This is a genomic window from Spirosoma endbachense (assembly GCF_010233585.1).
In the GTDB taxonomy this organism is placed as follows: Bacteria; Bacteroidota; Bacteroidia; order Cytophagales; family Spirosomataceae; genus Spirosoma; species Spirosoma endbachense.
Genome location: NZ_CP045997.1, coordinates 8887158 through 9117843, shown reverse-complemented (window position 1 = coordinate 9117843; position 230686 = coordinate 8887158). Strand labels below are relative to the sequence as shown.

164 protein-coding genes (2 of these 164 only partly in view) are annotated in these 230686 nt (G+C 48.3%); 53 read left to right on the top strand and 111 right to left on the bottom strand.

Annotated elements, in window-relative coordinates; all coding sequences use genetic code 11:
• On the top strand, window positions 1–654 hold the 3' portion of the coding sequence (locus GJR95_RS36650; RefSeq protein ID WP_162390580.1) for a Ca2+-dependent phosphoinositide-specific phospholipase C. Its footprint begins 264 nt before the window's first position; 654 of the gene's 918 nt are visible here — the last part of the coding sequence; the start codon falls outside the window, past its left edge; the stop codon is at window positions 652–654.
• A gap of 124 nt (window positions 655–778) precedes the next feature.
• Here the strand turns inward: GJR95_RS36650 and GJR95_RS36645 are convergent, their stop codons facing one another.
• On the bottom strand, window positions 779–1414 hold the full coding sequence (locus tag GJR95_RS36645) for a deoxynucleoside kinase (protein WP_162390579.1): 636 nt from the start codon (window positions 1412–1414) through the stop codon (window positions 779–781).
• Between the two features lie 259 nt (window positions 1415–1673).
• Between GJR95_RS36645 and trhO the strand changes: the two genes are divergently transcribed.
• Entirely contained in the window at window positions 1674–2654 is a 981-nt protein-coding gene (gene trhO, locus GJR95_RS36640; RefSeq protein WP_162390578.1) for an oxygen-dependent tRNA uridine(34) hydroxylase TrhO, read from the top strand.
• 243 nt (window positions 2655–2897) lie between these two features.
• On the opposite strand, the gene GJR95_RS36635 is transcribed toward trhO, so the two are convergent.
• Window positions 2898–3854, bottom strand: a complete 957-nt coding sequence (locus tag GJR95_RS36635; RefSeq protein WP_317167026.1) for a glycosyltransferase family 2 protein — start codon at window positions 3852–3854, stop codon at window positions 2898–2900.
• The gene (locus tag GJR95_RS36630; RefSeq protein WP_162390577.1) at window positions 3844–4395 is read right to left on the bottom strand and encodes a GNAT family N-acetyltransferase; all 552 of its coding nucleotides are present in this window, start codon (window positions 4393–4395) and stop codon (window positions 3844–3846) included. Before GJR95_RS36630 ends, GJR95_RS36635 begins: the two co-directional genes overlap by 11 nt.
• Window positions 4396–4522: 127 nt before the next feature.
• Between GJR95_RS36630 and surE the strand changes: the two genes are divergently transcribed.
• Entirely contained in the window at window positions 4523–5299 is a 777-nt protein-coding gene (gene surE, locus GJR95_RS36625) for a 5'/3'-nucleotidase SurE (protein WP_162390576.1), read from the top strand.
• Window positions 5300–5404: 105 nt separating this feature from the next.
• Window positions 5405–6949 (top strand): GH3 family domain-containing protein, encoded by a 1545-nt coding sequence (locus tag GJR95_RS36620; protein WP_162390575.1) that lies wholly within the window; start codon window positions 5405–5407, stop codon window positions 6947–6949.
• A 54-nt stretch (window positions 6950–7003) separates the two neighbouring features.
• Here GJR95_RS36620 and GJR95_RS36615 read toward each other — a convergent pair whose 3' ends face one another.
• Both GJR95_RS36615 and GJR95_RS36610 read right to left on the bottom strand, forming a co-directional pair.
• Window positions 7004–7642: a LysE family translocator gene (locus GJR95_RS36615; protein ID WP_162390574.1), complete on the bottom strand. Its 639-nt coding sequence runs from the start codon at window positions 7640–7642 to the stop codon at window positions 7004–7006.
• A 108-nt stretch (window positions 7643–7750) separates the two neighbouring features.
• Window positions 7751–8299: an NUDIX domain-containing protein gene (locus GJR95_RS36610; RefSeq protein ID WP_162390573.1), complete on the bottom strand. Its 549-nt coding sequence runs from the start codon at window positions 8297–8299 to the stop codon at window positions 7751–7753.
• 72 nt (window positions 8300–8371) lie between these two features.
• Between GJR95_RS36610 and GJR95_RS36605 the strand changes: the two genes are divergently transcribed.
• From GJR95_RS36605 to GJR95_RS36580, 6 genes are all read left to right on the top strand, one after another.
• Window positions 8372–9379, top strand: a complete 1008-nt coding sequence (locus GJR95_RS36605; RefSeq protein WP_162390572.1) for a cation diffusion facilitator family transporter — start codon at window positions 8372–8374, stop codon at window positions 9377–9379.
• Window positions 9380–9416: 37 nt separating this feature from the next.
• On the top strand, window positions 9417–10163 hold the full coding sequence (locus GJR95_RS36600; protein ID WP_162390571.1) for an SIMPL domain-containing protein: 747 nt from the start codon (window positions 9417–9419) through the stop codon (window positions 10161–10163).
• Between the two features lie 1119 nt (window positions 10164–11282).
• A complete protein-coding gene (locus GJR95_RS36595; RefSeq protein ID WP_162390570.1) occupies window positions 11283–12683 on the top strand; it encodes an apiosidase-like domain-containing protein in 1401 nt (466 codons plus the stop codon).
• Window positions 12684–13266: 583 nt separating this feature from the next.
• Window positions 13267–16311: a SusC/RagA family TonB-linked outer membrane protein gene (locus tag GJR95_RS36590; protein ID WP_162390569.1), complete on the top strand. Its 3045-nt coding sequence runs from the start codon at window positions 13267–13269 to the stop codon at window positions 16309–16311.
• An 11-nt stretch (window positions 16312–16322) separates the two neighbouring features.
• Complete coding sequence (locus tag GJR95_RS36585) at window positions 16323–17672, top strand: RagB/SusD family nutrient uptake outer membrane protein (protein ID WP_162390568.1); 1350 nt, start codon at window positions 16323–16325, stop codon at window positions 17670–17672.
• 77 nt (window positions 17673–17749) lie between these two features.
• A complete protein-coding gene (locus tag GJR95_RS36580; protein ID WP_162390567.1) occupies window positions 17750–20047 on the top strand; it encodes a sensor histidine kinase in 2298 nt (765 codons plus the stop codon).
• A gap of 223 nt (window positions 20048–20270) precedes the next feature.
• Here GJR95_RS36580 and GJR95_RS36575 read toward each other — a convergent pair whose 3' ends face one another.
• From GJR95_RS36575 to GJR95_RS36470, 22 genes are all read right to left on the bottom strand, one after another.
• On the bottom strand, window positions 20271–20714 hold the full coding sequence (locus GJR95_RS36575) for a DMT family transporter (protein WP_162390566.1): 444 nt from the start codon (window positions 20712–20714) through the stop codon (window positions 20271–20273).
• Window positions 20714–21556, bottom strand: coding sequence for an SDR family oxidoreductase (locus GJR95_RS36570; protein ID WP_162390565.1), 843 nt, complete (start codon window positions 21554–21556; stop codon window positions 20714–20716). Before GJR95_RS36570 ends, GJR95_RS36575 begins: the two co-directional genes overlap by 1 nt.
• Window positions 21557–21679: 123 nt before the next feature.
• The gene (locus tag GJR95_RS36565) at window positions 21680–22696 is read right to left on the bottom strand and encodes a hypothetical protein (protein WP_162390564.1); all 1017 of its coding nucleotides are present in this window, start codon (window positions 22694–22696) and stop codon (window positions 21680–21682) included.
• 58 nt (window positions 22697–22754) lie between these two features.
• Window positions 22755–22967, bottom strand: a complete 213-nt coding sequence (locus tag GJR95_RS36560) for a hypothetical protein (protein ID WP_162390563.1) — start codon at window positions 22965–22967, stop codon at window positions 22755–22757.
• A 15-nt stretch (window positions 22968–22982) separates the two neighbouring features.
• Complete coding sequence (locus tag GJR95_RS36555) at window positions 22983–23441, bottom strand: Crp/Fnr family transcriptional regulator (RefSeq protein ID WP_162390562.1); 459 nt, start codon at window positions 23439–23441, stop codon at window positions 22983–22985.
• Between the two features lie 144 nt (window positions 23442–23585).
• A complete protein-coding gene (locus GJR95_RS36550; RefSeq protein WP_162390561.1) occupies window positions 23586–24113 on the bottom strand; it encodes a hypothetical protein in 528 nt (175 codons plus the stop codon).
• A gap of 30 nt (window positions 24114–24143) precedes the next feature.
• On the bottom strand, window positions 24144–25001 hold the full coding sequence (locus GJR95_RS36545) for an enoyl-CoA hydratase/isomerase family protein (protein ID WP_162390560.1): 858 nt from the start codon (window positions 24999–25001) through the stop codon (window positions 24144–24146).
• On the bottom strand, window positions 24998–25669 hold the full coding sequence (locus GJR95_RS36540; protein ID WP_162390559.1) for an isochorismatase family cysteine hydrolase: 672 nt from the start codon (window positions 25667–25669) through the stop codon (window positions 24998–25000). The genes GJR95_RS36545 and GJR95_RS36540 overlap by 4 nt, the downstream gene beginning before the upstream one ends.
• A 180-nt stretch (window positions 25670–25849) precedes the next feature.
• On the bottom strand, window positions 25850–27175 hold the full coding sequence (locus tag GJR95_RS36535) for an epoxide hydrolase family protein (RefSeq protein WP_162390558.1): 1326 nt from the start codon (window positions 27173–27175) through the stop codon (window positions 25850–25852).
• Window positions 27176–27312: 137 nt separating this feature from the next.
• Window positions 27313–28056 carry a hypothetical protein gene (locus GJR95_RS36530; protein WP_162390557.1) on the bottom strand — a complete coding sequence of 248 codons (744 nt, stop codon included), beginning with the start codon at window positions 28054–28056 and terminating at the stop codon, window positions 27313–27315.
• 118 nt (window positions 28057–28174) lie between these two features.
• On the bottom strand, window positions 28175–28696 hold the full coding sequence (locus GJR95_RS36525; RefSeq protein WP_162390556.1) for a DsbA family protein: 522 nt from the start codon (window positions 28694–28696) through the stop codon (window positions 28175–28177).
• A gap of 56 nt (window positions 28697–28752) precedes the next feature.
• Window positions 28753–29226 carry a nuclear transport factor 2 family protein gene (locus tag GJR95_RS36520; protein ID WP_162390555.1) on the bottom strand — a complete coding sequence of 158 codons (474 nt, stop codon included), beginning with the start codon at window positions 29224–29226 and terminating at the stop codon, window positions 28753–28755.
• Between the two features lie 30 nt (window positions 29227–29256).
• Window positions 29257–30249, bottom strand: coding sequence for an adenylate/guanylate cyclase domain-containing protein (locus GJR95_RS36515; RefSeq protein ID WP_162390554.1), 993 nt, complete (start codon window positions 30247–30249; stop codon window positions 29257–29259).
• Between the two features lie 128 nt (window positions 30250–30377).
• On the bottom strand, window positions 30378–31526 hold the full coding sequence (locus tag GJR95_RS36510) for a hypothetical protein (RefSeq protein WP_162390553.1): 1149 nt from the start codon (window positions 31524–31526) through the stop codon (window positions 30378–30380).
• A gap of 227 nt (window positions 31527–31753) precedes the next feature.
• Complete coding sequence (locus tag GJR95_RS36505; protein ID WP_162390552.1) at window positions 31754–32134, bottom strand: nuclear transport factor 2 family protein; 381 nt, start codon at window positions 32132–32134, stop codon at window positions 31754–31756.
• Between the two features lie 71 nt (window positions 32135–32205).
• Complete coding sequence (locus tag GJR95_RS36500) at window positions 32206–32940, bottom strand: SDR family NAD(P)-dependent oxidoreductase (protein ID WP_162390551.1); 735 nt, start codon at window positions 32938–32940, stop codon at window positions 32206–32208.
• A 12-nt stretch (window positions 32941–32952) separates the two neighbouring features.
• The gene (locus GJR95_RS36495; protein WP_162390550.1) at window positions 32953–33171 is read right to left on the bottom strand and encodes a tautomerase family protein; all 219 of its coding nucleotides are present in this window, start codon (window positions 33169–33171) and stop codon (window positions 32953–32955) included.
• Window positions 33172–33182: 11 nt separating this feature from the next.
• Complete coding sequence (locus GJR95_RS36490; protein ID WP_162390549.1) at window positions 33183–33734, bottom strand: YceI family protein; 552 nt, start codon at window positions 33732–33734, stop codon at window positions 33183–33185.
• Between the two features lie 264 nt (window positions 33735–33998).
• On the bottom strand, window positions 33999–34235 hold the full coding sequence (locus tag GJR95_RS36485) for a DUF2798 domain-containing protein (protein ID WP_162390548.1): 237 nt from the start codon (window positions 34233–34235) through the stop codon (window positions 33999–34001).
• A gap of 236 nt (window positions 34236–34471) precedes the next feature.
• Window positions 34472–35563 carry a redoxin domain-containing protein gene (locus GJR95_RS36480; RefSeq protein ID WP_162390547.1) on the bottom strand — a complete coding sequence of 364 codons (1092 nt, stop codon included), beginning with the start codon at window positions 35561–35563 and terminating at the stop codon, window positions 34472–34474.
• 70 nt (window positions 35564–35633) lie between these two features.
• Window positions 35634–36386, bottom strand: a complete 753-nt coding sequence (locus GJR95_RS36475; protein ID WP_162390546.1) for an alpha/beta hydrolase — start codon at window positions 36384–36386, stop codon at window positions 35634–35636.
• Between the two features lie 66 nt (window positions 36387–36452).
• Entirely contained in the window at window positions 36453–37745 is a 1293-nt protein-coding gene (locus tag GJR95_RS36470; RefSeq protein ID WP_162390545.1) for an epoxide hydrolase family protein, read from the bottom strand.
• 631 nt (window positions 37746–38376) lie between these two features.
• On the opposite strand from GJR95_RS36470, the gene GJR95_RS36465 reads away from it, so the two are divergent.
• The 3 genes from GJR95_RS36465 to GJR95_RS36455 all read left to right on the top strand — a co-directional run bounded on the left by GJR95_RS36465 (window position 38377) and on the right by GJR95_RS36455 (window position 42837).
• Window positions 38377–38952, top strand: coding sequence for an RNA polymerase sigma factor (locus tag GJR95_RS36465; protein ID WP_162390544.1), 576 nt, complete (start codon window positions 38377–38379; stop codon window positions 38950–38952).
• Window positions 38953–39069: 117 nt separating this feature from the next.
• Window positions 39070–40659 carry a Na+/H+ antiporter gene (locus tag GJR95_RS36460; protein WP_162390543.1) on the top strand — a complete coding sequence of 530 codons (1590 nt, stop codon included), beginning with the start codon at window positions 39070–39072 and terminating at the stop codon, window positions 40657–40659.
• A 192-nt stretch (window positions 40660–40851) separates the two neighbouring features.
• Entirely contained in the window at window positions 40852–42837 is a 1986-nt protein-coding gene (locus tag GJR95_RS36455) for a sigma 54-interacting transcriptional regulator (RefSeq protein WP_162390542.1), read from the top strand.
• A 313-nt stretch (window positions 42838–43150) separates the two neighbouring features.
• Here GJR95_RS36455 and GJR95_RS36450 read toward each other — a convergent pair whose 3' ends face one another.
• The 4 genes from GJR95_RS36450 to GJR95_RS36435 all read right to left on the bottom strand — a co-directional run bounded on the left by GJR95_RS36450 (window position 43151) and on the right by GJR95_RS36435 (window position 48719).
• Window positions 43151–43753 (bottom strand): DUF4136 domain-containing protein, encoded by a 603-nt coding sequence (locus GJR95_RS36450; RefSeq protein ID WP_162390541.1) that lies wholly within the window; start codon window positions 43751–43753, stop codon window positions 43151–43153.
• A gap of 247 nt (window positions 43754–44000) precedes the next feature.
• The gene (locus tag GJR95_RS36445; protein WP_232540976.1) at window positions 44001–44510 is read right to left on the bottom strand and encodes an RNA polymerase sigma factor; all 510 of its coding nucleotides are present in this window, start codon (window positions 44508–44510) and stop codon (window positions 44001–44003) included.
• A 139-nt stretch (window positions 44511–44649) separates the two neighbouring features.
• The gene (locus tag GJR95_RS36440; RefSeq protein ID WP_162390540.1) at window positions 44650–45258 is read right to left on the bottom strand and encodes a porin family protein; all 609 of its coding nucleotides are present in this window, start codon (window positions 45256–45258) and stop codon (window positions 44650–44652) included.
• Between the two features lie 899 nt (window positions 45259–46157).
• Complete coding sequence (locus GJR95_RS36435) at window positions 46158–48719, bottom strand: tetratricopeptide repeat-containing sensor histidine kinase (RefSeq protein ID WP_162390539.1); 2562 nt, start codon at window positions 48717–48719, stop codon at window positions 46158–46160.
• Window positions 48720–49660: 941 nt separating this feature from the next.
• On the opposite strand from GJR95_RS36435, the gene GJR95_RS36430 reads away from it, so the two are divergent.
• From GJR95_RS36430 to GJR95_RS36400, 7 genes are all read left to right on the top strand, one after another.
• A complete protein-coding gene (locus GJR95_RS36430) occupies window positions 49661–50731 on the top strand; it encodes an alpha/beta fold hydrolase (RefSeq protein ID WP_232540975.1) in 1071 nt (356 codons plus the stop codon).
• Window positions 50732–50908: 177 nt separating this feature from the next.
• Window positions 50909–51376, top strand: a complete 468-nt coding sequence (locus GJR95_RS36425) for a YybH family protein (protein ID WP_162390538.1) — start codon at window positions 50909–50911, stop codon at window positions 51374–51376.
• 1026 nt (window positions 51377–52402) lie between these two features.
• A complete protein-coding gene (locus GJR95_RS36420) occupies window positions 52403–56590 on the top strand; it encodes a hybrid sensor histidine kinase/response regulator transcription factor (protein WP_162390537.1) in 4188 nt (1395 codons plus the stop codon).
• 255 nt (window positions 56591–56845) lie between these two features.
• On the top strand, window positions 56846–57133 hold the full coding sequence (locus GJR95_RS36415; protein WP_162390536.1) for a hypothetical protein: 288 nt from the start codon (window positions 56846–56848) through the stop codon (window positions 57131–57133).
• 52 nt (window positions 57134–57185) lie between these two features.
• Window positions 57186–58235 carry a hypothetical protein gene (locus tag GJR95_RS36410; RefSeq protein ID WP_162390535.1) on the top strand — a complete coding sequence of 350 codons (1050 nt, stop codon included), beginning with the start codon at window positions 57186–57188 and terminating at the stop codon, window positions 58233–58235.
• Between the two features lie 109 nt (window positions 58236–58344).
• Window positions 58345–59019 (top strand): hypothetical protein, encoded by a 675-nt coding sequence (locus GJR95_RS36405; RefSeq protein WP_162390534.1) that lies wholly within the window; start codon window positions 58345–58347, stop codon window positions 59017–59019.
• 68 nt (window positions 59020–59087) lie between these two features.
• The gene (locus GJR95_RS36400; RefSeq protein ID WP_162390533.1) at window positions 59088–59498 is read left to right on the top strand and encodes a RidA family protein; all 411 of its coding nucleotides are present in this window, start codon (window positions 59088–59090) and stop codon (window positions 59496–59498) included.
• Between the two features lie 182 nt (window positions 59499–59680).
• On the opposite strand, the gene GJR95_RS36395 is transcribed toward GJR95_RS36400, so the two are convergent.
• From GJR95_RS36395 to GJR95_RS36370, 6 genes are all read right to left on the bottom strand, one after another.
• Window positions 59681–61921 carry a sensor histidine kinase gene (locus tag GJR95_RS36395; protein WP_162390532.1) on the bottom strand — a complete coding sequence of 747 codons (2241 nt, stop codon included), beginning with the start codon at window positions 61919–61921 and terminating at the stop codon, window positions 59681–59683.
• Between the two features lie 774 nt (window positions 61922–62695).
• Window positions 62696–65149 (bottom strand): glycoside hydrolase family 2 TIM barrel-domain containing protein, encoded by a 2454-nt coding sequence (locus GJR95_RS36390; RefSeq protein ID WP_162390531.1) that lies wholly within the window; start codon window positions 65147–65149, stop codon window positions 62696–62698.
• A 6-nt stretch (window positions 65150–65155) separates the two neighbouring features.
• The gene (locus tag GJR95_RS36385; protein ID WP_162390530.1) at window positions 65156–67354 is read right to left on the bottom strand and encodes an alpha-amylase family protein; all 2199 of its coding nucleotides are present in this window, start codon (window positions 67352–67354) and stop codon (window positions 65156–65158) included.
• 41 nt (window positions 67355–67395) lie between these two features.
• The gene (locus GJR95_RS36380) at window positions 67396–68223 is read right to left on the bottom strand and encodes a sugar phosphate isomerase/epimerase family protein (protein WP_162390529.1); all 828 of its coding nucleotides are present in this window, start codon (window positions 68221–68223) and stop codon (window positions 67396–67398) included.
• 92 nt (window positions 68224–68315) lie between these two features.
• Entirely contained in the window at window positions 68316–69692 is a 1377-nt protein-coding gene (locus tag GJR95_RS36375; RefSeq protein ID WP_162390528.1) for a sugar porter family MFS transporter, read from the bottom strand.
• A 69-nt stretch (window positions 69693–69761) separates the two neighbouring features.
• Window positions 69762–70589 (bottom strand): phytanoyl-CoA dioxygenase family protein, encoded by an 828-nt coding sequence (locus GJR95_RS36370; protein ID WP_162390527.1) that lies wholly within the window; start codon window positions 70587–70589, stop codon window positions 69762–69764.
• 124 nt (window positions 70590–70713) lie between these two features.
• Between GJR95_RS36370 and GJR95_RS36365 the strand changes: the two genes are divergently transcribed.
• Window positions 70714–71592 (top strand): AraC family transcriptional regulator, encoded by an 879-nt coding sequence (locus GJR95_RS36365; RefSeq protein ID WP_162390526.1) that lies wholly within the window; start codon window positions 70714–70716, stop codon window positions 71590–71592.
• A 47-nt stretch (window positions 71593–71639) separates the two neighbouring features.
• Here the strand turns inward: GJR95_RS36365 and GJR95_RS36360 are convergent, their stop codons facing one another.
• Both GJR95_RS36360 and GJR95_RS36355 read right to left on the bottom strand, forming a co-directional pair.
• Window positions 71640–73382, bottom strand: coding sequence for a RagB/SusD family nutrient uptake outer membrane protein (locus GJR95_RS36360; protein ID WP_162390525.1), 1743 nt, complete (start codon window positions 73380–73382; stop codon window positions 71640–71642).
• A 12-nt stretch (window positions 73383–73394) separates the two neighbouring features.
• Complete coding sequence (locus GJR95_RS36355; RefSeq protein WP_162390524.1) at window positions 73395–76724, bottom strand: SusC/RagA family TonB-linked outer membrane protein; 3330 nt, start codon at window positions 76722–76724, stop codon at window positions 73395–73397.
• A gap of 557 nt (window positions 76725–77281) precedes the next feature.
• On the opposite strand from GJR95_RS36355, the gene GJR95_RS36350 reads away from it, so the two are divergent.
• Window positions 77282–77917 (top strand): response regulator, encoded by a 636-nt coding sequence (locus tag GJR95_RS36350; RefSeq protein WP_162390523.1) that lies wholly within the window; start codon window positions 77282–77284, stop codon window positions 77915–77917.
• A 1-nt stretch (window position 77918) separates the two neighbouring features.
• Here the strand turns inward: GJR95_RS36350 and GJR95_RS36345 are convergent, their stop codons facing one another.
• Window positions 77919–79994, bottom strand: a complete 2076-nt coding sequence (locus GJR95_RS36345; protein ID WP_162390522.1) for a tetratricopeptide repeat-containing sensor histidine kinase — start codon at window positions 79992–79994, stop codon at window positions 77919–77921.
• Between the two features lie 468 nt (window positions 79995–80462).
• On the opposite strand from GJR95_RS36345, the gene GJR95_RS36340 reads away from it, so the two are divergent.
• From GJR95_RS36340 to GJR95_RS36325, 4 genes are all read left to right on the top strand, one after another.
• Complete coding sequence (locus GJR95_RS36340; RefSeq protein ID WP_162390521.1) at window positions 80463–80939, top strand: energy transducer TonB; 477 nt, start codon at window positions 80463–80465, stop codon at window positions 80937–80939.
• Between the two features lie 263 nt (window positions 80940–81202).
• A complete protein-coding gene (locus tag GJR95_RS36335; RefSeq protein ID WP_232540974.1) occupies window positions 81203–82351 on the top strand; it encodes a vanadium-dependent haloperoxidase in 1149 nt (382 codons plus the stop codon).
• Between the two features lie 90 nt (window positions 82352–82441).
• Window positions 82442–83254 (top strand): class I SAM-dependent methyltransferase, encoded by an 813-nt coding sequence (locus tag GJR95_RS36330; protein ID WP_162390520.1) that lies wholly within the window; start codon window positions 82442–82444, stop codon window positions 83252–83254.
• Window positions 83255–83418: 164 nt separating this feature from the next.
• On the top strand, window positions 83419–84030 hold the full coding sequence (locus tag GJR95_RS36325) for a DUF3455 domain-containing protein (RefSeq protein WP_162390519.1): 612 nt from the start codon (window positions 83419–83421) through the stop codon (window positions 84028–84030).
• Between the two features lie 260 nt (window positions 84031–84290).
• Here GJR95_RS36325 and GJR95_RS36320 read toward each other — a convergent pair whose 3' ends face one another.
• The 18 genes from GJR95_RS36320 to GJR95_RS36235 form a co-directional block, all read right to left on the bottom strand.
• Window positions 84291–86474 (bottom strand): prolyl oligopeptidase family serine peptidase, encoded by a 2184-nt coding sequence (locus tag GJR95_RS36320; protein ID WP_162390518.1) that lies wholly within the window; start codon window positions 86472–86474, stop codon window positions 84291–84293.
• A 782-nt stretch (window positions 86475–87256) separates the two neighbouring features.
• Window positions 87257–89140: an aldolase/citrate lyase/malate synthase family protein gene (locus GJR95_RS36315; protein ID WP_162390517.1), complete on the bottom strand. Its 1884-nt coding sequence runs from the start codon at window positions 89138–89140 to the stop codon at window positions 87257–87259.
• Window positions 89141–89319: 179 nt separating this feature from the next.
• Window positions 89320–90597, bottom strand: a complete 1278-nt coding sequence (locus GJR95_RS36310; protein WP_162390516.1) for an MFS transporter — start codon at window positions 90595–90597, stop codon at window positions 89320–89322.
• Between the two features lie 268 nt (window positions 90598–90865).
• Complete coding sequence (locus tag GJR95_RS36305; protein WP_232540973.1) at window positions 90866–91495, bottom strand: YhcH/YjgK/YiaL family protein; 630 nt, start codon at window positions 91493–91495, stop codon at window positions 90866–90868.
• A gap of 87 nt (window positions 91496–91582) precedes the next feature.
• Window positions 91583–92875: a 2-oxo acid dehydrogenase subunit E2 gene (locus tag GJR95_RS36300; protein WP_162390515.1), complete on the bottom strand. Its 1293-nt coding sequence runs from the start codon at window positions 92873–92875 to the stop codon at window positions 91583–91585.
• Between the two features lie 3 nt (window positions 92876–92878).
• Window positions 92879–95593 (bottom strand): pyruvate dehydrogenase (acetyl-transferring), homodimeric type, encoded by a 2715-nt coding sequence (aceE, locus tag GJR95_RS36295; protein WP_162390514.1) that lies wholly within the window; start codon window positions 95591–95593, stop codon window positions 92879–92881.
• Between the two features lie 120 nt (window positions 95594–95713).
• Window positions 95714–96115 (bottom strand): Dabb family protein, encoded by a 402-nt coding sequence (locus GJR95_RS36290; RefSeq protein ID WP_162390513.1) that lies wholly within the window; start codon window positions 96113–96115, stop codon window positions 95714–95716.
• Window positions 96116–96183: 68 nt separating this feature from the next.
• Entirely contained in the window at window positions 96184–97635 is a 1452-nt protein-coding gene (locus GJR95_RS36285; protein ID WP_162390512.1) for a bifunctional 2-methylcitrate dehydratase/aconitate hydratase, read from the bottom strand.
• 37 nt (window positions 97636–97672) lie between these two features.
• Window positions 97673–98827: a bifunctional 2-methylcitrate synthase/citrate synthase gene (gene prpC / locus GJR95_RS36280; RefSeq protein ID WP_162390511.1), complete on the bottom strand. Its 1155-nt coding sequence runs from the start codon at window positions 98825–98827 to the stop codon at window positions 97673–97675.
• Complete coding sequence (gene prpB, locus GJR95_RS36275; RefSeq protein ID WP_198424774.1) at window positions 98814–99731, bottom strand: methylisocitrate lyase; 918 nt, start codon at window positions 99729–99731, stop codon at window positions 98814–98816. The genes prpC and prpB overlap by 14 nt, the downstream gene beginning before the upstream one ends.
• Window positions 99732–99876: 145 nt before the next feature.
• The gene (locus GJR95_RS36270) at window positions 99877–101196 is read right to left on the bottom strand and encodes a mandelate racemase/muconate lactonizing enzyme family protein (RefSeq protein WP_162390510.1); all 1320 of its coding nucleotides are present in this window, start codon (window positions 101194–101196) and stop codon (window positions 99877–99879) included.
• A 17-nt stretch (window positions 101197–101213) separates the two neighbouring features.
• On the bottom strand, window positions 101214–102515 hold the full coding sequence (locus GJR95_RS36265; RefSeq protein WP_162390509.1) for a mandelate racemase/muconate lactonizing enzyme family protein: 1302 nt from the start codon (window positions 102513–102515) through the stop codon (window positions 101214–101216).
• Window positions 102516–102677: 162 nt separating this feature from the next.
• Window positions 102678–104120 carry a RagB/SusD family nutrient uptake outer membrane protein gene (locus GJR95_RS36260; protein WP_162390508.1) on the bottom strand — a complete coding sequence of 481 codons (1443 nt, stop codon included), beginning with the start codon at window positions 104118–104120 and terminating at the stop codon, window positions 102678–102680.
• A 26-nt stretch (window positions 104121–104146) separates the two neighbouring features.
• Window positions 104147–107653, bottom strand: a complete 3507-nt coding sequence (locus GJR95_RS36255) for a SusC/RagA family TonB-linked outer membrane protein (protein WP_232540972.1) — start codon at window positions 107651–107653, stop codon at window positions 104147–104149.
• A gap of 42 nt (window positions 107654–107695) precedes the next feature.
• Window positions 107696–108664, bottom strand: coding sequence for a FecR family protein (locus GJR95_RS36250; protein WP_162390507.1), 969 nt, complete (start codon window positions 108662–108664; stop codon window positions 107696–107698).
• A gap of 124 nt (window positions 108665–108788) precedes the next feature.
• On the bottom strand, window positions 108789–109463 hold the full coding sequence (locus tag GJR95_RS36245; RefSeq protein ID WP_162390506.1) for an RNA polymerase sigma-70 factor: 675 nt from the start codon (window positions 109461–109463) through the stop codon (window positions 108789–108791).
• A gap of 692 nt (window positions 109464–110155) precedes the next feature.
• The gene (locus GJR95_RS36240; RefSeq protein WP_162390505.1) at window positions 110156–111313 is read right to left on the bottom strand and encodes an iron-containing alcohol dehydrogenase; all 1158 of its coding nucleotides are present in this window, start codon (window positions 111311–111313) and stop codon (window positions 110156–110158) included.
• A 232-nt stretch (window positions 111314–111545) separates the two neighbouring features.
• On the bottom strand, window positions 111546–112373 hold the full coding sequence (locus GJR95_RS36235; RefSeq protein ID WP_162390504.1) for a sialate O-acetylesterase: 828 nt from the start codon (window positions 112371–112373) through the stop codon (window positions 111546–111548).
• A 690-nt stretch (window positions 112374–113063) separates the two neighbouring features.
• On the opposite strand from GJR95_RS36235, the gene GJR95_RS36230 reads away from it, so the two are divergent.
• Window positions 113064–114368, top strand: a complete 1305-nt coding sequence (locus GJR95_RS36230) for an SGNH/GDSL hydrolase family protein (protein ID WP_162390503.1) — start codon at window positions 113064–113066, stop codon at window positions 114366–114368.
• Window positions 114369–114578: 210 nt separating this feature from the next.
• Complete coding sequence (locus tag GJR95_RS36225) at window positions 114579–114788, top strand: sensor histidine kinase (RefSeq protein ID WP_162390502.1); 210 nt, start codon at window positions 114579–114581, stop codon at window positions 114786–114788.
• A 176-nt stretch (window positions 114789–114964) separates the two neighbouring features.
• Here GJR95_RS36225 and GJR95_RS36220 read toward each other — a convergent pair whose 3' ends face one another.
• Window positions 114965–115822: a hypothetical protein gene (locus tag GJR95_RS36220; protein WP_162390501.1), complete on the bottom strand. Its 858-nt coding sequence runs from the start codon at window positions 115820–115822 to the stop codon at window positions 114965–114967.
• Between the two features lie 466 nt (window positions 115823–116288).
• Here GJR95_RS36220 and GJR95_RS36215 point away from each other — a divergent pair, with 466 nt between their 5' ends.
• Both GJR95_RS36215 and GJR95_RS36210 read left to right on the top strand, forming a co-directional pair.
• Window positions 116289–118340, top strand: a complete 2052-nt coding sequence (locus tag GJR95_RS36215) for a sensor histidine kinase (protein WP_162390500.1) — start codon at window positions 116289–116291, stop codon at window positions 118338–118340.
• Window positions 118341–118427: 87 nt separating this feature from the next.
• Window positions 118428–119204: a LytR/AlgR family response regulator transcription factor gene (locus GJR95_RS36210; protein WP_162390499.1), complete on the top strand. Its 777-nt coding sequence runs from the start codon at window positions 118428–118430 to the stop codon at window positions 119202–119204.
• Between the two features lie 90 nt (window positions 119205–119294).
• On the opposite strand, the gene GJR95_RS36205 is transcribed toward GJR95_RS36210, so the two are convergent.
• Window positions 119295–120245, bottom strand: a complete 951-nt coding sequence (locus tag GJR95_RS36205) for an SMP-30/gluconolactonase/LRE family protein (RefSeq protein ID WP_162390498.1) — start codon at window positions 120243–120245, stop codon at window positions 119295–119297.
• A gap of 454 nt (window positions 120246–120699) precedes the next feature.
• Here GJR95_RS36205 and GJR95_RS36200 point away from each other — a divergent pair, with 454 nt between their 5' ends.
• Window positions 120700–123126: an ABC transporter permease gene (locus tag GJR95_RS36200; protein WP_162390497.1), complete on the top strand. Its 2427-nt coding sequence runs from the start codon at window positions 120700–120702 to the stop codon at window positions 123124–123126.
• Window positions 123127–123298: 172 nt separating this feature from the next.
• Here GJR95_RS36200 and GJR95_RS36195 read toward each other — a convergent pair whose 3' ends face one another.
• The gene (locus GJR95_RS36195) at window positions 123299–127321 is read right to left on the bottom strand and encodes a hybrid sensor histidine kinase/response regulator transcription factor (protein ID WP_162390496.1); all 4023 of its coding nucleotides are present in this window, start codon (window positions 127319–127321) and stop codon (window positions 123299–123301) included.
• Window positions 127322–127569: 248 nt separating this feature from the next.
• On the opposite strand from GJR95_RS36195, the gene GJR95_RS36190 reads away from it, so the two are divergent.
• The 10 genes from GJR95_RS36190 to GJR95_RS36145 all read left to right on the top strand — a co-directional run bounded on the left by GJR95_RS36190 (window position 127570) and on the right by GJR95_RS36145 (window position 144467).
• Window positions 127570–130719 carry a SusC/RagA family TonB-linked outer membrane protein gene (locus GJR95_RS36190; protein ID WP_162390495.1) on the top strand — a complete coding sequence of 1050 codons (3150 nt, stop codon included), beginning with the start codon at window positions 127570–127572 and terminating at the stop codon, window positions 130717–130719.
• 12 nt (window positions 130720–130731) lie between these two features.
• Complete coding sequence (locus GJR95_RS36185; protein WP_162390494.1) at window positions 130732–132627, top strand: RagB/SusD family nutrient uptake outer membrane protein; 1896 nt, start codon at window positions 130732–130734, stop codon at window positions 132625–132627.
• Between the two features lie 104 nt (window positions 132628–132731).
• Complete coding sequence (locus GJR95_RS36180) at window positions 132732–133460, top strand: DUF3823 domain-containing protein (protein WP_162390493.1); 729 nt, start codon at window positions 132732–132734, stop codon at window positions 133458–133460.
• Between the two features lie 138 nt (window positions 133461–133598).
• Window positions 133599–135713: a CehA/McbA family metallohydrolase domain-containing protein gene (locus GJR95_RS36175; protein WP_162390492.1), complete on the top strand. Its 2115-nt coding sequence runs from the start codon at window positions 133599–133601 to the stop codon at window positions 135711–135713.
• Between the two features lie 18 nt (window positions 135714–135731).
• Window positions 135732–139316 (top strand): PVC-type heme-binding CxxCH protein, encoded by a 3585-nt coding sequence (locus GJR95_RS36170; RefSeq protein WP_162390491.1) that lies wholly within the window; start codon window positions 135732–135734, stop codon window positions 139314–139316.
• A 12-nt stretch (window positions 139317–139328) separates the two neighbouring features.
• On the top strand, window positions 139329–140063 hold the full coding sequence (locus GJR95_RS36165) for a ThuA domain-containing protein (RefSeq protein WP_162390490.1): 735 nt from the start codon (window positions 139329–139331) through the stop codon (window positions 140061–140063).
• A 131-nt stretch (window positions 140064–140194) separates the two neighbouring features.
• The gene (locus tag GJR95_RS36160) at window positions 140195–141307 is read left to right on the top strand and encodes a Gfo/Idh/MocA family protein (RefSeq protein WP_162390489.1); all 1113 of its coding nucleotides are present in this window, start codon (window positions 140195–140197) and stop codon (window positions 141305–141307) included.
• A gap of 211 nt (window positions 141308–141518) precedes the next feature.
• Window positions 141519–142370, top strand: a complete 852-nt coding sequence (locus GJR95_RS36155) for a sugar phosphate isomerase/epimerase family protein (protein WP_232540971.1) — start codon at window positions 141519–141521, stop codon at window positions 142368–142370.
• Window positions 142371–142373: 3 nt separating this feature from the next.
• The gene (locus GJR95_RS36150) at window positions 142374–143591 is read left to right on the top strand and encodes a Tm-1-like ATP-binding domain-containing protein (protein WP_162390488.1); all 1218 of its coding nucleotides are present in this window, start codon (window positions 142374–142376) and stop codon (window positions 143589–143591) included.
• A 15-nt stretch (window positions 143592–143606) separates the two neighbouring features.
• Window positions 143607–144467 carry a phosphoenolpyruvate hydrolase family protein gene (locus GJR95_RS36145; protein WP_162390487.1) on the top strand — a complete coding sequence of 287 codons (861 nt, stop codon included), beginning with the start codon at window positions 143607–143609 and terminating at the stop codon, window positions 144465–144467.
• An 89-nt stretch (window positions 144468–144556) separates the two neighbouring features.
• Here the strand turns inward: GJR95_RS36145 and GJR95_RS36140 are convergent, their stop codons facing one another.
• The 3 genes from GJR95_RS36140 to GJR95_RS36130 form a co-directional block, all read right to left on the bottom strand.
• A complete protein-coding gene (locus GJR95_RS36140) occupies window positions 144557–146662 on the bottom strand; it encodes an outer membrane protein assembly factor BamB family protein (protein ID WP_162390486.1) in 2106 nt (701 codons plus the stop codon).
• Between the two features lie 204 nt (window positions 146663–146866).
• On the bottom strand, window positions 146867–149536 hold the full coding sequence (locus GJR95_RS36135; RefSeq protein ID WP_232540970.1) for an ABC transporter permease: 2670 nt from the start codon (window positions 149534–149536) through the stop codon (window positions 146867–146869).
• The gene (locus GJR95_RS36130) at window positions 149524–149862 is read right to left on the bottom strand and encodes a PadR family transcriptional regulator (RefSeq protein ID WP_162390485.1); all 339 of its coding nucleotides are present in this window, start codon (window positions 149860–149862) and stop codon (window positions 149524–149526) included. The genes GJR95_RS36135 and GJR95_RS36130 overlap by 13 nt, the downstream gene beginning before the upstream one ends.
• A 592-nt stretch (window positions 149863–150454) precedes the next feature.
• Between GJR95_RS36130 and GJR95_RS36125 the strand changes: the two genes are divergently transcribed.
• Entirely contained in the window at window positions 150455–151021 is a 567-nt protein-coding gene (locus GJR95_RS36125) for a DedA family protein (protein ID WP_162390484.1), read from the top strand.
• Window positions 151022–151150: 129 nt separating this feature from the next.
• Here the strand turns inward: GJR95_RS36125 and GJR95_RS36120 are convergent, their stop codons facing one another.
• Window positions 151151–152350: an FG-GAP repeat domain-containing protein gene (locus GJR95_RS36120; protein ID WP_162390483.1), complete on the bottom strand. Its 1200-nt coding sequence runs from the start codon at window positions 152348–152350 to the stop codon at window positions 151151–151153.
• Window positions 152351–152465: 115 nt separating this feature from the next.
• Entirely contained in the window at window positions 152466–152834 is a 369-nt protein-coding gene (locus GJR95_RS36115) for a winged helix-turn-helix transcriptional regulator (RefSeq protein ID WP_162390482.1), read from the bottom strand.
• A gap of 90 nt (window positions 152835–152924) precedes the next feature.
• Here GJR95_RS36115 and GJR95_RS36110 point away from each other — a divergent pair, with 90 nt between their 5' ends.
• The 3 genes from GJR95_RS36110 (at window position 152925) to GJR95_RS36100 (ending at window position 155915) form a co-directional block, all read left to right on the top strand.
• Entirely contained in the window at window positions 152925–153893 is a 969-nt protein-coding gene (locus GJR95_RS36110) for an aldo/keto reductase (protein ID WP_162390481.1), read from the top strand.
• A gap of 195 nt (window positions 153894–154088) precedes the next feature.
• Window positions 154089–155060 carry an aldo/keto reductase gene (locus tag GJR95_RS36105; protein ID WP_162390480.1) on the top strand — a complete coding sequence of 324 codons (972 nt, stop codon included), beginning with the start codon at window positions 154089–154091 and terminating at the stop codon, window positions 155058–155060.
• A 99-nt stretch (window positions 155061–155159) separates the two neighbouring features.
• Entirely contained in the window at window positions 155160–155915 is a 756-nt protein-coding gene (locus GJR95_RS36100) for a helix-turn-helix domain-containing protein (protein WP_232540969.1), read from the top strand.
• Window positions 155916–156133: 218 nt separating this feature from the next.
• Here the strand turns inward: GJR95_RS36100 and GJR95_RS36095 are convergent, their stop codons facing one another.
• The 4 genes from GJR95_RS36095 to GJR95_RS36080 all read right to left on the bottom strand — a co-directional run bounded on the left by GJR95_RS36095 (window position 156134) and on the right by GJR95_RS36080 (window position 159612).
• On the bottom strand, window positions 156134–156526 hold the full coding sequence (locus GJR95_RS36095) for a hypothetical protein (RefSeq protein WP_162390478.1): 393 nt from the start codon (window positions 156524–156526) through the stop codon (window positions 156134–156136).
• A gap of 218 nt (window positions 156527–156744) precedes the next feature.
• Window positions 156745–158106, bottom strand: coding sequence for a sensor histidine kinase (locus GJR95_RS36090; protein ID WP_162390477.1), 1362 nt, complete (start codon window positions 158104–158106; stop codon window positions 156745–156747).
• Window positions 158103–158798 (bottom strand): response regulator transcription factor, encoded by a 696-nt coding sequence (locus GJR95_RS36085; protein ID WP_162390476.1) that lies wholly within the window; start codon window positions 158796–158798, stop codon window positions 158103–158105. The genes GJR95_RS36090 and GJR95_RS36085 overlap by 4 nt, the downstream gene beginning before the upstream one ends.
• Before the next feature lie 103 nt (window positions 158799–158901).
• Entirely contained in the window at window positions 158902–159612 is a 711-nt protein-coding gene (locus tag GJR95_RS36080; protein WP_162390475.1) for a TerC family protein, read from the bottom strand.
• A 299-nt stretch (window positions 159613–159911) separates the two neighbouring features.
• On the opposite strand from GJR95_RS36080, the gene GJR95_RS36075 reads away from it, so the two are divergent.
• On the top strand, window positions 159912–160427 hold the full coding sequence (locus GJR95_RS36075; protein WP_162390474.1) for an SgcJ/EcaC family oxidoreductase: 516 nt from the start codon (window positions 159912–159914) through the stop codon (window positions 160425–160427).
• Between the two features lie 128 nt (window positions 160428–160555).
• On the opposite strand, the gene GJR95_RS36070 is transcribed toward GJR95_RS36075, so the two are convergent.
• The 7 genes from GJR95_RS36070 to GJR95_RS36040 form a co-directional block, all read right to left on the bottom strand.
• On the bottom strand, window positions 160556–160840 hold the full coding sequence (locus GJR95_RS36070) for a hypothetical protein (RefSeq protein ID WP_162390473.1): 285 nt from the start codon (window positions 160838–160840) through the stop codon (window positions 160556–160558).
• 120 nt (window positions 160841–160960) lie between these two features.
• Entirely contained in the window at window positions 160961–161236 is a 276-nt protein-coding gene (locus tag GJR95_RS36065) for a VOC family protein (RefSeq protein WP_162390472.1), read from the bottom strand.
• A 217-nt stretch (window positions 161237–161453) separates the two neighbouring features.
• On the bottom strand, window positions 161454–162251 hold the full coding sequence (locus GJR95_RS36060; protein WP_232540968.1) for a helix-turn-helix domain-containing protein: 798 nt from the start codon (window positions 162249–162251) through the stop codon (window positions 161454–161456).
• Window positions 162236–163273: an SDR family oxidoreductase gene (locus GJR95_RS36055; RefSeq protein ID WP_162390471.1), complete on the bottom strand. Its 1038-nt coding sequence runs from the start codon at window positions 163271–163273 to the stop codon at window positions 162236–162238. The genes GJR95_RS36060 and GJR95_RS36055 overlap by 16 nt, the downstream gene beginning before the upstream one ends.
• A 194-nt stretch (window positions 163274–163467) precedes the next feature.
• Window positions 163468–164487, bottom strand: coding sequence for a hypothetical protein (locus tag GJR95_RS36050; RefSeq protein ID WP_162390470.1), 1020 nt, complete (start codon window positions 164485–164487; stop codon window positions 163468–163470).
• 231 nt (window positions 164488–164718) lie between these two features.
• Window positions 164719–167151 (bottom strand): outer membrane beta-barrel family protein, encoded by a 2433-nt coding sequence (locus GJR95_RS36045; protein WP_162390469.1) that lies wholly within the window; start codon window positions 167149–167151, stop codon window positions 164719–164721.
• Between the two features lie 176 nt (window positions 167152–167327).
• Window positions 167328–167672: a DUF6249 domain-containing protein gene (locus GJR95_RS36040; RefSeq protein WP_162390468.1), complete on the bottom strand. Its 345-nt coding sequence runs from the start codon at window positions 167670–167672 to the stop codon at window positions 167328–167330.
• 193 nt (window positions 167673–167865) lie between these two features.
• Here GJR95_RS36040 and GJR95_RS36035 point away from each other — a divergent pair, with 193 nt between their 5' ends.
• From GJR95_RS36035 to GJR95_RS36025, 3 genes are all read left to right on the top strand, one after another.
• A complete protein-coding gene (locus tag GJR95_RS36035; protein ID WP_162390467.1) occupies window positions 167866–168417 on the top strand; it encodes an RNA polymerase sigma factor in 552 nt (183 codons plus the stop codon).
• A gap of 36 nt (window positions 168418–168453) precedes the next feature.
• Entirely contained in the window at window positions 168454–168942 is a 489-nt protein-coding gene (locus GJR95_RS36030) for a hypothetical protein (protein ID WP_162390466.1), read from the top strand.
• Window positions 168943–169460: 518 nt separating this feature from the next.
• Window positions 169461–170486, top strand: a complete 1026-nt coding sequence (locus GJR95_RS36025; protein ID WP_162390465.1) for a LacI family DNA-binding transcriptional regulator — start codon at window positions 169461–169463, stop codon at window positions 170484–170486.
• Between the two features lie 76 nt (window positions 170487–170562).
• On the opposite strand, the gene GJR95_RS36020 is transcribed toward GJR95_RS36025, so the two are convergent.
• The 29 genes from GJR95_RS36020 to GJR95_RS35880 form a co-directional block, all read right to left on the bottom strand.
• Complete coding sequence (locus GJR95_RS36020) at window positions 170563–171156, bottom strand: RNA polymerase sigma factor (RefSeq protein ID WP_162390464.1); 594 nt, start codon at window positions 171154–171156, stop codon at window positions 170563–170565.
• 343 nt (window positions 171157–171499) lie between these two features.
• Window positions 171500–172618, bottom strand: a complete 1119-nt coding sequence (locus GJR95_RS36015) for a Gfo/Idh/MocA family protein (protein WP_162390463.1) — start codon at window positions 172616–172618, stop codon at window positions 171500–171502.
• Window positions 172619–172818: 200 nt separating this feature from the next.
• On the bottom strand, window positions 172819–173727 hold the full coding sequence (locus GJR95_RS36010) for a DUF6807 family protein (RefSeq protein WP_162390462.1): 909 nt from the start codon (window positions 173725–173727) through the stop codon (window positions 172819–172821).
• The gene (locus GJR95_RS36005) at window positions 173727–175028 is read right to left on the bottom strand and encodes a 3-keto-disaccharide hydrolase (protein ID WP_162390461.1); all 1302 of its coding nucleotides are present in this window, start codon (window positions 175026–175028) and stop codon (window positions 173727–173729) included. The genes GJR95_RS36010 and GJR95_RS36005 overlap by 1 nt, the downstream gene beginning before the upstream one ends.
• 27 nt (window positions 175029–175055) lie before the next feature.
• A complete protein-coding gene (locus GJR95_RS36000) occupies window positions 175056–177362 on the bottom strand; it encodes an outer membrane protein assembly factor BamB family protein (RefSeq protein WP_162390460.1) in 2307 nt (768 codons plus the stop codon).
• 75 nt (window positions 177363–177437) lie between these two features.
• Window positions 177438–179129 (bottom strand): RagB/SusD family nutrient uptake outer membrane protein, encoded by a 1692-nt coding sequence (locus GJR95_RS35995; RefSeq protein ID WP_162390459.1) that lies wholly within the window; start codon window positions 179127–179129, stop codon window positions 177438–177440.
• Window positions 179130–179148: 19 nt separating this feature from the next.
• Window positions 179149–182709 (bottom strand): SusC/RagA family TonB-linked outer membrane protein, encoded by a 3561-nt coding sequence (locus GJR95_RS35990; protein WP_162390458.1) that lies wholly within the window; start codon window positions 182707–182709, stop codon window positions 179149–179151.
• A gap of 193 nt (window positions 182710–182902) precedes the next feature.
• Window positions 182903–184015, bottom strand: coding sequence for a FecR family protein (locus GJR95_RS35985; RefSeq protein ID WP_162390457.1), 1113 nt, complete (start codon window positions 184013–184015; stop codon window positions 182903–182905).
• Between the two features lie 375 nt (window positions 184016–184390).
• Complete coding sequence (locus GJR95_RS35980; protein WP_162390456.1) at window positions 184391–185710, bottom strand: FG-GAP repeat domain-containing protein; 1320 nt, start codon at window positions 185708–185710, stop codon at window positions 184391–184393.
• Window positions 185711–186306: 596 nt separating this feature from the next.
• Window positions 186307–187047 carry a LytR/AlgR family response regulator transcription factor gene (locus GJR95_RS35975; protein WP_162390455.1) on the bottom strand — a complete coding sequence of 247 codons (741 nt, stop codon included), beginning with the start codon at window positions 187045–187047 and terminating at the stop codon, window positions 186307–186309.
• On the bottom strand, window positions 187040–189070 hold the full coding sequence (locus GJR95_RS35970) for a tetratricopeptide repeat-containing sensor histidine kinase (protein ID WP_162390454.1): 2031 nt from the start codon (window positions 189068–189070) through the stop codon (window positions 187040–187042). Before GJR95_RS35970 ends, GJR95_RS35975 begins: the two co-directional genes overlap by 8 nt.
• Before the next feature lie 248 nt (window positions 189071–189318).
• A complete protein-coding gene (locus GJR95_RS35965; RefSeq protein WP_162390453.1) occupies window positions 189319–191775 on the bottom strand; it encodes an outer membrane beta-barrel family protein in 2457 nt (818 codons plus the stop codon).
• A gap of 391 nt (window positions 191776–192166) precedes the next feature.
• Window positions 192167–194368, bottom strand: a complete 2202-nt coding sequence (locus GJR95_RS35960; RefSeq protein ID WP_162390452.1) for a TonB-dependent receptor — start codon at window positions 194366–194368, stop codon at window positions 192167–192169.
• Window positions 194369–194403: 35 nt separating this feature from the next.
• Window positions 194404–195696 carry a sensor histidine kinase gene (locus GJR95_RS35955; protein ID WP_162390451.1) on the bottom strand — a complete coding sequence of 431 codons (1293 nt, stop codon included), beginning with the start codon at window positions 195694–195696 and terminating at the stop codon, window positions 194404–194406.
• Window positions 195693–196376: a response regulator transcription factor gene (locus GJR95_RS35950; protein WP_162390450.1), complete on the bottom strand. Its 684-nt coding sequence runs from the start codon at window positions 196374–196376 to the stop codon at window positions 195693–195695. The genes GJR95_RS35955 and GJR95_RS35950 overlap by 4 nt, the downstream gene beginning before the upstream one ends.
• A 219-nt stretch (window positions 196377–196595) precedes the next feature.
• Window positions 196596–197900, bottom strand: coding sequence for an MFS transporter (locus GJR95_RS35945; RefSeq protein ID WP_162390449.1), 1305 nt, complete (start codon window positions 197898–197900; stop codon window positions 196596–196598).
• A gap of 99 nt (window positions 197901–197999) precedes the next feature.
• Window positions 198000–199007, bottom strand: coding sequence for an AraD1 family protein (gene araD1, locus GJR95_RS35940; RefSeq protein ID WP_162390448.1), 1008 nt, complete (start codon window positions 199005–199007; stop codon window positions 198000–198002).
• A 42-nt stretch (window positions 199008–199049) separates the two neighbouring features.
• Entirely contained in the window at window positions 199050–199841 is a 792-nt protein-coding gene (locus tag GJR95_RS35935; protein WP_162390447.1) for an SDR family NAD(P)-dependent oxidoreductase, read from the bottom strand.
• A gap of 20 nt (window positions 199842–199861) precedes the next feature.
• A complete protein-coding gene (locus GJR95_RS35930; protein WP_162390446.1) occupies window positions 199862–201031 on the bottom strand; it encodes an enolase C-terminal domain-like protein in 1170 nt (389 codons plus the stop codon).
• A 12-nt stretch (window positions 201032–201043) separates the two neighbouring features.
• Entirely contained in the window at window positions 201044–201604 is a 561-nt protein-coding gene (locus GJR95_RS35925; RefSeq protein WP_162390445.1) for a helix-turn-helix domain-containing protein, read from the bottom strand.
• Window positions 201605–201707: 103 nt separating this feature from the next.
• Window positions 201708–203429: a GH39 family glycosyl hydrolase gene (locus GJR95_RS35920; RefSeq protein ID WP_162390444.1), complete on the bottom strand. Its 1722-nt coding sequence runs from the start codon at window positions 203427–203429 to the stop codon at window positions 201708–201710.
• A 97-nt stretch (window positions 203430–203526) separates the two neighbouring features.
• Window positions 203527–205077: a RagB/SusD family nutrient uptake outer membrane protein gene (locus GJR95_RS35915; RefSeq protein ID WP_162390443.1), complete on the bottom strand. Its 1551-nt coding sequence runs from the start codon at window positions 205075–205077 to the stop codon at window positions 203527–203529.
• Between the two features lie 19 nt (window positions 205078–205096).
• Window positions 205097–208177, bottom strand: a complete 3081-nt coding sequence (locus tag GJR95_RS35910) for a SusC/RagA family TonB-linked outer membrane protein (RefSeq protein ID WP_198424773.1) — start codon at window positions 208175–208177, stop codon at window positions 205097–205099.
• A 1019-nt stretch (window positions 208178–209196) separates the two neighbouring features.
• On the bottom strand, window positions 209197–210510 hold the full coding sequence (locus GJR95_RS35905) for a Gfo/Idh/MocA family protein (RefSeq protein WP_162390441.1): 1314 nt from the start codon (window positions 210508–210510) through the stop codon (window positions 209197–209199).
• A gap of 445 nt (window positions 210511–210955) precedes the next feature.
• Window positions 210956–211789: an SPFH domain-containing protein gene (locus GJR95_RS35900; protein WP_162390440.1), complete on the bottom strand. Its 834-nt coding sequence runs from the start codon at window positions 211787–211789 to the stop codon at window positions 210956–210958.
• Complete coding sequence (locus GJR95_RS35895) at window positions 211789–211977, bottom strand: hypothetical protein (protein WP_162390439.1); 189 nt, start codon at window positions 211975–211977, stop codon at window positions 211789–211791. The genes GJR95_RS35900 and GJR95_RS35895 overlap by 1 nt, the downstream gene beginning before the upstream one ends.
• Before the next feature lie 311 nt (window positions 211978–212288).
• Entirely contained in the window at window positions 212289–213044 is a 756-nt protein-coding gene (locus GJR95_RS35890; RefSeq protein WP_162390438.1) for a class I SAM-dependent methyltransferase, read from the bottom strand.
• Window positions 213045–213377: 333 nt separating this feature from the next.
• Entirely contained in the window at window positions 213378–214124 is a 747-nt protein-coding gene (locus tag GJR95_RS35885) for a PAS domain-containing protein (protein ID WP_162390437.1), read from the bottom strand.
• A gap of 422 nt (window positions 214125–214546) precedes the next feature.
• Complete coding sequence (locus tag GJR95_RS35880; protein ID WP_162390436.1) at window positions 214547–217564, bottom strand: two-component regulator propeller domain-containing protein; 3018 nt, start codon at window positions 217562–217564, stop codon at window positions 214547–214549.
• Between the two features lie 212 nt (window positions 217565–217776).
• Here GJR95_RS35880 and GJR95_RS35875 point away from each other — a divergent pair, with 212 nt between their 5' ends.
• The gene (locus tag GJR95_RS35875; RefSeq protein ID WP_162390435.1) at window positions 217777–218178 is read left to right on the top strand and encodes a response regulator; all 402 of its coding nucleotides are present in this window, start codon (window positions 217777–217779) and stop codon (window positions 218176–218178) included.
• A 72-nt stretch (window positions 218179–218250) separates the two neighbouring features.
• Here the strand turns inward: GJR95_RS35875 and GJR95_RS35870 are convergent, their stop codons facing one another.
• Both GJR95_RS35870 and GJR95_RS35865 read right to left on the bottom strand, forming a co-directional pair.
• Window positions 218251–218946, bottom strand: a complete 696-nt coding sequence (locus tag GJR95_RS35870) for a Crp/Fnr family transcriptional regulator (protein WP_162390434.1) — start codon at window positions 218944–218946, stop codon at window positions 218251–218253.
• A complete protein-coding gene (locus GJR95_RS35865) occupies window positions 218943–219590 on the bottom strand; it encodes an HPP family protein (RefSeq protein WP_162390433.1) in 648 nt (215 codons plus the stop codon). The genes GJR95_RS35870 and GJR95_RS35865 overlap by 4 nt, the downstream gene beginning before the upstream one ends.
• A 776-nt stretch (window positions 219591–220366) precedes the next feature.
• On the opposite strand from GJR95_RS35865, the gene GJR95_RS35860 reads away from it, so the two are divergent.
• The 3 genes from GJR95_RS35860 to GJR95_RS35850 all read left to right on the top strand — a co-directional run bounded on the left by GJR95_RS35860 (window position 220367) and on the right by GJR95_RS35850 (window position 226053).
• The gene (locus GJR95_RS35860) at window positions 220367–223498 is read left to right on the top strand and encodes a SusC/RagA family TonB-linked outer membrane protein (RefSeq protein ID WP_162390432.1); all 3132 of its coding nucleotides are present in this window, start codon (window positions 220367–220369) and stop codon (window positions 223496–223498) included.
• A gap of 35 nt (window positions 223499–223533) precedes the next feature.
• Window positions 223534–225075, top strand: a complete 1542-nt coding sequence (locus tag GJR95_RS35855; protein ID WP_162390431.1) for a RagB/SusD family nutrient uptake outer membrane protein — start codon at window positions 223534–223536, stop codon at window positions 225073–225075.
• A gap of 180 nt (window positions 225076–225255) precedes the next feature.
• Window positions 225256–226053: a polysaccharide deacetylase family protein gene (locus GJR95_RS35850; RefSeq protein ID WP_162390430.1), complete on the top strand. Its 798-nt coding sequence runs from the start codon at window positions 225256–225258 to the stop codon at window positions 226051–226053.
• Between the two features lie 68 nt (window positions 226054–226121).
• On the opposite strand, the gene GJR95_RS35845 is transcribed toward GJR95_RS35850, so the two are convergent.
• The 3 genes from GJR95_RS35845 to GJR95_RS35835 form a co-directional block, all read right to left on the bottom strand.
• On the bottom strand, window positions 226122–227180 hold the full coding sequence (locus GJR95_RS35845) for a glycoside hydrolase family 43 protein (RefSeq protein WP_162391998.1): 1059 nt from the start codon (window positions 227178–227180) through the stop codon (window positions 226122–226124).
• Between the two features lie 555 nt (window positions 227181–227735).
• Window positions 227736–229415, bottom strand: a complete 1680-nt coding sequence (locus GJR95_RS35840) for a RagB/SusD family nutrient uptake outer membrane protein (RefSeq protein WP_162390429.1) — start codon at window positions 229413–229415, stop codon at window positions 227736–227738.
• Window positions 229416–229468: 53 nt separating this feature from the next.
• Window positions 229469–230686 carry the end of a TonB-dependent receptor gene (locus tag GJR95_RS35835; protein ID WP_162390428.1) on the bottom strand. Its footprint extends 2031 nt past the window's final position, so only the last 1218 of its 3249 coding nucleotides appear in the window; its start codon lies beyond the right edge, outside the window; it ends in the stop codon at window positions 229469–229471.

Sequence of the window (230686 nt, the reverse complement as noted above, 5' to 3'; positions counted from 1 at the left end):
CCGGACCACGATCCGGTTTGGGTAACACTCGACATTAAAAGCTCCAACGGCGACAAAACCACATTTCCCGGTCAGATTGATGGATACCTGACCAGCTATTTCCGGACAAGTTTGATTTTTAACCCCATTTTACTCTATACCAGTAAATCCAGATCGCTTTGCGAAAATGTTGAATTGACGGGCTGGCCCACCCTGGGCGATATGCGGAACCGGTTTATTTTCTGCCTGAGCGGAAATGAAGACTGGAAATCATATTACGCCAATACAAACCAGCAGGGATGTCTGTGCTTTGCCGATATGGATCGCCCCGACGATGAATCCAATCCTGATGTACCAACAACCGGCTCGCGGGTTGTCATCAACATGCACATTTACTCGGACGATCACGATAAATGGGCCCAAAGCATTCCGGCCTATGCAGCCAAAAACCTGCTGGTTCGGGTCTATATCGCCAATGGTGAGGACCTCTGGAACAATGCTCAGGCAGCTGGTGCTTCGCTGATTGCCACCGATAAGGTGAGTAATTACAGTTGGGCCGAAGTCAGTAACGATGCTCCTTTCGCCCAGCGAAACAGCTACCAGGTGGTCAGCCAGCGCCAGGTCACTGAAGCATCCCAGCAACTGATCCGGCTCTTGTCTAAAGACACCGAATAACGAGAAGCGGTTTCACACCTGATTGTCTAACAAAAACGGGGGCACCTGGTTCATCTGGGTGCCCCTCTTTTTGTTGGTATATATCGGAGTCGTTTGGAATAGTCCGTGGATTTAATTCAAAGAATCACGGACGGACTGTCGTGCGCAGTAACCAATGATCAATTCGATGGACGATTTCGGCAAAATCGGCTGGTTCCTCCATATAATCCAGCTGGTTAACATCAACGATCAATAAATCTCCAATTTGATACGATGCTACAAACTCCTCATAGAGCTGATTCAGACTTGCCAGATAGTCATCACTGATAGCCTTTTCGAAAGCCCGGCCTCGTTTCTGTATCTGTTTGCGGAGTTTAGGTAAATCGGCCCGTAGGTAAATCATCAGATCGGGTGGACGAACCATACTCATCATGTTTTCAAACAGGTTCCGATACGTCTGGTAGTCGCGCTCGCTCATGGTGCCCAGCTTGTATAAATTACGAGCGAAGATGGCAGCATCCTCGTAAATAGTTCGGTCCTGAATAATTGACGTATGACCCTGTTCGGCAACCGTTAGCACCCGTCGCATCTGCGCAAAGCGGCTATTGAGAAAATAGATCTGAAGGTTAAAAGCCCAGCGCGGCATATCTTCGTAAAAATCGGCCAGATACGGATTGCCCTCGACTGCTTCGTATAGAACCTCCCAGCCGTAATGACTGGCCAATAGCCCGGCGAGGGTTGTTTTGCCAGCTCCGATATTTCCGGTTATCGCAATGTGCATAAAAGGCTGATAGTTTAGAGCACGAATGGCATTTCTGAAATGAGAAATCAAGAACAATAGCGCAGGTACAGGCAGGCCCGATTTTATTGGTTTCTTTCCCTGTTCATCCTGACTCTCCTCCTCTTACGCCTTCTAATGGAACGAACTTAACCAAAATGGGTTTATTTTTGCAGAAAATTTCTGAGTCAGCGAACAGGGCCGAATCGTTGTAAATTCATTGATTCGCTCCGCTTCGGCAGTCCGATTTCTCTTATTGATCATGAAACCATATCGCGTTCTTTTATACTATATCTATTCACCCATCCAAAATCCGGTACAATATCGCGAGGAGCATCATTTGCTGTGCCTTCAGTTGAACCTGCTTGGGCGTGTGATTGTGGCTCCGGAAGGGCTGAATGGTACAGTATCGGGATTAGCCGCTGATTGCGAGGCCTATATGGCCGCTCTGCACGCCGATCCGCGCTTTTCGGGTATTGAGTTTAAGATCGATGAAGCCGATGGGCATACCTTTCAGAAACTGCACGTTCGGGTCAAGAATGAGATCGTTCATTCCGAACTCCCCGTCGATCCGATTCGGCAGACCGGTATTCACCTGGAGCCGGATGAATTTAAAAAGTTAAAAAATGACCCCGATGTCGTGCTGATCGATATGCGCTCCAATTACGAACATGCGGTCGGCAAGTTCAAGGGGGCTGTTACGTTCGACATGGAAAATCTGCGCGAATTGCCGGATCATATTCAGGAAATTGAACACCTGAAAGGCTCGAACAAGAAAATCATTACCTATTGCACGGGTGGCATCAAGTGCGAAAAAGCGTCGGCCTATCTTCTGTCACAAGGTTTTGACAATGTTTACCAGCTTCATGGCGGCATTATCAAATACGGTATGGAAGCGGGGGGCGAGGATTTCGATGGTCAGTGTTATGTTTTCGACAACCGCGTCACGGTGCCCGTAAACCAGGTCAACCCGGCCATCGTATCGACCTGTTTCCGGTGCGGCACCGCAACAAGCCGGATGATTAACTGCGCCAGTCCATCCTGCAACAACCACATTACCCTCTGCGAAAACTGCGGAGACGAACACGGTGGCACCTGTACTGACGACTGCAAAAAAGATCCTAATTTACGGGCATACGACGGTACTGGCTATTACGGGAAGCAAACCCAAAGCTATTCGCCGATGCAGGGCTACGTAAGTCGGCGGGGGCAACGGGTTGAGGTGTCTATTCAGGCTGACTAACTACGGAGCCGCTTTTATTTAGATCAATGATCCTGTTAAGACTGGATACGACGAACCATTGGTAGCCAGAAAGATCCAACCGTCAAGATTTAACCTAGACTCTTACCCGACCACAACGACTGGTTCTGTGTCAGGATCGTATTGTCAGCGTCGTCTGTTGTCATAAACGAGTGGTTATCTAACTTCCCTGAGCAGCACGAAATTTTATAACGCCTTCAAGAAAGGACTGGGAAACCGCAACGCTTATTCGGCACAGATCTTCCCCTGAATCACTTCCCGAATTCGATACGTCGGTTTATGGCCAGCCTCAAAGTAGGTCCGCATCTGCGTCTCGGCAATAAAGCCAAAGGCCAGTAAATTGAGTCCACCCAGCAGCAGTACGGCAATCAGTATGAGCCACCCGGCCAGATTGCTTATCTCACCAATCAGTTTCTGCACCAGCAAAAACAGGCTTACTCCTACCCCTAATAGAAGAGAAAGGGCAGCTACTGGCCCAAACAGACGCATCGGCCGACGGAAATAACGCTGTAAAAACAGCACAACCAGTAAGTCATTCAACACGGGCCCGATTCGACCCAATCCGTATTTAGAAACGCCATGAATCCGTGGATGATGCCGTACATCTATTTGTGTCATTCGGCTTCCCTGCATTGCCGCCAGTACGGGTATGAAGCGGTGCAGTTCGCCATAAAGACCTAATTTCTGCGCTACTTCGCGCCGGAAAATTTTGAGCGTACAGCCATAATCCTGCAGGTAAACGCCCGTCATCCGGCGAATCAACGCATTGGCAATGCGGCTGGGTATTTTACGAAGCAGGAATCCATCCTGGCGATTGGCCCGATTACCGGCTACTACATCCCAATTTTCTGTCTGCGCCAGTTTAAGCATACCCGGAATATCGGCCGGATCATTTTGCAGATCACCGTCCAGCGTCACGACATATTCGCCCGTTGCGGCTTCGATACCAGCGGCCAGGGCGGTGGTTTGTCCATAATTCCGGGCCAGTACGATCAATTTCGTTCGATTATCAGCAAACTGCCGAACAATCGTTACGGTAGCATCTCTGGAGCCATCATCGACCAGAATCAATTCGTAGCGTAGTGTCGAGAGTGCTTCACGGATGCGTTCCAGCAACGGTCGAACATTATCGGCTTCGTTGTAAAGCGGCACAACAACCGAAACCAGTGTATCAGACATCATTTGAAACGAGGTTACTGGCCGACTGTATGCCCAAAGGTTTGCTCATTACATAATCATTCATCCAATAGGGCCCAATAGCAATATCCTCCTCATACAATACCCGAAATCCCTGTTTTTCGTAGAACGTTCGGGCCTTGTTATACCGATTTACGTTCAGCAGAAGCTCTTCTCCGCCTAACGACTGGCATCGGGTTTCAACCTCCGTCATCAGCGTTTTTCCAAAACCACTCCCCTGCTGAGCGGGTAAAACATAAATTTTATGCAGTTTGAATATCTTATTATCTGGTCCATAAGGCGCAAAAGCGGCAAATCCTTTCAATTCTGTCGGTTGCTGATCGCTCTCGGTTTCGAGCAACACAAACGTATGACCAAGCGTAGTCATCTGTTCCAGAAGCGCTTCAGGTGCATATATTGTCATAAACATATACTCGATTTGCTCCGATGATAAAATAGGTCGGTAGGTCGGTTCCCAGATTTGCTCTTGCAGCCGGATAATAGCCGGAATGTCGGCGGAAGTAGCAGTACGAAGTTTAAACGGCACGTTCAGTCGTATTTACGTAGTTTTGCAACAAATATAGTAAGTCAGCCAATAGGCATCCGTTGCAGGCAACGAGTATCCTGCTTCAACAATCATTTATTGACTGACGACTGATGACTATTGACTTTTTATGGCCGAGCAAAAGCCCCTGATTTTAATAACGAACGACGATGGCATCACATCCCATGGCATTCGGACACTCGTTGAATTGATGAAACAAGTAGGTTCGGTGGTCGTGGTTGCCCCGAACAGCCCTCAGTCGGGGATGGGGCATGCCATCACGATTTCTAATCCGATTCGGCTTTACCCTTCCGATATCTTTGGCGATGTTCCGGCCTATGAATGTTCGGGCACTCCGGCCGACTGCGTTAAGCTGGCCAAACATCATGTTCTGAAAGACCGCTCGCCCGATCTGGTTGTCAGTGGTATCAATCATGGCAGTAATTCATCGATCAGTATTCTGTATTCAGGCACGATGTCGGCGGCCATTGAAGCGGCTATCGAAGGGATACCGGCCATTGGCTTCTCGCTGGGCGACTTTACGAGCAAGGCTGATTTTTCGCATGCACATGAGCATATCCTGAGCATTGTCCGTATGGTGCTGGAACGTGGCCTTCAGCGCGGAACAGCACTGAATGTCAATTTCCCGGCCAAAGCCGCTGAACCCTTGAAAGGCATTCGGATCTGTCGCCAGGCCAATGCGAAATGGCAGGAAGTGTTCGATGAACGGCGCGACCCACACGGTCGACGGTATTTCTGGCTGGCGGGGGATTTCGTTAATTTCGACGCTCATGCCGAAGATACTGACGAATATGCTCTTTCTCAGAACTATACGTCTGTTGTACCCTGTCATTATGACCTGACATCATATGGCATGTTGGATGAACTAAAAAACTGGAACCTTTAATTGCTTTCAGTTTTCGTTTATAGTTGGCTGAACAAGGGTATGACATCAACAGCCTTTGCGTTTGCCACTGAACTTTAAACGGAAAACGGAAAACGGACAATCATTATGGCTCTACTAGGCAGTATGCTCAAAAACGGTATTCGGTTAACGAATGCCGTCAGGCTGCGAAAAATGACCGCGTTTAAGCAGCAACGCAAAGCCTTTCGCAAACTCATCAGCAAAGCACGGTTTACGGAGTTTGGCACAACCTACCACTTCGAAGAGCTGCTCAGTTCGACTGAGTTTGGAACACCACGGGAGTTTTACGAAAAATTCAAACAGACCGTTCCCATTCATGATTACAACTCCATGTTCGACGGCTGGTGGAAACGTTCACTGGCGGGCGAAAAAGACATAGCCTGGCCAGGGCGCGTCAAATATTTTGCGCTCAGTTCCGGCACATCAGAAGCAGCATCGAAATACATTCCTGTGACCAAATCGATGTCTAAAGCCATTCAGCGTTCCAGTATCCGCCAGATTCTGACGCTTGGCCGCTATCAGAACCTTCCCTCAACGCTTTACGAAAAAGGTTATCTGATGCTGGGCGGCAGTACAAATCTGAACGCACGCGAAGGGCACTTCGAAGGCGATTTGAGCGGTATTACAGCCAGCCAGATCCCGTTCTGGTTTCAACGGTTCTACAAACCCGGCCGGGAGATTGCGCAGGAACGGGATTGGGCGCTTAAACTGGATGAAATAACTGAGCAGGCAGGTAGTTGGGATATCGGCTATATCGTTGGTGTTCCGGCCTGGATTCAGTTGCTGATGGAGAAGATCATCGCCCGCTATAATGCCAAAACCATTCATGATGTCTGGCCGAATCTAATGGTTTTCTGCCACGGCGGGGTTTCGTTCGAACCGTATCGGAAAGGCTTTGAGAAACTGCTGGCCCACCCGATCACCTACATAGAAACCTATCTGGCCTCTGAAGGATTCATCGCCTATCAAACTCATCCCAATGCCGAAGGCATGCAGTTAGTGCTCAACAATGGGTTGTTTTTTGAATTCATTCCGTTCAATGAGCAGAACTTCACGTCCGACGGCGAACTGGTTGCGAATCCCCAAACGCTGATGATCGATGAAGTGGACGAAGGCAAAGAATACGCTTTGTTGATTTCTACCTGTTCGGGAGCCTGGCGTTATTTAATTGGTGATACAATCCGGTTTGTCAGTAAAAAGCGGTCAGAAATTGTCATTACGGGCCGTACAAAGCACTTCCTGAGTTTGTGTGGCGAACATTTATCTGTCGACAATATGAATAAAGCCATTGAGCTGGTTTCGCAGGAAATGGGCATTTCCATTCGGGAATTTACCGTTGCGGGCGTCTCTCACGACACTTTGTTTGCTCATCACTGGTACGTGGGTACTGATGATAGCGTAGATGCCAGCGACCTCCGCGACCGAATCGACGCGAAGCTAAAGGAACTTAACGATGATTACGCCGTTGAGCGTCGGCACGCCCTAAAAGAAATAACCGTTACGGTATTACCCGCTAAAACCTTTTATAGCTGGATGGCATCAAGAGGAAAAATGGGCGGTCAGAACAAGTTTCCGCGCGTTCTGAAAAAGAACCTGATTGGTGAGTGGGAAAGTTTTCTGAAGAACGTCTAACATAGGCCAGGAACTGTTATTTCGTGACAGTGCCTTTCTCAATCATCCCGTTTCCTACCAGTTCATCGCTTTCGATAACGGCTCAAGCAGCCGATTATAGGCAATATTTGCAGCTCCAATGAGAAAGACTACACCCGTAGTACGGTTGAAAATCAATACGACTCGAGGGGTAAAAAGCCGCTTAAGTCGGTTAGCATAATAGGCCAGTGCTGATTCGGTCACAAAAACGCCCACTAGAGCGGCAATCATGAATCCATATTGCTGAGCCATGGTGTAATGCAGGTGTGAACGAATGTAGGCCACAATGGCTACCCACGATACAAAGTTGACCGGATTGAGCGCATTCAGGAAAAAACCCGTAGTAAAATAGTAAACAAAATTGCCAAAGCGGGTTTTTGGATACGCCAGCCGGGGTGTTCCTTTAAAAATATTGACCAGACCCATGGCTGTTAGGAATAAAACCCCGACAATGGCCATCAGATTTTCAAAGCCCTGAACTTTGGGGATAAATGCCGTACCAAGTAGTGCAGCCAGTACGAAGAGTGTATCGCCCGTGATAACCCCGAAAACTATTTTTAGCCCCGACCGAAATCCATTGTCAACACTATTTTGAATCAGGGCAAAAAACACTGTTCCAAAGGTCAAACAAAGCGCAACGCCGACTAAAAAACCAAAAAGAATAGGTAAAAACACAAGCAAGGTCTGGTTTATGGTGTATTATTTATGGTTTATGGATTTTCGGCTAAAGGTGCTGATTTCACCACAAACTATAAACCGTAAACTATAAACCATAACTGGTGTTTAGATTCCTCTCAATCGGGCTACAATTAACAGGCCACTGACACTGAGCGAATCGGTAATTCGACTCGTCACTGCCATATCTACAGCCTCGGCCAAAGGCAGTTTCCAGACACGCAGTTCTTCGGTCTCTTCAGGCTCATGATTGCCCTGAACCAGATCTTCTGCTATATAGAGAAAACCCTCTTCATCGGTCGCCGAATTAGACGTATGGATTCGGGCAATTTTGGTCCACTGACGGGCTTCGAGCCCCGTTTCTTCGCGAAGCTCCCGCTTGGCCGATTCGAGTGGATCGGTACCCAATGGTGATCCACCTTCCGGAATCTCCCATGAGTACTCGTTTAGTGGATACCGATACTGGCCAACCAGATATGTATTTCCATCGGCATCGATTGGAATAACGCCTACTGCTTTATTTTTAAAACTAACTACCCCATAAATACCAGGTGTGCCAGCGGGGGTTATGACGTCTTCGTGTCTGATCGACAGCCATGGATTTTCGTATTTAACCGACGATTCCAGCGTCTGCCAGGGGTTTTCTGTCTCGTTCATGCACACGAAAGTACGAACAATACAGCTACGAATATTACCTTTGTGGTTTCTAACAACATTCCGTAACACTTGATGAGCGCCACTCAACGTACTAAATACCGCTGGATGAGCGTCTCACTGGGACTAAGCATTGTCCTGCTGATTCTTAAATTCACGGCTTATTTTTTGACCTATTCGACTGCTATTCTCAGCGATGCGGTCGAATCAATCGTCAATGTTTTAGCCAGCGGGTTCGCTTTTTATAGCATTTATCTGGCGGGACAACCCCGCGATCAGAACCACCCGTATGGTCATGGGAAAATAGAATTTTTGTCTTCGGGCTTCGAGGGCGCAATGATTCTGTCGGCTGGTCTGGTCATAATCTGGCAGTCAATTCTTAGTTTTTACGAGCCTAAAGTCCTCACAAATCTCGATCTGGGCTTCGCTCTAATCGGCTTAACGGCCATTGCCAATGCATTTGTGGGCTGGATGCTTATTCGGTCGGGGAAACAAACCGACTCACTAGCTCTAACCGCCGATGGTCGCCATTTACTGACGGATACATTCAGTAGTATTGCCGTTATGGTCGGTGTAGCACTGGTTGTTCTGACGGGTAAACACTGGATCGACAGCGCCCTTTCGCTGCTCCTGTCGTTCGTTATTATTTACAACGGTTTTCAGCTTATCCGTTTGTCGGTGGCTCGTCTGATGGATGAAACCGACGCGCCTACACTCGACCGCGTCGTGACCCTATTAAACGACAATAAAGACTCGAACTGGATTGATGTCCATAACCTGAGGGTGCAGAAATACGGAGCCGATCTGCATATTGACTGCCACCTCACATTACCCTATTATTGGGAATTGAATCAGGTACACGATGAAGTACATCATTTCGAAAATACGCTTAAGGATGGCTTCCTGGGCGAGGTCGAAATTTTTGTGCATACAGACCCCTGTGTTAATGAATGCTGCCATTATTGCCGGGTTGCCAATTGTCCTGTTCGGGCATTCGCCTTTGTTAACGACGTTGAATGGACTGCCGATAACCTACCACTCAATCAGAAGCACTTTGTGTCAATAGAAGTCCCCAATAGTTAACTTGTAACCGATAAATTAAGCTAAATACCCACCGACCATGTCCAGTAACTTTACTCATTGCAGGCTGACGTCAGTCCTGCTGTTTCTTGTTTTTGGCTTCTGCTCTATTTATAATTCCGGGGCACAGTCGACAGATAATCATTTAATTGTACTTGGAGAGGCCGTAGAAGAAGTGCCTGCCGATCAGGCCACTCTCACTGTCAATTTATCCTATACGGATGAAAAAGACATAACCCTGGTCTACGAACAACATAAAGGAGCCCGCGAGCGACTCGTGGCCATGTTGACTGAATTAAAAGTGCCGACCAAAGACCTGCATATTCTTCAGCTATTGGTGCGAAAGGAGCGTGACTATTCAATGGGCGGGGGTGGAATGGGGCAACCAACCGAAAAATTCAAAGGATATCAGCGAGTTTCGGTCAAATTCGATGATCTGAAGCGCTATGCCGATGTGCAACAACACCTGGCATCCAATGGATTTACAGATTTATCGACCGTTTTTTCAGTCAGTAAACAACGGGAGATTGAACTAAGGCTGTTTGATCAGGCGGTGGCCAATGCAAAAGAAAAAGCCGATCGACTGGCCAAAGCCATATCGCGTTCAATAAAGCGTATTGTCAGGATCGGTGAGGCCGAAGAAAATGAATCTGTTGGCAATATTCGCACAACAGCATTAAACCCCTACATGACTAATTATTTGGCTGACCCCATGCGACCAGTGGCAACGATACAACAAACGTTTCGCTCCGCTGCCATTGTAAAAGTTGTGTATGAACTGAATTGATCCCGTTTACATTCCAAGCTATTCTGTTGCTGCCATTCTATTTCAGGCCGGTCTACGAACTCTTTTCCTGAGTATCAGGCACTTTATGGCTATTTATTCTGAGCCTGTTTTGCGTCAGTTGGCTCTGCTTTGGGCTAAAAATTATTATTTACCCAAAAAGTTGTATTAATTCTTTTTATTTACCAATTTTGACGCACTAGCTAATTCGACAGAATAGCGCAGATATTGCTTTTTTCAATTCAGGTTGTATTCAAATACCGGTAAAAGACGCCTTCTTCTAGCGAATTGAGGGCGTTTTTTCTTTTTGGGTAAAACACCCCACACTAACCAATCTGTTTTGAATTTACTGAATGGTGCTCATCGGGGTCTAAATTGACCTATCCGACTGGTAAATTGGGCTAAAACGGTGATAAGAATTACTACATTTTTCAAAAATTTACAACAAACACTATTATTCATCATAGTTAGATAAATAGAAGAATCGCTACATTTTTATAACCTCGAAGAACATTTAAAAAAGTTTTTCCAAGTTAAAATGAACGTTTATAGTCAGTCTATTTTCACTTACCCTTCGGTAGTCTTACGCCGTGCTGATAAAGAAACTGGTTGCTCAACTATCACCTCACCGGAACAATAAGAAGTAGTCACTTCTCACACTATTGCCGACTTGACCAAATATTGTACGTATGCCAACACTTGTATATGTATTCCCCTACGTGCTGATACGAAATCGATTCGCCCACTTTCCAAAAAGGCGAATCAAGCACAGGCGATCCCTCATTAATGTGCTAGCCCTCCTACATGGTGAAAGTGTCGATTCCGCATTCCCAATGCGTAGCAGAAGCCTAAACACTTCCGCTACAATTATTTTCCGCTTAGAGTGGAAAGTTTGTCTTGAGCCGTCCTTCTCATTTTTACCACTTTTGCGACCGCCCACTTTGTCCATTTTTACTTGATGATATACAGTTGATGAACCAGTCGTTTTCTTGCCTCTGACGAATCGTCTTTTGGCTCGGGCGTTTACTTCTCTGTTGATTGAGTACTGACGGCGAAGTAGATAACGGACTGGCTATTCATTGTTGATAATTAGTAATCTAAGTCTTCTTGAAATCACTGAAAATGACACTCACGAAAACAACGATCCTCCTTCTCCTCATTCTATTTTACAAAAGCTATGCTTTGGCGCAAACCACAGCGTCATTTCCGTTACGGCTGAGCGATAACAACCGATACCTGGTGGACAGTAAGAACAAACCGTTTCTGGTCAAAGAATTCTCCGCCTGGGGATTAATCCAGGCGCTCTCGGAAAAGGATGAAGCCGCCTTCCTCGATAGCCTTAAACTGAAAGGATTTAATACCGTAATGACCTCGGTCCTTAGCAACGCCCCAACGCAAATGGGCGGCAATCCACCCTACTGGCAGGGCATCTCACCGCTGACTGTTAAATGGGACTTTTCTACTCCTGATGAACTCTACTTTGAGCATGTAGACCGTTTTTTTAAACTGGCCGAGCAAAAAGGGTTTTTCGTTATGGCCTTACCCGTTTATCTCGGCTATCGAACCGATCCTTCACAGGGTTGGTGGGATGAAATAAAAAGCAAAACCAACGATACGCTGAAGATGCATCAATACGGAAAGTTCGTCGGCAAGCGCTACAAGCGTACTAAAAATATCATGTGGGTCGCAGGAGGAGACAACAATGCCGACGGTGAATTATTCGCTTACGAAAATAACCTGATACGTGGTGTAAAATCAGAAGACCCTGAACACTTATGGTCGGGGCATTTTGATATGAACCTGGGCGTTATCTGGTCAACTGACCACCCTGTTTTGGGAACGATGATGGACATTGATGGGGAGTACGTATGGACGGAATCCATCCTGATGGAAAAAGGCCCGCAGTATAAAGCAGAACTTGCCCAATACAACAAAGGTAAGATGATCATGCAATTGGATCTAAGTTATGAACATGATAATCCCCATTATGCCGACAATGAAAATCCGCAGTGGATCAGACGAAAAATGTATGAGGGATTTTTGACCGGTTGTAAAGGTACTTCCTTCAGTTCGGGTGAAATTGGCAACTACAGTCTCTCATTCAAGAACTGGAAACCACTCATGAGCACTCAGGGTATGAAGCAAGTGGCTTCTTGTTTTAAACTCTATGAATCCAGAGCATGGGAAAAGCTCGTACCAGATCAAACGCATGATGTGATCTTATCAGGACGCGGCACCTTTGGCGAACTGGATTATATCTGCGCGGCCAAAGCATCCGACAACAGCAGCTACATTATGTACATTCCAAAGGGTAATCGGACAATTTATTTGAATATAAAGAAGATGTCGGGGAAGCCGATGAATATGCACTGGTTCAATCCCCGCACTGGCGAAGCGTTAAGAATTGGCGTAGCCGAAACCAGGGATAAGTTTGGCATTACACCCCCATCCGAAGAAGACTGGGTAATCGTATTTGATGATAATGACCTTAAGTTGCCTACACCCGGTTCGGTTATGAACTAATTGGTCTGTCCTGAAAATCCAGTCAGAATCCAGTATGAATACGAGGCCACCGTGGCACGGGCCTATTTCGCTGATATTCATATCACCCCAGCCCAATCTCGGAACTATATGACCGGCCAAGAGCCTATGAAGGATTAAAATTACCTAATTTGATAAGATCATATGTCAAGTTAAGCTCTCAAAATGAATAGCTTACGATTTGGTCATCTCAAAAATATGCCTTACTTTTCTAACTCTATACTAATGCAATTTATACAGCCGGATGGATTTGAAGTGGGTTTATCAGTTCGATTTATAAGTAAAAATACCTAATTCACTAAGGATTTTTTTAAGCTTTACTCGCAAAGGAAAGACATCTTACTTTTTCTAAAAGGCGTCTTCACCCGGCAGGTAAATAACTACCCGCTTTAAGAGTTATTGGTCATCATACTGACAGCATTTTCATCGTCGCTGATACCCTATATTGCCCCCTACAGTCCAAGCCTAAACGATTCAAAAGTACCTTTTACGGGGTTCTCTAAGTTGTTTCTGACGTAACAACTTAGGGAGCTACTTAACTCAGTCGTATTAACCCGGTCGTACCATGAGGCTTACGTTTACCATCATCATACTTATCTGTCTGTTGTCCGTCAAACTCGTTGCTCAAGGGCAGCTAATCAAAGGGAATGTAATGACTCAGGAAGACAACCAGCCCCTGGCCGGTGTCAACGTTGTCCTGAAGGGTTCAGGCAAAGGTGCCCTAACCGATGCTAATGGGCATTTTTCGCTAACTGCAAGCCCAGGCTATGATACGTTATTGGTAACCATGGTCGGTAGACGACCTAGTGCAGTTGCCATCGGAAATCGTACTACGATGACCATATACCTGGTCTTAGCTACCACGTTTCTGGACGAAGCTATTGTCATCGGCTATGGCAGTCAGGCCAGGCGTGAACTTACCGGGTCAGTATCCTCTATAACGGCCCAACAATTCAGTGACGTTCCCCTGCTTAGCCCCGACCAGGCACTGCAGGGTAGAGCAGCCGGGGTCCTGGTCACTCAGAGTTCGGGAACACCCGCCACCAGCCTCAAAGTGCGAATTCGGGGCACTAATTCACTCAACGCCACTGCGGAGCCACTCTACGTAGTGGATGGTATGCCCATTAATACGGGTGACTTTTCGGGTTTTTATCTGGGCGGGCAGTCGCTGAACGCCCTGAGTGACTTGAACCCTCAGGACATTGCCTCCATTCAAATCCTGAAAGACGCTGCGGCAGCAGCTATCTATGGTTCCCGCGCATCCAATGGCGTGGTGCTGATTACCACCAAACGAGGCAAAAGTGGGCCTACGGCTTTGGACATAAAGGCTTATGAAGGAGTTCAGAGCGTGCCTAAGCTATTGGCTATGCTCTCAGGACCAGAGCAGGAAGTTTTGTTGAACGAACAACGTACCGCCGTGGGTCTCTCGCCCCAATATCCTGATCCGGCCAATGCTACCACGACCAACTGGCAACGGGAGGTGTTCCGCACAGCCCCGATCCGGGAGTATTCCTTATCGGCCTCGGGAGGGAATCAGCAGACCCGCTTTTATCTGTCAGGTACATACTTTCGCCAGCAGGGCATTGTCCTGGGCTCCGACTTCCGGCGGGGGAGCGTACGGCTGAACCTGGATCACTGGTTCAGCCCTAAGCTACAGTTCGGCACCAGTCTGACGTTGAGCCGGGCGCTGAATAACCGCATCAACGGTGATAATTTTATCAATGGGGTTCTCGGCTCAGCTCTGTTCCTGGGTAGCCACATTCCGGTCCGCAATCCGAATGGTTCTTATGCCCTGGACCCATTGGGGTCGGCGAGTAATCCGGTTGCCGAGGGAACCGAAACCCAATTCGATTCCCGCACGAATCGGGTAGTAGGAACGGCATTTGCGGAGTATCGTTTCAGCCCGGCTCTCCAGTGGCGGACGAATATTGGGGTTGACAACCTGGTGCTAAAAGAAGATGTATTCTACCCCACCACTACCCTGAATGGCTCACGGGCTAACGGGTCAGGACGGTCAGATTACCGGCAGAATTTCAACTGGTTGCTGGAAAGCACATTGACCTATTCAACCGTCCTGCGCCAGCGCCATAGCTTTACAGCCCTGGCTGGAGCGGGTTGGCAGACTTCTGCTTTTGAAACACTAACGGCGTCGGCGACAAACTTTCCGGGCAATTCGATCTCCCGCCTGACGGCCGGTTCGGTGAAAACGGGAGCTTCCTCAGATGGTGCTACCTGGGCACTCACTTCTTTTTTCTCCCGGCTGCAATACGCCTTTCGGGAGAAGCTGCTGATCTCGGCCACTTTGCGGGCAGATGGCTCTTCGCGCTTTAATCAAGACCGGCGATACGGTGTTTTCCCGGTCGGTTCAATTGGCTGGGTTCTCTATGACGGAAAAGGGCAACCGAACGCCCTGCTTAGCTTTTTGAAAGTAAGAGCCAGTTATGGCCTGACGGGTAATGCCAACATGGGGACACTTACGAATCAAACGCCTGCGTTGGGACTATTTGGCGTTGGCAGAAGTTACCTGCAACAAACCAGCCTGGTGCCACTACAACTGGCTAATCCTGCCCTGAGCTGGGAGAAGACTCGTGAACTGAATCTGGGGGTAGATGTAGCTCTGATTGCCAATCGACTGAGCCTGTCGGCCAATTACTTTATCCGTCGAACCAACGATCTGTTACAAGCTCGGCAGCTGCCCTTAACATCCGGCTTTTCTCAAATCAACGAAAACATTGGGTCCTTACAAAATCGGGGCGTGGAGCTGGAGGTCAGCTTCGTCAATCGGCCACAAAGCCAGTGGCAGTGGCAGACCAGTTTCAATCTCTCCTTTATTCGCAATACCGTTACGAAGCTCTATGGGGGAACACCTTTCTCGGTGGGCTACGCCAACTGGGTGCAGGAGGGGCAACCCGTCGGGGCTTTTTATGGCTCTCAGGTAGCCCGTATCTTTCAGACGCAGGCAGAAATTGATGCGTTGAATCAGGCCAGCCAGGCCCTATACGGATCTACTTCCTTCTACCAGTCAGCGAATACCCGGCCGGGTGATATTCAATTTAAAGACCTCAACGGAGACGGCCGCATTACTTCGGCGGATCAAACCGTCATTGGGTCCGCTCAACCGTCTTTTTTTGGTGGGCTGGCCAACAAACTAACCTTTCGGGGACTTGACGTTTCGCTGTTTCTCCAGTTTACCTACGGAAATGACATCTACAACTACACTCGTTCAATTGGTGAAAGTATGAGCAGTCAGTATGGGCAATGGACCAGTGTCCGCAACCGCTGGACTCCCGAGCGACCCAGCACCAGCATGCCCCGAGCCGCTCAGGGCAATCCCAACAATAACACCCGCATTTCGGATCGATTCATTGAGGACGGTTCGTTTTTGCGGCTCAAGAATCTCGCTGTTGGTTACACCTTACGCATTAGTCAGCTCAGGAAAGCCAGGCTTCGCTTTTATGCCACCGCGCAGAATTTACTCACCTTTACTCACTACACCGGCTACGATCCCGAGGTAAACACCCTGACCGACCAAAGTCTGGTAGCAGGCAGCGACTTTTTTGTCATACCGCAAGCCCGTACGTTTCTGGTAGGCATTCAACTGGGCTTTTAATCAAAAAACGCATGAAAACTCATCTGATAATTCGATATATAGCACTGCTGAGCGTCTGGGTTGCTTTGGGAGCTTGTAAAACATTCCTGGATCAGCCACCGCAGTCGGCCGTATCAACTGAGGAGGCCATCGCTGATCCGGCTGGAGCCCGGGCGGCCATCATGGGCTTATACGCCAGTCTGGCCTCGGGTTACGGCCAAACCTACACGGTTTATCCCGACTTGCTGGCCGACAATCTGGCCCACAACGGCAGTTTAACTGACCTGAATGAATTCAAAAACCACGCCATCTTAGCGGCTAACGGTTCAGTTAGTGGCTTATGGCAGACTATGTATCAGGGCATTAACCAGGCCAATAACCTCCTGGATCAAGTACCCTTAATCGCAGATCCTGCTTTCGCGGACCAGAAACAGCTAATCGCCGAGGCTAAGTTTGCCCGAGCGCTCCTATACTTTCAACTGGTTCGCTACTGGGGTGACGTTCCACTAATTACCTCTCCTACCCGAACAGCCGATAATCTGCTGGTTAGCCGTGCGCCCGCAGATCAAGTGTACGCCCGCATCCAGACTGACCTGGGCGAGGCCACGCCTGACCTGCCCCAGGTGGCAGTAGGTCGGGCGACTCAGGCAGCCGCTCAGACGCTGAGCGCACGCGTAGCGTTACAACGGCAGGATTACGCTACCGCTGCCGCCTTGAGTGGAGCCATCATCCAGCGAAAACTGTTCTCACTGGTGACAGACTACCGGTTGTTGTTTGCGACCAGGAACACGGGAGAATCTATTTTGGAGCTCCAGTACAATTCGACCAGCACGAACGGATTAGCCTTTTGGTTTTTTTCGACGGCCCTGGGTGGCCGCAATGAAGTAGGGCCTCGGGGGATTGGCTCTACACTGGAAGCGGCTTACGAACCGGGTGACCGACGAAAAGACGCGTCCATTTCGCCGGGTGGTATTTTGCTGGATGGCAAGGTCATACCAGCCGGTATTGGCATCAAGTACTTCCGCATCAGTACCCAGGACGATGATGTGCCGGTGATGCGCTTCGCCGAGGTGCTATTGATCCGGGCCGAAGCCTTGGCACAACTGGGCGAATTGGCGGAAAGCTTAGCCCTGGTTAACCAAATTCGGCAACGAGCCGGACTTGGGACATTAACCATTCAGAATCAAAATGAATTACTCCGCGCTATCGAGCAGGAACGGCGGGTGGAATTAGCCATGGAGGGCCACCGCTGGTTTGACCTGATTCGAACCGGCCGTGCTCAGCAGATACTAGGCATAGTAGACCCCAACAAATTGCGGCTACCTATTCCACAGCAGGACCTGCGTTTGAACCCGAACTTAACGCAGAATGAAAGTTATTAATCAGGCGAATTCACGACTGTAAATCAGCAATTTGCCTATAACTTCAAGTTGACTACTCCGAAACAAGCTGATGTGCCATGAGCCTTTACCGTGTCGTTTTTATCGCCGTGATTGTAGTCACTGCTTTAAAACCTAACAGAGCCTGGTCTCAGGCCAAGGATCAAATTGATAGCCTGAAAGGGCGGCTGGTGCATGCGCCAGCAGACACGAACCGAACACGATTACTGCTGCAAATCGGTCAACAATACTACGATCACTATAAGGAAGGCCGAAGAAGTAGAAGTCATTCTACGTTACGTGAAATCCATTTTCTGTTGGATAGTGCCATTGGCTATGCCCAGCAGGTAGTGAGGTTGAGTATAGGAGTACATCGACTTCGTTGGAAAGCGGATGGACTCTATCTGCAAGCAAAGTGTTTTAGTTTCGGTGAACGCTATGATTCCACCAGGACTTTCGATTACTACCAGCAGACGCTGAAGGCTTATAAGCAGGTAGGCGATAAACCGAGGACAGCCAAAGTACTGCAAGATCTGGCCGACATAGTTCGAGTACACGTTGGGGTGAAAATGGCACTCCCATTCGTTATGGAGGCCTTAGCCATTCAGCAATCCTACGGTGATACTACCATTTATTACACCCTGGAGCAAATTGGGTTTCTTCATCATAAGATGGGTAACTTCCAACTAGCCCTACAAGCCTATCTACAAAGCTTACGACTGGCTGAACATAGCAAAAACCTATTATACCAATTAGATATTAATGGCAATTTGGCTGAAATGTATGAGCGATTAGGTGACGATGCTAGAGCCATTAACTATGTACATAGACTACTTCGCTTATTCGGTTTCCATGAGGATAATGAGTCTATCAACCGAATAGCAGGGTATCGCAGCAAACTGATGATTCTATACCAGGAAAACCAGCAGCTCTCTCAAGCCCGCCAACAGGCGTTAACCATTATTGAGCTGGCCCGTCACGATCCCGACCATCAAAGTGTTCCTTTAACTTACTTCCTGGCCCAAAGCTACGTTGTTTTAGGCCAGTATGAACTGGCAGAACGATTGTATAAACACTTATTGCCATTTTTCGAAAAAAGCACAAACATTGGAGGTGTGACCGATTTCAACAAGAAGCTTGGCGAGGTTTACTGGCTCACCAAACGCTATGAACTGGCCCGACATTTCTTCCAAAAAGCCCTGACGGCAAGCCAGCATGGCCGATTCCCTGATGAAGCAGTCAGCATTCATCGGGCACTCTATCAGATTGACTCCGCCCAGGGAAACCTCCGCTCCGCCCTCCAACACTTCCAACTGGCGACCGCCATCAACGACTCCCTCTTCAACCAGACCAAAAACCGTCAGTTCGAAGAACTCAGAACCCAGTACGAGACCGAACAGAAAGACAAAGACCTCCGCCTGCAAAACCAACGCATTCAGGTCCTCTCCCAGCAACAGCAACTCCAAAATCAGCAACTCCAGCAAGACCGGCTAGTGCGCAACTCGATTGGCCTGGGAGCCTTCCTACTCCTGTTGCTGCTGGGGCTAACCTACAACCGATTCCGCCTGAAAAAGCGCAGCAACCAGCAGTTGCAGCAACAACATGAACTACTTCAGGCTCAACAACACCAGCTACAGGCCCAACACCAGGAACTGCAGGCCCACCAGCAGGTGCTGCATACCCAGCAAAACCAGATCCACCACAAGAACCAGGACTTGCAGCGGCTGTTGGCCGAGAAAGAACGGCTGATGAAGGAGATCCACCACCGGGTCAAAAACAACCTCCAGGTGGTGATGAGCCTGTTGAACTCCCAGGCTAGCTATCTCTCCGATAATGCGGCCCTGTCGGCCATCCAGCAGAGCCAGCATCGGGTGCAGGCCATGGCCCTGATCCACCAGAAGCTCTACCAGGCCCAGGGCATCGCCCGTATCCCCATCGCCGAGTATATCCAGGAGGTGGTAGCTTACCTGCAGGAGTCGTATGAACTGCCCCAACCGATTGGGTTTGCGGTCCAGGTGGAGCCAATCGAGCTGGATGTCATCCAGGCGGTGCCTTTGGGGTTGATCATCAATGAGGCTATCACCAACTCCCTCAAGTATGCCTTTCCGGGTGGACGCACAGGGCGGGTTAGTTTAGGGTTTCTGCGGATAGGCGAGCACAGGTATGAGCTAACCATTCAGGATGATGGAGTGGGCTTACCCCCTGACTTTGACCCCAGCCGGAGTCAGTCGTTGGGCATGACTTTGATCCAGGGCTTCAGTGACCAATTGGGCGGGCAGTTATCGATCATCAGCCAGGGCGGTCTAACCATCCAGTTAACCTTTTCGGAGCATCAGCTTACTTCGTTCGGTTCGCATACGGATTATAGCTATCAATAATTCGCTTCAGGATGATGATTCCCAATGGTCAAAGCGGATTAAAGCTGTCTTTGTCATGGTTTTTTGACTTGTTATTGACAGAAATCAATTTGAATGGAATCCATTTCTGTCGAATTTATACCAATCAATTTAGGCCTTTCACTGAGAAGCGTGCCACGGTTCTTAGTGATCATTAGTAACCGTAATACGCTTCTCACAGTGAAAGGCTTAAACATAAGGCGACTTATTTCTTTAACAACCAAACACCAATTGCAATAAGAAGAAGGCCACCAGCCCGAGGCCAATTGAGCGGGAATGTATCGTTGCCAAACAGACCAACGTGATCAATCAATACAGCCATGAGTAATTGACCAAAAACAATTAAGCTGATGGTTAACCCAACCCCTAAACGAGGCAATAACAACGGAGTCAATAGCAAGTAGATAGCTAAAATTGCACCACCCATAAACGAATACCAGGGCGCCTTGACAACTTGCACAGGCCAGATAACCTCCCTGGTTAAAAGCACTTTTAGCCCGATCGTCAGGACTAACCCAATGCCAAAAATGATGGGAGCCGAGTTATACAAGCCACCGGTGAAACGATTCAATACGGCAGTATAAACAGGTATAAGCGGAATCAGCATACCCACGGCAATACCCGAGATGATAAAAACCAGTAAATTCATCAGGATTGGAAATCGACAGCAAATGATAGGTCTTTCCATACGGTTAGCTCAGCAGATAAGTCGCTAATTTTTTCGCTGGCTCGATTAAATGCATCGACACCCATAAACAGGTGTAGGGGAGGCTCCGGATGCTCAGCGAGTTCGATAAATAGCGCAGCGGCTTTTTCGGGATCTCCGGCTTGTTGACCATTCATGGCCAGGTAACGATCCTGCGTGTTTTTAATAGCTTTGTAGTCGTCTAACGAACTTTCGGCAAGCACGAGTGACTCTTTGGTCAGAAAGCCCGTGCGAAAGCCAGAGGGTTCGGCAACAGTCACATTAATTCCAAATTCCCTCACATCAGCGGCCAGTACTTCTGAAAAAGCGATTACTGCTGCTTTAGTAGCGGAATAGATCGACCAGCCAGGAGCGCCTGCAAAACCGGCGACGGAAGCGATATTGATGACATAGCCGGATCGCTGATGGCGCATCAGCGGCAACACGGCTTTCGTCACCTGAATCGTTGCCAGTACATTGATGGAAAAGATAGTACGAACATCCTGGTCGCTAATATCCTCAACGGATCCACTCATGCCGTACCCTGCATTATTGACAACTACATCGATCCGGCCAAAAATAGCTGTGGTTTGCTGAATCGACTGCCGGATCGAGTCTGCATTCGTCAGATCAACGGCCAATGGCAGGAAATAAGCTTCGTCCTGTATGCCAACGGCTTGTAGCAGGACATTAAGGGTGCGAGAGGTTGCGGCTACTTTGTAGCCGCTTGTCAGTAATTTTTTCACCAGACTCAATCCTAATCCCTGAGACGCTCCGGTTACGTACCAAACTTTTGTCGTGTTCATATTCGTTGCGGTTTTCGCGATGGGTTCTTTGTGCGATTGGGTAATTTTACTTAATCGCCTTTTATGCCAAGGCGCTATTATCAATCGAATAGAAAGCGTTTGACAAGGCAGGATGCAGATTGATTACTGGTAATGGGGCATCGTTTCCGATTGCTGGAGATCGTCAATCCACCGGTTTATATAGGCTATAAGGTCTTTTCGATCGGGGCTGGTTCTTCGTTCACCATAACTGCCAAAAACGATAAGCCCAAGTGCCAGACAGCGCGGCATGTCCAGTTGGTGAATTAGGCCAATGCTGAATCCTTTAATGAAATGAAGCCGGGCATCGGTTGCCATTTCTATTGTGGATGTAACCCGTTCATGGGCAAGGACAAATTGCTCTAGTTTGGTAAATAGAATCGCGTTGTTGGCCGAATAGATCAGTAACCGGGCGATGTTCATTGTCTGAAAAATGGAAACATATTTTCGTTTCAAGTCGCTATAACCCTGAACCGTAACCGGGGTATTCAAGTGAACGCCGTTGAGTACTCTCCAGAGGTTAATCGCTTCGCCTTCATTCAAAGCAAAAGTGACCTGGCCGTAATAAGAAAAATCACTGATGATATCCAGGACCTCATCGACCTGAAACGAGAGCTTTTTCTGAGGATCACCCAGATAAAAAATAAACTCCAAATCCTTCTTTTCAATTGGCTTAATGACATCAGTCAGCAGACCTGTCCAGAGATCAGATGCAGCGGCCAGTTTCGACCAATCATTAAACGCAATTATCCGGCAATTTTGAAATAGCGACTGTAGTTCCTGAATCAAACCCCTGCTTCTTATGTATTGCCACTGGTATTGTTTACTTGCTGATTGGGGGATGTCAACGCTAAAATTTGCCAGTGGATCAAGGTCATGCCGGGAATTTAAGGTCATGCTGCGTATTCCCAGCAATTGTAAGATCTTCGGTAAAACATCCTCATGGATTCCCTGTGGCTTCTCATTCTGATTCGCAATCGACGGTTCTGGTTGGTTGTTCTGACTATTCGTTTGAGAACGACTTAAAAAGACACTGGGCGAAATAGCAAAGGTTTGTAATTGTGCCCGTAAGCTCGTTAGAATAGGCACTGCATTAATAATTTCTGAATCGAGTGCTTCCATGATGCAATTAGTTTGGGGTTTGACTGAGCAACAGACGCGCAGACTTCAGAAAGAATCGTTATTGATTGATGTCATGTTGAGGATGCAGTTCAGCGGCTGGTTCATCTTCCCCAGACATTTGCGTGAGTTCAATTTCAACCTGCTGACAAATTTGCAAAATGGGTTCAAGGTTGGCGATTTCTTCAAAAGGATTCTCGGTATTTTCTCCGGCCAGTTCCAGGCAAATATTCATCCATGGAATAAGCCTGCTGAAGGAAACAACCAGCCACACGCTTGTTTTGGGCGACTATCCATTTCCGATCAACTTTATTATCGAAAGCAATTGTTTTTGGGCTGTCACATACCCCATATTGGTACGCCATCGGAAGAAATGTTCAATCGCGTGTATCTCCTGGCAAAGTTTCTCCCGATCTTCTGCTTTCAGACAAAGTACCTCCGAATCCGTGATACAATCCAGACTGACTGTTGCTTTGACACCGGTGTACAGAGCGCTGTAATCAGAAGCCCACCAGGTAGGCATGGCGATTTGAAGAGTAAACATCTTCAAGTCATCATTGATGTAAAAGGTTTTTAAACAACCCCGAACTACGAAAAACTCACAGTCTATAGTGTCACCTGCCGCAAAAATGGTTTGCCCTTTTTTGAATACTTGTGGCTTGAAATGCGAAAAGATGAAATCGAACTGCTCGTCTGAAATGGAAGTGGTTTTAGCGATGTGCTGCTTAAGCGTTTCTTTTGGGTCCATGGCAGCGCGAGCTTAAGAAAAAACAAGTTTTACACTTTCTCAGGAAGCGCAGGTATTCATTGAGGGTAATTTTAAAGGATATAAGGGCACCTTCAGCAACCCTATTTGGCGTTTTTCGCTGCCTTTAATAGCCTAAAGATTACATTATGCGCTTAATGCAGCTCGTTCGATGCTCGCAGCAAATAATGGGGTTTCCTTACGGTTATGGTAGGTGGAAGCAGGTTGCCGTTGAGCTTTAAACACGTCAAAAGGTATACCCTGGCGTTCCAGGCTCCATAGCATGTCATCCGTTGCAAAGGAAACCACTCGATTCGTAAACTCACATTGGGTATCGCTGATCGCTTTGACACTGAGTTCCCAGCGAACGTAGATAATTATACGTCCCGTCGGCGCAAAAACATCGGAGAACGATGCCAGCACAAGATGATGGGGTTCTGACACTTCTTCCTGGTAATGCTGCACCATAGGACTTCCACCGATCACCTCCACATTGATCGTCATTCGTCGTCCGTCAGGCCCGGTCGTTTTACCTACAGAAACATGCGCAGGTGAACAGTCCTGGTATTCTTTCTCGGATAAGTTGAAGGCCCATTCAGGTATATTGACTTTCTCAATCGGGGCATTGATGATAGCACTAAAGCTAGAATCAACCAGTTGTTCGGCGATTTTCATTTGATGTTTTTTTTATGGTTTATGAGTAATTCAATTAGGGCTGTCCTCCTCGCTAATGTGGTTTAAACAGGGACCCAGATTACGTTCAAAATCGCTGTCCTGTTGAATGCCCCATCCCTGCAGTTTCTGAGAAATCTTCTTTCGTTCCGGCCGAAGATTTGCCTCAATGAATGCAGTTCGTGAAGCGTTCATGTGCTCCATAGATACCCTTGGCGCACGCTGATTGATCATCGTTTTCGCCATGCCCGTTATCACCGGGTCAAAATGACTGATGCGAAGGGCTAATTGGTGGACAAAACGATCGAGTTGATCATCCGGAATCAGACGGTTGATCAGTCCGTAGCGTTCAGCCGTAGCTGCTTCCAGGTCTTCCGCGCCAATGATGATCTCCAGCGCCCTTGCCCTGCCAGTCAGCAAGGGGAGAAACTCCATACTGCCACCGCCAGGAATGGTACTGACGCCCACTTCAAATTGGCCGAAAACAGCCTTTTCACTGGCAAAACGCATGTCGCAGGCAGCGGCAAATTCGATGCCCACGCCACGAGCGCGACCCCGGATTGAAGCAATACTAATGACGGGCGACTCATAGAGCGCCAACGCTACATCGAACCAGGGCAATAAGCCTGAGGGTGTTTTACGTGTCAGTATCTCCCCTCCTTTCATGATATCGAAGTGAGCGATAAAATAATCCGGAACGGCACTGTCGAATACAAGTACGCGCAGTTCCTGAGCTATTTTCATCCGGCGTACAACCTCCTCCAGGCCAGTCAGCAGCTCCGGCCCGAACAGGTTGAGTGGCGGGGCATCGATGGTCACCTGCCAGTAGCCGGAATTATGCTGGGTAAGTCGGAGTGGTGTTCCTGCCAGCTGTTCTGATGAGACATTCATTGGCTAACGGGTAAGGATTTGTTGTGAAGTATGTCCAGGAGTTCATCCGTGGTCAGTAGGGCGTGTGCAAACGTGGGCCCATTTATCTCATGAGCTGCCTGCATGTTCTGCCAGGTATTGGCGGCTGTAGCGTCTTTTACTAACGTAACGTGGTAGCCCAATTCCATTCCGAAGCGACCAGTCGACTCAACGCAGGTGTTGGCAATCATCCCAATCAGGATGATACGGTCGATGGAATGCTGTTTCAACTGCTGGTCAAGATCAGTATTGGCAAACCCACTTTGTGCCCAGTGCTCCTTGATGATGATATCGCCCGATTGCGGCTGAAAGTCGGCATGAAACAGGCCACCCCAGCTCCCCCTGGCAAAAACCTGTTGTTCTCCTGTTCTAAGCTGCTGGGCAGTGGGGTATTTCCAGTTCATATAATCGCCTGGCTCAGCGCGATGATGGGGAACAAAGAACAGCTGAATTTGCAGTTGGCGGCCTGTATTGATCACTCTGGCCAGATTATCCAACAAGTGGACTTCTTCGATGACTTCTTTCGATCGGGCATACGCTTTGCCTTCCGGATGTAAGAAATCATTATACGGATCAATCAACAGGATTCCAGTCCGGGAAGGCTCATAAGTGCCATATCGATCAAAACCCCGTTCGGTTTGTTTATCCATTTTGTTGTATTTTTACTAATTGATAATCAGCAAATAAAAGAACTTTTCCGGGTGAGTTGCCATGATCCTCCTCTACTCGTCAATGGCATTAATCACACAGCATGCCGGACACTATCATCGCCTTGAAAAGTCCCTGAGCAACGTAGTCAGGCGCTTTTGAAATGCTGGCCAGAAAAGGAATTAGCGGTCGGTCTGAGCCTTAGCCGTACCATTACTGGCCGATTGGCGCAGGGACTGAAACGCAGCCCGCAATTCAGTCGAGAAGAACTCCGGTTGCTCCCAGGCCGCAAAATGACCGCCTTTGGGGAGCCGATTGTAATGAATCAATTTAGGAAATGCTTTTTCGGCCCAACTCCGCGGGGCGGCATAGATCTCATCTGGAAAGACGCTGACAGCAACGGGTATAGTAACTTTTTTGGGAGCGAAAAAAGGAAGCTTACTTTCCCAATACAGGCGAGCCGATGAAACTGCTGTGTTTGTCAACCAGTATAGGGTAATGTTGTCGAGAACGTCTTCCCGCGTGAGTCCCTCCGTTTTACCATCAAAGACACGGGCGATGAGCGCGTGACTGCTGGCATCATGATCGAGCATCCAGGCTGCGAGGCCAACTGGTGAGTCCTCGATCCCGTACAGTGTCTGTGGGCGGTTTCCCATCTCCTGAGCGTAGGCCACTCCGTGCTTGTAGAAAAAATCGAGTTGATCGTAAGCATGTTTCTCGTCGGCAGAGAGGCCCGATGGGGGCGGAGTGCCGAATTGGAGTGATGTTGCAACGTCGTCTGGTACGGTTGCGGGCATGTTGGTGTGGATGCCGATCAATTCAGGTGCTCCCAGCAGAGCCATTTGTTCGGTGACGGCATCCCCCCAATCACCCCCCTGCGCCACAAATCGCGTATAGCCCAGACGCTTCATGAGGACAATCCAGGCGCGTGCTATTCGGATAGGGTCCCAGCCAGTGGCGGTGGGTTTCTCTGAAAACCCATGGCCCGGCAGCGACGGAATCACGACGTCAAACGCGTCTTCGGCCTTTCCGCCATATGCCGTTGGATTGGTCAGCGGCTCAATGACCTTCATTTGTTCGATGATCGAGCCGGGCCAACCGTGCGTGATGATCACGGGCAGGGCATTGGGATGCTTCGAACGAACATGAATGAAATGAATATCCAGTTCGTCGATGTTGGTGATGAATTGTGGCAGGGCGTTCAATCTGGCTTCGACCTTGCGCCAATCGTAATCCGTTGCCCAATAGTGCGCAAGCTTTTGAACGGTCGATAGTTGCACACCCTGCGATTGATCGGAAACGGTTTCTTTTCCGGGCCATTTTGTGGCTAAAATCCGGCGTTTAAGATTAGCGAGTTCTTTTGCTGGAACATGAATCCGGAACGGACGTATTGACTCATTGGATCCGGATTGAGTAGTACCGCCCGTTTGTGCTGTACTCGTTGTTCCTTGCAGGGCTATGGCTCCAGCCATTAAGGTGCTTGCGATAATTCGTTCGGTCTTTTTCATTTTCAAGGTAATTAATTTCGGCCCTTGAGATGCAAAGTTCTGTCTGTGGTCACCAGGCCATTAGAAATAATTTTCACTAGTTAGACATAGCTATTAATGCCTTTTCCAAACAAGAATGGGGGGCAATTATTAGGTAATCATTGAGAAATTAATGGTCTCAAACTAACCAGGATGCGGCTGTAGTATATATCGGTTCTCCCCTCATAGCCCGAATCGGTGCCAACGACCAACCACAATGCTCCGTTTTTATCCGTTTGAGCCATCAGATTCTTTCCTTGGCTAAACCGACGGACCAACCGATATCGGTCGTCAGCACTGTCATTGCTGGCATCCCCGATCAGGATGACATCTTTCCCACCAGTTGCCTGGTCGCCTTTGTCCAGATTTAGATAATAGCCCTGATTCTTTGCTACTTTAACTGGTTCTACCGCCGATGCGCCTACTTTAAGATGCAAAGCCAATCCAGGGGAGCCACCAATACCAACCGATTGGGCGGGATACTTTGAGGCCAACTCCAACTCGTACGCTATCTGGTAATTGGTAGTCGGACGCAGACCACTAAGCTTTCGCTTCAAGAACATGAAGAGATCGTCACTGGCATTCGTGCTACCCACCAAAAATGCTTTTCGGGTTGTATCCAGCGGCATTGGTAACGAACGTATTCCCGATACAAAGTGTAAACTATCCGCTTCGTTAAGCTGATAGTCAGAATAATCAGCTTTCCAGTTATCCGCCCCTTTGGCAAAATCCGTTACGACCAGGAACGTACTGTCAGAAATGTCAGCATTTTGATCCCTACAACCGCCGAGCCCTAATAAGGTGGTTAGTGTAACCAGATGAGCCGCTTTCCAGACCCATCGAATCCTTATTTTAGTTGTCATAAGTAGAATTGGTTGGTGAGTATGCCTTTCGCATGAACTCGGTGACACGGTTTAATCCAAATTATATTGAAGCCCACGATTTTTTGAAGCCCAAACCTACAGGCCGGTTATAGATAAATTAGCAGATTAAACGATGGCCCTTTCGGCTGAGCTGCATCCGGATGAAGGGGACCAACCGGGCGAGGGTTACCTTCCCGTGAAACCGTTGACCGCCTATAACCAGGGTCGGTGCCGCAACAACGCCCAGTTCGTAACCGGCGTGCCAGTCGGTTAGAACAGTCCGCCGGGTTTGCTCACTCAGCAGTTCCTGAAGAAACTGCGATTCAAGTAGATCCAACTGCCGGGCTTGCCGGGCAAGGGTGGCCAGGTTAATGCTCATCGAACGGCCCAGTGCATAGTACATTGGCCAGAACTGGTGCTGGCTGGCGGCTGCTTCAAGCGCGCAGGCAGCCAGTACAGACTGGGCGCTTTCCAGGTTGGGGAAGTGGCGGTAGCGAAGGCATACATCTCCGTTCACTTCGTCAGCGACTGCGTCTAGTACCTGGCGGGCTAGCCTACTATGGGGATGAGTTGGGTCGCCATACTCAATCAGATCCAACGGTCGTGGAGCAGAGTCTGCTCGGGTTAAAGCGATTTTCATAGCAACTAGCGACTGAAAAGACGAATCAACAGGAAAGGCAATCGGTTAAGTGGAGGTTAGTTAGCCGAGAGAAAATACTGAATGGAGGCTATCTCAATAAGTTGATTGCCAGCATCCAGATGACTTGAAATGGCACCCATGTACATGCGAACCGATGTAATCTGCTCATTCTCTATCCGATAAAAATGGGTAAATGGAGCTGTTTGCCAGAGACCGTCGATTTCTTTTTGGAACTGGTATTCCCCGACAATAATGCCGCCTATCTCTGAGCTAATCACACTCTCGATGGCTTCCGTCCAGGTCGCATACCTGGCATCTAACTGCTGCGTGTACCATTGGTAGAAATCATTGCCTTTGTAAGCTCCTTGAAGGATGTGCCCCTCACCTAGTTGCCAGGTGCATTGGGGATGCAGGTATTCGATCGATTGATGGAGAACCCAGGCATTCAGCAGGCGGGCATTGAGGTCTGTCACGCAGGGGCGAACCGGCGATCCCGCCAGCAGGTGGAAAATAGTGTCCAATAGTTTCATGATTGTTTACGTTTAAAAACTCAGGAATAATCAAGGGATATTGTCTTGACTGACATAGGTGGGGGCCAACGGAACTTTTGAAGATGGGTACGGTTTCCCTAGTAAATAGACGGGTATGGGTTCTGAAATACCTCGTACCTGAATGGTAATGGGTTCAACGGCCGTTGTTGACTGGGGGGGTAATAAATCCATGACATCAGCAGAGACGATATAGTCGTTGTTTACCTCTTTAGTTGCGTTTTGCAACCGAGAGGCTACGTTGACAGCATGCCCCATGACAACCAGGTGCTTTTGCTCACCCAGGTATATGGTTCCGCTTATGACCGTGCCCTGATGAATGCCAATACCAATGGAGATGCTTAGATCAAAATACGTTTGAAAATACTGATCGTTAAGTCGGTTAAGTTCAGACTGAATGGCGTAGCCCGCCTGAACGGCTGCTGAAGCACTGGCAATCAGGGTCTGCTCCAGGCCAAAGACGATGTATAAACTATCGCCAGCGCTTTCAATGATCTTGCCCCCGAAGCCCTGCAAAATGAACTGAAAAGCAGTGAATAGCTTGCGAACAAGGTGAATCACATCGAAAGCCAGATGTGTCTCGACCAAGCGGGTGAAATTACGGATGTCCAGGAAAAGCAACACCAATTCTTTTTCCATGCCCATATCCTGGCTTTTATCCACTGCCAACGGGCTCAGGTACAAGTCTATATCAGTTTGATCGCGCAAAATTGGTGTGACTTTAGCCCCTTCGCCAATTGGGCGGGTCTGGCAGGCCAGTCGGATGGCTGGGGATAAATGCATTTGACCAGCTAATTGTCGCTCCGCTGCCGTTGGCGTGCTGAGTACATCGGCACCCGCATGAACCAGTAGCCTACAGGTAGAACATCGCGCATTTCCCTGACACAGGTGTAACATCGGGATACCAGTCGTTAAAGCAGCCTCCAGCAGTGTTTGATTTGCCCGGACCAATACGCTTTTCTGTTGGGCGAATTCAACCCGGTAACTCTCTGGTGTGGTCGACATGATGAAAACGAGTTGGATAGTGAACAGAGCGTCAACAACTGATGTCGAATAGGTACGTTGGGACTGCACCCAAATGCACTTGAGTTATCAGGCTACCAATACTTTTGTCGCTCACTATTGAGTTTACCTTATTTGCGTACATCTTCATCATAGCGTGTGAATCCTACGGCAATACCCAATCGGACAAAAGCGTAGCGGTTATTGAAATAAATGTTATACGGATCTTCGCCGTAGTAACCAACGGTAGCAAACAGGCCCGTTTCCCGACCAAATGGCGGAATATAATACACACTGAGTTCGGTGTTCAGTCGTTTGCGGACACTGGCAAGACCAAAGTTGTCTAACCGATTAACTGCATAAGACGCCTTCAAACTAATCCGAATCCATTCCGCCGTGAGCGATGATTTATGAAGGGCTGTCACGACTGATGAACTTCGCCGGAACCGCCGGTAAAGGGCATGGCCTTGCAGCCGCGTAAACCCGTAATGACCGGCTAAGCCTTCCGAATGATTAAAAATGGGCGCATGCCAGCGGACGCCCAGTCCATAGTAGGTTCCGAAGTGGTTGCGGTGATAAGTACCCCAATGATAGTCCCCCTGTATGTAGTTGGTGGCAAAATCGCCGGTTTCCGTATTGTAGCTTCCATCCGAGTTGAACACATCGCCACTTTGCCCATTGGAGTGGTGGTAGAATTGTCCTTCCAGGTACTTAAAGTGCACCGTGCTTGATGTCATCCGATAAAAAGCTCTCGCTCCGATCCGGTAACTGGGCGTACCCACCGGCGATGAAGCGCCATCCCGAATCCGAACCGTAAATCGGGGCGTAATAGCAACCGCCAATCGGGAATTACGGCTGGCAAGCAGAAAAAAATTAGCGACCAACTCGCTGTTAAGCATGTACTTAACCGGCGCGCCCAGTTCCCCTTTGGGCGATAGGTAAGACATATCGGTGTGGTTGCGATAGAGTTCAATGTATCGGTGATTCTGCACCTGAACTGAATCGGGTCGGCCACTTCGTATCGGCTGCGCCAGATCAGGCAGCCGTAAACCACGTAGGTATATGTTGTCCCCCAAAAAGTTAGCAATGCCTTCTCTACCTGCCTGCTTAAGCTGGAGATGCAGTCCACTTAATACACGGTCACCTCCCTTTTCGCCCGCGTCGCCAATGAGAACGACCGAGCGTTTTTGTCCGAATCGATGTATGCCAGAAAGACTATCTAACTGACCAACGACCAGTTGTGCCTCCAGTAAGAAGAAAAGGAAAAGCCAGTTTCTCATAGCGAACGGACAATACTATACGTTACAAACCGATGCTGTTATATTTCGTAACTGTTGGGCAACATGCAGAGCTATGCCTATGCCTCGCACTGTGGTCATTCGTCTGACCGACGATACACTCCCACCTTATGGCTCCTGCAAAATCGGATGCGGTTTACCACTCAGTTTAGTTGCTTTGGTCTGTTACCAGATGACTTTAGAAGGTTGATGATCAGCAATCATCAACGTTACCGTTCGACGTGGGTAAGCAGTTTATTGACAATCACCCATTGCCCATCTAGCTGATGAAAAGCCAGAAAGTCATAATAATTGAACTCATACATTGTCACCCGCACTTTGGCCACGGCGATTGAATTAATGACATCAATCTCGATAATCTCCGTTTCATAGGGCTGCCCTGAATCTTTGGGGCTGGTTCGGTGGGCTACTCCATCAAGGTACTCAGCCAGGGTTTTGGCGTAAGGCTTCCCTTTTACATCGCCAAAGACAAATGCACCTGGAAAAAATACTTTATTCAGTAAGTCAACATTGCCCTCGTAAATCCCCTGGAAATAATACCTTTTCAGCGCTTGTTCGATTGCCCCCCTTTCATTCTCATTCGTTTTCATCGGTATATCTATTTATACTTTAGCACCCGGAGAAGTTCCGGGCGCTAAAGCGGATACAAACTAGTTTTCAATCAGTTTAGATGATGGCCAGCGGCCATACCACCGTCCACATTGATGATGGCACCTGTGACGAACTTATTTTTGGCAATCGCGTACACCATATGCGCTACTTCTTCTGCTTCACCAATCCGGTTCAGCAGATGCAGGCCAGCTCCATTATCCGCGTCTTCACCATGCATAGGCGTACGAATCTGACCGGGGGCAATGGTATTGATGCGAATATTATCTCTGCCAAATTCAGCGGCCAACTGTACCGTCAGCGCATGGATAGCGCCCTTGCTTGAAATAGGCGCCGTGGATGGAGCACCGTCTAAAGCATGCTCGACCAGCGGTGTACCAATGTTAATCACAACCCCGTCATGCTGTTTCAACATTTGCGGAATCACTGCCTGCGTCGTGAAAAACGTACCTTTAAAGTTGGTGCTCAAAAAACGATCTAGATAGGGCTCGTCTACTTCCAGAAATGGCTTGGTTTCGTAGATGCCGGCATTGTTGATCAGAATATCAGCAGAGCCGAATCGCTCAACAGCCGTTTTAACCAGAAGCTCTCCCGTTGCTTTATCGCTAACATTTCCAACTACCCAGGCAAGATTAGGTCCTCCACCAAGCTCGCGAAACGTCTCTTCCAATTTTGACGCCGTTGCCGAGTTGATCACTACATTGTCGCCTTTTTCGAGAAAGTAGCGGGCAACTTCTTTGCCGATACCGGATGATGCACCGGTAACGATTACAGTTTGCGTTCTCATGTCCGAACCCGGTTAATGCCTGTCGGCAGTAATTCCCTGCTCTCTCAAAACCGATGTTTGTTCACCAGCATACCCCCAATCGTCCAGATCAACTTCCTGGATAACCACGTGCGTCAGCTGGGGATCTTTATTGAGCACAGTAGTAATCAGATCTGTTACCCCTTTGATCAGTTCCTGTTTCTGTTGGCGGGTAACACCTTCGCGAGTCACTTCAATTTTTACGTATGGCATGGCCGGACTAATTAGGCGTGAGCTAGCTGGGTTATCGCTTCGGCAGTCAATCTGATATTCAGATCAAAATTGTTATAGATCAGGTTATCGCCCAGGTTTTGGAAGAATCTGGAGGAGCGGAACTTTATGCCGTACTTCGTCCGGTCTATGGTGATTTTACCTGTAGCAGTAGCCGAATTACCCGACCGATTCACTAGTGCATCAAAATTGGAGGGATGCGTAATTCCTTTAATTGTCAGTTTGCCCTCAACGTGATAGGAACCGTTTTCGCGGGGTTCAACCTGGCTGATTTCAAAGGTGGCTTCTGGGTACTGCTCTGAACTAAAAAAGTCATCGGAAGCCAGGTGGCCGGCAAACTGTGCATTCGTGGCCGGATCGGTAACGTCGAGGATTTTGATAGACCGGGTGTCAATGACAAATCTCCCGCCGGTAAGCTCGTCATCACGAAAAAGTAATGCTCCTTCCTTGATCGCAATTGTGCCATTATGCGCACCGGTTACTTTACGGCCGACCCAGTCAATCGTGCTTTGGGCGCCATTGATATTGAACTGTTGAATATCCATTTTTTTTATAGTTTAAAAGAACAATGCAAAGTTGTTTCGCGCAATCGGGTGGATTACGTGATCTACATCACTTTCAGAAGAAAGCTGATTAATTGTGACTTACATCACATTTCAGGCGTGATAAAGGCGACTCAGCGTTTCGTGATATACGCCTACATGAGCCGCTATTAAATTTGGGGAACAAGATTATACCCTTGTGGACATTGTTTCACTAATGCTTCGTATCCATGTTCATTAAGGCAAGCAATCTCTTTTGGGAGGCACTTAATCCTCACGGGGAACCAATGGTTTTTCTTTAAATAAATAAGCGATTAGTGCCTGTACCCAGGAGCCAAACAGCACTATAACCGGAACGACGACTACGTAGGCAATCAGCCAGGACCGAAACCAGTTTCCCAGAAATGCTTTAGTAAATCCAATATTCAGGCTAACCAGCGTAAACGAGATGGAGCCTGTAGTAATGAATCCCATGATAAGAGCGAAAGCAATTTTTTGTTTCATGACTCGGTTTAGTTGTACTCGTTTAGATAATTGACCTACCCATCACCTAACGAGTACGCAGGTTATTGACTGAAACCATCGGGATTGATTACGGCTTATACAAGGTCTTCAGGACCTTCCCTGGGTAGGTTGTGGCCAGCACTTTTTATAATCCGGGGCATACGTTTACCCAAAAACGCTGAGCATACGATGTGTCGTCGGCCGCCTAAGTTTCCATTCACTGTGAGTCGATCGAATCAGCCGAATGTGAATGCAAAAGCGTCCACACCTGAGTCTAAAAATTCAATCTCGAATTGCCGGTCAGCGATGGGTTTTGGCTGCCGGATCAATTGATACAGCCGCTGTTCAGTGACCATGCCATACCCTTGATTATCAACGTCAACACCGTGCGCAGCAACGGGTGGCAGTCCATCAATGAGTACACGAAATCGCACCGGCTTATCTGATGCAGAAGGCCCTATGACGAGATGAAGATCGCGGGCGTGAAAACGATTCGCGATTCGCCCCTGTGCCTTGTTGAGCGTAATCGCCTGTTTTTCTACCGTCCAATCACCCGAAAGTGCCCACTGATTAAGCTTCAGCTTTTTGGGCAATTCATAAACGTGTCGCTTATCCAAAACGGCGCCACCGGGAGACGCAAAGTTCTCCGTACGGTCATAACCAAGGTAGTTTTCCGGCGACTTTAAGCTACCCCAATCGGCAGCCACTTCTGCCCCGCTTGCTTCGATGGCAGTCAACTCCTGTTGAGTACCGCCTGTTCCAGCTTCCTTTAGCAACTGCTGAATGATGCGTTCTGCCCGTTCATAGTCCCCCTCTCCGAATTGATGATCCCGGATTTGCCCTTGCCCATCAATGAAGTAAAGAGCTGGCCAATACCGGTTCTCGAACGCATTCCAGATCATATAGCCATTGTCTACCGCAATCGGATAATCAACCCGCATGTCTTTGGCAGCTCTTCTCACATTCTCAACGTTTTTCTCAAAAGCGAACTCTGGTGTGTGTACCCCGATCACCACCAACCCCTGATCTTTGTATTTATTAGCCCATGCTCTAACATAGGGAAGGGTACGTAACCAATTGATGCAGGTGTAGGTCCAGAAGTCAATCAGGACAACTTTCCCTCGTATGTCGGCAGCCGTCAGCGGTGTTGAATTAAGCCAGGTGGTTGCGTTCCGAATAGATACTAATGCTCGTTCGGTGGGTAACTGAACCGCTTTGGGTGTCAGCTCTTGCCCACCGACATTCGTCATACCAAACTGGGTGGCTGCCAGGGTCATGGCCGCCGTGCCTAAAAAACGACGGCGATCATAGTTGAGATTGTCAAACATAACCTGTTTCTCTGTTTGAAATCTAGTCTGTCCAATGGGTAAGGGCAGGTTAGATTCTGTGTTCTATGATTTATTTCAGCAAGGAATGCTTAGCCGCCGTTTCTATGATTGCAGCAACCGCTTTTGGTTGTGAAATAAAGATTACGTGGTTTCCTTTGATCTCCGAAACGGTACCACCTGTTCGTTTGCCCATGAACCGCTCTAGATCTGGTGGTATAGAATGATCTTCTGTGGCAACAATGTGCCAGGTTGGCTTCGTTTTCCAGGCGACATTCTTGAATACATGCGTAAAGGCAGATACGGCCACTGGAACCTGAGAAGCATACATGTATTCAGCTACTTCATTTGGCAGATCAGCGCAAAAACCAGCATGGAATTTCGCCTGATCATACCAGACAAACCCATCTACCGGAGGAAGTATTCCGGACTTAGGATCAGCTGGATAAGTACTTAGTAATTGTCCGAGCGATTCTCCTTCATCAGGGGAAAATGCGGCTATGTAGACTAGACCGACAACATTTGGCGAATTCCCGGCCAGCGTAATGATCGCTCCACCATACGAATGCCCAACCAGAATGACAGGCCCTTCCTGTCGATCCAATATCCTTTTGGTGGCGGCCAGATCATCTTCCACCCCCGTATTCGGATTACCAACGATACTGACCTTATAGCCATGACCGTTTAAAATAGTATACAACTTTTGATAGCCGGATCCGTCGGCAAAGGCCCCGTGAACCAGTACAATGTTTTTCACCTGTGCCTGCGTCCTAGTGCTCAGAATGAATGTGACCGACAAGTAAAGCCCAAGTAATAGCCTGTTCATGATTTTTGCGTTTTATAATTCGTTTTTGCTGCCGACATCAGGTAGCGTAAGCGGCTGCTTCATGTACTAATTCGTTACGCCACGCAATGATTTAAACGCAGCCCGGAGTTCGGCCGAAAAGAGCTCCGGTTGTTCCCAGGCAGCAAAGTGACCACCTTTATCGACCTCATTGAAATAGATGAGTTTGTGATAACTACGCTCGGCCCAGCTTCGTGGCGCCTGGTAGATTTCTCCGGGAAAGACTGTTATAGCAGCAGGAATCGAAATATCCACGGCGTTGAAGTTGTTGGCGTTATTTTCCCAGTAAAGCTGGGCGGAAGAGACAGCCGTATTGGTCAGCCAGTAGAGTGTAATATCATCGAGCATCTCATCTTTTGTAAATGCTTTATCAGCATCTCCACCGCTATACGTCCACTCATTGAACTTATCATAGAAAAAAGCTGCGAGACCTGCCGGTGAATCCGTTAGTCCATAGCCCAGAGTTTGCGGTCGGGTCACCATCATGGCAGCGTACCCACTGCCTTTTGTGTATAAATAATTGAGAGACTTGAATGCGGCTTTCTCTTTATCAGACAATCCGGCAGGAGCCGGATCGCCATCGTTGAGGGCTTTTGCTACGTCTGCTGGCACGGTGGCTGGCATATTGACGTGGATACCCAGCAATCCGGCTGGCTTCTGATGCGCCATCTTATCGGCAACCACCGAACCCCAATCACCACCCTGAGACACATAGTGCTTATAGCCCAATCGTTTCATCAGTACAGCCCAGGCTTTTGCAATGCGATCTGCATCCCAGCCAGTACCCTTCGGTTTTTCCGAAAATCCATAACCCGGCATGGAGGGCAGAACCAAATCAAATGCGTCCTCTGCACGGCCACCGTATGCGGTGGGGTCGGTGAGCGGACCAATTACTTTGATAAGCTCGAATATGGAACCTGGCCAGCCATGAGTCATAATGAGGGGTAGTGCGTTGGGATGTTTAGAGCGGACATGCACAAACTGAATGTCGAGTCCGTCAATCGTTGTAACGAATTGAGGCAGCGCATTTAATTTCTTTTCTGCCTTACGCCAGTTATAGCCGGTTCCCCAGTAATGAACAAGTGCCTGAATCTTATCCAGTTTTACACCCTGAGATTGATCCGTAACTGTTTCCCGCTCGGGCCATCGAGTGGCCAACACGCGTCGGCGGAGTTCACCCAGTTCAACTTCGGGAACGTTGATGTGAAAAGGTCGGACCGCATCGGAGACCACCGGGTCTTTGACCGACTGTCTGATCTGGGCATTGCCTGGGGTATCCTGAACCGCAAGGCCAAAGCCACCCGCTGCGGCTAAAAGAGGAGCAAACAATACTTTTATCATGTTGAGAGATTTTAAACTGGTTTGATGCCCCTATAGATGCAGGCTCATTGCCTTGGTCACACGGTAGTCGTTAAAAAATAATTGGCCCACAAGGGCACAGTAAGCGCCCCCATTGAAGCTTTTGTCGACTGGCCAGACTAAAGCAAATTGACCGATTAACCGCCAAAATCTGGCTTCGCTGTGAACTACCAGCCACCATCTCCAATCACATGGAGTCATCGTAGCCTATAAACTCCATGTGATTGGAGTTTATAGACTCTTGCTTCGCTAAGCGATAAGTCGAAGCTTTCAGGAAAGCCGTTTCTGAGCGAATAAAGAGGGTTTTCACACCAAATTGGTAGCGAATTCGGGATCTGGCACACTTTTCGACTACCCCCAACTGAACCATGAACAGGAGTTAGAAAAGCGTGAATCGAAGAAAAACGATTCAGGAAAAAGTGTCAGAATCAGATACCTGTTCGGACCACTTCAAGCGTCTGGCGAACAGGGTGGACTTTTAAGAATACGCACTAAACAAATAAAGCGGCAACTGACTGCAAGCCCTATTTCAGGGTAGCGGTATCATTTTGGCCAGTCTGAAGCCTTTGCCACCTGGATTGACAGTTCCTTATCAATTAAACCAATTACTACCATGAAAATTGACCAGCTTACTTTAACTACGGGTGATGATTACTGGGTTCAGCAACATCGTATGGGTAACCAATTGGGGATGAGCGTACTATACCAACGATACTACCCAAAAGTATACAATAAATGTCTTTCCCTTTGCCAGGATTCGGACCTCGCGTTTGATCTCGCACAGGATATCTTATTAAAAGCATTTGACCACCTGCATTCCTTCAGGGAGCTATCATCCTTTTCTACCTGGCTATACACGATTACTTACAATCACTATCGGGAGTTTTTCCGGAATTCAAAGCGTCTGCCAACCTCCCAACTCAATGAAAATCATGAGGGGAGTGCAGGTGATTTCGCAATAACATTTGAGGAAAGTACAAGCCTGCAGGACCCGGCAGAAAGCAGGATGCTGGCGCTGATTAGTAGTATTCCAGAAACGGATAGAATCATGTTATATCTCAAATATCGCGATGGTCAATCCATTGAACACATCCAGGCTCGGTTTATGCTTTCGGCCAGTGCCGTAAAAATGCGGCTTAAAAGGGCCAGAACAAAGCTTAATAAACTGTATGCGAAGCAGGCAGATTGAGCCGGGCAGATTTGCTGATTCAGCAACTATGTCCTGTTTTTTAATTAAAAGAGTAGTCATATTTTAGTACAGAATCCAGCCTAACCTTTTAATTACCAACATGTTGATGTTTGCACCATGCTAGAAAACCATTTGCTCCTTGTGCTGACAATGTTATTCGCTGTTTCCATGTTGGCGCTTTTAAGTGAAAAACTTAAAGTCCCCTACCCGATCGTATTGGTCCTTGCGGGGCTTATTATCAGTTTCATTCCAGGGGTTCCCCTGGTGAGAATGAGGCCCGATATTATATTTCTCATCTTTTTGCCTCCATTACTTTACTCAGCTGCCTGGAATACTGCCTGGAGCGAGTTTTGGCATTTACGTCAATCCATATGCACTTTAGCAGTTGGCCTGGTCATTTTTACCGCTACTGGTATTGCCTTTGTTTCTTATTGGTTGATTCCCAATTTTTCATTGGCTGCCGGGTTTTTATTAGGGAGTATTATTTCACCACCTGATGCTATTGCTGCTACGTCCGTTCTACAGAAACTGAAGATTCCCCGGCGGGTGACCACCATTTTGGATGGGGAAAGTTTACTAAATGATGCCACCAGTTTAATCGTCTTCCGGTTTGCACTGATTAGTATCCTCACAGGCCAGTTTATTTTTTGGGATGCGGCAGTAGGATTTTTCTCTGTAGTCATCATGGGTGTCGTTATTGGCCTCGCCATTGGCCATTTGGTTTATTTAATCCATAAAAACTTACCGACAACGGCCAGCACAGACACAGCACTCACGTTGATTACACCCTATTTAATGTATTTGACGGCCGAGCACTTTCATTTTTCCGGTGTATTAGCAGTGGTTAGCGGTGGACTGTTAATATCCTATCGATCTGCCGATATTTTCGCCTATAACTCCCGTTTGCAGTCGTTAACGGTTTGGTCTGTTCTCGTCTTTCTCCTGAACGGAATTGTCTTCATTTTAATCGGATTACAGTTACCGCAAATAATCAAAGGGATAGAGAGTTATTCCTTCCCGCTCATTATTTTTTATGCGATCATTATCAGTTTCGTAACTATTATCATTCGGTTGTTCTGGGTGTTCACAGTGAACTATTTAACCCGCTTACTTAAACCCAGGCGAGCACCTGATGAAGACAGGTTTGAGTGGAAAGCGGTCTTCATTGTCGGGTGGAGTGGCATGCGTGGTGTCGTATCACTGGCCTCTGCTTTAGCGATCCCATTAACCCTCTCAACGGGTATGGAATTTCCGTACAGGAGCTTAATATTGTTTATTACCTTCACGGTTATACTAGCCACGTTGATTCTACAAGGGCTTAGCCTGCCGTTTTTATTACGCTGGCTAAAATTGGAAACCCACGAGAATGACGTTCAGCAGGAAAATACGATTCGCTACAAATTAGCGATTGCTGTAATTGAATATTTAGACAGAAACTGCCCAACCGAGATTGCTGAAATTCCTGTTTTTGCCCGCGTAAAAAGCAGGTATGAGCGGATGGCTGAGCTAGCGAATAAAAGCCTGCTTGCCGATGATGACTTATCACCATCTTTTATGAAAACCTACCGGGATATGTTGCTCGAAATTATTCGGGTCAGGCGTGATGCCTTAAAGAAAATGCACCGGGATAATATATTTGCTGATCATTTAATCCGGGCGAAAGAACGCGAATTGGATCTGGAAGAGGCAAGAACCCGAAAAACGTAGAACGAGTTGAGGAGTAGTGAAAATGACCCCTCAAAAGGATGACCAACCAGTGGTTTGTGTGCCACGATATGCCTGGCTGCCATGAATAGCTATGTGGTCATTTAAGCCTGAGTAGCTGCCTGGGATTAAGTTTCCAGTTAGTGTTTAGCGAAGAACAACCAAGTCCTGCCCATAACCGTTTCTGTGTCAACTATGCCACTTAATGCCATAAACGTCAACCAAGAATCTCCACAAACTATTCTGCTCGTAGAAGATGAATTCGCGGTAGCCAATGATTTGCAGATTATCCTGAAAAAAGCGGGCTACCGGGTCAGTGGCATTGCTTTTACAGTGGAAAAAGCCCTGGAGCTCATTCACCAGCAACGACCCGATCTGGTTTTGCTGGACATCCACCTCAAGGGGGCGCAAACGGGTATTGATCTGGCCTGGCAGCTTAGTAAAGAAGCTATCCCATTCGTGTATTTGTCGGCCAATACCAATACCAGCATTCTCGAGCAAGCCAAAATGACCAAACCTTATGGTTTTTTGGTGAAGCCTTTCCGTGAAAAAGATGTGCTGGTAGCGCTGGAAATTGCCCATTATCGTCACGCTCATAGCATCGAACTACAGGTACGACAGGAGCAGGCACTACAAATTAAATTAACAGATGCGCTTTCGGAAAGGAGTAACTGGGAACAACGGTTACTAACCGTTGCCCGGCTTTTCCAGCCCTACATTCCATTCGATTATATGGTTATTGGGCCGGAACGAGAACCGACCCAGAATGCATTCCGCTCCTATAGTTTCTTCAGGATTGGTCTGGATGATTATCAAACCATTGGGACGGATACATTTCTGCAAATGACCAGCCTGTCAATGGAAAAGTATCAACAGATTCTCGCCCAGGTTCCTTACGATGGAGAGGCTCTTTATAACGGAGCTGATTTTGTCGCGATATGTCGGCAAAATCCATTAAAAGCACTCATTGCCAAAACGTTCCGACTAGAGTCAAATTTGACGATTCCATTAAAAACGGCGCAAAATGGCACCTTCTTTGTTTCCTTTTTTAGCCGGCAGCCAGACACCTATCAGCCCTATCACCTGGCTTTACTTCAACGAATGCAGCCGTCGCTCACCCTGACTGTTGATCGATTACTGGCTTTTGATAAGATCGAGCAGCTCAGTGAACAACTGCGCCAGGAAAATACCTATCTGCAGGAAGAAGTAAAAACTGGGGCTAATTTTGAGGAAATCATTGGGACTAGCCCCTCTTTGCTGGCTGTGTTCAACAGCATTGAGCAAGTGGCTCCAACCGATTACACCGTTCTGATTCAGGGTGAGACCGGTACGGGTAAAGAACTGATCGCACGCGCTGTCCACAATCGCTCAACCCGTAAGACCAAAGCCTTAATCAAGCTCAACTGCGCGGCCCTGCCCACTAATCTCATCGAGTCGGAGTTATTCGGCCATGAAAAAGGAGCATTTACAGGCGCTGTCGATAAGCGGGTTGGCAAGTTTGAACTGGCCCATGGCGGCACTATTTTCCTTGATGAGATTGGCGAGTTACCCCTGGAGTTGCAACCGAAATTACTGCGTGTGTTGCAGGAAAAGGAGATTGAACGTGTTGGGGGTAAAGGGTCTATTTATTGCGATGTACGGGTGATTGCTGCTACCAATCGTGATTTGCATCAAGAGGTAATTGCTGGTCGGTTCCGTCAGGATCTGTATTACCGGCTGAATGTATTTCCCATTAATCTGCCTCCACTACGGGATCGGAAAGAAGACCTGATTCCTCTTGCTAATTTCTTTTTGGCGAAGATCGCCAAGAAACTGGGCAAAAGGCTGACGGGCCTTTCGAAAACGTCGTTAGAACAACTCCAGAATTACCACTGGCCGGGCAACATCCGGGAGCTGGAGCATCTGCTGGAACGGGCTGCTATTATGAGCACTACGCCCGAGATCTCGTTACGTGAATCCTTGACAACTCACTCCACAATAACTCCTATTGCCAGTCAGTCAACTACCTTTGTCAAACCATTTGATCAGGCCGAACGGGACAATATTCTGGCCGCGTTGAAACAAGCGAATTATCGGATTCGAGGAAATGGCGGAGCCGCTGAACTGCTGAACATTAAACCAACAACGCTCGAAGCCAAGATGATACGAATGGACATTAAGCGGAATAAGTCGGCCGATTAACTGTCAGAAACTCAACACTATTTTTTCGATTAATGGCCTTATGTCAAATCGGTCAGACACATAGAGCGAATAAGCTTACAGGTTTATGATCAACATTCCGGAATAAGGAAATGTCTTAATCACAACCAGTGGCATGAATACGGTCAGTATCAACTGGTACTCTTCCCATTTCTATTTTATCTGTACCAGTCATGATGACAAAACCTATAAGCCGGCCGCCGGTGCGGTGTCAAAAACCTTATAGGTTTAAATTGACCCAGCACTAACCTGTTTGCTGTTATCATTGAGCGTTACGATTCCCTGACTTCAGACGCTATTTGCTTTGAGATAGCTGGCTTTTCCGTTGCGGGAATTGTTCGATAATACGTTGTACATCCCGTTGTAACTGATCGCTGATGCGCGCAGGGTCTATTATGGCACTTTGTACAGAGCCCCGCCAGATCAACTGTTTGGTTTTAGCATCAACCATGTCGATTACCACAGTACCGGCTTCGTATTTTTCCTGGGAGTACATCGGCCCCCAGGTGTTCCAACTCCACCAGGATGGGCGCCAGTTCCGATATCCCCAGCGGCCCCAGCCATAGTAAGGCCCATATACGGGAGTCGGTGCCGGATTGTTGGTGACTAAACGCGTCTTATCTTCAACAAAGAAGTGATAACCGACCAGCAGATCGGGCATGTTTTTCGTTGAATCCAGTCCCCGCTGGCTTAACACCATAGTAACGGTTTGCTCTACACGTTGCGTGGCGATTTGGTTGTAATACAGCGGATTTTGTCCCGCGTTTACATCCGAATCCATCCAGCCGTATGTTTTATAGTGATTAAAATCAATCGTTTGGGTTTTATCCACAGTAACGCGCGGGCTACAGCCAATCAGCGCGACGACTAAACCGATAGAGATATAAAGATTTTTCATGACAATTAATGGTTTTGGTTGAGAAAGCCATGACAGCCCTGATCCGCTTCCGGTCAGGATGTCATTCGCTCAGCTAAGGCTTAAACGGGAAGAAAGAAAGCATATAAGTAGGCCAACCGTTGTCGTTGATAGTTCCCATTCATACGATTAGCCAGTTAATCAATCCAGGCTGACAATGCCAATCCGGCTCAATTTTCAAATCAGCAGAATGTATACTGTCTACATTCACTCGACGACATTAAGCGTATTACCGGATTATTCGACGCTGCAATTCCTTCCGAGCAATGAAGATTCGGCTTTTCACCGTTCCTATCGGAATCGCTAACTTACGAGCTATTTCAAAATACTTATAACCAGCTAAATGCAGGAGAAAAGCCTCCTGATGCATCGCCATCAATTGGGTAACAGCTGTCCAGATGTCCTCCTGTAAGTCCTCGCTAATTGCCCCGTTTGCTATAGAATTGAGGGGTGAATTAGCCAAATCAGCGGAATGCGCCGATACAATTACCCGTCGTTCGCGCTTTTTCTGCTGACAACACGTTATAAACGTGTTGCGCATGATTGTAAATAACCAGGCTTTCAGATTAGAATCGGGCCTGAATTTGTGCCAATACCTGTACGCTCTCAGCAGCGTGTCCTGCACCAGATCATTGGCATCCTCCTGGTCTTTTGTAAACTGAAGGGCAAGTTGACGTAATGGACTCATGAACTGGGTAATCTGCCGGGTAAATTCGGTGTGTTGATCGGTAGCATTCATGTCATTTTTATTAAGTCATATAAAATTCAGTCAGGAAGCAAGGCGAATAGAATCGCGGAAATCGAAGCCAATTACAGGTTTATGTCTTTCCACAGACAGTGGCTTACGAGGATGTCGTTTACATCCATACGTTGAATGATCAGCGACTACGTATTGGGATGGCGTAGCCTGCCGTAAATGAAATGACCCGGTTATGCGACTCTGCCGAACTAATGTTGGAAAGGCCCAAACCATACCGGCCTTCGATTTGTAGCGCACCGATACCCAGCCGCTGGCTAAGCCCCAAACCGAATTGCAAGCCCCAGTCCGATCGGTTCGTTTCACCGGGTCCATCGCCAAATTCAACTTTGACGTCTTTTCCATCGGTTCCCCGATTCTTCCCTCCAATGGCGAAACCGTAGGAAGGGCCAATACCTAAATAACCACGGGTCTGATTACTGCCTAAGCTCAATCGACCCATTACGGGAATCTCGATGTAATTCACCGTGAATCGATCGTTTTTGGCACGCTGATATCCCTTCTGAGAAAACAGTACTTCGGGTTGAAGGGAAAAGACGGTAAACGGCGAGCCAATCAACACGCCAATTCCCCCCACAAATACTCCGCGTGTGCGGGTATCGTTGTTGTTAGCCTGGTCGAATGCAATACGGGCCAGGTTGAGTCCCGCTTTGGGAACCAGTGCTACCTGTGCCGATGTGGTACTCACCAATCCAATGAGTACCAATGCTGTGCATACAAATTTGTTCATCGTTATTTGTTGTTTATTGTTGAAACAAGGATGGCATGGACGAACGAGCACCGTTCGCAAGCACCACCGTCTGGGAAAGAATTGATTTACTATACTAGTCAGCCACTCTGCTCTTGAATCGATGAAGCGTTGGTTAGTAGAGTTTTGTAGTAATGCTGCGATAGTACAAGCAGGCACCTTTATGACCTTGCCGATCAGAATGGCGAAGCATACATACGATAAATACGGGAACGTTCGAGACTGACTAGTCGGCTTGTCTGATGAAACTCTGCCGAAATATGAATTAACAGTACCTCTTTATCCATTAGCCAGAGTTACATGATCTGGTTGGAATCTTTGTCCGGACTAATTCCTTCCAGGCCTTGACTACCTGAACTACACGCGCATAAGTATGGAAGTAGCAATCACTAATCAGGCGTTCGTAGTAGAGCCTGAAGGGATGCTTATGGTCTGATTTAAGTACGTTTCCGTAGCTGTACTTTCTGTCGAAAGCATGCTCTAAAGGACTGGTTAAACGTAAAGTCGATTCCATAAAATTGGTAGCGTTGGTATGAACGAGTCCTTACAACAGCAAGGCATGAATCATATACCAATTGGCATACCATAAATAAAAAGCCAACTACAATTTATTAAACGTATTGAAAATCAACTTTTTACATAAAGTTAATAGTTTACAAATAGTTGTTCATCCTCCAAAATCTCCAAAATCAGTGAAGAATTTGGGTAAAATTTTTTCACTGATTTTGGAGATTTATAGTCTGAGTCAAGTTGTCAAGGCATAACGCCGACACAGGTGTACAGGTTGTTGCTCACCGCTTAGCCGAACGGGAAGGATCGTTAATTGAAGCAACAATCCAAGTAAGACAATCGATGGAATTCCTGGTTATAGGCAACTATCGTCAGTAAACCATCGTCGAAGTAGTGCCTACACTGGAAGCAGTACTGGTCAGTTGCTCATCCTGAAACAGTAAGCTGATCGATAAGCCAGCGTTATTACGAATCGTTAACTCCCCGCCCAGTTGCTGACTAAAGCCTTCAATCAGGGTCATACCCAAAGAGTGACTACGAGCAGGATCATAATCGGCCGGTAAACCGACCCCATCATCCGTAATCCTTAGCTCAAACGTAGTGGGCTTTAGCCGATGAAAGGCCAGACTGATCGTTCCGGAACGATCATGGGGAAAGGCATACTTGAGGGCATTGGTGATGGCTTCGTTGATGATCAAGCCTAAGGGAACCGCCTGGGTGACGTCCAGTTCAATGGGCTCCACCTGCAACTCAAAGCCAATCGGTTGGGGCAGTTCATAGGACTCCCGCAGGTAAGCCACTACCTCCTGAATGTAATCATCCATCGGAATACAGGCCACGCCCTGAGCCTGATAAAGCTTCTGGTGGATCAGGGCCATGGACTGCAAGCGGTGCTGACTCTGCTGGATGGCCGACAGGGCGGCATTATCCGACAGATAACTGGCCTGGGAGTTGAGTAAACTCATCACCACCTGGAGGTTGTTTTTGACCCGGTGATGAATCTCCTTGAGCAGCCGCTCCTTATCCATCAGGAGTTGCTGCAACTCCTGATTCTTGTGGTTGATCTGCTCTTGTTTAACCTCCAGGAGTTGGGTACTGCGTTGTTTGAGCCGGTAACGGTTGACACTCAGGCCCAACAGGCCCATCAGCAGGGCCGTCCCTGCCAGTAGGCCATTGCGCTGGGTTTGCTGGGTCTGGCCCTGCTGAGTCAACAAAGCGATGTTTTTTGCCTTCAACTGCAAGTCCTGTTCTTTCTTTTGGGTTTCGTAGCGGATACCCAACTCGGCAAGCTGCTGGCTCTTGGTCTGGTTAAAGACAGAGTCATTGATGGCCTTGTAACGCTGGTAGTGCCGCAGCGCCGATGCGGTGTGGCCAAACGCGGAGTCAACCTTAAAGCGCAACCAAACAATTTCCTGCCTGTTGGGCAAGGGGTATTTATAATCAGGAACATTGGCCACCTTTTTCAGGTAAAGACTGGCTTTGGCAAACTGGCCAGTGGTCACATAAAACTGACTCAGTTGTAAACGAGCCAGATTTTGGCTCACCCCTTCCGGCCCATTCTCCGACCACTGAAGAGCCTGCAAATAGTAAGTTTCGGCAAGCCGGTATTGCTTCAGTGCACTGTAACAATCACCAAAGCTGCGTAATAGAATTTGTTTTGCCAGAAAGGCGGGATAGACAGGTGGGTCTTGTGAAACAATGTCTTTGAGCAGGGTTAAAGCCTGCTGCGTTTTACCTTGCTTGAGCAAGCAGGCAACCAGTCGTCTAACCATCCCTCCGTAGATAACAACCTCTCCTTTCTGCTGGCTAACAGCTAGTGACTGCTGGTAGTAGTCGATGCTCTTGTCAAACTGATTCCAGTCGTAATATACATTGCCGATCATAAAATAGAGATAATCCAGATCATTGGGTAGCTTATGGGCTTCAGCTTCTTCAATGATTTTCAGGTAGTACCGTAAGGCCTGGTCCAGATTATTCTTTTGTAAATGGATATCGGTTAGTAGAAAGTAAGGGCTTGAGAAATCGATCAGATAAGTGCGATGGATGAAGTCGCTTTCAGTCATCAGTCTTGTATAGATCTGATAGATTGCCCTGGGTCCAATCGCCTTATAGATGGCTAGTGCCTGATCGGCCTCCTTCTGGGCTTGTTTCAGATTTACCAATAATTGGTAATTATAGCCAAGTACCAGTAACAGGGCGGCCTGTTTGGGCTTATCCCCCAGTTGTCGGGCCAGCGTCAAAGCCCGATTGGCAAACCCTATCCGCTCTTCCTTATGGCCTCTTTGCGAAGCGGTGACCCATTTTAACAGGGCCCACAATTCGCCCGCCTTGTCACCGGAGGCCCGACGAGCCTGAATTACTGGCAGGAAGTAGGTCATGCCGGTGGGCCAGTCACCATTCAGTAAGTAGCTTAATCCCATCAACAACTGACTTTCTTGCTGCCAATGCTGGCTATGGATGAGCCGACTCAGGGAATCGGCCCGCCCAAAGTAGCTACGGGCCCTGCTCCAGTCAACGTCCCTGGTCATGGTGGCACGAAGCCAGCTTTTACCCAATTCCAGCAGCAGCCGGATCTGGTTGGTTTCATTCACGCTCTTGAGCATCTGCTCGACCAGTTCAGGCCTTCGCTGCCGGATATAGACACTGCCCTGTAGAAAAACCGCATCTTCAGTTCCTCTGGCGTAGCCCAATCGGCGGGAAAGCGTCAGGGCTTGCTGGGCCATGGTCAGTGCCGAGTCGAGGCTGGGTTTAACATGTAGGGTCTTATGCAGGTAAAAATCACCCAATCGCAGCCGGGCTTGAACCTGTTGGGTGTCCGCTTGGCCCTCATTCAGCGTCGATCGTAAGCGGTTGGCCTCGGCGATGGTCATGGGTTGTGCCATGACTCGGAGAGCCAGGATTAGCAGCAGGCAAAGTAAGGAGAGGTACCGCATGGCATGAAGAGGAAGGTAATCAGTTGAGTAATCACAAGGGCGAGCAGGCGCTGGCTGTCCCCTACTGAAGGGACATTAACAAGCTGACGTAAAGTTAAGTAATTCTTAACCACAACATTACGACGTTGGCATCAAAAAACAGTCCTGCCAGTTATCTCATATACCCCGAATTGAACCGATACCGATATTCAGTAACTGGCTGTTTACGCTTCCTTGCGGGTTAACAATTGGTCAACGAAGAATAAATTTTCGGTTAAGAACGAGGGCTTTTATGTAGTCTCTTACTCTCAGTAGTTAAGTGTATTTCAAAACCAGTGCAGTATCAAGATGGCTTATTCATCCTGCTAACGTATGTGTATGTACGTTAGCAATTTTTTACTGTTCATAAGGTCCTTCAAGCGTTAGGTTAAGCTACGGTTGTAATCGTTGCAGGAGTGAACGATAGCTCGTTGAAAAGTATCCTGCTGATGACAATTAAAGGCCAGATAAAACTTACTATACTGAGTCGTTCGGATGGGAATAATCAGCTTACTCTGCAGGTGCTTGGCATTAACTCCTCTTATCGGGGTTTGACGACAAACTACGGCAAAGTTATCCGCTAATCGTTCGTTCTGACTCTATAAACTTTGGAAAGACAATTGTGGTCAGTCTTAGAAATTTATTTTTTACAATTCAGTGACCAATTCCAGACTGTTGCATCACAAGGGCCCAAAAAAGTTGGCAACAATAAACTAGCGGGAAAGTGTTCTAGCCAGTTTTTAAAGGAGTAGATTATTCTGGAATGGAATGGATTGGAGCGGTCAACCACACGTGTTGCAACTGTTTGTACATTTTGTTGCCAAATTCCATGACCTAATCAGATTAGTGGACTACATGTTGATCGGGTTAGGCCTGGTGGGAAACGTTATTGGCCAACAGCAAATCATTTAAAAAATATAATCATGGAAAACGATATGACAGAAGCACTCAACTATGATCGCCGTCGCTTTTTGGGCGCTGCGGCAATAAGTCTAGCATCAGCCCAGTTCGGCCTTGTTGGTACTGCAGAGGCACAAGCCAACGGCCTAAATCCTGCCCCTAGTACTCCTGTAAAAATTCAGTCTAACTCATCATTTAGCACATTGAAGCAGATTAATGCCGGCGTACTGAATATAGGTTACGCGGAAACTGGCCCTGCCGATGGGCCCGTTGTAATGCTCCTGCACGGCTGGCCCTACGACATTCACAGCTTTGCCGATGTTGCTCCTTTGCTGGCCAAAGCGGGTTACAGGGTGATTATGCCACATCTACGAGGCCATGGTACTACGCGTTTTCTTTCAACAAATACGTTTCGGAATGGGCAGCAGTCGGTGATTGCTCTCGACATTATTGCTTTCCTGGATGCGCTTAAGATCCAGCAGGCCATCTTCGCTGGTTTCGATTGGGGAGCCAGGACAGCCAACATCATCGCGGCACTCTGGCCTGAGCGTTGCAAGGCCATGGTGTCCGTAAGCGGTTATTTGATCGGTAGCCCGCAAGCGAACAAAGCACCACTGCCCCCCAAAGCGGAGTTCTCCTGGTGGTACCAATTCTACTTTGCCACCGAGCGCGGCCGGATGGGCTACGAGGCCAATCGGCGTGATTTTGCCAGGCTTATCTGGCAATTAGCCTCCCCTCAGTGGCACTTTACCGATGCCGTTTTTGAGCAGTCAGCCGCTGCATTTGACAATCCGGACCATGTGGCCATCGTGATCCATAATTACCGGTGGCGATTGGGTGTGGCTGAAGGCGAGGCCCAGTATGATGACTTCGAAAAACGACTGGCTACGGCCCCTATCATTACGGTACCTACCGTCACCCTCGAAGGCGACGCCAATGGAGCACCGCATCCGGACCCATCCGTCTACGCGCCTAAATTCAATGGCAGATACGTACACCATACCATTACCGGAGGCATTGGTCACAATCTGCCCCAGGAAGCACCAAGGGCCTTTGCCGATGCTGTCGTTGAAGTCGACAGTTACGTTAATTGACGCCTGTCTTCGTTGGCAGATGCATTGCCTGAGCGAATTATGTTAATTAAAAGAAGCATCAGAATGGTTACCTATTTTAGCTTATAAAACGAGAATTAGCATCGACTTGATCATACGTTTCAGCGTAGATCTAAAAGAAGGGGCGTGTATAAGCGAGAATCGAAACCCAACATCAAAATGAAGACGGAGCAAACACCAATTACAGGTAAAGAGAAAAAAGGAAGCTTATCGCCTGACTTGCAGGCACTGTCGGATTTTTACGCGGCTTTTAATGAGCGTGATATTATGAAGATGGAGCAAAACTGGGAACAATCAGACGAAGCAGTCATGGACAATCCAGTAGGCGGCATTATGCGCGGTTGGGCGAACATTAAAGCGGTCTATGAAAGGATTTTTGGTGGTATGTCACGAGTCGAAGTCGAATTTTACGATTATACAGCGTTCAGAACGAGCGAGATATTCTTTGTCGTCGGCAGGGAGCGCGGAACGTTGAAAAAAGAGGATTTGACGCTCGAATTACAAATTCGTACAACACGGGTTTTTCATTTCATTAAAAACAACTGGAAGCAGATTCATCATCATGGCTCAATGGATGATACGGAGTTACTGGAAAAATACCAGCAAGTGCTGAAAGGCGGTCGTTAAATTCTATGCGCCGGATTATGGATATCAGTAATTACAATCGTAATGCAGTGATTTTCGGAGGACAGTATTGGTCAGCGTCTGGTAAATAGGCATTGCTCGACATTCCTTTGTTTTAGTTATGATGGATTTCATGCAGCTTTTTCCTGAAATGGCATTTAGGTTAATTACTGTGCCTCTCCTTTATAATTTACTCGGCGTTAGCGTCCAATAAAAGGGTTGTCTAGTGAAAATTAATAGCATCCATGAAACCCTACGATAACAATCTGGTCTTTTAGCATGTAGATACAATTAGTGAGGAAACACGAATGGTTATTGTTTCACTTAGCCGATTCAACTAAAACCACAATCGGGGAAAATCACACGACGACGCAATCATCACAGCCACGTTTAATCAGGGCGAGATTCCCTTTCTGCCACCACTTGTGGAGAATTAACCCACCTAAGGCTACTAACATACTCTTTCAAGCCCATAGCCCTCAGAATAAAGTATTTGAAAAATTAAAGTACCTATAAACGAGTGACGGGTAAATCTGAAAATGGGACCAAATTTGTCACTTGCCCTTTTTGGATTTATAAATCGTTTCCCGAAAAGGGGGTTTTATTAGCCAATCATTCAACGCCTGTCCAATGTCGTTAGTCGTATAAGCTTCCTAATTGGTATTCTATTTTTTCCCCAATGTCAATCGTGCTCGTTGTCAATCAGTTGGCTGAAATAGGCTCTAAATAGCCCATGAATTGACCGTTTACTCAAAGCAAGTAAAATTCATTTGATATCCGGTTAATGTACCCTTTCTTGAGATAAATAGTTGAATTTGCCCTTCGATGACGCAGAAAAAGCCTGCCAGTCAGTTGCATTCAAAAACCCGCCCTTTCGGAAAGGCAAACGTTCGTATCATGTTGCAATGAGCCAAAATCGGCATTAATCGGATGCTGATAAGAATCTAAAACGACCTCGGTTCGAGTGGTTGGTACCTGGTCAATCTTCACAACGCTCTATCCAGTTGGCCTTTTTTATCCTCCGATGTAATGACCGCCCCCTTTTACCGACTGATTCTGGCACTGGCCTTCTTGCTGACCACTGGGCTGTCGCTTCTGGCCCAGTCCGTAACGGTTGAAACCGTTAGCATGCCCCCCGGTTTTGATCCGCACGAAATCGCCGATATCCGGCAGGATCGGCAAGGATACCTATGGCTGGCCACCGGATCGGGCCTGCTCCGGTTTGATGGATATGACTGGCGTACATACCAGCATGATCCCAAAAAGGTTAACTCGCTCTCTGGCGATTATATCCGAACCGTTTGCCCCACCCGCGATGGACGAGTCTGGGTGGGCGGCTGGGGGACGGGGCTGGATTGCCTGGATCCGGAAACGGGCTTCAGTACGCACTACCCGCTGACGAATCGAAAAGACTATAGTTTTGAGGAGAACGCCATCGCCAGCCTGCATGAGGATCGGCAGGGAAACCTTTGGATTGGCTCAGGAAGCGGGCTCTATCGTTGGGAGGCCCGAACCGGCCACTTCATCCATTATGCGGCCAATCCCAGGGATTCCACCAGCCTGAGTCACCCGCAGATACAGGTCATTTATGAAGATCGTCAGGGTACTCTCTGGATTGGAACCGGCGATCCAGAGAGTAAGACAAATCGGGGCGGGGGATTGAATAAACTGGACCCGAAAACAGGCCACTTTACGCGCTATCTCCACCACCCCACCGACACGCACAGTCTGGTCGACAACCGGGTATTGGCGCTTTTTGAAGACAGTAGAGGTACCTTTTGGGTAGGAACGGGTGGAGACGGATTGCATACGATGAACCGCCAAACCGGCCAGTTTACCCGCTATCCCTACCAGGAAGGCAAACCCCTAAAATTAAGCCGCCCGTACCCAAAGTCGAAAAACATGTGGGAAATGGGTTCCAACGGCATACGCTTTATTACAGAAGATCCGATGGGCGCCATCTGGGTCGGCACACTCGATGGGGGTGCCAACCGTTACGAACCCGCATCGGGCCGGGTTACTCATATTGAAACTCCCGCGGATGGCTTACCCGATTTCAACCTCCTTTCAGCCTGTCGCACCAGGGAGGGTGTGCTCTGGATGGGAACCATACCAGGGCATTTGGTCAAGGTGACAGCCCGAACCAACCCCATTACGAAGGTAGAGAACCGGTCAGGTGTTCATATCTTTCGGGAGGATACTGCGGGAACACTCTGGCTGGGGACCATCAGCGGGTTGATTGCCCAGCACCCCCTCGCTCCGGCGAGTCGGACCTGGCTCGGGCAGATGGCCCGACAGACCCGTTTACTAACTGATCACATTACCCGATTAGACCGGGATCGGCAAGGAAATTGGTGGGTCAGTACCTGGACAAACGGCCTGTACCGTTACCAACCCGCCACCCAACGATTCACTCACTACCAACACGATTCTCTGCGGGCCGCCAGTCTCAGCCCGAGCGAAGTGATCGGCGTTTATCAAGACCGAAGTGGAAGGCGCTGGGTGCCAACCGCGGGTGGGCTGGATCGGATGGATGACCTGTCGGGGCGTTTTATCCACTATCGCCATGATCCCCATGACACGACCTCCATTAGCAGCAGTTCCTGCCTATCGGTCCTGGAAGATCGGACGGGCTGCTTTTGGGTCGGTACCCAGGCTGGCCTTAATTTACTGGATCGAGTGAGCGGAACATTTACACATTTCCTCCCCTGGAATGTCATTACCCAACTACTGGAGGATTCATCCGGCACACTTTGGGTGGCAGCCTATAGCGGGCTATACCGGTACGATCGAGTGGGTAAGCGGTTTTTACCCTTCCTGGATACCCGCTCAGGCAGAGCTCTGCCTTTCGTCAGGGCGCTGCTGGAAGACGATGCCGGTAATCTGTGGGCTACTACCCCAGCCGGAATCGTATCCATCAATGCCCGGCGCAATTCGGTCCGTTGGTTTGGGGCTAATTATGGCATCTCGCCTGGAGAGGATTTTTTCTTTGGTTCGAGTTACAAGAGTCGCGACGGCAGCCTGTTTTTCGGCAGTATGGGTAAGTATTTTCGCTTTCGGCCCAGAGACCTCTTACAAAGCCAGCCGATCCCTCCCTTGCTGAATATCGCTGCTCTGCGTGTACGTAACCAACCCGTCTACCCTGATCCACACGGGCCCCTGCGGGAAGGGTTGGCGCAGGCCAAGACCATCTACCTGTCGCACAACCAATCTGTTTTTTCCCTTGACTTTGCCGCCATCGACTTTCGGTATCCTCAACTTCACCAGTATAGCTACAAACTGGACAATTATGATCTCGACTGGCGGCCGGTGGGTAGTGAGCGCACGGCCAATTATTACAATGTGCCGCCGGGAACCTATACCTTTCGGGTAAAGGCCGCCAATAGCGATGGCGTCTGGGTCGAAAAAGCCATTACCCTGCTGATTGCCCCTCCCTGGTGGCGCACCGCCTGGGCCTACGCCCTCTATGTGTTCACGGTAGTGGGGCTGTTCTATGGGGGATGGAAAACCCTATTACGACGCGAACGACTGAAAACGGCACGGAATCTTCGGGAGCTTAAAGCCGAGCAGGTCCTGGAAATGGATCGATTGAAATCAACGTTCTTTGCCAACATTTCCCACGAATTCCGTACCCCGCTGACGCTGATTTTGAGTCCGCTGGAAACCTGGCTGGGGGGTGAGTTGGAGCACTCGCCTTACCGGGCCCAGTTCCAGACCATGCACCGGAACGCTAGCCGACTGCTCCAACTGGTCAATCAATTGCTGGACCTCTCTAAAGTAGAGGCCGGCAAAATGAGCCTGGACACCCAGCCGGTGGACCTGATCCACTTTCTTCACCGAATCACCGCTTCCTTTGCTTCGCTGGCCGTCAGTCGGCACATAAAATTCCAGGTTTCGGCTCCTGATGGAAGCCTATGGGTAAAGGCCGATACCGACAAGCTGGAAAAGATTGTAACCAACCTGCTGTCCAACGCCTTCAAGTTTACGCCCGACCCAGGTGTCATTGTCCTTTTGATGCGGGTATCGGCCCTTCCGGCGCACCACCGCCATACAGCCCATAAAGCCTTCCTATTGGCAGAGTTCACCGTTCAGGACAGTGGCATTGGGATTGCAGATGAGCAGCGTGAACGGATTTTTGACCGATTCTACCAGGTTGATAGCTCCCTGGCCCGGGAGCATGAGGGCTCGGGCATTGGGCTTTCCCTGACTCGTGACTTGGTTGAACTGCATGGGGGAACCATTACCCTCACCAGTGAACCAGGCCAGGGCAGTCAATTCACGGTTTCTCTACCCCTGGAATTACTACACCCAGCCCAGGTGAGCCAGCCACCATTTCATCCAGAGCCGACGCACTCCGGTAGTCCGGTAACGGTCCACGAGCCGGTTAAGATCCTGGAATCCGGCCCGGTTTTAAGCGAGGACGTTGATGAAGCATCCCCTAACGCTCCACTAGTGCTGATCGTGGAGGACAATGCTGACCTGCGCCAGTTTATTCGCCAATCGCTAAAAGAAAATTTGGTTTGCCGGGTACTGGAAGCAGTCAACGGACGGGATGGCTACCGGCTGGCTCAGAAATACCTACCTGATCTGATCCTTTCCGATATCATGATGCCCCACATGAATGGAATCGACCTGTGTCGGCGGCTGAAAGCCGATGAGAAAACCAGTCACATTCCGGTTATCCTGCTGACGGCCAAAGCATCCGGAGAAAGCAAAGTGGCAGGTCTGGAAACCGGTGCCGACGATTACCTGACCAAACCCTTCGGGGTGCGTGAACTGGTGGCCCGCATCGATAACCTCATTGAAGGACGTCGCCGGTTGAAAGCGCGTTATCGTCGCCAGGTAGTGCTTCAACCCAAAGATGTCGCGATTACCTCAACCGATGAGCAGTTTTTGAATCGGATGATGACGATCATCGAGCACCATTTAGGGGATATGGCGTTCAGTGTTGACGTGTTGGGCCATGAGATCGGCATGAGCCGGATGCAGCTATACCGCAAACTACAGGCGTTGACGGGGCAGTCGCCCAGCGACTTTATCCGGACAACACGCCTGCAACGGGCCGCCCAATTACTGGCCAGAAATAGTGGCTCGATTGCCCAAATCGCCGACCAGGTCGGGTTTAGTTCTCATTCCTATTTCTCCAAATGCTTCCTGGAGCAATATGGCAAAAGCCCTTCGGAGTACATGGTGGCCGAAGGGGGCTCTACTCCCTAGGCCCACTATTGGTTCCCGTTACACCCTTACTTCGAGAGGTCAGCCAAGGTTGGCCTTTTTCGTATCGTGTCAATCTCGTTACCAGATTTACAGCATTTGTTACCCCGTTGATAGCGCGAGAGCGTGCCGGGTAGCCCTTGTTCTTTTGGGTTACCAGATTGATAGCATGAGGGCTTATCCTGCTAACGACAGCTACTCTTGGCTCCTTACTTTTGGTTACCATTTTTTAGTTAGCCAAGCCTCACCGCTTACCCTATGAAAGTCTCTCGTTTCTTATTTCCCGCTATTAAAGTGGCTTCGGCAACTGTTCCTGACTTGGTTTCAGCTCCGGACCTTTTTACTCGTTTCCGTGCCGTTTCCCGCTCTCCAATGGTTGAGCATCGGATTCGCTATCGACTGGACTATGGGGTATTGTTATCTCTGTTTTGTCTCTATCTGATTCTGGCATCGGTGGCTTGTTGGTTCCTGGTTGAAGGAATCCAACAGTATCTGATTGATTCCTTCGATCAAACCGACAATTTCTCCTTTCACAGTCCACGATAAGTGGGGTGAAACCCGCTACACCCTTAAACTTAAACGAACACATTCTGCCCTGATGAATAAATTTTCTACACCTGCCGGTACGGCTCAACCCGCGAGTACCATGGATCAGAACCCGGCCATACAATCCACCCGCCGGGATCGCTATTTCTTTGTCGTCATGGCCGTTCTGTTTCCGATCCTGGTTCTGCTTGGGTTTGTTCCCGACTACCAGGTCATCTTGAGTGGAGAGGTAAAGGTCCATTGGTTTACCCATGTGCATGGGGCCATCATGACGGCCTGGTTAGGCGTATTCCTGATGCAAAGCGTTCTGGCGGTCAGGGGGAAGTTAGCCCTCCATCGGAAACTGGGCCTGCTTTCGGTTGGCCTTGGCGTATTGGTTTGGCTCACGATGGGTATTGTTACGTTTCGCGCCCTGATCGGCAATAATCCGCCGATGGCCGATGGCCAATTTGACATTCTGTTCATTCAACTCTACGGCATGCTGCTGTTTGGGGTGTTCTTTACCTGGGGTATTCTGGTCCGAAAAAATGGGGCCTCCCACAAACGCCTGCTTCTGCTGGCCACGCTGGTTATCATGCAGGCGGCCATCGACCGAATCCGCTTCCTGCCGGGCATACAGGCTGGCGTGTTTCCCCGGTTTCTTTACCTGGACGCGCTGCTGATTCCGCTGTTCATCTATGACTGGCTGATGTTCAGGCGCATTCATACCATAACGGGGCTTGGCCTGCTGCTGATTGGCAGCCTACAGGTAGGTATTATTCTTGGCTGGGAGTCGCCGGTCTGGCACCAATTCTGGTTTAACCGGATTTCTCCTTTTGTTGAACAGGTGGTGGAAGTCAAGCTCAGTAACGCCCAAACAGCCCCACTTCTTGGCGATTATGGGGACAAGACCTGGCATATGACTGTCAGCCATGTGGACAGCCTGCTTTATCTCCAACTACCCGGCCAGCCCAGGTTAGAACTAGGGGCTATTTCGGACACCAGGTTGTTCGTGCGGACGATCAACTGGAAGCTACTGTTTGTCAAAGGGCCGGATGGCCGGGTAACCAAGGTCATCAACGATCAAATCAGCATTGTGTGGGAAGCCAGGCGGCTTAAGTAAGCCCCTTTTATCTGTATTGACCAGGACATTCGGAAACATAACTGACTCCTGAAGATAGATAAGAATGTTTCTGTAGTGATGAATCGGTAACGCATTTCAAAGTCGATCGATGAGCATACAAAATTCGGCATTGCGACACATCTCCTATCGCACGGTAAGCTGGATAGCAATCGCCAGTGGCGCCATTGGCGTGGTGGCCACTGGGTTTTTGATTGCGTATTTAGTCCTGCGATCGACCAACCCCGATCAGGGAGTGTTAATGGGCAGGCTTCATGATGTAGGCGTTAGTATTCAGACTCTCCTGATGATTCCCGTTGTGATTGCACTCCACAAAAGATCGAACCAATTGGATCTGGTGATGAGTAAAACCAGGCTGATCATTGGGATTGGATCACTTACCTGTTCTGCTTTCTTCCTTTTGCTTGGACTAACACAAGTAATCGCAGATGTGCTGTACATGTTCCCACAGGGCATTTTCGGGGCCTGGCTAGTGGTTTTCTGCTTACGCAACAAAGGTGTGCTTTCAGTTGGCCTTAGCTGGTTTGGCATACTGGTCGGATTTGGCCTGGCGTTCGTTGGCCTCTTCCCGCTAGAATATGCATTATTTGTTGATCCAATTATTCTTAAAATCCCAGCTGCAGACCCGGAGACGATTGAAAAAATTCCCATAGACGCCACAAATAGGATTGTGCATCAAGTCCTTTTTATCGGCTCACCAATGGGCGTTCTCACGTTGCCCTTCTGGACGCTGCTGCTTGGACGATGGCTGCATCGGACGATTTGATTTATCTTTCGCAAATCATGCGATTTGACTGGTTGACTTACTTAACTGATTATACACTAAAACGGCCCATGGAGAAGCACTTTATGAACCCACAAGGGCTCCCGAAATGGGAGCACGCTTTTTCGCAGATAGTTACGGTTAGTAGTGGCTCAACACAGACAATCTATCTTTCTGGTCAAGTGGCCATGGATCAGCATAACACACTTATTGGTGAGCATGACCTCAAACAGCAGGCGAGACAGGCCTTTGAGAATCTGCAACTAGCCCTTTCTTCGGTAGGTGCTACGACACAGGATGTCGTTAAAATCAATATTTACGTCAAGGATTACAAGCCAGCCGATGCCAGTATCATCAGCGAAGCGTTCAGAATCGCTTTCCCTCATGAAAACCTTCCCGTCAGTACCTGGCTGGGTGTACAAGCTTTAGCACTAGAAGGCTTATTAATTGAGATTGACGCCATAGCAGTAGTGGCAGTATAGCTGAAAACTACTACCGTTCAATATGGTATATTTTTGCAACTCGATATGAATTCGAAATCATTGTAGCGGACTTACTACCTTTTACTGGAAAACGTAAGTTTTTAACTTTTCCTTACTGGTATTCTACTTCTTTCCAGGTTGTTTAGTGCCCAGGCATAGAGAACCAATGGCGACCGGTTTGACTAGGAGGTTGTCAGAACTAGCTTAAGCGGCAAGAGGATCGTCACCTGGGTATATTCCTCTTCCTCCGAATCGATTCGCATCTGACCCTGAAGATTCACTTCCACCACTTCTTTACTTAAATATAAGCTCAAGCCTGTACCTTTGGCCGTAGCCTTGGTGGTAAAAAAGGGACTAAACAGTTGCTTTTGTTCGTGTGCACTTATCCCTCGCCCGTTATCCCGTACCTGAATCTGTACCTGATCCTCGACCACTTGTGTGCTCACCTCCAGATGAGGGTCAAAACCCGTTATGTGACGGCATTTTTCCAACAGGGTATAACACGAATTATCAATCAGCCTATCCAGTACATCACCAAACTCAACGGGCAATAAGTTTACAGGCAGCGGTTGAGGTGCCAGGTTTACCTCCAGCTTGATCGGTACGGTGTGCGTATAGGTATCCAGGGCCTTTTGGAAGGAAATCTCTATCTGCTGGGAAAGGTAGGTATTTATGTCCGTAAGGACGTAGCTTGTCGAACGCTCCTTGAGCAACTTCTGCATATCCTGTAAGATGCGGGCGGTGCTGTTACCATGTTCATGAATCTTGGTCAAATTCTGCTCTAACATACTTGCAGCATCGTCTAGCTCATGCTGCCCATCAAGGGAAAGCGTAGTGTGTTGTTTCTGGATCACCGCTTGTATTTCCTCAAGCAGTTCCTTGCCCATCAGCGAAAAGTTATTAATGTAGTTGAGGGGATTGAGAATCCGGTCAACAATGCCTTTGGTGAGCTTGCCCATGGTAGCCATTTTTTCGGCTTGCAGGAGTTGCGTCTGGGTACTTTTCAAGTCAGCCAACGATTGATTCAGCTGGGCTGTGCGGAGGGTCACTTGTTGTTCAAGGGTTTCATTCTGGCTGGCTAGAAGCTGCTGCTTTTCCCGCTCCTGAACCCGCGCCAGGGCCGAAAGTTGCTCCACCTGCTTCAACTTTTTAGCCAGTGAGCGATTGGTTTTGGCAAACTCGCTGGCCAGAAATAAGGTCATACTCAGGGGTAAACTGAGCGTACCCAGATTGAAGAATACTTGAGCTAATATGAATTGTATATGGACACTAACCGACAACATCGGAAGGATCAGTGCAGCCGTGACCAACAGCACAAAACCACTGGCTCCAATCGTTAAAATCCAATATTCTTTTCCTCGATTCCGAGCGGCCAGTAACAGCCGCCGGGTTGATGTGATATCGGTTAGGATCAGCGCTAAAAAAGTAGCCAGGTCGGTAGGCATAGCCACTTGCAGGATGAACAGGACAAGATAAACACTAAATCCAAAAAGGGCCGTATAAAAGACTATTCCGATTCGTTTATTAAACAGGGTATAGACAGCTCCTAAAAAGAAAAGGTGCGCCCCAAAGATAAAGACCCACTGGGCGATAGCACTGGCCATCCGGTAGGGTACACTATGGAGGTATTGATAGTGTATGGGTTGATTCAAATAAATCGCAGCAACACAAAAACAGAACAAGCCAAACCAAAAATTCGCTTTGTGGGGCGGATACAAGCCGTAAAATAGCAAATGCAGTAGCGCAAGAATCAAAAATAGCCCCACTTTGAAATAGTCTAAGAACATTAGATCAAAGTTGCCGATACTGTCCATTCGGTTTTGGTTCCGTTGGTCCGCCTGGTAAAGCCGAATCAGTAGGAATGGATTGGGCCGGTCGAAGAATTTCAGATAATGGATACCTGGCTGGAGGGCAAAGCGTACGGCCAGCACCTGTTGGGCTTGTGGCCCCAGGAGAAAATGAATCGTTTGTCCTAACGTCTGGTTAGCCCCCGACGGATTATAGGCTTTCACCTGAGTCGGATCTGTGCTGACCTGACCAAATTCGCCAATAAGTTGTCCATTTAAGTATAACTGGGAGGCTACCTGCTGTTCAATCAGCATACTGATTACTTTACCAAGTAACGCCGAATCCAGCTGCATATGAAGTCGTAGCCAGCCCATCTGTATTGGCTGCGTTTTGAGTAACTCCGTGATGTCCTGACTAGGGTCAATTGCTCGCCAGTGCCGATCATCAACATCAGGATTCGCCCACTTCGAGTTGTCTCCTTCGTGCCATCGCCAGCCCTGGTTGAGCGTGATGCCCTGCACGGGTAGAGTGTCCACGTTAAAAATAGGCCTGGTTCGGGCAGGGAGCTTATCTTGGGCAAAGGCTGGGCCAGCGATCAGGCGGAAAATTAGGCAAAGCCAGAAAAGTCGAATCATGAGTAGGCAACGGGCGGAAAGTTAAAGCCAATCTAGCGAAATGAATGATAACCGGCTACCTTTAAAGTCGACCTGCTTCTAAAATTGACCTGTTTCGCCAAAAAACTGGCTGATCGGGTATCTTTTTTGGACTGGCCACCGATCCAATCCGAAGAATACCCATAGCAGAAAACAAGTACAACGTTGAGAAATGCTCCTGCTCCTGTCATCCCATAACCGGTCCCACTGCCCTGTTGGGAAGCGTTCATACCCAGACTCGTACGCATTGATAAGTATCTACGTAATATTGGTTATAGGTTCACTAAAAATCATTCAGGGCATCATTGGTGAAGCGTCATTGGCTAATTAATCAAAAGTAGGTTAGAGCTGGCTGATTGACTAGTAGAAACTGCTGATGGGTTCTTTTTTTACGATAGTAGGTAGGATTGAGTTAGTAACTGCCAGCAGTCGGGTTGTGAATACTCAATTAAAAGGAGCCAGAAAACCATGTCTCCCTCACCATGGAGCTTTTTCTTCGCTGAACGAGTAAAGTGAACGAATTAATTAGGTGCTAAAAGCCTGTTTTCGGCAACTTCCCTCCTACCTAACACTGTTCAATTAAACGTCCAGTTTGGATCATAATCGAGATCTCTACTTTCAACTTAATCGATTGCACATGAACAGTCATATTCCATATAGCTATGTCTCAAATTAGTAGCCATGGGTATAAAAGCGGTTCGATCAGGAATGTTCTGGAGCAGAATCCGTAAGCCGAATTTGAGTTTTATGGTTGAGTTAACGTACCGTAATCATCAATTCACCTGGCTGTACATTGGGAGAACTGGCTTTTAGCGAAATGCTACCTGTCGTTCCTGTCGGGCGAACGATGGCTAAACACCGACCCCGAAACGTTGTTTTTCGAGCCTGTTGAAAGCTGCTCAGATCCGTAGGATTCGCAGTACCTACACCCGCCAATTCGCCCACCCCCGACAGTTGAAATGTAACCGGAAAGTCGGCCGACGGAATTACAATACCCTGCTCATCGACGACCTCAACTGCTACGTAGGACAAATCATTACGGTTTGCACGTATGGTCGACCGATCGGCGGTTAAACGAAGATGGTGCGGCTTTCCGGCAGTACACAGTTCGACAGTGCCCGTTGGTTTGCCGTTTTCAAAACTTGTTGCTTTTAGAATACCCGGCTGATACGGAACTGTAAATATCGCGGTGATGGTGCTATCGGAAATGCGCTGCTCGCCAATCAGTTTGCCATTCAATTCCAGGCGGACCAACGGACTACGCGAGAAAACACGCACCTGAAGTGGTTCTCCTTCGGCTCCCGGCCCATCCAGGCCGGACCAGGACCAGCTTTGGCGTTCGTCTGGCCAACCCCAGTTGGTAACGGTTTCTTTCATACCGTCGGGAATAGGACTATGAACCGCCAGTGAAATGGGGCTATTTCGCCAGACAACATCGCGGTAATAGGATTGCGGTTTTTTAAACCCAATCAGGTCCAGGTCACCGCACCAGGCATTGAACCAGGGCCACGGCAACACTGCCTTTGTGCTGTCTTTATCGGATTTCGGCTGAACAATCGTGTGACCAATGGCTGTTTCGCCCATGTAATCCATGGCGGTCCAGACAAAATCACCGATGACATAGGGGTGTTTTTCGACTTGCTGCCAGTTTTCAAACGCTTCTTTGGCGAACGTTTCCGTACCCACAATAATCCGTTCGGGATGACGCTGATGATCCGATTCATTGTGCTTCCACTCATAATTATAGCCGCCCACATCCAGCAGTGCAAAAGCCTTGTCCGAATCTTCCCAGACGTTGCCGGGATGCTCCCAAAACACGCAAAGTGCTTCGGTAACCGGGCGAGTTGGGTCTAACCTGTGCGCTTCATCAGCCAGTTTTTTAGTGATCTCCAGACCTGATGGGTCGGCCCGCTCGTTGATTTCATTACCGATGCTCCACAGAATGACCGACGGATGATTCCGGTCGCGCTGAATCATTGCGGTCAAATCGCGTTGCCACCACGTATCGAAAAAGCGGTGATAATCCTGTGGCTTTTTGGGTCGCTGCCACATATCGAACGCTTCGTCGATGACCAGCATACCCAGCCGGTCGCAGGCATCCAGTATAGCGGTGGAAGGCGGGTTATGGCTGGTACGAATGGCGTTAAACCCATTGGCTTTTAACAGCTCTACTTTTCGCTCTTCGGCCCGGTCGATGGCTGCAGCACCTAAGGGTCCGTTGTCGTGATGAATGCAGCCGCCTTTCAGTAGAACTCGTTTTCCATTCAGTACAAAACCCCGACTAGCACTGAACTCAATCGACCGGATACCAAACGTAGTGACCAGGCTATCCAGCCGTTTTCGGCCCGCTATGATCACAACGGTCGCCTTATACAAGTGGGGTGTTTCGGGTGCCCAGACCTGCGGGTTCGTTACCGTTAGCACCTGTTTGCTCTCGACTTTACCGTTGGCAGATAGGGGTATGGTTTGCCGGGATGTAGCACTTACCGATTTACCGTTCGGTGCTATCAATGTAGTCTGTACTAAAATCGGCATTGGCTTCCCACTTGTGTTTTCAATCGTCGCAGTAAGCTGCACTTGTGTCGATTTTCCGGTAATCTGTGACGTAGTGATTGATACGCCTACTGGAGCAATATGCACGGGTTCGGCGACGGTTAACCAGACATGCCGATAGATCCCCGATCCGGTATACCAACGACTGTTCTGGCCCAGATTTTTTACGCGTACGGCCAGTACGTTCTTCTGTCCCGACGCTAATAAATAGGGCGATAACTCATAACTGAACGGCGTATACCCATATGGATGATAGCCCAGATGATGGCCATTCAACCACACATCGGTTTCTGTGTACACACCATCGAAATGAATCAGAACCGTCTTTCCTTTTTCCGATGAGCTAAGCGTAAAGGATTTTCGATACCAGCCCGTTCCGCCAACGGTAAAACCCGTAGACGTACTGCCAACACTGGCTCGTGAAAACGGTCCAGCTACCTGATCCTGGGCCTGATTGGGTAAATCCTCAATGCTCCAGTCGTGGGGCAGATCCAGCTTTCGCCAGTTGGCATCGTTGTAGGCAGGCTGCTCAGCCTGAACTGTACTATCTTTCAAAAATCGCCAATCCGAATCGAAAAGCCGGGTTCGGGTTGGTTTCGGCTGAGCAAGTGTATACGTAGTAACAAGTACACAGCATGCTAAAAATAATCCTTTCATAGTCGCTTATTGATACACCAGAAACCCGTTCACGAATGGATTCTCCTGTAAACTCCCGGCATTGATTGTCAATGTACCGTTTTTCCATTCCCATGCGCTAAACGGCTTTTCTGCTTTATTCATAACGGCAACAACTTTGGCTGGCTTCTTTGCGAGTGGAAATTCCACAAAACCGCCATCAAACGGAATCATCGCTAGTTTCTTTGTCTCAAAAATACTCTGCTCATCCTGCGAAATCAGAGCCCAGCGCCCCTGCCACTTCATATGCCGGATAGCCGATTTGTCAAACGGAATCGGGCTCTCCCGCAACGCCAACGCCGTCAGTCGGTTGCTTTCCAGACGTCCCCAGCAATTGGGCACAGGCTCCTGCGATAAGCTGCCTTTTTGGCTATTCAGCCACAACGGGGTCCAGCCTACATTCGTCCGGTGCCACAGCGCCAGTGCCATTCGTCTGCTGATTTTCTGAAGCGGCACCGGCGATCCGTCCTCCAGCTTACGAGGCAGCACTGCGCTCTGCCCACCAATAATGGCGGTATTGAGCAAAACCTCATCATCGGCATTCCAATCATATCCGCTCGACGCCGTAATGGCCATACTCTGCTGTCCTGCCAGCGAACCCCAGATGCTCCATTGGCCGTGACCTTCAACCTCGTGTCCACCCGCGTCGCCCATGTCATCCAGTGCCAGTAGATTCTGAATTGGTCGAAACAAAGGATGAATCGAATAGTATTGAATCGTGATCGTCGGATTGATTTCACGGGCTGCATCTGACACCAGCCTAAGTAGTGTATAGGCAAGATTCTCACCCCGTAGAGCCGGATTTCGGGAGGTAGCGACATCAGGACTGGGAATGCCATAGCCGAAATCCAGTTTTAAAAAATCGGGTTTCAGGTCACGGACAATGGTTTGCGTCCGATTCCGAATCAACGCCACCGCTTTGGCCGAACTGGGGTCCAGACAGTAAAATCCTTTCCCATGCGGATTCATATTCCAGGCGGTTTTTACAGGTTTACCATCGGCTCCACAGAGTAAATCCTCGGTCGTCAGACCAAACTTTTCCGGTTCGCCCAACCAGATGATATTTTGCCAGTACCCGGTTTTCAACCCTTTGGACCGAATATAAGCCAGATCTTCTTTGTATGTCGGAAAACGCTGCTCATTCCAGATACCGCTTCCCTGCGAACTTTCCCATGAATCATCAATCGCCAGTATGTCGGCTTTAAAATCCAGCGCTTTGTCAGTGATCGCTTTCAGATTGAAGTCTCCATTTTTGAAATCGCCCCACGTATTCCAGACATTTAGCTGATGAGTACCGGGTGCTGATTTAAACGATCCAAACGAATCAAAGTAGGCTTTGTAGGCATCATAAGCCGTTGATGCCCAGGCGATACGTAGTGGTTCGTTCCAACTACGCTGGCTGGACGTCGACTTACTCCATAAATCTTCCCGGTACAGATACTGCAAACAACCGTTTGACGATTGAATTTTATAGACCATAGCCGCATCGGGTATGCTACCGGCACCCAGCACAATCCAGCCCGACTGGTTACCCATGGCGCAACTGTAGAAAGGACGCGGAAAAGCTGCTGCATAAGGAGTTCCTAAACTCGGTCCGAAACTGCCCAGTGGTAACGTAGCGTGGCCCAAATCCCACATCCGAAAAAAGCTCTGTGTTGGATTTCCCTTGGCGCTGGGAATGCAAATCCCGGCGGCCTCCCAGTCCGGCCAGAACGGATATTCCTGCGTAGGAGCCCAGACTTTCTCCTCATCGTTCAGTACCGACGTACCAAAATACATCGAAATCAATTTAGGTGGAGTGCCGTTCCAGTTAACCATTAGCTTCGTAATACGGACGACGCCCTGCGTATAGTTCAGTTCCAGGCTCCCACTTCCCAACGTTCCCAAAGCCAGCTTAACCATTCCCCCATTTTCCCGCAGACCGCTGGCGTCAGCAAGTGTTGCTTTAACATAGTATCGCCCACCCGATTCAGTCTGGAGCCAGAATGCAGGCAAAAGGCTCCCTTTCCAGAGCGTTCGACGTGGTTCCTCTTTCCGGAGTAAGGCCGAATCGTTCGCAATATTCCAGTAAAATTCGTAGCCATCGGATTTCACAGAAAAGATGGTTCCGGCCAATACGTTGCCGGATAAGCTGAGAAATAGGCAAACGTATAAACAGCTTTTAAAAAAGCGGAAGGAAGGCTTCATTCGGTGAGGCTAATGTTTAACCCTATTAGGTCTTAGAGATCTTATAGGTTTGTGAAATTTTCATACCGCTTGCGAAGAAACTCCATCATATACTGGTTCACCTCCCATTGATTGACCACCGGCTGGCGCGTGTAGGGTTGCAGAAACATATAGGGTGGTGCTCCAAATTCAGGGGTGAATGTACAAATCGACCGGTCGTTCTGCCGATGCAAGGCGACCACTCGATCCCAAATGTCCAGATGCTGCTGCACCGCTTCCTGCCATTCCGGAGCACGCGGGTCAGAAATCTGCGGACCTTCGGTATGCCCAACCCGACAGTGAATATGATCCGTTCGGGAAATGGCAAGTGCCACCGCTTCCGGCTGATCATGGAGGAACGTTTCGGCGGTATTGAACCAATGCGAAATGTCGAGCGTAATCCGCAGATTCGGCAACCGGTCGAGATACATACGAGTTATATGGGCAGCAAAACTGAACTTGCCCCGGTGCGTCTCATGAATGATCGGCACATTGGTCTGGGCGGCTATCGAATCGGCCAGCGCGATCAATTTTTCATTTTGAGAAACGCTATAATAATCCTTCCCGGTCTGAGTATTGATAAACAGCGGTCGGGCCGCAGCCAGTGCCAGAAGTCTCTTCTCAAATTCTGAATAATACTGGTCAAAATCAGAACACACAGTCTCCCAGTGCTGACCAATAAACTGAAGTCCCAGTTTAGCAAGTTCGTTTAACAGGATGTCTCGTTCACTGTTTTCTACTGGCAAACCAGCCTCTACACCCTGATAGCCAGCTGCCTTTACAAGTCGTAGAAACTCTTTCCAGGGCATTTGTTCCTGGCCCCAGCGTGGGCAAAAAAAATGAAAGTTCATGGGTGTTCGTTAGCTGGGCTTTAGTCAAAAACCCGTGCGATGGTTAATCTTCGCGCCATCAGAAACCATGGCATGGCTTTTTGACTAATGTCTTATTTGGTCAACAGTTGTTCAATTTCTTCCAATGACTTTCCTTTGGTTTCCGGTACGTTTGCTTTCACAAAAACAAAGTAGATCAGGCAAATCCCGGCATGAATGCAGAATGTAGCCGGAAGGCCCAGGTAAGTTTTCATCACCGGAAACGAAGCCGTGGTGAAGAAGTTGGCAATCCATAAAGCCAGCGTTGATAGCGCCATGGCATTGCCCCGAATTCTGTTTGGGAAAATTTCGGAGAGAGCAACCCAGGTAACGGGGCCTAACGTAGCGGCATAGATGGCAATGAAACCCAGAACGAACGTCAGAATCCAGTAACCGGGCCACTGAAAATAAAAGGCTGCAGCTAACGCCAGTGCATCGGCACAAAGCAGTGCCGAACCGTATAGCAGCAAATACCGACGACCAATTTTATCGATAGCCCCGATAGCAAAAAAAGTGAATACGAAGTTGATTAACCCCAGAATAACGGATTGCAGAAAAGCCGAGTCTTCAGCCATACCGGCCTGCTGGAAAATGGCAGGTGCATAGGAAAATAACGAATTCTGCCCGTCTGCCTGCGAAAAAACGGCGATTCCGATTCCCACCAATACAATCCCAAACAGGTCTTTGTTGAACAGGTCGCGGATATTTTCTTTGATTTCCTGCGAGAAACTTTGCCGAATAGCTTCGCTTTCCTGTTTGGCGTAACTAACGCCCCCAATCCGGGTCAGCACTTGATTGGCGAATTCGTTGCGTTGTTTTCGAATCAGCCAGCGGGGGCTTTCGGCGACCAGAAACAGGCTAAAAAAGAAGAAAATAGCGGGTAATGACTGCGATGAAAACATCCAGCGCCAGTTGTTTATGCCTGTATTCAGGAGCAGGTAATTGGCGAGATACGCCAGCAAAATTCCCGTTGTGATGGCCAGTTGATACATGGCAACCAGCCGTCCGCGCAAGGGAGCGGGTGCAGTTTCGGCAATGTACATTGGGCAAACCAGCGCTGCCGCCCCGACCGCTACACCACTCAATAAACGGAAGAAAACAAACGTAGTGAAACCCGTTGCCCAGCCCGTACCTACGCCCGATATGGCAAACAAAAGTGCGCAGAGAATCAGTGTTTTTTTACGCCCCAACGTATCACTTAGTTTCCCGGCTGCCAGGGCCCCAACCGCAGAGCCGAGGTTAATACAACCGACAGCCCATCCGGTTTCGATGTTATCCAGCCGGAAATAATCGCTGAAAAAGCGCACAGTTCCCGAAATAATGGCCATATCAAAGCCGAACAATAGTCCGCCAAGAGCCGCTACGATACTAATCAAATAGATGTAATTGAGGTTGTAGACGTGCGTACCACGGCCTGCTGTGTCGAGTTGAGAAGGAATTGCGATTGCCATACAATGGGGGTCTTGGAAAACCTATAAGGTCTCAAAGACCTTATAGGTTTAAGGGAATCAATTACTTAACTACGTCAAGGATAAATCATTTTCCTTGTTTAGAAAATCCGTTTGGTCAGTAATTCCAGAAACTTGCCAGGTTAGGAGAGCGTCGTCCGGTACGGTTTCTAAAGGTGTAATACAAGATGTAGACGGCTCATTGTAAGGAACATTACCCTGACGGTTGTAACACGAAATGAGCGACCATCGGGCATGTTCAGACAAGTTTGCTTCGGACCGATGAAGTAGGTTACTGTGAAAAAACAAGGTATCCCCCGGCTTTAACTCCACGTAAATAAGCTCCATCGTTTTCAGAGCGAGATCAACGTACCGTTGGGAAGCACCAACCTGTTCGCCAGCAAAGCCATGCTCAACCCGACCCATTTTATGAGAGCCTTTAATGACCTGCAGACACCCATTTTCTTTCGTTGCTTCCGTGATCGCCACCATGACCGAAAACATTTGGTCGGGCAGTAGAAATTCGTTTTTGTACCAATAGCCATAGTCCTGATGCCACTCCCAGGCACCACCCACGCGAGGTTCTTTCTGCATCAGTTTCGAGTGAAAATGACATACCGGCGATGAACTATCCAGCAATTTGTCCACCGATTGCACGATACGTTCGCTGCGGGTCAGCAAGCTATACATGTCGTTTCCGGGCGTGAACCACAGCGCGAGTTTGGTTTTTTTTCCTGACTGATCATTCAGATCGTATGAGTGCCGGGAAATGGCCGTGTCATCGATGGCCACTTGATAAAGCCTATTCATTTCCTCAGCCGAAAACAACTTTGTGACAATCAGATAGCCATCCTGGTGGTATTGCGCTATCTGCTCGTCAGACAACTGATATACTGGCATAAAGATGAGATGTTAAATTTCTTTACGTATTGATAAAATAGTATTTTAATAGTGCAAATTGAAGGCAATAAAAGGCATGATTCCACTAGTTTTGTGTCAGAAGGCAATACGATTTTAACAGGTTATGAAAGCGCTATTAGAGAAACTTCCAGCCACTGAGCGATCCTCCTTTAAGCTTTACAATTTCAACTTTCCGTATTTCCCGACACCCTGGCATTTCCATCCGGAATATGAATTAGTGCTGGTCGTAAAGAGTCATGGCCAGCGAATTATTGGCAACGGCATCGGCGATTTCACCGATGGTGATCTGGTATTCATCGGTGCCAACGTACCGCATATCTACCGAAACGATTCCGTTTTTTATCAGCAGTCGGCCGACCACCGGGCCGAATCGGTTATTGTCCATTTCCTGGAAGACTTTCTTGGCGAGCCCTTTATGGAACTTCAGGAAATGATACCCATCCGACAGTTGTTTCAGCGGGCCGCTTTAGGTCTCGAAATTCTCGGCCCTACCAAAGACTATGTCATTGCCCGTATGATGGAGATGTCGCAGCAGGAAGGCATGCGTCGGCTTCTCCTTTTGCTGGACATTTTAACAACCCTGGCAGAATCTTCTCATCTACGTGCCCTGTCTACTCAAATTATTGAAGGCAGCAATCCGGTTGAAAGCGAGAAGGTAAGCCTGGTTTTTGACTACATTTCTCAACATTATCAACGCCGGATTGCCCTTCGTGAAATCGCCGATCTGATGAATATGTCCGTTCCGTCGGTCTGTCGGTTTATTAAACGACGAACGCACAAAACGCTTATCAATCTGATCAATGAACTACGTATCAGTCATGCCTGTAAACTTCTGACAGATACCAATCTATCGATCATTGAAATCTGCTACGATTGTGGTTTCCAGAACCTCTCCAATTTCAACCGACAGTTTCGTTTACTGAAAAACAGCAATCCTCAGACATTCCGCAAGCAACTCTGGAACAGTAACCCGCAGGAATAGACGATTCAAAAAATATACGCACTAAGAATGTTTAACCGGCATCCTGATCAATACCCGGTATTCTGTTTCAGTACGTTGTTGCTCAAGTCGATCTGGCGCTGCGGGATGGGAAAATATTCGTTCTTTCCAGCAGTGAATTTTACACCAACGAGGTAGGTACGTAACGTGCTTTCATATTGTAGATATTTCGTCAGTGTAGATTCGGCCTCACCCCAACGTACCAGATCGAAAAAGCGATGTCCTTCCATACCCAGCTCAAGTTTTCGTTCAAAATGAACCGCTTTTCGTGCTGTAGCCTGATCAGGCCAGGCTTGTTCGTATAAACCAACTTTATAATTGGCCGCGGGCGAATTGGTGCCGTCTTTCATGACCCAACTGCTTGACTTGGCAGCTCGGGCCCGTACTTCATTGACATAGGCGCGGGCTTTGGTTAAATCGCCCCCTTCTGCTTCACATTCGGCCAACCATAGTATGACATCGGCAAAACGGATCAGGTTGGTATTAATAGCCGTAACGGTACTCGCCCAGAACGAACCATCTGTCAGTGTTCCTTTTTGGGATTTGTAATAAACATTCTTTTTCGTGTTATAAGGCCCACCATATGCCTGGTCGCGCTGCCAGCTAATGCCTTGATGCGGGCCGTAATCCAGAAAAGGAATGCCTCGCCGACCGACGGTCCAGTCTAACCGTGAGTCCACAGTACCCGAATAGGGTGTAAACGGATCGGTGATCGCAATTCCTTCATCGCTGGTGACCGGATTGGTATTATACGTATCGAAATCGGGCAACCCGGTCGCACTGACTTTATACGAATTAACCAGATCCTGTGAAGGTTGAAAGAAGCCACAGCAATCGAATGGGCCACCGTAGGGCGCATTCAATACATCTCCATAGTTGGCATTAGCCGCCGAGGCTCCATCGTTGACCGAACTCTGAGACGCAAATATGGACTCCCTGGAATTTTTTGTCGCTGCGTTAAAATTATCCTGATACTTATCAAGCAGGCCGTATTTAACCCCAGACGGATTTACGCCCCGTTGGTAAACCTGCTCCAGCACAACTTTGGCTTCAGCATATTTTTTCTGAAATAGCAGGCACTTGCCCAGCATGGCCCCTGCCGACCACTTGTTTGCCCGACCGATAGCACCCTGTAATTCAGGCAAATTGTCGTAAGCGAATTGTAGATCAGCCTGTATTCTAGGCCAGATATTCTGGTCATTTGCTACGTTTACCTTGACGTTAGGGACTTGAAAATCGGTCATTGTTTCATCGATAAACGGGACTAAATTCCACATTTTTTTCGCTTCAAAATGATAATGGGCGCGTAAAAACCGGGCTTCTCCTTCGATTCGCTTGCGGTCTGCTGCCGATATATCCGTTGCACCGGGCATTGTTTTCAACACAATATTGGCTCTCGTGACGCCTTCGTAAACGACCTTCCATTTATCACTAAAAAACCCGTTTGTCGGAATCGGTATATAGGCTTCTATTGCATTGATTTCTGGCTGATCGGTGCCAGTGCTGCCTTTATGAGCATCTCCGCCTGCTATACTGCCATAAACCCAGTTGGAGGCCGCACTTGACCAGGAACCAAGCGTTGTAGTACCGACACTGTAGCCATCCAGCATGGAATAAGACCCAATGAGCAGCGATTCAAGTCCGTTCTTATTCGCCAGCGATGCGGCATCGAGCGTACCATATGTACTTTTATCCAAATAGGATTTGTCACAGCTAATTAATCCACCGACTCCCAGACAGCTAATGATAAAGGGGTATAGTAACTTGCGCATATGAGTAAGTAATTAAAAGTTGATACTAGCCCCAACGAGGTATTGCTTGACGGCTGGATAGGCGCCTGCGTCGATGCCCGCAGCCCGATCGTCGGTGCTGATAATTTCCGGATCCAGGCCAGTGTAGCGCGTAATGGTGAATAGGTTTGTGGCTTGTATATAAACTCGTAGCCGGTCAATCCCAATCTGATTTAATAAATGCGTCGGGAGCGTATAGCCGAGGCTTACATTTTTCAGCCGTAGATAGGATGCGTCTTCTTTGTAGTAGGAATTTGGAATCGCGTTTGTACTGAAATTCCCTACCGTTTCCTGGATTGGCACTTTTGCGCCCACATTGTCGGGCCGCCAGGAATTGTACAGTGCATCTTTGCTTTTATTGGTGATCCCCTGCGAATAAAAATCCGTTGTGAATCGGGCATAGTTAATAGCATCGCGGCCCTGAACGCCATAGAAGAAACCAGCCAGATCAAATCCTTTGTAGGCCAGGTTTAGGTTTAAGCCATATGTGAACTTAGGGTTCGGATTACCGAAGAAGACCCGATCATCAGTGTCGATTTTCCCATCGCCATTGGCGTCCCGATATTTAAACCGGCCAGGGGCTGCACTCTGTTGAGTAGGCGATTTGGCTACGTCATCCGCGCTTTGAAACAACCCAATTACGTCGTAGCCAAAGTATGCGTTGATCGGGTGGCCGACCGCATTTCTCGTAAAGACACCACCAATCCGGTTCTGTTCATTCAGCGGACTGTTGTAATCAAAATACGAAATGCCATCGGCAATTTTCGTGATTTCATTTTTATACGTAGTGAGCGTCAACGTAGCGTCGAGCTTTACTTTCCGGAGGTTTGCCCGTTGCGAAATGGCCAGATCAATACCTGTATTTTTCATGCTGCCTACGTTGAAAAAAGGCGGATTTTGGGAGGCAATACCACCCGCTGTGGCCAACTGCTCAACGGTGTATAAGAGGTTATTGGTTTTCTTCTGGTACCAGTCAAACGAGATGTCTGTTTTACCACCGAAAAGCGTAGCGTCGAAGCCCACATTGGTCGAAACGTTGGTTTCCCATTTACCCGCGCTGTTGCCAATAAAGGATAAGTAATAACCCGATTGAGGAGTCGTACTCGTTCCGCCAATGTCGTAGGAAGCAGCCCCTTTGCTCGTAGAAAACTGTGTGTATTGATTAGCCGGATCGATCCGTTGGTTACCCATCAGACCATAACTCCCGCGCAGTTTCAAATCAGTTAGCCAGGTTACGTTTTTCAGAAACGCTTCCTCAGAAATACGCCAGCCTAACGAACCCGCCGGAAAAACAGCGTACCGATTATCAACCCCAAAGCGGGAAGAGCCGTCTCGCCGGACAATGACACTGGCGAGGTATTTGCTTTTGAACTCGTAATCGACCTTGCCGAATAAGGAGAATAATGACGCTGGCGTATTGGGGAAGCCGCTCACCAACTGGTTAGATGTGCCCGAACTGAGCGTAATGGCATTCATGTTGGTATACAGGAAATAATTACTTCGCGACCCTTCAATGCGATTGCCCGCATCGTCTACCGCTTCGGTACCTGCCAATACCTGCAGGCTGTGATCACCAAATGTGTTTTTATAGGTTAGCTGGTTTGTCCAGGTCCACGACCGATTTTTGAAAAAGCCAACGGCAAGTGTCGGGTTCCGGTTGTTTTCGGCTCCCTCGTATTCAATCGTTGGGTAGTTGGTGTAATCATTCGTGCCGTAATTGCCGCCAAAGCTGGTGCGTGCCGTAAAGTGCTTCAGGAAGTCAACTTCCAGGTACATGTTCCCAAAAATGCCGAACGTATTGGCTCGATTATTTTTGGTACGTTCCCGAACGGCTACCGGGTTATCGGCCGTTCCCAATCCGTTTCCTTTTGTTCCAGCGAAATCCCCTTCCCGAATCGTGTAGAGCGGCACAATGGGCAAAATATAGCGTGCCAGCGCCAATTCACTGGCTTCGGTATTATTAGCTGCCGTATTGGCCTGTGACGTATAAACCTGTAGATTTTGGCCGATTCGGATGTTCTTTTTTAGTGTAAACTCCGTATTGATACGGGCCGAATAACGCTTGTAAAAATTCTCGATGACAATACCATCCTGGTTGAAATAATTGAGGCTGAACAAGTACCGGCTCTTGTCGGGTGCACCACCCGAAACGGTGAGATTGTGATTGGTAATTGGCGCATTACGCGTTATTTCTTTCCACCAGTTCGTCCCCTGCTTATTGGCTTTGACAATTAAATAAGGCGCATAATTCGCATCGGCTAAATTGGCGTAGCTTAAATTATATAAGGCTGGATTTGTTGCCGGATCGCCTTCTTTTAGCCCGGATGCCGTACCCGCAAGCAGATAATCGGGCAATACGGGCGTTGCGCCTTTGCCATACTGAACACTTTGCTGAGGCTGTCCGGAGTTCTTCAGCGCCAACCATGTCAGGTCAGCATACTCCTGTGGATTCAGCATGTTGGTCCACCCTTTGCCGGGGTCCTGAATGCCATACGATACGTCGTAAGCCACTTTTGCATTGCCTGTTTTTCCTTTTTTCGTTGTGACAACAATGACGCCATTCGAAGCACGAGCGCCATAAATAGAGGCCGAAGCTGCGTCTTTCAACACCTGCATCGACTCAACATCACTGGGGTTAATACCTAGCAACGAACCTGTCGGAACGCCATCTACAATGTATAAAGGATCGTTACCGGTAAATGAAGCAAAGCCCCGAATCCTGACGGTCGATACACTTCCCGGCTGATTGTTACTAATTACGGTTACCCCGGCGGCTCGTCCCTGTAGCTGATTTTCAGCCGTCGACGCGGGCAACGACTGGAGATCGCTTACTTTAACAATGGCAACTGAACCTGTAATATCTTTCTTCCGCTGCGACGAATAGCCCGTTACGACGACCTCCTCCAACGCCTTGGCATCATCGGACAGTACTACGTTTAAAATCGACTGGTTATTGACTGGAATTTCCCGCGCGGTGAAGCCAATAAAGGAGAAGACCAGCGTTACGTTCCCGTCTGGTACACTGATCGCATAATTGCCACTTGCATCCGTAATCGTACCGATAGTTGATCCTTTTATGACGACACTAACACCCGTCAGCGGATCTCCTTTGGCATCCGAAACTTTCCCTTTAACGCCAATATCCTGATTATGAGCACCACTAGAAATATTTATTTTCACAACTTCACTGGCTAGGGTGTTTGGTTCTGAAGGGAGGGAACGGGCAGTTACTACATTCGTATGCAGAAAGACAATGAGCAATAGGTACGTGCTTCGGTCAATAAGTCGAAACAGGAACCTTGCTAGGTAGAGGTTACTATTCATAGTAAAATTGATTTAGGAGAAAACACGTACTGCATTTTGAGGGATACGCATATCGCACTCAGCTTTGGAACTGGTTTGTTTTTGAAAATTCGCAAAGAAGAGATGTTAATTTTACCCCATATGGCAAAACTATTATTTCAATAATGCAAATAGACAGCGATATAAGCCAAGATGCCACTAGTTTCGGATCAGAAGGCGATACGATTTTAACATGCCTTTAATTTGTGTATTGATAATTTATAAAGTATGGATAAACCAGAAGATCTGGATGGGTTTATCCTGATGTGCAGGGACATGAAGCAGTCTATAAAAATAAATCTATCCTCATAAAATGCCTTTCAAGCTCAAAAATCGTTCAGTTAAACGTCCGACTCCCACCTGATAATTTGCTGTCTATCAAATTCAGTTTTTAACATACGGGTGCATTAGCGCTGCAAAAAGGGAGGTAGTTGTAGGACCAGGCCGCATAATGTAACCGTTCACTCAAAAAGTAGACGAATGTTTAACTAAATAACCGACTCTTGCGTAAAAATTTGCACTAATCAGGCTCTGTCTTCATGTACAATATCGTCCTCGTTGATGATCATCAGGTCGTGCTGGAAAGCTTTGCGAACCTGCTGGCTACATCCGACCGTTTTCGGGTTGTCGGTACGGCCCAGTATGAATCGGATCTATTTCATATTTTGGAGCAAAACCACCTAAACGGCCAGGTTGTCAATGTGCTTGTAACGGACATGCTCATGCCCAACCTGAACATACTTAAACTGGTCTCCTCAGTGAAAGCTAAGTATCGGAATGTAGCGATTCTGGTATTGTCTGGCTCCGATGATGTAGGGATGATTCGTCAGGTGAAGCAGGCCGGAGCCAGTGGGTATGTGACAAAGACCGCCGATAAAGCCGAACTCTTCGATGCGATTCTGGCCGTAGCGGCCGGTCGTCAGTATATGGACAGTCGCGTTTTCGCCATGCAGGAAATGCCATCGGCTTCGTCGATGGACGATTTGCTTACGGACCGGGAAACGCAAATTGTCAGTCTGATTTTAGATGAGTTATCCAGCAATCAGATTGCCGAGCGACTCTTTATTTCGTTTAATACCGTGGAGACGCACCGAAAACGGATATATCAGAAATTAGGGGTGACAACCTCGCTGGGCCTGATGAAACGGTCGCTTAGCCGGGCATTTTCCAGGTAGTTTACGGCAGCAGAATACTGGCCTTCGTCCCACCCCTCTGGTCTGATTCCATCCGGAATTGGGCACCAATCGTTTCAGCCCGCTCCCGAATATTGGCCAATCCGAAGCCATCCTGAAGCGTATCGTTCAGTCCAACGCCGTCGTCCGACACGTGTATCACTACACTTGTGTCCTGCCAAACCAACTCAATATGAGCCATTTGCGCATTTGCATGACGAAGAATGTTCGTACAAAGCTCCAGGCAGATCACGTACAGATTAAACTTTACTTCCTGCGTAAGCGGCCGTTTGTCGAAGGATTCACCGTTCAGCATAAACTCGGTTTTCCCCACCTGATTCAGTTTTTTAACTAACCCCATGAGCGACACGGACAAATCCTGCTGGAGTAACTGGTCGGGAATAAGATTGTGCGACAACTCTCGCACCTGTGTGGCGGCATCGGTAAGCAGGTCTAAACTGTTTTCGTAGAGCTTCTTGTCGCGGGGGGGCAGTACAGCTGAATCGATCGTCTGGAAGGTCATTTTGGTGGCTCCAAGCAAACTACTCACCCGGTCGTGAAGCTCGGTAGCCACACGTTTGCGCTCCAGCGTCTGACCTTTAATCAGGGCCAGTTGAATCTCGCTGTTTTTGGCGCGCAGGGCAACGTTCGTCCGGCGGAGTTTAAAGCTATAATACAATAGCAGCAGTCCCACAACGCTACTAAGCACTATTCCAACCAGTAACAGGATACGTTCGGTGGCCTGTTGATCAATTTTTAGCTGCTTGATGGTCGCTTGCTGAAGCGCCTGTTTCTGGGCCGCTCCAGCCGTCAATTGCTGTCGCTCGAGCTGGTTTTTCAACGCGTTTGTCTGCGCCAGCCGTCGTAATTCGTTTGTTTTGAATGAGCTGCTGAGCCGGTCGATTTCGGCCTGTTTTGCCAGGTTCTGGTAGCGTTGTTGCTGCAACAGCCGTTCCTGCCTGTAAGCCGTTTCGAGCCGATCTCGGTCGAACTTAGCCTTGGTGCGCAGACTTTCGGTCTGGTTGATCGCCTGTTGCGCTTCGGACTTTGTAGCCTCGTAAAGCCGCTGGTACATAAATGCGCTCTTCCAGTCCTGTTGCTGCTCATAAGCGCTTACGAGCACTGAATAGGCTGTCAACCTGGGAGCGTAAACTTTCTGGTTTTTCACTAAGGCGTCCTGAGCAGCCGCAATTGCTTCGGAATATCGGCATAAGCCGAGGTAGGCAAGAGACAAATCGGCCAATGCATCGGCCTGGGGTAGCGGAGCATTGAGTTGGCCCCAATATGCAACAGATTGGGTCAGGTACTGAATCGCCTGCGTAAATTTCTGCTGGCTGTTGTATACCTGTCCAATGGCATTTGTCAGAAACGCTTTATTGGAGACCGGCACGCTGGGTTGCTGGTTCAGCAGGTTCCATGCCAGTAAGAAATGGGCTTCGGCCTTATTTATCTGCTGCTGGCCCTTGTAGGCACTGGCTAACGACCGGTGGAGGTCCGACAAGTGGATCGGATCAATTTTTTTGTCACGGCCAAACCAGGCAATACTTTTCTGTAGATACGTCACGGCCTCACCGTACTCACCGATCATGTTGCTGATGTGGCCAAGGTTGCGGTAAATCCGCCAGAAATAGAGGTCGAATTTATCAGGGCCCGTTTCAACGAGCGACAATAGGTCGTAATTGACCTGAATCGCCTGGGGATAATTGCTTGCCACCTCTCGGTAGTATCGTTCAATCTGCAACAATGCCTTGATCTGGAATTTGACATTCTTTTTCCGCACGGCGAGCCGAAGCAGGTGATTGGCGACGACGAGGACGCTGTCGCGATTGGCCCTGCCGCTATAATGGACATACCCTAAGAAATGCAGGTATTCCATACGGGCGGTGTCGACGGTGGGTGTTGGACGCAGCCGGTCGAGGCCCGCCAGCCGAACACGGGTAGCATGCAGGAGGCTGTCCACATAGACTCCGTCTGTGCTACGGTCGAAATTAAACGGGGGCGTGTCATAGCTCTGCGCCTGTAGCGAACCGCTAATGGCCAGCCAACCCATCAGCAGCATCAGGGTAAGGAAAGGTTTCATAGTGGACACTAAGTGAGTCAGGTCTAGGCGCGACCAGGCATGAACGATCATTTATACTAACAAGCCCCTAAACCAGTGATTATAAAAGGCATCGTAACAAGTACGATTCACCTATAACCAGTTGATTTACAGATCAAAAATAGCCTTCTTTTTTTATTAAAATACAGGTATCGATTATGGCTTACTCAACGGTCATGCATAAATGTGTGTAGATCCTCAAGCCTGTCAAAAAGGAAGCATAACGACACTAATGATAGGAACCGCGTAGCGGCTACCGACGAACAATACTGCTACGCATTTCTGGTTTTGCCCCGCGATTTTGGTAAGCAGGCGGGCCGTTTATCCCGAAAATCACCGAAATCAGTGACAAAAAACCACGGATTTCGGTGATTTTTTCGACGCGACGAGTGCGGAATTTTGCAGCGACAAATAACTAATGGTCAACTTAAAACAATTTCCTCTTTTACCATGAAACGAATCACATGGACGTTCGCTTACTTTTCGGCAATCGGTTTACTGACTGTAGCGCCGTTTCTGCCCACTTTGGGTTCTACTTCTCCTAATGGCCCGGAGATGGTTTCGGATACTACTCCTACGCTCCGACCAGTGCAACTCGCCGACGAGTTGGTTCTGCTGACTAATGACCCCTCCTTTCCGGGTGGATCGAAGGCGTTAGGAGCCTATTTTGATAACGCCGATCTGTATCCGGAAGCAGCGCGACAAATTGGCCTGCAAGGCACAGTACAGGTTCGATTCAAAGTGCAGCCAACCGGAAAACTCACCAACATTAAGGTGGTGCAGTCGAAGGGAGCCATCCTGGACAAAGCTGTCTACGACTTGATTTCGAACATGCCCGCCTGGTTTCCGGCACACCGCGCCGGGATGGCTGTTCCGGCATACACCCAGTTGCTGGTCACCTTTCGGCTGAACAAGATCGGTTTCTAATGCTCATCCCGCTGCCGTATGCCGGTCGTGCCGGGTTTAGTTCAGCTTTCCCGGCACGACCGTATTTATCCGATGCGGCTGCCTTTTTTTAACCAAAAACAACAGGTTCGATGAACTCATCCCTCTTTATCAGGCACATAATCCTGCCTTCCGTCCTTTTAATGGTTTGCGCCCTGCTTATCACTTCATGCCAGGATCATCAAACGCCAACAACGCCCAGTACGCCCACATATTCCGCCGACGTAGTTACCTCTTGGCTAACCATGCAGCTTAACATCAGCCTGACTATGCCTGCTTCGCCACCTGTGGTAGCCCGGCGGTTTACTTATGCAGGTATTGCACTCTATGAATCCATCGTACCGGGCATGGTGGGTTACCAGAGCCTTGCTCCCCAACTCAACGGTCTGCCGCCCTTACCCGCTGTTACCCCCAAGGTGAACTATTACTGGCCCGCCTGTGCCAACGCGGCCTTAGCCACTATGAATCGTAATCTGTACCCCACAGCAACTGCTACCAGCAAAGCCTCGATTGACTCCTTAGAAGCGGCTAATACGGTGCTCTACCTAAAAGAGTCAACCGCCGAGGAGTTGAATCGGTCGGCCGAGTTTGGTAGACAAATCGCTACGGTCATTTTCGAGTGGTCGAAGAGTGATGGCAATGATAATACAACCCCCTACACACCGCCCGTAGGTCTGGGTTTATGGGTGCCGACCCCACCGGCCTTTGCCCCGGCGGTTTTAACCAACTGGGGTAAAAATCGGCTCTTTGTCAAGGGTAGTGATATAGGGGCCGAGCAAGGTCCACCAACACCCTATTCGGAAGATCCCGCTTCGGCCTACTATGCCCAGGCAAAGGAACTCTATGACATATCGCATAGCCTGACCGCGGAGCAAAAAACGATTGCCCTGTTTTGGGCCGATAACTCCTGGTTTGATATTCTGAATCAGGTACTGGCCATTGAAAAGCCAGGCATGGGGGTTGCTGCCGTTGCCTTTGCCCAGGTAGGCATTGCTATGTCAGATGCTGCCATCAGTCTCTTAAAAGAGAAGTATCGCTATAACGCCATTCGGCCAATCACTTACATCCGCACGGTGATGAATCAGCCCACCTGGAATACGGTGATTCCGACACCCGCCCACCCCGAATATCCATCGGGCCACAGCGTCATGTCAGCGGCAGCAGCTCAAACGCTGACCCTACTGTTTGGCACAAATTACAAATACCTTGATACACCGTATCACTTAGTAAACGTCAAACCGCGCTCTTACAACTCTTTTGAAGAAGCAGCTATTGAGGCTGGCGACTCGCGGGTGTATGCAGGTATCCATTACCGCAAAACCTGTGATGTGAGCCAGCCGTATGGTAAGAAAATCGCGCACAACATTGCTAATATACTGAAATTCAAGAAGTAATCCAATTACCCCGCGCAAGCAGACCCCTTATTTTATTCAGAAAAATCAGAAGCAAAAATTTTAACCATCCATTTTCAAAACAACAAAAAGATGAATCCAAATCAGGAATTATGGGAAAAAGGCGACTTCACGCGCCTGGCCGAAACAATGCGCGAAAGCGGTGCCGCTTTAATCGCCAAACTTGACATCACGAAAGGGCTGAATGTCCTTGACCTGGGCTGTGGCGATGGCACCACCGCCATACCGGCCGCCAAATCAGGAGCCAATGTGACAGGCGTTGATATCGCCAGGAATCTGGTGGAAGCCGGTAACAAACGGGCCCAAAGTGAAGGTCTTCTCAATTGTACGTTCCAGCACGGGGACGCTACCAATCTGAGCCAGTTGAACGACCAAACGTTCGACCTGGTGATCAGCATCTTTGGGGCTATGTTTGCGCCCAAACCTGAGGAGGTAGCTAAGGAAATGGTGCGGGTAACCCGTCCGGGCGGTCGCATTGTGATGGGTAACTGGATTCCGGGCGACCCCACACTGGTTGCCCAGATATTGCGTATCAGTTCAGCCTACACGCCTGCCCCGCCAGAGGGTTTCATCAGTCCTATGTTGTGGGGTGTGGAGAGCCAGGTGATCGAACGGTTCGGCCAAGCTGGTGTGCCTAAAGAGAATATCTCCTTTGAACGGGCTACGTATACCTTCCAGGCACCAATTGCCACTTCTGAATTCTTAGCGCGTTTCAAGAACTACTATGGCCCCACTATGAACGCGTTTGCAGCTGCCGAAAGGAATGGAAAAGCACAGGAACTGCAACGGGAACTGGAGGACTTGTTTGCCAGCCAGAATCAAAGTGCTTCTGAAAATACGACCTCTATTCCGGCTACCTACTTACAGGTGACCGTAAAGCGTTGATTTAATAGCTAAGCAATGGTGCAAGCACCATTGCTTAGCTATTACCTCCTCCTAATTGTGCCAACCGAGCGACCGTTGCTGTTATCCGGTAAACGGCCAACCACCGACATCCGCACTTAGCACTACACAGCTACCTCTTTAGTTTAACACAACACATTAAGAAAATGATTAATACCAAGCTCCTTTGGCGCTTTTTCGGTATAGGTATTTTTCTGGCAATCACGATGCTCTCCTGCACAGACCATCTAGATCCCAGCAGCCCTACACCAGCTCAACACATCGCAGCCAGCGAACAAGCCATCATTCCGCCCGAAATAGAATTGCCGACGAATAACCCTCACGGAAATGGCCGGGTTGCCACGTATTTTGCGCAGGGTGTACAAAAATATAAGGCTCGTGAAAAGGCGGGCAGTAATCCCATAACCTATGAATGGGTCTTTGTTGCTCCAGAAGCCGAGTTATATGATGCCACCAACACGAAGGCAGGAACCCACTTCGTCGGTCCTTCCTGGCAATTAACGGGTGTAAACGCCCTGATTGTAGGGCAGGCGTATGACCCTCCTAAATCGGCCAGCAAAGATCCGAACACTATTGACTGGTTGCTATTGAAGCCCAAATCGGGTATCGCTCCTACCGGTATTTTTCAGGGGGTGGATTATATTCAACGAATAGCCACTACCGGCGGCAAAGCACCCACCAATCCACCAACTACTGCCACGGAGACCGTTGATGTACCCTACACGGCAGTTTACCGGTTTTCCAGAATAAACCCTTAAGCCGATGTCAATTACTTCATGTAGTTTCGATACATGTTGCTTCTGTTAACATTCCCGTTTGGATCAGGCACTCATGCACACAGTCAAAAGTTACTAATGATAACCAGTCGCATATAGACACGGGAGCCAGCACGTTTGCCTTTCACCGATTCGGGCGGATCCTCACCAAGTGGTGGTCCCAGGCAGATGCAGGGACGAATAGGAACCAAAAATTACGTATCAATTCTAAGCGCAGCGCTGCCTCATCAACATGACATTGCTCATTTCCTTACAACCTCCTTAATGGGTTGGAAATCAGGATGCCCGGCCTGCCAAAGCCCGAAGGCAAACATATTGGCGAAGTTACGGAAGGACACTGTTTTATCCTCGGTGAAGTGGCCATTGTCGTAGTTCACCTGCATCAGGACGGGCTTACCCGACGTGCTGGCGTTTTGAAGCGCAGCGGCTAGTTTACCTGGCTGCCATGCAATCACGCGTGGATCGTTCCAGCCGCCCACGCAGATCACCGCCGGGTAGCTGGTGCCTTCCTTTACATGGTTGAACGCATCCATCTCATAAAGCGCCATGCACTCGGTGGAATCGTTGACGGTGCCGAACTCGGCCGCGTTGATGGGGCCATTGGGCGAGTTTTCCATCCGTAGCGCGTTAGAGCAGCTTACGTTACTGATAGCCGCGGCAAACAGATCAGGTCGCTCCGTAATGGCCCGGCCAATCAGAATGCCGCCCGCCGACGTACCCATGCCAACGAGCTTGCCCGCGCTGGTGTAACCGTTCTTGACGAGGTATTCGCCACTGGCGATAAAATCTTTCCAGGTGTTGGGCTTGGTGGTTTTGTAACCCGCCTTGTACCAGGCCTGCCCTTTCTCGGAGCCACCCCGCGGGTGGGTTTCCGCCAGCACTACGCCCCGGTTCAGCAGGGCTAAATTACGGCGACTGAAGTAAGGCGTTCCCGACATGCCGTAGGCTCCATACCCATTCATCAGACAGGCCGCGCTACCATCGCGCTTCAGGCCTTTCTTATAAATAATAGAGAGCGGTACCATCGTTCCGTCGTGGCTGGGTATCTCGACTTCCTCCACCACCAGATCAGCCACGCCCGGATAATTCATGGGTACATGGAACGTACTGGTGACCAGTTTGCGCGTCTCAGGGTTGTAGTCATAGATGGTGCCGGGATCGTTCCACGAGGTTGAATACACTATCGCATCATTAGACCGTGGGGCATCATAGAATTCGATACCCATCGTACCGGTCCCCGGAACGGGCACGTCGGTCCACTGCCTGGTGTGCGGGTCATACTGTCGTATTTTTTCGTTGATGCCGTCGCTCAGGATAACAAACAGAAAATCTTTCGAGGAGGCCATGCGGGTAATGTTCTGCTTGCTTTCTGGTAACAGCACAGTGGCCGTTGCCGGGTTGGGGTTAGTGGCGTCGGTTACCAGAATTCGCCCATTCGGTGCACCTTTTACACTTTGCAGAAACAGTTGGTCGCCCAGTTTAATGAAGCTGGTCACGCTATCGGTTACAGTACAGAGCCGCTTCCAGCCAATGGTCGACTTGCCCACTTCTGAAGCCGGGGCGACCCACGCTGTAGTGCGACGATCAACTGTACCCAGATAGCCATACACCTGGGTTTGATCGTCGGAGTAAAACATGATCGGGTACTGGTCGGGCTTAATGCCGAAGTCGGGGTTTTTCTCAATTGAAAATAAGTCTGGATTATTGGTCGGATCGGTACCTAATTTGTGCAGTCGTCCCTTTGTATTGAGGTTACCCTGGGGATCTTTGGTATCCATCGAGTTGTTAGGCGTGTAGAGAAAGCCGTTGTTGTCGGGCAGCCAGCTTACTTCACCGCCAAACACAGCTGTGATGCTCTCCGGCCCGAAGGTCTTCGTGACCACGTCCATGGTTCGGACGGTTGACAGTTCGGCTCCGCCTTCCTGAAGGCCGATCACCAGTTTTTTGCCGTCGGAATCGGGTGTGAAGGCCGTCATTAGGTACGTCTTGCCTTTTCCGTATGCCAGTGGGTCGAAGAGCAGCGTTTCTTTACCCGTTTTTCCTTCCCGAACATAGAGCTTCCCTGCTTTCTCGCTCGGTAGGGTCTTGCGGTAGAAGTAACGATTGCCTCTTTTTTTGATCTCCCCATAGCGCACAGTCAGCAGCTTATCATAGTCGACGAACTGCTGGATCAACTTATCGCGACCCGGAATTTGGTTCAACACGGCGTTGGTATAGTCGCCCTGACTTTTAAACCAATCTTTCGTTTCCTGACTGTTCATATCTTCAAGCCAGCGGTAGTTATCGACTACCGTCTTACCAAAGTAAGTGTCGGTGACTGGACGTTTGGCTGTTACTGGTAACCGGGCAACCGATGTTACTGGCTGGGCTACTGAGGGCGATAGAAAAACAAAACAGCTGAATAGGGTAAAGCAGATAATTTTCATAAGTACCCGGATTTGAGATCAAGAACAAAGAAGAATGATAGTGAAAAGGTAAGTTGGGTGGGTGTGTAACTGGGAGCCAATCACGCTTCATACCTACGATCTGATTTTATTAACTAGTCAATAGTCGTCACGGACTTATCACCGGGAAACAGCCTGGGATTAAAAAAAACGCCATTACCTGCCATTCCTTAAAGCAAAGAGACTATGAGGTAAATTTCCTTCCGGCTGCGGGTACACTACGAGAACCTGTAATTTTATTGGCTGCCAGGGTGAGCGGTAAGATAACAGTTAGAAAAAGTTAGTTTAGCCTCCTAACTTATCAAAAGCCTAAGGGCTTGCTTTGCCAAATTATGGATAAGCACCTGTTTATCAAAACGTTTTTAGGAAACGGTACCGCCGTTGGCATACCGGTAAAGGTATAGCTAGTTTTTAGGTAGCTCAACGTGTATACTAGATCATGATGGACTGAACTGGTAGTTGTCCAGTTACTACCCCGTTTGAGTGAAGGTCTCTTTCGGCGGCTGGTCAGGCCGTAACGAAAGCACCTATCGGCATCGACTACTCTCCCATTGCCAATGGCATGAGCCCGCAACCAAAACCCATGGCTTTTTCTTCCAACAGCTTTCGGGAGCGGTTGCTGTTTTATAGGCAAAAAAAATCCACTCAAATAGTGGATTTTTTTTCAAACTACCAACCTAATAATGAATCCGTTACGAACATTTATTTTTTAGAAGTCCAGATGGTTAATAGGTCAGGTCTATTCCCTTCAGAAAGACAACCCATTAAATTAGTGAAGGTGAAAAGTCCACGTTTTCAGTAATTCGTCTACCATTTCTGATCAAGCTGTACATAAAGAACTGAATACGATCTTTAGCTTCCGCCAAATCCATATTGTTCAGATTGATATTCAACAAGTCGATAAACCAGGGGGCTTTTTCCTGACTCAATACATAGTCACTCGCTATCTCTCTGGCGATTGGAAGAGTAGTAGTCTTTGAGGTTTCGAAAACATCTTTATTAGTAGCTTTCAGTAGTTTATCATACTCCTGTTCTAGTAAGGCTTTGTATAGTGACTCCGAAAAAACAGATCCTGCCTCGATGTTCATTTCCTCATCAGCTTCTGTCAAAACCGCTTGCTTATGAAGCCATTCCCATAAAATGCTCAACCGAATCTCACCCGTCGCCATATCTTCCATCAGGTACAGGATATCATCATTCCCAAAGAAATCGGCTGGTTTGAGCGCAGCGGCCTGCATTCCCTGACCAAACGCATTACCGTACTGGAGAGCCACACTCAGCAGATTCCGGGCTCCCCGAATGTCCCTGGGTGCCGGTTCCAGCAGGATTAATGCATCTGCATCCTGTTGCGTATAACTCAGGCGAGGAAATGTGCGGCCCAATTGATTCGCTTCGCCTACCTTTTCCCAAACCGGACGGACGATGTGAACCATCTTCCAGTGAGCCACCCACTTACCACTGGCCCCTTCCCGTTGCTCTCGCTCCGCTCCTGCCACTGCCTTAGCCATGCTGGCCGATACACCTGCTTCCGAACCTACTGGTATATTAGGTTCCATTCCCCCCTGCCATAACGCAAAATTTCCATTAATGTCCGGCGTATTGACTGCCCGACGAACCCGATCCTCGTAATTGCGCATGTAGCCATAGGTCATGGTAATGGACTCGATATTGGGATTGACGAAGTCTTTATCCCAGGCCATTGCATCCGATACACTGTTGATGTAATCCCAGCGCCCCGTGTTGTAACCCACAAAATGTTTACCCAGCACTGCCCGTATCTCCATTAACTGGTGAGTGGCCTCTAACTGTTCGACTAACACATACACCTTGATGGTGCCCACCATTAAGTTCAGATGCGATTCAAGAGCGCTCAGCAATTCGTTCCAAACCCCAGCCTCCTCCGCAGTCTGGATTTTGGGCAAATAGAGTACAATCGATGAGCCCGCCTGTTGCAGTGCCTGATAATTATTGACCACATAAAGCGTAGTATCAACAATGGACGCAGCCATGGCTACTCCATCGGCATCGCGGATATGACGATCATCCAGGTGCAGTCCTCTTGCCCGGAAAATTTTGGTAGTAAATGTTAGTTGTTCCTGCCAATTGGTAATGGTTTGGTGGCCCAGAAAGGATTCGGCCCAGCGGTTCATTTCGTTGGCCACCTGCTCGGCCACTTTCAGGAAAATGGGGTCTTTATGAATAGCCAGTTTGAGGTTACGCTGATTATCGAGCGACATGCTCGTAACCTGCCCCAATGCATCTTCACCATCGAACATCCAGCCATCTGCACCTGATAGCAGGGCATAGGCTACATTCCGAATACTGTTTTCGATGGAAGCATTAGGTTTGGCAGCCGGTCCGGTGCCCTGAATCCACTGACGTTGAAGATCAGGAGGAATGACCGCTCCTTCGAACTTTCCATCGCGGGCATCCTGGACATTGATGGAAGTACCTGGGATGGTGGTTGACGGATCGAGAAAATTGATTTGGGTTTGAGTTTGATACCGGGTGCTTCGTCTTTTCATCCGGGCATCCATCACCTCTTTGATGCGTTTGTTGAAAGGAGCCAACGCGGTAAGGGCCGCAAGGACTTCGGGCGTATATACGTCAGGGTATTGATCTTGCAGATGAGGACGGATTTTAAACATACTATGTAAGGAGATTAATGACGGGCCGGTTTAGACGGCTGAAAAGGTGCTTGTCGGTTTAACTGCAAGACAGTTAGAGTAATTAATACCAAGATTGGCAGGACCAGATTATGTAACGGGTTGATTTTCTGTACCCAGGTCATGGCAGTTGATCCGGATTAGGGCTGGAGCTTTCACGTTTATTTCTCCAGAAAATTCAGGTCTTTTCCAAACGTTTCTTCCATCTTCCAGAGACCAAGGAAAGCTACAGCAAGGGTGAGTGCCCCCAATAAAGCGGCCCCGTTAACGATCCCGATTTGATCCTTAAACAGCAGAAATAAGGGAGTCATCAGGTTAATACTGCCGCGCACAAAGTTGGGAACCGTCGTAGCCACCGTTGCCCTGAGATTGGTACCAAACTGCTCTGCAGCAATGGTGACAAACAAAGCCCAGTAGCCGACGCCAAAACCTAATCCCATGCATATGGTATAAAAACCAGCAGCCGACTGGAAGGGTACGTACAAATACACAACCACCAGAATTGTGGTTAGCAGCAAAAATAATCCGAGTACGCGTTTCCGGCTGCTCAAATACTGACTGAAAATCCCACTCGACAAATCACCGATGGAAAGGCCAATGTACTCCCACATGACGGCTTTACCGGCCACAATCGGCTCGCTCAGCCCCAGGGCTTTCCCAAATTCAGGAGAGAACGTCATCAGGATACCAATCACAAACCAGACGGGAAGTCCGATCAAAATGCAACGGAGGTATTTTAAGAACTGGCTTCGGCTGGCAAATAATTGCAAAAAATTACCTCTGGATACCGTTTCGCTATCTTTAGCGTTGGTAAAAATGCCTGACTCAAACACACTCACACGCATTAGTAAGAGGAGCAATCCCAGCCCTCCACCAATAAAGTAGGCAATCCGCCAGGCAAACAGATCGGCAATAAAATAAGCAAGTACCGCCCCCAACAACCCAACCGATGCCACCAACGACGTCCCATAGCCTCGAATTTCTTTCGGAAGAATTTCAGCCACCAGCGTAATACCTGCCCCCAGCTCCCCGGCCAGCCCAACACCCGCGATAAAGCGAAGCAACGCATACTGATCGACCGAGGTGACAAATCCGTTCGCAATATTGGCCAGGGAATAAATTAGAATAGAGCCAAACAATACCGATAACCGGCCTCGTTTGTCACCCAGAATACCCCAGATAATTCCACCCACTAACAGGCCCGCCATCTGTATATTGATGAGATAAATTCCCTTGGGTAACATATCAGCATCGCTAACGCCAACATCCTTCAGGCTTTGCACCCGAACAATGCTGAATAATAATAAATCATAGATATCCACAAAGTAACCCAAAGCCGCTACGATGACTGGGATCTGAACTAATTGGCGAAAAAGCCCAGGTGACCCATCCGATGACGGCTTCTTTTGATAGTTCTGTTCAACCACGTTCTTATCCATTACTTGATATCTACCCCATTAAAGCCCGTAGATTTAACCACAGGTCATCCACATTTTTTAGAAATTTCTAAAATTAGCTTCTCATAAAAGTTCTCCCTCCCAAAGGAAGGGAGAAGCCTGGTGATCTAAACCTATCTTTACCACTTGAAAAAACATGCCAAGCTACTAGCCCACCTACTGCCAGTTTTAGCCTTTGTGTTAACTTAGGGTCAATAGGCTGATGCTCAAAACCCTGAGGGCAGCACTACCCATCGGCCCAAATATCCTTTTAAGGCGTTATTCTGACTTTAACAACCACTTTCTTGACCCCATCATACCCGTCAACCTTGTTACTCGGATTATGCGCTTCCGTCGGGGTAACGATGTAAAAAACGCCAGGCTCGGCGACGTAGAATTTACCTTCCTCGGTGGTATAGAAAGCGATGTCCCTCGCCGAATTGTATTCCTGGGCCACATTCAACTTTATTTTCTGCACTGGGATAATCCCGATTTTTTCTTTGCCCTTCACCACGAAATGAATGTCGCTGAAGGTTTGGTGTGCTTCCCACTTCGAATTAGATAACTCTCTGGGTGGTCCTTCCGAAATTGTGGCAAACACATTCTCGTCGTCGATCGGATATTTCCCTGGTCTCAAACGGGTAAAATCGGTGTTCTTCAAAAAGGCGAAGGCCTTTTCCCACCCTGCCTGATTAGCATGATATCGTTTAGCAAATTCTTCCGGATTGATTCCGTCGCCAGGTTTGGCAGCAAGCCCGTTCAGCCACTCCATTTTGGTATACCATTGGATAGCCTGATTGCCCGTCCAGGTTTCATTCGACTGAGCATTTGTCTGATAGCTTAGTGAGCAAACAACTATCAGGAGGTGAGCCAACATTCGGACATTTATCAATTTTCTCATAGCATAGTTGCCAGGCGGTCGTTAAGATGTACGAGCATTGTAGATTCAATTTTCTATTCTGGTGAAAAACAACCGACACGTTTCTACTTAGAGGAGTAACAGAAAGGAGTCCTCTAACACTTTTTTCAGGTATACCAGAAACCGGGCAGCATCGGCTCCATTGACCACTCGATGATCAAAACCCAAAGTCATGGGCATGCGTAGCCTGGGTTTGAACTGGTTGTCTAGCCAAACCGGCTCCAGTTCGCTGGCTGAAATACCCAGAATAGCTACCTGAGGCCAGTTAACGAGCGGGTGTATACCCGTCGTACCAATGCCACCCAGATTGGAAATCGTAAAGGTTGCCCCTTCCAGATCTTCCAGCCTGGTTCGCCGTTCTCTGGCTGCCCGGGAAAGCCGCGATAATTCAATGGCAATATCCGTGACTGTTTGTTTATCCGAGTCCCGAATGATGGGGACTAAAAGGCCACGATCGGTATCAACGGCCACACCGATATGAATGTAGTCTTTGAGAATCAGTTCATTCTTTTGACTATCTACCGACGCATTGATGAGCGGAAAGGCTTTTAACGCCTGGGTAACGGCCCTCACTATCAGCGCCGTAAGTGTAAGATTACCACCCGCCTGTTCCACCTGGAGTTTATGTTTCTTACGGCTGGCCTCAAGGTCCGTGATGTCCACTTTTTCCGAAACCCATGCGTGGGGTATGGTACTGGCCGATACCACCATGTTGCGACTCGTCGCCACGGCAATACCCGCCATTTCCTGCCGACGGATAGCGCCATATTTTTCGAAATCCGGAAGCGGTGGCGTAGCGACATAAGCGGTAGCAGGGCTAGTAGTACGGTTCTGTAGTTTCGAACGGGCAAACGTTTTGACGTCGTTGAATGAGACTCGTTTGTTTATTTTATTTCCGATTTCGGCAATCTCAAGGTCCAGTTCGCGGGCCAGCTTTCGAGCAAGGGGTGTGGCAATGATTCGTACCGCTTCCAGCTTTTTGTGAGCTCCATTTGTTGTTCCGGTATGGTTGGCCTCCAATTGGCTATCCTCGTCAAAAATCGGCTTTAGTTCAGGCACAGCAGGCTTGGAATCAGGCACCTCTTCTATAGCTAATGGTGCACCGACAACCGGTTCCGCAGCAACCGGTTCTGATGCTACCGTTACAACCCGATCACCAGGACGCACTTTCGCACCTTTCTGAACCAGTACCTCGCCAATGACACCTGCTACTTCGGCCGGTACGTCAAAGTTTACCTTATCGGTTTCAACTTCCAGCAGACTATCTCCCTGTTGGATAGTATCGCCTGACTTTACCAATATAGCAACTACCGTACCTTCGGTTACATTCTCGCCCAATGAGGGCATCCGTACATCAGTCATGGCTTAGGCAGTTGCAGGGTTAATTTTATCAGGATCGATACCAGCTTGCCGGATGTATTCCGTTACCTTCTGTAGCGAAACGGCTCCTGTTTGCTGTAATTGATACAGAGCGGTCATGACAATAAACTGGGGAGAAATCTCAAAGTAATCGCGGAGTTCAGGGCGGGCTTCACTCAGACCATAGCCGTCGGTTCCCAGCACCGTGTAGGTTTTCGGCATCCAGGAGCTGATGCTGGCCCCCAGACTTTTCTGGTAATCGGAAACGGAAAGGAACACACCCTGTTGATCTTTGGTAACCGCCTGGATGTAGGGAATCCGGGCGGGTTCATTGGGGTGCAGCCGGTTCCAGCGTTCGGCCTCAAAGCCATCGCGAGCCAGTTCCGTATAGCTGGTGACGCTCCAGATGTCGGTGGAAATCTGCATCGCTTCCAGAAGCTGTTGCGCTTCCAGAACCTGCGTCATCACAGACCCACTACCCAGCAAATGCACCCGTTTTGCTCCACTGTCAGCCGGATCGTTCACGGCTTGGGAAGGTGTTTCAGTAAGGGTCGAGGATGCCAGTTTGTAGATTCCTTTTATGATTCCTTCCTCTACATTTTGGGGGATTCGGGGCTGCGGGTAGTTTTCGTTATAGACCGTTATGTAATAGAAAATCTTTTCCTGCTTACTGAACATCCGGTCGATACCATCCTGAATGATAACGGCCAGCTCATAGGCAAAGGCCGGGTCATAGGATTTCAGATTCGGGACCGTACTGGCATATACGTGCGAGTGTCCATCCTGGTGCTGAACACCTTCGCCGTTCAGGGTGGTCCGACCCGCAGTGCCGCCAAACAAAAATCCTTTACACATCATGTCCCCACAGGCCCAGATCATATCCGCAACCCGCTGAAATCCAAACATGGAATAGAAAATGTAAAACGGAATCATGGGTAACCCATGCTGGGCGTAAGCAGAACCAGCTGCCATAAAACTGGCCAGCGCTCCCGCTTCACAAATACCCTCCTGCAATATTTGACCATCCTTCGCTTCCCGGTAATAAGAAAGGCTGTCGGCATCGACCGAAACGTACAACTGGCCTTCGGGATGATAAATACCCGCATGGCGAAAGAGTGCATCCATACCAAACGTGCGGGCTTCGTCGGGAATGATGGGAACAATGTATTTGCCGATCTGAGGCTCTTTCAACAGTTTGGTGATGATTTTCACCAAAACCATGGTGGTCGAAACCGATCTGCCATCGGTTCCTTCGTTGAACTCCTCAAAAAACTGATTAGTGGGCGCCTGTATGACCGGGCAATGTTCTTCCCGGGCGGGCAGGCTACCACCTAATTGGTTCCGGCGGGCTTTCAAGTACTGAATCTCAGGGCTATCTTCGTTAGGACGGTAGAAATCAGCCGTTTCAATTGCTTCTTTGGTCAGCGGAATCCCAAAGCGGAGCGCGGCTTCCCGACGCTCATCCGCCGACATGCTCTTTTTCTGATGGGTGGTATTACGTCCCTCGCCAGCGCTGCCCATGCCATATCCTTTGATGGTCTTCACCAGCAGCACTGTCGGTTTTCCGTTTGACTGATTGGCTGCTTTATGAAAGGCTGTATAAACTTTTTTGTGGTCATGCCCACCCCGACGGATAGATCGGATTTCTTCATCCGTTAATGAGCGCATCAGGTCCGCTAATTCAGGATTGTTGCCAATCCAGTGTTGGCGAACTTTATCCCCTTCTAACACCGAATAGCGCTGGTAATCACCGTCTAATACTTCTCCCATGCGTTTGACTAACACGCCATCGTCATCGCGGGCCAGCAGTGCATCCCATTCGCTACCCCAGATCACTTTGATCACATTCCAGCCCGCGCCTAAAAACAGTCGTTCAAGCTCCTGAATAATTTTCCCATTTCCTCGTACGGGCCCGTCGAGTCGCTGGAGATTGCAGTTGACCGTGAAAATGAGATTGTCCAGTTTTTCACGGGTAGCCATATTCAGGGTTCCCACAATTTCGGGTTCATCCATTTCGCCGTCGCCAATAAAGGCCCAGATCTTACCGCCATTATCGGCTTTTAATCCGCGATTGATCAGGTACTTGCTAAAGCGGGCCTGGTAGATGGCACTAACCGGCATTAGTCCCATCGATGCGCAGGGAATCTCCCAGAACCAGGGCATTCGACGGGGGTGTGGGTACGATGGTAACCCACCTCCCGGCTGTAGCTCACGCCGGAAATTCGTCAGATTTTGCTCCGAAAGCCGCCCTTCCAAAAATGCACGGGCATAGACACCAGGCGAAGCATGGGGCTGAATAGCCACCAGATCTCCCCCATACGTTGCGCTACGCTGGCGGAAAAAATGGTTAAAGCCAACTTCGTACATGGTAGCTGCCGAAGCATAGGTTGCGATGTGACCGCCTACTCCTGAACCATTATCGTAGCCTTTCAATACCATACACATGGCATTCCAGCGGTTGATATTTTCGATTTTATGTTCGAGGACAATATCGCCGGGATAGGCAGGCTGCTTCCCAACAGGAATAGTATTGATATACGGTGTATTGATGTTTTCACCCTGAAACATCACCCCTTTACGAATCACAAAATGGGTAATGGTCTTAAGCAGTTCTTTTGCTTTTTCTTCGCCATACGCTTCGAGAATGGCCTCCATCGACTCAATCCATTCCTGCTTTTCAAGCTGCCAGTCCTCAATCGCTACAGTCATTTCACTGATCATGGTTCCCACGTTTTTGGTTGTATTGAGACAAAAAAAGATCTATCTGATATACGGTCATATACCATTGCGGCTGGTACGTAACGCTACATCACGACACCAAAGAAGCACTAACGATCTATACTATACGTCTACAGAATCATAGACGAGAATCTTCTCCCATAGGGGCGAGCAGTCGGCCACAAATTTTTTGTGAATCGGATGATCCTGATAGGTTTTCTGTCCCGCTAAATCATCTAAAAACAGCACTTCAGAAACGCTATAGGAGCTATCGACCACAGGACGTGGTTCGGTCTTGGCTGGTATGCCAATGTGGATAGCCCGAATCGTTTCAATTTTTTTCAGGGTCTGTAATCCCGCTATCAGCTTGGCCAGATCGTCTTTGGAAGAGGGATTTTTCAGCCAGAAAAAGACGTGGTGAATCAGCGGTTTAGTGGGTGGAGTACCAGCGAGTGTAGCGGTTGGCAAACTGGTTGCCATCAAGGCGGTAGAACTGAGAAACTTCCGTCGGGTTTGATTTTTCATAAGACTTGTTTGATTAATCAGCCTGAAGCTGAGTGATTAAGTATAACCTGTTCGATGACCTATGCACCTTAGATGACCATCACGTCTACAAATTCATGAACGGAAATTTGCATAAATGACTCGAAATCAAGGGCCAGATTCAAAATCGTTTGCTGCTGTTTGGCCGGAAAGCGCCGGGCCAGATTGATTTTAAATTTGTCGATCAACTTCGGAATCCCTTCCTGCCGTCGGTTCTTATGCCCAATAGGATATTCGACCACGACTTCTTCCAGCTTCGTTCCGTCGGTGAGTTCAATCGTCAGTGCATTGGCGATGGACCGTTTTTCCGGGTCCAGGTAATCGAGGGTAAACTGGGGATTTTCGGCAATGCTCATTTTAGTCCGTAACTCATCGACACGCGGGTCCTGAGCCACATCGTCTTCGTAGTCGGCCGCGGTCAGTCGTCCAAAGAGCAATGGAACGGCAATCATATACTGGATGCAGTGATCCCGGTCGGCCGGATTGTGTAGTGGGCCTTTTTTATCAATGATTCGAATGGCGGCTTCGTGTGTGCGAATGCGCAGGCTGGCTATGTCCTGACTGGTTTTGCCAAGTGCTCGCAAACTGTCGTGCAGGATCATAGCCGCTTCGACTGCCGTTTGCGCATGAAACTCCGCCGGAAAGGAAATTTTAAACAATACATTTTCCATCACATACGAACCGTAGGTATAGGAAAAACTAAATGGTCGACCGTTAAACAGTACATCGTAAAATCCCCAGGTTTTAGCTGTAAGTACGGATGGATACCCCATCTCCCCGGTTTTAGCGATCAGCGCCAGCCGTACTCCGCGAGAAGTAGCATCACCTGCAGCCCAGGATTTCCGGCTTCCTGTATTTGGCGAATGACGATAAGTACGTAACGAATGTCCATCGACAAAGGCGAGCGAAACCGCATTGGCCAATTCCTCGCGCGATAGGCCAATCAGTTTACCAACTACTGCCGTTGTTGCTAATTTGACCAGCAAAACATGATCCAGACCAACGCGGTTGAATGCGTTTTCTAGGGCGATCACTCCCTGAATTTCGTGAGCCCGAATCATGGCATCAACTACATCCTTCATGGCGAGTGGCGGTTTTCCATTGGCAATTGCCATTCGGGAAAGCCAGTCAGCAACGGCCAGGATTCCGCCCAGATTATCGGATGGATGCCCCCATTCAGCGGCCAGCCAGGTATCATTAAAGTCAAGCCACCGAATGAGGGTGCCAATATTGAAGGCAGCCTGAACGGGGTCTAGTTGAAAGGAGGTGCCTGGCACTTTCGCACCCTGGGGAACAATAGTTCCCGGTACAATCGGGCCGAGCAGTTTCGTACAGGCCGGATAGCTGAGTGCTTCAAAGCCGCAACCCAGCGTATCGAGTAAACAATAGTGAGCGGTTGTCCAGGCCAGCTCGTTTTTTATCTGATAGTCGAAAACATAATCGACAATATCAGTTAAAACTTTGTCCGTTCGAGGACGCTCGTTGGCGATATAGGAAGACATTCGTGTGTTGAGAAATTGAGACTGATTGATGGCTGACTTATCGGTTAAACAAAGGCACCATTTTCCGATTTTCAGGACCTTTATAGTTTGCCGTTGGCCGAATGATTTTACCATCTTCACGCTGTTCAATCACGTGGGCGCTCCAGCCAGTAACCCGGGCGATGGCAAATAAAGGCGTAAAAAGTACGGTAGGAATGCCCAGGAGATGAAACGATACGGCCGAGAACCAGTCGAGATTGGGGAACATCTTTTTCTCCGTCCACATCAGCGCTTCCAGCTGTTCGGCAATGTTGAACAGCAGCATACTGTTTGCTTCTTCGGATAGGGTTCGGGCCACTTTTTTAATGACCTGATTGCGCGGATCGGAGGTGGTATAAACCGGATGGCCGAATCCAATAATGATCTCGCTGTTTTGTAACCGTTTTCGAATATCGGCTTCAGCTTCTTCAACCGAAGCATAGCGGCTCTGGATGTCATAAGCAACTTCATTGGCACCCCCATGTTTTGGGCCGCGCAGGGCACCAATGCCCCCCGAAATAGCTGAATAAATATCAGACCCAGTTCCAGCAATAACCCGGCAGGTAAAGGTTGAGGCATTAAATTCGTGCTCGGCGTACAGATTCAGCGAAATATGCATGGCTCTGATGGCCGAAGCAGACGGTTTTTCTCCATGTAATAAATGAAGAAAGTGGCCTCCAGTGCTTTGATCATCTGTCTGTACAGTAATGCGGTTCCCATTTTGCGAAAAATGATACCAATACAGCAACGCTGAGCCGAACGAAGCGAGTAATTTATCGGCAATTTCGCGGGCACCGGCAGCATTGTGGTCGTGTTTTTCGGGAAACAGGATGCCCAGTACGGATGCATAGGTGCGCAACACATCCATCGGATTCGCTGACGCCGGGATTTGTTCCAGCACATTCCTGGCAGAGGGAGACAAACCCCGTAAGGCTTTCAGCTTAGCCTGATAGGCAGCTAACTGGGCGCTGTTGGGCAACGAACCGTGAATCAACAGGTAAGCCACCTCCTCAAACGTTGCTCCGTCGGCCAGTTCAAGAATATCGTAGCCCCGATAGTGTAGATCATTACCGGTTCTGCCGACAGTACAGAGGGCAGTATTACCCGCTGGGACGCCTGAGAGGGCAACGGATTTTTTCGGTTTCGGGAGTGGCTGCTGGTCAATGATTTCCATAACTGTTGGTTGCCTGGGAGAAAAGCGTATCTAACTTTTGTTCGAATGCGTAATAGCTGATGCTTTCGTAAAGCTCCTGACGGGTTTGCATGCTGTCGAGTACGTGTTGCTGAGTACCATCGGTTCGGATGGTGTGATAGACGGTCTGGGCCGCTTTGTTGGCGGCTCGAAAGGCCGAAAGCGGGTACAAAACCAACCCGACACCAGCCTCTCGTAACTCATCGATCGTAAACAGTGGAGACATGCCAAACTCGGTGATGTTCGCTAAAATCGGCAGCCCGGTAGCATTAACAAACTGCTCATAGAGAGGCAGTTCCGTAACAGCTTCGGCAAAAATGAAATCGGCACCAGCCTCCTTATACGCCACGCATCGTTCCAGTGTTTTAACTACTCCTTCCCCCGCCAGCGCATCCGTGCGGGCTCCAATTACGAACTGCTGGTCTGTACGAGCATCGACTGCCGCTTTGATCCGGTCTACCATTTCGCCCTGACTCACCACTTCTTTGCCGGGGCGATGGCCGCAGCGTTTGGCTCCTACCTGATCCTCGATGTGTAAGGCTGCGGCCCCGGCTTTAATGAGCGACTTAACGGTGCGTCCGATATTGAAGGCTGACGGGCCAAAACCGGTATCCACATCCACCAGTAAAGGCGTATCGGTTACGTTGGTGATTCGGTAGATGTCGGTTAGCACATCGTCCAGGGTAGTGATTCCTAAATCGGGGATTCCGAGCGAGCCTGCGGCAACTCCACCACCCGAGAGGTATATGGCTTTAAAACCGGCCTGTTCGGCTAGCAGCGCATGATTAGCATTGATAGCTCCTACGATCTGTAAGGGTTTTTCAAGGAGTAATGCTTTCCGAAAACGGTAACCCGGAGAATAGTTCATGCTTGAATTTTCAATCATTTCAGGTTGTGATAAGGCGCTAAAACCAGTGGAAGGTTCACGCTGGCCAACAACAACTATATTACTAGTTTTACATCACTGACCAGCGTGAACAGATAATCGATTCATGTTCCCTGCCGTCTATCAAATCGGGCAATTCAGTCCACTACCAATCCTTGACTACCGTATGCGTTTTGATATAATCCGGATCAATGGTGATGCCCATACCCGACCCCGTAGGCACCTTCAGCACGCCATCGTAACTGGTGATGGGATCGCCGGATTTGTAGACGATCGGGATTTTATTGCCGTTTGCATCACGGGTGTTGAACGTATCAAATTCCTGGTATTTCCCGGCATTGGGGCAGGCTGAAATAAAATGCAGCATGTAGAGGTAGCCCAGCCCATATTGGGTGATGTGCGGCACCAGCGTTTTACCAAATACTTCAGCCATCCGGGCCACTTTCATGGAACGGATCAGGCCCCCGAAATAGAGCTGATCGGGTTGGACAACGTCGCAGGCATCGTTGGCAATCAGCCATCGGAATGTACTGATAAAGGCCTCTGATTCGCCGGTAAAAATGGGAATTTTCAGCCCGTCTTTCACCATTTTGAGCTCATCGTACCAACCATAGGGTACCATTTCTTCCCACCATTGATAATTGTATTCTTCGAGGATCTTGCCCATTCGGATGCCTCCCTCTACCGTAAATTTGTTGTTGCCGTCGCAGCCCAGCACGATCTTATCCCCGAAGGTTTCCCGGGCCATCTTGATCAGTTTTAAATTACCGGCTTTACTGTCCTGATCCAACTGCCCTGGCCCACCCACGCGCATTTTGATGGCCTTTGCCTTTGTCTCTTCCAAGTCTTTTTTGACAATTTCCAGCGATTGTTCCGGCGGTAACGATAGCAATTCAGTGATCCGGCTTCCCTGATAGACATTAACCATAGGATTGACGATGTTTCCAATCAACGCACCAATCGGTTTTTTAATCGTGTTGCCCATCATATCCAGGATGGCCAGCTCCACCGTGGCCAGAACAACGTTCGTAGGAACCCCACCCGATTTACCATGTTCATCTGGAATCAGGTCCTCCAAATCGCGGGCATCTTTACCCTCAAAACGAGTAAAATAGAAATGGGTAAGAGGCCAATTTCGGACGCTTTGCCCCCCTCCCCCTTTGGGATTTAGCCCCGTATGCCCAACGGCAATCCCTTCGGCTCCATCTTTAGAGCGTACCCGGACTATAAAATTCTCCCGATCCCGCAGCAACTCCATAGTCTCAATCATGACAGGAGAAGGGAATAATTCCTTTTTTAAAACGGGTCGTTTCAGTGCTTCATCCAGTTTCGCATAGCGTGCTTTCAGGTCAAGCGGTTTCGGGGCATCCGAATGCCCATCCCCGCCCAGAGCAGCTACTGAGCCGGCCATCCCAAGGCCACCTGCCATGGCAGAACTAAGAAAATGTCGTCTATTTGTTTTCATGAAATCGTTTTATTGAATTACCAATCCTTTACTACTTTGTGTTTTTTGACATAATCGGGGTCAATCACAATACCAAGCCCCGACCCCGTTGGCACCTTCAGCACGCCATCATGACTGACAATTGGATCACCGGATTTGTAGACAATCGGAATCTGATTCCCATTGGCATCGCGAGTCGAAAACAGATCGAACTCCTGGTATTTCCCGGCATTGGGGCAGGCTGAAATAAAATGCAGCATGTAGAGATAGCCTAGCCCGTATTGGGTGATGTGCGGTACAATCGTTTTGCCAAACGCTTCAGCCATCCGGGCCACTTTCATGGATCGGATCATACCCCCGAAATAGAGCTGATCGGGTTGGACTATATCACAGGCATCGTTGGCAATCAGCCATCGGAATGTGCTGATATAACTTTCTGATTCACCGGTTGAAATCGGGATTTTTAGCCCGTCTTTTACGTGTTTCAGGTCGTCATACTGGCCAAACGGAACCATTTCCTCCCACCACTGGTAATTGTATTCTTCCAATACTTTGCCGATACGGAGTCCACCTTTACGGGTATAGTTTCCATTACCATCACAGCCCAGAACAATCTGATCGCCAAACGTTTCCCGAGCCATTTTGATCAACTTTTCCGTCCTTCCCGGCGCATTGTCACCATCAAGCACTCCGCCACCGCCCGCTCTCAGCTTGATTGCTTTGGCCTTGCTTTCCAATAAATCCTTCTTGACAATTTCGAGTGACTGTTCTGGTGGTAGCTGACGTAGTTCCACAACCCGCGAACCCTGATAAATGGGTATCATAGGATGGATGATTTTCCCGATCAGTTCGCCTGCCGGTTTTTTTGCCAGATTTCCCATCATGTCCAGAATGGCAAATTCCAGAACGGCCACCTGAGAATTGAAGGGAATACCACCACTTTTACCACTGTCACCGGGGACCAGGGTGTCCAGCTCACGGGCATCTTTCCCGAGAAACCGGTTCATAAGACCTTTAAAGGCAGGCCAGCTTTTGCTATTCTGACTTCCGTGACCAGCCGCAATGCCTTCGGCGCCGTCTTTGGAGCGTACCCGCACCAAAAAATTATCCCGGTCGCGCAGCAATTCAATAGTCTCCAGAATAACTGGAGAGGAAAACAATTCTTTTCGGAAGATCGGTCGTTTCACGACCTCATCCAGCTTATCGTATCGGGCCTGAAGGTCGTTGGGCATTGCGCTATGGGATCGGATGTCTCCTCCATAGGAAGATAGGGGCAAAGATGCCACGCCAAGACCACCTGCCACGGCGGAACTAATAAATCCCCGTCGATTTGTATTCATAATATCGGTTTGATTCGTCTGATCGTCAACCAACTGACCGATCAGTTTATGGTGGATTTCAAGGCAATAGGAATGAAGGACATCACAGTATGGAAAGTCTGCGTGTCAGGGAGCAGGGACAAACCACCGGGTTTGCCCCTGCTTGGGCTGGAACATACCCCGTTAATCGTAGCCTGGATTCTGGGGGAAAATAGTGGGATTGTTAATAACCTGTATCTGCGCGAGCGGAACCGGGAATATGGTCATGAACGGCTTTATTCCCTGTTTTTGCAGCACAGTAAGTGCCTGTCCCGTTCGCACTAAATCAAACCATCGCTGGCCTTCCAGATAGAATTCCAGTCGACGTTCCAGGTAAATTTTGTCCCGCAAATCGCCCTGAACCAGATTACTGTATTTGCTGGCTCCTGCCCGAGTACGTACCTGATTCAGCACCGTGAGGGCCTCGCTGGTCTTCCCGTTCTCGCTCATCGCTTCGGCATACATAAGCAGTACATCCGCATACCGAATGACTTTCCAGTTGGCCCGGCTATCGTTCGCATTGGGTTCCGACGTCATGTACTTTTTACTGTAGGTCGTAACGTCAATGGGAGTCATGGGGATCTTGTTGCCATTCTTGTCGATCAATCCATCGGCTACTTTAGCAACGGAAACGGCTTTTCGCTGGTCCGTGGACTCGTAGAGAGCAAAGATGCCTTCCGTAGGTGCTCCATTTTGGCCGCCCGAGCCTTTGATGCCGTAAAAATTCAGAACCGGCGATAGATTGGGGGTAAAGATATTGGTGAACGTACTACCCAATCCCAGCCCACCATCCTGGTATTCAATATCGAATATATATTCGCTATGGTGTTCGTCTTTCGTGTAATCGAACAAGTCAGTATAGTTGGGCAACAGTGAATAGCCCATCGTTGTCAGTTCCTGCAATTTGGCTTCTGCCTTGGCAAACTCCTTATGCGTCAGATAGGCTTTGCCCAATAGCGCTTTAGCAGCTCCTTTCGTGGCACGACCCACGTCCGCACCAGTATATTTTGCCGGCAGTTTACTCTCCGCATCCATCAGATCTTTTATGATCAGATCGCTATAAATGACATCGACTTTATCACGACCTTTTGTTGACGCTTCAGCCGCCGATATGGGCGCAGAAATAAGCGGGATATCCCCAAATATTCTGACCAGGTCAAAATAGGCCAGCGCCCGCAGAAATTTGGCCTCACCGATGTGCCGATCTTTATTCGTAATCAGTTTCGGGTCGGCAGCTTCTATTTTAGACAATACCGTATTCGCCCGAAAAATAATCTGATAATACGCTAACCAACTGGTATTGAGGATAGGGGTGTTGCTGTTAACAATAAAATTATTGATGTTAACCAGATCGATCGAAGCCGAATGCTGTTGCTCCATATCGTCGCCCGGCAAATCACCATATTGCCAAAAGCTTAGATACTGTGCCATAAATGGCTGGTAGATACCAATTACAGCATCCTGAAAATCTTTATCATTTTTGTATAACGCATCGGTACTGACGGTCGAGATAGGACTTAATTCAATAATCTCCTTCCGGCACGAAAAAAAGCACATCAGGGTGAGTAAACAGAAAATCTTTTTCATGGCTCTCGTAGGGTATAGGAATGATCTTAAAATCCGACACTTAAACCCAGAATCAGGCTCTTGGGCAGCGGGTAATCGTTATTATCAATGCCTGGCGTCAATGCATTATCGCTGGTACTGACGTCGGGGTTGAAATTGACGTTCCTGGTAAATAAGAATGGGTTGGTAGCATTCAGGTAAACTCGTAACGAACTCAACTTGAGCGTTTCAATAACTTTCGTGGGGAACACATAACTCAGCGTGACGTTATTGATACGCATATAGCTCCCATAGTCAAGTTGCCGTGTACTGTAATTACCCCGTGCATTACCTGTCGGCTGATCGTTTGGCCTTGGCGTTTGGCCATCCCCAATATCTGATTCGGATTTCCAGTAATTATTTAAATAAGCAAAGGAAGGAATTCGACCTCGTAAAGACGCTGCACCACCTGCTTTCGCCTTACTTAGTACCTGATTACCTTGTGAACCCTGTAAGCTAATGCTCAAACTCAGGTTCTTATAAGCAAACCGGTTAGTCATCCCGTAAAAGAAATTAGGATAGGGCGACCCCATTATGGTCTTGTCGTAATTGTCAATAACCCCATCCTTTTTGCCCGAAGGACCACTCAGATCCACAAACCGAACATCGCCCGGACGTGATTTCGTGACGGCTCCAGGAGCAAAAATGGGTCCTTTATCGACTTCCTGCTGATTTAGAAAAATTCCGTCGGTTAACCAGCCAAAAAACATACCGATGGGCTGGCCAATCATGGTCACGTTTCCATCCACATAGATCGGATCGCCGTTTGGCCCCAGTTTGACAACGCGATTCTGATAGGTCGATAAATTAAAATCCGTTGACCAATGAAATTTTTTGTCGACGTTGATCGTGCTTGCGACAAACTCCCAGCCCGTATTTTTGACCTCCCCAATATTTTGTAAGGAGTTACTGAAACCCGTAATGCCTGCAACGTTTACATTCAGTAATAAATCTGTATTCCGGGACAGGAAATGATCAATATTCAACGTGAGCCGGTTGTTGAAAAAGGCAGCATCAAGCCCAATATTAAATGAGCCTTGTTTTTCCCAGGTCAAATCCGGATTGGCCAGTTTAGCCGGTCCAAATCCCGAAATAGCAGCCCCGCCCAAATCATACTTTAAGTAATTGATGGTGGCAAAATGCTCGTAATTCCCAATATTATTATTCCCAGTTTTTCCGTAGCTCGTTCTTAATTTCAGTTCACTGACATGGCGTAGATTCTTGATAAAAGGCTCGTCGGAAATACGCCATGCCAGCGCTGCCGACGGAAACACACCATACTTATGGTTGCTCCCAAACCGGGACGACCCATCGGTACGGATCGAAGCCGTGACGTAATACTTACTGTTGTAATTGTAATTCAATCGGGCCAGATAGGATATCAGTGACCATTCATAAATAGTGGAGGTTCCATTCGTGATAATTCCACTGGTGGCACTCAGCGTTGGTACCAGATTATTCGGGTAATTATTACTGGTTAAGCTATTGGCTTCGGTATGTTCTTTTTGAACGGTATACCCCGCCAGGGCCGTAAACTGGTGCTTATTGATACTCTTTGTGTAGTTTAAGGTATATTCGGTCAGCCAGTTATAACTCATCGCGGTGCTATCTCGACCAACGGCCGGGTTGCTCAGGAAAACCGGCAGGTTTGGAAAGAATTTCATCGCTCTGAAACTCTGCAATGAGGTCCCTACCATCACATTAAATTTCAGGTTATTCAGAATGGTATATTCGGCACTGACATTACCCAGTAACCCCATTCGCTTCTGTTTATTCAGAACTTCACGGGCCAGGGCAACGGGGTTATAGGCCGTAGGTCCAGCGCTCATCCCCGGACTAAAAATGAAGTACGATCCGTCGGGATTGAACATAGGATAGTAGGGTTGCACATTCGTTGCCTGGGCAATGACGCCTTCATTCGCTCCGCCCGAAGCGCCTGTCGATGTAACGACATTAGCATCCGAAAACGAAGGATTTAAATTTACTTTTACGGCTAATCTGCGGGAAACCTGCGCATCGATATTGGCGCGAAAAGAGTAGCGTTTAAAATTCGTATTGATGACGATCCCATCCTGGTTGAGGTATTCAGCACTAACCGCGTATTTTACATTCTCACTCCCTCCCGTAGCTCCTAACTGATATTTCTGCTGGGGTGCTGTACGCAGCACAGCGTCCAGCGGAACGTAGTTGGTGGTGTTTTTTCCGGAGAGCACATCGATAATATCCGTAGGAACGGGAATTTTCCAGGTAGCCGGATCACCTGTCATACTGTTCCCGGCATCTATATTTCGGTTCACAATCCCATCGTAGTAATACTGAGCCTGTTGCGGGGCATTCATATACTTAGGTGTTTTTAGGGATTGCTGAAATCCATAAAACGTATCGAACGTTAGCGTTCCCCGACCCACTTTACCTCGTTTGGTATTGATGATGATCACGCCATTCGCCCCGCGTGATCCATAGATAGCTGTTGCCGATGCATCTTTCAAAATATCCATGCTGGCAATATCGTTGGGGTTTAATGACTGTATGTTGTCGGTCGGAAAGCCATCGACAACATACAAAGGCCCGGCCCCTGCCGAGATGCTACCAATGCCCCTTACCCGAATTTGAGGGGCGGCACCCGGCTCTCCAGAAACCGCTTTCACCTGTACGCCCGCTACACGACCCGCCAAAGCCTGATCGAGCCGGGTCACGCCCAGGTCTTTAATTTCCTTATTATCAATCGATCCGACGGAGCCTGTCAAATCTTTTTTCTTGACCGACCCATACCCGACCACTACGATTTCGTCGAGTGTCTTATCGTCAGCTTTTAGAGTAATGTTGAGTGCCGTACGATTACCAACAGCTACTTCCTGTGGCTGATAACCGACATAACTAAATATAAGGATGGCGGAAGGGTTCTCAACCTCCAGTCGAAAATGGCCATCGGCATCTGTAGTAGTCCCTTTTTGCGAGCCCTTGATAATGATACTAACGCCCGGTAAGTTTTCGCCTTTTTCGTCAACTACCGTGCCCTGAATGACCTGTTCTGTACTACTTTCGACTACTTGTTTGGATGAAAGTGGTACTGAAAACTGAATGTCCTGTGCTTCAGCATGAGCGATGGTCAAGGCGAATGGCGTTTGGATACTACTAGTTCCTTCACTCCCAACGTGTTCTTTAGCCATGATCACGTACCCGCCATTTTTTGCCTTTTTGTAGCGTAGCCGGGAGATCTGTAAAAGCCGGTCCAGATTATGCTCCAGATTGTCGTTGTAGTCAATCACATTGGCCGGGACGGTAATACGATCGACTAAGCCACCTTCAAATAAAATGTCAACCTGATAGCGTTTTTTCAGTTCCTGGAGAACACTGCGCAAGGGTCGCATTTCGGGGCCAGCCTGGCCAGAACTTCTGGCTGTTCGCACGGTTTGGCGAGCTGATGCCAGGGTAGGTACTCCGCTGGATTGGCCTAAAACGGATAGGGAAAGCAAAAACATCCCTACCCTCAGTATGCCTAAGGGGTAGCTCATGGTGAACTAAAAGTTAAAAGGTTAGAAAAAGGTGATTAGGAATTAGTTGACGTTATTCAAAAGAATCACGTGATTCTTTTGTCGTTCAATTTTGAGGTTGAATATGTCGGCTATCGTTTTGAGAAGTTCGTCCGCATCATCAGCCTGAAACGATCCTACCAGTGTCCGTTGGGCCAATTTATCACTAGGAATATCTACCTGGAGACCATATGTTTCATTCAGCATATCACCAAACTGGCGAAGAGTCATGTCGTCAAACACAAAGCGATGTTCCTTCCAGGCAGAATATTTCTGGGCATCAACCTGCCTTTTAAGCTTCGGCTGATTATGGCGATCCAGAATAACCAGGTCACCCGGCTTGAGGGTCACTTCTTTGGTGACACTGCCTACTGTGTAATTAATAGCGACTTTACCCTTCTCTAGGGCTACTTTAGCCCCCTGGGACCGGGTGTATACTGTAAATTCGGTCCCATGTACAGTTACGTTAAAGCCTTTCTCCGTTTTTACTAAAAACTTCTGATTATCTGTCGTATGCTTAATCGCAAAAAAAGCCTCCCCTTGTAATAAAACTTCTCGTGTTCGCGTGCCAAACCCAAAACGAGGTATCTGTAAGGACGAATTGGCATTCAAAACAACATGACTGCCATCATCCAGTTTCAGCGTACGTGTTTCCCCAAAAGCCGTCCTGTAGGTTCTGAATAAAATAGACTCACGGCCAATCCAGGCAGAAAATAGCAGCAAAAGCGCCAGGCTTGCGGCTACAAGCCAGCGATGCAAGGTTGGCAATTGAAACGTATGCCTTCCGGGAACTGAGGTCTCAACCGGCCCCTGATCCTCTATTGAAGGATGCGAACTAGTCTCCATGTGCTGGACATAGCGTTGCAAAGGCAGTTCAATTTCAGGCTGATACAACGCCGACTGCATTTCCCATTCCACTAACCATTGATAGAACTGCTCCTGGTTTTTTTCTTTTTGTAACCATTCCTCGATTAACCTTTTTTGCAAAGGCATCGTCTTATTCTCGAAATGGTCAAAAAGTAATTGTTTATTAACCATTGTTTTCATCTCATTGTGGAATCTGTTATAACAGACAAATTTTAGCGAAAAGATACGTAGCCGAATGAGTAGATTTTTTTTATGAACCTATCAACATCACCAGTAAAAGCATCCATTGGTCTTTTAAACCCGTACGAAGGGTTCCTAACGCTTTGGCTATGTGAACTTCAACGGTGCGGACCGATAGTTTGAGCGATTCGGCAATAGCTTTGGGTTTTATGCCTTCAAACCGATTCATTATGAATATTTTCTGGCACTGAGGAGGTAAAGACGCTACGAGTTCATCAACTTGAGCGTACAGTTCGTTAACCCGCATCATTAATTCAGGAACATCCGCAGCAGAAGATTCAAGATGAAGAATGGCTTCCAGAGAATCTGTCTTGGTTAACTCATTGGCTAAATAATTATAAGCTCGATTGCGGACCGAACGAAAAAGATAAGAGCGATAGGATTGAGTAATGCCCTGAAAGGCTTTCGTATTCCAAAATGAAAAAAAAACATCAGCCACAAGGTCTTCGGCTATTTCTTTAGAGTAAACAAAGCGTACAGCATGTGTACACATTGCCGAATAGTAGAGTCGAAAGAGCAGCTCACATCCTTTTTGAGGGTTAGTCTCAAAGGTTTTTCGAATAAATAATTCTGAATCTATTGGCGTTCCATGAGACATTTGACTGTCTTGCTCATCTGAGTGTCGGGGGTGTAGCGTTCCCTTCTTCGTGGAAAGCTCTGTATTCAAAGAGAAGACAACGGACATAAGCTTAAAATCTAACAATATTTTCTTTGAAAATTTCACCTTATACCAACACAGACAAAAAAAGACCTTGTTGTACGTAGTCAGAATTCTTTTTTTAATATCTTTTTTTATTGGTTCAAAATAGCGGTGCCATTCATCTCCATTTTATAGTTCCTAGATGTGAGTCTTAGTGTATTAATTTGACAATTCGATAAGCTGTTTCTTTCACCAGCTCCAGATATATCCGGCCAAACCGGTCAGTGTACATGAAGTAGATGAAGGCCTATATTAGATTTAGGACTTTCGCTGCCAAGCGTGCCACGGTTACTGATGCCGCTCTTGATAACCGTGGCACGCTTGGCAGCGAAAGTCCTACGATTGTAAGCGACAACTGCACTGAGCGTTGGTGCTGCTATTTTTGAAACTTATAGGGGTAAAGGTTATCTAGGCAATACCAGTAAGCTGATAAATCAGTAAACCACCCAAATGTAGAGCCAGGTTGGGCAGCTAAAGCGTTTTCTTTTTGCGCGAAACTGTTTAACCTGCCTTAGAAAGCTAACTGCCTGGCAGGATCGGTGCGGTCTTTGCCTTTATTTTTGACAGGCTAGCCAGGGCACCAGTTTCTATCCAACCAATATATGATCTGTTGGTAATTGACCATCCAATGTTTTACATTCTGGTCTGGTGTTAACTAGCAATATAAACCGCTTTACTTACCAGACTTGTTGATAGAGAGCAATAATTTCATTTGGGGTGGGTACGATTGGGTTGTTCTGGGGACTACCGGAGGCAAGCGCGTCAGTAGCCATTTTTTCCAGTAAATGCTCAAAAACTAGTTGGTCTATACCCTTACAATCCCGTAATCGTGGTATTTTTAACAATTGATTCTGCTGGTCCAAATAAGCTAATAAAGCGTTGCAGGCAGCCTCATCAGACTCGTTGACCACCTGACCCATTGTCCGGGCTATTGTTGCGTATCGTTCAATAGCACCAGGCACCGAGAATCGTGTCACAACAGGCAATAGAATGGCGTTACTCAACCCGTGTGCCAGATGAAACTGCGCACCAAGGGGTCGACTCATACCGTGTACTAAACATACGCTGCTATTGGTAAAGGCCATACCACCCAGGCAGGCTGCCATTGCCATTCCTTCACGGGCTTTCCGGTTCATAGGCTCTTGCCAGGCAGTCTGCAAATGCATGGAAACTAAGTTAATACATGATAAAGCAAGCGGATCGCTCAGCAGATTTGCCTTCTGCGATACATACGCTTCTATACCATGTGTGAGCGTATCGACCCCAACATGGGCGGTTAAGGTCTGGGGCATTGAAAGCGTGAGTTCGTAATCAACAAGCGCTATAGTAGGCATGAGATGGGCGTCAAGAATCATCATCTTTACGTTCCTCTCTGTATCGGTAATGACGGTTACCTTAGTGGCTTCACTACCGGTTCCGGCAGTGGTCGGGATAGCAATTAATGGTAATCCCTCATTCGGAATTTTATGATAACCTATGTACTGGTGCAAAGGCGCTTCATTCGTTTGCATCACAGCTATCGCTTTGGCGGCATCAATTGAACTCCCTCCTCCTACAGCCACGACTACATCGGCTTCGTATTTATTCAATTCTGCCAGACCGTCCAAAACATTTTGAACCGTCGGATCGGGCTGCACAGCGCTGAATACAGCTACAGCAAGACCCGCCTGACGGAGCGGTTCCGCCAATGTCTGCACTAAACCCGTACCATTGATAAACGGATCGGTAACGAAAAACACCCGCCGGGCGCCGATGCGGGCAAGTTGGGAAAGCAATTCATGTCTGGCGCCAGCACCATGAATAATGGTTTGGGGAGCATTAAAAAGGTAACTCATCGTTTCGAATTAACTGCCTGGGTTTGGAAGTTATTAACTAAGAGTATGCCTTATGCTACTCCTACCTCCATCAGACCTTTTTAATTCAAAAAAAGGCTGGGTCAACTTAGCAATTGACCCAGCAAACTACTATCAGTCAGTATCTTGCACCAAGATTAATCATCGTAGAAATCGTTCAGTTAAACCGCTGATTAGACCTAAAATAGTTTTTATTTTTAGGCCCCACAAATCGCTATTTTTTCTGGCTAGTAATCTGATTTGCGACGGCTTCGCCAACTTTATTTAAGCCAGCCTGACTGTAATGAATCTCATCCGTCATCCAGTCTTTGTCGGGAAACTGTCCCGGATCAACAGAGATCAACTGAACACCGGGTACCTGCCTGGCAACCTTACGCTGAATTCGACGAACTTCATCGTAGCCTTCGCGGGGGTGATTAGCATAGTAGCCAGTCAATACGATGAAAAACGGGAGATTAGCCCCTAACTCCGTTCGAAAACGAGCAATTAAGGTAGTGAGCGCCGTTTCGTATTCATCAGCCGTCATTAGTTTGTCATTGATGGTATTGGCATCCCGTTCTCCCTGCATCCAGATGATACCATCGACCCGGTGTTTTACCCTTCGTTCAGCCTTTTTAATTTTTTCAATTGTTGGTGCAAACAGAAGTAAACGACCCGTTTCGGCCCAACTACCATAGGCCTTTAATTCAGCTTTTTGATGACATGAACTGCCCCCACGCGCTGCTGAAACGATCACGATTGAATCGCCGGTAAGTTTGTGTAATGTTGTGGCCAGCGCTGGAGCAATACTGCCCGTATTGGCTTTATTAAAATACTGATCGTCCTGCCCGACGGGGTCTTTCAAGACCGACAGAGAATCTTTTTTTGCGTTATAATCGAAGCAAGTGGGACACTGGTATTTCGCTGACGTCCGACTATCGCCCTGCCCAACGGCGTTGCTTTGTCCGGCCAACAGGAATAGTCGTTGTTGTGCCCGAACAATTTTACCAGCCAGCATCAGGCTACCAAACACGAAGAACGATTTATAAAGAAATGATTTCATCAGGCTAGCTATCGTTTCTCTGCTTTCAACTGGATTTCGACGACATTCATTCCTCAGGCTTCCAATATCCGTATTCTTTTTTCCCTCAAACCGACACATAATGAATACCTTCTGACTTTAAGGAAGTACCGAGCGGATAACTTGCTCGATCTTCAGGTAGAGTTCGTTGAATTGTAATTCCTGATGTACTGGGCGTTACCTCCAAAATCTGGCAAGAAAAATCGTCGGTAGGCTTCTCTCGGCCAAATTCTTTCCTCAAGCTCGCGAAGGCAGCATGCCGTACGGTTGTAAACAAATAAGCGCGGTAGAATGTCGTAACGGAACGGTGTAATTGCTTTTGCCAGAACTAACTGAACACATCAATCACCAAATCTTCGGCTGCCTCTTTATTGTACACAAACCGAACGGCATGATTGCAGAGCGGCATGTAGTGCCTTCTTTACGAAATATGCCTCGATCCCGAATACGGTAGACGTACGTAATAAAGGACTTTTCGTTAAAAGTGGTGGGTCAGTTGTTCAGGTGCAACCATTCCAGATGCTGTTCCCCATTCCGTTAGCCAAGATTCAGATATAATCCTATACTTATACAGAATCCGGGCTACTGATTCTTCTCACCCGGCCCTTCTCCTGTTTAAGCAGAGGGGCAGGGAGAGGAGCAATTCATTATACCAAAGTATCCTTATCAGAAATGAACCGAACTGCCCTGATTTTACCCGTATTCGTTCTCACGTTAGTGCTTGGCTGGAGCTGTCAGAAACCATTGTCAACAGGTGCTACCTCTTCTAAAAAGACAGCTTCGAGGGGGATACAGGAATTCCACCAACGGAATGGCCTGCCGAATTTCTTTCAGAAAATAAAGGAAGGGCGTGAAATTAACGTGGCGTATATCGGTGGTAGTATTACCGAAGCGGGCGACGGCTGGCGTAGTCTGACCTTTAACTGGCTCCGAATCAATTACCCTCATAATTCATTTAACGAAATCAACGCAACTATCGGCGGAACAGGATCAAATCTGGGCGTTTTTCGGATTGATCGTGACGTGCTTGTCCATAAGCCCGATCTGGTCTTTGTAGAATTTGCGGTCAATGATTCAGGGCGTTCTCCCCACCAGATCGAGCAGTCGATGGAAGGTATTGTTCGAAAAATCTGGGAAGCCAATCCAGCTACCGATATCTGTTTTGTATACACGCTGTCTGCAAACCAGTTAAAGGATTTACAGGAAGGACGTTATCAGGTGACGGCACAAACCATGGAAGAAATCGCCGATCGGTATCAGATTCCGTCCATTAATATGGGGGTAGAAGTGGCCCGACTGGCTACAGAGGGCAAATTAATTTTCACTGGTAAACCCGAAGAAAATCCCGGCAAGATTGTCTTTACGACCGACCGAACGCACCCTTTATCGAAATCTGGCCATCCGATTTATGCCAGTGTTGTACGGAAATATCTTGAAGAAATGGAACGCCTGAGTGGCGCAAAACCACATGTTCTGTCTACCCCATTAGCCGCTGACAATTGGGAAACAGCCCAGCTAATCACACTTTCTGAATTGCCTCCATCGGTTCACTGGCAAAAGTTACCGGCCGATCACGAACTCGTTAAGTCGTTCTCCAAATTCATGCCAGCTATTTATAAAGCAACTTCACCGGATGCCTTACTACGTGTCAGATTTAAGGGAACTACGCTTGGCTTTTATGATATAGTTGGGCCGGGATCGGGGATTCTGGAAGTGACGCTCGATGGCGAGAAGCGAGAAGTCCAACGATTCGATCAGTACTGTCACTATTACCGAAAGTTTAGTTTTTATCTGGATGGTTTAAGCGATACGGATCATGAAGTAACTGTACGCGTAACCGGAAGGGCATTCGACAAGGCAGCTATCCTACAGAAACGGAACATCAAAATAGACGACCCCAGTCGCTACGCCGAAAATGGCTGGTATCTCAGCAATCTACTTCTGGTTGGCAAATTAGAATCCCTTCACTGGGACTGATTGGCCTTTAACTACGTAGTTCTATGATTTTTTTGCCGTACATCCTGCGTTAAACTACTTTTTCTGCTTCTCAGTCCGGTTTGGATGCTGGCTCAAACTGCTCCGACTGCCTTAGTCGTACCTGTGAACTGGCAACAGCAAGGTATTCTGATTCAGCTACAGGATGAGTTAAAAACCCTAAAATGAACTGGCCGCTTAACTGGCTTCGGTATGCTCGTGAGGAGCTTAGGGTTCGAGTATAAGCAGGAGCAGCTCAGAGTTCTGATTGGCGACAACGGAAAAGGGTTTGATCAAACCCTGTTAAGTCTGCGAACTGGTCAGACTAGCATGCAGCAACGGGCTGATGCCATAGTGGCCCAACTTCGGGTACGGTCGGAGCCTTGCCAGGGGGCTCCTCTCCAACTGGTTGTTAATACGTAACGAAGGTTTATCATCTACTTTCACGGGCGAAAATTCGCTTAAAAGCAAACTTTTCGTGAACGCATTAAGTAGTCATTGGCAATGATAGCCGTTCAATTATCGAAGGAATTTTGTGGACAAAGCGTATTTATATGGTATTTATAATTAAACAATAAATTGTTCTGTATTGTGATTTTTCAGGCTGTAATATCTCGTTTCTTGAGCTTTGTCAATAGCGCAATCCCTAACCAATATAATAGAAAAAACGGAATTCCCGGAATAAAGAATAGGAATAAAAATTCAAATCCCTTCGGAAGGTTCATTTCAGTAATGAAGATTAGTGTTGCTGAGACAATTCCCACTAAACTGAACATTGTATTTATGATTGGACTCCAGATTTTGATTTGTTGCAACTTGTACAAATGTAATGAAAGCCATATTACTAATATGAATTGAACATACCGCCCAATCACGCCAATTGTAATCATATTGAAATTATCATAATTTTTGCCAAATTCTTCAGGATTTTTACCCTGACTTACCCATTCCTTCAACCCTTCCGGATATAAGTAGTGATGAGTGAATTCCCATGTATATTCTGCGATGGCGATGATAAAAATCACGGTCATTATCCATCTGGTCGTTTTTTTTATTTTCAATGAATTACTACTAAACAGGAACAAGGCAAAACATCCAAAGAGTATTAATGCTAAAAAAAGTAAACTATACCTTAAATGTTCCCGTTCGGGGTGTTCAAGCATTTTAACGCTGAGGTCAGGTGCGGAAGCTAAACCATATATACCAATAATTGGCCATACTAACAAAAAAAGCAACATTCCGCCAACTGGTATTTTTTCGAATGATTGATGAAAATAGTTAAATAGTAGTAATGCAATCGAAACAATTCCAATTGAAATAACTATCCAAATTAGTATATAATTCTGAAAACTATTCCCATCAACATAGGGCGAATAGTTGCCCAGCACAGCCGACACCAAAAATGGAAGTATAACTAAAAGTAAAGCCGTGAAAGTTATTAATAGTTTCGTTTTCATTAGTTAGTCAATTTAAACGTTTTGATGGAAAACTTTCCCGCCACTTGGGAGCGGATCGGCTGGTTTAAGGGGGCAGGCTTTTCATGTTGTCATCCATCATTTTTTTCATGTTGCCATACCATGCGCTACAATCTCAGCCATTGACAAACACAGGGCAGGAAGAAGATTGATCTTCACTGGTTTATGAGATTAGGGTTGGGGGATTATTGATGCCAGACGTGAACGCTATCCGTTTAGGTTCGGCATCAAACATAGGCCGACGCGCAAGGCATAGCAAAGGCTATTGAGGGAAGGACGCAGATTTTGAGTGAGTAACCAGAATGGTGAGCTAACGAGGAAACGGTATATACCCAAGGCTCCCTCAATAAGAAAGTCGCTTACACAAGAAAAGTGAGCATTGGCTAACTTGAACTAGCAAGTGTGATCTGAAAATCAGTAGCTTGCTTTACAGAAAACCTCATTATCCATGAACTACTGGCTGTTGCTTTTATTGGGGTTGCCGCTACTGGTAGAAGCACAACACGTTGGGCCAGCCAGGGCTGTCACTACGAATCAGGCTGTCTCCGTGGGTATGCTCCCGCCATTCCAGCTGAATGGTACACCCAACTGGACGAAGTCGCAGGATATGGCCAGCCATACCTTGTTTTATGATGACCTATCAGGTTTGCCTGAGCCGTTCCCCGTCATTCATCGGCAGAGGTTCCTTCCCTTTGCCCAAAAGCAGCAGACATTCCGAAATCCTCCACAATCAAAGGTGTCGACCATTGTTACCTGGCTGGCATTCCGGGTTCAAAACACTAGCCCAACCCAATCGGCCGAAACCCTGCTGGATATAGGCGGGCATGGGCAGATTGACTTATACACGGATCGGGGCGTGCATGTGGAGCAAACGGGTATCTATTTTTTACCCTATAATATCGGGCAATGGGAGCCTATTCACTTGCAGGTTGGCCCGTTGCAGACCACCACGTTTTTTGTGAAGATCACGGATTTAGTACGTGTTGTATCGCCCATACTGCCCATGCTGCATACCCCCTTAAGCCTGAAATTGATAATTGCCGACCGTTCATACCTGATGAGATGGTTGTTTTTGTCTATGGCAATGATAGCTGCTGGTTTGTTTATTATGAGTCTGTTTGCGGTCACGCAGTATTATTTCAATCGGGATCTGGTCTTTCTATACTATACAATCTTCTGTTTTGCCGCTTCCTTCTCCGTGGTGTGGAATATGAATTTTGCGTTAGGGTTAGGCCTGCCGTTACAGATGCGATCAACAAATCAACCTTTTTCCTTTATCATCTCGTTCTTTTATATCTTGTTTATTGCCCGCTTTATTGATTTACCGATCCATTCCTCTAAAACCTGGGCGTTTCTACGTGCTTTGCTGGTTGTGTTTGCCATTCAGGAAGCCCAGGCTATCTACGAATATGGTAATGGGTTGATTTTTAGAGCTAATTGGTACTATCTCGGGCAGGAGTTACCATTTTTAGTGGCCGGTATCGTGGTCTTTATTGCCTTATTGCGCAGTAAGAGCCCATTTCGAGGCTATCTGCTCGTTGGAATTATCTGCCTATGGCTGATCTCTTATTTCGTTTTATTTTTAGATGTTCGAATTATGACGGGCAACTCTTTTATTCAGGTGTTTGCCAGGTTCCTTCCGTTTTTCTTCAGCCTGGGCATATTGTTTGAGAGTTTCTTCTTTTTGCTGGCCCTGGCTTATCGAAATCGGTTAGTTGAAGTCGAGAAAAACCAGATGCAAGGACGGTACACCCAGCAACTCGAAGAGCAGCTCACCATACGAACGCAGGAAATCGAGTCCAAGAATCAACTGCTGGAAGACCGACGCATTCAGCAACTTCAAACTGAGTTTGAGCATAAACTGGCCGATACTGAAATGACGGCCCTGCGCGCCCAAATGAATCCTCATTTTATCTTCAACTGTCTCAATTCCATCAAGTTATACACGCTTCAAAACGATACCGATAAAGCCTCCGATTACCTGACCAAGTTCTCCCGGCTTATCCGGCTCGTCCTCGAAAACTCCCGCGCTGACCGCATTCCGCTGCAAAACGAACTGGAAGCTCTCCAACTCTACAGCGATTTGGAAGCCATGCGCTTTAAACATAAAGTACGGGTGGACATTCGGGTTGACCCCGACATCGACCAGCAGGAGGCTACCATTCCGCCCTTGTTACTCCAGCCCTACGTCGAGAATGCCATCTGGCATGGGCTGATGCATAAGATGGAAGGGGGAACCGTAACGGTTGAGGTCACCCAACCTAACGATACCTATTTGCACGTTGAAGTTACGGATGATGGCGTTGGTCGGGCGCGGGCGGGAGAACTCAAAAGCAAGTCGGCTGGCAACCATAAATCCTTTGGCATGCAAGTAACGGCCGACCGTATACGGATGATTAATGAACTCTACAACACCCAAACACAGACCCAGATTTTTGATTTGGTCGCCCCCGACGACGAACCCCTCGGCACGAAAGTCGTGCTGGATATACCGATTTAATTTTGAATGAGTGAGTGTTTAATTGATTGATTAGCTAATGCGTCAGCTATTCAATCAATTAAACACTCACTCATTCACTCATTAATTATGAAGGCTCTCATCATTGACGACGAACCCGATAATGTGCAGTTGCTGGTGCTTCAACTGGCTCGGCACTGTCCACAGGTGGAGATTATTGGGCAATTTACCGATAGTCCATCGGCCTTGATTGCCCTGCGAACGTTGCGCCCTTCGCTGGTTTTTCTGGATATTGAGATGCCCATGTTGAACGGATTTCAATTGCTCGAACAACTCGGTGAGGTGTCGTTTCAGGTTGTTTTCGTGACAGCCTACAATCAATATGCGGTGCGGGCATTCCGGTTTTCGGCCCTCGATTATTTGCTCAAGCCTGTCGATACGATTGATCTGGTGAACACGGTTCGCCGGGCTGAACAGGCCAGTCTCACGGCTTCGGGTGTAGTGGGAGCGGCTCAGTTAGACTTGTTGCGATCGTGGTATCCAACAACTCAATCGGTGAGTACATCCCCGGCAACGCTGCCAACAAAAATAGCACTGCCCCATGCCAATGGACTGACGTTTGTAGAAACAAGCCAGATCCTCTACGCCGAATCCGACAGTAATTACACCAATTTCGTGCTGGAAACGGGCGAAAAATACCTCATTTCCAAAACCCTCGGCGATGTTCAGGAGATGCTGGAAACACGGAATTTCCTGCGCGTTCATCGGCAGTACATAGTGAATCTGGATCACATTAAACGTCTGGTCAAAGGCGAAGGTACTTATCTGGTGCTGACTACGGGGGCCAACATTCCTGTATCCAGGCAGCACAAAGATCGCTTATTGGAGCGGTTTGGCTGGGTGTAATCTAGAGTGCCATCTAGCTGAAATGGGCAGTTGATGGTGCTATGGCATTTACAAGAATCCGTCAGCTTGCCCGGCTCTTAACCCACTTGCCTAGCGGAACCGCTGAATGCTGAAGTCCCGCGCATCACCAACTTCTCCAATACGGGCATTGAGTGTATAAAGCTGACCATTAACGGCTACGCTTGTTGTTGCACCCGTGTACCCACTGGCGTCGTATTTTAGAATTGTGGCCGATTGCCAATTATCCGTACTACGCAGCTGGGCCACCCGATTGCCACCGGTCACAACATATAAGTCGTTATTGAGAAAGGTCAGTCCATCACCGGGCAACGATCCTGTTCCACTCACTTCAGTGATCGCATTGCCGTTTTGTAAATCCACTTTAAACAGTTTCCCCTGTCCCGTATTAGCGACAATGAGGAAGCCATTCGGATGGTAAGCAATCCCATTTAAGCCGAAGGTCAGGCTGGCGAATCGAACATCATCTCTTACCAGAATACTGGCTGCTCCAGCTCCGGTAACTTTGTAAATTACAGGGGAAAACGAATCCGTCACATAGGCTGTCCCATCGGGAGCAATTGTTACGTCATTGGCAAAGTTTGGGTCGGCAGCGGGTAGCAATGCATCAAGATCCGTCCGACGCTCAAGCTGCCGGGTAGCTAGGTTGAAGACCAGTAGTTCAGCCGTTTGGCGGGTGGTTGAGGGAGTACTTCTAACTGACCGACCCTGATCACTATTGCAGACAAACACGCGGCCATCGGCTACTTTCATCCCAATAGCAGCAATAAATCCAGGATCTGTCAGCAAATCCTCATAACGACCATCGGTATCGACTGTACCTACCTTACCAAGCGGTATGGATGTGACCAGAAATTTAGCCAATTGCGAAGAGTAAGCAATACCTTCTGGATATTGGCGGTCAGCCACAAAATTAATACGTTCCGGAAATGGTGCATTCGGACTCTGACTGTGATCTTCACAGGCGGTCAGCCAGGTAGCAGACAGGACAAAAAGAAAACGAAGAGTAGATGATTTATTCATAACGAGTAGGAAATTTGGAAAGTGATCAGATTAACAGTCAATTCACTCTTTCAGTATCACTGTAAAAAGCGTTGTTTATGAAATTTGTTTAGCTGATTAGCCTTATTTTATCTAACCATTGGGCGACCGTTTTCTGGCCTGTATGGTAGGGATTGTATATATTATCTGTTTAAAACAGTTGGCTGGCTACTTACGGATGCTCGTAATTAAACCATTTAGGACTGAAATGACTCGACCTCTCCCCACGCCGTCACCGTTCAAAAAAACGTCAGGCTGACCCCGCTTGATTCGACTCAGCCCATGAACAATTTCCCCTGTTCATTCCTGGACAAAAGCTGTCCATAAACGGACAACCCGTTTCACAAAATCACCGTATCCCAGCTCTAAACCAAACTTTTAGTAACTGGTACAGTAATTGACACATCAATTATTTGCTCCTTAGGCACTGACTGCTATGCTCCTAAACTATTTAAAAATCGCCCAACGTATTTTCAGAAAAGATAGCACGTTTACCCTCATTAATGTCGTGGGGCTGGCTGCGGGTTTGGCTGTGGCATTACTTATTATTCAGTACGTACGTTTTGAGTTAAGTTACGAAAACACAAACCCGTTGGCCAATCGGATTGTGCGACTCACCATGGACTATATGAATGGGGGCGCAGTGGACGCTCAGGATGCCGAGACGTATCCTCAGATTGGCCCTAGAGCCAATCAGGAAATGGCTCAAGTCGTTAACTACACCCGCGTCTATTCCATCATCAAACCGAGTATGACGGTTCAGATTGGCAAGGAGTATCAGGCCGTGGAGAAAGTACTGGCGGTCGATTCCTCCTTTTTTTCCCTGTTCAACTACCCACTCCTGCGAGGAAGCCGCAAAGACCTCTTTACCAAACCCCGACAGGCTGTTCTGACAAAATCGATGGCATTAACGTACTTCAATACCCTAGATGTGCTGGGTAAAACGATGAAAGTACCAAAACCGGAAGGTAACATGCTGTTAGAAATCGTTGGCGTGGTGGCGGACAGCCCGGCCAATACACACCTGAAATTTGACATGCTCTTCTCCTACCCGACGCTGCGCTCCGACTTTGGCCAACAAGAAGATGACTGGAGCAGCAATAATGTATTCACCTATCTGCAACTTGCCGAAAACACCAGCTACGACCGGTTTACCAAATCGCTGGCTGCTTTTAGCGACCGATTGCTCACCGAAAAGAAGATAACCAGCGAGCGGGTGATCGGTCAGAAAATCAGCGAAATCCATCTGTATTCCCATAAAACCTACGAAAACGAACCAAACGGTGAAGCACGGTCTGTATATGTTCTGCTAGGCGTAGCTTTTCTAGTACTGCTAAGCGCCTTAGTCAACTATGTGAATTTGACCACCGCCAAAGCCCTCGACCGGGCGCGGGAAATGGGACTAAGAAAGGTCGTTGGTTCCACGCAGAGCCAGATAAGAATGCAGATCTTTATCGAAACGATCCTGATCAACATCATTGCCTCAGGTCTGGCCGTGGGGTTAGTGGCGGGCTTTCAGTCGGTGTTTGTTCAGGTGGCGGGGCTACCCGAAGGCTTTAGCGTTATGGGCGATGTGTTTTTCTGGGAAAGTGCCGGTGCGTTTCTGCTACTGAGTGTTATCCTGTCGGGATTTTATCCAGCCTTCGTCTTGTCTTCATACGATCCGGTCAAGGTACTCAAGGGTAATTTCTCGCGCTCAACCAAAGGCACCTTGCTTCGGAAGTCGTTAGTCGTTTTTCAATTTACAATTACCCTTATCTTGTTGGTGCAGACGTTTGCCGTTTACCAACAGGTGTCTTTTCTGCGCGAACAGAACTTAGGCCTAACCATCGATCATACGCTGGTTGTGAAAGCGCCAGCAAGCAATAACGCCCGCCAGGAGTACGGTGCGTTTCGACAAATGCTATTGGCTCAATCGCAGGTAAAATCGGTGTCCGTTTCGGGAGCCGTACCGGGCCTGGAGTCTTCCTTGATGAATACAACGACGGGCATCAATTTGTCGGATGCCGTCAAGAAAACGAATTACAATTATTACATGGCAAAGATCGATACATCGTTCTTCGAGCTGATGGGTATCCGGCTGCTGGCGGGCAAAAACTTCGATGCCACGACCCGGCCGGGTTTTTCAGATACGACGAATCGACAGCTCATTGTCAACGAAGAAACCATCCGGCTCTGGGGAATTCCTACGCCCGAGCAGGCTATTGGTAAACGGGTAGACCTCTGGGGTCATCAGGCAACGATTCGAGGTGTTGTCAGAAATTACCATTACGAATCACCAAAGGCTGCCCACATACCTATTATTCACATGTACTCCCCTTCGTTCGATTCGTTCGCCAGTGTGAAGTTTGCCGGGGGTAATGCTAAGGAGCAACTCGCTACGTTGAAACAGGTTTACGAGGCTAATTTCCCCCATACACCATTTAGCTATTTCTTCATGGATAGTGAGTATGACAAACAGTACAAAGCCGACGATCGCTTTCAGCAAGTATTCGGGGCCTTAACTGGCCTGGCCATTCTGATCTCCTGCCTGGGCCTGTTCGGTCTGGCCACGTTTACGGTTTCCAAACGAACGAAGGAAATCGGGATTCGTAAAGTGATTGGGGCCAGCACAATGAACCTGATGCTTTTACTTTCGACCGATTTTATCCGAACCGTTCTGCTTTCGATCCTGATTGGCCTTCCCATCACCTATTTATTAGTCAAAAACTGGCTGGCCAACTACGCGGCCCGTATTGAATTAAGCGGGTGGCTTTTTGCCTGGCCAGCTTTGTTGGTACTGTTACTGGTTTTGGTATCGATCGGTAGTCGAACCGTGGCTACAGCGCTGATGAACCCAGTCAAATCACTTCGGTCTGAATGAAGATGGCGGTATGATTACTGCAAAAGAGATTAGGGATAGCATACAAGTTTTAAAATGAACTTTTGTAAGCTATCTGCTTATGTTGATTACTCTGGTTCATTTAAACGTCCCGATAGAGTTAAGGACAAGATGTTGCTCCTTAGCCTGATATAGGTTGTCAAATTCCCTGAACTTAGTAAATTTTACTTGGCGTAATTCCGAACTTATTTTTGAAGGCCCGACCAAAATAATTTGGATCACTGAAACCCACTTCAAAAGCCGCTTCGGTCACGCTTGTGCCACTTTCGAGCAACTCACGAGCTAACATCAGGCGATAATCGTTCAGGTATTCCTTCGTACTCAGACCCGTTAGTGTTTTCAGTTTCATATGCAGTTGCGACCGGCTGCATTTCATCTGCTGGGCCAGTACGTCGGCCGTTACATCTTTATTTTTATACTGCTGATTAATCAGTGAAGCGAACCGCAGCACAAACTCCTGATCTTTATTGTGTCGAGGCAGGGAGCTTAATAGAGAACCCGCCAGACTGCCTGTTAGCTTAGTTTTTAATAAGGATACCGTTTTCAGTTGATTGGTAATCATCAAATCCATCTCTTTCAGGCTGAAAGGTTTGCTTATGTATCCTTCGGCACCACTATTTAGGCCTTCAATAATCGTTTTATCTTCCTCGTTTTCCAGTAGTAGAATAATCGGTATATGTTGCGTTTGTGGATTGCTCTTTAGAACCAGGCAGATGCTTTTAAACTCTTTATCGAGCATATTGCTGTCACAGAGAATAATTTCAGGCAGCCTGCTTTCGGCCTTCTTGAGCGCTTCGTTAAACGTAGTCGCCACGCTAATGCGGTACGTTTCTCCGTAATGGCGTTTCAGAAACTGAGCCAGTTCTTTAGAGCGTTCAATAATTAGCAGATTGGGTTTATCATTCAGTAACGAATCCTCAACCGGGAAACTAAATAAGTCCCCATCCCGCCCCAGATTTACTTCCGGCGAATCGACAATATGCCTACTTATCGAGTGTTCAATTTTGGAGTTCGCAGTTGCCTTGCTGACAGGCGTTTTTCGGATGGGGATTTGGAGCGAAATTCGCCCCCAGTCATCCATATCGGAAAAAATTACGCGCCCCGAAAGCATTTTCAACAGACTGAATGTTAACAATATACCGATGCTGAGTGAATTATTCTGCGCAAAAATCTCTTCTGAATTTCCAGCATACTGATAACTGGTTTCAAGACTTTTCAACAGCCCTGGCTGGCCATTGAATGTGAAGGTGAGTTGCAATTCCGCCGTTGCCTGATCCGAAGTCTTAACAATCTCAACATCAAAATTCAGCTCATCTCCTTCGGCCAGTTGGTCAATCAGGTAAAAATATACATTACCAATAATCATTTCCAGCTTTCCGGCATCAAACGACGCCATCAGATACGGGGGAGAAAAGGTAAGTCGCTTGTAAATTTGCCTGGCCCGGAGCAGGGGGTCGAATCCCTTCAACGTTTCTTTGATGAAGGCAATGATATCGGCATCAACAAGGTGGATTTTTTGAATTTCGTGGCCTGTTTTACGAAGTTCGGTAATCTGATCAATCAGTGCCTGCAACCGCCGGGCGTTGTTCTTGATGATACTATAATTCGTTGCAGAATCGGCGCGCCAGGCCTGGTTGTTTTGAATCAATTCGTCAATCTCCGCGATAATCAGGGTAATCGGTGTTTTGAATTCATTGGAGAGGAATGTAAAGAAATTCAGTTTCTGCTGGTTCAGCTCTCTGCTTTTTTCGCGCTCTACCCGTTCCATCTGCACGGCCATTTTCTGGCGGTTCAGATACGTAATGACCCGCCGATAGAGAACCAGCAAACCAATGCCGAGCAATCCATAAAAGAGATAGGCGAAGGTCGTTCGCCAGAAAGGTGGTTTCACAACTAGCTGAAGCGTACGCTCCGTTGGTGACAAATCGCCATTTGATTGATACGACCGAACGTGAAACGTGTAAGTTCCGGGTGATAGATTCGTGTATGTTTGCGAGTTAACGGTGGTTTTCGGACCCCAGGTTTCTTCGAATCCTTCGAGGTAATACGTATAATAATTGGTCTGCTTCGAAAAATAATTGATGGCTACAAAATCGAACGTAATGACATTCTGCTCGTAATTAAAAACCAGTTCCTTTGTTTCATCAAGACGCTTTGTTAGCATCAATTCGCCGTCGGCCCTGACTTCCTTATTAAAGAGCTTGAGGTCGGTAAAATAAACGGGCGGATCAAAAACCCGTTTCGCAATGCTGTCTGGATTGAAATAGCAAAGTCCGTCTACGCTCCCAAAATACAGATTGCCCTGACGGTCTTTCAGGGCCGATTTAAAATTGAACTGGGTAGCCTCAAGCCCATTACTCCCGTCGAATACCCGATGTGTGTTCTTTTTTGGATTAAATGAAAGCAACCCGCTATTGGTCGAAAACCAGTACGTGCCATTGTTATCTTCCAGTGTTTCATACACCGTCTGAGTAGACAGGTAAGCTTGTACTGGATGGTTGATAAATTTTTTTTGCCTATAACTCCACTGACACGCCCCCCCATTCAGGCTGCCGAACCAGATATTATGGTCTGAATCTTGATAAACACTCATAATTTGATTGCTCTGCAAAACAGGCGTGTTACTGACGTCATAATGAGTTAATTGATCGAGTTTAGGGTCGTACTGGTACACACCTGAGAACGATGTAGCAATCCAAATTCGTCCCGATGTATCGCCTAGCAAATCAACAACAAAGCGGGTTCCCAACTCCTGAGGTTTGAAGAGTCGAAAGGTGCCCGTTTTCTCATCCAGAATATTCAGGCCCCGAGTGGTACCCACCCAAAGTTGACCGGTTCGGTCGCGATGAAGTGCATTAACGTAATTGCTTGCCAGCGAGGTCGGGTCATCCGGATTATGTAGAAATACTTTCTTTTTCCCCGTTACAGGATCGATACGGTTTAGCCCACCCAGAAACGTACCAACCCAGGCCACTCCCGACTTATCGATCAAAATAGCGTGTATGTTATTATCACTCAGACCATTCGCCCGGTTATGATACGTATATCGACCAGTAACCCGGTCTTGAATACTAATGCCTCCATCTTCAGTGCCAACCCAAAGACGATCCTGCCCATCAATGGCAAGCTGGCTAATGGCCTTTCCCGCAATGGTTTGCCCGTCGGTGGCTGGAAAAAGATGCTCGAATGAAATGCCGATGGGTTTCGTGTAGTTGACCCCACCAAAATACGTTCCCAGCCAAACGATTCCATCCCGACTCACGAAGCTTGAATAAACTGCCCGGTCAGTCAGGCCATAGGGAGAGGCCGTAAACGATTTATCGTAGCTACGTGCCGTTTGGCGTTGGCTGTCAACCATAATTATCCCCGCTTCACTGCCAATCCAGACGTTTCCGGCCAAATCTTCGACAACGGTACGAATTATCCGTACTCGCCCACGTACAAGCCGCGAAAACCACTCTAACGACCTGAAGATCATGGCATTTTCATCTAATTGCAGCAGATCGTTTTCCGTACTCAGCCAGATAGCTCCCCGGCGATCTTTGAAAAGCTTATGGTTGCGCAGCGTATGTGATTTTCGATGATTATCCCCATCAATGGGAAGTGTAATTATGGTTTCGCCGGTTGAATTGATGATGCATGGCGTATTGTTATGCAAAATCAGAAAAGAACCTTTTCGAAACTCACAAATATCGTGAACGAGCTGCCCTGGCAGAATTTGACGTACTAATCCACGCTCGGATAAAATATAGATCCCATCCTGACTGCCAATCCATAAGTCGCCTGTCGATACCCGTTGGATACCCAATACGTTGACTGATTTTTTCCCCAGCGATACCGGAACAAATTCATCCTTATCGAAAAGGTACCGAAACAGGCCAGTAGCAGTTCCTACCCAGAGTTCGTGCCCAACGGTATAAAGGCAGTTGACTCTGGCCCCTTCAGCACTGGGGTCAGTATCATTTAGCGGGTAATTTTTAAGACGCTGGCTATCGTATCGACTAATTCCTGCCCGCGTTCCGAACCAGATGAAGCCCTTGTGGTCCTGCTTGATGCTAAAAACACTATTGTGCGACAAACCATGTTCAGATGTGAGCGCATTAAAATAAAAGTTTTGAGCCTCACTTGTGCTGACGATTGAGAGTAACAAACTAACAATCAACAAAATAAGAGTCAAAAAATGTAACCGAAAGTAGATTTTTTGTTGCATTACCATAATACCAGCTATATGTATTTGTATCCGCACAATCATTCAAAACTGGATATAAGGAGGTAAAAATTGCACAATTGTCCTGGTTATTTGATCAAAAGTCAAGATTGAGGTAAACTCTACTTCTTAAAATTGCAAAATCATTCCTTTGAATTATGCCAGGCTGCCTGGAGCTTGGCAAATTCCACCTTAATCCTATAACCAAAAATCATTCTATGAAGAACAACTACAGGTTGAGGCCAATCAAGCTGATTGGATTTCTGCTATTTCTTCTGATTGGGAGGCATACCCAAGCCCAGCAACGCACGCTCTCAGGGAAAATATTCGCAGAGAACGGAGGGCCACTGCCAGGAGCTACTGTTCTGCTGAAAGGCACGTCGACGGGTACGTCAGCCAACGCCGATGGGATGTATTCTCTCCCGATTCCGACCGATCTGACGAGCGGTACGCTGGTTGTCTCGTTCATCGGTTACCTATCAAAAGAAGTGACGGTTGGTAATCAAACTACCATCGACGTAACGATCGTCCCGGATTCCAAAGGCTTGCAGGAGGTTATTGTTGTCGGTTACGGTACGCAGAAAAAAGAATCGATAACCGGGGCCATCTCTGCTGTTACGTCCCGCGACGTGGGCCGGGTTCATGCGTCTACCGTAACGGGAACGTTGGCCGGTAAAATTCCAGGTGTCCAGTTCCGGCAACCCGACGGCCGACCCGGTGCTGCGGCTACCATTCAAATCCGGAATATGGGTGGCAACCCGCTGTTTATCATCGACGGTGTGCCGAAAGACAAAACGCAGTTCGATAACCTCTCACCCAATGATGTCGAAACGATCACGGTACTGAAAGATGCCTCCGCTTCTATCTATGGTTCGCGGGCAGCTAACGGCGTTATCATCGTAACGACCAAACGCGGAACAGTTGGCCAGAAAAGTACGATCAATCTGGATGCGTACTACGGTTTTCAGAACTGGACGCGCTTCCCGACGGTCGTGAACGCTTACGACTGGAATCTGGGAAAAGCGGAAGCTGAGGTGAATCGCAATGGGACGACGGCCATCACCCAGGCTGAATTAGATAAGTATAAAGCAGGGACGGAATACGGTTACCAAAGTTTCGACTGGTATAATTTTATTATTCAACCTAACTCGCCCCAGTCGAACATAAACCTGAGTGCCAGCGGTGGCTCAGAACGTATTAACTACTACATCTCCGCTACGCGACTGGATCAGAATTCGGTGATGGGCCGCGAGTTTTTCTTTAACCGCACCAATATTCAGTCGAACATTGACGCCCGAATTTCAGACCGAATCAAAGTGGGACTAACCATTGCCGGGCGACAGGAAACGCGCGAAAATCCGGGTGTGCCGGGTGGTGACGACTACGTAGCGCCCAAGTTGGCCATCCTGCGCAATCGCCCGACCGAACGTCCCTACGCCAATGATAATCCTGATTATATCAACACCATCAGCAACCCGGCTTCGAACTGGGGCTATCTGAACTACACACGGTCAGGCTTTCTCAAAGAAGTGTATAGCTCCATTACCCCCCAAGCCACGGCCGAATACCAAACTCCCATCAAAGGTCTAAGCATCAAGGGCTTGTATTCATACATGTTCCGCGATGCCCAGCGCGAAGTATTCGAGTACACCTATGATACGTATACCTACAATCCAACGACTCAGCAATACAATCGGACGGGTGGTAGTCAGAATCCCTATCGGCAACGGGTGGTGAACAAAATTGACGAAAACGTTGGGCAGTTCCAGTTACTCTACACCAATACGTTCGGGAAGCACTCCATTAACGCCATCGCCCTAACCGAGCGGCTGAAGAAGCGTATCCGAAACGTAGAGGCCCGCACCGTGCCCAAAACCAATTCGCTGCCCGTCATGCAATTCGCTGATATTGTGGCGTATAACGATGTCGACTCTACGCAGGCAAGGGTAGGCTACATTGGTCGGATAAACTATGGCTATGCCGATAAATATTTCCTGGAAATAGCCGCCCGGCGTGATGCCTCCTGGAAATTCTCCCCCTCGAAACGCTGGGGTACATTCCCGTCGGTCTCACTGGCCTGGCGCATTACCGAAGAACCTTTCTTCAAAGCCTGGACCAATAACGGCGCTATCCTGAGCGAGCTTAAACTAAGAGCCTCCTACGGGCAGCTTGGTGACGATAACATTCGGCCCAACAACGTCGAACTCGATCCGTTTGCCTATAATCCTGGCTACAACTACAATACGGGTATAGGCATTATGTCGGGCACGACAACCGTAGCCGCTCGCGACCGGGGGATTGCCTTTGATCGGCTTTCGTGGCTAACGGCCAAAGTGACCGACATCGGACTGGATTTCTCGCTGCTGAATAATAAGATCACGGGTACGCTCGATTATTTCCGGCGAGTTCGCGATGGATTGCCCGCCGTGAAAAGCGACGTGTTTGTGCCCAGCGAATTAGGATACGCGTTGCCACAGGAAAACTTGGAGAGCGATGCAGTGACTGGTGGCGAAGGTTCGTTGACGTATAACGGTAACGTGCGGGGCATTCGGTTCACTATTGGCGCCAACCTGTCGTTTGCACGCAATCGGTTCCTGAGGCCTTACAATCCACTGTTCGGTAATTCATTGCTTGAGTACCGCGATTCGCGAACGGATCGGTGGAGTAACATTTTCTGGGGATACGAAGTCGTTGGGCAGTTTCAGTCGCAGGATGAAATCAACGACTACGCGGTCAATATTGACGGGCAAGGGAACCGGACCATGATTCCGGGCGATTTGATCTACCGCGACCAGAACAATGACGGGGTCATCAATACCCGCGATGAACGACCCATTGGCTACGGCATTAACAACACACCGATTTTATCGGGTGGTCTGAACTTCACACTGCAATACAAAGGCTTTGATTTTGCTATGGATTTTTCCGGGGGCAGGATGATGGCGATTAACCGTATCAATGAACAGCGAAACGCTTACCAGACTACGGGCAACGTACCGCATTTGCTCTTTGATGACCGCTGGCGTCGGGCTGACCCGCTCAATCCGGACAGTCCGTGGATTGCCGGTAGCCAAATTCCGCTTCGCTATAACGATACCGGACATAGCAACATCAATAAGAATTCGACCTGGTGGCTGCTCAACATCACCTATCTCCGCAACCGGACAATGGAACTCGGCTATACGCTCCCAGTCCTGCTGACCCAAAAAGTGAAGATACAGAAGGCGCGCGTGTTTGTGAACACCTACAACCTGTTCTCCATCGACAACACCCGGCCTTATGGTATCGACCCCGAAGTACAGGATGAAAACGGGCTGCAATACCCGCAGACCAAGCTGCTCAATTTTGGCCTGAACCTGAGCTTCTAAACCGACACAACCATGAAAAAATACATTCTATCGTTCGCCATCCTGTTTTCATTAACGACCGGCTGTAAGGACGACTCTGAATTTCTGAATATTAAGTCTACCAGTATTCTGCTGGTCGATGAGGTCTATAGTGACCCCCGGCTCGTGTTATCGGCCGTAACGGACCTGTACAACCGTATTCCTGATTTTCAGGAGCCCGGCACTGGTACAATTAGCATTTATGCGGTCCTTGATGAAGCCTTCTCGTCTGGCGACTACCCGCGGCATCAGACCCGGGAATACGATTATGTCTTTCCGGGCATAAATAATCCTGAAGTAACGTATTGGGATTATAGCTACATCCGGGAGATTAACCTGTTCATCGAGCGGGTCAATGCCGCAACCAAACTAAGCGCGGCCGATAAAGCCCGGTTTGTGGCCGAAGGTCGGTTCCTGCGGGCCAATGTCTATTTTGAGTTGGTCAGGCGCCTGGGCGGTGTGCCGCTCATTACCGAATCGCTCACCTACGATTACAGTGGCAATGCGGCTTACCTCCGTAAACCCCGCGCCAAAGAGTCGGAGATTTATGACTACGTTATCAGCGAACTTGAAGCGATCAAGTCTATTCTGCCCAAAACGCCCAACGAGAAATCGCGTGCTACGTACGGACTGGCCTTGGCCGCTAAATCACGGGCAGCTCTTTATGCAGGTTCCATTGCCAAATACGGTGTCAATACGCCGACGGTTACGTTACCTGGTGGCGAAGTGGGCATCCCGGTAGCTAAAGCAACTGGGTATTACCAGACAGCACTGGATGCCGCTCAGGAATTGATTACCTCCGGGCAGTATTCGCTTTATCAGAAAGCGCCAGACCTTTCCACCAATTTCGCCAATATTTTCCTGGACAAGGCGAACAACCCTGAGGTGATTTTTGTGGAGGATTACAAACTGCAAAGTGGTAAGGTTCACTCGTTTGCATTAGATAATCAGCCACGCGCTGTTACGGAAGAAGGCGAACGTGGGGGGCGGTTGAATCCTTCGCTTAACCTTGTGCAGTCGTTCGAGAAGTTAGATAATACGTTCGCGCCATTGCCGATAAACAAAGGCGCGGCTACTGACTATATCTACTACGATAAACCCGAAGATCTCTTCGCCGGACGCGATGCGCGGCTTCGGGGAACGGTGCTGGTACCGGGAGACCTTTTCAAAAACCGCTCCATCGACATCTTTGCCGGACTGATTTTAGGTAACGGCAGCACCTTGTCGGGCGATCAACTGGGCCAACTCAAAATGGTTAACGGTGCGTCGGTGCAGGTAGTAGGTTTATCAGGACCGATTGAAGGATACGATGGCTCAGCGCAGAGTGGATTTTATATGCGCAAATACAACGACCCCGTTACTGGTTCAGGGCAGATTGGTACGATGAGTGAGGTCTGGAATGTACGTTATCGCTACGCTGAAGTGCTGCTCAATGCCGCCGAAGCAGCCTTTGAACTAGGTCAGACTGCGATAGCTGCCGGGTATATGAAACAGGTGCGCGATCGGGCAGGACTCACGAAAGCGTTAACTCCCTCAGAAATCACGTTCGATCGGATTGTTCACGAGCGCAAAGTGGAGCTATCTTTTGAAAATCACATTTTATGGGATATGAAGCGGTGGCGGCTTGCCCACGTCGTATGGGATGGCAGCAACTCCGACCTGACTACGTTACCGGGTAAAGCCACCGAGCCGAGCACACGGGTATATAGTTTGTGGCCGTACAAAATCTACGATCCAGGCGGACCCAACCATAATAAATGGGTGTACCGCAAAGTTCTGTCGGGTCGGGTAACGCAAAGCCATATTTTCCGGCTGGGCAACTATTACGCGCGCATCAACGATGGAATCATCAACAACAATCCGTTGATTCTCAGAAACCCTAACCAATAAGCAAATTAAAGAGCGAAAGATTGAATGAGCGATAGTGCTGCGTCAGTCTTTCACTCTTTACTCATTCGCTCTTTCACTCATTAGCTCATTCACTCTTTAAAAAGATGAAGACATACTTATTATTAATCGGAACCCTCCTCAGCCTGACCGGGTGTGAACTGGATAATTTCGAACCACCCAAATCTACCTTCGAGGGGCGGCTTGTTTATAAAGGTGAACCCCTGCTCATGCAAAGCTCGAACGTAGCGTTCACGAACAACTCCGATTTCCCGGTTTTCCTGGAACTCTGGCAGAAAGCCTACAACAACCGTAGTTCCATCCGGATACCCATCAAGCAGGATGGTACGTTTTCGTCGCTACTTTTCGATGGAGAATACAAACTGATCGTCCCCAATGGACAAGGCCCTTTTCTTTGGAAAAAAACGGCAGCCAACACGCCTGATAGCCTGAATGTTACCGTTCAGGGAAGCCAGAAGTTAGACATCGAAGTGATGCCGTATTACATGCTTCGAAACCCAAAAATTGCGATCAGTGGCCGGAAGATATCGGGTAGTGTTTCGCTGGAAAAAGTAATTACGGATGCCACGAACGGTAAGGCGGTCGAACGTGTCTCTTTATACGTCAACAAAACCCAGTTCGTCGATGCAGGTAATAGTCTGAACAAGGCAGATTTAGCTGGCACGGACATAAAGGACATGGCCAATGTAAGCCTGATTACGGGTGACATGCCCGCACTGGTTCCTGCACAGGCTTACGTATACGCCCGTATTGGACTGAAAATTTTAGGCGTAGAAGACATGATTTATACGCCCGTGCAGAAAATCAATTTATAGGTTGGTGGTTGTTTACTAAGCCGCAGAGGTTCGCATGACGAACGTATCGTCAGCAAGTATAAGTGGCGAACCTTTGTGCTTAGTCTTCCAAACCTGATCAATAACCAACTAACACAACCTGCAAACCTTTCTTACTCAATGCGAAAACTCCTTTTCCTGCTCACTCTTCTGGGATCGGTCGCCACTCAGGCTCAAGTGGCTGTTGATTTGTCGAAATACACTAAAAGTCCCACCACCGTATCGCAGCAGGGTAGCGACGTAGTACTGACCTGGCCGGCTTCGGGCCGGGAGATGGGTCGGCTAATCGTTAGTCTGGCTTCGGATAAACCGTTGTTTAGTCACATTCAGTTGTCAAAAAGTGGGAAGTTCAGCGAAATTGCCACGGACATGAACCCGGCCTTTGTTCTGACCATCGGTAAACGGGATCTAGTGTCGCAAAACGGCTGGAACATCTTTTTTGATAAAACCAACCGGCTGCCCAGTAAATCCTACGCTGTTCAACTGACCAAACGATCGGCGAGTGTCAGCACCGTTGGCACACGAACCGTGTTGCGAGTTGGTGATACTGAAGCCGATCGTTTCCGGGGAGCCATCGAAATTACGGTGTATCAGGGAAGCCCGTTATTCAACGTAGCAGCTGTCATGTCGACGCAGGTTGACTCAACGGCTATTCTCTACGACGCGGGTCTGGTGAGCAAAAACGGCAACGGTCCCGGCGGGGAACCGCGACCGTCCAACTGGACCACACTCGCCTGGTCGGATACTGACAACCGGATGCAGGAGTCTCCACTTAATCCGACGGCTCCCAACAAGGCACAGTCGGTAAAATACCGGACTATCATGGGCAGTGGTCCCAATGGAACGCTGGCTGTTTTCCCGGCTCCGCACCAGTATTTTTATCCGTTAGACGAAGCCTACAATCTTGATTTTACGTGGTATGGGACAGGCTATCGAAGCCTAGTTCCAGAGTTTGGCATCGGCATCCGGCAGGATTTAATGGGCGACAAGCGCTGGGTTCCGTGGGTCAATGCGCCCCCAGGCACACAGCAACGGCTCAACTTTTTCTGTCTACTCAGCACCGACAAACCCGCCGAAACGCTGGCCGAGGTGAAGCGATTCACGCACAACGACAAGTATCCTGCGCTGCCCGGCTACAAAACGATGTCGAGTCACTTTCACAACGAGTTCACCATGAAAGTGGTGCTGGCAGGTAAGCCCATACCGGAGATACCCAACTTTGTAAAGGTATTTAAAGACCACGGCGTGAACATTGTCCATCTGGCCGAGTTTCACGGTCCTGGCCATCCGAAAGGCCCTGACAGTTTGCGACTACGGGAGCTAAAAGCCCTTCATGAGCAATGTAAACGACTGTCGAACAATGACTTTCTGTTACTGCCCGGCGAAGAACCCAACAATTTTTTCGGCGGACACTGGTTGTCTTTCTTTCCGAAGGATGTCTACTGGATCATGTCGCGCAAACCCGAAATGCCTTTCGTGACGAATGAACCCGGCTACGGGAAGGTCTATCGGATTGCCGACAAAAATGATATGCTTAAACTCCTGGAGGCCGAAAACGGTCTGGCCTGGGTGGCCCACGCCCGTACAAAAGGCTCAACGGGCTACCCCGATAAATACAAGGAAGAAGACTTTTTTAAGTCGGATCATTTCTTCGGAGCGGCCTGGAAGAATATTCCCGCTGACCTGTCGGAACCGCGACTGAGCCGCCGGGTGCTGGATTTGCTGGACGATTATTCGAACTGGGGGTACAAAAAACACGCCATAGCCGAGACTGACATTTTTACGATGGAGCCGGAAAATGAAACCTATGCGCACCTGAATGTCAATTACTTCCAGATGGACAAACTGCCCGACTACAATTCGGGCTGGCAACCGGTTCTGGACGTAATGAAACAGGGCAAGTTTTTCGTAACAACGGGCGAAGTCCTGCTGCCAGCCTTCACGGTGAATGGCAAAGGGGCGGGCGAAACCGCTTCGGTGCCTGCCGACGGAAAAACAACCATCAATCTGGACGTAAACTGGACCTTCCCACTCACGTTCGCCGAAATTGTATCTGGCGACGGCAAGCAGGTCTACCGCGAACGTATTGACTTAACCAATACGTTGCCCTTCAGCAAAAAAACGTATCGATTCGATACAAATCTTAAAAATCGAAAGTGGGTCCGGGTCGAAGTCTGGGATGCCGCTGTGAATGGTGCGTTTACCCAACAAGTCTGGCTCGAAAACCAACGCTAATCGCTCAACTTTTTCTTTATGAAATTGCCCATTTTTACCCTCCTGCTGGCACTCGTGCTGCACCAGGGCTGCACAAGAACTGCCCGGCCCGGAATGGGTTCGGGGCAGAATCCTTCTACCACTGAGACAACTGCTCGCCGGGGTGAAGTGCTGTTTCTGGGCAACCGGAGCAAGCATCATGATTCAGGGAAATATGCCCCCTGGCTCGCTATTTCGCTTTTTAAAAAAGGGGTGAATCTGACCTACACTGTTAACGTCAACGACCTTAACCCCGAAAATCTGGCTAAATACGATGGGCTGATTATTTACGCCAATCACGACAGTCTCCCGCCCGCGCAGGAATCGGCTTTAAAGGCGTTCGTAGAGGGCGGCAAAGGATTAATTCCCCTGCATTCAGCTTCAGGCTGTTTCAAAAACTCGGATTGGTACATCACGACCATCGGAGGGCAGTTCAAGTCGCACAAAACGGGGCCAATTACGGAAAGCATTGTCGCAAAAAATCACCCGGTCATGCAGGGGTTAACGCCCTTTACTACGTCCTGGGATGAAACATACATACACCAGCGGCTCAACCCCGATATGACTGTTCTGACGACCCGCCAGGAGGGCGACCGGCAGGAACCTTATACGTGGGTACGGAAACAGGGTAAAGGACGGGTTTTTTATACGGCTTATGGCCATAACGACAGTACGTGGGCAAATCCCGGTTTCCGTGAACTGGTAAATCGGGGTGTGTTGTGGGCCATTGGGGAGCCGGTAACCAAACAGATTGCTAAACTGGCGATTCCGAACGTAGACATTTATGAGTCGGCCAACATTGCCATTGACGATTACACCAAACGGCACCGCGTTCCGGCCATGCAGGTGGCGTTGAAGCCTGAGGATTCCAAAAAACTGATGCAGGTGCCCGCCGATTTTGACATTCAATTGTTTGCGGCTGAACCCGACATTACAAATCCCATTGCCATGTCGTGGGATGAACGAGGACGGCTCTGGATTGTAGAGTCGGTCGATTATCCGAATACGTTTCTGGAAACCGACGGAGCTGCCAACGACCGTATCAAAATTTGCGAAGACACCAACGGCGACGGGCGGGCCGACAAATTCACCATTTTTGCCGACAAACTGAACATCCCAACGAGCATGGTTTTTGCGAATGGTGGCGTAGTAGTGTCGATGGCTCCGCACTTCGTTTTCCTGAAAGATACCAACGGCGACGACAAGGCCGATGTTCGGGAAAATATCATGAGTGGCTGGGACAAAAACGATACGCACTTTGGTCCCTCGAATCTGCAATATGGCTTCAACAACAAGATTTGGGGCGTAGTTGGCTCTGGCTACAGCGGTACTACCCGCGATGGGCTGTCCCTCAATTTCAGAACCGGCGTTTATAACGTGAACCCCGACGGAACTGGGTTCGATTTTCTGGCAAATACAAGCAATAATACCTGGGGGCTGGGCTTTACGGAGGATAATAACGTCTTTATTTCCACGGCCAACAATACCCACAGCGCGTTTTATTCGATGCCTGCCCGTTACATGCAGCGCAATCTGCCGGGCGCGACGGTACAGGCGGTCCAAAAAATTGATGGGCATTACGATTCGCACACAATGACCCCAAATTTGCGGCAGGTGGATGTAGTAGGCGGATTTACGTCGGCAGCAGGACACCATTTTTATACGGCCCGGAATTTTCCAAAATCGTACTGGAATCGAGTCGCGTTTGTATGTGAACCAACCGTTCGGCTGATTCACAATGCCATCATCGAGCCCAAAGGAGCCGGTTTCGCCGAGCAGGATGGCTGGAATATGCTCGCCAGTACCGACGAGTGGGTTGGCCCTGTGCAGGCAGAAGTTGGCCCCGACGGAGCCCTGTGGGTGGCTGATTGGTACAACTTCATTATTCAGCACAACGTATTTGTGGAGCGGCAGGCCCCGTCAGAAATGGTGTTGCCTTTCAAAGAGCAGCCGCGTGGACAGGGAAACGCCTTCAATAGCCCTCTGCGCGACATCAATTTTGGACGTATTTACCGCATCGTTTACAAAAAAGCGAAACCGTACCAGCCCATTACATTGTCAAAAAATGAACCGGCAGGCTTGATTGCCGCCCTCAAAAGCGACAATATGTTCTGGCGAATGAACGCCCAGCGCCTGATTGTCGAGTCGAAAAATATGTCCCTTATTCCTGAGCTTTACAAAGTCATTGCCAACCCCGACGTAGACGAAATCGGCCTGAATAGTCCCGCCGTTCACGCCCTGTGGACGCTTCATGGTCTGGGCGCGCTAACGGGTACTAATTCCGAAGCGCTTCAGGCAGTTTCTAAAGCATTGACGCACAAAGCTGCCGGGGTGCGTAAAGCCGCCATTGAGGTACTGCCCGCAACAAGTCAGACACTAGACAATCTTCAGAAAGTGGGTTTACTGGACGACCCGAATCTGAACGTTCGAATGGCCGCTATGCTGGCAATGGTGCAAATGCCTTCATCTGAAGCGCTCGGAGCCGCGCTCTACCGGGCCGCGCTACGTCCCGAAAACGACGCCGACGAGTGGCTTGGGCGGGCCTTGTTTGCCGCTGCTGCCGTTCACCGGACCGGTTTTCTGGCCGAAGCCGCTAAAGCTACCCCTACTGCCGAAAATTCACTGGCCAGCCGGTTGCAGTCGGGCATCAATAAAGAAGTGTATTCGCTGCAACGGCGGGCTGTCATCACCATACCTCCCGACGTAACGGGTAAGGAGATTATTGTAAAAGGTTCGGCCACAAAAGGAATCCGCAGCATGGAAGGTTTCATTATGGGGCAAGGTGATAAAGATGGCGGCTATGGGCTATACGTAAAAGATGGCCACCTGACAATGGTTGTGAAACAAAACGAAAAAGTTTATTCTGCCAGCACCAGGGAAGCGTTGCCCGACAATTTTGAGTTTGAAGGGCGTCTGGTGAACAACGGCGAGATGGTGCTATTTATAAACGGTCAGGAAGCTGCTAAAGGCAAAGCCCCTTCGCTTTTTACGAAACCGTTGACGGGTAGTATTCGGGTGCAGCGCGATTTTACCAATGAAAACTCGATGGGTGCTTATGCTGGCGCATACAATGCTTCATCGTCCTTCGATTTTGTGGGTAATGTGCAAAACGCTACGCTGGAGATTCGCAACCCAACCGGCGAATCCCAACCAGTGATGCCTAAAAAGCCTATTTCTGACAAGGCAACGATAGTGACTATCAAGGTGGTAGAAGAGCAGATGAAATACGACACAAAACAGTTTACGGTACGTGCCGGACAACCGGTAGTACTGACGCTTGAAAACCCGGACATCATGCAGCACAACATCGTTATCTGCAAACCCGCTACTGCCGAGAAAGTCGGGAAAGCCGCCGATAAGATGGCACAGGACCCTAAAAGTGTTGAGAAACACTACGTTCCACAATTACCGGAAATAGTAGCTTCCAGTATTTTAGTCAATCCGGGTGAATCGTACACGCTCGAATTTGTTGCCCCGGCCAAACCCGGCGATTATCCATTTATCTGTACGTTTCCCGGCCACTGGAGTATCATGCGGGGCGTTATGCGCGTCGAAAAAGTAAATGAATCAACGAACGTCCGATAACCAACTTATACCATGTACCGATTTCTGATTTATCTCCTGCTGCCAACGCTGCTTATTTCCCTCAGCCGTTGCAAAACGAGTTCAAATGCCACTGCTAAAGCTGGTAAACCCATTCGGGTGCTGGTAGTAGGTGGCGGTACGTCGCATAACTTCGGAATGTGGTACCGCAACGTGGATGGACAGACGCTAAGCCGCGACGGTTTCGCCACTGTCAACTACGTAGGCGATCCCGACTCCATGCTGACCTATCTGCCCCAGACCGACGTATTGTACCTGAGCAACAACCGACCCATTACCAACCCGGCAGTTCGTCAGGCTATTACGGACCATGCCAACGCGGGCAAGGGCCTGTTGATTGCTCACGCAGCCATGTGGTATAACTGGAAAGACTGGCCTGAATACAATCAGAATCTCGTTAGTGGCGGAACCCGCAAACACGACAAGTATGGCCCCTTCGACGTAACTGTGACTGATACCCAACACCCCATTACAAAGGGAGTTGAACAAAAATTCAGCCTGAAAGACGAACGCTACTATTACATTCCTGACCCTGCCGGACCAGGCATTACGGTGCTGGCCAGTTCGAGCTTATCTCCCTCTGACCCGGTTTACCCTTCCGTGTTTGTGGTCAACCATCCCAAAGCACGTATCGTCGGTCTGGCGCTGGGCCACGATGCCGAGTCGCACAATTTGCCCGTTTACCAGACGCTGCTGCGAAATTCTGTGGCATGGGCTGGAAGGAGATAGAACGCAGATTTATATGAATGTTATGATTAATCAAGATCTTAACTTATCATAAAAATTATAACGATCTGCCCGGGCCGCCGATGCGCTTCCATCAGTCAAGTAACATCCCATTTAAAACAATTGAATCTATTATGAGTGACCAGAAAATTACCGTTGTCATTGTTGGTATGGGCTTTGGCAAGGAGTTCATTCCCATTTACCTGCAACACCCCAATATCAATAAGGTGGGTATCTGTACCCGCAATCGCCAGACACTAGACGACCTCAGAACGAAATACAACCTCGACCCGGAACTTTGCTTTGAACACTTCGAGGATATACCCGGTCGCACCGATGTCGACGCCATCCACGTAGTGACACCCGTTCCAGACCACGCCCGCATGACGCTGGCTTCGCTCAACGCCAACAAACACACTGCCTGCACCATTCCAATGGCCATGACCAAGGAAGATTGCAAGGCCATTGTGGAAGCCAAACGGCGTAGCGGCAAGGTGTATATGATGATGGAAACAGCCCTCTACACCCGCGAGTTTCTCTACGGTCTGAACCTAGCCGAAACCGGTGAATTAGGACGGATTCAGTTTGTTCGGGGATCGCACATCCAGGACATGAGTATGGAAGGCTGGGGCGAGTACTGGAAAGGTTACCCGCCGATGCTCAACGGTACCCACGCAATTTCCCCTCTGCTCCGTATCAACAACACAACGGCCGAAACCGTCGTCTGCCACGGATCGGGGAGGTTGAGCGACGATCTGGCCAGTCGTTATGGATCACCTTTTGCGGTTGAAACTGCTACGTTCACGCTTAAAGATTCCGACGTAATTGCCGAAGCTACACGTTCGCTGTTCGATGTAGTACGCCAGTATCGGGAAAGCTACGATGTATACGGCACCAAAATGTCGTTCGAGTGGGAGCAGTTGCAGGATGAGGAACACATTATTTTCGACGGGGGCGAAAATGCCCGACGTATCAACGTACCGGACACCGACGAGCTGCTCATCGACCCCATCAAGCATTTCACGAAGCGCGAAAAAATCGACGATCCTAACCACGTATCCTTTTTGCAGGGAGCAGGTCACGGCGGATCACACCCGCATTTGGTACAGGAGTTCATGGCTGCCATCATTGAAGATCGCAACTCGGCGGTAGATGCCGAATTAGCCGCCAATTACACCCTCGCCGGTATATGCGCCCACGAATCGGCCATGAAAGGTGGGGAACGTATCACCATTCCTACGTATTAGTTGGCATTGCTTCCGTGAGGTCAGATGCTTACATCTGACGTAGTGAGGTCGGTTCGCCGTTGCGATTCTCAAAACCGAACTGTTCATATTCTTAACATTCGGTTTTGAGAAACCACACCAGGTCGGTTATTAGTAACCGGCGTCACCGTATACAACTAATAGCTTTCATTACTACGTTCCAGCCTTTGCTCAACGCTAATTCACTTCTAGCATGATTCTATTTGGTGCCAGTACCTTCATCTGGGTGTCCCCGTTCACCACTAACTCATTCGACCTGCTCTATAAAGTCGCCGACATGGGCTACGATATTATTGAAGTGGCTGTTGAAGATAAAGACCTGATCGACTGGATAAAGCTCAAACAACTGGCCCGCGAAACAGGGCTAAAAATAACCATTAGCGGAGCATTCGGCCCCAACCGCGACCTATCCAGCGACGATGCTGCTATCCGCAAAAATGGACTTTCGTACATCGAAGATTGCCTGCGCCAGGCCGAAGCGATGGAAAGCCCCATTTTTACCGGACCGGTTTATTCAGCAGTAGGAAAAACACGTCTTGTTTCTGCCGAGCGTAAACAACAGGAACGAAACTGGTGCCTTGAAAACCTGCATCAAGCCAGCGAAATAGCTCGGCAATGTGGCGTAGTAATTGGGCTGGAACCGCTCAATCGCTTCGAAACGGACATGATCAACACGGCAGAGCAGGCACTTTCGCTGGTGCGCGAGGTTGGTCATCCGTTCCTCAAAATCTCACTCGATACGTTCCACAATAACATTGAGGAAAAAAGTATTCCGGCTACCATTCGGGCAGTTGGGAAGGATTTGCTTTGCCATGTTCAGGGCAACGAAAGTGATCGGGGCACACCCGGAACCGGCAACGTTGACTGGCCTGGCATCAAAGAAGCACTGGTCGATATTGACTATGACGGAGCCGTTGTCATCGAAACCTTCGGTGCACCTTCCGCAGAACTAGCCAAAGCCGCGTCCATCTGGCGGCCACTGGCAAATAGTCCCGATGAACTGGCCAGCGAAGGGTTAGATTTCTACAAATCGCTCTTTCGGTAGTATATGCTAAAATCCATCGTCATTATCGGTTGTTTCGATACCAAAGGCCCCGCCTTCGCCTTTCTGCGGAACTGCATACTGGCGAGGGGCGAATCTGTCCTGACAATCAATACGGGTATGATGGAAACGGTGGTCGATTTCCCGATTGATTATGATGCAGATGTCGTTGCCGAGGCCGCTGACGATTCACTGGAGAGACTCCGCACAAGTCAGGATCGCGGGCGAGCTATTGAAATCATGGGAGCCGGAGCAGCTGCCATCGTGGCACAGCTGATCCGTTCGGGGCAGTTGAAGGGCGCTATTGGCATGGGCGGTGGAGGTGGTACGTTCGTGGCGCTCTCGGCTATGCAACCGATTCCATTCGGAGTGCCCAAACTTTGTCTGTCAACTATGGCCGGTAAGGACTTAACCCGGCAGGTTGGCACGAAAGACGTAACGCTAATGGCTTCGGTAGTTGACGTTGCGGGACTAAACGGAATGCTGACCCCGCTAATCGAACGGGCGGCAGCCGCCATTTGCGCGATGGCTGATGTAACACCGACAATGCATCGAAAATCGGCGGGGCGTATTGCCATTAGTATGTTTGGCAACACAACCGCCTGCGTGAGCTATTGCACAGAACGTCTTGTAAAACAGGGCTATGAAGTGATCGCATTTCATGCCAACGGCCTGGGCGGTCGAGCAATGGAAAGCCTGATTGGCGAAGGGCATTTCGACGCTGTGCTGGACGTAACGACTACCGAACTGGCCGATGAATTATGCGGAGGTGTTTGTAGTGCCGGGCCAGATCGACTGATGGCCGCTGCCCGAAAGGGCCTGCCGCAGGTAGTCGTACCGGGCTGCCTGGATATGGTTAATTTCAGCCAGCCTGACACGGTTCCAGCGCATTATCGGCACCGTCAACTGTACAACTGGACACCGACTGTAACGCTCCTGCGAACCGACGCATCTGAGAATGAACAGCTTGGAAAGTTATTAGCTCAAAAAGTAAATCAATCGAAAGCGAACGTAACGGTTGTTTTACCTTTGAACGGTATTTCGCAGATTGACGCTGCTGGAAATGCCTTTTACCAGCCTGAGGTCAATAGGGTACTTTTCAACACCATAAAAAGCAATCTTTCCCAACGGATAAAGCTGATTGAATCGCCCATGCACATTAACGATCCGGCGTTTGCCGATGTATTGGTAGCGAGTTTACTGGAATTACTACAATCAAAATAAAGCAAGACGTATCGTATGCCGAACCAATGGACGGGAAAAGGAAATCCCTATACGAGAGACGAAGTCAGAGAGCGTTTACAAGCGACGTTGAATAGTCAGAAGGCCATTATTGCTGCCGGTGCCGGAACAGGTATCAGCGCTAAATTCATCGAGAAAGGGGGTGCCGATCTGATAATTATCTACAATTCCGGGCGGTTCCGCATGTCGGGTCACGGTTCTACGGCGGGTCTGATGGCCTATGGAGATGCCAACGCCGTGGCGATGGAAATCGGTGAGTTTGAAGTGCTTCCAGTCGTCGAAGAAATCCCGGTGATTTGCGGAGTGCATGGCTCCGATCCCCGCCGACGGATGTGGCATCACCTGCTGAAAGTGAAAGAAATGGGCTTCTCCGGCATTAACAATTTCCCAACCCATTGCATCGTAGACGGGCATTTTCGGCGGGTGCTGGAAGAAACCGGAATGGGTTTCGATAAGGAAGTTGAAATGGTACGGCTGGCGAGTAAAATGGATCTGTTTTCCATCGTCTACGTCTCTACACCCGATGAAGCCCGCCAAATGGCCGAAGTGGGTGCCGACGCGATTATTGCCCATGTCGGTACCACCGTCGGCGGGTCCATTGGCGTTACGGAAGCAAGCTGCTCCATGGACGAAGCCGTCGAGCGAACGCAGGCCATTATCGATGCAGGTCGGGCCGTAAACCCCGACATCTTTTTCCTGGCGCATGGTGGTCCCATCAATACCCCCGACGATGTTCGCATCGTGCTTGACCGGACGAACGTACAGGGCTTTGTGGGTGCCTCCTCGCTGGAGAGGATGGGCGTGGAAGTATCGCTAACCGAACTGACCCAAAAATTCAAGTCGCTTAGTCGTTTATGATCTGACCATTTTCCGGTAAATTTTCTGTTGTCAAACGATTCCTGTTTCTCATGAATCGTTTGACAACCTCTCAACGCCGAAGTAGCTGATTACGGCAACGCAAACGCCACGTACCGATCCCCCGACTTCGTTTTGAGTTTGCCACCCCCGCAGGCAATCACTACGTATTGCTTGCCATTGACGGCATAGGTACTCGGCGAGGCATACCCGGCTGCGGGCAGTTTGGCGCGCCAGAGTTCACGGCCCGTTTTTCGGTCGAAAGCCCGAATCAATTCGTCGCGGGAGGAAGCGATGAAGAGCAACCCGCCCGCCGTTACGGCCGGAGCACCATAGTTGTCGGTGCCGGTCGGGGGTAGTCCCTTCGCCACCAGTTCGGGATACTCGCCCAGCGGGACCTGCCAACGGTGTTCGCCCGTATTCAGGTCGATCGCCGTCAGCGTGCCCCAGGGTGGACGACTCACTGGGTATCCGGCCCGGTCGTACCAGCGGGTAAACCCAGTGTGGTGGTAGGGCGCCGTGTTCAGGCCCGCGTTGCTGGCGACGGATGTTGTTTTGCCGAACAAAAAATCCACGATGGCCTTGCGCTCGGTTGCCTTCAGGTGGGTAAAGGCAGGCATCATGCCCTGGCCTTTGGCCAGAACCTGGCCCACGGAAGTCTCATTGCGTTTTTGGGAAATGCTTACCAGGGCCGGATAGGTACCGTCGTGACTGCCTTCGCGGTTTTGGCCGTGGCAGGAGGCACAGTGGGTCTGGTAGAGTTGGCTGCCGGTGCGGTCAACGGCACTGGCTGACAACGAACCGGCGGGGGTCGGAACCAGCGCCATGGTGACCGGAATTTGCTTGGCCGGAACGTACATAATGCCGGCTTCGTCCACCGCTGCCCCGCCCCACTGCGCGCCACCGTCGGTGCCGGGGAAAAACACGGTACGGTTGGGACTCAGGGGAAGGGGATAGAACTCCTTGCCCGATTGCCAGCGCCGGAGCTGAGCCAGCACCGTATCGCGGTCGGTTACAAAGTCGTTAATATCGCTTTCAGGAAACGATTGCCGGGTAAAAGGCGCGGGTTTGAGGGGAATCGGCTGGGTGGGCCAGGCTTTTTCCCCTGGAACGGTGGAAGCGGGCATGGGTCGCTCCTCAATCGGAAACAGTGGCTTACCCGTGACCCGGTCGAAAACAAACAGGAAACCTTGTTTGGATAAAACCGAAACGGCATCCACCTTTTTTCCGCCATGTACGACGGTGAATAAATTGGGCGGAGCCGGAATATCACGGTCCCAGATGTCGTGGTGGATCGTCTGAAAATGCCAGCGTCGCTTGCCCGTGGCCGCGTCGAGGGCTATAAGGCTGTTGCCAAACAGGTTCTGGCCAGGCCGGGTACTGCCGTATAAATCGAATGCCGCAGTTCCCGTGGGTACATACACGATTCCGCGCTGCCGGTCGATGGCCATACCCATCCAGTTGTTGGCTCCACCAAAATTAAGGTGGCCGTCTTTCGGCCAGGTGTCGGCCCCGTACTCGCCGGGGTGTGGAATGGTGTGGAAGGTCCAGACGATCCGCCCCGTACGCAGGTCGTAAGCACGCACGTCGCCGGGCAGGGCAGGTGCGATCTCCGACACTCGGTGGCCCATGATGAGCAGATTTTTATACACGACGCCCGGCGTGTTGCTCACCACGTAATCGTCGGCTCCCGGACGGGCGAGGCCATCTTTTAAGTTGATTTTTCCGCCTTTTCCAAAACTGGCCACCGGTTTTCCTGTTCGGGCGTCGAGGGCGTAGAGCAGCGAGCCATAGGCGAAGAAAATTCGGGTCTCCCGCCCATCAGTCCAGTAGGTAACACCCCGGCTATTCATGGCGAAGGTATCGTCGGTGAAGGCTGTTTTCCAAAGCTGCTTACCTGTAGCTGCGTCGAGGGCAAAGGCCTGCGACCCTGCCGAAACGCCGTACAGGACACCGTCGATGATGAGCGGGTTGCACTGAATCTGGGTGTTATTTTTGAGCGTATCGACTCCGCCCGACGCATATTCCCAGGCAACCTGTAAGCCCGCAACGTTGGTGGCATTTAGCTGGGTGAGGGGCGAAAAATGGTTGCGATCTGGCCCGCCGTTGTATTCGGGCCAGTTGGTGTTGTCGGGTTTATCGGTCAGGCTGAGCAGACCAATGGTCAGCAGTAAGGCCGGGTAGGAGAACCGTTTCATGAGTAGGTTTTTAGGAACCTACAAATGAACACAAAATGGCCGAAAGTTGCGGTGGCCTCTCGGCTTATGTGGCTCAGGGACACCAAAAATCCTGGTGGGACTACGCCAATATCTGGTTAAAGCCGTACTCTATTGACACAACACCCTATGTTCTATTAACTGATTTTCCAATTCAACAAACGGACCAGCTGACAGATTCATGGCCTATTCGCTACGTAAGCTTTTCACCGGATTCATGAGGGCCGCTTTAATGCTCTGATAGCCGACCGTCAGCAAGGCAATGCCCATTGCCAGCAGGCCCGTCAGCGCAAAGAGCCACCACTCGATTTCAATCCGATAAGCAAAGCGTTGCAACCACTGATTCATGACCCACCAGGCTATTGGGCTGGCGATTAGAATGGCGATACATACTGGTTTTAGAAAATCTCTGGAGAGCAGGCTCACAACACTGCCGACAGAAGCCCCAAGCACTTTGCGAACGCCGATTTCTTTAGTGCGCTGCTGGGCCGAAAAAGAAGCCAGACCAAACAAACCCAAACAGGCGATGAAAATGGCTAAGCCAGCAAAAACACCCAAAATTGTTTGCTGGCGCAAGTCTGCCTGATACATCTGATCAAACTGCTGGTCCAGAAAACGGTACTCAAACGGGTAAGCCGGTCGCGTTTTGGCATACATCTTTTGTATCGTCTCGACGGTAGCCGTTATGTTGCCTGGGCTCAGTCGAATCAAAGCAGCCCGCCGGTCGTCGTTCGGCGCAATTACTAACGGCTCAATCGCTTCTTTCAGGGATATGAAATTAAAATCCTCTACGACGCCAATGATGGTGCGGTTGGTGTTATCCCGTAGGGTATTTTTAAGCCACTTGCCAACGGCCTGATCCGGGGTCCAGCCCAGCTTGGCAGCCGCTGTTCGATTGATCAGGGCAGCCTGAGTGGTATCGCTAGGGTACTGGGGCGAAAAATCCCGGCCTGCAATGATTTTCAACCCCAGGGTTTTGACAAAATCGAAATCGGCAAACTCCGTTCGAGCTCTCCATCGGCTGGGATGTGCTTCGACGTCAAACATCAGCCCGTCGAAAAAACCACCGGGCTCCCCCGACATCATCGAAACAGCCTCCACCCGGCTCTGGGCCAGCAATTCGGGTTTATGATTCAGGATGAAATTGTAGATATCGTTATTATCAATGGGGATGACCAGGGTTTGCTCTTTGTTATAGCCTAGCTTCTTGTTTTTAAGATAGCCCATTTGTTGAGTACCAATGGCGGTACCCAGCATAAGCAGTATCGAAATACTGAATTGTACGATCACTAGCACCTGCCTTAACGAAGTTCCCCCTTTACCCAGCCGTAATTTACCTTTCAATGCCTGGATAGGAGAAAAGGCTGCCAGTACAAACGCCGGATAACTGCCCGACAGAAAGCCAACTACCATGATAATTCCGATTAGGAACAAAACGATCGGCAACGCATAAACCGATAGATTCAGTGGGTAGCCAAGTAGTTGTTTGTAAAAGGGTAAAACAAGTGCCAGTAATCCGACTGAAATGACGCACGAGAGGCTTGCCAGCAGAAGTGACTCCCCAATAAACTGCCATATCAGATGCCCTTTAATAGCTCCCAGCACTTTACGAACACCTATTTCTTTAGATCGCTCCACGGCCCGAACAGTTGACAGGTTCATGAAATTGATGCAGGCCACCAACAGAATGAGTACAGCAATCGACAAAAAGATATAGACGACTTTTTTATCGCCATGCCTTGCGCCATCGAAAACGGACTCTTCGAAGTAAACAGCCTTTAACGGCGTGAGCGATAGATTGAAGTGGAAGCCCGCCTGTTTCATAATTTGCCCCATATGTTTATCCATGAAGCGCGAAAAATTACGCTCGATCTGTTCTTCGCTGACAGTCGGAGCAAGCTGCACGTAGGTGTAAATCCCATTATTGATCCAGGCAGTCATGTAGCTCCGGTCTTTATAGTTTTCCAGCGGCAAAACCAGATCAAAATCCAGATGAGAATTAGTCGGTACGTCCTGAACAATACCAGTAACTTTTACAGGTAGGTTTTTATCGATTTCCACGATTTTGCCCAGGGCATTATCAATGCTACCGAAATATTTTCGGGCGGTCGATTCGGTCAGCACGACACTGGCGGGGTCTGCCAAAACTGTAGCCGGATTACCCTTCAGCAAGGGGAATGAGAAGAAGGTGAAGAAGTTGGGATCGACATCAATGATTTTCCGTTCGTGAAACGATTTGTTTTGGATAGTGACTAAAGCATCAGTAGGGTTTACCCGAACTGCCTGGGTAATCTGTCCCTTAAAGTCGTTCAATAAGGCGGGCGCATACGGTCCCGATACGTAGGAAACTGCCACTTCTTTGCCTTCATTGGCTATCCCTCGCATGACGCGGTAGATGCTCTTTCCATTTTTGTGGAAATTATCGACGCTGAACTCGTTCATGATGAACAGGAAAATCAGCAGGCATACCGTAATGCCAGTGGACAATCCCAGTAGGTTGATACCCGAAAAAACCTTGTTCCGGGTCAGATTGCGAAAAGCGATTTTGAGATAGTTACGAATCATAGTCGGATGTAAACTAAAGATGGTCCGGTGTTCCGCCAGCTGGCGGCCCGGTTGAGAATAGTTATTTTGTTGTCGGGGCCAGCTCAATGGACGAATCAATCGCATGACCGCCAGTACATACCGCCAGCGAGCTCCCCGCAAACCGATGGTTTTTAGCCAGTAGACGTACATCTCCAGCAGATCGCCTTGTAGCTCATCTTCCAGATCAGCCGGGCAGAATCGACTCAGTAACCAGTCGGCCCAGCGGGGCGGCCTGAGAAACCGATCCTCTTCGTTCGTTAAGCGCCCCATAGCTCAAGTACCGGGGTTGGAATTTGGTCCCACAACTGGCTGCGCACCTGCCGACACTCGATCAGGGCCCGCTGACCAGCCGTAGTAACAGTAAACAGGCGTTTCTGGCGCCCACCCCGCTCGGCAGTAGCTCCGCCCATCTGAGAAGAGACGAAACCCTTCTCCTCCAGCCGTTGCAGGGTGGTATGAACGGTGGGAAAGCTGATAGTGCGAGCCATCTGTTGATCAATGGTCTGGGTAATTGACGCACAGTAGGCCTGCTCCTGCAAAGCAGCCACTGTCAGCAGGACGACTTCCTCTAACTCACCTAAAAATGCTCGTTTCATCGTGAAAAGCGGTCAGAATAGTTCCGCGACAGACGGTCCAGTCGGGCCGTCAGCGCGGTTGTAATTAGTATAGGCTTTGTCGTACAAATATTTGACCAAATATCTAAAATTGTCCTGACGGTCTTAAAAGGGTTGTTTTATAGTATTATCGGGTGATGATTTGTCCATTTTTGGACACCTGGAGTACAGAAATGGACAGGCTGTTGTTAGCTCTACTCTGTATCATTACCGGACATTACAGAGTAGAGCTGGCAAGTATTAAAATCAGGCGAACGCACTGCACAGCAACCAGCGATGGGCAGTACGCTGGTGCGGCACCCTCTGTGCCAAGCCTCATTTATAGCATTGACGAGTACACCAACAGGCGTCGATTAATAGCTAAATCTAGTCCTTATAGCGAAGATATTGTGTATTCCAATCTACAAGATTGAGTGATTTTGTAGACAGGCAGGATTTCCTGTAGAAACCAATGGCTTGATAAAAACCGATTCACAGGCACTGCATTCGCCTGTTAATACCGGTCAGGCCCCCGCTCCTACCCTTATGGCATACTAATTGGTCTCGCACTGGTATATCTTTAAGCATCTGAGCAATGGACTTCCAGGAATTAATGCTGACTTATGGCTACCCCATCCTATTTCTTGGCGTATTGCTGGAAAGTGAAGCTTTTCTGCTGGTAGGTGTTTACCTGGCCCATCGGGGTTATTTTTCGCTGGCGGGCGTCATCTGTGTAGCAGCCCTATCGTCTTTTGTCATTGCTCAACTTTGTTACTACCTGGGACATCGCTATGGTAGTTCATTTCTGACCAGGCGGCCCCGTTGGCAAGGACGCTATAACCGAGTGGAGAAATTGATGGTCCGCTATGGGTCTACGCTGGTGGTGGGCTTTCGTGCGTTCTATGGACTTCGTGGTGCCATTCCAGCTGCCGTTGGGATAGCTAGTTATCCTCCCATTCGATTTGCTTTATTGAATGCATTCGGAGCATTGCTCTGGGCTATAACTGTAGCCCTGGCAGGACACAACCTGACTCAAGTGGGAGAAGAGGCATTTGCATTTCTCCACAAGCAGTATAAAATCGTATTTATGGGGATAGGGATCTTTGTCGGCTTATGGGGAGGGTATCGTCTGATCGTTTCAAAGAGGCTTAAAAGTCAATAAACTGGTGACGTAATATATCCACTCTGCGTCATTTCTTTTGGTGTTTTCCCATTTTATCAATCATTCGGCCTATCCAGGTTTTTACGAAACCAGAACGGGAACGTGGTAGAAAGGTCAATTCATTTCCAATTATTTCTCTAGGTCTTTTCTATGTTTCATAGTTCCAAAGTATAAAATATTGGGAGCGTCTGAGCGAGCAGCAGCGATGTCGGGCTTTCCGTCTTGATTGAAATCACCGACTGCAAATCCATAGACGGTGCCCTGTGAATCGCCGAAAGAAATGGCTTTAAAATTGCGGCCTGCCCCATCATTAAAAAACACGGATGATGGAGCTTCTATATGGCCGACAAGTATATCAACTTTTTTGTCGTTGTTAAGGTCAGCTAATGCAAGAGCATACGGAACTATTTTTGAATCAGCGATACGAACGCCGGTTGAGAACGTTTGATCCTTTTGGCCAAAATAGAGACTAACCCCTTTGTTTTCATCTACCGTTACAATGTCGAGCAGATTATCCGAATTCATATCGGCCGCTGCTGCCACACGAATTGTAGCGTCGGCTGGTCCGAATGGAATTCGGCGGGTATCTGAAAAGTTTACCGCCGAACTTCCGAGATAGACATAACTCTGACCACCGTCCCGATGCGGTACAACAAGATCAATATGACCATCCTGATTTATGTCTGCAGGGGCGATTGTCGTGGCAGGATAACGGGCAAATGGGAAGCAATCAGCATTAAACTGTCCTTTCCCCTTGTTCAGGCAGACATAATTTGCCGATCCCGAATCACCCCTATTCGCTAAAATGATATCCGGCAACCCATCAGCATTGATATCAGCAATGGATAAATTCCGTGTTGGCCATTCAGGTAAACCAAATTTAGATCCAACCGTAAAATTGCCTTTCCCGTCATTCATGTAAATCAACTTCGAGTCCGGTGAATCATTGCTGACAGCAATATCAGGAAAACCGTCCCCATTAAAATCAGCCAATCCGCCGGTATATGAGCGGTCGGCTGCTTTCCCCAGGTTATACGCCTTTCGGAAGCTGCCCTTTCCGCTACCAAGTAAAACCCGGTCTACGATGGGCCAATGCCTTCCCTTTACCAGCAGTAGGTCAAGATGACCATCGCCATCGAAATCACCACAACTCACATTCGCCGTTGTATCTGATTTCTCTTCAAGTTGTAAACTGTGATCGAAGTCGGGGAAATCTTGGGCATACTTGCCTCTTTCTTCCTGCTGATGAGCGGCATGATTGTTCCTCTGAGCAAGAACTTTATGAGGGAAAGCCCCGACAACACAGATAATCAATAATAAATAGTTCATAATTTTTTATCGCTTACCAGATCAATTACCCTTATCCTATCCCTCCAGATATCTTGATTTATAAAATGAAGGTCATAAGTACCTCGAGAAAGGAGCGATCTCAAAGTAACCCAATTTACCGAGTAGCTTCAATGCGCTCCCTGGTAAATAGCGGTTCTAATAGACTACGATGATCTTCGCCCCATTGGGCTGTCAACTCAATAATGGGAATCAGGCTTTGGCCCAGTGGTGTGAGCTCGTACTCTACCTTTAAAGGCAATTGATTAAAAGTAGTTTTGGAAAGGATTCCATGCTCTACTAACTGGTTTAACTGATTGTCTAACAGTCTTCGTGACGCTTTAGGAATTTTGCGTTGTAATTCGCCGGGCCGCCTGATGCCAGAATGAATGCTCCAGATGAGGCTAATTTTCCACTTTCCATTCATCACTTCCATGAACAGGTGGAGGCCGCAGTCGAGTTCGACAGGTAACTTTCTCTCGTACATCCAACAAATATAAGGTACCTGACGATCTTTTAAATACGGCTGAATTTAGCCATACTTGATTGTACCTGGCCCGCTCCTGACCTTTGTTGAATGAAACATAAATTATTCGGAACACAGACCGGTTTACCAGCCAGCGAACTGATTATGGGTGGCTCGCAGTTGGGCGACCGACGGGGTTATGGTACGCTTGCCCACGACGCACTTCAACTACTCGCAGTTTATGCCGATGCCGGTGGGAACTTCATTGATGTCTCTGATCAGTATCAGTTTGGCGAAGCAGAAGAGACGGTCGGTCGGTTTTTAGAGCATAAACGACACGATTTTATTATTTGTACCAAGTACACCCGGAGCAGTCAACCCGATCCGTCGCTGGCCAATGCAGGAAATCACCGGAAGGCCATGCGCCAGGCTATAGAGAGCAGCCTGAAACGCCTGAGAACGGATTACATCGACATCTATATGCCGCATTTTGATGACGGTGTAACGCCAGTAGAGGAAACTGTTCGTGGGCTGGAAGATCTGGTTACCGCTGGAAAAGTTTTATATACGGGGCTGGCAAATTTCCCCGCCTGGAAAGCGGCAACCATCGCTGCTTCTATGCCGCTGACGGCTATTCAGATCGAATACAACCTGCTGCAACGAACCGCAGAACGGGAGCTAACGGCAATGGCTGAACACGTTGGATTGGGTATTATGGGCTACTCTCCCCTGGCTGGGGGATTACTGACGGGAAAATACCGGCAGGGCTCCACCGGGCGTTTGGCACATGCTGCGGCAGATGGTTCTCAGGAAGATGAGCGAACAAAGACAGTACTCGATCAACTGGAGCTGATGGCCAACGAACTCGACGCCACTCCGGGACAGATAGCGTTGGCCTGGGTATTGAGCAAAGCTATATTTCCGATCATCGGCGCACGGACTCTGGCCCAACTGGAGACTAGTTTGAAGGCGGTTGATATTCGGTTAACAGCCGATCAGGTAACGCGTCTCGATGAGGTTAGCGCCATTGTGATGGGATATCCACAGGATGTGCTTGCTACAGTGCAGAAAAAATACTGAGCGCTTGCTTTCCATACTGTGCTGTTCAGGTCAATCTGATTACCGTCTCACAAAACAATCGTGGCTACTTTCCGAGGCTTAGTCAAGCGGAACGTACCACTGATCCATACAGACAAGTAAGTTGAGCCGTGGACGAAATTCGGCAATGCCCAACAACGCTGACCTTTGCATGAGTTAAATCATACAACAACAGCGATGACCACGATCACTAAAATAAACCTGGGTACAAACGGCCCACTCGTTTCTAAACTTGGCTTAGGCTGTATGCGCATGTCGTCGGTATGGGGAGGCCTGACGAATGACGAGCGTGAAAGTGAAGCAACCATTCAACTGGCCTTGGACAGCGGCATCAATTTCCTGAATACCGGTGACTTTTACGGAAGCGGCCACAACGAGCTGCTGGTAGGCAAAGCCATCAAACGTCGGCGCGACGATGCTTTTATTAGTGTCAAATTTGGGGCTATTTTTTACAACGGCCAATGGATTGGGCTGGACCTGCGCCCTGTAGCCATCAAGAACTTCATCAACTATTCGCTGGTACGACTCGGTATCGATACCATTGACCTGTATCAGCCATGCAGACTTGATAATAGTGTTCCCATTGAAGAGGTGATTGGTACAATTGCCGACCTGATCCAGGAAGGAAAAGTTCGTTATCTGGGTGTTTCTGAAATAACGGCGGATCAACTGCGAAAGGCCCATAGTGTACATCCTGTAACTGCCCTGGAAATAGGCTATTCATTGGCCGATCGTCAGATTGAAAGCGACCTCCTTCCTACAGCTAAGGAATTGGGCATTGGGGTGGTGGCCTTTGCCAACACGGCCGAAGGGTTACTTACCGGTGAGATGAAAGCACCCCTGCCAGCCAATGATTACCATACGCATTTCTCGCGGTTTCAAGGCGAGAATCTGATCAGGAATCTGGAAAAGGTGAACGTATTAAAGCAAATGGCAATCGAAAAAGGCTACACGCCGACACAACTGGCGATCGCCTGGGTCAATAAGCAGGGTGATCATATCATGCCTTTGGTCAGCATGAGCCGACGATCGCGACTCCCGGAAAACATAGAAGCCATGGCCATCGAGTTCACGGCTGAGGAGATTGATACGCTTACAACGCAGTTTTCGCCAGGGGCGATCCTTGGCGGCACCTATCTTCAGCGATAGTTTAGCTAGTCCATAAGCCTTACATTTTACTATCTTTACCTGGTGACGAACCCAATTGAAATAATCCCCGGAGTTATTTTTTTCTCATATCACTCGACGATGAGAAAGGAGAAGGTAGCTTTCATGGAACACAACACCCTGGTATTGCAGGTGTCAGGTCGTTTTTCAATAGAAACGGCCACCGAAAGGATCTCGATGGGGAGCGGTGAGATGTTGCTGATCCAAAAAAATCAATTAGGGGAGCTGACCAAAACGCCCCTGGAAGGCGGTGAATATCAAACCATTGTCATCAGACTGAAAGAAGATCTGCTCAGGCAGATTGCCCTGGAGGAGCAACTTGAGATCGGTCAAAAATACCTTGGTCCACCCAACGTACTTATTCCCGCAAACGATTTTCTGCGGGCTTTCTTTCAGTCCGTGATGCCCTATGTTGCTCATCCGGAAGAGAAAATAACCCAGGCTATGGGTCTGCTGAAAGTCAGGGAGGCTGTCCATCTGCTACTGCATACCATGCCCGAACTGGAGACATTCTTATTCGACTTTTCGGAACCCTATAAGCTGGATATGGAAAAATTCATGCTTAGCAATTTTCATTACAACGTTCCGGTTGAACAATTTGCAAGACTCACGGGGCGAAGTCTGGCGGGGTTCAAGCGTGATTTCCAGAAGATATTTGGCATGGCACCCCGGCATTGGTTACAGGAAAGGCGGCTTACGGAAGCCCGGCATCTGATCGAAACCAAGCACAAAAAACCCTCTGCGATCTACCTAGAGCTGGGCTTTGAAAGCCTGTCTCATTTCTCACATTCGTTTAAGCGGAAATACGGAAAGTCTCCCACCGAGTGGTCCATTTAGGGTGGCGTGTACTGGTGACAGAATCAACTCCGAAGGCTGTGTTCCCACATCCCCCGGAGTTTCCCTCAACCACTTATTACAACGAACGTTTTGTTTTCACTAATAGAAACACGGCTCCTGGGTTTGCTCATTCATCGGCTGACGAACCCAGGAGCGTGTACTAAAGCTGGCTGGGTCGAATCATAGCGATTCGACTGCCAAAACCCTGACTTCCGCACTTACTGACCCGTTTGGGTGTTCGGTTGGCTGGACGTCGAATCACCTTTTTTAGCCACCATTCGGGTGGTTGAGTTCGGCAGGCTTACGCGCTGAATTTTATAATTCCGCAGGGTTACATCCGTTTCCGGCGTGTGCGACAGCACCACCCCCCCCGTTGGTACGGCACCCGGTACCTGGTGTTTGTAGTTGGCCAACGGAGCCGTGCCCAATCCGGGTGCACGAACGGAAGCGCCCGTCTTGTTTTCCCATTGGCGAGCCGTGGCTGCTTTGTTGGCGTGCTTGTAGTTATGCGTCGAGTAGGTGTGATCGTTCCGTACTTTGTTATCATTCTGGGCCGTGGCTGTTACCAACGAAAGGCCGCTGAGGGCTGCTATTAATAAGATCCGTTTCATGGTTTGTCCAGTTTAGTCGTTATCCAGCTCATCTTAAGACCGTTTCATCTCATCTGCTGGTTGACTTTACAAAGATCATACCTCGGGGTTAGGCTCGTGTTAGAGCCGCATTAGAACGGAATTAGAAATGCAGTTAGCGGCCTGAGCGCCTGATTGAAAGCGGTTCAGCTACCCGATGCGAACGGTGAATTACAATAAACAACAACGAACCAGGAATACTAGCGGGGTAAGGTAACCGTAAAGGTTGTTCCTGCGTCAACGGTTGAATCGACCTGGATCTGCCCCTGATGTAGTCGGATAATGCGCTCCGTAAGCGCCAGACCGATACCATGACCGGGATGGCCACTGGCGTTACGCCCTCGCTGGAAGGGACTGAAAATAATGGCCAGTTGATCGGGGGCAATAACGGAACCTGTATTGTGAACCGTCAGTTGTATCGCGGCATCCTGGCTAGTCAATTGTACCCAAACGGTATGGTCCAACGAGAACTTTCCGCCGTTATCCAGCAAATTAAAAAAAGCCGTCCGCAATAAAGCCTCACTACCCATCAGTTGCCAGGTAGCCGTTCCTTTCGTGTTCGAGTCAATGTGCAGATAAATCGTATACGTCGGCTGGATACGCTGGAACTCCAACTGGATCTGCTCAAGGAGGGTGTCCAGTTGCACAAGGGCCATTGGCACGGCGGAAGCATCCATGCTGGCATTGGCCAGCGCGAGTAATCCATTGGCCATCCGGTTTAAACCACGAACATCGTCCAGAACCGACCGGAGCGTAGCCCGTAACTCGTCTGGTTCATCGTCGGCCAGCAGCGAGACTTCCAACTGACCTGTAATAGCGGTGAGGGGCGTTCGTAATTCATGGGAAGCACTCGACACAAACGAACGCTGCAACCGGAAAGCCTCTTCCAACCGACTTAACATCCGATTGAATCGCTGAGCTAACTGGGTTAACTCATCCCCCTGCGATTCTTCGGGTAAGCGTAGCGAGAGATTTGAAGCTGTTATTGCGTCGATCTGTCGATTAATACGACTGATGGGCCGAAGCGTACGACCCGCAAAAAAACGGCCAGCGAGCAATAGCAGGCCAATCATGACGCACCAACCGACACCGAGCAGTTTACCTAAGTTCAGTACCGTTCGGGTTCCATACGTATCCACTGCGGAGGCTACAATGACAAACGGCTGCTGGTGGTCGTTAAACAGGATACCCACGATCTCACGATTGGCTTCTTTCCAGACCACCCGTCGGCTTTGTCGAATGTGATTCAGGTTTTCGGGGGTGAGCGTGAGGTAGTCCGTCCCACTTTCGTATACCAGTTTGTTCTTTGTATTGTAAATAATGATCTCTTCCTCCGGAAGAACCGTCAGATGATTTTTGTCCAGTAATTTATAGAGGGTCGGCCCAATTCGCTCCCGGCTCAGCAGCAGATGGCCCGCCGTTGTTGCTTCTGCCTGAAGACGCTCCTGAAATTGCTGCTCCCGGTATTGCCCGGCCAGTTTGAACAGTAGCCCGCAAAACAAAGCCAATAAAACCGAGACAATGGCGGTGAACAAAAGGGTCAGTCGGGTACGGAGGCTCATTTTTCTTTTAGCACATAACCCATTCCGATCAAGGTATGAATGAGTTTGACGGGTGAATCTTTGTCGATTTTAGCACGCAGGTAGCTAATGTAAACATCAATCACGTTCGTGCCGGTATCGAAGCCGATATCCCATACCTGTTCGGCAATATCAACCCGCGAAACGACCCGTCCGGCATTGCGCATCAGGTACTCCAGCAGGGAAAACTCACGGGCGGTCAAGTCAATGGTATTACCCCGTCGGCGGGCTACACGCTGGTCAAGATCCAGTTCCAGGTCAGCCACGCGAAGTATCTGCATTTCTTCTTCATTCGGGGTCGACCGGCGGAGCAGGGCTTTTACCCTGGCCAGTAGTTCAAGAAAATCAAATGGTTTGGCCAGGTAATCGTCGGCACCAGCCTCGAAGCCCAGTAGTTTGTCGGCGGTCGTATCAAGCGCCGTCAACATCAAAATAGGCAATCGGCTTTGCTGACTGCGAATGTACTCCGCCAGATCAAGTCCGCTCATACCAGGCAAATTAACGTCCAGAATGACCAGTTTGTAGGGTGTAGTGTCGAAGAGCCGTTTACCTTCTTCACCGGTTAACGCTACGTCGACCGTATAGGCCTGGGTTTGAAGCCCTTTTTTGATGAACGTAGCTACCTTGGGTTCGTCTTCAACCACCAACAAATGAGCATTGACACCAGACATCATTATGCTAAGACTAGTTTGGGAAGCGAAACCGATCCCAGGTATATGGAATAACTACTGGCAAGGTAGCAACCAACGCCGAATAGCGTGCATAAATCACAGTCAATCAGTTGCCGGGTTTACTCGGGCGGACAGTCTTCATCTGAATCACATCGACCAAAAAGGCAAAGGCCATTGAAAAATAGATATAGCCTTTAGGTATTTCAACATGCAGTCCTTCGGCCACCAGCGACATACCGATGATCAACAGAAAACACAGGGCCAGAACCTTGAACGAAGGATGGCGGCTAATAAACGAGGCAATCGGTTTGGAGGCCACCATCATGATACCTACCGTGACGATTACGGCGGTGTACATCACCCAAAGCTGTTCGACCATTCCGACGGCCGTAATAATGGAGTCGATGGAAAACACCATATCCAGGATGAGAACCTGGATCAGCAAATCGCGAAACGTGGCTTTGGCCGTATCCGGCGCGTTGGCGTCGTCGCCCAGTTCAGCTTTATGGTAAATCTCTTTGGTACTTTTGTAGATCAGAAATAATCCACCTGCCAGTAAAATCAGGCCCTTGCCCGTGATGGCAATTCCCGATATAACAAACAGGGTTTGGTCGAGCTGCATGATCCAGGCAATGAGAGCAAGCAGACCTAACCGCATGACCATCGATAGTCCGATACCCCAATAGCGCAACTTGTCGCGCTGTTCATCCGGCAACTTATCGGCCAGAATGGAGATAAAAATGATGTTGTCAATGCCCAGAATGGTTTCCAGAACGATCAGTGTCAAAAGGGGAACAATATTATCAGCCAATTGCATGGAGGTAGCTCCGTTAGGTGAGAATCTATAGGCATGGTAAAAAAGCCTATAGGTACAACTGTGTTGGTAAACTGATGTTCAGGTAGCCTTTGGAAACTGGACCGCTCCCAATGCAATGGATCAGGTTTTCTTCTAGTACTCTTCCCATTTCTATTTAGGGTTGATTACAAACCGATACGGTTTTTGAAACCTTATCGGTTTAAATGGGCCCATCACTAGTTTACCGATAAATAAAGGTGATTAGGTGGGGAGTGTCCCTTTGGGTAGTTTACAAATTGTTTTATGTAAAGCCAGCAATCATGAAAATAGATTCACCTTTCAGGGGAGCTTTGGCTCTTACTCTAACTCTCATTCTTACTTCTTCCCTCCTACTTGCGCAAAACGCGAAGGACTCGGTAGCGATTCAAACCATTCTCCAGCAGGAAGATCAGGCCTGGAACAAAGGGGATGCCCCGGCTTACTCCCAATCATTTTCTCCCGATGGCACCTTTACCAATATTGCAGGTATGTTCTTCAAAGGTCATAAAGCGTTTTTAGACCAGCACGAGGTGATTTTTAAAAGCTTTTTTAAGAATACGGTCTTAAATCAGAAAATCGTGTCCCTGAAATTTGTCCGCTCCGATGTCGCCATTATGGAAACCTTATGCCAGGTTTCTGGCTTTGCCAAAGAAGGTCTTCCACCCAGAATTCAGCTGGATGCCAAGGGACAACTCAATACCCGTTTATTACAGGTGTTAATCAAAGAGGCAGGCGGTTGGAAAATCGTTTCCTACCACAACGTTGATGTAAAACCAGGAACTCCTATCCCCGAATAGATGGTCTAAGTTTAGACTGCAACCTAGTCTTGTAACCTCAGCGGCCGATTTGTTCGTCGGAGTGTGACCGTAGGCTCACACGTTTAGTGAGGCTACTAAACATGTAGGCTAGAGAACGTAGGTACTGTTTACCAATTTATGACTAATGGAATTAAGGGCGTAAAGTTTTGCTGTTGACCTTGTTTGCCATCGTCAAATTCTAAGGCTACCAGATAGGTCTTTCCTTGTGAACTATGAACAATACTTTCATGAAGAACCTTTTTCATGGCCGACGATAAGTCGTTTATCGGCGGGGGTAGTATTAAGGTTACTTTCGTCAGTTCATTGAAGCCCTTTGCATGAGTCAAAGGCTGCTGCTTTTGGGGCGGGTAATCTTTCGGAGCTAAACCAAAAAAAGGCATCTCAAAGAGCATTGGTTCAGCAGGAAAGTTCTCGTTCGAGGCTATGTTGGCATATTGGCCTTGGGGTAGATAAACGGAGTGGTATCGCCAGCCATCCTCAAAAACTAAGCGAATCGACTGGCTTGATTGCTGTTAGGTTCTGAAACAAAAGCCAAAGGGACAATACTTGGTGAACTCATATTGTGACCTTTCCCATAGATTGGCTCGTTTGATTTCTGAATTTTTATTTTCATCCTCATTAATCACCCAGACTAATTCTATATACGCATTCTGAAAAAAGAAACGTCGGCAGGCTGTTCCCTGTCCGGGATGGAGATTGGCTGTTCCTTCGCTCAGGCCAAACGATTGTAAGGCAGTGGCGACTTGTTGAGCCTGATGAGTAAATATAAAAATATGGTCTAACTCCATTGTAAGAGCGTTTCTACGAAGTTACTTATTCATGTTTACCCGTTTGAGGAAATGCCCCTGGCAATTGCACAACTCTTGCAAAGCCATGCCTGACCAAATTAATGATCCTGCTGACTGGTAAACGGCTCAAGCAGCAAACCAGATTCATTAGTTTGCCTACGAATAGAGTGGTGCAATAGCCACGAGGGTTTCGTGAAACATTCACCTCTACTGAAGATCAGTTTGGCATGGCGACCTCTGAAGGTGTTTTTCCAAATTCCTTCTTAAAGGCAAATGATAAATGGGATAAGCTTTCAAAGCCGAGATCCAGATAAAAATCGGACGGCTTTTGTCTGCCTGTTTCAATGAGAAAATACGCTTCCTGCAAGCGCCTTCTCACCAGCCAATGACCTGGCGTATCGTTGAATACCGCGTTGAAATCCCGTTTGAAGGCCGACAAACTGCGTCCTGTCAGGTAAGCAAAGTGTTGGATACTTATGTTGAACTTGAAGTTACGATCCATAAATCCCTCTAAATCAATCCGCTGGGGAATCTCAAAATCAAAGAGAAAGCCGGTAAGCGCTGGCTGATTTTGAAGAAGAATGATTAAGAGCTCTTCGTATTTCAACTCTTCAAACAATTCATCCAATTCCATGACCCCTTTGTAGTACGGCTTTATGGACCGGATGAAATCGTCCAACAAGGCGGGTTTCGGTATCCTGATCAGTGCGTCCTCGGTCTCGAAACCTGCCGACCTGGAATAATTGTATTTTTTCTGAAACGCCCGAAGAAAGGATTGTTCGAAGCAAAATAATATCGGCTCAAACTCTTCCGCACCGCTTGAACGCATAAATCTCACCAGCCGGTTTTTCCGCACAATACAGCACTCGCCAGCCTTGATCGTATAACGTTTGCTGGCATCAAAAAAGCTGATTTCCCCATGAACGACAACGAGGAAAACATGATCGGGAATAAATTGCTCGTTTAAGATCTTCGCTTTCGTCTCTTCGGTAATTGCTCTCATTTCAGAATACAATACTTAACCATACTGTCTACCGCTGCTAATATAGCCTGTTCCTGAGTGGCGATGGGCTTCCACCCTAAGATTGCCTTTGCCTTTGCATTACTGACATTACGGTTAATATTCAGCAGCATAGCTCCCTCTCTGGCCTGATTGTTGACAAATGAAGCCAGGCTAAGTAACCAATTGGGTAACTTTCGGGTGGAAACCAGTTCCGAAGCATTGGGCCTTTTGCTTTTGAGCAGTGAAGCTATTTCAGGCATTGAAATCTGCCCATCGGCGGATGCGATGAACCGTTGCCCGTTTGCATCAGGGTGGATCATCGCCCGAATATGCAGATCGGCCACGTCTCTCACATCGACAACATTCAGGGGAATATTGGGTACGGCTTTCATCGACCCATTTAACAGATTCTCAAGCAGGTGAAAACTACCTGAGATGTGAGCATCTAACGATGGCCCTAAAATGGCGACAGGATTAATGGTAGCAAATTCCAGATCACCACCCTCGCTTTTAGTAAAGTCCCAGGCAGCGCGCTCCGCCAGCGTTTTTGATTTTTCATAGACAGAAAAGCCCTTTAAGTTAACGTCGGTCCAGTCTTCTTCTGTCGTTTCTATAGTCTTGTCGGTATGACTGAAACCCACGGCACCAAAATTGGAAGTCATTACCACACGCCTGACATCTGCATTTTTGGCGAACGTCAAGACGCGACGTATCCCCTCGACCGCAGGCCGAATGGCTTCATTTTCATCTTTAGGCGTTTCAAAGAATACAGGCGATGCCACACTCAGCACGTAGGTACACCCTTTCATGGCACTATCCCAGTTGTCATCCCTTGTCAATTCCGTCTCGGCAAACGAAAGCCTTTCGAATGATGTGATACCGTTTGATCGCAATGTCTGAATCAACTTGTTTTTGCTGTCCAAACTGCGAACGGTCGTCCGTACATGATATCCTATCTGTAAAAGATGCAACACGATCCGCATGCCTAAGAAACCTGACCCTCCGGTCACCAATACTGTTTCTGAACGCTCCATCACTGAATATCTTTAGTTTATCTGTGATGCAAAAGTAGAGGTCCGTCAGTCACGTCAGTTTATTGAGCAGTCCAAAGTTGCTTTATTGAGAAGTCCAGAAAGCTATTTTACCATGAAAAATGGTACTGAGTATATAAGTGTTGTAATCTCTGGATTCAAGCGCTGGCAGGTTAAGGTAATTTTATAACCTATCCTCAATGGGCGACCTGCTTTTCCGGGGAATAGCCGGATGCCAAGAGGAAGCGTTTTGCATTTTCATCCGTCAGATTCAACCCCAACATATAGCGAATGGCCGTTTGCTTATTTTTGGCTTTTTGGTAATATGCCTTACAGATCTGGTGGCCCACAAAATAACCTAAGTCGCTCACCTTCTGGCCATCAATCTCCCGCTTAGCGTATAACCAGCCCCCCTTCCAGTCAACATCTGAATACATCTCTTTTTTGAAGGCTTCCCAGATCGGCTGCTCATGCTGTAAACCGAACGCTGTGTGGCCATTGGGATTGACTTTAGCCAGGGGTTGTTCATAAACCAGTTCTGCGATGAAGTCCGCCATGCCTTCTTCCAGGCACTTTCCTAACAATTGCTTATGAGAGGCCGTGTATTCGTCCAATAGGTGTTCATTCTGGAGGACTCGAGCTTTGTTTCGTTGGGTCCATTGCTGGGTATGAACGAATTCATGCAACACTAATGGAACCGCCCAGTTTGGTTGGTCGCTGGCCGCTACTTCGGTCCCGATATAGACTGTCCGATCATCGATAGTGCCGCCTGAGTTGTTGATGCCGACACAAAAGTAGATATCACCCTCCCGAAAGTCGGGATAGATTTCTTTAAATCGGCTTATTCGTTTTAAGATTTCCGCTTTCTGGTCCAGGACGGCTAATATCCACGGTCTTTTTTTGGCCAGTATGTTTTTTTCCTTTTCGATAAAGGCCCTCCATTTGGCTGTATTTCCACCCCGCAATTCCATAAATTGAGTTAAGCCGGGACTTGCTTTGTCTACATACAAGGATCGAATAAAGTTGGCTTGCCGGGCTGTGTCAGTTGTTGTCATGACGGAATCATAGGCCTGGTAGAAACGGGGTAAATCATCGGTGTGTAAAACGATCTGGGCTTTAGCTATCGGATTGACGATGAGATAGAAAACAACTGTAACGGCAAATAAAAAGAGGCTTTTTCTGCATATCGTACGGGAGTTGCTGGCAATACGGTTCATTTCAGAAAAGGTTGGGTTGACCACCGGCAAATATAAATCACAGCGCAATAACTTATTAATAGTGAACTGGATCGCGCATCCCCTCCCGTGAAGTCCTACTTTTTCTGATTTCTATTTTATACGTACTAGACATGAATGGAGTTGCTGACAAACCTATAAGGTTTCAAAAACCTTATAGGTTTAAATTGGATGTGCACTAGTTTGAAGAAGGTATAAAACCGGATACCTGCACTAGTTTCCGCTTTGGACATCATCATTACGAATTCCTCGTTTGTTCTTTTTAATCGACTCCCTGAGCTTACCGAATTTATAGTCCAAGCTGACCGTGAATGACCGGAAATAATCCCAACGGAAATTAGTCTGTTGGAAATCCGGGCCGAACGTACTGGCAAGGTTTTCCCTGTATTTACGAAACGGGTTGCTGATCGATCCCGCAATAGATACTTTGTCCTTAATCAGATCTTTATTGACACTGAATGAAGTGCTTAGCATGCTATTGGTCGTTCCCTGCAAATTAATCCCTCGCCCATTCATCTGCAGATTGGCCGTTAAGCGCCATTCTTTGGGTAGTTTGTAATTGGTTGACAGTGCGACATTATACATTAACCCTTCGTTCTTAATCAATACGCCATTTACCAAACCCTGCACCATCCCATAAGCGGCACGGCTGTTTGCACTTACGTTCCACTGTTTAGTAATCGGATAATTGATAGTCACGTACAGGTTTGGAAGCTTTGCCGTACCTGTGTTCCCATAGGATGTGCGCGTAATGGTCGTCGTTGAATCATAAACTGAAACCGGAAAAACCAGATCCCGGAAAAACGTGAATCCCAACCCCGTATTCAGTTGAATTTTTCCTGTTCCACTGAATGTTACCTGGATGTCATTGACAACGGCAGGCCGCAGATCAGGATTGCCTGTTCGTTCAAAGTTCGGATTGGAGCGATCCACAAAAGGGTTCAGCTGATAAATTCCTGGCCGTTGAATTCGCTGCGTATAAGCCAGATTAAGCCCACTATTATTCTTGAATTTACGATTTACAGATACGGAAGGTATCAGGTTAAAGTACGTTCTTTTTACCCTGGAATCGACCGATATAAAATCGGCATCGATAACGGTTTGCTCGATACGCAAACCCGCTTTTACGCCCCAGTTTTTTAAGCTGTATTGATAGGTTGTATACCCGCCAAAGACATTCTGTGTATTTCTGAATCGGTTACTGAGTGTCGGTTGAATTACATATTGACGCGTTACAGAATCAGCTACCGCATTCTGAAAATCGCTGTTATTATCCCGTAAAATTCCCTTTAAACCCGCTTCAAATTGCTGCTGCTTACCGGGATGGACATAGTCGACCTGGATGGTTTGTTCCGAAAACCGCTGATCGTTTTCCTGCCGATAATTGGGCATTGTATAATTCTCCCGATTGGTGATACTCAGGTCATTATTCTGCTTCGTTTCATAGGTCAAATACCGGTACGAAAAGGTCAGCAAACGGTTCTTATCCGACCGAAAACCGTGTTGATAATTTAGTGACGCATCCACGCCATTTCCCTTGCCAGTATTCCTGTTTTCCAGAGTATATCCCTGTAAATGAGTAGCTGAACTCATCAGATCACTGGTTTGTATCATATTGCCTTCCGAGCTGGTGCCATTCAGGTTAAATTGAGCCGAGACCAGGTTCAGCGTATCGATTTCATAACTCATTTCGTAGCCTATGTAGGCCGTCCGACTCTTCGACTCCGTAGTGCCTTCCTGCAAAAGCTCAGTAGGCTGCTGCCCTGTGGTAATTCGCTGAATACCACCCCGAACTGTCCGATTATTATTCAGATTGGCTCCGCCAAAAGCTGAGATGCCAAACTTACCGAGTTTAGCCGAAACCGATCCGCCCAGGCCTGGCCCTCCGGTAGGAAAACGCTCGCTAACATTGACGGAACCGTTGTAGCCGTTATCCAGCTTTTTCGTTGTGATAATGTTAATGATCCCTGCCAATCCCTCCGCATCGTATTTGGCCGGGGGCGACGTAATCACTTCAATACGCTCGATGGACGAAGCAGGCATTGTCCGAAGAATATCCTTATAGTTTCGCTCCATCATACTCGACGGTTTACCATTGATCAGGATCTTGAAATCGCTGTTTCCTTTCATCAGGATATTATTATCGGCATCCAGTGAAAGCAACGGCACTTTTCGCATCATGTCCAGCACACTAAACACTTTACTTTCAGGATCGGCCTGAAGATCGTAGGTAATGCGGTCTATTTCCTGTTTTACAATTTGTTTCGTACCGGCTACGACTACTTCCTTCAGACCCATCATGTCAGGAGTAAGTGCTACGATGCCCAGTTCCACTGTCTTTTGAAGCGAATCGGTCAACTCGACCGGGATTTTTCGGGTCTTGTAACCGACCCCCTGAATGGCCAGCGAGTACTTTCCCGCTTCCAGACCTGCCAATGAAAATGAGCCATTCGCCCTGGAATAATCTACTTTTATGGCCACATCCGAGCTTTTCAGTAAATGAATCGTCATGAATGTCAAGGGCTTATGGTTTGCTGAATCAGCAATTATTCCGTGGATTGAATAACTTCCTACGTTTTTCTGGGCAACTGCACCATGCAGACCCACCAGGAGAATCGATATCAAAAGTAAGGCTAGTATTTTCATGGATGTATTGACTTATCGATCTGTAAAGGCAAGGCGATACCACGAAGAGCTTTTGGCTCTTTTGGAAAATCACAGAAGTAGAAATGGAACGGTAACGGAATTAACCAGGAATGATCAGGCCGGGAAAGGATCGCCCGACTCTACGGACAATTGATATACAACTGATTAACAAATAGTTAGCCCTTTTTGGCCAGAAACCGTTCAATTACGAAGTTGAGAATTAAACTCAGCCCACCGAATAAAAATACCATAGCCAGAAAAGAAGTGCCTTTACTGAACCCATAGTTGTCGTGCAGGACATCCCCAACGATCATTCCGATGGCAATTCCTACGAAGAGCATCCCGAATTTTAATGTAGGCGAAACAGAGTCGTTGCCCGAAAAAATAGACGCATCGACTCCCCGTTCAATCATGGCCATGCGTTCCCGTGAACGTGTCATCAGGAATACATATATGATACCGAAAACACTGGCGAATGCGCCAAGGGAAATAAGAATATGTTTTATGTCATCACCATTCATAGAGCAACTCGTTTACTGATTGTTACTAACTGGTTTTCGCAGCATATGACATCTGAAAAAGAAAACGGGTTACAGATTTTGGTAAAAATTTAGAAATAAAAATAAAATGGTTATACGCTGTAACCTCATTTTGAAAACGAAGGTCTAATCGGGTAAGGGGCGCGAACAGATTCTCAAACTAACCAACAGGCTCGTGAAGCAACCGGAAGATCAGGTCTATATCGACAAAGTCAAAAATGGAGACTCGGCTTCCTATGCATTTCTTGTTGACCGCTATAAGCATATGGCGTATACGATTGCGGTAAGAATTATACGGAATGCCGAAGATGCCGAAGACGTAGCGCAGGAAGCGTTCGTAAAAGCGTATCAGCAAATCCATAAATTTGAAGGCAAATCAAAGTTTTCCACCTGGCTTTACACCATTGTTTATCGGGTAGCCATTACTAAATTAGACCATCAGCGAGTCGCAACGGTTCCGATCCATGACGAAATGACGGAACCCGATACGCATTCGTATCAGACTCCTCAGTTGGACCATCTACAGCTATCAGAGCAACAGAAGTATATTAAAGCTGCTATTAGTCGATTGCCGGTAACAGAAGGGCTATTGATTACGTTGTATTACCTTGATGAAAAGTCAATCAGAGAGATCGAGGTAATCACCGGCTTATCGGAATCCAACATCAAGGTAAAATTATTCCGGGCCAGAAAAGTACTGGAAGAGCAGTTGCGTTTTTTATTGTAAATGAACCAGTTATTAACCTAAACGGTCTGCTAAGCTATGGAGAACGAAAAAGAAGATTCGTTGAGGAAGCTGATCCAAAAAGTAGAACTCGACAAACCGGGTGCTGACTTTACCAATACCATTATGAAACTGGTACAGGCTGAATCGGAACTGGAGTCGGCAAAAGAAGCAGCCCTGAGTCAACTTTTCGAATCGTATACCCTTGTCGAGAAACCATCAGCCGGTTTTAGTAGCCGGGTGATGAGTCAGGTTATGGTTTCGCAATCAAAACAGTTTGAGCCCATCATTAGCCCAAGAGTGTGGTATATGATCGCTGCATCGCTGCTGTTTATTCTTCTCTTTTGCTTGCTGGTGTTACCTACCGGGCCAGCCCAGCATACATCGTCTGGACTGGATCGTTTTCTTTCCAGTTTAGATGGTTCACTCGAAGCCCTTCCGATTAGTTATCCGTTTACCATTTTTGCCGTAAGTATACTACTGGTAACGGATTATTATCTACGGCGGAAGCTAAATATAGGCTACTAATTACCAGGCGATTAAGCGTCTATTCTATCCTTCGCTAGCCTATTTCCAATAACCAGTATACAGGATTAACCGGGACTTTGCATCCAGGACAGTTTAACCACTGATGGGGTACTGCAGGCTTGATGATGTTGGTTTCGGTCATGCTATTGAAACAGTAATTCTACGCTGGAGATCTCTGGTTGTACGGCAATAAAAATTCTTTTCATTCTGATAAGTCTGCACAGTTGGCCACTGGTTCATCCGACGCAATCCACTCGTTCTGGCCCACCTGTACCTATTATTCTGGATACGGTTATGGATTCGGATGGTGACGACCTTGGCGGCTGGCCTTGCTTCATGCCTAAGAACGCGCTGGCCAGGCCCGTATACTGGGCATAATTGTAACGAGCAATGATCTATACAGTGCCGCGTGACGGATGCGATCAACACCTACAAGGCAAGCTAGTTGGAAGTAGTTTTACTTTAATTTTCGTTAGTTAGGGCCAGCAAAATAGTGTTATTTCAATAAGTTGATCGCTATGAAACAAGTGACCATTAAAGACCTCGCCAGCGAATTGAATCTGTCGACCTCTACTGTTTCCCGAGCGTTGAGAGACAGTTGGGAAATTAATCCGGAAACCAAACGCCGGGTGCTGGAACTGGCTCAACGTCTCGACTACAATCCAAACCCGGTTGCGCTAAGTTTACTGAGTAGTCATAGTCAGGAAATTGGCGTCATCGTTCCTGAAATAGCCAATCCTTTTTTTGCCGTCGTCATTGCGGGTATTGAAGCCATTGCGTTTGCCCAGGGCTATCAGGTCGTTATTTATCAAAGCCATGATAGTTATGAACGAGAAGTGTTGAATGTGAAACACATTGCTCAACAACGAAAAGATGGTCTGCTGGTTTCGATTGCCACCTCAACGCAGGATTATTCACATTTCCAAACGCTGCATGAGCGCGGTTTCCCCATCGTTTTTTTTGACCGGGTTTGTGATGGCATTGATACCCATAGCATACTGGTCGATGACTTCGAGGGTGCCTATATGGCTACTGAGCATCTCATTAAGCAGGGCTGCGAACACATCGCCCTTTTAGCGGGTTCGCAAAACCTGGTGACGAGTCGACGACGGATGCATGGCTACCGAGCGGCTTTACTGGATTATAACCGCCCTATTGTGGATGAGTGGATGATTCCCTTAGCGTTTAATGCCCAACAGTCACTGAAGATTACCCGTGAACTGCTCGGTAGATCCAAACGACCCGATGGTATTTTTGCGGCCAGCGATACAATTGCCCTAGGGTGTCATGCCGCCATTAATGAACTTGGTTTATCCATGCCGGGGGAGATTGCTTTAGTTGGTTTTGCGGATTTGCCTTTTGCGTCACTGCTGAATCCACCGTTAAGTTCAGTGGCCCAACCGGCTTTCGAGATGGGGCAATCAGCCGCCAGTTTATTAATTGATCTGATTAAAAATCCCGGCGGGCAAATTGCCTCGATCAACAATGTCTTAAAAACCAAACTGATGGTCAGAAAGTCGTCACTACGGATGCCTGATGCGTAAGATAGCACTACGTATAAGTTGGCAGGCCGATACTTCAAGGACGAGACACTCCCGTTTAGCTGAAAACCAGACACTGTTAGAATCCCAGGGTCTGAAGTAGTAGAAAAATAAAGAGCATAAAATCCAGAGGCTGAATGTGTGTTCTCAGGTGTGTCAGTGCTTTATAAAGCGTATTACGAACCGACTTCTCCGTAATGCCCATAATCGTGGCGATTTCGGATGTTTGGAAATTTTCGTAGTAGCGCAAAAGGATCACATCCATTTGGCGTTGTGGTAAACTTTTAAGGACAGTTGCTAATTTCTCAATAAGCCACTGTTCATACTCCAAATCCTCATAATTACCTTTTCCTTCTGGGTATGCTAAATTTGGCGTCGTATCTATGTCAGATACAAATTCATCTTTCTTTGATTTCTGATGAATTCCTCTCCGAAGTATGGTAAATAAATAGGCTTTGATATTCTTGACAATGGCTAATTTCTGCCGGTTATTCCAGATGGTAATAAATACATCCTGGATCGTATCCTCCACAAGGTCCGTATCGGAGATTAGCCTGGTTCCATATCGGTATAAGAGCCGATAATATCGTTCATACAATTCGCCTAATGACGCTTTGTCACCCTCTCGGATTGCATCCCAAAGTACATGATCTACCGGTAGGCTCTGTTCCAAAGTTATAGGTATCAGAAATAACCAAAGTTACTGAATGTGAATTACAAAATCACAATTTAAAAGCAATATAATACAATGAAAAACTATAAAATCGTTGTTTAAGTACCTGATTACTAACTAAAGAACGGGATAAGACAGTATCTTATCCCGTTTCCTAACTATCAACCTATGAAAAAAACTACAAATGCTACTTTTCGAACCTGGAGTTAATCGTTTAACTGTGTTCGATAATCCTTTCAAATCAACCAATCTCCCCTAACAAATCAAACACGGAAAAGGCTTTATCGCTCTATAATTACGAGGGTTTTGTCAGCAATCGAAGCGGCTGTCGCGCTGAAAATCGTTAAATTGCCCTGAAATCAGGTATTGGGAGCAATTGACCACCTTTTAATGCAGATTCATGAGCCACGATACCGACACTCGTCCAGTTTGCCGATTGAACTGCATTGGGAAATGGGTCGCGGTCTTCAACAATTGCCGATATAAACTCATGAACCATATGGGGGTGTGATCCACCGTGGCCACCGCCCTGGGTAAACGACAAATGCTGTTGGTCATCGGCATCATAAACTCCTTTTGTCGTAAATCCGGCAATTTCTTTGGGCAGATAGTGCGCATAATCGGGCACGACGACCAATTCAGGAATTTCGGGTTCTGGCTTTTTAGCGGTATGAATCACAGGCATTTCATCTTCGATCAAGGGCCATTCAACTGATTTTTTGCTTCCGTATACCTCAAAGCTTTCCCGGTACTGACGAGCCACATCGAACAGCGACCGATACACATAAGCCGATAAATCGCTGTCTTTGAATTTGATATGCGCCGACTCGACCGCAAACGGCGAATTGTGGATTTTTGCCAATTCTTCCCGGATTGTCCCCGATCCGAAACAGGATACGTATTCGGCTTCCAGTTTAAGTAAACCGGCCACCGGGCCAACGCAGTGCGTAGCATAGTGCATGGGCGGTAAACCCGGCCAGTAGTCGGGCCAGCCGTCCATATCCTGCTGGTGACTGGCTTTCAGAAACTGCACCTTGCCCAATTCTCCTTTTTCGTATAACTCCTTGACGAACAGAAACTCACGGCTGTATACTACCGTTTCCATCATCATGTATTTTTTACCCGTCTCGTTGGTAACCCGGACGATTTCCATACAGTCCTCGACTGTTGTTGCCATAGGAACTGTACACGCAACGTGTTTGCCTGCCCGTAAGGCTTTCAAACTCTGCTCGGCATGATTTGGGATGGGGGAATTGATATGAACGGCATCAACTGCCGGGTCATCCAGTAGCTCGTCGAAACTGCTGTAGCGTTTGTCAATGCCATAAGCATCCCCGATCGCGTTTAGTTTTTCGACATTACGCTGACAGATCGCGTACATAGTCGCGTTTGGATGTCGCTGATAAATGGGTATGAATTCAGCCCCAAAACCAAGGCCAACGATGGCAATATTTAATTTCATAAACTCACTGAGTTAATGCCGACAAAAGTCGGCGCTGATTAAGGTGAAGAAGAATTTAAAAAGGGTTAATAGCTACGTGACACAACCGCTTTCGGCAACGACCGGGCTTTTCGATTGCGGAATACAACCCAGAGAATTGTGAAGGCATGGAGATCAGGCTACCATGCGCTTTTATAGCACTGCCAATAACCATGGCTTCATCAATGAGGATCGATTTTCTGATAGGCTTTAGCTACCTCCTGGATTTGTGATTGATTGATCGGGCCTGTGTAAATCAGGATTCGGTAACGGATCGTCTCGGTTTCTCCTTTGGGAATGGTCCAGTCGTCGATGATCTGGCGAGAAGGGCCAACCCCGAATTCGTTATCGACACGCCAGGGAGTTGGAAACGCTTTGTTTTGGGGATGATCAAACAGCGTAAAATGCGCCCAGTCCGAGCGACCTCTTCGCTGCACGCCCACATCCAGCCACTCACTGCGCTGGGCTTCGGCCTGCTTATTGGTCTGACCTGTCGCATTGATCACCTCACCAGCAAGTTCCTTTGTCCAGGGCATCCGCACGAACAAACCGCCTACGTAAAATTTACCCATCGTAACATCGGTCCTGGCCTGACCTTTCCATTCGAGGTCCAGCATAAATTTCCCGCCGACTTCCTGTAGGGTCCAGTTTTGCGTTTCCACCAGGGTCGTTTGTCCCGTTGAATCGAGTAGATTATAGACCGTTTGCCAGGAAACCTGCTTACCCTGACGAGCTGTTATTTTGGTTGAAACCCGCTTCCAGTAATCCCCTTTCCACTTCATAAAGTAATCTCGTCCGTTCACTCGTTTGAGACCCCAGAATAGGCCCGTCTGGTGGAGGTGATGGTTGGGACGAAACTCGGTTACCGGGCTTTGCCCATCGGGTGCCATAATGGGATGGATATACGGACGCTCGTCGGGTTTGGCTACCTGCGTCAGTATCAGTTGCTTTGCTTTGCCTTTGTAAATTGAAAACGAAGTATCTGATTCTGTGACGATTTCAAAGGTGTTACCGTTCGATTTTTGTCCAAAACCTGAAACAATACCGCACAAAACCAGCACAAAAATGGCGAGCACTCTACACGTATACATCAGCGTAATTCTTTGATTTTAATACTCCGGTACGAAACCGATAAACCATTGTTTTCCAACATGAGAAAACCCTTTTCATGCGGTTTGCCTTTATAGTCCGCCATTTTGAATCCATTGATCCAATGCTCGACGCGATTGTCCGGATAAACACGGATCATCGCATTGCTCCACAGCCCGATCCGTCTTTTTGAGAAAATCGTCTGCTTCGACTCCGCCAACCCCTTCACCGAACCCAATGCGGTGAGATCCTTTCCCCTCGGCACATTTCCGGGCAGCATATCGTCCTGGATTTGAAATTCGAGACCTTCTGCATTTTCCTCCGCTTTGGACAACAGGTATTTTACACCACTATCCGCTCCTTCTGCCAGCCTGAATTCAAATTTCAATTCAAAAGCTGCATACGGATTTTTCAAAAACACACTTTTCTTCTCGTTCCGTTTCGACTCTTTAATCGTCAATGTTCCCTGTTCAATAACCCAATCCGAGTCAGGAAACTTTGAATTCGATGCCCCTGTCAGTCCCTGCGCCGTTTTTCCATCAAAAAGTGAACCATACCCAGCTCTTTTTTCCGCTTCTGAAAGATCATTCGGGATCAGGTTCACGATAAATATATCATCGGGCGGGGAGGGTTTGATGTTTCTGGTTTTGATTCTGATGTTTTTAAAACGGATCTGGTGATTGCCTGGGGGAATCGGATCGTTTGGGTTATTGCTGTGTAGTTGTAACCCGATCATCCCCTTAAGCGTCTCGTCATCAATCAAATGTGAAACTGCCACATCGTTCACCCAGGTGCGGTTACTGGTACCGAAGCATTCGATGCGGTAGTGGTTCCAGGCATTGTTTTTAAATGCCGTTTTGGAAGGCAAATTCAACTCAGTCGTGTACAACCAGCCACGGCGAGCTTCGTCGTAAATGCTGCCACTCCACCGCTGCGGCTTCGGATCGACCTCCATCTGATACCCGTGTAAACGATAATTCAGGTAATCAAGAGTACTCAAACTCCGAAACTGAATACCGGAGTTGTTCATCGTCGTATCGATCGATACGTCCAGCTCCAGAATAAAATCACCGAATTCTTTTTCGGTACAAAGAAATCCGTTTGGCTCACCAGGAACCACCGTTCCGACAATCATTCCATCCTTCACTTCCACTTTGTGATTGCCGTTCAGATGCTTCCAGCCCGTGAAATCTTTCCCATTGAAAAGAATTTCCCAATCTCCTTCGGACTTTTGGGCGGTTGCTGGTAACCCCGCCAGAGTCAGGGTTATCAGGATCAGTACTAGATTTCGTATGTTTCTCATGAAAAAATGCTGGTCTTAGGATGGCTACTACTTCTGGGCTGTCGGTAAGGCGAACGCCACGTATTTATCCCCCGACTTAGTCCGTTGTTTACCACCGCCACCGCAGGCAATCACCACGAACTGTTTCCCGTTCACCTGGTAGATAGCGGGCGTCGCAATACCAGCCGCGGGAATTTTTACTTCCCAAAGTAGTTCGCCGGTCTTCTTATCGAATGCCCTGAATTTTTCGTCGCGGGTAGCCGCAATGAAAACCAATCCACCCGCCGTTACCACCGATCCTCCGAAGTTTTCACTTCCAGAGCGTATGCCTTTCGCTTTCATTTCAGGGTAATCGCCGAGGGGCTGTTTCCAGAGCTCTTTACCGGTATTGAGATCGACGGCCGACAAATGTCCCCAGGGAGTCTTAACGGCTGGAAACCCTTCCTTGGTCAGGAATTTGCCAATCCCATATGGCCCCCCGGCAAAGCTGTAGGGCGTTCTGAAATGCGCCGGTTCTTCCTTTGTATTTAAATCTTTAAAGGGCTGATCCTTAATTTTGTCCAGATTCAAAATGAAGGAAGCCAGCGCGGTTTTCTGCTCGGCGCTCAGGTGACCAAAGGGTGGCATATTATTTCGACCCGAACTGATGAGGCTTTTAAATGAAGTCTCATCGTATTTCTGACCAGGTTTCAAATTGCTGTTTTCTGCAATGCCTACCAGCGATGGATTCGCTGATAATGCCTTGTTCGTTTCTCCCGCCCTTCTGTCCTTCCCGTGGCAGCCACTGCAATTCTGTTGATAAAGCATCTGGCCCGCTTCGAAATTGGTTTGTTTCGCGATCATCTCCCCCTTTTTGACCTCCTGCATTTTCATAACCCAGGGCGATTCGTTGGCATTGATGTACATGATACCCGAGGTTGGATCAAAGGTGGGACCACCCCACTCCGCTCCACCGTTCCAGCCCGGACTTTCAATCGTCCCTTGCAGTGATGGCGGATTCCACATGTTATCGGTTTTATAGGAGCGAAACTTTTTCAGGATATCCTGATACGACGAATCGGGAATCCCTTCTTTTAGAAGATCATCTTCGGTAAGCCGCTGACGGACAAACGGTTTGAAAAAAGTAGGGACCGGCTGGGTTGGCGATGTCCATTCACCGGCCAGATCCGATTTGGGTACCGGCACCTCGTTGATGGGATGGATAGGCTCGCCCGTCTCCCGATTGAACATAAAGATGTACCCCTGCTTGGTAATCTGGACAACGGCATCGACCGGTTTATTATCCTTTTTAACCGTTACCAGGATGGGGTGTGCAGCATGGTCCCAGTCCCACAGATCATGGTGAACGGTCTGATAATGCCATTTCAGTTTGCCGGTAGCCGCATCCAGTGCCAGAATCGAATTGGCATACAGGTTATTCCCTTTGCGATTACCTCCATAAAAATCCGGTGTAGCCGAACCCGTACCGGCAAAAACCAGCCCTCGTTTTTCATCCAGGCTAAAGCCACCCCAGGCATTGGCTCCGCCAACGTACTTATAGGCACCTGGACTTTCCCAGGTTTCATAGCCCGGTTCACCAGGATGAGGAATCGTGTGAAAAATCCATTTGCGTTTTCCCGTATGCACGTCAAACGCCCGGATATGACCGGGTGCTGCCTCAGCGGATTCGGCCAGCCGCGAACCCATAATGATTAAGTTTTTGTAAATAATACCGGGACTAGTATTGGAAATATGCAGATCATGGGCATTTTCCATATCCAGCTCATCGTGCAAATCAATGTGCCCATTGGTGCCAAAGGTTGGGATAACCTTGCCCGTTAGCGCGTTAATGCAGTAAAGCATATGCCCCCCACCGGGTGTATACAGGATACGTTGGTCATTCTTACCCCCATTGTAATAGGTTACACCCCGACAAATCTTGGTGGAAGGGCCAAAAGGGCCGCGTCCTGAATTCTTTCCCTTCTCCGGAATACTTCCTGGATCATACACCCACTTCACGTTGCCGGTAGCCGCATCGAGGGCGAACAGTTTGAGTTGCGGATTCAGCCCGTACATGACCCCATTGACAATAATGGGATTGGTTTTCATATCGGTCGTATTCGTCGCGGAAGCTTCTCCGGACGCATACTCCCAGGCCACCTGCAGATTTTTTACATTGCTGGTGTTGATTTGATCAAGGGCCGAGTATTTGATGTTCTCACTTCCCCCTCCGTAAATCGTCCAGTCCGTATAGGGTTTATCTACATTCCGATTATCCCGGAAAGCCACTAAACCGACAAGAATACCAGCGGCAATTGATAGGGATGCTATCCCAAAAATCTTATTTCGGCGTCTTACTAGTTGAATTCGTTTCATGGTTGACTACTTTTTGGCATGAGTAAGGCCAGAGCTACTGAATCAAGTAGCTCTGGAAGTGTATTCTTTTCAGGATCAATAGCCTGGATTTTGGGTCAGTACCGACTTGCCATCTTTGACCGAAATGTCAATCTGGCGCTGCGGAATGGGCCATACTTCATGTTGGCCTACATTAAATACTTTACCTTTATTGTAGGGCAATCGGGTTCCCTCTACGGTTAGGTAGTTGTTCATGACTGGCCCGACCGTTCCCCAGCGCACCAGTTCGAAAAAGCGAATGCCTTCCATGGCGAATTCAAGCCGGTTTTCGTAGCGAACTGCCTTTAACGCATAGGCTTTATCCGGGAAGGTTGTCGGATAGGGTTCAACTTTATAATTGGCAGCAGGCGTACCATCGGCAAACCGAACGACATTGGAGTTTTTAGCCCGGTTACGGATCAGGTTAACCAATGTTGTGGCTGTCTGTAGCGAGCCGACTTCCGCTTCACATTCGGCCAGCCAAACAATGACATTGCTTAGTTTGAACATCCGGTAGTTATTGGCGTTGGGAAATACCCGCACCCCGGTAGTATTCGATAACGCGCCCTGTTCCGATTTTAAAAACATGTTTTTCTTATTGTTGTACGGACCGGCATTACTTGGGTCCCGAATCCAGGAATTTCCCTGGTGGATACCCCAATCCAGAAAGGGCACACCAGGCCGACCGACCGTATGATCCAGGCGAGGATCGACGGGGCCTTTGTATAATACGGAGGCTCCAGTGGTTGAATAGGGTAATATATCATCGTCCGAATAGGTATCGTCCAGCAAAGGCAGTCCATCTGCTCCTACCCGATAGGCGCTAACCAGGCTGTGGGTCGGCAGATAAAAGCCGCTGGAGCCAATAAAATGTGGACCGCATATGGATTCGCTGAGCCCCGCGTTTGGCGAATTCGGAAAACCATCATTGACAGCGTATTGAATCTCAAAAATTGACTCCGCATTATTGATGGTTTTGATCATGTAATTCTGCTCATAGCTAGGCATTAAGCTAAACCCACCATTAGTGTATACGTCCTGGAGCAGGTCTTTGGCCAGCTGGAATTTTTTCTGGAACATATAGACCCGTGCTAAGTAGGTTTTAGCGGCCCATTTGGTCGCCCGTCCCTTATCGGACCAGCGGGACGGCAATGCATCAGCCGCCATCTTCAAGTCAGCCTCCATTTCCGGCCAAAGGATATGGTCGTTTGGCACAATCGTTGGATTCGTGGTAGTTTCATCGATATACGGGACTTTACCATGGACTTTGGTCAGTTCCATGTAATAGTGGGCTCGTAGAAACCGTGCCTGACCTTCAATCAGCTTTTTTTCAGCATCCGTCATGTCGGTCGCCAGTTTGAGCGCTTTCAGCACGTCATTGGTTCGAACGACTCCGTCATAGAGGGGCGTCCAGTGCTGTGCTACGTACAGATTCTGAGCATCAGCAAAAAAGCCTTCGACAGCATTGATGGCATTTTGATCGCCCGCGTTCGACCCTTTATAGGCATCGTCGGAGGATACGCCCCCAAAGACCCAGTTGGTAACCCCACTGGCCCAGCCATCACCAACGGTCCCGTTTACGCCGTCGATATCCGCATATGCACCCGTGAGCAGGAGATTGATGCCCTGTTTGTTGGGTAGAGCATCAAAAAACGTTTGTCCTTTTGGTTTGATCTCTAAAAATTCCCCCGTGCAGGAAAGCAGCAGGACCGATAGGATCGTCAGGGTAAAATATAGCTTGTTTTTCATGTCTGTTCGGTTTAGGGAATTAGAAATTCAGGTTCAGGCCCATCATGAAAATCTGGGGAGTGGGATAAACAGTCGTATCAACGCCTTTATTGCCATCGTTGGGTTCGGTAACCTCGGGATTCAGTCCTGAATACTTGGTAACGGTAAATAAATTGGTCGATTGGAAGTAAACTCTCAATCGGTCAACGTGAAGCTTCCTGGTCAGTTCGGCGGGTAGAGCGTAGCCAATCTGAAAATCCTTCATGCGCAGATAGGCACCACTTTCGACAAAGAATGTAGACGGTTTTTGCATGTTTCCATCATCGGTAAGCGTGATGGGCAGCGTAATTTTATCGCCATTGGCAAAGCGCTCCGGGGTCCAGGACTCGTACAAACGGCTCTTCAAATAGTTGCCTTCGTTCCGGGTAAAGAGTAGTTCACGATTGAAATAATTTACCACCTGGTTGCCGGTTATCCCCTGGAAAAACATTGTCATATCCCAGTTCTTGTAATTGACGCTCAGGTTCAACCCGTAGGAAAGCGTGGGATGGGGAGACCCAATAAAGGTCCGGTCGGCTGTGGTAACTTTTCCGTCGCCATTCACATCTCTGAATTTGAATACCCCTGGTCGGCTGTAGGTATCCCGGCCATTAATATCTGGATTGTACTTGGGAGCAGCACTGACTTCTTCCTGTGTATTGAAGATGCCATCGACGATATAGCCATAAAAAGAGGAGATCGGTTGTCCAGCAGTAGTAGCCGTATAAACGTCATTCTGCAACGTATTTCCGTACCGAATTTCGTTCGGATTGCCATTCAGCCGAACCACCGTGTTTTTATAGTGGGATAAATTGGCCCCGATATTGAAATTCAGATCTTTACCAATGCGGTTCCGATAACTCAAGATCAGATCAACCCCGTTGTTGCGCATTTCACCGACGTTAATGGATGGCAGCACAACGGCTCCCCAGGTATCGGGCCGGGAGTCGGGGTAGAGCATATTCGTAGTCCGACGGTTGTAGATATCCAGGTTCGCTTCAAACTTATTATTAAAGAGCACAACGTCTAATCCCAGATTTGTGGTCGTAGACGATTCCCACTGCCCGGCTGGATTACCCAGCGAGTAGATATGAAGACCGGCGTCGGATTTGGTGCTGCTGGTTCCTGAAATATTATAGTACGACTCAGCTCCGGCCGCACGGTAGGTCGTATACGCATTGTAATTTCCTACATTATCATTCCCATTCTGGCCCCAACCCGCCCGGATTTTCAAGTCACTAAGCCAGGTCACTCCTTTTAGAAATGGCTCTTCGACAAGACGCCAGCCAACAGAAAAAGCCGGGAAGGTTCCCCCTCGGTTAGCGGCTGCAAATCGGGAGGAGGCATCCCGCCGGGTGGTCGCTTCAAACAGGTATTTCCCTTTATAGTCGTAGTTAAGCCGGACAAAATAGGAGAAAAGCGCCCACTCATCGAAGGTACCCGTATTCGATACGTCCTTCTGCCCTGCATCCAGTACCATATAGTCCAGATCAGTGAAGGGGTAGGTAGACCGGGTGGCGGTAAAGATTTGATCGTTATTTCGAATGGCCTCAACCCCGGCTAATACATTGACTGTGTGTGCACTCTGAAATGTCTTGTTAAAGTTTAACGTGTTCGTCCAGTTATACTGGAAAATGTCCCGCTGCGACTCGGTCAGGACATTATTGTTGGTAGTTTGTGTCCATTCGGGATCAGCCAGCGTTCGAATCTTGGCCCGGGTTATGTTGTAATCAATACCAACTAAACTTTTGAACCACAAATTGGGGGTAAAGTCGATTTGCGCATACACACTACCCATAATACGCATCTGCCGACTGAGGTTGTCTTTAGCCCGGTACAGATTCGCAACGGGATTCTGTCCATTCCCCGTACCGGCTGCTTTCGTGCCTGCAAAGTTTCCCCGGATGTCATAAACAGGTATTAAGGGGTGCTGGCGAATGGCATAAGCGACTGGAGAACCCGCATTACTGGTGCCCGTATTAATGAAGCCTAACCGGTCAGACAGTGTTGCGCCAATCGTCTGGCCAATTTTAAGCCACTTGGTAACCGTAAAATCCGAATTAGCCCGTAAGGAATAGCGGTTGAAACCGGTATAATCAATAATGCCTTTTTGATTCAAATACCCGGCGCTAACGGCAAAATTACTTTTTTCACCCCCGCCCGATACGGCTAAATTGTACTCCTGAATGGGTGCAACGGAAGTCACTTCGTTGAACCAGTTGGTTCCTTCTTTATTCGCTTTCGTAATGCCGTTGTAAGGCGTTGGATAGGAATAGGTGCTTTCATTGACCTGGCTGGCCGATGCTGCTGTCGGTATAATGTAATCGGGAATAACGGGTGTTGCCCCATTGCCGTACTGCGCATCCGCCCAGCCAGCGCCACCGGGTGTTAAGCCCGCGTTTCGCTTCCGCTGCCATAATAGTTCACCCAATTCCTGGGAGTTCATCATATCAAGATGATTGGCAGACCGCTGGGTACCATACCGAGCGTCAAAACTTAGCTTTAATGTTCCCTTCTTACCACGCTTGGTGGTCACCACGATAACCCCATTGGCGGCTCTGGAACCGTAGATGGCTGAGGCCGAGGCATCCTTCAGAACAGTCATCGACTCGACATCATTCGGATTGATCCCCGTCAGGCCCGAATTGGTAGGAACGCCATCGACAATATACAATGGGTCATTGTTGTTGATCGAGCCAATACCCCGCACCCGAACGGTAGAACTACCTCCCGGATCACTACTCGTAATCACTGTTACTCCGGCGACCCGCCCCTGAAGCCTGGCAGCTGCATCACCGGTAGGTACGGCTCTGAGTTGTTGTTCATTAACGGCAGAGACGGCACCGGTCAGCGTTTTCTTTTCCTGTACGCCATAGCCGACAACCACAACTTCGTTTAATGATTTACTCTCGGCTGCCAGGCGGACGGTGAAGGCGGTTTTATTGCCAATTTCAACTTCCTGCGCTATATAGCCCACAAAGCTGAATACCAGAACGCCTTTATTATCGGGCACATTAAACGAAAAGGCCCCCTCTGCGTTTGTGGTCGTTCCTCGCTGCGTACCCTTCAGGACGACACTGACCCCTGGCAAAAGTTCACCCTTTTCATCGGCAACGGTACCGGTTAAGGCAATATCGGCCAGGGCTACGGCTTTCAACAAACCGGCTTCATTCGTTTCGTTCGTTCGGCTACTATGCCCCGGCTCTCGTTTAAGCACGATAAATTCTCCTTCAATCTCGTAATTGATATTAAGCGGCTTGAGGAGACGATCCAAAACCGTAGACAGCTTTTCCTTAGTCGCCACCAGTGAGATTCGCTGGTCCATATCAATGAGCTTGGGGACATAGGTAAATCGGATTTTGGCTTCTTTGGATATATGATCAAGTACTGAACCGAGCTCCTTGTTTTTGATATTCATCGAAACCGGGCGGTTCAACAGTTCCTGAGCAAAGCTGGGGCGAGCGACGCTGAAGTTGGTAAAGATCAAAATCAGCAAGATATGGGTGCCTGTGACCTTCATAACTTTGGTCAATAAGGGGAAGGAATTAAAGAATAATTGCATAGATTTACTCCGTTTTGGTTCATGTATTGGACATACTGGGCAAAACAATCCCCGACCTGCTGGAAACAGGTTTGTTAGCGGATAACACGAGGGGGAATTGCCGGTAATGCGGACACATTACCGGTATTTTTATTTATACGGGAGCTGGCTACTGGTTTCTCATAGGCAGAGAGGGGTTAACGGTTAGTAGGAATTAATCGGGTGAACAGCCTTTTCCGGTCACGACAATTTTTGTTCCCCATACTTCATAGGTGGCATCGATCGTCCGGCAGATTATATCTAATTTTTTAAATAAGGGTTCATCACCAAGTTGAGCGGTCAGATTGCATTTTTCAACAGACTGCTGGTTATACAGGATCGTGACGCCATACGACCGTTCCAGCGTGGTAAATACATCATTGATTGAAGCACTTTTAAAATTGAAACCAGGGAATTTTTCGGGTTTTTGTAAGATTTCCGGCCTGGCAACGATGCTCTTTGTTAGCAATGCCTGCGCTGGATCATAGGTCGCTTGCTGATTGGCGGTGAGCACGATTGTTTCCGCTGTTTTTTGGGTTTCTGGCTTTTGGTACTGCTCAAGGGTGAATACTTTTACTTTCCCCGACTTGACAATGACGCTTATGCCGATTGCGCTCTGTGCGCTATTGACGGTAAAACGAGTGCCAACTACCTGGGTAACTACATTATTGGCAAAGACTAAAAAGGGCTTCGAATCGTCTTTCACCACCTCAAAATAACCCTGTCCCGATAAGTAAACCTTCCGTTGAGTGCCGGTAAAGACCTTTTCATAACTCAGTTTAGCATTAGGACTTAACAGAACAGTACTCCCATCCGGCAATTGTACGCGTTGCGTATTCTTGGTTTGGTTGGTCTGCTCAATGAGCGGTTCATGTACCTGAGCGACTTGCCTGTCATAAGTTGGTGGCAAATACGTCGAATTATGGGTCGATAAATACCACCAAACCATACCTACCAGCGCTATTGTTGCGGCAATGGATACCCAATACCTCGAAAAATTGGTGTAAACGACGGTAAATACTGATTGAGTTGTATTCTCCTGTATTTCTATGTGGTCAAAAATAGTTTGCTTCATCCGCTGCCCCTGTTCCAGGCTCGGATCATTGCCCAGCGACTCCATGGCCAGTAGTAGGGCGCGAGCCCGGGTGACATCTGGTTTTTTATCTGGATAAACTGTGAGGAAGTTTCGCCAAAATTGCCCAGTGTCCTCGTCAGGCATAAGCACCCAACGACGAAAATGATCGTCCTGAATGAATTCTTCCGGTGTATAGTGTAGATAAGCAGTCACTGGACTTATTAGGGAAAAAACTTAACAATTTCGCTTTTATATAGTAGTGTGAAAAAATCGGAAAGTGTCCCCTCCAAAAATCAATATTTTTTATAATTTTTTTTTCACTTCTTGACAAATTACTGATTATCAGTAATATATATTTAGTATCACCAAACATAACATCCTCGTCTTATACGGTGTACTTCCGGAAAGCACATACCTACCTCTATATTGGTTGGAGTATGAGTACCAGAACAATACCATACCGAAGCATGATATTGTTCTGGTTACTTCGATGCCATGACTATCCTTTTTCGTATCAACTAACGCTTATGAACCTTGAACGACAAATAGATAAATACCCTTTCTTGAACCTATTTTGGTTATTCACCTTTACTTTGAATCCGTATTTCCTTTGACACGGCTAAATAACAGACGGGCTTGTGTACCCCACGCACCGATAAAGATATCGTCTTTACCATCTCCATTTAAATCCCCCAGAGCCATTCCCCAGTGACGTCCGACTGTCAATCCGGGGACAATTTGTGTTGTGACATCTTTAAAGTTTGCATTGCCCTCATTTTGCCAGGCGCGAACCTGTAAGGGTACAAAACCAGGTACCTGGATTGCCCCAACCAGAATATCTGGGCGACCATCCCGATTAAAATCGACAATTATGCCGCCCCAACTGGAAAATTGATTTTCGGGCAGATGGTTTTTGGTCTGGTCTTTAAAGCGTCCATTGCCGTCATTGATAAGCAAACGTACCTGTGGGTCTTTATCCCAACCGTGATTATTACTGGTGAGGTTAAAAAATAGCAGATCAGGTTTATTATCCCCATTTGCATCAAATATCTGCACCTGCCTGGTTTCCATGGGTACGAGCAACTCCAGCCTATCGGAGGCATCTGAAAAATGCCCCTGACCATCGTTCACGAGTAAGCGACTTGGGGGTGTTTCGTTTGCAATGACCATATCCAGATCGCCATCCCCATCCAAATCGGCCAATTTAATATCCTGTGTATCGTCATTATCTTTAGGCAGATGCGTACTTGTAGCATCGATAAAATAGCCGGGGTGTTTGGCATCATTCAGCCAGAGGAAATCCTGTCCGGATGCGCGTTCTTTTTTACCCGGTTTTTCTTCTCCCGAATTACCAACCAGAATGTCTGGAAATCCATCCTGGTTGACATCGCCAATGGCAAGCGCATTGCCTTCGCTTTTAGCCGGAAGTCTGTCGGTGGCCTCTGTAAATACACCACCAGGACCACCTAAAAAAAGTTGATGGGCATGATCATCTTCCGCCACAAAAACAATGTCGGGATAACCATCCTTATTGAAATCAGCACTCAATACATGTTCGCTATCATGGCGAGCATTACCGAAGGCCTCTTTTTTCCAGGAGAGCTTTCCCTTACCATCATTCAGGTAAAGACGGTTCGCGCCCATCTCAACGGCTATGACTACGTCCAGGTCACCATCCTTATCAACATCGACAAACGTGGCGTCCAGTGCATGTAGGTCAGGATCCTGGGGCACCTGCGATGAGGTCGCGTCTACATAAGTGGGAGTGGCATCCCCGTACGCATAGACGTAAGACGGTAATTGCTGGGCGTTCAAAGTACCTATCTTAAGTACGATCAAAAAGAGTGATAAAGTCGCTACTCTATCTATTGCTTTCGTATTGGTTATTAATTCTTTAGTGCGTTTCATGGCCATTTAACTAAATAAAATAAACTGATTTAAAGGATGAGTAAACACGTTCTGGTAACCTGGGATGTCCGTCCCAGGCACATGGCTCTTTTCATCCTTCCCCGTGATTCTACTAGTGCCCAAGCAGGAACCTTACTGTATTCAAAAACAACCAAGTCAACAGAATCAATGCAAGCCCGCCCAAGGCTACAGTGATCGGAATTCATCAATTCATAACCGATTTTTGGTTGATGGCCAATGGATTTGGTTGATGTAGTCAAAGCTATCCTGCCTGACCGAATTCGTAAAGGGGCAATGAGTAGTTGACGGGTTTGATAAGTACTTGTATGGATATGGGGAGATTTTATATAAAATTTCTATCTCTATTATATTTTTCAGGGAAGTTGCCATCCCAACCAATGGAGTTAATCTAGATTTTGATGAGGAAAAGGCTTCCCGAATTTGATTCGTATTCAACAACCCTGAACTGGGTAGTATTCGATTACAAACCTATAAGCCGGGCCGCCGTTGCGCCGGGCCGCCGATGCGGTTTCAAAAACCGTATAGGTCTAAAGTGGCCGAGCACTAGCCTAAATGAGCGTATACCTGACGAGCCCTCAAAACAATTTAAGCAAGGCTTCCTTCCGGCTACGGGATACGTTAACGACCGAACTATCACTCATGATCAAATAGCCCCCTTCACCCCGAACATATTTGGTCACCTCGTTAATATTGACAATATAGGAATGGTGAACACGGACAAAATAGGAAAACTCCCGCAGTTGCTCTTCTATTGCTTTTAGGGTTCGTGAGGCAATAACCTTCCGTTTATCCTTCAGTAACAGGTAGGTGTAATTATCGTCGGCTTCACAGAAAATTAGTTGGTCAACCGGGATAAGTTCAAATCCTTCTACTGTAGGAATGGCAATATTTCGGAAGCCGCTGATCTTATTTTGCAGACGGTCAAAAAGCTGCTCAAAATGTTCTGAAGATGGTAATTTTTTTTGCTTTTTAACCTTGTCAACGGCCACCATCAATTCAGTAGGGTCAATTGGTTTTAGCAGGTAGTCGAGCGCACTGAGATGGATCGCCTTAATAGCATACTGATCATAGCTGGTTGTAAAAATAACCGCAAATGAAACCTGGCCCAATTGTTCCAGCAGTTGAAACCCATTTGTTCCCGGCATTTGAATATCCAGAAAAATTACATCGGGTTTGGTTTGTTCAATGGCCTCAATCGCCGTTTTAGCCGAGCGGCAGGTCTGTACGATTGTAACGTCTGGACAGTACTCCCCTAACAGGATACTAAGGGTATCCAGGCAATGGGCTTCATCGTCGATCAGGATGGCTTTAATCATACATAATTGGTAATTTAAGGATAACCTCTGTACCGCAGGGTGTACCATTTATTTCAACAAGATCATTGATCGCCACAGATCCCTTTGAACTTGGCTCCTCCAGCATTGCAATTCGTTGCGAGGTAATGCCAATTCCCATTGATTTATGGGTTGTATCTGCCTTTTCCTGTAGCATGGTTGCTTTTTGACGACCTATGCCATTATCCATGATTTTGATATAGAGAAACCCTTTTTCACTCAGTACATCAATATCCAGTTGGCCTTTTTCTTCCTTATGCATTAATCCATGCCAGACTGCATTTTCAACATAGGGCTGGATAATCAGAGGAGGCACTTTTAGGGCCGAAACATCAAGATCATCCTGTACTGTAATGGCAAACATAAAATGGTCATCAAAACGAAGGGCTTCCAGACTCAGATACAGTTTCAGAGAGTCGAGTTCCTGCTCTAAGGTGATCAGTTTGTTTTGTGAATTTTGCAGGATCATACGCACAAGGCGTGAAAACTTAGTCAGGTATAGCGAAGCCTGTGACTTGTTATTTTGTAAGATAAACCGGTTGATTGAATTCAGCGAATTGAACAGAAAATGCGGATTCATCTGCGTCCGAAGCACCTGCATTTCCAGGTCTCCCAATTGCTTTTTTGTTTCGAGCTTTTGAATTCGGAGTTCCGTTTCGGCCAGTTCACGGAGGTGCTTTTCCTCCCGTTTTTTCAACAGGACATTGCGCACCAAAACGAAGGCAAGAAGGGCTATCGCCAATATCCCCATATATAGAAACTCTCTTTGCTGAGAGGCCTGTTTCAATTCTTCCTGTTGCAGTTGTCTTTGCTGGCTTAACAAAGCAATTTTGAGCTGTGCCTGCTCCCGTTCATGGGAGGTTTTGTAAAAGGAAAGTTTGCGGGCCGATATATCAATCCCAATTTCATTGTTAAGAGCTGTGTATTGTTTAAGATGCAGATAAGCACTGTTTTTCTGTTCTAAACGATCAAATAACTGAAATAGCAAATAATGTGCATCCCGAATGTATTGCCTGGCTCCGGACTCCTCAGCGGTAGTCAAAAGTTCATTCGTAGTTTTTATTGCTTTACTAACCTCACCCGATTCCTTATAGGCTTTTCCTAACTCCAACAAGACGCGCATGATCCAGTTGCGGTTATTGTCTTTTTCAAAATCGGTAAGCGCAATGTTTAGATAAAATAGAGCGGTATCGTATTTTTCCAATTTCAGGTATAAGCCGCCGAGGAGTGCGTAAGCCTTCGTCAATGTCTTTTTTGACACGTCTCTACTCTCTCTTATATAAAGCTGGTAATAATATTGGGCAGAATCATAGTTAGTCTGTAAGTAATAGGTTTCACCAATTTTAAGGTAGGTTCCTACTTTAAGTCGTTGGCTGATTTTGCCGTAATATTCCCGGGCCGTTTCATAATCGCCAACATCAGCATACAACTGCCCCAACGAAAAAAATGCCTCGTTTTTATTGAATTTCAGCGCCTTCAGGCAATATTGAAACGATCGTTCGTAGTTCCCTCTTTCTTCTTCCAGTAAGGCCATTCGGCCATAAGTCCTGCCCAAAGCCGTTGAGTCTTTAAATCGACTATAATAGTGAGCGGCCTGATCGAACGCTTCGATTGCCTGATCAAATTTACTTTGTGCCCAAATCGCCTGTCCCAGTAAAGCATATCCGTTTGCCAATCGTTTTTCGACGTGGAGTTTCGTAAAAATGGAAATAGAAATCAGGCTCCTTTTTTCCATCTCGACAAAATTCCCTATTTCATAATCGACAGTCGCCAGGTTAGCCAGGGCGTTACCTAAGCCCAATCCATACTTAATTTTTGTCGACTCATCGACAGCCTTCATGGCGAAAAACTGGGCAGAGTCGAGAATTCGCATGCCCCAGAAAGCTTCACTCAATGCATTTAGCCCATCAATGCGATCGGTAGCACTTAACGACGGTACTAGTTTTTTTAAACTGTCTACTTTAGATGATTGGGCATACGTAAAACCTGGGCAATGGAATGCCACAAAAAGTAAGATTAATTGATACCTGAACTGCACGTTCATATAAAATATATAAGATAAAATTACACCTTATATAGTTTATATGGGCAAGAGTAGTGGATTTTCACTCTGCCATTGAGCCGTTTGCCGTTCTGACGGGTAATGTGCGTTTTTGAGTGGGTAGTTAAAAAAAGCTCAATAACAAAAGCCATAACCGCTAGGCTGTTCATGTAAGGAACCTAGCGGTTATGGCTTCAATTTGGCGAGATTGGCTAGTTGCTGAAGTCCACGTCTGGACGTTCCATTTTACGTTGATTACGTTTTGATGTATCGCTACCTAGTGGCAGTTGTATGGACAATTTATAAAACCGTACTTCCCGCCGATTCATCGATACCTGGTAGGCACTCGGCTGATCATAGATGCTGATAAAGCGACGTGAATTGAACATATCGTTGATGGAAAAGGTCAGACTAGCCCGATTTTGCCAGAAGCCTTTCCGGACTGCAAAATCGACACCTCGGACGGCATCCCGATAACCCTGCAACGATGGGGATTTCCCGTCGTTAGTACCCGTCAACTGCGCTGAGATGTTAGCCGGTAACCGGTAGGTCAGATTCAGTTTGGCGTTATAGGACACAAGTTGGTTTCGCACATCGACCGATTGCAGAATCACGTTGAACACGTTCAGGTTAGCCACTGCGCTCAGATTTGGCCCAATGTTGAATTTCAACGTATTATCAAAGCCATAGCGAATGTCGGCTTTAACGTTAATGAACGTGGTGACCAGTACCGATGAATCGGTGGCTAAGGGTTGGGTGAATGGCTTGATCGTGTGATCTTCGTAGATATAATACCCCGAAGCTAACCAGTTCAAGCCCCCCCATGTCTTATTAAAATTAACCTCGGCAGTATTGACAAATTCAGGTCGCACTGCCGGATTACCGATGGTGATGTTCTGGCGGTCGTTGGCCTGAATGCCAATGAACAGGTGTCGAAAATTAGGCCGGGCTATCTTACGGCTCAGGCTCAGGCCAATTTCACCCGTTTCGCTCAGCTTTTTAGAGAGGGCGAACGAGGGGAAGAAGGACTGAAACCAGTTCTGGCCTGTTTTGGATGGGTAATTGTAGCCAAAGGTCGTCGTATCGAGCCGGGACGTACCATGCAAACTCGATTGTTCCAACCGCAAACCTGCCTGTAAACTGATGTTGCGTCGAAACTGACGGGTATAGAGCACGTAGATGGCATTCGTCGCTTCGGTAATCCGGGCATCCTGCGAATAGCTGGGTATTAACTGAAAGCGCTGGGTATCGTTGGCCAGTTTGTTAAAGAAATACTGCTGATCGCGGATATAGGTGTAACTGCGTACCCCCATTTCGAGTTTTGCCGAATCGCCCAGCGGATGCGTATAATCAAATTGGGCAATCACCTGATTCCCGTTGGTTCGACCCGTAATTTTATCGGTTTCGGGAAAACCTGCCTGCGCCGAGCCATCTGCGTTTAACGAAGTGGTTAACCAGTCCGCGGCATTTGATAAGTGATTGCGGCTATACGAGGTAACCAGGCTCAATTCCTGGCCTTTGCGGGCAAATTGATGCTTCCAGTCAAACTCTACACCAAGGTTGGTGAACGAATTGTGTGGTATCGTAGTCCGATTTCCCGAGCTGGTAACCGTCTGACTCAGATCGCGATAATCATAGGGTTGGGTGCTAACCGTATTGAAGGCCCCTCCTACCAGGGTTGCCGCCAGAGATAGGGTATTCCGGTTGTTCAGTGCATAATCGGCTGCAATCCGCCCGCTTTGGAATGTATTGTCGAGGCTGATGTTGGTGTTCTGATTAAAATAATTAGCCGGGCTACCATCACTACGACGATTCGTCCGGAAGACATAACCTGTCGTCGGATTTTTGGTTGCGTTGATTGAATAAAAGCTCGTCAGATTCCACTTACCCCGGCGCCAGTCCAGATTCAGCGTACCATCGAAACGCGAATTATTGCCGATTCCCGCGCTGATTATGCCATTGTAGCCCGGTTGCCGATTTTTCTTCAGCACCAGATTCACGATACCGCCCGTAGTCGACGCATCGTAGCGGGCCGACGGATTGGAAATGACTTCAACGGATTCAATCTGATTGGCAGGAATCTGTGACAAAGTCAACTGCGTCGGTTTACCATTGACATAAATCGTGGTGGCCATGTTGCGCAGACTAGGGTTACCACTTTCGTCGAGGGTAATGGAAGGTACGTTTTTGAGTATATTTTCGGCGGTACCGCCAATGGTCGTGAGGTTCTTGGAAACGTTGAAGGTTCGCTTCTCCATCGTCAAATCGATGGCACTTTTCTCACCTGTCACCTTTACCTCTTTTAGTGTACTGGCGTCAGGTTTCAAGGCCAGGATACCGATGTCAGTTTGTGCCTGGTTAACACGAATCGTTTGTTCGAAATTCTGATACCCCACAAACGTAATCCGCGCAATCAGTGACCCCATCGGAACGTTGGCAATACTAAATGCCCCTTGTTCGTCGGTTTGATTACCCGTTATCAGGCTATCTTTTCCGTTCACCTGCTTAAAGATCGCTACAGACGCGAAGGGGAGCGCTTGATTGGTCGCTGCATCCAGTACTTTTCCCGTCAGATGATTAGTCGAAGTAAGTAGAGCCTGTTGGGCAAGCATTGGCGTAGCCCAGACAAGTAGCGATAAGAGGAAACTGATGCGAAATGTTGATTTCATAATGCCAGCAAAAGTCCTGGCCAAACTTGAAGCAATTCTGAAGTTTTTTCCGAATTGAAGCCGTTCTGAAATCCATACAACTTATCCTTTTATTTATTATATTAAAAAGCTTTAATGGCTCATTGGCCGGAATTCACTACCGTTTTAGGCGATTTTGTGCCCGGTTCCCAACGACGGTTCGATGGCTGGCCACCCGGTGCTGACCGAAAGCAACACACAAGGCACAGAACGAATTTAGCCTAACACCCAGATCATTAATCAGAGGGTTCACGTTTTTATCCAGTATGTTTTTAGTTGGGTGTGCCCTATTGGCGTTTTCACTTGAAATTCGCCTAACATCCCTACTCGAAAAGCGCCTGAAGCGGTGATTTTCGAGTAGGGATGTGATCGTCTATAATGTAAACTTCAGGGCCAGATTAACAATCCGCCCTTCCAGCGGTGCCCAGATCGGCCGAAACGTGGGCTGTACGGTCGGATTGGCCCCAAGCACAATGGTTTCGTAATTGGCCTGTTTTACATTGAAGATATTTTCGCCGTTGAGCACCAGCCGCCAGTGCTCGTTATAATGGTATTCGGCCGCTGCGGCAAAGAACCAATAATTCGCCACTTTCTGATTGTTGTAGAGATACTGACTTCCCACATAGCTACTCTCAATGCCAAACCGGAAGTGATCATTTTCCCAGGCAATCGTCGTGGAAAATTTGTCCTGGGGTGCCAGCGGCAGGTACGTATTATCGGTCGGCCCATCCCGTCGCGCGAGCGTGTGGTTGTAGCCAAAATATAATTCGTAGGCTTTGTATTCGAGTCGGACGTAGGTGTCCGTCCCAAGACTGTACAGGTTATAAGGCGCGTTGATCAGCTGGGTGTATGCCCCCAGGTTGCTCGACAAACTGGCAAAAGCCGACACCACCGGCGAATTGACGTAAGTATAATAAAGCGCCTGATCGACCTGCACCGAAAAACCACTCTCGAAGCTTTTCGAATACGCAATGTCGATGTTGGTACCCACCGACCGTTCAGCCTTTACAGTAGCCACATCGATCGGCAGCAAGCGCGGGAAAATTAAACTAACATTCAGCGCGCCGGGCGTTTGGTTGACAAACAGGTTTGGCGTTTTATAACCCGTTCCCACACTCAGCCGTACCGTCCAGGGGTCGGATGGTTTGAGTTTTACCGACAGGCGCGGCAATAGAAAACTCCCGAATATATTGTGGTGATCTAACCGTAAACCCGCTTGAATCGCTACTTTTTCGCCCACCTGCCAGTCATCCTGCACAAAGCCCCCAACCGTGTTGTAGGTGTAATCTACAAGGCGGGTGCTATCCGGATTCTTGCGGAACGCTTCCACTGTCAGGTTGGCGCCCACAATAAGCTGGTGTTTACCAAAGCGGGCTAGATCGTTGGCTTCCAGATACACCGACGACTGCCGACCGTCGGACAGCTTCTGATAATCCGTGTTCTGCCGGTGGAAGGTGCTGACAGCGCCTTTCACCGTTATGGCGTTGGTTTCCGATGTATTGTGACTGGCGTTGAAATCGACAGTATGGCGCTGCAGGTCGGTGACGTTTTTATAGGAGTTCGGTTCTGCCCCTTCCAGAGCGGGCAAATACCCTCCGGTACGGTTTTCGGTGGTAAATGCATAACCAATATCCAGTTTGGTATGATCCGTTGGATTCCAGAAAAACTTGGGGTGAAAATTAAACTGCTTGATGCCGGGACTATCCGTAAAGCCGTCGCCCGTCACATCTACCGCTTTTTGGTAGGTATAGCCCGTAAAGAGCGTCAAACCCGTTTTGCCATAACGCTGCGAATAGTAGGCATTCAGGTTGGTTTCTTTCAGATTCGAGCGGTTGAGCAACGCCGTAAATTCAGGTGTTTCGGAGGTCGGCGATCTGGAAACAATGTTGATCATACCTCCAATAGCTCCTCCCCCGTAGAGGGTTGATACCGAGCCTTTTACTACTTCAATCTGTTTTAAATCCAGGGGTGGAATCTGCAATACACCCAGGTTACCCGAAAAGCCTTCATAAAGGGGTAAGCCGTCGCGCAAAATCTGGGTGTATTTGGGATCAAGTCCCTGCATCCGAATGGCCTGGTTGCCGTTGACGGCTGAGGTGCGCTGGACGTGAATGATGGAAATATCGCCCAGAATACTACTGACGTTGCCCGGCACAACCGCACTTTCTTCGTCCATATCTTCCTGACCCAGCACTTCAACTTTAATGGGTAAGTCTTCGATGCGGGAGTTGGTTCGTGTCGAGGTCACGGTCACTTCGTCGAGCGATTCATCCTGACTGTGCAGTTGAAATACCAGTGTATCTGCACCCGCTGTCAGCGGAAACGTTTCGGTTTCGTAGCCAACGGCACTGACCGTGAGCGCCGTGACGCTGGCGGGTGTGCTGGGCATTGAAGCCACCCCATGCCCATCCGTTACGGCACCAATGATCGGTTTTATCGAAGAAGTCGTGCGGATGGTTGCCCCAATAATGGGTTCGTGGGTGACACTATCTTCCACCCGAATCAGGCGGCTCGTTTGGCCGAAGGTCGATACGGCGGCCAACATGAGCAGGCCAAAAAGAATACGTTGTTTCATCAATGACAAGATTTGCGCGCAAGTTTCGGCATCAATTATGAAGCAAATTTGAAGTTGTCTGCTTTGGCGCTCATGAGTCCAATCTGAAATGAATGCGTTTTGCTTGCCTGATCGTAGGCATAGGTTAGTGGCAACCCGTACCGCTCGCAGATCTGCCTGACTAAGGCCAGTCCTAAACCGATGGAATCAGGGCGAGCCGGGTCCTTGACAAACCGATTGAATAACTGGCTTTCGGCAAACGGAAGCGGCTCACCCGTGTTGCAAATCGTCAGTTGAGCATTTGTCAGTGAAAGCGCCACGCGACCGCCAACCGGACAATGTCGGGCCGTATTTTTCAAGAGATTAGTCAGGAGTACCCCCACCAACTGGCGGTTTACCCGGAGTTGTACCTCCGGCTGGATGGCTACGGTAACGACCAGTTGTTTATGAGCAAAAAATGGCTCAAAATCAAGCATAGACTGATGAACCAAGGCACTCAGATTGACGAGTTCATCGGAGGCAAACTGGTCATTTTCAACCTGCGTCAGTAACAACAGTGAGCGATTTAACTGGCTCAGCCGACTCAGGGCATCGGTCGCCCGTTGGAGATGGGTATGGTCGTCTTCGGTCAGGTGTTTCGACTGAAGCAAAAAATCCAGTTCAGCCGATGCGACGGCTAAGGGAGTTTGCAGTTCATGTGACGCATTTTCGGTAAACTGCTTCTGGAGTGAAAATTGCTGACGAACTTTTCGGGTTAATTCGCCTAGCGACCGACTCAGTAAATCAAACTCCCGTACATGGGCCTGAGGAAAAGAAAGGCTGGCAGGTTGATCTAGCCTAAACTGGCTAAGCTGATCAATTGTGACATAGAAGGGCCGCCACAGTCGGCTTGACAGGCCAAGCCCTAGCAGAACAGACAAGGCCATAAGCACTAAAAAGCCAATAATAATCCAGATCGACAAATCACGAGCCAACTCGTTGAATTCATGATAGGGTAGCTGCACCCGCACTAAATAGTGCTGACCGTTAGCAACTATCGTTGTCTGGAACTGGCGCACTAGTATAAGCGACTTCGTATTTAATGAATCCTGAATTCTCAGATCCTTAAATTCCGACCGTATCATTTGGCTGACGGGTTCGATATGCGGATTATCGTCTCCATCGGTAAGTCCGGCAAGCGGATGGTGCTGAAGGTGCTTTTGGGCCTGGTCAACCTGACTGACCAGAATTTCATCTACTTCATGCCGGATTTTTCGGTGAATGAGCGTATAAAACCCAACAGACCCCACCAGGGCAATGAGAAATGCCGACAGCAACAAGTAACGGGCCGTTTGACCGAAAAGACTCATGGCGTACGAGCAGAAAAGATGTAACCCGCTCCGTAACGGGTCTGAATATAATCAGGGCAGCCCGCAGCAATGAGCTTCCGGCGAAGATTTTTGACGTGCGTATAGAGAAACTCGTGTGAGTCAGCGGCATCCATCGCATCACCCCAGACATGCTCGGCAATGGCCGATTTGGCTAAGAGCCGGTCAGCATTGGTGACCAGAAACAGGAGTAATTCATACTCTTTACTGGTCAGCTTGGTATCCGTATCCCGAACCTGTACACGTTGCTGATTTAGCCAGAGGGTCAGTTCCCCGGCCTTCAACTGCTCATGGCCGCCAAACAAGCGCCGACGGAGTACTGATCGGATTCGAGCGTTTAGCTCCGGGAGATGAAAGGGTTTGGTCAAATAATCGTCCGCTCCGATCTCAAGTCCAGTAAGTTTATCGGCCAGTGTATCCTTCGCAGTAACTACAATAATCCCGGCGGCTGACTGGCGATGTTTTAAAGCCCGAACCAGATCGAACCCGTGTCCACCGGGCAACATCAAATCCACCACGACACAATCATAGTCGTAATCATTCGCTTTCTGGGCGGCCTCCGGATACGTATCGGCCGTAGTAACCGCATAGCCCTCCCCTTCCAGATAGCGACACACCGCCTGCAGTAAATCAGGTTCGTCTTCTACTAACAGTATCTTCATCGATTATTGCCTACCCCTAAAGCTAAATAAGTTAGTTTTCCCAGCATGAAGATAGGGGCTTGCAGCCTTTATTGCCTAAAGAAACAAACAAACCGGAACTAAAGCTGGCAGGAACAAACGAATGGCTGCAATACATGTAGACCACCTTAATGAAACAGGACGTTCGCTCCGGTGGCACGACTCGAAGCGAAAGTCCTGATAGTATTGGCATTGAGTCCGTTAAGCCTGTAAAACGGAAACATCCGCTTCGACGTACTGATGGAGTTCTTTGTTTTTAACCAGCGGCCCCATGAACAACATCATAATCAATAAACCAATCAGCGCTACTACCCCAAAACCAATAAACAGTATGTTGTAGGCAGCCGCATAGCCTAATGTACCTGAATAGGATTTCAGAATCAGCCCCGACAGCGACTGAAACAAAGCCCCGCCAAGCCCCGTGCCAACGCAGGCCAATCCCCAAACGGAGGCAGCCGCGCTTTTCGGCACTACATCGGCCGGAAACGCCAGCGAATTAGCCGTGTATGCCGTATAGCCAAATCCGGCCATCCCGAAAATCAACAACGCCGATAAGGGAGTAGTGATGACAAGCGGTCCCAGCAACAAGGATACTCCCATAATCGACCCGGCGATGGCAACCGCGATTTTCCGCGCTTTGGGAATCGGAACGCCCCGTTTGATAATGTACTGGGTGAAATACCCGCCGACCAGATTGCCTACATCGGCGATGATGAAGGGAATCGTAGCATACCAGCCAATCTGTTTCAAATCCCAGTGATGAACGTCGACCAGGTAACGCCCGATCCAGAATGTAACGAAATACCAAACCGGGTCCATGAAGGTTTTGGAGAGTGTGAACATGATCACAAACCGGGTTTTGAGTAGTTTCAGGGGTGGAATAATTCGAGCTTTAGCCTCTTTCGCCGATTGTTCGGGTGTGTAGTATGTAAACCAGAAAATAGCCAGCCATAGGTATCCAAAAACCGCCAGAATGACGAACGTAGCTTGCCAGCCGTATTCAACGCCCAGATAAGCGACCATCGGCGGCACAATCACAGCACCCAAAGCTGAACCGCTGTTGAAAATTCCCGACGCCGTGGACCGCTCGTTCGGCGGGAACCACTCGCTGGTCAGTTTGATAGCGGCTGGCCAGTTTCCAGCTTCGCCAATGCCCAGAAAAAATCGACAGATACCGAACTGTAGGGGCGTAACGGCAAAAGCATGAACCAACCCGGCACTCGTCCAGAAAGCCATACACAACGCATACCCGACGCGCGTGCCAAGTTTATCGATCACAAAGCCTGAAAAGGCGTTGGACAGCATGTAAGCCACAAAAAATGCGGTGCCAATGTAGCCGAACGCATCGTCGGGAATAAGCTTCCGCAGATCACCATCCGCACTCAGATAGTTGAATGAAAGTCGGTGAACGTAGTTGAGCACTGTGGCCAGAAATGCCAGGCTCACCATGACCCAACGCATTTTCAGCGGTTTAACGTCACCCAGTAAACCAATCTGATTTTCCATGAGGGTTGAGGAAGCAAAATAGAACGCGGATGTTTATGATAAGTTAAGATTTGAAGTTTAAATCATAATTATCATAAACATCCGCGTTCTATTAGTTGATCATAAAGCCTGGACAGTCAATAACTGCTCGGTCGCGTTTGTGAGTCTGAGTGGATTTTGCAGTGCACGGCCTAAGCCACTCCACTCAACGCGCATCAAATCGCCGTCCTGCAACGCAATTCCCTGGCCGAAACTGAAGGCATCCGCCCCAAAAAAGTGCACGTGTGCCTGAAGCGGCAATCGGTGAGCTTCGTATTTAAAATGGTGGTATTCCAGATTTTGCAGGCTGTGGGCCATGTTTTTCTCGCCCGTTCGGATGGGAGACGACCAAAGAGACGTTCCGTTCCTGTCGACGCTCACCGTACCCGTCCATTCACTGAAGTCATCGGTAACGACCAGTTCAGGGCCAATAGCGCACTGGCGTAACTTGGAAGGCGCCAGATACAGGTAGTTCTTTTTCTCCATGATATGGTCGGAAAACTCATTCCCCGTACAAAAACCAATTCGCCAGGGCGTACCGGCTTCATCTACCAGGTATGCCCCCGCCACTTCAGGCTCCTCTCCCCCATCGTTTCCGTATTCAGGCACTTCCAGTGGTTGACCGTGCGCCCGCAGAAACGCACCATTCCCTTTGTAAAACCACTCCGGCTGCACACCGATTGTTCCCGGTTCCGGTGAGCCGCCTTCAACGCCCCACTGGTATATCTGCATGCTATCGGTTGGCTTTTCAACGGCCGACTCGTGCATCATCTGTCGGTTTAATGCACTGTTTTTGTGGGTTAAACCCGTTCCTGACACTATACACCCGAACGGCCCTTCGGGATGATCGAAAGCAGGCAATAGTTTCCAGGTACTTTGGCCGTCGTACACGGGCTGATAATCAATCGTCTCATCTGACAATCGACTTTGAATGAGATCAGTGAGAGGCTGTTTATTCTGAATTGCGTCAAGCGCAAGCGTATAAATTGACGTAGTATTTTGCAGAAATCGCAGCAACGGTTCCTGCACCAAAGCAACCCGCCGTTGCTGAGAAGCATCCGACAGTTGCACTAATCGTGTCGTTTCCATGAAGTTGGGGAAGGTTTAGGAATAATGATAAAATACTGTGGGTTACTGAGTTACCCAGCCGCCATCCACCGAAAAGCAGGAGCCCGTTACATAGCTGGACGCCCGACTGGCCAGATACAGCGCAATACCGCTTATCTCGTGAAGTTCGCCCCAGCGGCCCATTGGAATTTTGGCGATGAATGCCTGATATTTCTCCGGGTCATTAAGCAAGGGCAAGTTCAAATCTGTAGCGAAAGGGCCCGGCAAAATGGCATTGACCGTAATGCCTTCTTTAGCCACTTCCATGGCCAGCGAGCGGGTCAGTTGCAGAATGGCACCTTTACTGGTGGCATAGGGCGTACGGTCTGGGATAGCCGTCAACGCCAGCATCGAGCCGATGTTGATGATCCGACCGTATCCATGCTGCTTCATGACTGGAATCACTTCGCGGCAGGCCAGCCAGGTACCCGTTACGTTGACCTGCTGTACCTTCGTAAAGTCATCGAGGGATAAATCTTCAATGGCACCCCGAATGTTGATCCCGGCGGAATTGATCAGAATATCGACTTTCCCGAACTGATCTACCGTCTGATTAACAGCCGATCTGACGCTTTTTTCGGCCGTTACATCACAAATGGTGCTGATACAATCAACTCCATAGGTCGATTTGATCGCTTCTTCGGATTGCAGATTCGTGGCTTCATCGCGGGCAGCAATCACAATATTAGCCCCTGCCTCCGCTAATCCCTGAGCCATCGCCAAACCAAGTCCCCGGTTCCCGCCTATCACCAGCGCCGTTTGACCGTGCAGCTTGAACAGGTCTAAAATGCTATGTTCCACCGAAATTTGTTCCATAATACGTTCAGTCAGGTTGGTTAGTCGATGATGGTAAAGTGTTCGAGTCCTTCGGTTTTTAAGGTCAGACCCATGCCGGGTTTAGTATCGTCGAGCTGGAGTTTGCCGTTTTCGGCAATAGCTTCACCATCAAAAATATACCAGAACATTTCGTTGCCGACTTCAATTTCGGTCTGGGGGAAATATTCGGCCATGGGGCAGGCGAATGAACTCATGACGACGTGCAAATTGTGCATCTGTCCACCGTGTGGAATCACCTCGACACCATGTACCAGTGCCATATTGCAGATTTTCTGTGCTTCGGTGAAGCCACCAACCCGGTTGGTATCAAACTGGAAAATATCGAGCGCACCGGTCTGCAACAGATCATGGAAACCGTAGCGTGTGTATTCATGCTCCCCGCCCGACAGCGGGATATCGGTGTACTGTTTTAGCTTGGCGAAATTTTGGATCTCGTCGGGCAGCATTAGTTCTTCGACCCAGCGCAGATTGTAGGGCTCCAGCGCTTTGAGGAGTTGTTTGGCGTAGGGAAAATTGAAACCCATATAGGCTTCGAGCATGATGTCTACATCGTCGCCGACGGTCTCCCGCACAACACGGACCATCTCTACGTTTTTCTTCAGCCCGGCCAGTCCATCCGTCAGCGGATAACCACAACGGAGTTTCATTCCCGTAAATCCTTCGGCTTTGTAGTGAGCGGCTTCGGCCTGTAAACTGTCCAGATCGCGGGTGTACAACCGGCTGTAATACGTTTCGATCTGCGGTTTGGTCCGTCCGCCCAGCAGCATAAACACAGGTTGATTGAAGGCCAGCCCTTTAATGTCCCACAAGGCAATGTCCAGCGCACTGATCGCGGCAATGACGGCACCTTTCCGACCGTAGGCAACGGTCGAGCGGTACATTTTTTCAAAGAGATATTCGGTGTTAAGCGGATTTTCGCCGATCAGGAGCGAGGCCAGTTTGCTGTCGATGATCTTCTTGGTTACGTCGGGACAAAGACCCGCGTTGCCAATACCGATATGCCCCTCATCGGTTTCGATTTCGACAACCAGCCAGCTAAAAAACCGGAAAGCGGCCTGAGAATCCTGTTGAAAGTGAAGCGGGCTGAGGGGCGTCGCAAAGATGGTATCACCGGTTTTTACCGGCCCGTTCCATTGGTAGAGTTTAGTCCTGACGGCACGAATTTTCATGGTACTTACGAATTAAACAAAGATGTCTAAATAGGCTACCTCATCAGAAGTCGGCTGAATGCCGTGCTTCAGGGAGGAGTTAAAATAAAGGCTGTCGCCTTCTTTGAGTTGATATTCAACCTCACCAACCTGCATTTTCATCTGGCCCCGAATGACGTAGATAAACTCTTCGCCCTCGTGGGACAGCTCATGCGGTTTAACTTCCCCTTTTTTACCCACGAATAGAAAAGGCTGCATTTTCTTCTCGTGGTATTCCGACGCATAAGGATAAATCGAGTACCCTTTATCCGTCTGCGTCAGGCTTTCTTCCGCTTTTTGGCGGGGCGTCACAATAGCATTCAGCCAGCCGTCATGTTCAAGTAAATTGGAGATTGTTGTACCCAGTGTATTTGCGATTTTAACCAGAGCCGCCACCGACGGAACCGTTTTATTGTTCTCAATTTTCGAGATCATACTTTTAGACAAATCGCTGGCATCCGCGATTTCCTGAAGTGTCCGGTTCTGGTTAATCCGCAGGATTTTAATCCGATCTCCCAGGTTCAACTTGCTGGTATTATTGTCGATTGAAATCATATTCCTTCGTCTACTTTCGTTCAATATTGTTGAACGAAAGTAGACATATTTCAAGTGACAGGGCTTAAAAAACTGGTTAAAATGGTTGTAATCAAGGTTTGAATTAGTCCCACGACAGCTTTAGCAGGGATACACCCTGCCGGGGTAAGGCGAAATTCAAAGTGGCTTCACCACTGGTTACTGGTACTGATTCGGGTGCAGAAAGCTCTTTCAACTGACCAGTTGCTTCCAGTTCGGCCACCTGTTCGGTCGTTGGATTCTTGGGCGAGCCCATTTTCTTCCAGACTTCATACGAGTTACTGAACTCCTTGTCAATGCGGTAATGATGGAGCGTAACTTTCTTGTTCGGTAATCCTTTCAACCGAACCGAAACAGGCGCGTCGGCAGCCGGAACGTTATCATCGTGGTAGTTCCACACCATTACAGCCGCCGATCTGGCATCTTTAGACGCCAGGGCATTGATATCTGCTTCGGCGCGTACGCTCTCATCCCGCACACGAGCATAATCATACGCTAACCCACTTTTTACCTCAACCCGATTGCCCGGCATCATGCCAAACATGCGGAATACGTTCAGAACGGGTTTATCGACGCCGTTGGTGGCCAGATCGCGAAATCCCCGGAACCAGGGCTGGTCTTCAAATTCAAACGCCCAGGTAACCGCACCGGCCAGGTTAACACCACGCGACTGTGCCAGGTCATATTTGCGGGCAAATGAAGCGGCCGTATAGCTGGAATACATCGTGCCATTGCGGTAGGCATTCTGGGGGCTAAAATCCTCCGAGCAGGCCGCGCAACCTTCCGGGTCCGACTCACCAATAATGATCGGCAGGTTTTTAAGGCTGGGGTACGACGCTACGACTTCAAAGCCTTTGTCGATGTCGCGCAACTGCGTGCCCATGTTCATCTGCACATGCCCGTCCACCAGTTTGGGCGCGCCTTTAGCATGGAATGTAATGAAATCAATTGGGGTACCGACCTTTCCCGTTACATAGTTCTTTCCATTGACAATGTGGTCCATGAACGCTTTGAAAAATGTATGCGATTTTTCGTTACCCGGTCCTGTCACTTCGGGACCGCCCATTTTGGCGGTTGGCAAAGCCCGCTTCACGGCATCGGCGGTATAGTCATAGAGTTTGATGTATTCCTCTGTAGTGCCTTTCCAGTAGCTGATGTTGGGTTCATTCCAGAGTTCCCAGTACCAGCTTTCGACCTCTTTCTGACCGTATTTCGCGACGGAGTGCTTCACCCACTGATAGACCAGCTCGCTCCATTTGGCGTAATCTTTGGGTGGGTAGGCCCAGCCGAGGTAAATGTCATTGTAATTATCACCGGGTTTCCAATGGTGCCGGTAGGGTTCAGGCTTCGTGGAAAGAGCTTGCGGCATGAATCCAATCTGAGCAATGGGTTTCATACCGCGCTCGATGAACGTATCGAAAATCTTATCGACGATGGTCCAGTTATAGACTGGCTTGCCGTTCGCGTCTTCGGTATAGGCATTGGTGGAACCCCATTTTAGCGCGGCCTCCCCGTCGCCCGTAACCAGCAGACTATGCACCCGAACGTAGACCGGCACTTTACTCAACTTAGAGATTTCGGTCAGTAATTTCTTACCGTCCTTCATGTACGTATAATTGGGTTCGTCATAGCCAAACCACGCCCAGATTGGTTTCAGTGGACCTTTGTCTTTCGTCAGATCAACTTCAATCTGTGTGGGTTTGTCAGTACTGGTCTGCGCCAGTAAATCGGTGCTGAGAAGAGAGCTGAGCATACAGGCATTAAGTGCAATCAGCTTTAGCCAGGAATTGCGTTTACGTTGATTCATAGAATATAAAAAAGGTAAGAAATAGCGATTGGCTGCATTCAAACCTATAAGGTTTCAAAAACCTTATAGGTTTAAGTAGAATTAAGCTTGATGAGTCCTAATTATACCCTGGGTTTTGCTTTAAGGCCGTGTTGCGACTTAGTTGCAGCGCCGGAATCGGGAACAGTGTGTGTTTGTCGGCGGCTGCCGTAATGCCCAGTTGTTTGGCGTTGGTAATCAGTCGATCGTGACGTAGCAAATCCCATCGATAATGTCCTTCGCCAACGAATTCACGGGCCCGTTCGGTCAGTAACGCATCCCGAAATTGTGCCTGGCTGAGCCCAGCTAAATCCGGGTAAAGACTGGCGGGCTGCGCATTGGCCGTACCCACAGCCCGCGCCCGTTGCCGGACTTTATTGATAGCTTCGTAGGCAGCCGGGGTTGGGTTCCCCAATTCATTGATCGCTTCGGCGTAGGTTAGCAGCACATCCGCGTACCGAATCAACGGATAGTCCACGCCTTCCTTCAGGATGCCTGTCGAAAAGTCGACCCGATTGAATTTAGTCAGGAATGGCGCGTACATTTTCACCGTATCACGGACCAGGTCTTTGATGCCATTTTTGTAGTAGTACGGCATCTTATCCCGCACCGACCACCACTTTCGGTACGTATCGGGTGAGTTGGCAAAAAACTCCTTCCGCGCCTGGAAAATAACCAGGTCTTTCAGAAAGTGGAACTGTATGCTGGTCCCATTGGACAACGACATGGCGGGTGGCCCGAACAGATAGATCATCCGGGTCTGGTACAGTTGCGAAGTACTATTGGCATTGCCGCCATGCTGGATCGAGAAGATCATTTCTTTGCCATTGCGAAAGTCTGGGTTCACAATGGTTTCATAATCGGCCATCAGGTCGAACGCTTTCGAATCGATTACTTTCCTGGCTTCATCGGCAGCTTTTTGCCATTGCCGTTGTTGCAGGTACACCTTCGCCAGCAGCGACGTAGCAGCCAGCGAGGTCGCCTTGCCCGCGGTATGATCGCCCTCGCTATAGGGACTCAATTCGCTGGCGGCCGTTTCCAGATCTTTACCAATAAATGCGTAAACTTCTTCGGCAGTGTTGCGCGGTTTGTTTACTTCACTCAGATCCGTAGTACCCTGCGTTTGGAGCGGAACGCCACCGAAAATACGGACCAGGTTAAAGTAAAAAAGAGCACGCAAAAACCGGGTTTCGCCATCCAGCCGCGCCTTGTTCGAGATCGTAGAACCAGCCAGTTTATCAATCAATACGTTCGCCCGGTTGATGGCGGCATAATAAAAATCCCAGGCCGTCGATAATTCAAGCGCGTCGGAATTCCAGGAGAACGTATTGAAATCGTTGGTAACGCCTGATCGATCGCCGGAACCGTTGGCCGAGCCACCCCCAATCAGGATGCCCGCCGTTACATCGCCCAGCGTCACCCACTGGCCATCGCGATACGTATCGTCCCAGAGTCGTGTATACACGCCGTTCAATGCCAGCTGCGCCTGATCGCTGGTTTTGTAAAAGGCATCGACGGCAACCTGGCTGTATACTTTTTCGTCTAATATATCCTGACAGCCAGTGCTTCCGGCGAGGAGTAACCCCACGCAGATGGCTGCGACTTTGTTGGTTTTAACTAGGGTAATCATGGAAATGGCTGGTTAGGAGTTAAAAACCCAGTTTAAGATCAAGACGGAAGGTGCGGGCCGATGGATAACCGTAACGATCCATCCCTTTAGTCGTGTTACTGGAACCGTATGAATTCAGCTCAGGATCATAGCCCGTGTATTTCGTCAGCACTGCCAGATTATCAACCCCGATGCCAATCCGGGCATTTTTGATAAACTTGGAGAACGAAGGTAGTTTGCAGGTCAGTGCGATGGTCTGGATACGCAGGAATGACCCATCTTCGACCATAATCGAGCTGACGCGCTGGGGATTCGATGCCCCCGCCCCCGGATAAATTCCGTTCGGATTCGTGGGTGACCAGCGATCCAGCCGCATGGCCGACACGCCCAATCCGTCTAATAACCACTGCTGCTTGGCCAGATTAAGGACTGAGTTGCCGTATTCACCATACATAAACACATGCAAACTGAGCGGGCCATAATTCAGATCGTTCGTTAGGCCAAAATTGAATTTTGGGTTCGGGTTACCCAGAAATACGTCGTCGCTTTCGGTGTTATAGGTACCATCACCATTCACATCTTTGTAGCGAATATCACCGGGTTTGGCGGCTGGCATTGTGCCCACCTGCTTGATCTCCTCCGTTGATTTCCAGACACCCTCATATATCGAACCGTAGAACTCCCCGACCGAATGCCCCGGCTCCAGTCGAGCCGTGTTCTTATCGTGGGGTGTTACATTCCCACCACCAACCCAGCCGGTATATTGATAAGGCGCCCCACCCAATGATAAAATCTCGTTGCGGTTAAAGGCAATGTTGAAGTTCGTTGTCCAGCCCAGTTTACCAGCCAGATTCGTACTGTTTACGCCTATTTCAATACCTTTATTGAGCATTGCGCCCGTATTTTTCAACACACTGCTGAAGCCGGTTTGAGACGAAATCGGCACGTCGAGCAGCAGATCGGTTGTTTTCTTGTAATACGCATCGACCGAAACGCTGAGTCGGTTTTTGAATAGTGAAAAATCAAGGCCCAAATTGTATTCCTGCGTTTTCTCCCAGCTCAGGTCAGGATTGGGAATGTTGTTGGGATACGCAATCGGCACCTTCGAGCCGCCGAAAATATAGGAACTACGCGTACCAAACGACGTACCAAGCAGTGACAGTGACCTATATACGCCGATGGATTCATTGCCCGTCCGCCCGAAACTAGTCCGCAATTTCAACAGGTCGAAAACACCCAGATTTCGGATGAAAGGTTCGTCGCCCAGCTGCCAGGCCAACGCAACCGAGGGGAAAATTCCGTATTTGTTATTGGCTCCAAATTTCGAATCGCCGTCGGCCCGGATCGACGCCGTCAGCAGATACTTGTCGTTGAACGTATAGTTTACCCGACCCAGATACGAAATCAGCGTCCATTCATTCTGATTGCTGCCCGGCGTTTGGGGACTGCTACCCAGGCCCAGGTTATAGTATTGAAACACATCGCTGGGGAAGCCAAAGGACGATGCATCCATCGTTTCGTTTTTCTCCCGCTGGTAGGTAAACCCGCCCAGTACTTTAAGCTTATGGAGATTATTGATCGTTTTTGTGTAGGTCAGCGTATTGGCGTTGGTAATGTTGATGTTTCGAACCGCAATCTGACGGGCTTTTCCACTCGCGCCCGCTGCCGCTTCTGAGCCGATTGGATAATATTCGTGGTAGCGCCAGTCCCGAATGTCAGCCCCTACACGAATGTCCAGATCCAGACCGTCCATGATGTTGTAGTTGGCATAGGCCGTACCAATCAAGCGTAGCGTATTGCTCAACTGCTTGTACTGTTCGGTCATGGTCAACGGATTTTCCAGGCCGCTCCCAAGCGGGAAGTTGCGTAGGTTGTTGGGCAAACCGAGGCTATCCCGCGCCGGAATGGTTGGCGGAGCCTGATAGATCGCATTGATCACATTGGAGATGCCCTCGTAGCCCTTTGTATCCGTTGGCACCGTATACTGATCCGTTACGCTAAAAAGCAAACTTTCGCCAATCCGTAACCGCTTGCTGACATCAGCGTCCAGGTTGATCGTTGTACCATATCGCTTGAAACTGGAACCGGGCAAAATGCCATTCTGGCTGGTGTAATTGCCCCCAATCAAATAGCGCAGATTCTGCCCACCGCCCGAAAACGCCAGTTTATAGGCCTGCCGGGGAGCAGCCTGAAACACTTCATTCTGCCAGTCGGTGCCTTTCCCAAAAGCGGCTACCTGAGCCTGCGTGTAGGTTGGCGGTCGGCTCAGCAACGTAGCGCGTTCATTGGCTTGCTGCGCCCATTGTTCCGCATTCAGAAAGGGAAGCTTGCGCCGGGCCTGCTGGACGCCGACCGAAATATCGAAATCGACATTGTGTTGATTCGCCTTCCCTCGTTTGGTGCTGATCAGAACAACGCCATTGGCCGCTCTCGAACCGTAAATAGCTGTTGCTGAGGCATCTTTTAGCACCTGTACCGACTCGATATCCGATGGATCAATCGAGTTTAATGGATTCGGAGCCCCCCCAAACGAACCAGCGTCCGTGCTGGCGCTCGTTTGCGTACCACTGCTGATCGGCATTCCATCGATTACGTAGAGTGGAGAGCCGCCCGCCGACAAAGACGCCGTTCCACGAACCTGAACGGCAATGCCACCGCCGGGTGCGTGCGAGTTCGTATGAACCTGCACGCCTGCTATTTTTCCCTGCAAGGCTTTGTCCGGTGTATTGATGGTCGAGGTTTCAATATCTTTTGCGGAGATGGAGCCAACCGATCCGGTCAGATCCTTCTTTTGCTGCGTGCCATAGCCCACGACGACAACCTCTTTCAACTGCTCGGCGTTGGGCAGCAGCTTCACGTCGATGGAGGTTTTATTGCCAGTAGCCACTTCATGCGCCACGTAGCCCATAAACGAGAAAACCAAGGTAACAGACCCCTCTTTAACGTTTAGCGAAAATGTCCCATCAGCTTTGCTGGCCGTACCAATGGTCGAGCCTTTTACCACGATACTGACCCCAGGCAAGGGTTGATCATTCTCGTCGGTCACCTTTCCCGAAATGGTCCGGTCCACGCTTTTTGCTACGTTGTCAGGCTTTTTTCCGGATCGAGTAAGTAGAGGCATTGCCAGCCCGGAGGCTGAAATAGTGTACGTTTCAAGTCGCTCAACAGGCCCTGCAGCATACGTCTCCAAAGCCCCTTGAAACAGGAAAGCTATAGAGAGAACAGGGCATAGGAATCTTGTAAAATCCCTATGCGGATTTCGGATAGTTTTCTTCATGAACGAGTAAGGTTTGGGTTTAAGGCATGTGCATTCGAGACAATGGCGAACCAATCAGGCAAGCACTATAACAGAGTTTATTGAAATTCAACAATGTTGAATACAAAGGTAAAAGCCGATTTCAGGAAGTCAAGCATTTTTGACTATTTTTATTTTTTATTAAACTTTAAGGGTGAATATTTTCAACTAAAATCAACCTATTCATTGATTTTCAACAAATTAGGAGTAGTTGCCCAGTTGGACTTTATTCGCCAGAATATTTGACGAAATGCCATTTGATCTTTGGGACGACCATCAAACCAGACCTGCACCCGTCCCAAAACCGCTTGAAATCCAGTAGTTGCGCGCTGATCCTTTGAGTACCGCTTTTAAACTGTGAGTGAGCTGGCCGTACCATTTCTAACCAATTGGGAGATTGGTTGAGTCTAATGCGAGATAATTGACTTGGCCACTGTGTAAGCGAAACGTGAATCGTTCAACATACTCTGTCAGCAAAGTGCCTGCGGACATCGAAAGAACCGAAGCAGCCGTTTGTAATGATTGGCGGGTTGTCGATGTGCCTTGCCCCGGAGCGTGCGTACGTACCAATGGGGTCTTTGGCCGTGTTTAGAGTAGTACAACGGCTGATCAACAAAGCTTGAGCGAGTAGCAGAAAATACTTGGCAATTTCTCGGCTGAACTACGGAAATTAGCCGCTTAGCGGTTAATTTATTTAGTGCTAACCGTTCGTATGCAACTGGAAATTCTAGTCAGTATCCAGTGTGAAAAGAGGAGTGGAAAACGGATCAGGATTTATCGAATAAACCAGTTTTTGTTTGTCAAATCAATCCTGTTTTATCCGATAAATCCTGACAAAAAAACCATTACACCTTCATTTCCCAGCCTTTTTCGTACTCCCGTTTCCAGAGTTGTGTGGCTGCTTTATTGTCTTTGATGTGCCCGTTCGTGGTGTCGCAGTGCAAGGTAGAACCCGTTCGCTGGGCGATGTTGGCTAAATGACAGAGCAATACGCTTTTATGTCCCTCCTCAATCGGAGCCGTCAGTTTCGTATTCTCCCGGATGGTTTCCACGAAGTTAGTGAAGTGCGTCAACTCCAGATCACCCGTTGCGCTAACGGTGTTGTTGGGGTCGAGTACAGTGTCGGGTTTGATCTCTTTGACAAGCTTGTTCTTCTCATCAAAAATCTGGTAATCGCCCCCACCTTTATTCACGAGCGTGCCTTTGTCGCCATAAATAATGAAGCCCCGGCCGCTACCATCGATGGGAAATGAACTGCAACTGCGCCCTTCCCAGGTAATGGCTTTCCCATTGTCAAACTCAAACGTAGCAACCTGCGTATCTGGCGTCTGCCAGTCATCTTTGAAGGCATATCGCCCACCCGACGAGGTAACTTTCGAGGGAAAATCAACACCCAGAAACCAGCGGCAACAATCGATTTCGTGATTACCGTTGTTGCAGGCTTCACCGGTACCCCAGTTCCAGAACCAGTGCCAATTATAATGAACCAGATTATCCCGGTAGTCCTGACGGGGTGCCGGGCCTTGCCAGAGGTTAAAATCCAGGGTGCTCGGTACGGCAATTTTCTTGCCTACGCCAATCGATTTGCGGGAGTTGGTGTACCAGGACTTGGCAAAATAGGGATTGCCAATGGCCCCGCCCCGCACTTCTTTCACCGCTTCGATCAGGGTTGGAAACGACCGGCGCTGGCTACCCACCTGGATCAGTTTGCCGTACCTGTCACGAGCCTGAATGAGCATTTCACTCTCGTACGGATTCTGACTACAGGGCTTTTCGACATACACGTGTTTGCCATTGGCTACGCCCATCAGCGCTGCCGGAGCGTGCCAGTGATCAGGAGCAGCAATGAGCAGTGCGTCGAAGTCTTTTTTGGTCACCAGCTCGCGGATGTCCTTTATGATGGTGGGTTTGCGGCTGGCATCTTTCACCGCATCCAACCCATTTTTAATGGCCTTATCTTCCACATCGCAGAGGTAGGCCACCTCCACATTAGGCAGTTTGGAAAACGACCTGGCATGGTACGAACCGCGACTGTTGACACCCATTACGGCCACAACGACCTTATTACTGGGCGCATTTTTGCCATAAATAGGAAAGTTCAAAATGGTCGTGCTCGCGGTAGCCACAGCGGTATGCTTAATAAATTTCCGACGATCCATAGGAATACGGTTTTACGAATAAGTTTAGTTAATCTCTTAGCTATTAATCCTGCGAAAAAGCGCTTCATTGAGTGACCACATAATTCGCCCATTTGTCGCTTTACCGAAGCGGGCAAAGCTCGAGTATTTACTGATGACCACTAAATTCCTAAAGGCAGATGAAGCCCGTTTGTACTCAAGAACTTTTACCCCATTCAAACAATGCTCGATGTGTTTGTTTGGATATACCGCAATGTAGCGACTGTTCAACCTGACCAGTGGATGAAAAACCACTTTCTCAACTTTCTTCTAGTCGCCTGATTTTTTAAGTGAGACCAAATTACATCCCCTCCAAAATACAGATCGACGAAGTCCAGTAACTAGTTTTAGCTTGTTACTGATCTCCGTCGATCTGTCACACCACCTTCGAACAAAATTGGCTGAATACTGATTTACCACTCAACCATTATTTGATCGGCATTTGTATCATCGTTGAACTACTGCCAAGTTGTGTGGTTGGTAAGCTACCGTTCCATTTGGCAATCCACTGCTGCTGAATCAGCATGGGCGTTAACGTCTTTTGTTTCAGCTCATTGGCTCGGGCTTCGGCTTCGGCTTCAATGATTTTGGCGCGGGCAATACCGCTCGCTTTGGTCACGGCAATTTCAGCCGATGCTTTTTCGGCAGCTACCTGATTGTTGAGTCGGAGTGCATTCTGCACAGCCGTATTCTTGGCATCAATCATGGCCTGCAGCGATTCGGGCGGGGTTAGATTGGAGGTAATATTCTCAAAGGCAAAGCCATCATTGACCAGTGCTTTCTGCAATTTAGCTTCTACCTGATCTTCAAAACTAACCCGGTTATTAACCAGAGAATCAGGCGTAAAGGTGTTCGCAACGTCCCGATACGAATTGTAAACAATAGTACGCAGGATGTTATTCTCGATGTCGGGCAATTCCTTTCGATACTTGCGATAAACGGAAGCGCCCTGTCCTTTTACCAGGTGATAGTTCAGCGTGGGGTCGATCTTAAATAGCGTACCTCCTTTGGCACTTACCGTAAAGGGATCATAATCCTTGGTCTGGGTGAAGGTAGGATATTGCTCAATAAAGGAAGTCAATGGATTATAGAAAACCCAACCTGTCACGTTCTCAATGTCGGAGGCTCCCCGGTCGGAGCCAATTTTGCTGACCTTGATACCTTCATGGCTAGCATCGATTGTTGTACAGGAAATAACAAACTGACTGACCAAAAGCAGAAGCCCAAGGGCTGAAACAATTGAAATTATAGTTTTTCGCATTAGTTTTTAAACGGGTTTTTAGTGAAAGCTTTCGTTTTAAGGAATATCCAGCCATGAATGATCAGAAGCAGTATGGCCAGAATTGGCGTAAAGTCACTTCGTTGGTTTAACAGCCACAGAATCGTGCTGATACTGACCACACTAAACACCAGAAAGGTGAAGATCAAAAGGACTTTCGTTAGGCTCATGGCTAAGGCTGATTTGTTGGCTCAAAGGAATAGTAACAGCGCTTATCTACCATCGGCAATTGGATGAATGGCTGTTTTTGCTTAACAAGCCGGCACTTGTGCTTATGGCGTAAGCCAATCGAATCGGTAACTGCAACTGGATAGCGCCAGGAATTTATCTGTTTTAATTTAGTTATATGGTTCAGCATTGGTTAAACACGTAGGTACTTGATTAGCGTGGAAACTAGTTAAATCAATCAAAACAACGTCAGACGCGGTACCGTCAACTAACCCAGAAACGACTTCCCGATCAGTAACCCTCACACTGCCTACTAACTTTTCTGAGCCACTAAATACAATTGCGCATCGCCCAGCTCATAAGGAAGTTGCTCAGTAGAGTTATAGACTGCCACTGTTTCCAGGCCATAGCGGGCAAGTAGTCTCTTGATGGATGAGAGCGTATAGACATAGTGTTTGAAGTACTGCTTTTCAACTCGGTCGGCCTGTGAGTAGGTGAGTTCGGTGGCCATGCAGCTATCGCCGACCACATACGTATTGCGTATATCCATCTGCAAATCGCCCAGTACATAGTGTTTGGTGAGGGGAAAGTTGGGTAAAATACTTTCGGCCACTAAACCTGAATTGAGCACAAAGTGAGCCCCTGGCTTTAAGGCTCCGGCTACTTTTTGAACAAACAACTGCATGCCTGCCTCATCGACATAACCAAAACTATTACCCATGCAGTAGGCTCCGTCGAAGCCAGAGCTGATTTCAGCGGTCAGAAGATCGCCATGGATTACAGTCACGGTCAGGTGTTGAGCCGCTACCTCCGCCCGCAATTTGTGGACATATTCGGCCGATATATCGATGCCTGTCAGGTAGAATCCCCGTTTGGCCAGTTCCAGGGTATGCCGACCAAAACCACACGGAATATCCAGCAGTGCAGCCCCAGGTTGCACTTTCAGGGTTGCCATTAGAAAATCAACTTCCTGCCGGGTCCAATCACTGGTGGCTGCCCGCTCCCACATCAGGCAGTTGAGGCCCGCAAAAAAATCCTTGTACCAGTCATTTTTGATTATGGTGTTCATTACCTCTATGAATGATTACTAACAGGGGTGACCTGTTGACTAAAATCTCAGTTTATGGAAATAGGAATTCGTCGCCCATAAGGCGAGCCTAAGGCGCTAAGGCAATGCAGGCCGAAACCTGATCGGGTGCCAAAAGCCCAGTCGAGACGTAAAATCAAGCACTCACAAGGAGCAGTTGGGAAAGACCCACAAAGAATGTTTAAGCAAAGGGAAGCACAGGCATGTTCGTTTAGGCGTACACCCAAGGTAAGTATCCTATACCGATCAAAGCAAAACCTTTTGAGCAGGCGGTCAAAAGGTTTTGCTAGTGGTTAGCTTAGTCAACTCAACTGCCTAGCTGACGTCCCAGCAGATACCAAGCACCCAGGCAGGCTGTTCGTTCCCGTCTGCCTTAACAACACCTTTAATTTTGATGCTACGGACCTCGCCATGCCGCCAGATGCGAAGTACTTCTTCAAAAGGCTGGTTGCCATTTGCCAACTGCTCAACGAATCGCATGGCTATAGGCTGGTCGGCCAGGATAGTAGATTTACTATACGTTTGAAGGGAAACAGGTGCCCCTGATTCGATGCCAAACAGCCGATACATGCCCTCGGACCAAAAGAAGCAATCCATTGACCGATCGTAGTCCCAACTGCCAATTCCGGCCAGCTCTTCGGTCTGCTGCAGCAGCGTGAGGTTCTTGATCAATGCCTGTTCGGCTTGCACCCGCTCGGTGATGTCGGTAAAAAAACAGAGCAGGGTTTCCTGTGTCTGGCCAGTGATGAGTACCTCGAACCATCGTCCATCCTGGGGTAGCTGGTAATCGACCCGCATGTTCTGACCACTCATAGCCACCAGTTTGTAATAATGCCGAAGTTCTTCTCCCTGAGGAAATACCTCCCGGCAGCTTCTGCCTTTTAACTCCTCCTGACTGCCTCCCAGCAGGGTAGCTGCTGCCGGGTTAACCAACTGATAGCGAAAATCAATGGGTATACCGGTCTCATCCCGGACAATCTGGTAGAGGATCAGCCCATTCAACGAGTCCTTAAGCAGTGCTCGCAGCAAATAATCATCGGATAAAATGGGGGAAGCTAACATAGTGATTGAAAGAGTGATACTACATGAAGGAATCAAGCTAAATCCGGCAGGTCAGGTACCAGAGGTTTGTTTCGTTTATAGTCAACTGGGTCAATTTTGAAGTAATAAATCACGAAAGTGCCCGTTGTGTTCAGGTCCAATCAGCTTTGTTGGTGATCAATGTCTCTCTGTTTTTAACCGTAACTAAGAAGAACATCCATACGAAGTCCTCAAAATATGCCAAAGGGGTAAGTATATGATTTAATGATTCAGGCATCATCTATATATGCGTTTAGGTTAATAATTACGCATATAGTATCCGTACAATTTAGTTATTTAATCAATAGCGAAAGCTTATCTATCCAATAATATAATAGTACTAACGACTATGCGTCGAAATACAATCGACAACGAATACGATTGATACGCGGCTTTGCGTTAAATCAGGACTTTTTGATGGGAATATTCATTTCTACACGGGTTCCCACGGGCGTATTCTCTGCATCGAACAGGTCAATAATCTCAAGCCGCGCCAGGCTGTCTTTGCGCCGGAGTGAATCAAAAATTCCTTTAGTCATCTCCTGACCGCGCGAAATATGGCCCTCTTTGCGCGGAGTCAGCCGACGTCCTACGCCGTTATCCTGAATGATACAAACGATGTGTTCCTGTTTGATGTAAGCAGAGATAAATAGACGTTTCTCGCCCTCTTTTGGCATCAATCCGTGCCAGATCGCATTCTCTACATAGGGTTGCAGCAACATGGGCGGCAGCATGGCGTCCAGCAACACGTCATCGCTGGCAATGTCGAACGAATAACTGAATTCATGATTAAACCGGAATGATTCAATTTCAATGTACATCCGTAAGGTCTCGATGATCTGCTCGAAACGCAGGTACTGATGGCTTGAGTTTTCCAGAATACGTCGAACAAGTTTAGAGAATTTAGACAGGTATCTAACGCCTTCAATCCCCCGATCGGTGAGCAGATAATTTTGTACCGAATTAAGTGAATTGAACAGAAAATGCGGGTTCATCTGCGATTGAAGGGCCCTGAGTTTTAGCTCGCTGATTTGCAAATCCAGCTGATTGCGTTCAGCCAGCGTGTTTACCCGCCAGCGTACCAGCCCAATGATGACTCCAGCCAGCAACAACCCACTCAGGATTCTGAACCACCACGTAGCGGTAAAATGAGGTTTTACGTGAATGGTCAGTTGTAAGGCATGATCCTGCCAGTTGCCCGCATTATTACCACTTTTAAGATTAAGTCGGTACGTATTGGGTGGGAGATTTGTCAAGGACAATGTATGCTGGCTGCCGAGCCGGGTCCAGGTCGTATCGAATCCCTCTAACTGGTATTTGTACTGGTTTCTGGTGGGCGGCTCAAAATTGAGTGTCGAGAAATTGAGCGTCAATTGATTGTTGTCGGGGTGCAGTTCAATGGGTTCATTCAGGGACTGATCGAGCGGTTTGCCTTTTATGTCAATTGAACTAATAGCCAGACGAGGCACGGTTTTGGTTTTACTCAAGAGACTGAGATTAAGGACATTTATACCATTGATGTGCCCTACGATCAGCTCATCGGCCGTGTTTTTTAGAAAGCCCACCGGATAATTACTTCGGAGTCCTTCAATGGTGGTCAGGTACTTCAGGGCTCGCGTAGAGGGATTGGCAATGTGTATGCCCTCGTTTGTGCTGAACCAGATGGTGCCCTGTTTGTCTTCACAAACATTCGTACAGTATGTATCGTAAAGTTTATCCCGTTCGTAATCGAATGAAACCAGAATTTGCCCCTCGGCCGAAATTTTATTGACTCCGCCCCAGGTAGCGATCAGCATAGAGCCATTCTGACCACGTTGCAATGCATTCAGGCACATTCCGCTCAAACTCTTTCCCTTATTGATGGGCAGGTCATTAATGTTAACGAACCGGGCCCGGCTTTCATCAAAATAATAGAGTCCGTTGGGGCAGGTAGCCACCCAGATTTTCCCATCGGCGGCTTCTTCAATGGCTTTAACGTAGTTGTTTTGACTAAGTTGCTGACCCACCGAGTCGGGCCAGAGCCTGATCTGACCATTCGTCGTAAGGTCAACCACTTTCAGCCCTTCTGTATGATTGGCCAGCCAGAAACGGCCCCGACGATCCAGAAGTCCATCCCGAAACTCAGTAGCAGTAAATAGCCGGGAAGCCGCTGGCAGTACCGAAAACTTACCCGTTGTTGCTCCTCCAGCAAACACCCCCTTGTCCGTAAAAGCCACTGGACGGTTTTGAATCCATCGCAGTCGATAGGTATAGGCATTGACGGGGTAAGTTTGCAGACCGAATCGATTTGTGGCAGGCTGCCAGAGCAATGCCCCTGTGTGAGAGAGTCCCAGCATATAGTTGCCGTTGGGGAGTTGCAGGGGGCTGGTTACCTCTACCGGTAGGTTTACTGCATTTTCAGGAATGTCGACCGTTTGAATACCAGGATTGCGGTATCGGTATTTAAATACCCCTTCGCGAGTGCCAATCCAGAGAATCCCATTATCCTTATCATCATACATTGCTCTGACATGTATGCCTTTATTATAGAAATCGGGCAGGTGATAAACCTCGTTTTTTTCGGGATAGAATAAACTGATTCCTTTTTCTGTACCCACAAGCAATAGTTTCCGTCCATTTTCGTCGACAGACTCCTGCACACAGATTACGTGTTGATTCTCGAAGCCCCCAGGCAGGAAAACATACGATAAATCGTCGGGTTGAAAACGAAGGATACCTCCATCATAGGCACCAATCCAGATGGTTCCCTGCGCATCCTGCGAAGCTATTTCGAGCCGGACGGGTTTTCTACGCGCTGGCTGGTGGGCTTCCTGGCCCAGTACACAGGTAAGTCGGTCAGTCTGGCGGTCATAGGCGTAAAGCCCGATTTCGGAAATAACCCAGAGCCGATGTTGACGATCTTCAAAAAACGTAGCATCCTGATGCCTGTTTTCTACCGACGAAAGTGCATATACCCGACGTTTCCGGCGGGCGGGGTCGTATCGCTTTACAGCGGTATAATCGCATACCCAAACCTGATTGAAGGAATCGACAAATACACGCTCATGCATGTTGTTGGTTAGATCCTTATCGTTATAATTATTGGCCAGAATTGTCTGAACGGCCAGTGTTCCCGGGTTGATACGGCACAGCCCTTTGGTCGAGATGGAGGCATAGATAGATCCAGCCGAATCGGCTGAAATGCCGGAACTGTAGCCCAATGTTGCGTCGCTAACTGTACGGAATGTATACCCATCGTACCGGCAAATGCTACGGCCTGTTCCGATCCAGAGAAATCCCTGCCGATCTTTTGTAAGGCACCAAACGTCGTTAGAAGGCATTCCATCACGGGTAGTGAGGTGTTCGAGTCGCAGACCGGGCATCTGCGCACAAAGCGGCCCCGAAAGCGTCATAAGAAACAGCCCGAATAAGAAACAACGCATGTGCAAATGTAGACGCCCTTTTGGGGACCAGTAATTTAGCTGAATAAATGAAGCAATTACGCAAAATAAGATGAATCAAAAATTGAACCGATTGCTTAATTTATAGAGTGAGTCAAAAAGATAGTTATGCGGTTAATATTGGCTGCTTTTATGGTTTTACTTGTTTTGGTTCAAGGCAAAACAACATCCTGATTTTCTACTCTTTTGACACCATGCCGTCTTTAATTTCTATCATAGTCATCAGTGAGGATAGGGCATTAGCCGAGACCTTAGGTCAGGCTTCAGCTTGTTCCTTTCCAGAAGCTACGTTCCGGCAGTTTTTATGTGCGAACGAAGCCAAAACGTATTTGAAGGAGGTCAATAAAGAAAGCATTAACCTGGTTTTGCTGGATATCAATATGCAGGATAGTGCGAATGAACTGAATTTTCTGGCCTTTTTACGGGCGCGTGATGAAATGCAACAAGTACCGGTCGTTATTCTAACTGTCGCACAATTACCCTGCGATGTTGTGGCTTCCTATGCATTCAGTGCGGCTTCATTTACGTTTAAACCGTTTAGCGTCAATGACTGGAAAACGTATTTATCGCTTTGTAAGCAGACCTACTTTCCATAATACAAAGCCAATGGTTGCCATTACGCCTAAAAACGGCCTAAACAACAGCCTGTGAATTGATGAACAGCAATTTTATGCTGGTGTTACCTGTATAAAACGGGTCAGCTGATTCTGATCCAGAATGAGTATCCGTTTGCCTTTCTGTTCAATAATCGTTTCCGCTTTCAGTTCGTGGAGCATTCGAAAAAACGTTTCGTAGGTTGTTCCGGCATAGGCGGCCATGTCCTGCTGCTTCAGGCTAACATCGATAAAACCAGCAGCATCGGTGCCAAACTTTCGCTCCAGCATCAACAGGGTTTCTGCCACTCGTCCCTTCACATCCATGAGCGCCAGATCGCGCATACGTTTTTCAGCAGCTTGTAAGGCATTGGCAAAAAACTTCATCAACGCATGCGTAAGGATGTGGTTAGTCTCAAGTGAGGATTCAAAAAAAGGCAGCTCAATGTAGCAGATGGCAGCATCTTGCAGGACTGTCGCCGATACCGGAAAAATTGGCTCTTCCCCCAGACCACGATAGCCAATCATTTCGCCCGATCGGGCAAAATTGAGAATCAACTGCTTGTGGCGAGCCCACTGCTTGTGGATTTTTACGATGCCTTTATAAACAAAATAAACCCCGGTAACCGGAGTTCCCTCCGCAAAAATCAAGTCACCTTTTTTGACATGCAGTATTTTGCGGTTGGCCCGAACAACGGCCTGCCAATCGTCCTTCCCGGCCGTACAAAACAGGCAGCTACGCAGATCACACTCTGTTCGACTTTTCTTCATTCTGAAGTCATTTGCGCTACGTCCATCGTTGCCGCATCCTGTCGTTGTGTCTGGTCATGCCTATGCTTTTTCTTTCCGGCTGTTTTCCGCCAGCGCCAGGGTGCAGCCGGATACGATCGACTGGAAGGGATATTATTGACAATCAGAGCGATAAGCAATAAAATTAGAACACCCGTCATGACGGGTGTTAACGAATAGCCAAATCCCAGGCTTTTGATTTTTTCAGAACCAATGTTAGCAATGAGCGCAGTAGCTCCGGCTGGCGGATGCATGGTTTTGGTCATTTGCATACAAACGATGGACAATGAAACGGCCAACGCCGAGGATAGCCAAATCTGGTCTGGGACCAGCTTATGAATGGCAACCCCAATTAGTGAAGCCAAAAGATGGCCGCCCACTAAATTTCTGGGCTGTGCCAGCGGACTATTGGTTGCTCCGAAGATCAATACGCAGGATGCACCAAATGAACCAATCAGAAATACATCGTCCTGCTGCGTAAAGCGAGATTGCTGAAGTAAACCGATTGCCGCAATGGCCGTAAATGCACCCAGGAAAGTCCAGAAATGGTCTACTGGTTCCAGAATAGTTTGACGATAGATGACATAGCGGGCAATCCGATAACGACGTTCAATTCTTTTTTTCACAACGAGAGGTACCAATACATTTATTAAAACTATCCTTACAGGGAATCAGGATGCAAATAACGGCATAAAATATGATGTAGATCATATTTTATGCCGTTATTTAATTGTCTCCAACCGCTCCCCAGTCGATTTTTTTGATCCGATCGATACTTTTTGGCCACTGATTTTACTACCAATTGACTCTAAATTGGGGATTGCAGCACGAAGGCGTCAATGATAATGGAGTGTAACCTGGCTACCTAATTCACTGGTTAGCAAATCGCGAAGTGAACCGAATAAGAAAGTCTCCTCAAACCTGTTAAACTAGGAAAAACATAATTTCTACAAAAATTATGCAATCGGTTGCAAATTAAAATCTTATTCTGCTATTTGCATTTAGATAAGTAATAATAGTACCAATCGGAGAGTCGGTATTTATACTTCTTCATCAATTTTATCCTTTATTTCTCTAGTATATAGACCCCTGTAGTTGACTTTAGTTACCAGTAGCTTGGGTCTGATATAAACGAGTTAAAAAAAATACAAATTACGATTAACCAGTATACGTAGCATTGCCGAATAACCTTCTCAACTCACTATAACTATCCAAACAAACCTATTCCCTCTTTTAACCCCTTCCAAGAGCCTATGAAAAAAAACGTATCAGCCTAAAAAGAGTCAGCAATGCGCTACTAGTACTGACTTACAAACACATCCTTATTGCTCCTGCGAAAACCGTCCGACCTGGGATTCAGGATTTTTTTTTGCCATTACTAAACCAAAAACCCTTAAAGATTATGGTTAATCAACTACAATTACGTGGCTTACTGCGTATTTTTTTGCGACATGGGCTCTATCAGTTAGTGCTCATAGCAATCTTTACTTTGAGCGTAAAGGCACAAAACGCATCTGCCGACAAATCGATTACAGGTACCGTACTCGACGAAAAAGGAAGTCCTTTAGTCGGTGTCAATATCCAGATTAGAGGCACGACACGCGGCACCGCCAGTGATGCTCGGGGTGCTTATCGAATTGATGTTCCGAATGGAAACGCGGTGTTAGTATTCAGCTACATTGGTTATAAAAAACAGGAAATTGCGGTCAACAATCAGTCAACAATCAATGTATCGCTGGAAGGAGATGCTGGCTCACTGGAAGAAGTCGTCGTGGTAGGTTACGGTACTCAAAGGCGGTCGTCGCTGACAGGAGCCGTTTCGACCGTAACGCCGAAAGAATTAACGGCCCTGCCAGTTCCTAATGTTACGTCAGCCTTGCAGGGACGAGTGCCGGGGGTATCGGTTGTCAACAATGGCGGACCGGGTAGCTCGCCTATTGTACAGATCCGGGGAATCGGGTCGATTAACTATGCATCAGGACCGCTCTACGTCATCGACGGCGTACCGACGGGCGATCTGAATAGCTTCAATACCAATGATATCGAATCACTCGAAGTACTCAAAGATGCCAGTTCGGCTGCTATTTATGGATCGAGGGCTTCGAATGGTGTGATCCTGATTACAACCAAAAAAGGTGGTCGGGATAGTAAAATTCGCATTTCGCTGGACTCGTACGTCGGTACGCAGAGTGCCTGGCATAAAGTCGATGTGCTCAACAGGGATCAGTATGTGCAATATGCCAAAGCCCTGACCTCAAATGCGGGTATCCCCACACCGGGCCGCCTGAGCGACCTGAACCAACCTATTTACGCTGGGGCAACGCAAACCTTTGCCCAAACTGAAACGAACTGGCAAAACGAACTTTTCCGGAACGCGCCAATAGCCCAGCATCAGCTTTCCTTGTCGGGAGGAAATGCCGTTTCCCGCTTCTTCGCATCGGGGAGCTACTTCAAACAGAATGGCATTATGAAGGGCACCGATTTTGAACGGGGTTCGTTACGGTTAAATTCTGACCACCAGGTCGCTAAATTTCTGACGATTGGTCAGACACTGACAGCCGCATACAGCAACCAGCGGGCAGAGCCATCTGCCGATCGGTCGCAGTTGATGCATGCCATCCGCATGATGCCCTACTGGCCAACAACTGATCCCACGAAAGTAGGTGGATTTAGTGCACCCACCGCGCTCGATGGCTCTGACCCGGAAAACCCGCTCCGCGCCCTGACCATGGACGTTACCCGGACTAAGTTCCTGAAAGCCTTCGCCACGGTCTATGCCGATGTCAGGCTGACCAGTTTTCTGAAATACCGCTTTAATTACGGGGTCGATCTGGGCTTTACAAACGGGAGCACTTTTAATCCGATTTACAACGATGGATACGTTCAGCGTACCTCAGCAACGGTTTCGCAGGTGCGTAATACAAACATCTCTCAGGTAATCACCAATCAGCTTTCGTTTGATAAAACCTTTGGGAAACACTCCCTCAGCGTACTGGCAGTGGCAGAAACCCAAAAGGTGCTGTCTACCGGTCTGACAGGTTCGGGTACCCGGCCTAATAACGATCTCGATGTGATTCAGGGCGTTAGCAATCCTTCGATAACCAGCACGCGGGCCGAAACGGACCTGATATCGTACGTGGGTCGTGTTAATTATGATTACGAAGGTAAATACCTGCTGAGTGCCTCGATTCGCCGGGATGGCTCCTCCTTATTTGCTCCAGGCAACAAGTGGGGTAACTTCCCATCGGCTTCCGTGGGCTGGCGTATTAACCAGGAGGGCTTTATGAAAGGTATGCCACAGTTGTCGGAGTTGAAACTACGGGCCAGTTACGGCAGAACCGGATTCAATGGCATTAACAACTACGCCTGGCAGTCGCTGGTGCAGGCAGATGCTACCGCCTATCCCTTTGGCAGCGCCAACAGTTTAGGCTCTTATTTCAACTCATTAGGCAATACCGAACTGAAGTGGGAAACCACCGACATGGTCAATGTGGGCGTGGACGTAGGCTTATTCAATAATCGAATTACCTTCACCGGCGAAGTATACAACCGGTTTACCGATGGGCTTATTCTGGCGGTTCCCATTCCCAATTCCATTGGGTACACCAATGCGCCGGTTGCGAACATTGGGAGCATGAAAAACTGGGGGTACGAGTTCCAGGCAGGTTATAATTACGCAAAGGGTGATTTCCGGGGGAACGTATCGGCTAATGTCGGAATCACCCGCAACCGGGTGTTGAGTCTGGCTACACCAACGGCGTCCATCTATGCGGGCCAGAATGCTGATTATGGCGGATTCGATATCACCAAAACTGAAGTTGGGCAGCCCATTCAGTCGTTCTACGGCTGGCAGGTAGATGGCATTTTCCAGGATCAGGCTGCCATTAATACAGCGAATGCTGTCGATGGCAACGACAAAACTCTGTATCAGGATAAAGCGGCACCCGGTGATATCAAGTTTAAAGACCTCAATGGCGATGGTAAAATTGACGCCAATGACCGGACCTATCTGGGAAGCTATCTGCCTAAATTTAACTACGGAGCTAACTTCAGCGGTACGTATAAAAACTTCGACTTTACGCTCTATCTGCAAGGCGTTCAGGGCAATAAGATTTACAATGGCACAAAGGTCGTTACGCAGGGAATGCTTCGCCTGTTCAATGCAGGCACGGCCGTTTTGAATGCCTGGACACCAACCAACACCAATACCGATGTTCCCAGGGCAGTTAGTGGCGATCCTAACAACAACAGCCGCACATCTGACCGCTTCCTTGAAGATGGCTCGTACATGCGGATCAAGAATCTGACGATTGGTTATTCGATTCCGGTCAAGGTGCTGGGTGGGCTCACAAACGGGGTCGTTAGCAAAGTTCGGGTATACGTTTCAACCCAGAACCTGCTGACACTGACCAAATACACGGGCTACGATCCGGAAATTGGTTCCCGCAATGGAACACTGCTACGGAGCGGTATCGACTATGCCAGCTATCCGCAGGCACGCACGTTCCTGGCGGGACTTCAGCTTACGTTCTAATTGGTTTTTTGACGACCTCAACTCCTATTATTTCCATGAAAAGACACTATTATTTAACCAGCGCTTTGCTACTGAGCGTTGCTATTGGGTGTAATGACAAAAGTTTAGATCAACTCAACCCGAACGCCGTTACAACCGATAGTTACTTTAAGACCGATGTGCAGATAAAGAGTGCCACAAATGGCATATACGCGGCTCTTCAATCGACTAACCTGGTGGCGCGTGAGTGGTTTTTTACCGAAGACCTTCGTTCTGACGATGTGTCGGCTGGAGGAGGGCAGCTCGAAACACCCCGTAACCAGTTGCTAACCGGTGTTCACGATACGGGTAATTCGCTGGTAAGTGCCGTCTGGACGGGTGCTTATCGGATCATTCACCGGGCCAATGTTGTGATCGACAAAGCGGCTGCCTCCACGTCTACCTTAACGGCCAGTGTGGCTGCTCAGGCAACCGGAGAAGCCAAATTCCTGCGAGCCTGGTCCTATTTTGAGTTGGTGAGTCTATGGGGTGGGGTACCATTGTATAAAAACTACGTTACCTCACTGGCCGGTTCGGCACCCCGTTCGCCGGAGGCTGATGTGTACGCATTTATCGTTGCTGATTTGAAGGCGGCTCAGGAGGCACTTCCTGCTACGTATGATGCTGCCAATCAGGGTCGGGCCACGAAAGGAGCGGCTCAGATGCTGTTAGCCCGCGTTTATATGCAACAGGGCGATTACGCCAATGCCAAAACGGAGCTTCAGAAAATCATCAGCTCGGGTACGTATCAACTGGTTGATGAGTATAACGACAATTTCATTGAAGAAACTGAGTTCAATAAAGAGTCGATCTGGGAGGTTAACTTTTTACCATCGGGCGGCACATTTAACTGGGGTGGCGATGGTGATGGCGCTTCGGGTGGCGAAGAAACCGTTCGGACTCAGGAGTATTCGGGTATCGGCTGGCGCAACATCATTCCGTCGAATAGCCTGCTGGCTGAATTTGAAAAAACCTCTAAAGGCGATGCCAAGACTGATCCACGTTATGCTAAATCGGTGTATACCACGGGCGATAAATTCAATAACGGGCAGAATGTCCTGACTGACGCTCAGCAGAATGGCTTCAGTTCGATGGTCGATGGCAAAGAACAGAAAATAAGCTGGCGGAAGTTTACTCTGATGTACAAAGCAGGCGTTTCGACTACGGGAGGCATTAACCAGCGTATTATGCGTTACGCCGAGACACTGCTGGCGATGGCCGAGTGCGAAAATGAGTTAGGGAATATGGCCAGTGCCGTTACCTATCTGAACATGATTCGGAATCGCGCTAGTGTGGCTATGCCCGTTTACCCAACAGCGAACTATCCGGTTTCGACAAAAGATCAGGTATTCACTGCCATTATGCACGAACGCCGAATTGAGCTAAATGGTGAAGAAATCCGGAATCGGGATATCTTGCGCTGGCGTAAGCTTGGTAAGTTGAAAACCGAGCCTCTTGCTTACTTCCAGAAGGGCAAACATGAGCTACTACCCATTCCCCAGCAGGAAATTGACAATAACCCCAACATTGGCCTCAAGGGTCAGAATCCTGGTTATTGATCGTATGGTGTTTGGTATGTGATTAAGAATGACACCGGGATGATCCCGGTGTCATTCTTATAATAAATAGATAAAGAGCTGCCTTTTGTGGTGTCGGTTTTGAGAAACCGACACCACAAAAGGCAGCCAATAAGCGCTTATCCAGTTACCTGAACAAGATACAACCTACAGCGTCATAGCATGAAAAAAATAGCCTTACTTAGTTTATTGCTACTCACCCACACCCTGACATTCGCGCAAAATTCTACCGTCTGGAACGGAAAAAAATGTGCGGTGGCACTCACCTACGACGATGCCTTACTGGTGCATCTGGACAATGTCATTCCGGTTATGGATTCGTTAGGTTTGAAAGGAACGTTCTATTTATCAGGCTATTTCCCCGGCTTCGTGAACTATATACCGCGCTGGCGATCAGCGGCTGTTAACGGGCATGAGTTAGCCAACCATACGCTGTTTCATCCCTGCGCTGGCGACCGGCCCGGCCGAGAATGGGTGAAACCAGCCAACGATTTGAGCAAGTACACCGTCCAGCGGATGACGGACGAAATCAGGATGACCAACATCCTGCTCAAAACCCTTGATGGCCAATCAGCCCGGACTTTTGCTTATCCGTGTGGTGACACTAAAATTGGCGATGTGGATTACTACAAGTCCGTAGAAGGTGATTTTGTGGCTGCACGAGGGACAAAAAGCGAGATGAAACCGATCACTGAAATCAATTTTGCCGACATTGGATCGTATGCCATCAATGGGCAGTCGGGTGAACAAATGATTGACTTAGTAAAAAAAGCGCAGGAAACGAATTCCTTGCTCGTCTTCCTGTTTCATGGCGTCGGCGGTGGACACTCCCTGAATGTTGCGCTGGCGGAACACAACAAACTAGTACAGTATCTAAAACAGCATGAATCGGACATCTGGGTAGCGCCATTCATTGAAGTGGCTCAATACGCAAAGGCCCATCAATCGAAGCATAAATAGATTTGACAATGAACAAAAAGCTATCGTCTGAATTCAGACGGTAGCTTTTTGTTGGTAGAAGTATAACGTTAGGGTGTAATGGTTTCCAAAGAACCATCAGGCTTGCGCTTCAATTCGCGTACTTTGATATTCCGCAAATGCGTTTTACCCGATAACTCGACGTCGTGGTAAAAGATATACCACTTTCCCTTGAATTCAACAATGGAATGGTGTGTCGTCCAGCCAGTTACTGGCTTCATGAATGTACCCTGATACGTGAACGGACCATAGGGTGATTTACTGGTCGCGTATGCCAAAAAGTGAGTATCACCGGTCGAATAGGAGAAGTAATAGGTTCCGTTGTATTTGTGCATCCAGGCACCTTCGAAGAAACGTCGGTCATGGTCACCCGCCAGCAGCGGCTTCCCATTCTTGTCGATAATTTTTACCTCTTTGACCGGCTCATCGAATTTGAGCATATCCTTGCTCATCCGAACGACTTTAGCACTCAAGGCGGGTTCGTTGTCTTTGCCTAAATCTGTTTTTAAGTTTTTATTATACTTGCCTGTAGCCCAGCGCTGTAGCTGACCGCCCCAGATGCCACCAAAGTACATATAGGTTTTCCCGTCGGTATCCGTAAAAACCGCTGGATCGATGCTATAACTACCCGGTATGGGAGCGGGTTCGGCTTTAAACGGCCCGGTCGGTGATTTGCTGGTCGCTACGCCCATTCGGAACACATCCTGTTTATCCTTCACGGGAAAGTAGAGATAATAGGTTCCATTTTTGTAAGCTGCATCGGGTGCCCACATCTGACGGCCTGCCCAGGGAACATCCTTAATATCCAGTGCCACCCCATGATCGGTTACCTTACTATTGATGTTGTCCATTGAGAAAACATGATAGTCGCGCATGTTAAAATGGCCTCCTTCATCATCCTGGGGCACGTTTGCTTCAATATCGTGCGATGGATAAATGTAAATCTTCCCATTGAACACGTGAGCCGACGGGTCCGCTGTGTATAGCGCAGTAACCAGCGGTTTGGGTTTAGCCGGGGCAGATTTGGTGGTTGTCTGGCAAATACCAGCACTTAGCCCAACACTCACAAACGTTATGGCAGCAAGGGTAAATTTATTCAGGATGAACATAAACTGGAGGTTATTTAAACTAGTGGTCTGCATTGATTAAGAGAGTTGGTCAGCTTATGCCTGAGCGTTTATAAATGAGATGGTTTCAGCCGTTCCGAGGCAATCGCGTTGTAAAGCTATATTTTTTGACATGGTTTTGCAATCGGTTGCAATTATAATAATTAGCAGGAACTTTATAGTTAAAAGAACGTCAGACAGGTTTTTTACACTGAAAAACAGTTACCAGAATTAGTTGTAAGCTGCGAAGGAAGCCAGGCTGGTTTAGTCTATTTTCTGGCTGAAAACAGAAAAAACCCTTATGGAAATCCAAAGGGCTTTTTGCACTATCAACCTATGAATTAGCAAAGCAATCGTGGGCATTGGCGTGAGGTCAGGTTCTTCAACCAGACCCTGCGAGTACGGTTCGCTGTGTCGGTTTAACAAACCAACACCACGCCGGCACCACATCATCGACTTTATTACAGCCTAAATAGCCGATCTATAAATGAATGTGGTTGATGACAACCCTAAAAACCGCATCGGCGGCCCGGCTTTTAGGGTTAAATTGGCCGAGCACTAATTATAACCCGGATTCTGAACGAATTCTGTTTTATTCTGTAAAACATCGATCTCAACACGAGGAATTGGCCGCATCAAATGATACGATTTCACATTGGGAGCAGCGTCCAGATTGTATTTAGCCAGTCGCTCGATCAACTTTCCGGTTCGTTTTAGATCAAACCAGCGCAGTTGTTCACCAACGAATTCCCGAGCCCGTTCGTCCAGCATAAAATCCAGTGTCATATCGGTGGCTTTCACGATCATCTGGTCGCTTTTTCCAGGCAGCGCAGCCCGCTTTCTAACCACATTGACATAATCAGCGGCACTACCCGTATTGCCCAGCTTCATGCTGGCTTCTGCTGCGATCATATACATTTCTGATAATCGAAAAACGAACGCATCCCGTTTGCTGTTCACCACGTCTTTGGCCGAACGGCTCGGATCAGCAAATTTCCAAAGTCCAGCATAGCGCCACCGTGGAATGACAGGCACACCATTCGCCTGATAAACATCGTTGGCATCATAAATCGTATAGGGTTTCGATTTGCGGTATGTATCCGTAACTGCCCGCTTTGATACGACGGCAATCGTGTCGCCCAGCTTCATGCCAGCGGGCAGTGTTGTTGGATCATTCGCCCACCAGACCGTCCGGAATGAACCGGCCCAGCGTGCGTCTTTCGTTTCGTCGTAGAGGTCAATTAAATACTTTGAAGGCATATACTGTAAGAGTGATCTCCCCGATTCCAGATCATACTGCCAGCCTTTCAGCCCATTGAAATAAGGGATAAACATCAGGTGACCATGATGGCCGCCCTCCCAGAGCCAGTAATAACCCAGATCATCGTAGCGACCATAGTCATTGAGCGTATTATTCTCTGAATAGTTGACAAACCAGATCACTTCTTTATTGGTGCTACCGCTGCTGTTCGCTATATCCCAGAGAGCCTTATAATTCTCTGTCAATTTGAAATCATAGCTTTTAATAACCCGGTCGGCCATTGCCAGCGCTTCGGTGTTTTTGTCGCGGGTCAGGTACAGACGCGCCAGAAACGCAGCCACTGCGGGTTCGGTTATGCGTCCACCCTGCGGAGTCACCACCCCTTTTATAGTTGTAAGGGCCGTTTCCAGATCACTGAATATGAGCTTATAAACCTCATCGACAGGCGCTCTGAGGGCTGTTATTTCAGGTTCGGTCGTCTCCTGGGTACGCAACGGAATAGCACCAAAGGTTTCAACCAGATGGTAGTAATAAAAAGCTCTCAGGAAACGAACTTCACCTTCCCGAATAGCTTTCAGATTAGCGGGCAACGGCGAATTCTTGATTCGGGCGATGGCGGTGTTACAGGTGTTAATGCCCCGGTAAAAGCTTTTCCAGACAAAAATCAACCCGCCTTCAGTTGCCTGTAGATTGGAGTTATAATCAAAATAGGGGTACGATCCGTTTGCGGTATTGCCGAACTGCATTTCGTCGGTACCCGCTTCTGTCAACAGATAGCCAACCGTTTTACCGTACCAGATGCGGGTGGGTGCATAGCAGGAATTAACCAGACTCTCAATGCCTTCTGTGGTTTTATAAAAGACATCGGCGGTTACCGTGTTTTTGTTGTTTTCTTCCAGAAAACTAGAGCAGGAGGACAGCCCCCACAGTCCGGTACAAATCGTAGAAAGCAGTATATAATTAAGGATCTTTTTCATATTAAGATTAAGGAAAGACAGTGTCTTGAATCAACAAAGACTACGTAAAGAGTTTAGAAACTGACGTTAAGGCCAACGATAAGCTGTTTGGTCAGCGGGAAATCGACGGAACCGCCCCGCTCAGGATCGTAATCCTTCAGTTTACTGAATGTGAAAAAGTTTTTCGCAGTCGAATAGATCGTTACGTTACTCAGCGGAGTCTTTTTCAGCAGGGTTTTCGGCAGGTTATAACTTAGCCGGATGTCCTTAATTTTCCAGAAGGACCCATCGATATACCCCAGCGTCGATATGTACTGGTCGGTATGGCTAAGCCAAGGACGCGAGTAGGCATTGGTTGGGTTTTCGGGCGTCCAATAGTCGGCGACTGCCGCCGTACCACCCGGATAAAAATAGCCGAGATACTGGCTGGAAATCAGCTGGCCAGCCCGTACGTAAACCAGCACCGAGAGGTTGAAATTACCGTACGTAAAGTTGTTGGTTATGCCACCCGACCATTTCGGCGATGCCTGTCCCAGCACGATGCGGTCATCACTGGCAGTAATCTTACCGTCGTTGTTCTGATCCCGAACTTTGATTTCGCCGGGCACTTTGTTGTATTTAGCCGCTTCGTCTTTTTCAGCCGTTTGCCAGATGCCGGTTTTTTCATAATCGTAGAAAACCCGAAGTGGTTTGCCAACAAACCAGGCTTTAGACACGTCGTCGCCCCCAACACTGAGCGCCACAATCTCTTCTTTGTAGGTTGCCAGATTCAGATCAGTCGACCAGGAGAACTTGGGCGACGTGTAATTGCGGGTAGAAATAAGCAGATCGACACCTCTGGTTTTGGTTTTCCCTACGTTGGCAACAGTGGTACTGTATCCCGTCAGAGAGGGCAGAATACGATCCATCAACAGATCGCTGGTGTTGGTCCGGTATACGTCGATAGAACCGGTCAGCCGATTTTTGAAAAAGCCGAAGTCAAGTCCAACGTTGACGGTTGCGGTTTTCTCCCAGCCTAAATCTTTGTTTGCCAATAACTTGGGCCAATACCCGAAAGCAGGCGTTTCATCAAATGAATAGGCGATTTTACTAAGCCCTCCCTGCGTCTGGTAAGCGGCAATGGCACTGTTTCCAGAAATCCCATAGCTGGCCCTGAGTTTCATTTCGGAGAACAGGTTTCCGGAATTTGTCATAAACGACTCATCCAGCATACGCCAGGCAACCGCCACCGACGGGAAGTAGGCCCACTTATGTCCCGCTGCCAGTACCGATGCTCCATCGGCGCGTAACGA

What these genes read in the sequence shown, in the direction of transcription:
- GJR95_RS36645 (WP_162390579.1), bottom strand. Translation starts at nt 1,414, where the DNA reads ATGCACATTGCGATAACCGGAAATATCGGAGCTGGCAAAACAACCCTC.
- trhO (WP_162390578.1), top strand. Translation starts at nt 1,674, where the DNA reads ATGAAACCATATCGCGTTCTTTTATACTATATCTATTCACCCATCCAA.
- GJR95_RS36635 (WP_317167026.1), bottom strand. Translation starts at nt 3,854, where the DNA reads ATGATGTCTGATACACTGGTTTCGGTTGTTGTGCCGCTTTACAACGAA.
- surE (WP_162390576.1), top strand. Translation starts at nt 4,523, where the DNA reads ATGGCCGAGCAAAAGCCCCTGATTTTAATAACGAACGACGATGGCATC.
- GJR95_RS36620 (WP_162390575.1), top strand. Translation starts at nt 5,405, where the DNA reads ATGGCTCTACTAGGCAGTATGCTCAAAAACGGTATTCGGTTAACGAAT.
- GJR95_RS36610 (WP_162390573.1), bottom strand. Translation starts at nt 8,299, where the DNA reads ATGAACGAGACAGAAAACCCCTGGCAGACGCTGGAATCGTCGGTTAAA.
- GJR95_RS36605 (WP_162390572.1), top strand. Translation starts at nt 8,372, where the DNA reads ATGAGCGCCACTCAACGTACTAAATACCGCTGGATGAGCGTCTCACTG.
- GJR95_RS36600 (WP_162390571.1), top strand. Translation starts at nt 9,417, where the DNA reads ATGTCCAGTAACTTTACTCATTGCAGGCTGACGTCAGTCCTGCTGTTT.
- GJR95_RS36595 (WP_162390570.1), top strand. Translation starts at nt 11,283, where the DNA reads ATGACACTCACGAAAACAACGATCCTCCTTCTCCTCATTCTATTTTAC.
- GJR95_RS36590 (WP_162390569.1), top strand. Translation starts at nt 13,267, where the DNA reads ATGAGGCTTACGTTTACCATCATCATACTTATCTGTCTGTTGTCCGTC.
- GJR95_RS36585 (WP_162390568.1), top strand. Translation starts at nt 16,323, where the DNA reads ATGAAAACTCATCTGATAATTCGATATATAGCACTGCTGAGCGTCTGG.
- GJR95_RS36580 (WP_162390567.1), top strand. Translation starts at nt 17,750, where the DNA reads ATGAGCCTTTACCGTGTCGTTTTTATCGCCGTGATTGTAGTCACTGCT.
- GJR95_RS36575 (WP_162390566.1), bottom strand. Translation starts at nt 20,714, where the DNA reads ATGAATTTACTGGTTTTTATCATCTCGGGTATTGCCGTGGGTATGCTG.
- GJR95_RS36570 (WP_162390565.1), bottom strand. Translation starts at nt 21,556, where the DNA reads ATGAACACGACAAAAGTTTGGTACGTAACCGGAGCGTCTCAGGGATTA.
- GJR95_RS36565 (WP_162390564.1), bottom strand. Translation starts at nt 22,696, where the DNA reads ATGGAAGCACTCGATTCAGAAATTATTAATGCAGTGCCTATTCTAACG.
- GJR95_RS36555 (WP_162390562.1), bottom strand. Translation starts at nt 23,441, where the DNA reads ATGGACCCAAAAGAAACGCTTAAGCAGCACATCGCTAAAACCACTTCC.
- GJR95_RS36550 (WP_162390561.1), bottom strand. Translation starts at nt 24,113, where the DNA reads ATGAAAATCGCCGAACAACTGGTTGATTCTAGCTTTAGTGCTATCATC.
- GJR95_RS36545 (WP_162390560.1), bottom strand. Translation starts at nt 25,001, where the DNA reads ATGAATGTCTCATCAGAACAGCTGGCAGGAACACCACTCCGACTTACC.
- GJR95_RS36540 (WP_162390559.1), bottom strand. Translation starts at nt 25,669, where the DNA reads ATGGATAAACAAACCGAACGGGGTTTTGATCGATATGGCACTTATGAG.
- GJR95_RS36535 (WP_162390558.1), bottom strand. Translation starts at nt 27,175, where the DNA reads ATGAAAAAGACCGAACGAATTATCGCAAGCACCTTAATGGCTGGAGCC.
- GJR95_RS36530 (WP_162390557.1), bottom strand. Translation starts at nt 28,056, where the DNA reads ATGACAACTAAAATAAGGATTCGATGGGTCTGGAAAGCGGCTCATCTG.
- GJR95_RS36525 (WP_162390556.1), bottom strand. Translation starts at nt 28,696, where the DNA reads ATGAAAATCGCTTTAACCCGAGCAGACTCTGCTCCACGACCGTTGGAT.
- GJR95_RS36520 (WP_162390555.1), bottom strand. Translation starts at nt 29,226, where the DNA reads ATGAAACTATTGGACACTATTTTCCACCTGCTGGCGGGATCGCCGGTT.
- GJR95_RS36515 (WP_162390554.1), bottom strand. Translation starts at nt 30,249, where the DNA reads ATGTCGACCACACCAGAGAGTTACCGGGTTGAATTCGCCCAACAGAAA.
- GJR95_RS36510 (WP_162390553.1), bottom strand. Translation starts at nt 31,526, where the DNA reads ATGAGAAACTGGCTTTTCCTTTTCTTCTTACTGGAGGCACAACTGGTC.
- GJR95_RS36505 (WP_162390552.1), bottom strand. Translation starts at nt 32,134, where the DNA reads ATGAAAACGAATGAGAATGAAAGGGGGGCAATCGAACAAGCGCTGAAA.
- GJR95_RS36500 (WP_162390551.1), bottom strand. Translation starts at nt 32,940, where the DNA reads ATGAGAACGCAAACTGTAATCGTTACCGGTGCATCATCCGGTATCGGC.
- GJR95_RS36495 (WP_162390550.1), bottom strand. Translation starts at nt 33,171, where the DNA reads ATGCCATACGTAAAAATTGAAGTGACTCGCGAAGGTGTTACCCGCCAA.
- GJR95_RS36490 (WP_162390549.1), bottom strand. Translation starts at nt 33,734, where the DNA reads ATGGATATTCAACAGTTCAATATCAATGGCGCCCAAAGCACGATTGAC.
- GJR95_RS36485 (WP_162390548.1), bottom strand. Translation starts at nt 34,235, where the DNA reads ATGAAACAAAAAATTGCTTTCGCTCTTATCATGGGATTCATTACTACA.
- GJR95_RS36480 (WP_162390547.1), bottom strand. Translation starts at nt 35,563, where the DNA reads ATGTTTGACAATCTCAACTATGATCGCCGTCGTTTTTTAGGCACGGCG.
- GJR95_RS36475 (WP_162390546.1), bottom strand. Translation starts at nt 36,386, where the DNA reads ATGAACAGGCTATTACTTGGGCTTTACTTGTCGGTCACATTCATTCTG.
- GJR95_RS36470 (WP_162390545.1), bottom strand. Translation starts at nt 37,745, where the DNA reads ATGATAAAAGTATTGTTTGCTCCTCTTTTAGCCGCAGCGGGTGGCTTT.
- GJR95_RS36465 (WP_162390544.1), top strand. Translation starts at nt 38,377, where the DNA reads ATGAAAATTGACCAGCTTACTTTAACTACGGGTGATGATTACTGGGTT.
- GJR95_RS36460 (WP_162390543.1), top strand. Translation starts at nt 39,070, where the DNA reads ATGCTAGAAAACCATTTGCTCCTTGTGCTGACAATGTTATTCGCTGTT.
- GJR95_RS36455 (WP_162390542.1), top strand. Translation starts at nt 40,852, where the DNA reads ATGCCACTTAATGCCATAAACGTCAACCAAGAATCTCCACAAACTATT.
- GJR95_RS36450 (WP_162390541.1), bottom strand. Translation starts at nt 43,753, where the DNA reads ATGAAAAATCTTTATATCTCTATCGGTTTAGTCGTCGCGCTGATTGGC.
- GJR95_RS36445 (WP_232540976.1), bottom strand. Translation starts at nt 44,510, where the DNA reads ATGAATGCTACCGATCAACACACCGAATTTACCCGGCAGATTACCCAG.
- GJR95_RS36440 (WP_162390540.1), bottom strand. Translation starts at nt 45,258, where the DNA reads ATGAACAAATTTGTATGCACAGCATTGGTACTCATTGGATTGGTGAGT.
- GJR95_RS36435 (WP_162390539.1), bottom strand. Translation starts at nt 48,719, where the DNA reads ATGCGGTACCTCTCCTTACTTTGCCTGCTGCTAATCCTGGCTCTCCGA.
- GJR95_RS36430 (WP_232540975.1), top strand. Translation starts at nt 49,661, where the DNA reads ATGGAAAACGATATGACAGAAGCACTCAACTATGATCGCCGTCGCTTT.
- GJR95_RS36425 (WP_162390538.1), top strand. Translation starts at nt 50,909, where the DNA reads ATGAAGACGGAGCAAACACCAATTACAGGTAAAGAGAAAAAAGGAAGC.
- GJR95_RS36420 (WP_162390537.1), top strand. Translation starts at nt 52,403, where the DNA reads ATGACCGCCCCCTTTTACCGACTGATTCTGGCACTGGCCTTCTTGCTG.
- GJR95_RS36415 (WP_162390536.1), top strand. Translation starts at nt 56,846, where the DNA reads ATGAAAGTCTCTCGTTTCTTATTTCCCGCTATTAAAGTGGCTTCGGCA.
- GJR95_RS36410 (WP_162390535.1), top strand. Translation starts at nt 57,186, where the DNA reads ATGAATAAATTTTCTACACCTGCCGGTACGGCTCAACCCGCGAGTACC.
- GJR95_RS36405 (WP_162390534.1), top strand. Translation starts at nt 58,345, where the DNA reads ATGAGCATACAAAATTCGGCATTGCGACACATCTCCTATCGCACGGTA.
- GJR95_RS36400 (WP_162390533.1), top strand. Translation starts at nt 59,088, where the DNA reads ATGGAGAAGCACTTTATGAACCCACAAGGGCTCCCGAAATGGGAGCAC.
- GJR95_RS36395 (WP_162390532.1), bottom strand. Translation starts at nt 61,921, where the DNA reads ATGATTCGACTTTTCTGGCTTTGCCTAATTTTCCGCCTGATCGCTGGC.
- GJR95_RS36390 (WP_162390531.1), bottom strand. Translation starts at nt 65,149, where the DNA reads ATGAAAGGATTATTTTTAGCATGCTGTGTACTTGTTACTACGTATACA.
- GJR95_RS36385 (WP_162390530.1), bottom strand. Translation starts at nt 67,354, where the DNA reads ATGAAGCCTTCCTTCCGCTTTTTTAAAAGCTGTTTATACGTTTGCCTA.
- GJR95_RS36380 (WP_162390529.1), bottom strand. Translation starts at nt 68,223, where the DNA reads ATGAACTTTCATTTTTTTTGCCCACGCTGGGGCCAGGAACAAATGCCC.
- GJR95_RS36375 (WP_162390528.1), bottom strand. Translation starts at nt 69,692, where the DNA reads ATGGCAATCGCAATTCCTTCTCAACTCGACACAGCAGGCCGTGGTACG.
- GJR95_RS36370 (WP_162390527.1), bottom strand. Translation starts at nt 70,589, where the DNA reads ATGCCAGTATATCAGTTGTCTGACGAGCAGATAGCGCAATACCACCAG.
- GJR95_RS36365 (WP_162390526.1), top strand. Translation starts at nt 70,714, where the DNA reads ATGAAAGCGCTATTAGAGAAACTTCCAGCCACTGAGCGATCCTCCTTT.
- GJR95_RS36360 (WP_162390525.1), bottom strand. Translation starts at nt 73,382, where the DNA reads ATGCGCAAGTTACTATACCCCTTTATCATTAGCTGTCTGGGAGTCGGT.
- GJR95_RS36355 (WP_162390524.1), bottom strand. Translation starts at nt 76,724, where the DNA reads ATGAATAGTAACCTCTACCTAGCAAGGTTCCTGTTTCGACTTATTGAC.
- GJR95_RS36350 (WP_162390523.1), top strand. Translation starts at nt 77,282, where the DNA reads ATGTACAATATCGTCCTCGTTGATGATCATCAGGTCGTGCTGGAAAGC.
- GJR95_RS36345 (WP_162390522.1), bottom strand. Translation starts at nt 79,994, where the DNA reads ATGAAACCTTTCCTTACCCTGATGCTGCTGATGGGTTGGCTGGCCATT.
- GJR95_RS36340 (WP_162390521.1), top strand. Translation starts at nt 80,463, where the DNA reads ATGAAACGAATCACATGGACGTTCGCTTACTTTTCGGCAATCGGTTTA.
- GJR95_RS36335 (WP_232540974.1), top strand. Translation starts at nt 81,203, where the DNA reads ATGCAGCTTAACATCAGCCTGACTATGCCTGCTTCGCCACCTGTGGTA.
- GJR95_RS36330 (WP_162390520.1), top strand. Translation starts at nt 82,442, where the DNA reads ATGAATCCAAATCAGGAATTATGGGAAAAAGGCGACTTCACGCGCCTG.
- GJR95_RS36325 (WP_162390519.1), top strand. Translation starts at nt 83,419, where the DNA reads ATGATTAATACCAAGCTCCTTTGGCGCTTTTTCGGTATAGGTATTTTT.
- GJR95_RS36320 (WP_162390518.1), bottom strand. Translation starts at nt 86,474, where the DNA reads ATGAAAATTATCTGCTTTACCCTATTCAGCTGTTTTGTTTTTCTATCG.
- GJR95_RS36315 (WP_162390517.1), bottom strand. Translation starts at nt 89,140, where the DNA reads ATGTTTAAAATCCGTCCTCATCTGCAAGATCAATACCCTGACGTATAT.
- GJR95_RS36310 (WP_162390516.1), bottom strand. Translation starts at nt 90,597, where the DNA reads ATGGATAAGAACGTGGTTGAACAGAACTATCAAAAGAAGCCGTCATCG.
- GJR95_RS36305 (WP_232540973.1), bottom strand. Translation starts at nt 91,495, where the DNA reads ATGAGAAAATTGATAAATGTCCGAATGTTGGCTCACCTCCTGATAGTT.
- GJR95_RS36300 (WP_162390515.1), bottom strand. Translation starts at nt 92,875, where the DNA reads ATGACTGATGTACGGATGCCCTCATTGGGCGAGAATGTAACCGAAGGT.
- aceE (WP_162390514.1), bottom strand. Translation starts at nt 95,593, where the DNA reads ATGATCAGTGAAATGACTGTAGCGATTGAGGACTGGCAGCTTGAAAAG.
- GJR95_RS36290 (WP_162390513.1), bottom strand. Translation starts at nt 96,115, where the DNA reads ATGAAAAATCAAACCCGACGGAAGTTTCTCAGTTCTACCGCCTTGATG.
- GJR95_RS36285 (WP_162390512.1), bottom strand. Translation starts at nt 97,635, where the DNA reads ATGTCTTCCTATATCGCCAACGAGCGTCCTCGAACGGACAAAGTTTTA.
- prpC (WP_162390511.1), bottom strand. Translation starts at nt 98,827, where the DNA reads ATGGAAATCATTGACCAGCAGCCACTCCCGAAACCGAAAAAATCCGTT.
- prpB (WP_198424774.1), bottom strand. Translation starts at nt 99,731, where the DNA reads ATGATTGAAAATTCAAGCATGAACTATTCTCCGGGTTACCGTTTTCGG.
- GJR95_RS36270 (WP_162390510.1), bottom strand. Translation starts at nt 101,196, where the DNA reads ATGAAAACAAATAGACGACATTTTCTTAGTTCTGCCATGGCAGGTGGC.
- GJR95_RS36265 (WP_162390509.1), bottom strand. Translation starts at nt 102,515, where the DNA reads ATGAATACAAATCGACGGGGATTTATTAGTTCCGCCGTGGCAGGTGGT.
- GJR95_RS36260 (WP_162390508.1), bottom strand. Translation starts at nt 104,120, where the DNA reads ATGAAAAAGATTTTCTGTTTACTCACCCTGATGTGCTTTTTTTCGTGC.
- GJR95_RS36255 (WP_232540972.1), bottom strand. Translation starts at nt 107,653, where the DNA reads ATGAGCTACCCCTTAGGCATACTGAGGGTAGGGATGTTTTTGCTTTCC.
- GJR95_RS36250 (WP_162390507.1), bottom strand. Translation starts at nt 108,664, where the DNA reads ATGCCTTTGCAAAAAAGGTTAATCGAGGAATGGTTACAAAAAGAAAAA.
- GJR95_RS36245 (WP_162390506.1), bottom strand. Translation starts at nt 109,463, where the DNA reads ATGTCCGTTGTCTTCTCTTTGAATACAGAGCTTTCCACGAAGAAGGGA.
- GJR95_RS36240 (WP_162390505.1), bottom strand. Translation starts at nt 111,313, where the DNA reads ATGAGTTACCTTTTTAATGCTCCCCAAACCATTATTCATGGTGCTGGC.
- GJR95_RS36235 (WP_162390504.1), bottom strand. Translation starts at nt 112,373, where the DNA reads ATGAAATCATTTCTTTATAAATCGTTCTTCGTGTTTGGTAGCCTGATG.
- GJR95_RS36230 (WP_162390503.1), top strand. Translation starts at nt 113,064, where the DNA reads ATGAACCGAACTGCCCTGATTTTACCCGTATTCGTTCTCACGTTAGTG.
- GJR95_RS36225 (WP_162390502.1), top strand. Translation starts at nt 114,579, where the DNA reads ATGCTCGTGAGGAGCTTAGGGTTCGAGTATAAGCAGGAGCAGCTCAGA.
- GJR95_RS36220 (WP_162390501.1), bottom strand. Translation starts at nt 115,822, where the DNA reads ATGAAAACGAAACTATTAATAACTTTCACGGCTTTACTTTTAGTTATA.
- GJR95_RS36215 (WP_162390500.1), top strand. Translation starts at nt 116,289, where the DNA reads ATGAACTACTGGCTGTTGCTTTTATTGGGGTTGCCGCTACTGGTAGAA.
- GJR95_RS36210 (WP_162390499.1), top strand. Translation starts at nt 118,428, where the DNA reads ATGAAGGCTCTCATCATTGACGACGAACCCGATAATGTGCAGTTGCTG.
- GJR95_RS36205 (WP_162390498.1), bottom strand. Translation starts at nt 120,245, where the DNA reads ATGAATAAATCATCTACTCTTCGTTTTCTTTTTGTCCTGTCTGCTACC.
- GJR95_RS36200 (WP_162390497.1), top strand. Translation starts at nt 120,700, where the DNA reads ATGCTCCTAAACTATTTAAAAATCGCCCAACGTATTTTCAGAAAAGAT.
- GJR95_RS36190 (WP_162390495.1), top strand. Translation starts at nt 127,570, where the DNA reads ATGAAGAACAACTACAGGTTGAGGCCAATCAAGCTGATTGGATTTCTG.
- GJR95_RS36185 (WP_162390494.1), top strand. Translation starts at nt 130,732, where the DNA reads ATGAAAAAATACATTCTATCGTTCGCCATCCTGTTTTCATTAACGACC.
- GJR95_RS36180 (WP_162390493.1), top strand. Translation starts at nt 132,732, where the DNA reads ATGAAGACATACTTATTATTAATCGGAACCCTCCTCAGCCTGACCGGG.
- GJR95_RS36175 (WP_162390492.1), top strand. Translation starts at nt 133,599, where the DNA reads ATGCGAAAACTCCTTTTCCTGCTCACTCTTCTGGGATCGGTCGCCACT.
- GJR95_RS36170 (WP_162390491.1), top strand. Translation starts at nt 135,732, where the DNA reads ATGAAATTGCCCATTTTTACCCTCCTGCTGGCACTCGTGCTGCACCAG.
- GJR95_RS36165 (WP_162390490.1), top strand. Translation starts at nt 139,329, where the DNA reads ATGTACCGATTTCTGATTTATCTCCTGCTGCCAACGCTGCTTATTTCC.
- GJR95_RS36160 (WP_162390489.1), top strand. Translation starts at nt 140,195, where the DNA reads ATGAGTGACCAGAAAATTACCGTTGTCATTGTTGGTATGGGCTTTGGC.
- GJR95_RS36155 (WP_232540971.1), top strand. Translation starts at nt 141,519, where the DNA reads ATGATTCTATTTGGTGCCAGTACCTTCATCTGGGTGTCCCCGTTCACC.
- GJR95_RS36150 (WP_162390488.1), top strand. Translation starts at nt 142,374, where the DNA reads ATGCTAAAATCCATCGTCATTATCGGTTGTTTCGATACCAAAGGCCCC.
- GJR95_RS36145 (WP_162390487.1), top strand. Translation starts at nt 143,607, where the DNA reads ATGCCGAACCAATGGACGGGAAAAGGAAATCCCTATACGAGAGACGAA.
- GJR95_RS36140 (WP_162390486.1), bottom strand. Translation starts at nt 146,662, where the DNA reads ATGAAACGGTTCTCCTACCCGGCCTTACTGCTGACCATTGGTCTGCTC.
- GJR95_RS36135 (WP_232540970.1), bottom strand. Translation starts at nt 149,536, where the DNA reads ATGGGGCGCTTAACGAACGAAGAGGATCGGTTTCTCAGGCCGCCCCGC.
- GJR95_RS36130 (WP_162390485.1), bottom strand. Translation starts at nt 149,862, where the DNA reads ATGAAACGAGCATTTTTAGGTGAGTTAGAGGAAGTCGTCCTGCTGACA.
- GJR95_RS36125 (WP_162390484.1), top strand. Translation starts at nt 150,455, where the DNA reads ATGGACTTCCAGGAATTAATGCTGACTTATGGCTACCCCATCCTATTT.
- GJR95_RS36120 (WP_162390483.1), bottom strand. Translation starts at nt 152,350, where the DNA reads ATGAACTATTTATTATTGATTATCTGTGTTGTCGGGGCTTTCCCTCAT.
- GJR95_RS36115 (WP_162390482.1), bottom strand. Translation starts at nt 152,834, where the DNA reads ATGTACGAGAGAAAGTTACCTGTCGAACTCGACTGCGGCCTCCACCTG.
- GJR95_RS36110 (WP_162390481.1), top strand. Translation starts at nt 152,925, where the DNA reads ATGAAACATAAATTATTCGGAACACAGACCGGTTTACCAGCCAGCGAA.
- GJR95_RS36105 (WP_162390480.1), top strand. Translation starts at nt 154,089, where the DNA reads ATGACCACGATCACTAAAATAAACCTGGGTACAAACGGCCCACTCGTT.
- GJR95_RS36100 (WP_232540969.1), top strand. Translation starts at nt 155,160, where the DNA reads ATGAGAAAGGAGAAGGTAGCTTTCATGGAACACAACACCCTGGTATTG.
- GJR95_RS36095 (WP_162390478.1), bottom strand. Translation starts at nt 156,526, where the DNA reads ATGAAACGGATCTTATTAATAGCAGCCCTCAGCGGCCTTTCGTTGGTA.
- GJR95_RS36090 (WP_162390477.1), bottom strand. Translation starts at nt 158,106, where the DNA reads ATGAGCCTCCGTACCCGACTGACCCTTTTGTTCACCGCCATTGTCTCG.
- GJR95_RS36085 (WP_162390476.1), bottom strand. Translation starts at nt 158,798, where the DNA reads ATGATGTCTGGTGTCAATGCTCATTTGTTGGTGGTTGAAGACGAACCC.
- GJR95_RS36080 (WP_162390475.1), bottom strand. Translation starts at nt 159,612, where the DNA reads ATGCAATTGGCTGATAATATTGTTCCCCTTTTGACACTGATCGTTCTG.
- GJR95_RS36075 (WP_162390474.1), top strand. Translation starts at nt 159,912, where the DNA reads ATGAAAATAGATTCACCTTTCAGGGGAGCTTTGGCTCTTACTCTAACT.
- GJR95_RS36070 (WP_162390473.1), bottom strand. Translation starts at nt 160,840, where the DNA reads ATGCTCTTTGAGATGCCTTTTTTTGGTTTAGCTCCGAAAGATTACCCG.
- GJR95_RS36065 (WP_162390472.1), bottom strand. Translation starts at nt 161,236, where the DNA reads ATGGAGTTAGACCATATTTTTATATTTACTCATCAGGCTCAACAAGTC.
- GJR95_RS36055 (WP_162390471.1), bottom strand. Translation starts at nt 163,273, where the DNA reads ATGGAGCGTTCAGAAACAGTATTGGTGACCGGAGGGTCAGGTTTCTTA.
- GJR95_RS36050 (WP_162390470.1), bottom strand. Translation starts at nt 164,487, where the DNA reads ATGAACCGTATTGCCAGCAACTCCCGTACGATATGCAGAAAAAGCCTC.
- GJR95_RS36045 (WP_162390469.1), bottom strand. Translation starts at nt 167,151, where the DNA reads ATGAAAATACTAGCCTTACTTTTGATATCGATTCTCCTGGTGGGTCTG.
- GJR95_RS36040 (WP_162390468.1), bottom strand. Translation starts at nt 167,672, where the DNA reads ATGAATGGTGATGACATAAAACATATTCTTATTTCCCTTGGCGCATTC.
- GJR95_RS36030 (WP_162390466.1), top strand. Translation starts at nt 168,454, where the DNA reads ATGGAGAACGAAAAAGAAGATTCGTTGAGGAAGCTGATCCAAAAAGTA.
- GJR95_RS36025 (WP_162390465.1), top strand. Translation starts at nt 169,461, where the DNA reads ATGAAACAAGTGACCATTAAAGACCTCGCCAGCGAATTGAATCTGTCG.
- GJR95_RS36015 (WP_162390463.1), bottom strand. Translation starts at nt 172,618, where the DNA reads ATGAAATTAAATATTGCCATCGTTGGCCTTGGTTTTGGGGCTGAATTC.
- GJR95_RS36010 (WP_162390462.1), bottom strand. Translation starts at nt 173,727, where the DNA reads ATGTATACGTGTAGAGTGCTCGCCATTTTTGTGCTGGTTTTGTGCGGT.
- GJR95_RS36005 (WP_162390461.1), bottom strand. Translation starts at nt 175,028, where the DNA reads ATGAGAAACATACGAAATCTAGTACTGATCCTGATAACCCTGACTCTG.
- GJR95_RS36000 (WP_162390460.1), bottom strand. Translation starts at nt 177,362, where the DNA reads ATGAAACGAATTCAACTAGTAAGACGCCGAAATAAGATTTTTGGGATA.
- GJR95_RS35995 (WP_162390459.1), bottom strand. Translation starts at nt 179,129, where the DNA reads ATGAAAAACAAGCTATATTTTACCCTGACGATCCTATCGGTCCTGCTG.
- GJR95_RS35990 (WP_162390458.1), bottom strand. Translation starts at nt 182,709, where the DNA reads ATGCAATTATTCTTTAATTCCTTCCCCTTATTGACCAAAGTTATGAAG.
- GJR95_RS35980 (WP_162390456.1), bottom strand. Translation starts at nt 185,710, where the DNA reads ATGAAACGCACTAAAGAATTAATAACCAATACGAAAGCAATAGATAGA.
- GJR95_RS35975 (WP_162390455.1), bottom strand. Translation starts at nt 187,047, where the DNA reads ATGATTAAAGCCATCCTGATCGACGATGAAGCCCATTGCCTGGATACC.
- GJR95_RS35965 (WP_162390453.1), bottom strand. Translation starts at nt 191,775, where the DNA reads ATGAAATCAACATTTCGCATCAGTTTCCTCTTATCGCTACTTGTCTGG.
- GJR95_RS35960 (WP_162390452.1), bottom strand. Translation starts at nt 194,368, where the DNA reads ATGAAACAACGTATTCTTTTTGGCCTGCTCATGTTGGCCGCCGTATCG.
- GJR95_RS35955 (WP_162390451.1), bottom strand. Translation starts at nt 195,696, where the DNA reads ATGAGTCTTTTCGGTCAAACGGCCCGTTACTTGTTGCTGTCGGCATTT.
- GJR95_RS35950 (WP_162390450.1), bottom strand. Translation starts at nt 196,376, where the DNA reads ATGAAGATACTGTTAGTAGAAGACGAACCTGATTTACTGCAGGCGGTG.
- GJR95_RS35945 (WP_162390449.1), bottom strand. Translation starts at nt 197,900, where the DNA reads ATGGAAAATCAGATTGGTTTACTGGGTGACGTTAAACCGCTGAAAATG.
- araD1 (WP_162390448.1), bottom strand. Translation starts at nt 199,007, where the DNA reads ATGGAAACGACACGATTAGTGCAACTGTCGGATGCTTCTCAGCAACGG.
- GJR95_RS35935 (WP_162390447.1), bottom strand. Translation starts at nt 199,841, where the DNA reads ATGGAACAAATTTCGGTGGAACATAGCATTTTAGACCTGTTCAAGCTG.
- GJR95_RS35930 (WP_162390446.1), bottom strand. Translation starts at nt 201,031, where the DNA reads ATGAAAATTCGTGCCGTCAGGACTAAACTCTACCAATGGAACGGGCCG.
- GJR95_RS35925 (WP_162390445.1), bottom strand. Translation starts at nt 201,604, where the DNA reads ATGATTTCAATCGACAATAATACCAGCAAGTTGAACCTGGGAGATCGG.
- GJR95_RS35920 (WP_162390444.1), bottom strand. Translation starts at nt 203,429, where the DNA reads ATGAATCAACGTAAACGCAATTCCTGGCTAAAGCTGATTGCACTTAAT.
- GJR95_RS35915 (WP_162390443.1), bottom strand. Translation starts at nt 205,077, where the DNA reads ATGATTACCCTAGTTAAAACCAACAAAGTCGCAGCCATCTGCGTGGGG.
- GJR95_RS35910 (WP_198424773.1), bottom strand. Translation starts at nt 208,177, where the DNA reads ATGCCTCTACTTACTCGATCCGGAAAAAAGCCTGACAACGTAGCAAAA.
- GJR95_RS35905 (WP_162390441.1), bottom strand. Translation starts at nt 210,510, where the DNA reads ATGGATCGTCGGAAATTTATTAAGCATACCGCTGTGGCTACCGCGAGC.
- GJR95_RS35900 (WP_162390440.1), bottom strand. Translation starts at nt 211,789, where the DNA reads ATGCGAAAAACTATAATTTCAATTGTTTCAGCCCTTGGGCTTCTGCTT.
- GJR95_RS35895 (WP_162390439.1), bottom strand. Translation starts at nt 211,977, where the DNA reads ATGAGCCTAACGAAAGTCCTTTTGATCTTCACCTTTCTGGTGTTTAGT.
- GJR95_RS35890 (WP_162390438.1), bottom strand. Translation starts at nt 213,044, where the DNA reads ATGAACACCATAATCAAAAATGACTGGTACAAGGATTTTTTTGCGGGC.
- GJR95_RS35885 (WP_162390437.1), bottom strand. Translation starts at nt 214,124, where the DNA reads ATGTTAGCTTCCCCCATTTTATCCGATGATTATTTGCTGCGAGCACTG.
- GJR95_RS35880 (WP_162390436.1), bottom strand. Translation starts at nt 217,564, where the DNA reads ATGCGTTGTTTCTTATTCGGGCTGTTTCTTATGACGCTTTCGGGGCCG.
- GJR95_RS35875 (WP_162390435.1), top strand. Translation starts at nt 217,777, where the DNA reads ATGCCGTCTTTAATTTCTATCATAGTCATCAGTGAGGATAGGGCATTA.
- GJR95_RS35870 (WP_162390434.1), bottom strand. Translation starts at nt 218,946, where the DNA reads ATGAAGAAAAGTCGAACAGAGTGTGATCTGCGTAGCTGCCTGTTTTGT.
- GJR95_RS35860 (WP_162390432.1), top strand. Translation starts at nt 220,367, where the DNA reads ATGGTTAATCAACTACAATTACGTGGCTTACTGCGTATTTTTTTGCGA.
- GJR95_RS35855 (WP_162390431.1), top strand. Translation starts at nt 223,534, where the DNA reads ATGAAAAGACACTATTATTTAACCAGCGCTTTGCTACTGAGCGTTGCT.
- GJR95_RS35850 (WP_162390430.1), top strand. Translation starts at nt 225,256, where the DNA reads ATGAAAAAAATAGCCTTACTTAGTTTATTGCTACTCACCCACACCCTG.
- GJR95_RS35845 (WP_162391998.1), bottom strand. Translation starts at nt 227,180, where the DNA reads ATGTTCATCCTGAATAAATTTACCCTTGCTGCCATAACGTTTGTGAGT.
- GJR95_RS35840 (WP_162390429.1), bottom strand. Translation starts at nt 229,415, where the DNA reads ATGAAAAAGATCCTTAATTATATACTGCTTTCTACGATTTGTACCGGA.